We start from the raw sequence: 230,686 nt of genomic DNA, 5'->3' as shown, positions 1-230,686 counted from the left end.
GCTGGCGGTGCTGACGATGCTGCTGCTGGCTGGCAGCGTGGACGAGTCGCGCGACCCCGAGGCAAAGCGACTGGACGTCCCCGGTATCGCCACGCTTTCCCTCGCGGTATTCGGGCTCGCGTACTTCATCACGCAAGGCCCCGACCTCGGCTTCACCAGCCCGGCGGCGCTCGCCTGCATGGTCATGGCGGTGCTGAGCTTCCTCGCCTTTGTCTATGTGGAGAAACATCGCGCGCATCCCATGTTCGATTTCTCGGTGTTTCGCATTCGGCAATTTTCAGGCGCGCTGTATGGCTCCATGGGCATGAACTTCAGCTTCTGGCCGTTCATGATCTACCTGCCCATCTACTTCCAGAGCGCGCTTGGCTACGGCGTGGTGGCGTCGGGACTGGCTTCGTTGGCCTATACCTTGCCCACCCTGGTGATACCGCCGCTGGCCGAGCGACTGACCTTGCGCTACCAGCCACGGGTGATCATTCCCGCGGGCCTGTTCACCATCGGTCTCGGCTTTTTCATGATGAAGCTGGGCAGCGTGGCGGAGCACGCCAGCTGGCTGACCCTGTTGCCCGGCTGCGTCATGGCTGGCACGGGCCTGGGCATGACCAACACCCCGGTGACCAACGCCACCACGGGCGCCGTGCCCACTTCCCGCGCCGGCATGGCCTCGGGCATCGACATGAGCGCGCGCTTGATCACGCTCGCCATCAATATCGCGTTGATGGGGTTCCTGTTGTTGCAGGGCATCCTCAGCGAACTCGAACGGATCACCCAGGGGATGGTGCCTGCCTCGCAGCTGCACGCGCTTTCCGCGCGGATTGCCGCTGGCGCGGTGATGTCGACGTCATTGCCACAGGTCTCCGAGGTGGCGGCGCAGGGCGCGCTCGCGCATGGGTTTGGCTGGGTGATGGTTTATGGCGGCATCGGTGCCTGGGTGTTGGCCATGGCCAGCTTCACCACATTCGGACTTAAGGATGCATGCTCGAAAGCGACGACCTGTGATGCACACGAGGCTACCTGCGCCGTTGATCCATGACGACCGCATCGCCGGATGAAAGCCGCCAGGAGTACTCGGAACAGGGCGCATGAATGGAAGCGAATGGCGAAAGCGCGGGGCCTGCCCCACGCGGTGTGACGACCCGGCCAGGTGCGCAGGGAAGCGGGACGGCGAGCCCTGCGCAACCTTGCCCGTCAACCTCGCGATATCGTGGCCGCGAGGAGGCTGCTGGCTATCGGCCGTCGAGCGAGTATTTGCCCGGTCCGGCCAGGCACAGCAGCAGCAGGCCGCCGGCGATGCTTACGTTCTTGTAGAAATTGATCATGGCGCCGATGCGATCCGGATCGGCCATGTTCCAGAACGGATGCCCCAGCAGTGCGGCCGCCAGCGTATACAGCCCCAACAGCAATGACAGTGGCCGGGTATAGAAGCCAAGCACGATGGCCAGGCCCACGAAGAACTCCATGATCACGGCCACCGCAGCGGAGACGGTCGGCAGTGGAACGCCCATCGTGGCCATATAGCCGGCCGTACCGGAGAAGCCCGTCAGCTTGCTCCAGCCGAAGACCACGAACAGGATCATCAGCAACACGCGTGCAACGAGAATCAAGCCATCCCTGCTGCCATCCAGGAGCGTATATCGCATGGTCGTTCTCCCATGAATGTACATGGTGCATGCGGGCATGGCGCCCGCGTCGGCCGCCGCCGCCAGGCGGTGGTTGGGCACACTATATCCCTCTCCATGTTTCCGCAGGTGGCCTCCCGCGATGGTTGTCGGGCCGCGTGGGCGCGGCCTTCAGGCGTCCTCGGGGATGTCGCTCTTGTAGCGGTCGGCAGCGACGTTGTGCGAAAGATTGGGCGCCAGCAGCAGTCGTGCCGCGTTGTAGCGATTCCAGTCCTCGATATCGGGCAGCGAGGGGATGGTCACGGTTTCGCCCAGGTCGTAGCCGGCCAGCGCGGCATCCACCAGCTCGGCCACTTCCATCACCGTGTGCGCGGGAATGGCGTTGAGGTCGTTGCCCCCGCGTGCCCATAGGTCGGTGCGCGTGATGCCGGGAAGCACGGCCTGCACGCGCACGCCGCCATCGCCGACTTCCTTGAGCAACGACAGCGCATAGGTAAGCAGATAACTCTTGCTGGCGGCATAGGCGCCCAGCGATTGCTCAGGCGCCAGCGCGAGCACCGAGGCAAGGTAGACGATGCTGCCGCGACCGCGCGCCAGCAGGCGGGGCAGTATCGCGCTGGTGAGTCGCGAGGGGGCGATCACGTTGAGTTGCAGCATGTTCTCGACGGTGTCGATCGGCGCTGTCGCCACGGCGCCGCCGCCGCTCATGCCCGCATTGTTGACCAGCCAGCCGATGGCATCGTCGTCGCGCAGGCGTTGCTCGACCTGCGCGCGCTCGGCGGGCGAGGTCAGGTCGGCGGCCAGCACGTCGACTTTCACGCCATGCTCACGCCGCAGACGTGCCGCCAGCGATTCGAGCTGAGTCTTGTTGCGGGCGACCAGGACGAGGTCGTGGCCGCGCGCGGCCAGGCGGTCGGCATAGGTCGCGCCGATGCCAGTCGATGCGCCGGTGACGAGTGCCGTATCGAACGGGGCCGTGGAGGACATGATGGACTCCTGCTGGCGGGCATGGACGGATGTCGGCGCCGGAGCGTACCCGTCAAGGGTACGGGATCACCGGCCACACCCTAGCCCTTGGCAAGCGCCGCTGTCACTCCCTGTGGCCTGCGTCTCCCTCCCAACCTCCCCTGCGGGCAGGGGAGGGGCTTCAAGTCACGGCACGCCGCCTTCGCGCACCAGTTCCATCACTTCGTAGCACGCGCCCATGGTGTGGTAGTCGGTCTTGCCGGCGGGGCTCTTTTGGTCGTCGATCTTGCGGTTGTCACGCGTGAGGATGCGATACCACGCGCCGTACTGGTGGTCGATGAAGTGCTGCCATGCGTAGCTCCACAACTTTTCGTACCACCCGTCGTACGCAGCCAGCCCGGTGCGCGCATGCAGCAGGGCCGCGGCGGCGAGCGATTCGGCCTGCACCCAGAAGTACTTGTCGTCGTCGCACACGCTGCCATCCGGTGCGAAGCCGTAGCAGATGCCGCCGTGCTCGTTGTCCCAGGCGCGCGCCAGCGCGGTGTCGAACAGATGCATCGCCGTCGGCGCCAGCCAGTTTTCTTCGCGGCCACGCTCAAGCAGCAACGGCTCCATGATCAGCAGCAGCTTGGCCCACTCGGTCTGGTGGCCCGGCTGGAAACCCCAGGGGCGAAACAGGTGCTTGGGGTCGTCGCGGTGATAATCCCAGTCGATGTTCCAGTTGGCGTCGTAGTGTTCCCACACCAGGCCGCCGGCCTTGGCAGCCTGCACGCGCGTCATGCGCTCGGCCAGGGCCAGGGCGCGTTCCAGGTAGCGCGGTTCGTCGGTAGCCTGGTACGCGGCCAGCATGGCCTCGCACATGTGCATGTTGGCGTTCTGGCCGCGATAGCCGCTGAACTGCCAGTGCTCGTCGGCTTCGTCGCGATAGAGGCCGGCCTCGGCATCCCAGTAGCGCTGTTCCAGCAGGTTCCAGGTTTCATCCATCCATGCGTCGACCTCGGTGATGCCAGCCTTGCGCGCGGTGGCATAGGCAAGCAGCACGAAGGCCACGCCATAGGCGTGATGGGTGCGATCCTCGGGCTTGCCGTCGCGGATGGTCCAGGCGTAGCCGCCGCTGAGCGGGTCGCGATGCACGTCGCGCAGATAGCGCAGGCCATGGCGCGCGGCATCCAGGTAGGCCGGGTCGCCGAACTCGCGCGCGGCCATCGCGTAGTTGAAGACGAAGCGGGTGCTGCTTACCAGGTGGCGATGGCTGCGGTCGTACACCGTGCCGTCGTCCTTGAAGTAGTGGAAGAAGCCGCCGGCCGGATCGATGGCGCGCGGATGGTAGAACGCCATGGTTTGCGCGATATGCGCGCGCAGGAACGTTTCGCTGCGAAAATCGGGGGTGGTCATGCGTAGGTTTCCATGAAGCTGAGCACTTCGGCTTCGTCCGGCATCGCCGAAAACGAGCCCTGGCGGGTGACGGTGAGGGCGCCGCAGGCCGCGGCGAAGCGCAGCACGGCATGCAGGCGCGGCAGTGCGCTCACCAACTGGTCGAGGCGGTCGGGGCCGGCGTCGAGCATGCCAAGCTGGCACAGCAGGCCACCGACGAAGGCATCGCCGGCCGCCGTGGTATCCACCGCGGGTACCGCATACACCGGCAGTTCGCCGTCGGCATCGGGGTGGAACCAGCGCAGCGTGTTGGCGCCGTCGGTCACCACCACCAGGCGCGCATGGCCTTGCCACAGCCGTTCCAGCGTGGCCTCTTCGCCCTCGTCGTCGGCCAGCCAGGCGAATTCCTCGGCACTGAGCTTGACCACGTCGGCCAGCTGCAGCGCCGGCCACAGCAACGGACGCGGCGCGACATCGCGCGGCCACAGGGCGAGGCGCAGGTTGAGGTCGAAACTCACCAGCGCGCCGGCGTCGCGCGCACGGCGCATGCCTTCGCGGGTGGTCTCGGCCAGCGCGGCATCGGTCATGCTGTTGGAGCAGACGTGGAATACCGCCGCGTCGCGAAAGCTCTGCTCATGGAAATGCCCGGGCCGGAACAACAGGTCGGCCGACGGCGGACGGTAGAAGCTGAAACTGCGCTCGCCGTGCGCGTCCAGCGCGACGAAGGCGAGCGCGGTATTGGCCTCGCCGGTACGCGCCACGCCGCGGGTATCGACGCCCGCGCGGCGCAGGCTGTCCAGCAGGAAATCGCCAAATAGATCCTGGCCCAGCATGCCGGCAAACGCGGCGCTGCCGCCCAGCCGCGCCACCGCCACCGCGACATTGGCCGGCGCGCCGCCGGCATACGGGACAAAACTGCGTGGAAAGCCGGACTCGTCGCCGCCCTCGCTGTGGAAATCGATCAGTGCTTCACCGAAGCAGAGGATGGTGCGTGACATCAAACGTTACCGGCAGTGGAGGCGGAAGAGGAGGTGGCGATGTCGCGGATCAGCGAGCCGCGCAGTCCGTAGAACACGATGTAGCCGTAGCACAGCAGCGGCAGCACGAAGGCGTGCTGGATGCCCAGCCGGTCGGCCAGGTTGCCCTGGATCCACGGCAGCAGCGCGCCGCCGACGATGGCCATGATCAGCAGGCTCGATGCCTTGCCGGTCAGCGGACCCATGCGCTCGATGCCCAACGCAAAGATGGTGGGGAACATGATCGAGTTGAACAGGCCGATGGCGATCACGCTGCCCATGGCCACATGGCCCTGCGTGAGCATGGTGGTGAGCACCAGCAGGCCGGCCACGCCCGCGAACAACGCCAGCAGCTTGCGCGGATTGAAGCGCACCAGCAGCGCGGAACCGGCGAGGCGACCTACCATCGCGCCGCCCCAGTACAGCGATACATAGTGCGAGGCCTGCTGCTGGCTCATATGGCCGATCTCGGGCAGCGACAGGTAGTTCACCATGAAGCTGCCGATCGATACCTCGGCGCCCACGTAGAAAAAGATCGCCAGCACGCCGAAGGCCACATGCGGATGGCGCAGCGCGTCGAGCAGCGTGTGGTGCTGCGGGTCCGCCTGCTCGGTGGACTCGGTGAGTGCGGGCAACTTGAACAGGCCCACGCCCACGGCGAGCAACAGCAGCGCGATGCCGAGGCCCAGGTAGGGACGCTGCACCAGCTGGGCCTGCTTCTGTCGATACGCCTGCAGCTGCTGTGCCGTTTCCGGCAGCAGGGCGCGGTGGACGTTGGCGAGCTGCGTGGCCTGCGCGGCGTCGAGCGGCGACGCGGCCAGCTTGTCCAGTGCGCCAGTCAGCCGCTCCGTCGGCAACGCGGCCAGCTGCTGCGGCGATTGCGCCACCAATGTATCGAGCAGCGCGTCGCCCGGGAGCTTGTCCAGCACGTCGGCCAGCTGCGTTGGGTCGAGGCGGGAAACGCTGGCGGCGACGTCGCTGGCGGGCAGGCGATCGAGCGCGGTCGCGGCGGCATCGTTGATGGCGGCCACCAGCGGTGGCGCCGCGGCGTGGCGAATGGCGTCCAGTGCCTGTGCCGGTGCGGCGGTGTTGAGCGTCTGCACCAGCTGCACCGTTGCGGGCGCCTTGCGCACATCGTCCGGTATCGTGGTGGAAACCGAGGAGAGAATCAGCAGGCCGCCGAACAACGGGCCCAGCGTGGTGCCCAGCGAGTTCATCGCCTGCGCCAGCGTGAGCCGGCTGGAACTGGTGCGCTCGGGCCCCAGCAGCGCGACATACGGATTGGCCGCCACCTGCAGCACGGTGATGCCGGTGGCCAGCACGAACAGCGCGCCGAGAAACGCGGCGTACGAATGCAGCAGCGCCGCCGGCCAGAAGCCGAACGCACCGAGTGCGGCGATGGCCAGGCCGGCGATGATGCCTTTCTTGTAGCCCAATGCGGCGACCAGCCGTCCCGCCGGCAGCGACATCAGGAAATACGCGCCGAAGAAGGTGAACTGCACCAGCATCGCGCGGGCGTAGTTCAACTCGAATACCGATTTCAGGTGCGGGATCAGGATGTCATTGAGGACGGTAAGAAATCCCCACATGAAGAAGATCGTGGTGATGACCCCCATCGCCAGCGGGTAGTCGGTGTAGCGCATCTTGCCGGTAGCCGGTGGCGTGGCCGCCGACTGGATGGGTGGGGCTGTGAAGGCCATGCGGATTCCGTGGGTCAGGAGAGTGGACAGCTGCTTTCGCGCACGACCAGTTCCACCGGCGCGATCACGGTGCTCGCCGGCGCCTGCGGATCGCGCAGACGGGCGAGAAGAATTTCGGCGGCTTGCCGCCCGCGCGCGCGCGGTGCCGTGGAAAGCGTGGTCAGCGGCGGCACGCTCATGGCGGCTTCGGCGATGTCGTCGAAGCCGGTGACGGCGAAGTCGCGTCCTGCCTGCAGCCCGCGCTGGTGCAGGCCCAGCACGAGGCCCAGCGCCACCGCGTCGTTGTAGCAGACCGCCGCCGTGGGCACCGCATCGCCCTCGAACAGGGCAGGCGTGGCGCGTGCCGCATCCATGCGCGTGGGCGTGCTCTGCACGCGCCAATGCGGCGCGATGGGCAGCCCTGCCGCCTGCATGGCCTGCGCATAACCGGCATAGCGCTCGCGCGTCGAGCTGGCGTCGTCGTGGCCGCCAAAGAACGCGATGCGTCGATGGCCGCGGGCGATCAGGTGCTCGGTGGCCAGGCGCGTGCCGGGCTGGTTGTCGAGCATCAGGCGATCCCAGTGCGCGTACTGCCTGGCCGGGCCGCCCAGTTCGCGGTTGAACAGCACCACCGGCATGTGCGCGCCCACCGCCGCCAGCACGTCGCGCGCCTCGCTGCCTTCGGCGGGCGACAGGATGATGCCACCCGGTCCATGTTCGATCAGCGAGCCAAGCACCGCCTGCTCGCGCGCGGCCGACTCGCCGGTGCTGCCGAGCAGGGTGACGAAGCCGGCCTTGCCCAGCGCCTCGTCGACGCCCGCGGCGAATTCGGCGAAGAACGGATTAGCCAGTTCGTTGACCACCAGCGCAATGCTCGACGAAGTGCGTCGACGCAGGTTGGCCGCGGCGCGGTTGTAGACATAGCCCTGGCGGCGCAACTCCTCCTCGACTCGCGTTCGCGTGCGCTGGTTCACCAGCGGGCTGCCGCGCAGCACCAGTGAAACGGTGGCGCGCGATACGCCGCAGCCCGCGGCGATGTCGCTGAGCGTGGTCTTGCGGTGAACGGGGGCGGAGCTTTCCGTGGCCATGTCATCAGCTATCCGTCGATTGGAACGATCCAAATGTAACCGAAATCCTGTGCGGGTAAGCCATATTGCAGTGCGGCATGCATCGTCGCGAGAGCCAATGCTACCGTAGGAACTAGATCGATCTAAATCGGGGATTGGCAGCGATTGCGTGATCCTGCTCAGCGGCAGGGAAATGCGAGCGTGCGTCATGCCGCGCTACCGGGCTCGCGGGCCGGGGGCAGGCATGGACCGGCCGGTGGCGAGTAGCGCTGCGGGCCGGGTTTGGGCGGCCAGATCGCCGGCAAGTGGTACAGCGATAGTGGGTGGGATTCACGGCACGACAGCCTTGCTGGCCAGTGCTGCTTGCCGTGTCGGTGCACGCAAGCCGCCGTACGAGTCAGCATCTGCCCGCTGGCGAATCCCGCCGCAGACAGGGAACCAGATGATCGCTTCGAGCAATGCAGTGAGTGTAGGCGGCAGGGCCAAGGACAGGTTCGCCTGTAGGCGGATGCTGTTCCGATGCGTCGGCATCTTGCTGGCGTTGACGCTGCCAGCGCTGGGTACGGCCACGCCCCTGACCACGCGCCTGCTCAACGACGACTGGCAGTTTCGCCTCGCGCCGGGCGACGGCGCGGCGGCCACGCATCCGGAGGCCGCGCGTTGGCAGCACGCCACGGTGCCCGGCACGGTGCAGACCGACCTGATGGCGGCCAGGCTGGTCGACGATCCGTTCTATCGCGACAACGAAGCGCGGATCCAGTGGGTGGGCCTGTCCGACTGGGTCTACCGCACGACCTTCCAGGTGGACCCCGCGGAGTTGTCCCGCCAGCACGTGGAGCTGGTGCTGGATGGGCTCGATACCTACGCCGACGTCTACTTGAACGGCAGCAAGCTGCTCGCTGCCGACAATATGTTCCGCCGCTGGCAGGTGCCGGTGAAGTCGCTGCTGCGCGTGGGCAAGAACACGCTGGAAGTGCGCCTGTACTCGCCGATCAAGCGCCTGCAACCGTGGCTGCTCAAGCAGCCGTACGCGCTGCCCGGCGAGTTCGACTCGGCCTTTGGCGACGAGCCCAAGGGCAAGCAGACCGCCAACTACATCCGCAAGGCCAACTATCAGTACGGGTGGGACTGGGGTCCGCGCATCGTCACCGAGGGCATCTGGCAGGACGTGCACCTGGACAGCTGGGACGCTTTGCGTGTCGCCGACTTCCACGTGGAGCAATCGCAGGTCGACAAGCAGGTGGCGCATGTCAGCGCCAGGATCGAGGTGGAGGTCGACGCCAGCCAGCCGCTGAACATCAGCATGGATGTGCTGGGGCCGGATGGCGAAACCGCTGCACACATCGCGCGGGAAGTCACCGTGGACCCGGGCAGTCACCAGGTCAGCCTGCCGCTGCGCATCGCCGATCCCCGGCTGTGGTATCCCGCCGGCTACGGCGCGCAGGACATGTACACCTTCAAGCTCACCCTGCGCGACGCCGCCGGCGTGCTGTATGGCGCCGAGCGGGCGGTGGGGCTGCGCAGCATCGAGCTGCGCAGGCAGCCGGACCGCTGGGGCAGGAGCTTCGAGTTTGTCGTCAACGGCATCCCGGTGTTCGCCAAGGGGGCGAACCTGATTCCGTTCGACAGCTTCCCCTCGCGCGATGCCGGGCTGCGCATGCACGATGTGCTGGCGTCCGCCCGCGATGCCAACATGAACATGCTGCGCGTGTGGGGCGGTGGCTATTACCTGCCGGACCGCTTCTACGAGCTGGCCGACCGCTTCGGCATCATGATCTGGCAGGACTTCATGTTCGGCGGCGCGATTCCGCCCAACGACACGGCCTACGTCGACAACACGCGGCAGGAGGCGATCGAGCAGGTCAAGCGGCTTCGCCACCATCCCAGCATCGTGCTGTGGTGTGGCAACAACGAAGTGCAGACCGGCTGGGAATCGTGGCCGGACCGCGCGGCGTTCCAGCAGACTTTGTCGGGTGCGCAGCGCGACCGCATCGTCACCGGCATGGTCAACCTGTTCGGCCATGTGTTGCGCGACGTGGTGACCCGCTACGACGGCGACGTGCCGTACTGGGCCGGTACGCCGGGCACCGACTACGACGGTCCCGCCAACGTGCCCGACGACGGCGACATGCACTACTGGGATGTGTGGTCCGGCCAGGCCAGGCCGGCCACGGAATATCTCAACATCACCCCGCGCTTCCAGTCGGAGTATGGGCTGCAGTCGTTTCCGGTGATGCGCACCATTCGCGCGTTCGCCGCGCCGGAGGACATGCAGGCCGAATCGCCGGTGATGCGCGCGCACCAGAAATACGACGGCGGCAACGGCAACCAGCGCCTGCGGCTGTACATCGAGCGCAGCTTTGGCGAGCCGCGTGATTTTCCGGCGTTCGTCTATCTCAGCCAGGTGATGCAGGCCCAGGGCATCGCGTTGGCCGCCGAGCATCTGCGCGCCTCGCGACCGCAGTCGATGGGCTCGCTGTACTGGCAGATCAACGACGTCTGGCCGGGTGCCTCATGGTCGAGCATCGACTACTACGGCCGCTGGAAAGCCCTGCAATTCCACGCCCGGCGCTTCTATGCGCCGCTGCTGGTCGCGGCGCTGCGGCATGACGGCAACACCACGGTGTCGCTGGTGTCCGACCGCCTGGCCGCGTTCGACGGCCACTGGAGGGTCCAGCTGATGGACTTCAGCGGCAAGGTGCTCGATGAACACAAGCGCGTGGTCAACCTGCCGGCGCTGAGCAGCACCCAGGTGGCCAGCTATACGGATGCCCAGTTGCTGCACGGCGCCGATCCCCATGGCGTATTCGCCGTGTTCGAGCTGGCCGATGGCGACGGTGTGCAGTCGCGCAACCTGGTGTTCTTCGATGAAGCGAAGAACCTGAAGCTGCCGTCGCCCCACATCCGCACGCAGCTGGAGCCTTCGGTGGATGGCTACAGGCTCACCCTTGCCACCGATACGCTGGCCCGCGACGTGTGGGTGTCGTTCGGCAACCTGGATGTGGAAATGTCCGACAACGCTTTCGACATCCTGCCGGGGCAGAGCGTGACGGTCAGCGTGATCAGCAAGGCGCCGCTGGACGAGGTGGTGCGCGCGCTGCAGGTACAGAACCTGGCCGGCGTGATGCAGGGGCAGTGAATCGAGATGAACTTCATGGAAAAGACAGGGCCGGCCATGCCATCGCGTCGTGATGTTCTGAAATGGCTGGGCGCCGCCACCGCCTCCGGGGTGGCGCTGGGCAGCCTGTCCGCTCGCGCGGCGGCGAGTGCGTCTTCCCGCTACGCAAGCAGGCGGCCGCCGGTGGGTAAGCGCAAGTTCGCGAGCAGCGCCGTCGAGCATCAGCTCGCCATGGTGAAATCGGCCATCGCCGATCCCAAGCTCGCCTGGATGTTCGAGAACTGCTATCCGAACACGCTGGATACCACGGTCGAGTTGGGCACGCTGGATGGCAAGCCGGATACGTTCGTCATCACCGGCGACATCGATGCGATGTGGTTGCGCGATTCCTCGGCGCAGGTGATGCCGTATATCCCGCTGGCGATGCACGATGCCGCATTGCGGCGCTTGTTCCACGGACTGATCCGGCGCCAGGCGCGTTGCATCCGCATCGACCCGTATGCCAATGCCTTCATGCCCGACCCGGCGGCGCGGCCGTTGAGCTGGGCCCTGCACGATGCCACCGAGATGAAGCCCGGCGTGGGCGAGCGCAAGTGGGAGATCGATTCGCTGTGCTATCCGATTCGCCTGGCCTACGCCTACTGGCAGGCGACGGCGGATACCGCGCCGTTCGACGACGACTGGCGCGACGCCATGGCGCGCGTGCTGCAGACGTTCCGCGAGCAGCAGCGCAAGCGCGATCGCGGGCCTTATCACTTCCAGCGCACCTCGCCGGCACCGAGCGAGAGCCAGTACCTGCAGGGCTACGGCAATCCCACGCGGCCCAACGGCATGATCCATGCGATGTTTCGTCCGTCGGACGATGCCTGCCTGTACCCGCTGTTGGTGCCGGCGAACCTGTTTGCCGTGGTCAGCCTGCGCCAGCTCGCGCAGATGAGCCGCTCGATTTATCGCGACGATGCTTTTGCAATCGCCTGCACCGCCTTGGCGGATGAGGTGGAGCAGGCGGTGCAGCGCGATGGCCGCATGCACGAGGCCGACGGCAGCGCTTACTGGGCCTATGAGATCGACGGCTTCGGCAACCAGCTGTTCATGGACGATGCCAATGCGCCGAGCCTGCTCAGCCTGCCTTACCTGGGTTGCTGCGATCGCGCCGATCCCGTCTATCGCCACACCCGCGAGCGCGTGTGGAGCGAACGCAACCCGTATTTCTTCAAGGGCGCCGCCGCCGAGGGCATCGGCGGTCCGCACGAGGGCCTGCGCATGGTGTGGCCGATGTCCATCATGATCTATGCGCAGACCAGCCTGGACACAGCCGAGATCCGTCAGTGCCTGCGCTGGTTGCGCGACACCGATGCGGGCACGGGTTTCATGCACGAAGCGTTCGACCAGGACGATCCCGCGCACTTCACGCGCAGCTGGTTCGCCTGGGCCAATACCTTGTTCGGCGAGCTGATCGTCGATGTTCACGGCAAGCATCCAGAGCTGTTGCGCGGCTGAGCCGCGCCGCAGGCGTACCGTTCCACCGGTTGTTCATGGCAGTCCCCACACTTACGGAGTACCCCCACATGGTGTCCCGCCGACAATTCCTGCAAGGCATGGGCGCGCTGGCCGTGCTTGGCAGCCCCTTGCCGTCCCTGGCCAAGCGCCTGACCGGTGCCGCCGTGGCATCCAGGCCGGCCGACCTGCTCGCCCCATCGGCCAGCGGCGTATCGCGCTATGTCGATGTCTTCGTCGGCACGGGTGGGCACGGCCATACCTATCCGGGCGCATCGATGCCTTACGGCATGGTGCAGCTGAGCCCGGACACCAACGACTTCGGATGGGACGGCTGTTCGGGCTATCACCAGGCCGATGGCTCGATCATGGGGTTTTCGCACACGCATCTGAGCGGCACCGGTGCCAGCGACATGCTCGACGTGCTGGTGATGCCCGCACAGGGCCCCGTGCTGCTGCAGCCGGGCAGTCGTGGGTTGCCGGACGAAAACTACCATTCGCGCTTTGACGGCGCGGCGCCCGGTTCGCATCTGTCGGCCGACAGCAAGGCCACGCCGGGCCATGGCTATCGCTCGCGCTACGACAAGGCGTCGGAGCAGGCGCGTCCGGGTTATTACCGGGTGCACCTGAGCGATCACGATATCGCCGCCGAGCTTACCGCCACTTTGCGCGCGGGCCTGCATCGCTACACCTTCCACGGGCAGGGCGCCGGCCACTTGCTGGTCGACTTCGCGCACGCTTATCACGACAGCGCCAAGCTGCCGGCCGCGGTCACCGACGCGCAGCTGCGCCTGGTCGGCAACGACACCCTGGTGGGCGGCCGCCGCGTGCACCAATGGGCCAACGGCCGCCATATCTATTTCGCGATGAAGCTGTCGCGGCCGTTTTCCAGCGCCACGCTGTATTCCGAAGACACCGCGCTGCCGAGCGGCACCGGCGAGGCCAAGGGCACGCATCTCAAGGCCGCCCTGCATATCGATGACGTGGCCCACGCCCCGTTGCTGGTGAAGGTGGGCATCTCGGCGGTCGACATCGAGGGCGCGCTGCGCAACCTCGACGCGGAAATCCCGGGCTGGGAGTTCGAGCAGGTGGTGCAGGCCGCCGGCGATGCGTGGGAGCGCGAGCTCGGCCGCATCCGCATCGAGTCGTCTTCCGAGCCCACGCTGCGCACGTTCTACAGCGCGCTGTACCACACCATGCTGGCGCCGACGCTGTTCAGCGACGTGGACGGCCGATATCGCGGCATGGACCTGGCGGTCCACCAGCTGGCGCAGGGACAGCACAACTACAGCACCTACTCGCTGTGGGACACCTATCGCGCGCTGCACCCGCTGCTGACCCTGTTCCAGCCCGATCGCGTGCCGGACCTGGTCAATGGCCTGGTGCGCATGGCCGCCGAAAGCCCCGAAGGCCCGCCGGTGTGGCCGCTGCAAGGCGTGGAGACCGGTTGCATGATCGGCTACCACTCCGCGGTGGTGATCGCCGAAGCGCAGGCGAAGGGCTTTACCGGCATCGATTACGCGCGTGCCTGGCCCATCTATCGCAAGCGCGCGATGGAGGACGATTACCGTGGCCTGCCGTACTACCGCAAGCTGGGCTACATCCCCAGCGACAAGGAAGGCGAGGCGGTCAGCAAGACGCTCGAATACGCCTATGACGACTGGGCGGTCGCGCATATGGCGGATGCGGCCGGTGCGAAAGCCGATGCCGAAGCATTGCGCAAGCGCTCGCGTAATTACCGCCACGTGTTCGACCAGAAGCTCAACTTCATGCGGCCGCGCGGCCTCGACGGCAACTGGCTGGAACCGTTCGATCCGCGTGGCATGGGGCATTCCAGCCAATGGCGCGACTTCACCGAGTCGAACTCGTGGGAAGCCAGCTTCCTCAACCAGCATGACCTGTATGCGTACATGGACATGTTCGGTGGGCAGGCGGTGTTCGAGCGCAAGCTCGACGAGCTGTTCACCACCGACTCCAGGCTGCCCGCCGATGCACCGCCGGACATCGCCGGCATGGTGGGCCAGTACGCGCACGGCAACGAGCCCAGCCACCATGTGGCCTACCTGTATGCCTATACCGGTTCTCACCACAAGACGCAGGCTCGCGTGCGCATGCTGCTGGAAACCATGTATCCGCCCGAACCCGATGGCCTGGCCGGCAACGAAGACTGCGGGCAGATGAGCGCGTGGTACGTGATGAGCGCGCTGGGCCTGTATGCCGTCGACCCGGTGAGCACGAACTACGTGTTCGGCAGTCCGCTGCTGGATTGCGCCGAGGTGTCGCTGGCCGGCGAGCGCAGGCTGGTCATCCGCACCACTGGCAACGGCCCGGGCCATGCCTATATCCAGTCGGTGCAGTGGAATGGCAAGCCCTGGACTCGCAGCTGGATCAGCCACGCCGAACTGGCGGCGGGCGGCACGCTGGAATTCCACATGGGCAGCACGCCCAACCTCGCGTTCGGCAGCGCGCCGGCCGACCGGCCGCCCGCATTCGGCTTGCCTGCCACCGCGGCCTTGCCTGCCGAGCCGGCGTAGGCGAAGCCAGGCCGACGCCCGTCGGTCGAACATGTCCCGGGTGTCGCGTGACGCCCGGGACATCGGGGGCGATAAGAGATGGGCGACCACGCCGGACGGCACCTGCCGGGTCCGCTGGAGGCCCCTGCAAGCAGCATGGCCAGAGCCATTCGTCATCTTCGCGTAAGCCCTGCTGCACTGCGACTTGCCTCGATCTAAATAACGCGAAAACATTTGCATCGATCTAAATCAGCGGTGCGGACAAGACGTCCATGGCCAGGGAAAAGACAGCTCATGATTGACAGCGGTCGGGAGTACTGCGTGGCACCCCATGGACATGGGCTGTGCGGCGTCGATCACGTCACCGAAGCCATGCCGCCGGGCACGCTTCGCTCGCCCGGCAACGAACGTCAGCCGGTGCTGGCGGCCGACGTCGGCGGCACCAACGCGCGTATTGGGCTGGTGGCTTTTGCCGAGCGCCATGACCTGCCCGGCAGCCTTGTTCCGGAGATCGTGGCCTACCGGGTCTACACGTGCGATGAGTACGCGGGGCTGGATGCCATCGTGCGCGCGTTCTGCCATGAGCACGCAGTCAAGCCGCGCCGGTTTGCCCTCGCGTGCGCGGGCTTTCTGCACGACGGCTGCGTGGTCAACAGCCATCTCCGGTGGCCTATCGAGCCGGTGCGTCTGGAACAGGCGCTGTCGCTCGACGAGGTGAGCGTACTGAACGATTTCGAGGCGCTGGCGCACGCGACGGCGCATCTGCACGAAAGCAGCGTGATGCCGCTGCATGTGCCGCGTCATGCGGCGGGGGACATCCAGGGTCCCGTGGTAGTGGTGGGACCGGGTACGGGGTTGGGCGTGGCCGTGCGTCTGCCTGGAGCCAGGCCGCAGGTCCTGGCCACCGAAGCCGGCCATATCCAACTGGCGGCACGCGTGGGGCGCGAGCAACAGGTGCTTGCCCAATGGGTGCCCGCCGATACCCATGTGCCGTACGACCACGTGTTGTCGGGTCCCGGTCTGCTGCGTCTGTATCAAGCGCTGTGCCGCCTGGAAGGCCGGCCGGTGGCTTGCCACGCGCCGGCCGCCATCGTCGCGGCTGCCTGTGCGGGCGAGGATGCGCAGGCCATGGAAGCCTTGCAGCTGTTCTGCGGCTGGCTCGGCTCGTTCGCGGGCGACCTGGCGATGTTGTACGGCGCCACCGGCGGCATCTATCTGGCCGGCGGATTTCTGTCGCGCATGTTCGCGTTTCTGGAGAACAGCGCGTTCGTCAGCCGCTTTCTCGACAAGGGCGTGATGTCGCCCTTCCTGCAGACGGTTCCCGTGCAGGTGGTGGATCACGCGCAGCTCGGCGTCATCGGCGCGGCGAGCTGGCTGATGGAGCGATCGCGGCACTAACGCCGCCGCAGGTGTTTTACCCACGGATCGATCCGTTGCCCGTCGCGAACGGGAGGAAGACGGGCGGCGCGAGCGTTTCGTGGGCTGATGTGGGGGGCGTCGATCTTCGTATCGACAACGTTGCGTAAGTCGGATCAAGAAGAAAACGGAGAGTGCCCGCCGGGTCCGAATGCGGCCGGGCAGGGCGCACACAACAACAGGTTCTCTAGAGAGGGGATGACCATGAAAACTATCCGCATGCGGCGCGGCCTGCTTGCCAGCTCACTGGCGCTGGCGCTCGCCGCACCTTCTGTCTTCGCGCAGACGGCCACGCCGGCTGCGACAGGCCAGCAGCCCACCCAGCAGGACGCCACGAACACCAAGGCCGTCACGCTGGACAAGGTCACGGTGACCGGCTCGCGCATTCCGCGTTCGGAAATCGAAGGGCCGGCGCCGGTCACCATCGTCACGGCCGAGCAGATCAAGGCGCAGGGTTACACGACGCTGTTCGAGTTCCTCAATTCGCTGCCGCAGGTGGCCACGCCTGATTTCTACGATCGCGTCTCGACCTGGGGCAGCACCGCGGTCAATGCGCGTCCCATCAACCTGCGCAACCTGGGCCCCGACCATAGCCTGCTGCTGATCGACGGCCATCGCATCGCCGACTACCCGCAGCCCAGCGCGGGCCAGAGCACGTTCCAGAACTACAACAATATTCCCGTCGGCATGGTCGACCACATCGAAGTGCTGGCCACCGGCGCTTCCTCGATCTACGGCTCGGACGCGGTGGCCGGCGTGGTCAACGTGATCCTGAAGAAGAACTACCAGGGCGACGATCTGCAGGTGACCGCCGGCGGCGCCACGCGCGGCGGCCGTGACTACGGCGACGTCAACTTCACCGGCGGCCGCTCGGGCGACCACTGGCACATCATCTACAACTACGAGCACACCAACCGCTCGCCGCTGTGGGGCCGCGACCGCTCGTATACCGACTCCGAGGCCGATGCCGGCTACGGCGCCTGGAATCCCAGCGAGCGCCTGTTCGGTTTCCAGCGTTCCGACGGCCTCGCGCTGCAGAACGCCAATGGCCAGTACATCGCGCCGCCGGCCGGTGCGTGTGGCCAGTTCGGCAACAATTTCCTGGCGTACGACCACAAGACGGTCGGCACCAGCGGCAATACGGTGCTGCCCAACCAGGTCACCGACAACGGCACTTCCTGCTCGCAGCGTGCGGCCTACAGCAACTGGGTGCTGACGCCCGGCCTGCGCAGCGACAACTTCTACGTGGCGGGCGAATACGACTTCAACCAGGGCATCCAGGCCTATGGCTCGGTCGGCCTGTGGGACACCACCGGCACCACCAACACCGCACTGCCGGCGCTGTACCCGATGGGCGGCCTGCCCAACAATTTCTACGACAAGACCACCGGCCAGGTCATCGGCAATTACATCCGCCAGCTGACGCCGCAGGAGCTGGGCAGCTACGGCAACACCCACGACTACGAGCAGAACTGGGACATCCACGCGGGCCTGAAGGGCACCATCTTCGATGACCGCTTCAACTGGGACCTGAACCTCGGCACCAACAAGTACATCGTGCACGAGCACTACACCGGCCTCAACGAACAGGGCATGTTCGACTACTTCTTCGGGCCGCAGCAGGGTACGACCAATGTCGGCGGTACCCTCTATCCCACCTATGCGATGAACAGCAGCCGCTTCTGGAGCCCGATGTCGCCGGCGGACTACCAGAGCTTCGCGGTGGGCGGCGTCAACAGCGCCTATACCTGGATGGACCAGGCCACCTTCAACCTCAACGGCAACCTGTTCGACACCTGGGCGGGTCCGGTCGGCTTCGCCGGCGTGCTGGAAGGCAATCACCAGGGCTTCCAGCTGGCGCCCGATCCGCGCGGCAACACCACCACCTTCGGCGATCCGTTCCAGAACTACATCACCGGTGGCGGCACCCGCAACCGCGTGTCGACGGCGACCGAATTCCGCGTACCGCTGGCATCGACGCTGACCTGGACCATCTCCGGCCGCATCGACAAGTACCGCGACGCCAGCGTGGCGGATATCGCCCGCACCTGGGGCACCGCCATCGAATGGCGTCCGCTCGAGGGATTGCTGGTGCGCGGCACCTACGGCACCAACTTCCACGCCCCGGACATGCAGGCCATCTACCTGTCCGACTCGCAGTCGACCGTGGGCGACTACGCCGATCCGCTCAAGTGCATCCAGACCGGCGACCGCACCTGCCAGAACTACCAGCACTCGACCAGCTTCACCCAGTACTCCGGCGGCAGCCGCAACCTGCTGCCCGAGACGGGCCATTCATGGACCTACGGCGTGGTGTGGGACGTGCCGGCGGTCGAAGGCCTGGGCCTGTCGGTCGACTACTGGCACATGGGCATCGACAACGCGATCAAGTGGATCGATACGCAGACCCTGCTGACCGACGAAGCCGGCTGCCTGACCGGGCAGACCGTCACCGGTGCGCCGTACATCGCCCATCCGCAGGGCTCGGACTACTGCAAGCTGGCGATCAAGGACGTGGTGCGCGACGCGAGCGGCAACATCACCAGCATCACCGTCGGGCCGATCAACGAAGCCTCGCTGTATGTCAGCGGCATCGATGCGTCGATGACCTACAAGTTCGCCACCGCCGACTGGGGCAACTTCAATTTCAATCTCGACTACACCAACAACCTGTCGTACAAGGAGCGCGACCTCGCCTCCGACCCGTTGCTCAACACGCGCTACCAGTACGTGGCCAGCAGGGTCAACGGCACGGCGCACTGGCACAAGGGGCCGTGGGATCTCACCTTGCACGGCGAGCGCTCGGGTGAAATCCGCAGCAACAACTACGCCGGCTGCGAAGTGTTGCCCAACGGCATCGTGCCCGCGATGGGCGACCCGCAATGCGTGATCTATCGCGGTCATGTCGGACCGTGGATCACCTGGAGCACGGCGGCGTCCTATAGCTTCAACGACCGGGTCAAGCTCGGCCTGAACATCTCGAACATCTTCGACAAGGTCGGGCCCATTCCGTACTACTCGGGCAGCTTCGAGTTCATTCCGACGCAGCAGGGCGACTCTTACACCGGTCGCGAAGTGTTTCTGTCGCTGGATTGGAAGATCGACTGATCCCTGCGGGGAGGCGGGCTCGGCATGCGCCGGGCTCGCCTTGCCCGATCGGGTTTCCCATTCCATCCCATGGATGCGGATGAAGGTGGCGACTAGCCACGTTTCTCCTTCGGCACGAACACGAGTGTGGCGATAAGCGCCATGCGGATGCTGACCAAGCACGTTTGGTTGCGTTGGCTGTTGACCGAGAATGTGTCATCTAGTCGATCGGCAACGAGCCGGTATGCGCCTACATCTGGGCGGTGCGATGGAGGGGCTGGCGATCGATGCGCAACGGTAGCCGCCATGCCGAGCAGGTCGCTGGCGGCGCGCTGGGATGCCGCCGAAGCACGCCAAAACCCAGGCCTGGCGCGGCATTAGCCGCTGGGGTCGCCGGCGTTTGAGCGGCCAGCCACGACGGCGCTGGTTGTCTTGCCGCGGTCAATGCAGCGGGCTGCAAAAGCTGCCGCTGACCAAATACATGGCGAAATGGGTTCCTGCGATGGCGTAAGTTCTGTCGCATCGTGACTTGCCTCGATCAAAATATTACGGAAGTATTTATCTCGATCTAAATTGAGCGATCTGCTTACGCCTCTCACTCGTGATGCCGTTCTCGATGGTGTCGGTGAATAGACGTCCATACGGGCGGATGTGAGAAAGCGTTGCGGCATTCGAAGGGATGGCAACGGGGCGGCATGCCGCCGGTGCCAGCACACACGGCCTGGCCGGGGAAATCACTGCGAATCGATCTTGCTGGTTCTGCCTCGCGTGGCAGGGCGATGGCTGCTTGCGTGCCGCGTGAGCCGTCGACCCTGGTGTCGACAGCGTTGCATGGATCTGACGAAGGAAACGCACAGAGCGCTCGTTCCGGCCCGGAGGCCACCGGGGAGGGCGGACACGACAACCGGTTCTTATGAAAGGGATAGCCATGAAAAACATCCGTATGCGCCGCCACCTGCTGGCGAGCTCCCTGGCGCTCGCGCTCACCGTGCCATCGATCCATGCGCAGACGGCCGCGACCGGCCCGCAGGCCGAGCCGGACAAGAAAGCCGTGACGCTGGACAAGGTCATCGTTACTGGCTCGCGCATCCCGCGTTCGGAAATCGAGGGCTCGGCACCGGTCACCGTGGTCACCGCCGAACAGATCAAGGCGCAGGGCTATACCACGCTGTTCGAGTTCCTCAATTCGCTGCCGCAGATCGCCACGCCGCAGTGGACCGATCGCATGTCCACCTGGGGCAATACGGCGGTCAACGCGCGACCGATCAACCTGCGCAACCTGGGGCCGGACCATAGCCTGCTGCTGATCGACGGCCATCGCATCGCCGACTACCCGCAGCCCAGCGCGGGCCAGAGCACGTTCCAGAACTACAACAATATTCCCGTCGGCATGGTCGACCATATCGAGCTGCTGGCTACCGGCGCATCCTCGATCTACGGCTCGGATGCGGTGGCCGGCGTGGTCAACGTGATCCTGAAGAAGAGCTACCAGGGCGACGATTTGCAGTTGACCGGCGGCGGCGCCACGCGTGGTGGGCGCCAGTACGGCGACCTCAACTTCACCGGCGGCCGCTCGGGCGACCACTGGCACATCATCTACAACTACGAGCACACCAACCGCTCGCCGCTGTGGGGCCGTGACCGTACCTATACCGACTCGCAGGCGGATGCCGGCTACGGTACGTGGGGTCCGAGCGCGCGCATGTTCGGTTTCGTGACGTCGAGCGGCCTGGCCCTGCTCGATCCCGCCAACCAGTACATCGCGCCGCCCGCGGGCGCCTGCGCGCAGTTCGGCGACAACTTCCAGGCGCAGCACCACAAGACCGTGGCAACGCATGGCGACGTGGTGATCCCGAACCAGGTCACCGACCGGGGCGTCTCGTGCACGCAGCGCGCCGCCTACGGCAACTGGGTACTGACCCCCGGCCTGCGCAGCGACAACGCTTATGTGGCCGGCGGCTACGACTTCGGCCAAGGCCTGGAGGCGTACGGCTCGGTGGGCTTGTGGAACACCACCGGCAGCAGCAACACCTCGCTGCCGGGGCTGTCCCCGATGGCCGGCCTGCCCACGAATTTCTACGACCAGACCACCGGCCAGGTCATCGGCAACTATGTGCGGCAGCTGACGCCGCAGGAGCTGGGCAGCTACGGCAATACGCATAGCTACGAGCAGAACTGGGACATCCATGGCGGCCTGCGCGGCACCGTCTTCGGCGACCGCTTCAACTGGGACCTGAACCTCGGCACCAACAAGTACATCGTGCACGAGCATTACACCGGCCTGAACGAACAGGGCATGTTCGACTACTTCTTCGGCCCGCAGCGGGGCACCACCACGATCGGCGGCACCGCGTATCCGACCTACGCCTTGGACAGCCGCCGCTTCTGGAGCCCGATCTCGCCGGCGGACTACCAGAGCTTCGCCGTGGGTGGCGTCAACAGCGCCTATAGCTGGATGGACCAGGCCACCTTCAATCTCAACGGCAACCTGTTCGACACCTGGGCCGGTCCGATCGGTTTTGCCGGCGTGCTGGAAGGCAATCACCAGGGCTTCAAGCTGGCGCCCGACCCGCGCGGCAACACCACCACCTTCAGCGATCCGTTCCAGAACTTCATCACCGGTGGCGGCACGCGCAACCGCGTGTCGGCCGCCACCGAGTTGCGCATCCCGCTGGCCGAGACGCTGAACTGGACGCTGTCCGGTCGCATCGACAAGTACCGCGATGCCAGCCTCGCCAATGTCGCCCGCACCTGGGGCACCGCCATCGAATGGCGCCCGCTGGGTAGCCTGTTGCTGCGCGGCACCTACGGCACCAACTTCCATGCGCCGGACATGCAGGCGATCTACCTGGATGCTTCGCAGACCACCGTGGGCTACTACGCCGATCCGCTGCAGTGCATCCAGACCGGCGACCGCGCCTGCCAGGGCTTCCAGCATTCGACCTATTTCAACCAGTACTCCGGCGGCAGCCGCAACCTGTTGCCGGAGACCGGGCATTCGTGGACCTACGGCTTCGTGTGGGACGTGCCGATGGTCGACGGGCCGGCGGTGTCGGCCGACTACTGGCACATGGGCATCGACAACGCGATCAAGTGGATCGACACCAGCACCCTGTTGACCGACGAAGCCGGCTGCCTGACCGGGCAAACCGTGACCGGGGCGCCCTACATCGCGCATCCGCTGGGTTCGGAGTACTGCCGGTTGGTGATCAAGGACGTCCAGCGTGACGCCACCGGCAACATCCTCAGCGCCACGGTGGGCCCGATCAACGAAGCCTCGCTCTACGTCAGCGGCATCGATGCCTCGCTGACCTACAAGTTCGCCACGGCCGACTGGGGCAACTTCAATTTCAATCTCGACTACACCAACAACCTGTCGTTCAAGGAGCGCGATCTCCCCTCCGATCCGCTGGTCAACACGCGCTACCAGTATGTGGCGAGCAAGCTCACCGGCACCGCGCGCTGGCATAAGGGGCCGTGGGACGTCACGCTGCACGGCGAGCGCTCGGGCGGCATCCGCGCCAACAACTACGCCGGTTGCGAAGTGCTGCCCAACGGCATCCAGCCGGTGCAGGGCGATCCGCAGTGCGTGATCTATCGCGGGCGCATCGCGCCGTGGATCACCTGGAGCACCGCCGCGTCCTACCAGTTCACCGACCGGCTCAAGCTCGGCCTCAACGTGTCCAACCTGTTCGACAAGGTGGGCGCCATCCCGTACTACGCGGGCGGCTTCGAGTTCATCCCCACGCAGCAGGGCGCCAGCTACACCGGCCGCGAGGTGTTCCTGTCGCTGGACTGGAAGATCGACTGATGCCGGCAACCAGGCGGCCCGGCCCCGGCCGGGCTGGCCTGGCCGAGGCTTTCCCCCGTTTGGCCTGTCCGCGTTGCGGCAGGCCTTTTTTTGGTGCGGGCACCGCAGCGTGCACAACCGCATCGGCGCTGCTAGATTTCAACCGATCTAAATCCAAGGCGCATGGGGAATCCGATGGCTGGTCTAGCGTTCCGTTCGTGGCTTGCGGTAGCCGTGGCCTGTTCCCTGTGGCCGGCCATGGCGGTGGCGGCGCCGCCGGGTCATTCGGTCGAGGTCGACCCGCGCATCGGTACCGGCGGCGACGGCCATACCTTCCCGGGCGCCACGGTGCCGTTCGGCATGATCCAGCTGTCGCCGGACACCGCCATGCCGGATTTCAAGCATGCCTACAAATGGGCAGCCGGCTACCAGTACGGCGACAGCAGCCTGCTCGGCTTCTCGCATACGCACTTCTCCGGTTCGGGACATTCGGACCTGGGCGATGTGCTGGTGATGCCCATCGCGGGCGAGGTGCGGCTGGAGCAGGGCGATCCGGCCAAGCCCGGCAGCGGCTACCGTTCGCGTTTCAGCCATGACAGTGAAGTCGTGGAGGCGGGTTATTACGCCGTGACGCTGGGCGACTATGGCGTGCGCGCCGAGCTTACCGCCGGGCGCCGCATCGGCTGGCACCGCTACACCTTCCCCGTCGGCAAGCCGGCGCACCTGCTGCTGGACCTGCGGCCCAGCATCTACGACTACGCCGGCAAGGTGCTGTGGGCGAGCCTGCGCGTGCATGACGACGGCACCGTCACCGGTTGCCGCACCACGCGCGGCTGGGCGCCGGGGCGCGAGTTGTGCTTCGCCATGCGCTTCTCGCAGCCGATGCAGTCGCGCACGCTCTACAACCGCGAAACGGACGTGACCTACAAGGGTTTCAAGGGCCCGGGCAACCAGCCGGAAGACAGCGATGCGCAGAACGGCCGCGCGCTGGTCGGCGTATTCGATTTCGGCCAGCTCAAGCAGCCGCTGGGCGTGAAGGTGGCCATTTCGCCGGTGAGCGAGGCCAACGCCGTCGCCAACCTCGATGCCGAAGGGCAGGGCTGGGATTTCGACGCGCGCCGCGCCGAGGCACGCGCGGCGTGGGACAAGGCGCTCGCGGTGATCGACGTGGACGCATCGAAGGACCAGCGGGTCGGCTTCTACACCTCGCTCTATCACGCCCTGTTGTCGCCCACGCTGAGCATGGACGTGAATGGCCAGTTTCGCGGCCCCGATGGCGCCGTGCACCAGGCCGTGGACAAGAACGGCCCGTTCGAATTCCACTCGACCTGGTCGCTGTGGGACGTGTATCGCGCCCAGCAACCGCTGATGGCGCTGTTGCTGCCCCAGCGCAGCACCGACTTCATCCGTTCGCTGATCGCCGCGCGCGAGACCAGCCCGTTCGGCATCCTGCCGGTGTGGGCGTACCAGGGCCTGGAGACGTGGTGCATGATCGGCTACCACGCGGTGCCGGTGATCGCCGACGCCTATATCAAGGGCGTGCGCGGCTTCGATGCCGACGCGGCGCTGAAAGCCATGGTGGCCAGCGCCACCTATGCGCCTTACGGTGACCTGGGCGATTACATGAAGCTCGGCTACGTGCCGATCGACAAGGAACCCGAGGGCGCCTCCAAGACGCTGGAATACGCCTACGACGACTGGTCGCTGGCGCAAATGGCCAAGGCGATGGGCCGCCAGGAGATCGCCGCCACTTTCGAGAAGCGTGCCGGCAACTGGCGCAACGCGTATGACCCCAAGACCGGCTTCATGCGCGCGCGCAAGAGCGATGGCAGCTTCCGCGAGCCGTTCGATCCGGACGCGGCCGGCTACGGCACCGACTACACCGAAGGCAATGCCTGGCAGTACTCCTGGTACGTGCCGCAGGACGTAGCGGCCTTGGTCAAGGCCATGGGCGGCGATGCGCGCTTCGTGACCAGGCTGGACAGCGTGTTCGATGCCAAGGTGGACCCGGCGCGCTTCGCGCACGTAGAGGACATCACCGGCCTGATCGGCTGGTACGCCCATGGCAACGAGCCCAGCCATCACCTGGCCTACCTGTACGACTACGCCGGCGCCCCCTGGCAGACGCAGAAGCGCCTCAAGCAGATCATGGACAGCCAGTACGCCACGCGACCGAATGGGCTGGCCGGCAACGACGACCTCGGCCAGATGTCGGCCTGGTACATCTTCACCGCGCTGGGTTTCTACCCGGTGACGCCGGCCAGCGATGAGTACGCCATCGGCCGCCCCTTCGTCGACCGCGCCACGCTGCACCTATCCAACGGCAAGACCTTCACCGTGAGCGCCGCGCCGCTGGACGATGCGCATCCTTACGTCGGCGCCGTCTCGCTCAACGGCAGGCCGCTGGATCGCGTGTTCCTGCGCCATGGCGAGATCCTGGCCGGCGGCGAGCTGCATTTCACCATGCAAGCCGAGCCGAACCGCTCCTGGGGGCAGCAGCCTGACGCGAGGCCTTCCTCGATGAGCGTCAAGGCTTCCCGTCCGGACACCGGATCGGCAGCTGCCTACTAATGGCTAAGTAACAAGCGTGCGATAGGAGCTGGCAATAGTTGGGGTGATTCTGCAAACATGCCCTACATGTTGCGCTCATCCTGGAAACTGGCGTCGACGCTGCGGCCGGCCATGAGGGACCGTATCGCCCTGCGTTGGCGGCTGGGCGGCCTGCTGGCGGCCGTGCTGGTGATCGTGGCATTGCCTTATATGGTCACGCGCAGCGGGGCGGGCGAGGCGATCGAGGCCAATGAGCGCGTCACGCACTCGTCGGAAGTGAAGTCGCTGACCTATCGCATCGCCTATGTGACGCGCGACAGCGAGGCGGCCATCTATCGCATGATCCATGGCGACGCCGACCCGCAGGTTCGCGCGCGCGCCGAGCGGGCCGCCCATGAGACTCCGGGCCTGCTGGCGCAATTGCGCGACATGACCATCGACAGCCCCGACCAGCAGGCGCTGATCGGCTCGTTGAGCGCAGTGGTCAACGGTCGGCTCGCGTTGAGCGGGCAGGCGGTGCAGCGCTACGACCATGGCGACCAGAACGGCGCCGCTGACGCCATGCGCGATTCAGGCACGCTGTTCAAGATGGACGATCTCATCGACGGCATCGTGCGCAACGAGAACGACACCTTGCTCAAGCGCCGTGCCGAGGCGAAGCGGGAATCGTTCAACAGCAGCCTGGCGCTGGCCATCACCGCCATCGCGCAGGTGCTGCTGCTCACCATCGTGGTGATCGTGTCCGAACGGCAGATCAGCCGGCGCCTGCGTGCCGAAGTGCGCGAAGGGCAGGCCGTGCAGCGTTCGCAGCTGATCGTGCAGGCGGTGCGCGAGCCAATCGCGCTGCTCGACGCGCAACTGGGCACGCTGCTGGTCAATGCCGCGTTTGGCGAGCTTTACGGGTTGCCGCCGGATTTCCGCCAGTCGCTGCCGCTGACCGAGATCGGCGATGGCGCCTGGACCGACAGCGCGCTGCTGCAGCGCCTCAACGACGTGTTGCTGCTCGACCGCGAGCTGTGGGACTACGAGCTGATCCAGCGCACGGTCGACGGCGTCGATCGCCACGTGGTGATCAACGCACGCCGGCTGGAGCAGGACGGCGGCGGTGATCCGGTGCTGCTGCTCACGCTCAGCGACGTCACCGCGCGCGCGCTGGTCGAGCAGCAGGTGAAGGAACTCAACCGCCAGCTGGAAGGCAAGATCGAGCAGGTTTCCGACGTCAACCGCGAACTGGAAGCCTTCAGCTACTCGGTGTCGCACGACCTGCGCGCGCCGCTGCGGCACATCAGCGGTTTCGCCGGCAAGCTGCAGCAGCACCTGGGCGAGGGCGCCGACGAGCGTTCGCGGCATTACATCGAGGTCATCAACGACGCGGCGCGGCGCATGGCCTTGCTGATCGAAGACCTGCTGGTGTTCTCGCGCCTGGGGCGCGGCGCGCTGCGCCTGCAGCCGGTGGACATGCAGTCGCTGGCCGACGAGGCCCGCGCGCTGGCCGAGATCGATGCGCACGGGCGCCACATCGTGTGGTCGATCGCGCCGCTGCCCATCGTCATCGGCGACGAGAACATGCTGCGCACGGTGTGGCAGAACCTGCTGGGCAACGCGGTGAAATACACCGGCAAGTGCGAGGTGGCGCGCATCGACGTCGACGTGCAGCGCCATCGCGACGGCAGCTATGAGTTCGTGGTGGCCGATAACGGCGCGGGCTTCGACATGCAGTACGCCGGCAAGCTGTTCGGCGTGTTCCAGCGGCTGCACCGGGCCTCCGAGTTCCCCGGCAATGGCATAGGATTGGCCAACGTGCGGCGTATCGTGTCGCGCCATGGCGGCCGGGTCTGGGCGGATGCGCAGCCGGGCCAGGGCGCGCGTTTCCACTTCACGCTGCCATCCTCCGATCTGTCGGAAAGCTTTGCGCAGAGGCGGCCATGAACCATCGCGACATTCGTACCATCCTGCTCGTCGAGGACAGTCTCGCCGATGCTGAAATGGCCCTGGATGCGCTCGCCGGGGCCAACCTGGCCAATCCGGTGGTGCACCTGGAGGATGGCGTGGACTGCCTGGATTACCTGTATTGCCGCGGCGAATGGGCCGGGCGTGAGCCGATCGATCCAGCCGTGGTGCTGCTGGACATCAAGATGCCACGCATGAGCGGCCTGGAAGTACTCACCCAGCTGCGCGCCGACGATCGCTTCCGACGCGTGCCGGTGGTGATCCTGTCCTCCTCGCGCGAGGAAAGCGACCTGGCGCGCAGCTGGGACATCGGCGCCAATGCGTATGTGATCAAGCCGGTCGATGTGGATCAGTTCTTCGACGCGGTGCGTACACTCGGGCAGTTCTGGGCCGTGCTCAACCAGGGGCCCGAGTCAGGTTGAGATCGATCGGGGCAGGATGCGCCACAACGGAGTCGCATGTAGATGTCGGACCGGCTGCATAGGGGATTGCCCAAGATTCGCGTGCTCCAGATCGAGGACAGCCAGCTCGATGCCGAACTGGTGCTGTCGGAGCTGGACGCCGACGCGATCGACTACGACGTGCGCCTGGTGGACGAAGAGCGCGACTACCTGGCCGTGCTGGAAGACTTCCATCCGCACATCGTGCTGTCGGACCTCAGCATGCCCGGCTTTTCCGGCCAGCGCGCGCTCGAATTGTTGCGCGAGCGCGACCAGGATCTTCCCTTCATCTTCGTTTCCGCCACGCTGGGCGAGGAGGCGGCGATCGAGGCGCTGCGCAACGGCGCCACCGACTACATCCTCAAGCAGAACCCGGCGCGGCTGGCCTCGGCCGTGCGCCGTGCCTTGCGTGAAGCAGAAGCCCAGCGCGCGCGCCGGCGCGCCGAGACCGAGCTGATCCGCGCGCAGCGCTTCGAAAGCCTGGCCATGCTGGCGGGCGGCCTCAGCCACGACTTGCGCAACCTGCTGCAACCGCTGTTGCTGGCCGGCGACAGCCTGCAGGATTACCAGGAAGATCCACGGCTGGCGCGGCTGGGACGTCTGGTGCGCGATTGCGGCAAGCGCGGCCTGGACATGGTGCAGTCGATGCTCTCCTTCGCACGCGGCGCGCGGCGCGCCGAGCAGGTGCGGGTCGGCGCACTGCTCGACGCGCTCGCCCTGCTGCTGCAGGGCAGCGTGCCGCGCACGGTCACGCTGGAAATGAAGGCGAGCGACCCGGAACTCAGTTTCGACGGCAACCACACCGAACTGCAGCAGTGCCTGTTGAACCTCAGCCTCAATGCGATCCAGGCCATGCCCGAGGGCGGCAGCCTGCGCATAGAGACCGCGCAGGCCAGCCTGCCGGAATCCTTTTTCCTTCCCGACGAAGAGGCGCAGGCAGGCAACTACCTGTGCCTGACCGTAGCCGATAGCGGCAGCGGCATGGACGACGAAGTGCTCGGCCACATGTTCGAGCCCTTCTACACCACCAAGGACACCGGTACCGGCCTGGGGCTGATCTCCTGCAAGCGTATCGTCGCCGCGCATGGCGGCGTCATGCGCGTGGAAAGCCAGCCCGGACAAGGCACCCGGTTCCACATCTATATCCCGCTGGTCGAGCAGCCTAGCGACGTGGCCGAGCTGGACGACGAGATGAACCTGCAGGGCGAGGCCGAACGCGTGCTGGTGGTGGTGGAAGAAGCCGGCCAGCTGTCGCTGTTGGTCGACACGCTCGACTCATGGGGCTACCAGGCCCATGCCAGCCAGAGCGGCACCGCGGCCCTGCAGTGGATCGAGGCACAGGGCGTGCCCGACCTGGTCGTGCTGGACGCCGACATGAACCTGTTCACCGGCGTACGCACCCTGGCCGCGCTGTTCGACCACGGCTACCGGCGCGCGGTGCTGCTGCTGGCGCGGCCGGACGCACCGCCGGACATGGATGAGCTGCCGGTGATGGAGCACCTGTATCTGGTCGACAAGCCGATTTCCACGCAAAAGCTGTTGCGGACGGTACGCGAGGCGCTGGAGACGAGTGCGGCGGGGCAATTGCCGGAGGGGCCGGTTTAGAGGGGGGGGCTCAATTTTGGTGTCGGCTAGGCCAGCGCTTTTGATCGTCATCCTTGCGAAAGCAGAGCAAGCGCGGAGCGCACAGAACGCCCGAAGGGCGGCCCCGCAGGGGCGAGCGTAGCGAGTCACCCAGGGGCTGTCGCTTTTGTTGGCGTGATCGCCAGGGTGCCGCCTACGCGGCGTGCGTTTCGCCCTCCTACCGGAGGCCGAGTCACTTTTCTTTTGCTGGCCCAAAAGAAAAGTAACCCAAAGAAAATGGCCGGAAGAGCTGGCAGCATCGGGTGGGGAAAAGCCCGAACGCTTGAGGCAGTTCGCTGCGGGACAACCTCCGCCGCTACACAGCGGTGAGACCATAGGGCTGCGCAACGCGCCGCCGCGCTGAGGACTTAAAGCGGCGCGCTTCACGTCTTGGCTCCCTCTCCCCTCCGGGGAGAGGGTTGGGGTGAGGGGCCAATCTAGCCTCAGTGGCGGTTATAACCATAGATACCGCCACCTTCGGGAGCTATAGCGACCCATCAACGCCGCCACACCGGCTTTAAGCCCTCAGCGCGGCGGCGCTTTGCGCAGCCCTATGGTCTCACCGCTGTGTAGCGGCGAAGGCGTCCCGCAACGAAACCCCAGAGACCGTTCCGGCCTGTATTCCTCGCAACGCTACGAGCCCTGGCCTTTCAGGCCATTTCTCTGGGTTACTTCTCTTTGGGCCAGCAAAGAGAAGTGACTCGGCCTCCGGCAGGAGGTCGAAACGCCCGCCGCGCAGGCGGCAACCTGGCGTCAACACCACAACCAGACAAACAGTCGCCAAGCCCCCATGCAACCACCCTTCGGGCAAAAACTTGCCCCCCGCCCCCCACAGCGCTAGCGTGCCCCCATGCGCATCGCCTACCGAGCTGAAACCCTGATCGACGCCCATCTGGTGAAGGACGCGCTGGAGCGCGCGGAGATCCCGGCCTTTGTCTCGGGCGAATACCTCACCGGCGCTGTTGGGCAGCTGCCGGCGCTGGACTATGTGGCGGTGCTGGTGCCCGAGGCAAGCCTGGCGGCGGCCGAGCAGGTCGTGCGTGAAGTGGAGCGCGACTTGATGGAGGCCCGGCTGGCCATCGGTGAATCGGACGAGGATCCCGACGCGCCATACCCCGCTTTTTGCTGAGCCTGGCGCCAGCACCGAGCCCGCGCGCTATCCTGCGGGCCGCATAGCGCCCCCGTGCAAGGGCGACGGAGCAAGGCCATTGGAAACTTCCCTGCGACAGATCCAGGCGCTGATCCGCGCCGTACCGGACTTCCCCCAGCCGGGCATCGTGTTTCGCGATATCACGCCGCTGTTGGCCGATGCCGGCAGTTTCGCCCGTTGCGTGGATGCCCTGGCCGAGCCGTGGCAGGGCAGCGAGGTGCAGGCGGTATGCGGTATCGAGTCCCGTGGCTTTATTTTTGGCGCGGCGTTGGCGCAGAAGCTGCACGCCGGTTTCGTGCCGCTGCGCAAACCCGACAAGCTGCCGCCGCCGGTGGTTGCGGTGGACTATCAGCTGGAATACGGGGTGGATCGGCTGGAGGCGCGCAATGATGCGCTGCGTCCGGGCGAAAGAACCCTGATCGTCGATGACGTGCTGGCCACGGGTGGCACGATGGCGGCGGCGCGCGCCTTGGTGGAGAAGCTCGGCGGCGCGCTGGTGGGCGCCAGCGTGGTGATCGAGCTGGCGGCCTTGCAGGGCCGCGCCCGTTGGCAGGGTGATACGCCGCTGGAAGCGTTGCTGCGTTACTGATGCCGCGTCTCCGCGAGACTTGGATATCCCTTGGCTTGGTGTCGGCGCCTTAGGTTCGGCTGGCGATCAGCGCTTGTCCGTGGCGGCAACCATGGGCTCGCCCAGCCGTGGCTGCAGCAGCTCGGCCGGCAGGCTTCGGATCACTTCGGCGAAGCGTTCGAGAAAGACGCCCAGCGACGAGCTCTTGCGCCACACCAGCGCAAGGCGCCGGCTCGGTGCGTGACCGGCAAATTCCAGCAGATGCACGTTGTCGGTGCGGGCCACCGGCGGCTTGATCGCCAGCGTCGGCAACAGCGTGATGCCCACGTTGGCGGCGACCATCTGGCGCAGGGTTTCCAGGCTGGTGGCGCGAAAGCCCGAACGCTCGCCCGCGCCCGCCAGCTGGCAGACTTCCAGCGCCTGGTCGCGCATGCAGTGGCCGTCCTCCAGCAGCAACAGGCTTTCATCTTCCAGGTCATCCAGCTTGAGGCGTTTGTTGTGGTGAGCCAGCGGATGACTTTCGGGTACGGCAAGTACGAACGGCTCTTCGAACAGAAATTCGGCGTGCAGGCTGTCTTCGTGCAGCGGCAGCGCAAGCACGCCGACATCCAGTGCCCCCTCGCGCAGCATCTTCACCACCTGTTCGGTTTTTTCCTCCACCAGCAGCAGTTCCAGCCGTGGAAAGTGCTTGCGCACCAGCGGCACCAGGTGTGGCAGCAGGTAAGGCCCGAGGGTGGGGAAGATGCCCAGGCGCAGCGTGCCGGACTCGGGATCGCGCGTACGCTGGGCGATGGCCTTGATCTCGTCGATCTCGGACAGCACGCCACGCGCGCGGCGGGCGATCTCGCGGCCGGTTTCGGTGAGCAGTACCTTGCGCGGCGTGCGCTCGACCAGCGCCACGCCCAGTTCGTCTTCGAGTTTCTTGATCTGGGTGGAGAGCGTGGGCTGGCTGACGAAGCTGGCTTCGGCGGCACGGCCAAAATGCCGATGCTCGGCCAGGGCCACCAGGTAGTGCAGGTCACGCAGGTTCATGGGAACACGGCCCCAGTAGATTGATAGTTCATGCCTATCATAATGGGGCTAATCATCGGTGCGGACAATGTGCCCGGGCGCCGCCGCCGGGCGGCTCCATGTCTTATGGCACTGGGTCATCCGTCATGGGTGCACCTAGCTTGGGGGGTCTTTTGTCCCCAGGGGAAGCTTCGCCGCATGCGCCATTTCGTCCGCCCACTCGTACTTACCGCCCTTGCCGCCTGCTGTGGCGCGGCGCTGGCCGCTCCCGTCGCCAATGACCAGCCGCATGGCAAGCTGCCCGGCTGGGCCCGTCCGGAGTCCTACCAGCTCGCCTTCAAGGTCGATCCGCGCCAGCAGGATTTCACCGGCACCACGGTGATCAAGCTGAAGCTGACCCAGGCCTCCGACCATCTGTGGCTGCATGGTCGCGACCTGACGGTGGGCAAGGTCACCGTGACGGATGCCGCCGGCAAGACGCATGCGGGCAAGTACGAGGAAGTGGCGCCGGAAGAGGGCGTAGTCCGCATCGATCTCGGCGGCAAGCTCGCGCCGCAGGAACTGACCGTCGCCATCGAGTACGCCGCGCCGCTCAACCAGCAGCTGCAGGGCCTGTACAAGGTAAGCCACGAAGGCCAGCCGTATGCGATGACGCAGATGGAACCGATCAGCGCGCGCTATGCGTTCCCCGGTTTCGATGAACCCGGCTTCAAGACCCCGTTCGATATTCGCCTGACCATTCCCAACGACGAAGTGGGCGTGGCCAATACCAAGCAGGTGAAGGAAGAGGCCGCTGGCGACGGCTGGAAGACGCTGACCTTCTCCACCACCAAGCCGCTGCCGACCTATCTGGTGGCGTTTGGCGTGGGCCCGTGGGACGTGGTGAAGGGCCCGGACATTTCGCCGACGCCGTATCGCACGCAGGCGCTTGAGTTGCGCGGCATCGCCGCCAAGGGCGAAGGCCATCGCATGCAGCACGTGCTGGGCGAAACGCCGAGCATCATCCACACGCTGGAGGACTACTACGGCTTCGGTTACCCGTGGGACAAGCTCGACCTGCTGGCCGCGCCGGACTTCTCCGCCGGCGCGATGGAGAACCCCGGCCTGGTCACCTTCCGCGACTGGCTGTTGCTGCTCGATCCCGATTCCCCGGCCAACTACGTGCGCGGTTCGTTCAACGTTACCGCGCACGAGCTGGCGCACCAGTGGACCGGCGACACCGTGACGCTGGCCTGGTGGGACGACCTATGGCTCAACGAGGCGTTCGCCACCTGGATGCAGCAGAAGGTCACCCAGAAGGTGCATCCGGAATACCGCGCCGACCTCGACCGCGTGCGCGGCGCCCAGGGCGCGATGAACGGCGACAGCCTGGTCACCACGCGCAAGATCCGCCAGCCGATCACCGGCAATGGCGACATCGAGACCGCGTTCGACGGCATCACCTACCAGAAGGGCGCCGCGGTGCTGGGCATGTTCGAAGGCTACGTCGGCGAATCGACGTTCCAGCAGGGCATGCGTGCGTACATCCAGGAGCACAAGTTCGGCAACGCCACCGCCGATGACCTGATCGACGCCATCGCCAAGGCCGCCGACAAGGGCAACGATTTCAAGCTGGCCTTCAAGAGCTTCCTCAATCAGCCGGGCGTGCCGTATGTGCAGACCAAGCTGACCCAGCAAGGCGGCAAGACCGTGTTGCAGCTTAGCCAGAGCCGCTATCTTCCCGTCGGCAGCAAGGGCGACGACAAGCAGGTGTGGGGCGTGCCGATGTGCGTGCGCTACGGCACCGCCGATGGCAGCAAGGTGAGTTGCGAACTGCTCGACAAGGCGCAGGGTTCCATGGTGCTCGACGGCGCCAGCAACCCGACCTGGGTGCTGCCCAACGCCAACGGCAGCGGCTACTACCGCTTCGCCATGGCCAAGGACGACCTGGCCAGGCTCGGCCAGCAGATCGGCAAGCTCGATGATGCCGAGCAACTGGCCTACGCCGATGCGGTATACGCCAGCTTCAAGCATGGCGACCTCGACGCGGGCGACGTGCTCGCCGCGCTCAAGCCGCTTACGTCGTCCAAGACCCGCGAGGTGGCCACCGCGCCGCTGGGCAGCTTCAACTGGATCTATCACAACCTCGCGCAGACCGGCGCGCAGCGCGCCGGGTTGGCCGCATGGGCGACGGATGCTTACCTGCCGCGCCTGACGCAGCTGGGTTACCACCGCAAGCCGGGTGAGGCGGACAGCGATTCGCTGCTGCGCAACACGCTTGCCGACGAGCTGGCCCTGGTCGTCAACGTGCCGCAGGTGCGCGCGGAGCTGCTCAAGCAGGGTGACGCCGCCCTCAAGCGCAAGGCGGATGGTCGTCTCGACCTGGGTGCGGCCGATCCGGACCTGCTCGGCGTCGCCCTGGGCGTGGCCGTGCAGGAACGTGGCAAGCCGGCCGTCGATGCACTTATCGCCGAACTGCCGCAGACCAGCGACCCGGCCATGCGCAACGCCATGCTTGGCGGCTTGAGCGAAGTGAATGATCCGGCGCTGGCCAACCAGGTGCGCAGCTTCGCCCTCGACAAGAAGGTGAAGGTGGGCGAGATGGCCATGCTGCTGCGCGGCGGCCGCGACACGCGCGAGCAGCGCGACGCCTCGTGGCAGTGGGCCACCACAAATTACGACAGGATCGTGGAACGCACCGGCAGCTTCGCCGGCGGCCAGCTGCCCGGCCTGATCGGTGGCGGTGGCTGCTCGCAGGACGAAGCCGATCGCCTGCAGTCGTTCTTCAAGGACCGCGCCAAGGGCATCAGCGGTGCCGAGCGCGGCCTGGCGCAGGCCAGCGAAGCCACCGTGCTGTGCTCGGCCCTGAAGGACAAGCAGCAGGCGCCGTGATCGGTTGATCCCGATGTTGGCCGGTCAGTCACCGGCCATCCGGCCGCAACAAGGAACGCCGGGCGATGCGAGTCGCCCGGCGTTTGGCCGTTATGGCGCTGGTGCGCAGTGCGGCCGATAGGGGTTACCGCCCTGGTGCCGGTCGCGGTCTGCGCGTGGTGCGAATGGTAAAGTACGACCATTCCACCACGATGACGTCCGCATGAGCAGCCACGCTTTCTATCCCATCGGCATACCCGGACAGGCTTGGGGCGCGGCGGAGCGTGAGGCATGGCTTGCGCGGCAGGTGAAGCAGCGCAGCTATGCACAAGACGTCTTGAGCGTGATCGAGCGGTTCCGCGAACGGTTCGACGTGGTCGAGTATGGGGCGCTTGACTATGGCGCTGAACACTATCCGTTGCTGGCCATTCGCAGCCGCGACTGGCGCGAGGACTTGCCCGTCTTGCTGGTGACGGGCGGTGTGCATGGCTACGAAACCAGCGGTGTGCATGGCGCGCTGCAGTTCGTCCAGCAGCATGCGCAAGACTATGTCGGTCGAGCCAACCTGTTGGTGGTGCCCTGTGTCAGTCCGTGGGCTTACGAGCGAATCCATCGCTGGAACCCCGACGCACTCGATCCCAATCGCAATTTCCGCAAGCACAGTCCGGCCGGCGAATCGGCGGCGCTGGTGGACCTGCTGGAGCCGCTGCGCGATCGTGTGCTGATGCATATCGACCTGCACGAGACCACCGATTCGGACGAGTCGGAATTCCGCCCGGCGCTGGCCGCCCGCGATGGCAAGGACTTCGTGCCCGGCGAGATTCCCGATGGCTTCTATCTGGTCGACGATATCGAGCATCCCCAGCCCGAGTTCCAGCGCTCGGTGATCGAGGCGGTGGCCAAGGTGACCCATATCGCCGCGGCCGATGCCCATGGCGAAATCATCGGATCACCGCTGCTGCTGCCGGGTGTCATCAAGTTCCCGGTGAAGCAGTGGGGCCTGTGCGCGGGCATTACCAACGCACGCTATGCGACCACCACCGAGGTCTACCCCGACAGCCCGCACGCCACGCCGCAGCAGTGCAACGACGCCCAGGTGGCGGCGGTGCGTGCATCGATCGACTACGCGTTGGCCCACCGCGACGGCTGAGGTTTCCACATGCACGCGGGTGATCGCTTCGCCGGGATGCCGGTGATCCGGCACGGTCGTCATCGACGGTCGCGGGATTACCCGCGTCGCGGAAGCTTCCAGTCCGGCCGCGGGAAGTGACACGTGTACCCGTTTGGGTAGCGTTCCAGATAGTCCTGGTGTTCGGGTTCGGCTTCCCAGAACGGACCGGCGGGGCTGATCTCGGTGACCACCTTGCCGGGCCACAGGCCTGATGCCTCGACGTCGGCCACGGTGTCCTCGGCGACCTGCTTCTGCTGGTCGTTGACGTAGTAAATGGCCGAGCGATAGCTCGTGCCGATGTCGTTGCCCTGGCGATTCTTCGTCGTCGGGTCGTGGATCTGGAAGAAAAATTCCAGGATCTGCCGGTAGCTGATCTGGCTCGGATCGAACTCGATCTCGATCGCTTCCGCATGGGTGCCGTGATTGCGATAGGTGGCGTTGGCCACATCGCCACCGGTATAGCCCACGCGCGTCGACAGCACGCCCGGGTAGCGCCGCAGCAGATCCTGCATGCCCCAGAAGCAGCCGCCTGCCAGGATCGCCGTCTCGGTTTTCGTGGTCATGTATGGGTCCTTTCTCCGTGTGCTGGGGGAGCGTGTGGGGTGCTGGTGGGATACACCACCGTGGGTGACGCCGGCGAGATGCCTGCGATCCACCCCACCGGCCAATGCCGGAAGTATCGCCGACCCTGCTGATTCGCTCGATACCCGCGCACGGTTACCTATGGCGTCCGCTGGCAAGGCATGGGCGATGGGCGGCTCGGGGACCACGGCGCGCTGCGCCCGCGGTGCTAGCGAGGTTTACTGCGAGTGCGCTTCTTGGCGCCCGCCGACCGGGGCGCTTCCTTGACGGCCAGGGCGCCGCCTTCATTCATCTGTTCCACCCACGCCAAGGCGTCGACGTAGGCCATGAAATGCTGGAGATAGCCTGGCGACACCTCGCGCATCAATGTGAGCGATCGATGCACGAGGCTGCCCGAGTTGAGCGGGCCGGCATTCTCGGGTACCTGTTCCAGCGATTGCCGCAACTGGCTCTCGGTGCGGACCTTGGACCAGAGCTTTCTGAAGTCATCCAGCACCTCCCATGCCGGCTGGGTGCTAGGCGAGGGAGCCGCGTCGTCCGTGGTCGGGTTGTCACCGCGCATCGTTGCCCGGCGAGCGATGTCGTCGATCAATGCGCCAAGCGCTCCACGCGAAGATTCGCTCGGCGTGGTCGTGCTGTGTGCAGCGCCGGCCGGGGGCGCGGCCTCTTCGATCGCGCTGGCATACGCCGCGATCAGCGCGGAGAGCTTTTCGTCCAGCAGGCGGCGTGCCTCGCCGTCATGATCGGCCGCGCGCCGTTCCAGTGCCTCGATGAAAAGGAAGCGCATGGGATCGGCGCGATCGGCGCCCTGCGCGCGCCACGCATCGAGCATGACCCGGACGGGTGTCGTGCTAGGGCTCATGGGGTGTCGCTGTACTCGCCGATGGCTTCGGGACGGGCGCTATTTCCACGCGCCGGTTCTTTGCCCGACCCTCGTCATCGGCATTGGAGCTGACCGGTTGCTCGGAACCGAACGCCGCGGCGAATACCGAGGAGGCGGGAACGCCTGCCGCGATCAAGGCGCGCGTCACGGTCAACGCGCGCTCGGCCGACAGCTCCCAGTTGTCGGCAAAGTGGTGATTGCCATCGCGCACCTGCTGGTCGTCGGTAAAGCCGCTCACCATCAGCACCTCGTCGCGGCTCCTGAGGTATTCGGTCAGCGGGCCGGCCAGGCTCTTCAAGACGTCCTGGCCTTCGGGCTGCAGCTGATCGGAGTTCAGCGCGAACAGCACGCTGCCGCGAATGCCGATGCGCCCGTTGACCAGCGTCACCCGGCCGGCCGCCAGCGGGCCTGCCAGCGCCTGTTCCAGGGTCTGGCGGCGTTGCGCTTCGAGCTGCCGCTGCTTGACCTCTTCGTCCAGCCTGTTCGAGAGCTGCAACTGCACGCCGATCACGCCTACCAGGATCAGCACGAACACCCCCAGCAGCACCGACATCAGGTCGCCGAAGGCGGCCCAGATGGGGGCTGCCGATTCGGAGTCGCCATCCCAATCGCCGCTCATGCCACTTCCGTTCCGACGGAAGCCCGCTGGCTGGCGAGCTGTTGCAGGTCTTCGACGATCTGCTTCTGCGACAGCATGCTCAGGTCGATGACTTCCCTGGCCTGCGCCACGTAATACGCCAGCTGTTCGTCACTGCGTGCCAGCGATTTGTCCAACGCGGTTTCGATGCTCTGCAGGCGGTCGAGCAGCTTGTCGTTGGACGCGCCGAACAGCTGCACGGCCGCGCCGAACGCTTCGCTCAAGGCCGCCACCTCGACGGCGCCCACGGTGACTTGGGCGGCCACCGTGCCGAGCTTGCCGGTTTCCGCCTCGACATGGTCAGTGAAGCGGGTGCCGACGCGATCCAGCAGGTCGGCCGAGGTAGTGACCAGTGCGTCGACTGCCAGGCGTTGCTCGGTGGATGCATGGTTCACGGCCTTGAGCAGGGTTTCCAGCGTGGCCATCAGGTGGTTGCGCTCTTCCAGCATCGCGGTATCGCGGACCATGCTGTCGGAGAGCTTCTGGCGCATCTCGGCGACGACCTCGGCCGCGGCCTTGGGTGCCTCGGATGCGGCGTGCACCAGCCGGGAAATCTCGGCGATCGTCGCGCTGGCGTGGGCCTGCGTCTGCGCCGCGATGTCGTTGGCGGTGCGTGCGAGCGTGTCGTAGATTTCCTGCTGCCGGCTCGCGGCGTGTGTGCCGGCTTGCTCCCAGTCCTTGCTCAGCGTGGTGGTCATCGCGCCGAGGGTGTCCGCCCAGGTTGCGAGCCGCTGCTGGTCCTGCGATGCCAATGCCGCCTGCAGGTTTGCATGCGACTGCTCCACGGTGCGGACCAGCGAGGTTGCGTGTTGCTCGAAAGTGGCGGCGGCGGCCCCCAGCGCTTGCTGGTGGTGGGACGCCAGTTTCTCGTTGACGCCTTGTTGCTGCGTCAGCGCCTGGTTCCATGCTTCCGCCACGTTGCCCGCGGTGGCGTCGAGGCGCGTGAAGATGCCTTCCAGCAGGCCGGCGGAGCGTTGCTCGAAGCTGCCGGCGAAGTGTTCCAGCGAACTGCGCAGGTGCTGCACCAGCGCTTCGTTCGATTGCCGGTGTTCGGCCAGTGCCCGGTTCCAGATGTCCGCCACGGTCGTGGTGGTGGTTTCGAAGCCGGCGGAGAGTCCCTCGAGTTGCCGCTGTACGGCGCGCGTGACGGTATCGTGCAGCGCGGCTGTCTCGCGCGCGAGGCCCGCCATGGTGGCCTCCATGACCGGTTGCAATGCCGCGTTGGCGGCGCGCGCGCTTTCGGCGACGCTTTCCTTCAACGACTGCTCCACGGAGGCGGCAAGCCGCGCATAGGTGGCCTCGGTCTTGCCGTGGAACGCGTCCTGGCTGGCGATCTGGCGCTCGCTGGCGGCCACGCTCTGTTGTTCGATGGCGGCCATCATCGCCTGCAGCCGATCGACCAGGGCAGGCATCACTTCGGTCTGGCGTTGCAGGAGCTTGAACGCTTCCTCGCGCTGATGCGTTTGCGAGTAGATGCGCAAGGTCGTGGCGATCTTCACGTCCAGCCCTTGCACGGCCTGGAGACGCTCGCGCCGGCACAACGCGGAAAGCAGCCCCAGCATCGCCGAAGTGGCCACGCCCGCGATCGAGGTGCCGAATGCAAAACCCAGCCCCTTCACCGGTGCGGCAAGAGAGCCGCGGATGGCCTGCAGATCGGTCGCGCTCTCCAGCGCCATGCCGGTGCCGCGCAGCGTCGCCATCATGCCCAGCAGCGTACCGAGCATGCCCAGCAGCACCAGCAGGCCTACCAGGTACGGCGTCAGCGTCGGCGCGGGCAGCGCCACGCGCTCGCCCTCGATGCGCAGGCGTGCGCTATTGCGTAGCGAGGGATGCAAGCGGTCCAGCCATTCATCGAGGCTGGCCGGTGCTGCGGACAAGTCCGTGACGGCGTGTTGCAGCGTGGCGGTGGCCTGCCGATAGCGGTGCAGCTCAAGGCCGCCCGCGAGATAGCAGGCGCCGATCAGCATCGCGACACTGGCGCCCAGCGGATTCGAACCGATGTAGCCGGCGCCGATCCAGCACACCGCGACCAGGCCCACCACGAATACAGCAAGATTGAGAAGATTTCTGAACATGACGTTCCAGTTAGCGGGTGCGAAGTGCTGCGAGCAGACCTTCGACCGGTTGAAAACGAACATCCAGTTCGGCGAGCAACACGCTCTGCATGTCCTTGCGAAACACCTCCAGCCAGCCGCGCGGCGTGGTCGCTGGGCTGTCCTGCGACACTCGCGTGTCGTCCGGTGTCTTGTGCCCGGCCTGACGCAAACGCTCGAAGTGTTCCCCGAGCAAGGCGGGCACGGCGGCCAACAGCGCCTGCTCGCGCGGGCTCAGCGCCAGTTCCATCACCGCATCCACTTCCGCCAGTCGTGCCATGTCGGCCGATGGGTGGGCGAGCCTGTCCCGCAAGCGGCCGCGCAGGCTGCCGGTGGCCGATTGCATCGAGCGCTGCAAGGCGAGGTAGCGCTGGCGAAAGGCCGTGTAGTCGGGCTCCTCCGCGTTCGCACCGCCTTCTTCCGCGGCCCCGCGCGGCCATTCGCGGTCGCTGGTGATGGCGTGGACCAACGAACCGCGCACACGGGCGCATTCGTTTTCCTCCGCGCTGTCGGCAGCAGGCACGTCGTTGCCCGTCGCCGGTGGCTTGCCGTCGAGCGCGGTGGACAGCGCAATGGCATGCGTCCAGTCGAGCCATTGGCTCAGCCGGTCCGATAGCGATTGCTTGGCTTGGGGAACGTCGACGTCCGTCAGGCTGGCGAGTAAGCGAATGAACGTCGGGCCGCGGATCGTCGCACGTTGAGGAGCTTGCACCATTGCTGCTGGCGTCAAAAAACGACCAGTTTACACGCAGTTGGGGTGGGGACTCCCGCCTGGGGTGTCCCTGGCGGGCCTGGCCGGGCGGTCCGTCGGGCCTCCGGGCGGTCGCTGGGCGATATCGAGGAGAAGCCGCGGCTGTCGCAACCCTGGGTTTCAAGCCACCGGCGCGTGCGGCGTGGAGCGGGATCCGTGGATTCGCGCGTGGACGCGCCGCGGATGGAAGCCAGCGCCAGGTCGCGCCGTTTCGAGTCCGGCGGCTTCGCTGGCCGCGCAGCCCACCGTCTTTGGATGGGGGCCGGTTTGTTTTGGACCTTCATCGAAGCCCGGGGCATACTGCCCGGACCAATTCGTTAGGGGTGGACAGTGTCTTCCGTCATTCCGCAGCCCGTCGTCGCCAAGCTTACGCGCGCCGCCATTTTTCTCGTGGTGACCTTGAAACCAGGGTCTCAGCCCGAAGAGGCGGTGCGCGGGCTTTGTGGCGACCTGTCCTCTTTTTTGCGCGCGGTGGGTTTCCGCGACCTTGAGGGTCGCCTGTCCTGCGTGATGGGCTTTGGTTCGGAGGCGTGGGATCGGCTTTTCGGTCAGCCGCGGCCCAGTGAGTTACACCCGTTTCGCGAAATCAAGGGACAGCACCACGCGGTTTCCACGCCGGGAGACATACTCTTCCACATCCGTGCTATGCACATGGACCTGTGCTTTGAGCTGGCGACCCACATCATGTCCCGCCTTGGCGATGCCGTTACGGTGGTGGATGAAGTGCATGGCTTCAAGTATTTCGACGAGCGCGATCTGCTCGGCTTTGTCGACGGCACCGAGAATCCGGTGGACCAGGACGCCATCGATGCCGCGATCATCGGCGACGAGGACCCCGGTTTTGCCGGCGGCAGCTACGTGATCACGCAGAAGTACCTGCATGACCTGAAGGCGTGGGATACCGTGCCCGTCGAGCAGCAGGAAAATATCGTCGGCAGAAAGAAACTGTCGGACATCGAGCTGACCGATGCCGCCAAGCCCAGCTACGCGCACAATGCGCTGACCACCATCGAAAAGGATGGCGAGCAGCTGGAAATCGTGCGCGACAACATGCCGTTCGGCGAGGTTGGCAAGGGCGAGTTCGGCACCTACTTCATCGGTTACGCGCGATCCCCTGAGCGGATCGAGCAGATGCTGACCAACATGTTCGTCGGTCGTCCGCCAGGCAACTACGACCGCCTGCTGGATTTCAGCAAGGCCGTGACGGGCACGCTGTTTTTCGTGCCCACCGCGACGTTCCTGGACAATGTTTCGGCAGAAGGCCCGGCCCCATCCACCAGTGGCGCGCCTGCCGGCGGTGAGGGCGTGGTGGCGGCGGTCGAATCCCCGCAGTCCCCATCGGATGGTTCGCTTGGCATTGGTTCGCTCAAAGGAGAACCCGTAAATGAATAATCTTCATCGGAAGCTCGCGCCCATCTCGGAACAGGCATGGGCGCAGATCGAGCAGGAAGCATCCAGGACCTTGAAGCGTCATCTCGCGGCGCGGCGAGTCGTGGATGTCGTAGGGCCGAAGGGGTTCGACTTTTCTGCCGTGGGTACCGGCCACCTGCAACAGATCGAGCCGCCGACCGAAGGCATCCAGGCCGCGCAACGCGAAGTGAAGGCCGTGGTGGAACTGCGCGTGCTGTTCGCCTTGTCGCGCGAGGCGATTGACTCGGTGGAGCGCGGCGCCAACGATCCCGACCTGCAACCGCTGAAGGACGCGGCACGCAAGCTCGCTTTCGCCGAGGATCGCGCTGTTTTCGAAGGCTACAAGGCCGCCGGCATACAAGGCATTCGCCAGGGCACCAGCAACGCCGCGATGACGCTGCCGTCCAATGTGGACAACTATCCGGCCGTGGTGGCAAAAGCGGTAAGCCAGCTGCGCGATGCGGGCGTCAATGGGCCCTATACGCTTTTGCTGGGCGAGCAACCGTTTACCGCCGTCAGCGGGGCCACCGACGAGGGCTACCCCGTACTCAAGGACATTCGGAACCTGGTGGACGGCGAGATCATCTGGGCGCCGGCCATCAAGGGCGGCGTGGTGCTCACCACGCGCGGTGGTGATTTCGAGTTGCATATCGGCCAGGACATTTCCATCGGCTACCTGAGCCACACCGACAGCGTCGTGCACCTGTATCTGCAGGAGACCTTCACGTTCCTGCAATTGACGGGCGAAGCGGCCGTGGTGCTCACGCCCAGCGACAAGTGAGCGCGCCGCGATAGCTCCACCGGAGATATCGCGCCTGGGGGCAATCGACTTCCGCATCCATCCAAAGAGGCCGCTATGCGGCCTCTTTTTGCGTCGGGGCAGTCTGCAGCGGATGCGTCATCGAAAGACGATGACGCGGCTCAGGCCGGCGGGCCGGCCAGGTATTCCTCGTCGGTCACCTTCTGCAACCATTCCACTGCCTTGCCATCCAGCGCCTCCTGAATCGCGATATGCGTCATCGCCGTGGTGGGGGTGGCGCCGTGCCAATGCTTGTGGCCCGGCGGGCACCAGATGATGTCGCCGGCATGGATTTCGACGATGGGGCCGCCCTCGCACTGCGTCCATCCCTTGCCGGCGGTGACGATCAGCGTCTGCCCCAGCGGATGCGTGTGCCAGGCGCTGCGTGCGCCAGGTTCGAAGGTGACGATGCCGCCGCCCACGCGCGACGTGCCGCCACGCTGGAACGGCATGTCGATGCGCACATGGCCGGTGAAGTAGTCGGCCGCTCCCTTGATGGACGGCAGCGAGCCGTTTCGGGTGAGTTCCATGGTGATTGCTCCAACGAATGACATGGGACGTGATAGGGCGATGGGTTCACTTGCCCGCGCGTGCGGCGAGGTGGGCCGGATAGCGGTCGCCTTGCACTTGGATATGGGCCAGCGCGTGTTCGATCTGGCGCAGCTCGTCCTGCTGCAGGTCGATCGACGCGGCGCCGAGGTTTTCCAGCAGGCGATGCCGTTTGGTAGTGCCCGGAATCGGCACGATCCACGGCTGCTGTGCCAGCAGCCAGGCCAGTGCGATCTGCGCGGGTGTCGCCTGCCTGGCAGCGGCGATCTTGCCGAGCAGCTCGACCAGCACCTGGTTGGCCTGGCGGGCTTCCGGGGTGAAGCGGGGCACGATGTTGCGGAAGTCGTCCTTGGCGAATGACGTGCTCGCGTCGATCTTGCCGGTGAGAAAGCCCTTGCCGAGCGGGCTGAACGGCACGAAGCCGATACCCAGTTCCTCACAGGTCGGCAGCACTTCCTGCTCGGGTTCACGCCACCACAGCGAATACTCGCTTTGCAGCGCCGCCACCGGTTGCACCGCATGCGCCCGGCGGATCGACTGCACGCCAGCTTCCGACAGACCGAAGTGCTTGACCTTGCCTTCGGCGATCAGCTGCTTGACGGTACCGGCCACGTCTTCCATCGGCACATCGGGATCGACGCGGTGCTGGTAGAACAGGTCGATGCGATCGGTCCTGAGGCGCTTGAGCGCGGCGTCGGCGACGGCGCGAATGCGTTCCGGGCGGCTGTCCATGCCGGTCTGCGAGTTGCCGTCCTTGAAGCCGAACTTGGTGGCGATCACCACCTGGTCGCGGATCGGGGCCAGCGCCTCGCCGACCAGTTCCTCATTGGTGAACGGGCCATAGGCCTCGGCCGTGTCGAAGAAGGTCACGCCCGCCTCGAACGCCTCGCGTATCAGCGTGATGGCTTCCTGCTTGCCCGGGCCGGGGCCGTATCCGAAGTTCAGGCCCATGCAGCCAAAGCCGAGGGCGGAAACCTTGAGGCCACTGTGGCCAAGCGTGCGCGTTTGCATGGGGTGCTCCTTGAGGGGATCGGGATCACACCAGTGTGCACGGGCGGCTTTGGTTTGATTAGACGCTGCAATACGAATGCTTTTATGATCAAAATTCATTAATGGGCCGGGCCTACGCATGCCCCGTGAGAACTACAACGACCTGCTCGCCTTCCTGACGGTGGCGCGCGAGCGGAGTTTCACTCGCGCCGCCGCGCAGCTGGGCGTTTCCCAATCCGCGCTCAGCCATACCATGCGGGGGCTGGAAGCCCGGCTTGGCCTGCGTCTGCTCACCCGGACCACGCGCAATGTCGTGCCCACCGAGGCCGGTGAGCGTCTCTTCAGGGAGCTGGCCCCCAACTTCGGGGATATCGATGCGGCCGTGGCGGGCCTGAGCGAGTTGCGCGACAAGCCCAGCGGCACCTTGCGCATCACCACCGGCGAGCACAGCGCCACCACCATCCTGTGGCCGGCGTTACGGAAGCTGTTGCCGGACTACCCGGACATCCACGTCGAGGTCATCACCGATGCTGCCCTGACCGACATCGTCGCCCAGCGCTTCGATGCGGGCATCCGCCTGGGCGAGCAGGTGGCCAAGGACATGGTGGCAGTGCCCATCGGGCCGCCGATGCGCATGGCCTGTGTCGGGGCGCCAAGTTATCTCGCCTCGCGTCCGCCGGTGCGAACGCCGCGCGACCTGACCGGGCACGACTGCATCAATATCCGCTTTCTCACCCACGGCGGACTTTACGCCTGGGAGTTCGAGCAGCACGGCCATGCGTTGAATGTCCGGGTGGAAGGGCGGCTGGCCTTCAACCACACCCGGCAGGTTCACACAGCGGCGCTCGATGGTTTTGGCCTGGCCTATCTGCCGGAGGACATGGTGCTGGCGGATATCGCCGCGGGCCGCCTTGAACGCTTGCTGGGCGACTGGTGTCCGCCGTTTCCCGGCTATCACCTCTACTACCCGAGCCGCCGCCAGCATTCGGCAGCATTTTCGCTGCTGGTGGAAGCCTTGCGCTATCGGTGAGGCCGTTGTGCCAGCACGAAAACGCAGGCATCAGCCATCGTCGGCCACGCGCAGCACCAGCTTGCCGGTGTGGCTGCCGTCGAACAGGCGGTTGAGCACCGCCGGGGCGTTCTCCAGGCCATCGACCACGGTTTCGCCGGCCTTGACCTTTCCGCTCACTACCCAGCCGACCAGGTCCCGCACGGCGCGCGCCTGGTCCGGGCAATCGAAGGCCAGGAAGCCGCGCACGGTGAGTCGCTTGACGATGATCACGCTGTAGTCGTCCGAGGCGCGTTCGCCACCGGCATAATTCGCGATGAGTCCGCACAGCGCGACACGACCGCCGTTGACCATGCGCGACAGCACCGCGCGCATCACCGGGCCACCCACGTTTTCGAAGTTCACGTGCACGCCCTCAGGCGTGGCTTCCGCGAGCTTCTGCTTGAAATCACTGGCCTTGTAATCGACGGCGGCATCGAAGCCCAGGTCGTCCACCAGATGACGGCATTTCTCGGGCCCGCCGGCGATACCGACCACGCGTGCGCCGCGCAGCTTGCCGATCTGGCCCGCGATGGAGCCCACCGAGCCGGCGGCGGCGGAGACCACCAAGGTTTCGCCCGCCTGCACCGGTGCGATATCGGTGAGGCCGTAATACGCGGTGATGCCGCTGAAGCCGCAAGCGCCGAGCAGCGTGGGCAGCGCCACCGGCGGCTTGGACGGCAATTTCACCCAATAGCCGATCTTGTTTTCGTCGAGCAGGGCGTAGTCCTGCCAGCCCACCAGACCTTGCACCAGGTCGCCCAAGGCGTAGTGCTTCGACTTGGACGCCACCACGCGACCTATGCCGAGACTGCGCATCACCTCGCCGATGGCCACGGGCGGCATGTACTGCGGGATATCGCTCATCCACACGCGATTGGTCGGGTCCATCGACAGATAGAGCACGCGCACCAGCGCCTGGCCATCGGCAAGTTCGGGCACGGGTTGCTCGTGTCGTTCGAAGTTGTCCTGGCGCACCAGTCCTTCGGGCCGGGTTTTCAGTCGCAGCTGGCGATTGATCAATGACATGGGTGGCCTCGTGGCGGAAGGGTCAGATGGCGCGGGCGCCGCCGTCGATCAACAGCTCGGCGGCGGTGACATAGCGGCTTTCATCGGAGGCGAGGTACAGCACCGCGTAGGCGACGTCGTCGGGTTCGCCCAGCCGCCTCAGGGGGACGCCGCGCAACAGCTTGCGCGTGGCTTCCTCTTCGCCGAGCGCTTCGTAAAACGGCGCGACGATGCCGGTGCGAATGAACGAGGGATGCACCGAATTGCAGCGCACGTCGATCTTCTGTCGCGCGCAATCCAGCGCCACCGACTTGCTCAGCATCGCCACGGCGGCCTTGGAGGTGTTGTAGGCGGTGTAATCCGGATCGACCTTGAAGGCCGCCAGCGAGGAGATGTTGATGATCGATGCCGGTTGCGCCGCCCGCAGGTGCGGCAGCGCATATTTGCAGCCGAGCATGACGCTATCCAGGTTGATGCCCATCACCCGGTGCCACTCTTTCAGCTTGATGTCTTCCACGCCGCCCAGCGAACCGATGCCGGCATTGTTGACCAGCACCGACAGTCCACCCAATGCGCTGGCGGCGGCATCCAGCACCTGTTTCCAGGTGTCTTCCTCGCGCACGTCCTGCGTAGCGGACCAGGCCACCTGCGCGCCGAGCTCGGCATTGATCTCATCGGCAAGCGCGGCGACGGGCGCGCCTTCCAGGTCGGTCAGGAATACCTTGGCGCCGTGTCGCGCCAGCATGCGTGCAGTGGCCGAGCCGAGGCCGCCGGCCGCACCGGTGATAAAGGCCCGTTTGCCAGCGGCGCGCAGAGGAGGGGTATAGGTCATGAAAGGGTCCTTGCGATCAGACGCAGAGATAGCCGCCATCGACATTCAGCACCGCACCCGTGGTGTAGGAGGCTGCGTCGGAAGCGAGATAGAGCGCGGCGCCGGCCATCTCCGAAGGCTGCGCCACGCGGCGCATGGGTACATGGGCGAGCGCCATCTTGAGGATGGCTGGCGTGTTGACCAGCACGGAGGCGAACTTGGTATCGGTGAGGCCCGGCAGCAGCGCGTTGCAGCGCACGCCCTGCTCGGCGCACTCCACCGCGAAAGCCTTGGTCATCGAGATCACCGCCGCCTTGGTGATGGAATAGATGCCTTGCTGCACGCCGGGCACCACGCCGTTGACCGAGGCCACGTTGACGATGGAGCCGCCGCCGTTCTTCGCCATCAGGCGTGCGCCGTGCGTGGACATGTAGAAGTAGCCGCGGATATTCACGTCCACGGTCTTCTGGAATATCGAGGGATCGGTGTCGAGGATATGGCCGAAGAACGGGTTGGTGGCCGCATTGTTGACCAGGATGTCCAGACGGCCATGCGTTTGTTCCACCTTGGCATGGAGCGCATCGATCTGCTGCAGTTCTCCGATATGGCAAGCGATGGCCTCGGCGGAGCCGCCGCTGGCGACGATCTCATCGACCACCGCCTGACAGTCGACCTGCTTGCGGCTGGAGACGATGACGTGTGCGCCATGCAAGGCAAGCAGCTTGGCGATTTCGGCGCCGATGCCACGACTGGCGCCGGTGACGATGGCGATCTTGCCGGTAAGGTCGAAGGTGATGGGGCTGGTCATGGGCAGGGCTCGTTAGTCGAGGGGTGAGTGAAAGTAGTTCATGGCGCTGCTGCCTCCCCAGCGTTGCCGGGGAGGAGGCGCGAAGCGGCATGGCTTCACCGCAGCGTCACCAGCCGGGCATCGCCGGCACGTTCCAGGTGCGGCCATGCGTTGTAGGTCACCAGCGTGGCACCGCGCGAGCCTAGTCGCAGCCGCGTCACGCCGGTGTTCACCAGGGGCCAGCTCAACTGGAAAGTCTCCGCTAGGGGTGTCTGCAGCAGCGCGCTGGCGATCACGGCGATCGGGCCGCCCGAGGTGAAGGCCCAGATCGTGCGTGCCGGGGAGTCGGCCAGCTGCTGCAGGGCGGCCAGCACGCCGGCGCGGAATGCCGGCCAGGGTTGGCGGTAGTCGGCATCGTGGGCGCCACTGACCCAGCGGGTGATGGCGTCGGCGAACAATCGCTGGAAGGCGCGATGCGGATCGGCGGCCTGCTTCAATTCCGCGCGCAGCGCAGCGGCGCCGGCGAGATCCGGCCGCAGGCGTGCAAGCAGTTCGTGGTGATCGACTTCATCCAGTCCGGGCAACACGATGGGCTGCAGCGACAGGTCCGCGGCTTCCAGGCACAGCCGGGCGGTATCGTGGTGACGTACCCGTGGGCCGATGGCGGCGCTATCCGGCGGTGATCCACAAGCGGCCAGCCACTCGCCAAGCATGCGCGATTGCTGTTCGCCGATGGGCGAGAGACGGTCGTAGTCCTCCGCGCTGAAGCTGGCCTGGCCGTGGCGGATCAACAGCAATTCGCGCATGGGCCTAGCCTGCGGCCGCGATCAGCCGGCGGCAACGCTTGCCCATATAGCGGGCGGCGTCGCCGAAGCCGGCGAACTGCGGGTTGGTGGTCTGGCCCAGCGCGAAGCGGCGATAGATCTGCTGGATGATCACCATCAGGCGGAATAGCCCGAACACTTCGTAGAAGCCGAATCCCGATACATCCAACCCGCTGCGTTCGCCGTAGTAGGCGATCACTTCGCGGCGCGTGAGCATGCCGGCCTCGTGCGTGGGCTGGCGGCGGAACGACTGGAACACCGGATCGTCATCGGCCTGCACCCAGTAGGCGAGCGAGCCGCCCAGGTCCATCAACGGGTCGCCGATGGTGGCCATCTCCCAGTCGAGCACGCCGATGATGTCGAGCGGGTTGTCCGGGGAAAGCACCACGTTGTCGAAGCGGTAATCGTTGTGGATCACGCAGCTGGCGTTGTCGTGGCCGGGTTGGTTGGCGTCGAGCCAGGCCAGCACGTCCTCGCACGGGTCGGAGCCCTCGGTGGCGGCCTGTCGCCAGCGCTCGCTCCAGCCGGCGACCTGCCGCGCGATATAGCCCTCGCCCTTGCCCAGCTCGTTCAAGCCGGGCTGGGTGATGTCGACCTGGTGCAGCTCGATCAGGCGGTCGATGAAGCCCAGGCACAGGCGATGCACGCCGTCGCGGTCCAGGCCCAGTGCCGGCGGCAGGTCGCGGCGCAGGATGGTGCCGTTGAGGCGCTCCATCACATAGAAATCCTGGCCGATCACGCTGGCGTCGTCGCAGCGGGCAAGGATGGCCGGCACGTAGGGATAACTGGGCTTGAGCGCGCCCATCACGCGCGCCTCGCGCAGCATGTCATGCGCGGATTTCGCCTTGGCGCCGCGCGGCGGACGGCGCAACACCAGTTCGCGGTTGGCGTAGGTGAGCAGGTAGGTGAGGTTGGAGGCGCCGCCGGGAAACTGTTTCAGCGTGGGTTCGCCTGCGAGGCCGGCGATGTGCTGCTTGAGATACGCATCGACGCGCGCCACGTCGAAGGCATCTTCCTCGCGCACCGCTCGTGCCTGATCCTGGATGACCGTCATGCCCGCGCCTCCCGTGCGAGTTGTGCCTTGGCTTCGAGTTTAGCCACCACCGCGCGATGGACTTCATCCGGGCCATCGGCCAGGCGCAGCACGCGCGCATAGGCAAACAGCTGCGCCAGCGGAAAGTCGTCGGTAAGACCGGCGCCGCCGTGGATCTGGATGGCCGCATCAGCCGCCTGCTGGGCCACCGCGGGCACCACCACCTTGATCTGCGAGATCAGGCTCAGCGCGGCCTTGTTGTCCTGCGTGTCCAGCGTCCACGCCGTCTTGAGCGTCAGCAGGCGCGCCTGCTCGATGGCCATGCGCAGGTTGGCCACGATGTCGGCATTGCCGCCCAGCTGCAGCAGCGGCTTGCCGAAGGCCACGCGGGACTGCGCGCGCTGGCATAGCAGCGACAGCGCGCGCTCGGCGGCGCCCAGGGCGCGCATGCAGTGATGCACGCGGCCGGGCCCAAGGCGGCCCTGGGCGATCTCGAAGCCGCGCCCCGGGCCCAGGATCACGTGGTCCAGCGGCAGCCGCACCTGCTGGAAGCTCATCTCGCCATGGCCGGAGGGTTCGTCGTAGTCGTGGAACACCGGCAGCATGCGTTCGATGCGCACGCCGGGCGCATCCAGCGGGCAGATCACCATGCTGTGCCGGCGATGCGGTTCGGCCTGCGGATCGCTCAGGCCCATGAAGATCACGAAGCGGCAGTGCGGATGGCCCAGTCCGGTGGTCCACCACTTGCGGCCATCGAGCACCACCTCGTTGCCGTCGACGCGGGCGGTGGCCTGCATGTTGGTGGCGTCGGAGGAGGCCACGTCCGGCTCGGTCATGGCGAAGCCGGAACGGATCTGGCCCTGCAGCAGCGGTGTCAGCCAGCGTTCGCGCTGCTGCGGCGAGCCGTAGCGATGCAGCACTTCCATGTTGCCGCTGTCCGGCGCGTTGCAGTTGAACACTTCGGGCGCGATGAACGAGTGGCCCATGATCTCGGCCAGCGGCGCGTAGTCGAGGTTGCTCAGGCCGGGGCCATCTTCCAGGTCGGGCAGGAACAGGTTCCACAGGCCGGCGGCGCGGGCCTTGGCCTTCAGCTGCTCCATCACCGGCGGCTGCCGCCATTGGCGGTGGTCGGCGCTACCGGCCAACTGCGACGCGTAGGTCGATTCGGCCGGGATCACTTCCTCGCGCATGAAGCGGTCGAGGCGTTCGGTGAGCGCCTGGGTGCGCTCGGAGGGGGTGAAGTCCATGGGGTTCTCCTGACTCCGCCGCAGCCTACGCCTGTGTCCTCTGATTAGTGAAATGAATATGCTTTATAGCTATACATAAGTCATATGAATGACTTTGCGCGACGCAGAGGGATGTTATGGAACGCGACAGCCGTATCGACCTCAACCTGTTCCGCGTGCTGGATGCGATCTACGCCCAGGGCGGGGTAAGCGCCGCCGCGCGCGTGCTGCACTTGACGCAGCCGGCGGTGACGCACGCACTGCAACGCCTGCGCGATCACCTGAACGACCCGCTGTTCGTGCGCCAGGGCAACCGCCTGGTGGCTACCGAGAAGGTGCGCGCGATGATGCCGGCGGTGCAGGCGCACCTGAAGGGGTTGCTGGCGAGTACGCATGCGCAGCCCCGGTTCGATGCGGCGCAGTTGCAGATGGCGTTTGCGATCGGCTTTCGCGACATTCTCGAATCGATCGCCTTGCCCACGCTGATGGCCGGCATCGAGCGGGAGGCGCCCGGGGTGCGGGTGGTGAGCCGCCGCGTGGCCGCCGACGAGGTGGAGCGCGAGCTGGGCACGGGCACGCTGGATCTGGCCGTGGATCGGCCGCTGCGCGCAGGTCCGCGCGTCGTGCACCGGCACCTGGTGGACGACACGCTGCTGGTGGTGATGCGCCGCGAGCACCCGCTGGCGGCCCAACTACGCCGCGCCGACTACCTGGCCGCACAGCATGTCACCGTCTCGCCGCTGGGCGAGGCGAGCGCGCTGGACCTGCTGCTGGGCCAGAACGGCATGTTTCGCGAGGTGCGCCTGGTCTGCCAGCACTATTTCTCGGCCTGCCAGATCGCCGCGGCCAGCGACCTGCTGTTGACTGTGCCGCGGGCCTACGCCAGTCATCTCGCCAGCCTGCTGCCGATCGCGGCGCAGCCGTTGCCGATTCCGTTGAAGGCCTTTCCCATCCTGGCCTACTGGCACGAGTCGAAGGACCAGGACCCGGCCCACCAGTGGTTTCGCGAGCGCGTGGCCGCGTCGATCACCGGGGCCATGGCGCCTTCGCAACATTGACTTGCCCCGACCCGGCGACGGGCGCACGATGACGTCATCCCGTGACGCCATGGCCATGCGTCACGCGGCACATACGCAGGAAGAACCTGGCAAACCTTTGCCGGGCCACCCATGACGAGGTGTCTTGCATGTCGGATCCGTCGCCATCGCCCGAGGTCGTGTACGACCCCACCGACCCCATGCTGCGCAAGGAACAGATGTTCCCCAAGCTCAGTCCGGCGATGGTGCAGCGCATCGCCGCCTATGGGCAGGAAGAGTTCGTGCCCGCCGGCACGATGCTGTTCCAGCGCGGCCAGCGCGGCGCGGATTTTTTCCTGGTGCTGCAAGGCGTGATCGAAGTCTTCGAACTGGACAAGGAAGGCCAGCCGAATGTGTTCACCATCCATGGGGCACGGCAGTTCAGCGGCGAGATGAACCTGTTCAACCAGCGCAGCGTGCTGGCCTCCGGGCGGGCGGCCTGCGACAGCCGGGTCGTGCGCGTGCGCCAGGACGACTTCCGGCGCATGGTGGCCGCCGAGGCGGATATCAGCGAAATCATCATGCGGGCCTTCATCCTGCGCCGGGTCGGCCTGATCCGGCAGGGCTATGGCGGCGTGGTGCTGTTGGGGCCGGGGCATAGCGCCGACACGCTGCGACTGGAGCGTTTCCTGGTGCGCAACGGCTATCCGCACCGGTTGCTCGATACGGAGGCCGATCCGGATGCGAGCGGCCTCGTGTCTTCCTTCCAGCTCCAGCGCGAGCAATTGCCGGTGGTGATCTGTCCGGAGCGTTGTTTCCTGCAGAACCCGAGCAATGCCGAGTTGGCCGATGAACTGGGGCTTGCCGAAACCATCGACCCGCAACACATCTACGACGTGGTGGTGGTGGGCGCCGGCCCGGCCGGCCTGGCGGCGGCCGTCTATGCGGCATCCGAGGGGCTCTCCACCATCGTGGTGGAAGGCATGGCCCCCGGCGGACAGGCCGGCACCTCGTCGAAGATCGAGAATTACCTGGGCTTTCCCACCGGCATCTCGGGGCAGGCGCTGGCCGGGCGCGCGCAGGCGCAGGCGCAGAAATTCGGTGCGCGGCTGGCGATTTCGCGCCAGGCCGCCGGCGTCGATTGTTCCGAGCAGCCGTTTCGCCTGCAGCTCGATGACGAACAGGTGGTCAGGGCACGCGTGGTCGTCGTCGCCACCGGTGCGCGCTATCGCAAGCTCGATGTGCCCGGCTATGCGCGCTTCGAAGGCGCCGGCATCCACTACGCCGCCACCGCGATGGAGGGCCAGCTGTGCGCGAACGAGGAAGTCGTGGTGGTGGGCGGCGGCAACTCGGCCGGACAGGCGGCGGTATTCCTGTCGCACCTGGCATTGCACGTCCATGTGCTGGTACGCGCCGATGGCCTGGCCGCCACCATGTCCGATTACCTGGTGCAGCGTATCGCGCAGTCCGCCAAGATCAGCCTGCACACGCGCAGCGAGATCGTGCGGCTGGAAGGCGAGGAACGCCTGCAGCAGATCACCTGGCGTCATCGCGATACCGGCGAGCCGACCGTCTGTCACGCCGGCAACATGTTCGTGATGATCGGCGCCGAACCCAATACGGACTGGTTGAAGGATTGCCTGGAACTGGACCCCAAGGGTTTCGTGCTCACCGGGCGCTGTCCCAAGGGGCATCTGCTGGAATCTCCCTACGCCACCACCAAGCCGGGCATCTTCGCCGTGGGCGATGTCCGCGCCGGCTCGGTCAAGCGCGTGGCGTCCAGCGTCGGCGAAGGTTCGGTGGTGATCCAGGCGGTGCATCGCTATCTGCATCCGGAAGCCAGCTGACCCGTCGCCGCTTCGCTTTACACTGTCGGCCTTTCGTCCGTGGATGCCGTCATGTCATGTTCGCCCCGTCGCTGCCTGAGTGAGGCCATGCCGCATGGCTGAAGTACGCCAGGCACTGGCGCACGGCGCACGCACGCTTGGCGATCGCCTGGAGGCGGAACTGCTGCTCGTGCATGTCCTGGGCAAGCCGCGCAGCTGGCTGATCGCGCATGCCGACGATGTGCTGGATGACGCGCAAGCCGCTGCCTTCGATGCGCTGGTGCAGCGTCGTCATCGCGGTGAACCGGTGGCCTATATCACCGGCCATCGCGGCTTCTGGTCGCTGGAACTGGAAGTGACGCCGGCGACGTTGATTCCACGTCCGGAAACCGAGCTGCTGGTCGAACTGGCGTTGGAGCGTTTGTCGGCCACGGGGCGGGTAGCCGACCTGGGCACCGGCAGCGGCGCCATCGCGCTGGCCATCGCGCGCGAGCGTCCACAGGCGCGCGTCATGGCCACCGACGCGAGCCTCGACGCGCTCGCCGTGGCGCAGCGCAACGCCGCTCGCCTGGGGCTCGCGCACGTCCGCTTCATGCACGGTGACTGGTTCGCACCCTTGGCTGGCGAGCGCTTCGATATGATCGTTTCCAACCCGCCGTACATCGAAGCGGACGACCCGCACCTGGCACAGGGCGATCTGCGCTTCGAGCCGGCCAGCGCCCTGGCTTCCGGGCCTGATGGCCTTGACGACATCAGGCGCATCGTGCAGGGCGCGCGCGCGCACCTGGAGCCCGGCGGCTGGCTGATGATGGAGCACGGCTGGAACCAGGGAGCCGCCGTGCGGGCCGTGCTGTCGGCCGCCGGCTATCGCGATGTGTTTACCGCGCAGGATCTGGAACAGCGCGATCGCGTCAGCGGAGCGAACTGGCCCGGTCCCTAGGGACGTTCTGAACGGCACCGACGCCACCGCTTGCGGGAGCGTGGCCGCCTCAGCGTAAACTGGCATCGACTCGTGAGAAGTCGGTGCCCGGTCTTGGGCGATCATCCGGGCACATAGGCCACCCTGCTGGGGAGCGGCGTCGTGCTCGAATGTGTGCGTGGATCTAGACGTCTTCCCCTGTCCTTGGGCAGGGCCTGCCTGGCAGGCGCATGGCTGGCGCTGCTGCCGTGGTCCTTGCATGCACAGGCGGTGGACCCAGCGGCACCGCCGCTGCCAACCACGACGCCGGTACCAGCGAAATCCACTACCTCGCCACCCAAGCGGGTGGTCACGCTGGGCGAGGTGATCGTCTCGGCCAACCGCCGCCGCGAACCGTCGCGTGAAGTCCCCATGCACGTCGACGAGGTGTCGGGCGAGCAGCTGCAACAACTCGGCGCGCGCACGCTCAATGACTATGTGTCCTACCAGCCGGGTGTATTCCTCGCCAGCCAGGGTGGCCCGGGACAAGGTGAGCTGGTGATGCGCGGCGTTTCCACCGGCAACCAGACCAGCCCCACGGTATCGGTGTACATGGACGATGTGCCGATCGGCGGCAGCACCGTGTATGCGGCATCGGCCACGTTCCTGATCGATCCGGCGCTGATGGATGTGGACCACATCGAGTTCCTCTATGGTCCGCAAGGCACGCTGTACGGCGCCGGCTCCATGGGAGGCCTGGTCAAGTACGTGACCCGCCAACCCGATGCCAGTGCCGTGTCTGCCAGCGTGGGCACGGATATCTCCCATACCGAGCACGGCGGCATGAACTACACCGAGCGCGGCATGCTCAACGTGCCGCTGGTGAAGGACGTGGCGGCCTTGCGCCTGAATGTGCTGGACGAGCACACGGCCGGCGTCTACAACGCCGTCGGGCCCGAGGCGGCGGGTGGCGCGGATCGCTCGCACACGCAGGGCATCCGTGCGCAGCTGCAGGTCGATCCCACCGACAAGCTCAGCTTCAATCTCAGTGCCATGGCGCAGCGCCTTGCCGCCGACGGCCTTTCCATGGCCGACTACAACCTCCAAGGCCAGCCGATCTCGGGCGGGCCCTATAACCGCGAGCTCAATCATCGCGAGCCCTTCACGCAGACGCTGCAGTTGTATTCGTTCCGCGCCAGCTACGACTTCGGCGGAGCCACGCTGGACTGGATCAGCGCCTATCAGGATTTCCAGAACCGCAGCGTGCAGGACTATCCCAATGGGTTCCTGGATCTGCTCAATGCTTTGGGCCCGGCCTTGGGTATCGACCAGCAGTTGAGCAATCTCTATGTCGACTCGGTCTACGACGTGCACAAGGCCACGCAGGAAATCCGCTTCACCTCACCCAAGGGCGACAGCTTCGACTGGCTGGCCGGCCTGTGGTTCAACCGTGAAGACGTGTGGGCGCACTACAGCCTGCTTGGCGACAACCTCAGTGCGCCGGGGAAGACTTACCTGATCGAACAGAACACCGGTTCCCGCTTCGAGGAATACGCCGGCTACGGCGATCTCACCTGGCACCTCACTCCCAGCTTCGATCTCGCCGCCGGCGCACGCGTCAATGGCGACACGCAGCGACTGGCCAGCCAGGAACAGGGGCCGGTGGCGGGAAGCCCCGGCGGCTTTCGCATCAGCCGCACCGGCTCGGATACCACCGAGATGATTACCGCGTCGTATCGTCCCGACACCACGCACAGCTACTACGCCCGCGTATCCACCGGCTATCGCCCTGGCGGGCTGCAGGCGCCCTTGTTGAGCAGCGTGCTCGGCCCGGTACCGACGGCCTCCGATACGTTTGGTTCGGACAAGCTGACGAGTTACGAGATCGGCTACAAGGGAAGCCATCTGGACGGCCATCTCAATATCGGCGTGGATGCCTATGACATCGAGTGGCACAACCTGCAGCTGTTCACCTATACGCTGGGCAACACCATCATCCAGAACGCGGGCGACGCGCGCATTGGCGGACTGGAAGGCCAGCTCACCTATACGACCGGACCATGGAGCCTCAACGCGGCGGGGGCCTATACCGATGCACGCACGCTGCAAAGCGATCCGGCGATTGGCATCCGCGAGGGCGCGCCGTTGCCCTATTCGGCCAAGGCCACGGCCACGCTCAGTGCCCGCTATCAGTTCGAGCTGGCCGGTCACGGCGCGTATGCCGGTGCGACGGAGCGGTTGTCGACCTCACGCCACGCCGGTTTCGCAGGCGACAACAGCGACCCGGATTTCCACCTGCCGGGCTTTGGCCTGCTCGATCTCAATACCGGCATCACGCTTGATCACGGCATGACCGTGGACGTCTACGTGCGCAATGCGCTCAATCGCCGCGTGGCCATCGGCACCCTCAATGCCCAGTCGATCAACTTCCTCGCTGCACTGGGTGGACCGATGCTGGTGCAGCAATCGACGCCGCGCACCATCGGGGTGTCGTTCAACGTGCCGTTTCACTAGGACCGCTGGCGACTCGCCGGGTCGCCAGGGCGAGTCGGTCAGGCGGTGACCTGGTTGCGCGTGCCGATATGCGGGAAGCGGGCGCGGATCGATTGACGGATGCTAGGCAGGTCCAGGCCGGCCATGGTCAGCACCTCTTCGCGGCTGCCGTGCTCCAGGTACACGTCGGGCAGGCCCAGGTGCAGGATCGGCTTGACCACGCCGTGCGCGGCCAGGCACTCGGCCACGCCGCTGCCGGCGCCGCCGGCGATGGCGTTGTCTTCCAGCGTGACGAAGGCGTCGTGGGTCTTGGCCAGTTCGAGGATCATCGCCTCGTCCAGCGGCTTCACGAAGCGCATGTTGACCAGGGTGGCGTCCAGCTCCGCGGCGATTTCGGCGGCCGGCGCCAGCATGGTGCCGAAGCTGAGCAGGGCCAGGCCGCGGCCACGGCGGCGCAGCTCGGCCTTGCCGATCGGCAGCGTGTCCAGCTCCTTGTGCAGCGGCACACCGGGACCGGTGCCACGCGGGTAGCGCACGGCCGCCGGTCCGGCGTACTTGAAACCGGTGCTCAGCATCATGCGGCATTCGTTTTCGTCGGCCGGCGCCATGATCACCATGTTCGGCAGGCAACGCAGGAACGACAGATCGAAGCTGCCCGAGTGCGTGGCGCCATCGGGGCCGACCACGCCGGCGCGGTCGATGGCGAAGGTGACGTCCAGGTTCTGCAGCGCCACGTCGTGGATGGCCTGGTCATAGGCGCGCTGCAGGAAGGTGGAGTAGATCGCCACCACCGGCTTGGCGCCTTCGCAGGCCATGCCCGCGGCCAGCGTCACCGCGTGCTGTTCGGCGATGGCCACGTCGAAATAGCGCAAGGGATATGCCTTGGAGAAGCGCACCAGCCCGGAGCCTTCGCGCATCGCCGGCGTGATGCCGAGCAGGCGTTCGTCGGCAGCGGCCATGTCGCACAGCCAGTCGCTGAAGATGTCGGTGTAGGTCGGCTTGGACGGCCCGGACTTCTTGGTCAGGCCGGCCTGCGGGTCGAACGGTCCCACCGCGTGGTACTCGATCTGCGCCTGTTCGGCCGGGGCGTAGCCCTTGCCCTTGGTGGTGATCACGTGCAGCAGCTGCGGGCCGGGCAGGTCTTTCACCGTGCGCAGCGCGGCAAGCAACTGGTGGATGTTGTGGCCGTCGATCGGGCCGGTGTAGTGGAAGCCCAGTTCCTCGAACAGCGTGCTGGGCACGAACATGCCCTTGGCGTGCTCCTCCCAGCGCTTGAAGAAGCGACCGAAGAACGACTGTTTCGGAATGGCGCGCTTGGCCCGCTCGCGCAAGGCGTTGAGCCGGCGGCTGCTCATGGCGCGCGCGGCCATCTTGGTCAGCGCGCCCACGTTCTCGCTGATGGACATGCCGTTGTCGTTGAACACGACCAGCATGTTCGGCTCCACGTCGCCGCCGTGGTTGAGCGCCTCGAAGGCCATGCCGGCGGTCATCGCGCCGTCGCCGATCACCGCCACGAACTTGCGCGGGTCGCCCCGGCGCTGCGCGGCGATGGCCATGCCCAGCGCGGCCGAGATGGAGGTGGATGAATGGCCGACGCCGAAGGTGTCGTACTCGCTTTCCTCGCGGCGCGGGAACGGCGCCAGGCCATCCTTCTTCTTGATCGTGGTGATGCGGGCACGGCGACCGGTGAGGATCTTGTGCGGGTAGCACTGGTGACCCACGTCCCACACCAGGCGGTCGTTCGGCGTGTCGAATACGTGGTGCAGGGCCACGGTCAGTTCCACCACGCCCAGGCCCGCGCCGAAGTGGCCGCCCGAGCTGGCGACGGCCTCGATCAGGTACTGGCGCAGTTCATCGGCGACGGCGGGCAGCTCCTCATCGGCGAGGCGGCGCAAGTCGGCCGGCGTCTCGATGGTCGCCAGGCGGGGGAAGCGGGACAGGTCGTTCATGGGCGTATTGTTGGCCCAGAGAGGAGGCGGGGCAAGGGCAGGGACGTGAAATCCCGCGGTCGGCGGTGCCCCGCAGCGGCGGTGCCCGCCGTCAGGCCATCTGTGCCCGGCGGTCGCGCGGCAGGTGATTGACCAGGAATTCCATCTGGTCGGCCAGGATGTTGCGGTTGGACAGGATCAGGTGCTCCACCCAGCTGGGCCGGTAAGGCACCGCCAGCAGCGGCATGTTGGCCTGCTGCGGCGTGCGGTTGCTCTTGCGCAGGTTGCAGGCCAGGCAGGCGCTGACCACGTTCTCCCAGGTGTCCTTGCCGTGCTTGGAAATCGGCAGCACATGGTCGCGGGTCAGTTCGCCGCGACTGAAGCGCTCGCCGCAATACAGGCACAGGTAGCGGTCGCGGGCGAACAGGGCGGTGTTGGTAAGCGCGGGGGCCGGATCGATCGCGTGGTCGCGGCAGTGGCCGGTGCTGGCGACGATCGGGTGCAGCGACAGCTTGCTCTGCTCGCCGCTCAACCGGTTATGGCCGCCATGCACGGTGAGGCACGGGTCGCCCAGGGTCCAGGCGACGGCGTCGCGGACATAGAGGCAAACCGCCTCTTGCCAGCTGATCCAGTCGAGGATGCGACCGGCGGCGTCCAGCGAAAGCACGCGGGTCGAATGGAGGTCGACAACGCGGCTAGGTACTTCCATCAGCATGCAAAACCGTCCTTCAACCAGTGCGAATGAACGTTCGGGCGATGCAACGATGCTCGTAACCTTTGCAGGATAGACCAATTTCGTTACAGATCACACGCAAATGCTTGTCTGGGCAGGCAGAAGCCGACACGGCAGGGGGTGTTCGCGAGGGCCACGGGCGCTGATATAGTGCTCGTTCATCTGTAGACCCGGGGCCGGGTTTGGGAGGGGGAGCCTGGGTGGCGACCCCGGCACGGCAAGGGAGAGGTAGTTAACGTGGCTGAAGTTCTTTTCTACGAGCGCCCTGTGCCGCTCAACCGTACCGACCACAAGGATCTGCGCATCAAGCCCATCCCGAACTTGAAGTTCGCGGGCGCGGTGCACTCGGTTCCGCTGACCGGCGTGGAATTCCCCGCCGCTGCTCGCGACCTGCCCATCCTGTTCGGTGGCGTTACCGTGGCGGACGCTGGCCCGATGGTCCTGCTGGGCCTGCGCCAGAACGAGAACCTGTACGTCAACGACGCTGGCCAGTGGGAAGCGAACGTCTATATCCCCGCCTTTGTGCGCCGCTATCCGTTCGTGCTGGCCGAAAAGCCGCCGGGTGCGGAAGGCGATGACTTCACCGTGTTCCTCGACGAGGCCTACGAAGGCTTCGGCACCGTGGAAGGCGACCGCCTGTTCAAGGAAGACGGCAGCGATACCGAACTGCTCACCAACGCGGTGAAGTTCCTCGGCGAATTCCAGCAGCACATCGCGCGCACGCAGTGGTTCATGGAGCAGCTGCGCAAGCATGACCTGCTGGAGCCGCGCAACATCCGCCTGGAGCGGGGCGGCAACTCCATCAACCTCAATGGCCTGTTCGTGGTCAACGAGGACAAGCTGCGCCAGCTGGACGAGAAGACCACGCACGAATTCCTGCGTGAAGGCGTGCTCGGCTGGATCTACGCGCATCTGCTGTCGCTCAACAATATCGACCGTGTGTCGCTGCGCCTGAGCCAGCGTGAGCAGGTTGAGGGAGCGGCGGCTGCCGTCAAGAACTGAGGTACCGGCGTCGCGGCGTCCCTGGGATGCCGCGACGCTGATCCCGCTGTGCGCAAGGCGCGGCGATCGGAGCTGGAAGCACTCGGTGGCGCTTCCACGATGGGCCATGGCTGCCGGCTATACGCCGCCCTCACATAAATCACGCATCGACGGGCGATATGCTTGGTGCCGCCGCGTGGCTGTTGCCGCCTGGCTGATGCGGAGGCATGGCCTCCGTTTCCGGAAGGGCTAACAGCATGTCCGAACAGAACAAGCGTGTCGTGCTCGGCTACGTGGATGCATTCAATCGCGGCGATATCGACGCGGTAGGCGCGACGTTTGCCGCCGACGCGTTGATCCATGGCGCGATGGGCTGGGGTGGGCTGGATACGGCCAGGTCGGTTTGGAGCGAGCTGATGCGCTGCTTCCAGGTAAGCCTGGAAGTGGACGCGGTGGTGGCCGAGGGCGACAACGTGGTGGTGCGTTACACCGAGCGTGGCCGTTCGGTACAGCCGTTTCACGGCGGCCCGGTGACCGGCAGGGACTACGAGCTGGTGGCCATGGAGTGGTTCGTGGTCAAGGAAGGCCATATCGAGCGCCGCTGGGGCGCCCGGGATGCAGCTTCGATGTTCCGGCAGATGGGGTTGCCGCTGCCCTAGAGGCAGGGCCGGCACATCAGCGAACCGGCTTGGCCAGTCGCAACAGATCGGCGGCGTAGCCGGCGTTCTCGTAGATCGCCCGTGCACGTTCGTTGCCCGGAAAAACCGCCAGCGTCACCAGCTGGCAGCGATGCTCGCGCGCCCATGACTCGGCGTGTTCAAGCAAGGCGCGGCCCACGCCCTGGCCCTCGTGCTGCGGGGCCACGGCCAGGTCGGAAATATGGCAATTGCTGCGCCCGGTAAAAAAATCCTGGGTTTTCTGCAGGTGAATGAAGCCCACCGGCTCGCCATCGCCATCCTCGGCCACGAACAGGAAGCTGTTGGCGGGCTGGTCTTCGAGGTGGCGCAGCAGTTCGTTGCGGATGCCTTCGATGCATTCGTGCCGTCGCCGCCAGGGCGGCAGGGTGAAATCCACGAAGCGGGGCACCAGGCCAAGAATGAAGTCGTCGTCGTCTTCGGCCAGACGGATCAGGTAGGTGGCATCGCTCATGCGGGAAAACCGGACAGCGAGGGAGGTTTGCCGTTTCTACACCTTGATTCGTTACCGCGGTAGTACCCGCGCGGGCCGCCGTTGCAGCGAGCCCTCCCCGTTGCGGGGAGGGCTCGTGGGCACTACGCGATCGCCGGCAGCGTATCCACGCCAGCCTCGATGGCGGCCTTGTGGGTCAGGCTGCGCGGCAGGATGCGCGCGAAGTAGAACTTCGCCGTATCGCGCTTGGCCTGCTTGAAGGCTTCCTGCTGGCTGCTGGTGGCCAGGGCGGCCACGTTGCGTGCCCACATATAGGCCAGCGTGACATAGCCGGAGTAGTACAGGTAGTCGCTGGCGGCGGCGCCCAGTTCTTCCGGGTTGGCCTGCACGCGCTGGGCCAGCGCCAGGGTCAGGTCCGCCCACTCCTTGGTATGGGCAGCCAGCGGGCCGATCAGGCCGGCCAGCACGGGGTCCTGCGCGTGCTGCTGGCAGAACGCCTGGATTTCCTTGGCGAACACCTTGAAGCCCGCGCCCTGCAGCTGGAGGATCTTGCGCCCCAGCAGGTCGGCGGCCTGAATGCCGGTGGTGCCTTCGTACAGGGTGATGATGCGGGCATCACGCACGAACTGCTCCACGCCGTTCTCGGCGATGTAGCCATGGCCGCCATATATCTGCAGCGCTTCCTTGGTGCTCTCCTGGGTCAGCTCGGTCACCACGCCCTTGGCGATGGGGATGAGGAAGGCGACCAGGTCGCTGGCCTGCTTGCGGATCGCCTCGTCGGCGCCGCGCGCTTCCACGTCGGTCTGCAGCGAGGTGTACAGCAGCAGCGTGCGCGAACCTTCCACGATGGCGCGCTGGGTCAGCAGCATGCGGCGCACGTCCGGCTGCACCAGCAGGTTGTCGGCCGGCTTCTCGGGGAACTTCGGGCCGGACAGCGAGCGGCCCTGCAGGCGCTCGCGCGCATAGTTCAAGCTGTTCTGCAGGGCGCGCTCGGACAGCGCCAGGCCCTGCACGCCCACGCCCAGGCGCGCGGCATTCATCATGGTGAACATGGCGGCCAGGCCCTTGTGCGGCTGGCCGATCAGGTAGCCCTCGGCGGCGTCGAAGTTCATCACGCAGGTGGCCGAGCCGCGCAGGCCCATCTTGTGCTCGATGGCGCCGGCGGCGACGGCGTTGCGCTCGCCCAGCGAACCGTCGGCATTCACCTTGAACTTCGGCACGATGAACATCGAGATGCCGCGGCTGCCGGCCGGGGCGTCGGGCAGGCGGGCCAGCACCAGGTGGATGATGTTCTCGGTGAGGTCATGCTCGCCGGCGCTGATGAAGATCTTGGTGCCGGTGATCTTGTAGCTGCCGTTCTCGCCGGGTTCGGCGCGGGTCTTGAGCAGGCCCAGGTCCGAACCGGCCTGCGGCTCGGTCAGGCACATGGTGCCGGTCCAGCGACCTTCCACGATCGGCTTGAGGTAGGTGTTCTGCTGTGCCTCGGTGCCGTGCAGCTCCATCGCGTGGCAGGCGCCTTCGGACAGCAGCGGGTACAGGCTCCACGACAGGTTGCCGGACTGGAAGATTTCGGTGGTGGCGGTGCCGATGGTGTTCGGCAGGGCCTGGCCGCCGAAGTGCTCGGCCTGGGTCAGGCCGGTCCAGCCGCCCTCGGCGAAGGCCTTGAAGGCTTCCTTGAAGCCCTTGGGCGTGGTCACCGTGTGGGTGGCCTTGTCGAAATGGCAGCCTTCCTCGTCGCCGCTGGCGTTGAACGGGGCCAGCACGGCCTCGCTGAGGCGGCCGGCTTCTTCCAGCACGGCGTCCAGCAGATCGCGCGTGTGGCCTTCGCCACCCTGCAGCTGGGTCAGCACGGCTTCGGCGCCGAGCACGTCAAAGAGGGCGAAACGCTGGTCGTCGAGCGGAGCCTTGTAGATGGTCATGGCGTAGTCCTTCGTGGGTAGTACGAGCGCTTGGGATCAGCGCCAGGTATTGGGAATGCCGGGCACGGGCGAGAGCCAGTCGTTGCCGTGGAAATCGAAATCGCGGGGTTTGTCTTCCTGCTCAGGCTTGGCGTTGGCCGTGCCGGTCACGCTGTAGGCCAGGCTGCCGGCGCTGCCCTTGCTGGCGGTGGCCTTGAGCGCGGCGGACATCTCGGGGGTTGGCAGCAGGTCGATCTGGAGCACGTCCGCGGCGAAGGCGGGGATGTCCAGATCAAAGCGGCTGTGCAGGCGCACCGGGATCAGGTCGGCCACCTTCAGCTCGCCGTCGAGCGACTTGAAGTCCATCTCGCCATAGCTGTTGTTCTGGATGCGCACCGTGAGATGCCACTGCCCATCGGGACGCAGCGCCATTTCCTGGATGCTCACCGACGGCGGAAACACGCTCTTGCGCGGCGGCCCACAGGCCACCAGGCCTGCCACCAGAACACCGAGCGCTACACAGCCGAGCAGTCGTCTCATGGTTCACCTCAAACGATTGTTTGAATCTTAGCAGGATGATCGGGCCGGCTGTCACCGGGTCATCGCCAGGGGCCGATCTCAGCGGGCACGCGATCACGTCCGCGTGATGGCGTCGCCCGGCGGCGGGAGGTTCCCATTGTGCTGCGCAACAGGCATCATCAAAGGTTCCCGCATTCAAGCCTTTTTCGCTCATGACCCGACGTATTGCCGCCCGCCGCTCGCCCATCCATGGCAATGGCGTTTTCGCCGTCGCCCCGATCAAGAAGGGCGAGGAAATCATCGAGTACAAGGGCACGCTGATGAGCCACGCCGAGGCCGACGTGCTGTACGGCGATGGCGGCGAGACCGGCCATACGTTCCTGTTCACGCTCAACGACGACTACCTTATCGACGCCAACCGCAAGGGCAACACGGCGCGCTGGATCAACCACAGTTGCGATCCGAACTGCCAGGCCCTGATCGAGGAAAGCGCCAGCGGCGACCCGCGCAAGGATCGCGTGCTGATCGAGGCGATCCGCAATATCAAGCCGGGCGAGGAACTGACCTACGACTACGGCATCACGCTGGATGTGCCGCATACCGCGCGGTTGAAGAAGTTGTGGGCGTGCCGGTGTGGGTCGAAGAAGTGTACGGGGACGTTGCTCAAGGCTAAGCGTTGAGCCGATTTGCCGTTACCGTCCGCGGAACGGGTAAGCGCATCTCGCTCGTCACCCCTGCATTCGCAGGGACGACGAGCGAAGAAAGAACGAGAGCGCTTGGTCAATCTGAGCAGGAACGAGGAACAGAACACCCTCAATCGTCCTGCGGATAATCGATACCCACCACTTCCACCGCGAGATCCCCCGCCGGTCGCCGCCAAACCACCTGATCCCCCACCCGCGCGCCCAGCAACGCACTCGCCAGCGGCGACACATAGCTCACCAGCCCATGCTCCACGTCGGCCTCGTCCTCCCCGACGAGGCGATAGCGCGCTTGGCCCTCATCGCTGTCCACCGTGACCAGCGCACCGAACGCCACGCGATCGTGTGGCTGCTGTGACAGGTCCACCTCGATGGCGCTGCCGACGCGCGCGTTGAGCCAGCGCAGATCGCGTTCGATGGCGGCCAGTTCGCTTTGCTGCGATAGCGCCTCACCGGCGTCGCGCAAGGCGTCGCGACGTTCACGTGCCGCGATCAGCCTCGCGCGAAGCTGTGCCAGTCCGCGCGGCGTGACGTAGTTGGGGTGTTCGCTCAGCGGGATGTCCGGCAGCCGTTCGCCGACGGACTCGTCCGCATCCTTCACAAAGGCGCGGCTCATCGCATGCCTCCAGCGCCGATGTTGCCGGCGCGTGTTCTGTGCCATGACAGGGCGGCGATGCCGCGCCTGTCGAGTGGCGATACGGATCAGTCTTCTTCCACGTGGGGCTTCCACGCCTCGGCCAGCTGTTTTTGCACCGGCGGGGGTACCGGTTCGTAGTGGCTCAGGTCCAGGCTGAAGCGTCCGCGGCCGCCGGTCATGGCCTTGAGTTCGGTGGGGTAGTCGGTGAGTTCGGCCAGCGGGGCTTGTGCCTTGATCACCAGCTCGCCGCCGCGCAGCGAGTCGGTACCCATGATGCGTGCGCGCTTGCCGGCAAGGCCGCCGGTAACGTCGCCCACGCTGGCCTCGGGAATGGCCACTTCCACGTCCACAATGGGTTCGAGCACGATCGGCCGCGCCTTGCCCACGGCATCCAGAAACGCTTTCTTGCCGGCGCTGATGAAGGCGACTTCCTTGGAATCCACCGGGTGGTACTTGCCGTCGTAGACGGTGACGCGCAGGTCCTGGATGGGGTAGCCGGCGATGGCACCGCTTTCCAGGGCCTGGCGCACGCCTTTCTCGATGGCCGGCAGGAACTGGCCGGGGATCACGCCGCCTTTCACCGCGTCGACGAATTCAAAGCCCGCGCCGCGATCGAGTGGTTCCACGCGCAGGAACACCTCGCCGAACTGGCCGGCGCCACCGGTCTGCTTTTTGTGGCGATGATGGCCTTCGGCGTGGCCGGCGATGGTTTCGCGATAGGCGATGCGTGGCGGGTGCGTGGTCACCTCCACGCCATAGCGCTCCTTCATGCGCTCGAGCATGATCTTCAGGTGCAGGTCCGACAGGCCGCGCACCACGGTTTCGTTGAGCTCCTTGTGGTGCTCTACGCGAAAGCACGGGTCTTCTTCCGCCAGCCGGCACAGTGCCTGCGAAAGTTTTTGTTCCTGCCCTTTGTGCTTGGGCTCCAGCGCCAGGCCGAACATGGGTTGCGGCAAGGGCATCGGCGCGAGATGGATGCGGTCCTCGTCATGCGAGTCGTGCAGCACCGCATCGAAGTGGATTTCCTCGATCTTGGCGATCGCGGCGATATCGCCGGGAATGGCCTGGTCGATTTCCTCGTGCGTCTTGCCGCGCAGGCGAAACAGATGGCCAACCTTGAAGGCCTTTTTGTTGTCGTCGATGAACAGCTGGGTTTCGCGGCGAAGGGTGCCTTGCCAGACGCGGAATATGCCCAGCTTGCCCACGAAAGGGTCGTTGACGATCTTGAACACGTCGGCGATGACGTGCTGGGTGGGGTCGGGATTGACGGTGATGTGCTCGTTGTCGCCATTGAGGAAAGGCGGCGCATTGCCCTCGGCGGGATTGGGCAGCAAGCGCTCGGCGAGTTCGAGGAATTCCTTGATGCCCACGCCGGTGCGCGCGCTGACAAAACAGATCGGCACCAGGTGGCCTTCGCGCAGGCATTGCTCGAAGGCATCGTGGAGTTCCTGCGGACTGAGGTCGCCTTCGCCCGAGTCCAGGTAATGGCCCATCACCGATTCGTTGATCTCCACCACCTGGTCGACGATGCGCTGGTGCGCATCGGCCAGTGACGAGAAATCGGTGGCGCCCTCGTTGTGGAAGAAGCAATCGCGCACCAGCTTGCCGCTTTGCGCGGGCAGGTTCACCGGCAGGCACTGGCTGCCGAATTCCTCGCGCAGCGCATCGACCAGCGCGCCGAGCCGGGCGCCTTCGAAGTCGATCTTGTTGATGACCAGGATGCGCGCGAGGCGCCGCTCGCCGGCGCGTTCCATCATGCGGCGCGTGCCGTATTCGATGCCGTTGGTGGCGTTGACCACCACCGCCACGGTTTCCACCGCGGCGAAGGCCGAGAGCGTGGGGCCACGGAAATCCGCGTAGCCGGCGGTGTCGATGAGGTTGATATGGCAGCCGCCGAAGGGAACGCTGGCAATGGCCGTGTCGATGGAGTGGCCGCGGGCCTTTTCCTGGCTGTCCGTGTCGGACTGCGTGGTGCCGCGCTCTACCGAACCCTGGGCCTGGATCACGCCGCCGGCGTGCAGCAGCGCTTCGAACAGCGTGGTCTTGCCCGCACCGGCGTGTCCGGCGAGCGCGATGTTGCGGATGTTTTCCGTGTTGTACGACACGATGCGACCCTCCTCTTTGCGAGGCGCGGAATCGTGCCGACGATGACCTGCGGCGCCGCACGAAGCCGCGCTGGCGGCTGACGATGGCGGGCCGTCATGGTCGTCCAGGCGTTCAGGACGCGGGGGCGGTCATGGCGGATACGGCCGGGGAGGCCGTTCGCATAGACTTTCGCCAATGTCCCCCGGGGTCAAGCTGCAGTGCGGTGGCGGGAACCGGGTGCCCATCTCGCTTGTCTGCAGGAGTCTCCCCCGTTGTGCGGTCGGCAAGGATGCCGATCCTGCGGCTTTTCCCCTGAACCTAAGAAGGGACTCGTCATCGAGCGTACCGAGCAAGTCGAACATCATCGCTGGACGCCACCCGGGCCCGACGCGCGCGGGTTGGCGCCCCTCGACGGTCCCACCCGCGCGCTGCTGCACCAGCTGCGCTGGCGCAAGGCGCCGCCCGACCGGCGGCGTCGATGGTGGGTGCTGGGCGTGGTGCTGGGGCTGCACGGGCTGTTCGCGCTGCTGACCTGGCACGAAATGCAGTGGCGTTATCCGCCCGAGCCGGAGCGCAAGCGCGAGGGCGCCCTGCAGGTACGGCTGATTCCCGCTCCGCACGTGGCGGTGCCGGTCGCCGCGATGCCGCCAGCGGCACCTGTGCTGCCGCCCGCGCCGCCGGTTCCCGCGGTGGTGGCCAAGCCGCCACCGGTCGTCCATGAGGCGCCCGCCAAGAACGCGATGACCGTGACCCTGCCGGCCGCGACGCCCGCGCCCGAACCGGCGCCCGCGCCGCAGCTCTACGATGCCGCGGGCCAGCCGGTGCTGCCTGCAGTGGCCAGCACGGCGCCACCCGCACCGGAGCCCGGCTATGTGCAGCGGATGCCGCAGGACGATGCGAAGCTGATGCAGCACGGCAGCCCCATCACCTACAAGCCGACGCGTTTCGACAAGGACTGGCACAAGAGCGGCGGCAGCAGCGTCGATGACGCGCTCAAGAAGGCAGTGGACAGCACCACCGCCGAACACACCTTCCATATCGCGCCGGGTGTGCGCATTCATTGCTCGGTTTCGTTGGCGGCGCTCTCCGGCGGTTGCGGTGGTGATCCGCCGCCGCAACCGCCGTCGAAGGACGGTGACATGCGCCTGAGCATGGCGCCGGCCAGTTCGCTGGCGCCGGGTACGCCGTCGCCGCCCGCGCCCAGCGTGGACGAGTGCATCGCCATCTATCGCGCCGACAAGCCATTGCCGTATGGCTGCCCGATCGATACGCCGACCCGTTCGGTGGACGCCGAAATGCGCGAGCGGGCGAATCACCAGGGTGATGCGGGCGGCCACTGAGCTGCCCTGTCATTCGCCACCCAAGGACTTCTCAGGCCGGCGGCATCGCCCGCTACACTTGTCGTCATGGACAAGGAATCCGCGGGCCGGCTGACAGTGACGCTTCCATCGCCAAAGTCGGCGGCGGAGAGCGCCTTCGTCTATCGCCGCCGCCGGGCGGAGCGGCCGCGCGATCGCTGGTTGCGCATCGTGGGGCTGGTCGGCGCGCTGCTGGTGCATCTGGTGTTTCTGTTCGGCGCCATCCTCGGGCCGGCGTACGAGATGGAAGAGTCCAATGAATCGAGCACGCCGCTGGTCGTCCGGCTGATCGACAAGAAGCAGGAAGAGCCGCCCCCGCCACCGCCGGTTCGGGGTACGCCGCCCAAGCAGGTCGGACCCGTGCATCGTGGCAATGCCACCAACGCGCCGCATACGGCCAGGCAGAGCACCTCGTCCACGCGCACCAACAGCGAACTGACGCCGATTCCCGTGCCTGCGCTGGAAACGCCGGTCATCGCCAATGCGCCCAAGCCGACCGCGCCCAAGCCGCAGATCACCGCTGCACCATTGCCACCGGTGAGCTTGCCCAAGCCAGCACCCACCCAGCAATTGCAGCCGGTGCCCACCGCGCCCGAGCCGCCGCAGGTGGCGCTGGAAACACCGCCGGTGTCCAAGCCGGTACCGCCCAGGTTCCAGCCCGAGCCGGTGCGCAAGCCGCAGTTGGAAGGCACCCAGCCACTGCCGCCGCCGGCATCACTGGCGATACCCGCGGTGCCGCCGCAGTCGGCGCCGGTGGTGGCCGTACCGACCATGGCGATGGAGAAGGCTGTGCCAGCCGACACGCATCCGAGCATCGCGCAGGTAGCGCGCCCGGAAGAGCCGGCCGCACCGCCGGAAGCGGAGATGCCGGCCGTGCCGCTGCCAGCGCAGGCCGCGCCAACGGTCAATCTGCAACCGCAGCCCAGCACGGTATCGGTGGTGGTGCCGCGTGAGCAGCCGCAGGTACAGTCGCCGGCCATTCGCGTGGCCGAGCCGGAACTGGAAGCGGTGCCGCTGCCGCCCCAACCACAGCCGAGCATGGAGCGCCCGCAGGCACCGCGCCTGGAAACCGTGGCGCCGGCCGCGATCGCGCTGGACAAGCAGCCCACGGTGGAGCGCCCGCAGATCTCCACCGAGCAGCCTTCGGTCGCCTCGCCCACCCAGGCCAGTGCGGTGGCACCTTCGAACGCCGCCCAGGCGCAAAGCGCCGCCAGCGCCCGGCAGAACACCGCCAGCAGCGAGGCCGCGCCCACCGGCGGCGAGCAAGCTGTCAGCAGTGCACCCAACGCCACGCCGCAGGGCAGCGACAGCGGCAATCCTGGCCAGCCCAACGGGGTGAACCAGTCATCCGCCGTCGCCGGCAGGAACGGCCTCAACCTGTCCTTGCCCGCCGGGCAGGGTAGCGGCCAGGGCAGCCAGGGGCAGGGTGAATCCCCGGGCGGCGTGACGGGGACCTATGTGCAGCTCAAGCCGCACGGCAATACCGAGATCATGTCGCACGGCACGCCGAACATCGGCTACCAGGCCACGCGTTTCGAAAAGGACTGGACGCCGGAAGGCGAAAGCTCGATCGACACCGCGCTGCGCCATGCGGTAGAGAAGACCACGTTGCGGCATACCTTCAACCTGCCGCGCGGCGTGCGCGTGGAATGCGTGGTGATGCCGCTGTTCCCGATGGCCCTGCTCGGGTGCGGCGATGGCAATCCGCCGCCCAAGCCGGTGGATGACGTGGTGTACCAGCGGATGAAGCTGGCGCCGACCAAACCGCTGGCGCCTCCCGCACCCTCCGGCACGGCTGCGCCGACGGTGGCCACCATCAAGCTCGACAACAGTGCGGAATGCGCTGCTGCGCGTGTCGCGGGTGGACCCTTGCCGCCGGGCTGCCGGGCGGACCCCACGGTGATGCCGGCGGTGCCCGCGCATGCCGGCAGTACGTGGGTGCCGGCAAGCGACCAGTTCCACTGACCGACCTGCAAACCGGGCCGGCTTCCATGGTCGCGGCCTGCCAGGATCACGCCGATTCGCCAGGCGACGCGTGTACCCTAGGACATCACAACTGCCTGACGCGGTGGGGTGGCCCATGCTTGCGACTCGTTGGCTCGGTTTGATCCTTTCGTTCGGCCTGCTGATGACGGTCCCTACGCTCGCGCAGGACCAGGCATCGACAGCAGCGGACAACCACGGCACGGCCGACTATCGGCCCTGGCCACACAGCTTCGATGTCGATGGCCTGCATCTGGTATTGCACCATCCGCAGCTCAACAGCTGGGCGGGCAATCAGCTCAAGGGACGGCTGGCGGTCGGGGTGAAAACCGGCGAGCAGGTCGGCAGCGACGGCAAGCCGCATGACGTGATGGTGTACGGCGTGATGTGGTTCTCCGCGCGCACCGATACCAACAAGGCGTTGCGTGAGGTGACGCTGTCCAACATCACGGTGGACAAGGTGTCCTTTCCCACGGATGCGGCGCACCAGGCCCATTACCTGGACGTGCTCAAGGGCATCGTCGCGCGCGGCCAGCAGGTGGCCAACCTCGATACGCTCGAAGCCTCGCTGGCGATCAGCCGCGAAGAGACGCAGGTAAAGAGCGTGGCGGTGCACAACGATCCGCCGCAGATCATCTTCTCGTTCAATCCCGCGTTGCTGGTGTTGATCGACGGCAAGCCCGCACTGAAGCCTACCGGCGTGGCTGGCGTCAGCCGCATCGTCAATACGCGTTCGCTGATCCTGCAGCAGGACGGGCAGTATTACCTGCTGGTGGCCAGCCACTGGCTGCAGGCGACGACGCTGGATGGACCATGGACGGCCATCAAGGCCGCACCCGCCGGGGTCATGCAGGCGGGGCAGGCGGCGGAGCAGGCGAACCTGGTCGATACGCTGGACGATCCCTCCGACGCGCTCAAGCAGGTGTTCGCAGCCGGCAAGCTGCCCGATATCGTGGTGCGCACGCAGCCATCGGAACTGATCATGGTGGACGGCGACCCGCAGTTCGAGCCGATCCCCGGCACCCAGCTGGCGTACGTCACCAACACCGCTTCCGATGTATTTGTCGACCAGGCGCAGGGCAATGCCTGGTACGTGCTGATTTCGGGCCGCTGGTTCAGCGCCGAATCCACCCACGGACCGTGGCACTACGTGGCGGGCAAGGATCTTCCGGATGATTTCGCCAACATCCCCTCCGATAGCCCCAAGAGCGCGGTGCTCGCTTCCATTCCGGGAACGCCCGAAGCGCGCGAGTCGCTGATCGCCAACAGCATTCCGCAGACCGCGGTGGTGAACAGCCGTACCGCCGAGTTGCATCTCAGTTATGACGGCGCGCCGCAATTCAGGCCTATCGAAGGCACCTCGCTGGCGTATGCGTGGAATACCGCCGTGCCGGTGATCCGCGTGAGTCCGGATGCGTACTACGCGGTGCAGAACGGCGTGTGGTTTGCCGCTGCCAGCGCGACAGGGCCGTGGACGGTGGCGCTCGACGTGCCGGCGGTGATCTATTCGATTCCGCCCAGCTCGCCGTTGCACTACGTCACCTATGTCTACGTTTACGGCCATGGCGACGACCAGGTGTATGTCGGTTACACGCCGGGCTATTACGGCACCGTCGCCAGCGATGGCGTGGTGGTGTACGGCACCGGTTATCCGTGCGATTCGTGGGTGGGCGACGCCTGGTACGGCTGCCCGGCCACCTACGGTTTTGGCGTGGCCTTCGGCTGGACCCCATGGGCGGGCTGGAGCTTTGGCTTCGACTGGGGCTGGGAATGGGCATCGGCGTGGTACGGCCCGTGGTGGGGGCCATGGCGTTACTGGGGTGGCCACTACCCGGGCTATTGGGGCGGCGCCATTGCGAGGGTGAACATCTATGGCCGCTGGGGTAACAGCGTGGTGGCCGGGCGTAACGTCGCCTGGGCCGACCCGTGGACGGGCGACCATGGACACGCGGGCCGTGGCGGCTACTTCAACGGCGCCACCGGTGGTCGCGGTGTGGGCTATGCCGGTCGCAACACCCATGCCGACGCGGGCACCACCACGGCGCAGGCCGGCGGTATTCGCTACAACCCGCAGACCGGGCGGGTGAGCGGCCAGGCGGGCGTGGCCGGCGCCTTCCATGCGCAGGGTACGGGCGCTGCGGCGGGTGGCCCCGGCTACATGCATTACGACCGGGCCACGGGTGAGGTCACCCAACGGGGCGCGATCGACGCCAACGATCATGTCTATGCCGGCAAGGACGGTAACGTCTACCAGTACGACCGGGATCAGGGCTGGCAGAGGGTCGATCCCCGGGGCGGCCTTAACCGCATCGCGGGACCGGACAGCAACGATACCGATCGTGATCGCCTGGCCCGCAGCCGCGGTGCCGATGGCGCGGCGTTCGAGCAGCGCCCCGTGCCGGCGCGGCCGCAGTTTGACCGCGGCACTTACGACAACCGTTTCCATGGCGAGATGGGCGGCTTTCGTCCCTCGATGGGTGGGGGACGGTTTGGTGGTGGTGAGCGAAGCGCGGGTGGCGGCGGGTTCCACCATTGAGCAGCTAGAACCCGCGATGCATGCCTTGGCTCGTCGTCCCGGCTTTCGCCGGGATGACGAGCCAGCAGCGAATTCGTTTAGCGCAGGATGCCGTCAGCCTTCAGCTTGGGAATCAGCGTTTGCGCCAGCTCCATCGTGGCCTTGGGAATATTCTTCCTGGCCACGGCCTGGGTGGTCACCGTCCAGACCAGTTTTTCCGAACGCGGATCCCACACGCTGGTTTCCAGCGTGACCACGTCGTATTGCGTCACGTCAGGCGTTGCCGCCCAGGCGCCGCCATACCAGCCGTAGAAGCCGCCATACATCGGGCCGCCGGGCGAGACGCTGATCTTCTGCTCGACCCGCTCCACGCGCGTTACCAGTACGGCGGTTGCACCGCTTGCCTTGACCAGGTCGCGCAAGCCCACCGCGCCTGCATTGCCGGGCGGTATCTGGGTATAGCTGGGCGCGGCCTGGATGCCGGCGGCTTGCAGCTGTTGCGAGAAGGTGTCCTCGAACACATGCCGTATGGTGTCGCTGCGGGAGATGCCCACCACCACCACGTTCGATGCGGGCGGACCCGGCCAGGACGGATCCTTCCACTGGTTGGTGATGCTCACATTGGTCGCGCATGCCGCCAGTACCAGACTGGCGGCGATGAGAAACAGACGCACTGGTTTCATGGCATTGGCTCCGGATGGAAAGTCCAGCCCTGCTAACGGGCGAGGGGCATTGTGCGTTGGCAAGAGTGGAGGTTGCGCGATGGCCGGTGTTGCAACGGCGTGGGCTCATTGGGCCGGCCGCAGCAGCGAGCCGAAGGTCAGGTAGACCGAATTGTGTCCGCCCTGGGCATAGCCGTAGCCGAGGAAGAGGGGCCCCAATGGTGTCTGGATGCCCAGGAACAGGCTGCTGGCATATATCAGCGAGTCGAACCGGACATCGCTCCTGTCATGCCAGGTGTTGCCTGCCTCCAGGCTGGCGCCGATATAGATGGGCGTGGAGAACAGCGCATCCATCTGGCCCGTGCGGCGATACAGCACGGCACGCGCCAGCGCCGTCTGGTTGCCATACAGCGAGCGCTCGGCATAGCCGGAAAGGTTGAGGAAGCCGCCCAGGAAACCCTGTGCCTCGAAGGCGTTCTTGAACGCGGTGTTGTTGTTGTCCAGCACGCTGGACATGCGCAAGCCGAGCAGCAGGTGGTAGCGACTGTCGCTCAGTCCATAGTCCGGCACCCAGTCGGCCACCAGTCGGGCCAGATCGCCATTCACGTTGCTGCCGAGGAACGGGCGATACACCTCGTAATCGAAATTGACGTGGCTGCCGCGGGTGGGGAATTGCGCATTGTCCAGGCTATCCCAGTCCAGGCCGAGCTTGGCCACGCTGTAGTCGCTCGTCTGGCTGGGTGGAAAGGTCGTGGGGCTGCCGATACGCAGGTCGCCGTTGTCGCGGCCTCGTCCAAAGGACGTTTGCAGGCGCCAATGGGGGGATGGCGACCATCCGGTCTCCAGGCCCAGATAACTGCGCCTGATGCGATACTCGGCCAGTTGCGTATTGCCGCTGGAGTTGAACACGGGAAAGTCTTCGTTGCGCAACAGCACGGAAGGCATGACGTAGACCGTGGCGTTTTGCCCAAACGGTTGATAGAACTCGGAGGCCAGGCCACCGATGCGTCCGGCCCAGAACGTGTTGCGCCACTCCGCGCCGAGGCTGTTGATATTGGTGGCCGTGACTTCGGCGGAAATCAGATATTCGCTGCGTCCGGCGAAGTCGTCGTCCAGCTGGAAGCCCAGCTTGCCGTACAGCGGGCCCCAGGGCTTGTCGGTGGGAATGATCAGCAGGCCACGCTGGTCGCCATCCTGCTGCAGCCGGTAATCGATCTGCTGGTAATTGCCCCGGCCATAGATGCTGCCGATCTGCTGCTCCGTCTGCTTGGGATCGAACGGCTTGCCGACTTCGGGATCCATCCGTTCCGCAATGTAGTTGGCGCTGTCCGTATGCTTGGTATCCACCTTGAGGAACGCCACCAGGCCAGGGTCGAACTGGCGTTGCCGATGGCTCGCCGTGTAGTTCGCCCATGCTTGTGGGTCCACCGCCAAGGCGCGCAGCTTGGGTAACGCCGCTTCCGCGGCGGCGCGCCCGATGGCGATGGCCTGGGCGCCACGGTTGAACTCGGCGGCGCTCATGTCGCCCAGCGCCGGATGGATCAGGATGTCATTGGGCCCAAGCGTATCCAGTTGCCGCTGGGTCTTTTCGGCCATCAGCGCGCTCACCATCTGGTTGAGTACCGCGACCGGATTGCTGAGCTCTTCCTTGGTGGCCAGTGGCGAACTCACATCCACCACGATCAGGCGTTCGGCGCCCATGCTGCGCATGACGTCGATGGGCACGTTGTCCATCAGGCCGCCATCGACCAGCAACTGGTCATCGACACTGGTGGGGGCGAAGGCGCCGGGCACCGACATGCTGGAGCGAATCGATACCGCCAGGTCGCCGGAGCCGAACACCACCGGTTTGCCCGCGACAATGTCGGTGGCGACGGCGCGAAAGGGAATGGGCAACTGGTCGAAGTCGTGCACGTCCCAGGTGGAAATCAGCAGGCGCCGCAACAGCAGCAACAGTTTCTGGCCCTGCACCACGCCGGCCGGCGTGACGATGCGCCCGTTCTTGTAGCCCACTTCGAAGTTCAGCAGGTAACGATAGTCGGCGTCCTTGCGGCGCATCGGCATGTCTTCGCGCGCCGGGTTGTCGGAGAACAGGTCGTTCCAGTCCAGCGTGGTGATGATGTCGTGCATTTCCTGCGGCGTGTAACCCGCCGCGTACAGGCCACCGACGATCGAGCCCATGCTGGTGCCCGCGATGCGGCAAATCGGGATGTGTTCGCGCTCCAGTACTTCGAGCACGCCGATGTGCGCCGCGCCGCGGGCGCCGCCACCGCCAAGCACCAGTCCGATGCACGGCGTTGTCGAGGGGGCATGGGGCGTCTGCGCCCAGGCCGGGAGGCAGCCGCACAGCAACAGCAAGGCGATCAGTGCGAGGGAACAGCGCATTGATGGTCCTATTCTGCCCGGGATGGCGCCGCCCCTTGGGCTGGCTGCCGATGCGCCATCGTAAGCCATAAGCGCGATATGGCGTGTCGGTAGATTTACTTATGCGGGGTAGGCCGCCCCTTGGACAGGCGTTGCCTGTCATAAACGAGCACGTGCTGCATCGGCGGCATCGCGCGAGGCGCGATGCCGCCGATGCCGGTTACAGCATGCGCAGCAGTTCCTTCATCAACGGCAGGCGGCGCACACGCACGGCACTGACGCGGAACACGGCATTGGCGAGTGCCGGCGCCGCGGTGGGCATGCCAAGGAAGCTGGCGCCGGTGGGATCGCGATCGCCGGGCACCACGATGACTTCGGTGGTATCGGGCAGTTGCGCCATGCTGGCCAGCGGGTATTCCTTCCAGTTGTGCTGCTGGACCTGGCTGTCCTTGTAGCTGATGGACAGGTTGAGTGCGGTCGACAAGGCGTCGAGGGTGGCGCCGGCCACTTGTCCCTCCAGGCCGGTGGGATTGATCACGCGGCCCACGTCCACCGCGCACACGGCGCGCTCGATATTGAGGCGGTCGCCCTGCAGCGAGGTTTCCACGGCGTGTGCCACGTAGGCGCCGTCGATGTGCCAGCAGGCGATGCCGAAACCGTTGACGGTGCGCAGCCAGTTCTTCCACCCGATGCGCTCGGCCACCAGCTTGAGTACGTTGATGAGGCGGCCGGTGTCCAGCGTGCGTCCGTCGCCGAGCGGGATCATGCGCGGCTCGCCGATCAGGCGCAGGCGCGTGACCAGCGGGTCTTCCTTCAGGCTGTGCGCGATCTCGTCGATGAAGCTTTCCACCGCGAACGCATTGCTCAGGTGCGGCATGCCGCGTGCCGGGCCGCGCAGCATGGCCGAGGGCAGGGAATACCAGTCGCTGCGCAGGTTGGGTACCAGCCCGGCGGGCAACTGGTGTGCATCCACTTCGGACGTCCACAACCGGTTGTCGGCCACGCCTCGCTGCGCCAGCGCCGAAGCACTGGCCATGCGCTGGTTCCAGGTGACGATCTGGCGCTTGCCGTCCAGCGTGGCGCTGAATTTGTGCACGCAGGCAGAGCGGTAATAGTCCTGGCCGAGATCCTCGTCGCGCGTCCACATCAGCTTGACGGGCTTCTCCACTTCCTTGGCCAGCATCACCGCTTCGGCCACATAGTCGTGATCGAGGCGCCGGCCGTAGCCGCCGCCGACGCGCGGCACGCGGATTTGAATCTGCGTGGGGGTAAGGCCGGCGAGGCGTTGCACCACCTTCCATGCCTGCTGCGGCGCCTGGGTGGGCACCACCAGCGTGGCGCTGTCCTTGTCGAGGCGCACCAGGCAGTTCATCGGTTCGGCGGTGGCGTGGGCCAGCCATGGCTGCACGTAGGTAGCCTCGACACGCCGCGCCGCCTTCTTGCTGGCTGTATCGACATCGCCGTCATTGCGCACGCGTGCGGCAGGCACCGCGTTCTTGTCGTTGACCAGGTCGGAAGCCTGTTGTTCGAACCAGGCACTGCTTTCGCTCTGGCTGCCGGCTTTCCATTGCAGCTTGAGCTTGGCGCGGCCCTGCAGCGCGGCCCAGGTGTTTTCGGCGACTACGGCCACGGCAGGCGCGCGCACTGTCTGCCCGAGCGGAATACCCGCTTCTGGTTTGAGCTGCACCACTTTGACCACGCCCTTTACGGCCATGGTGTCGGTGGTGTCGAGGGAGTCCACGCTGCCATCGGGCCAGGGACAGTGGCTGAGCACGGCGACCAGCGCATCACCGGCATAGTGGTCGAGCGCATAGAGCGCCTGCCCGGTGACGATGGTGCGGGCATCCACGTCGCCGGCCGGCTGGCCGATCAGGGTGTAGCGATCCGGGGTCTTCACCGCCACCGGCGAGGTGGGCGGCGCGATGGTGGCGGCAGCCTCGGCCAGCGAGCCGTAGCCAAAGCGGCGGCCGTCGGGGGCGATGACATTGCCTTCCTCGCAGCGCAGCCGGTCGGCCGGCACGCCGAGGTGGCGCGCGGCGGCCTGCAGCAGCAGCCAGCGTGCGAGCGCGCCGGCCTCGCGCAGGTCGGCCCAGGCAGCGGGGATGGAATCGCCCAGGCCGCTGGTCTGGTGGCCATAGGTCCAGTGCGGCTTGCCGTTGTCGTCGTCCACGCCCAGGCCAAGCGGCACCACGCTGACGCGGGTCCAGTCGGCGTCCAGCTCGTCGGCGATGATGCGCGGCAGCGAAGTGGCCGTGCCGGTGCCGGTATCGGGGTCGCGCGCGCCGATGATCACGTTGCCGTCGGCATCGATACGCACATAGGCGCCCAGGCCGTACAGCGTATCGCCCAGCAGTGCGGGAGGCACCGGCACATCGGCGGCCCCGGCCACGCGGATGCCTACCACCAGCGCGCCGGCGGTGCCGGCCAGCACCTGCAGGAAACGGCGGCGGGAAAGCTGCACGGTGTTCTGATTGCCGACGCTCATGCGTGGGCTCCATTGGCCACGCGCTTGATCGCACGGCGTACGCGAGTCTGGCACCCGCAACGGCAGAGATTGGGCAATTGATCGATCTCGTTGTCACCCGCCTGCGGGTGGCGATTGAGCAGGTCCAGCGAGGCCATCAGCCAGCCGGGCGTGCAGTAGCCGCAGCCGATGGCATCTTCGTCCACGAACGCCTGCTGCAGCGGGTGCAGCTTGCCGTCGGCCGCGGCCAGGCCCTCCACCGTGGTGATCGACTTGCCGGCCAGCTCGGCCACCGTCATGTGGGTGGCCGATGCGAGCTTGCCATCGACCAGCACCAGGTCGTAGCCGCCTTGGCCGTGCTCGCCGCTGTACTTGGTGCCGGTGAGGCGCAGCACGTCGCGCAGGTACCACAGCAACGGCATCTGCGCGTCGCCGGTGTGGCGGTAGGCCCTGCCGTTGATCTCCAGATCGACGCCGTCGCGCACCTTCTCGGGCACGATGGTGTTGCTCGGTGGGGGCGTCAGTATCTGGTCTTGCGCGTGCGCCATCGGTTCAGGCCTCCTTCTTGATCCCCGCATTGTGGCATCGCAGGGCCTTGCTTAGGAGGTGACCCGGCTGAACAGGCGTCGCCACACCAGGTAGACCGGGATGCCGGCGGCCATGATGAGCAGGCCGATGCCGGTGTTGACCGGGCTGCTGCGCAGGCTCTGCACCATCACCAGACCGATGGTGGCGATGAAGATCAGCGGCAGCAGCGGGTAGCCCGGCACGCGGAAACTGACCTGCGTCCCCTCGTGCCTGCGGTACCAGAACAACGTGCCCACGCCCACGGCGCAGGCGAGCCAGTCGCCAAAGGTGGCGTAGTCGAGCAACTGGCCGTAACTGCCGGACCACACCAGCACGATGGCCCAGCCCGAGAGCAGCAGCAGCGCGGTGTTCGGCGTGCGGTGCTGCGGGTGCAGCCGGGCCACGCTGCGGAAGAACAGGCCGTCCTCGCCCATCACCTGCAGTACGCGGGCGCCCGCCACCAGGGTGATGTTGCAGAAGCCCAGCGCGGAAATCGCCACACCCACCGCGATCAGCTTGGCACCGGCGGTGCCGAACACGCGCTGCATCACGTCGGCGGCAGGCGCCCGGCTGGCGGCGAGGCCCGCGTGGCCGAGCACCGCCAGGTAGGCCAGGTTGACCAGCGCGTAGGCCGCGATCACCAGCAGCATGCCGATCAACAGGGCGCGGGGCAGCGTGCGCTGGGGCTCGCTGACCTCACCGGCCAGGTTGTTGAGATAGGTAAAGCCGGAATAGGCGAACAGCACCGGCAGCGCCGCGCCCATGAAGCCCACATGGGCCGTCTGGGGGTCGGTGGCCAGCATGCCGTGGCCATGCACGCCGGCCAGGCACAGGCCACAAACCACCAGCACCGCGACGGCCAGCAGCTTGAGCAGGGTGAACAGGTTCTGCACCTGCGCACCCAGGCGCAGGCCAAACAGGTTGATCAGCGCCACGAACACCAGCGCGCCAATGGCCAGGTTGGTCGTGGCCGTGGCCGGCAGGCCGAACAGGGAGGCCGCGTAGCTGGCGAAGATCGTGGCTACCGCAGCCGTTGATCCCGAATAGATCACCAGCAGCATGCTCCAGCCGAACAGGAAACCCGCCAGCGGCCCGAACGCCTCGCGCAGGTACACGTAGCTGCCGCCCGCATGGGGGCGCCGGGCGCCCAGTTCCGCGTAGCAGAGTGCGCCGATCAGGGTGAGCAGGCCCGCGCCGATCCACATCAGCAGTAGCGACAAGCCCGAGGACGTGCGCATCGCCACGACGTACGGGTTGAGAAAAATGCCGCCACCGATGATGCCGCCGACCACGATCATGGCCGCGTCCCACGGGCGGAGGCGGCGTACGTAACCGCCAGTCGTCGAGGTGTCGCTCATAAATACCCGCTGCGGGAAATTCCGGCGAGGATGGCGTGGAAGACACGCATCAGCAAGCCCTGCGGCAGGCGGGTGCTGGGCGGAGCAGAAAAAGCCAGTACCTTGGCAATCGTCGACCATGGGCTCGTACTGCGAAGCTGCGCGCCCATGGCGTCCTTGGGTTTCTGGCCGCCTTGGCCGAAGCCCGGCTCGCGCCTCATGTCGCGACGCCCAGGCGACTGCTGGCCATGCAAGACCTGGATGCGGCCGGGGATCGCGCTATGTCGCATCCCGTTTCAGATAACGGCGTCCTTGCCCCATAACGCCTCCATGCTTACGGCAAGGTCCAGCTCCTCCAGGTCCACTACCTCACTGATCGCATGCGCATCGGTGTCGATGCGGCGGCGGATGGGCGTGGCGACGCGCAGGCCATCATGCGTGGTGATGGAGGACACCTGTGGCGCCAAACTGTTTTTGCCACGATGGGTCACCACACCGATGCTGCCATTGCGCAGGCGAACCCCCGTGCCGGGCGGATAAATACTCAACGTCTTGATAAAGAGGGTGGCGATTTTGGCGTCGACCTTGGCGCCGTCGTTCAGGAAAAGCCAGCGCAACGCCAGGTTGGGTTGCAAGGGGGGGCGATAGTGGCGTCCGGCCACGCGAGCGCAATAGACATCGGCCAGCGCGAGCAAATGTGCTGGCAGTCCGATTTCCTCGCCGCGCTTTCCCGCGGGATAGCCGCTGCCATCGGGCCTTTCGTGGTGGTCCTGCACGGCTTGGAGCCACACGGTGTCCCCAACAGAGCGGTCTTGCAGCAAAGCAACACCGCGTTGGCAATGGCTTTGCACCGCGATGTTCTGTTCATCGTTCAGTGGCCCCTTCACCGACAGCAATTGCTGCTGAAGATCCAGCATGCCGATGTTCATGGTCAACGCGGCGGCCATGATCGAGGCCCGCTCGGCAGTCGATAAACCCAGTACGGCACCGGTCAGTTCACAGGCTATGGCGGTATTGACCATGTGGCGAATCGCATACGGTCCGTCACGTTGAAGCACGATGGACGCCAGCGAGAGATCCGCATTGGCATGGCAGGCGCGATGCAGCATCTGGCCAATGCGTTTGGTCTCCTGGACGAAATCCACACCTTTCGCATCGTCCAGCAGTGACTGCAGCCGTCGCCGGGCAGCGACGATCAAGGCAAGCGGACGATTAGCGGAAGCGGGATCGCTCGGTTGATCGTGATTCCCATCCGAGTAGCCATGGTCATCGAAATAGGCGGTGCGAATCAGCCGTTCCACCTGCGCCGCACTGGTGAGGGTTTCGCCTGCGCGCAGCAGCAGCTTGCCTTTGGCGTCGTAAGCATCGTAGGGCAATGGCACTCCTACATGCACTTCCCCGGATTGGATCTGTCGTTTTGGCACATGTCCTCGCCAGTGATGGTCCCGTGCAACAGGGCTTGGCGGCGTTTCCCATCGCTAACCGCGACAGCTCCAGGGAGGGGAGACGGCGAGCACTCCTGACCGGCCCTACACCTGTTCATCGGCCATCCGGGGTCTGGGCTTGAGGGCATGGGGCGAAATAAAGGCGTGGTGGCAGCGAGCGGAGCCCTGCTGGCCCGGCTCAAGCGCATGCAGTCCTGCCGCCTTCGTCTGGAACCAGCCCTGGCTTCATCGGCGTCGCGGCAGGGGTCGAGCAGCGGTACATCCGGCCCGGCAAGTCACGACGCGATCGCTGCCGGGCCCGCTGTCCCAAACCAAAGCCCCAGGGAAGTGCCTGGGGCTTTGGTCCATGCCGGCCGATCGATTTCCCGCGATGCGGGGTATCAGAACACGCTGAGGAACAGTGCCAGGTTGGTGACGTTGAGCGTGCCGAGACCTGCTCCCGGCTCATAGCCGCCCACGCCCTTGTAGAACCAGTTGTCGCCCGAGCGGATATCGTTGAAGGCCGAGAACGGCCCGTAGCCGAAGATGTTCTGCAACGGATACACCTGCGGGTTCCAGAAGCCGATACGACCGTGGGTCGACTGCTTCAGCAGGGCGGTGATGCCGTTGAGCTGCGGTGCGACGAAGCTGGTGCCGCCTTCGAACGTCAACAGGCCCGAGCCGTCCGTCGAAGAGACAAAGCTGTAGCCGGTTTCCGGGTCGGCGTTGAGCGCGATGTCCGGTTCGTTGCGGCCGCGATAGTTGGACGGCAGCGTGTAGTTGATGCCATATGCCGGCGCGTAAAGCGTCTGCTTCTTCTCGCTCTGGCGCACGCCGGGGGTGAATTGCTGGTAGAGCGGCACCGGCCAGAACACGCTCACGCCGCCGCCGCCGCCGGTGGAGTACAGCTCGTCGAGAATATCCTCGCCGAGATTGGTGATGAAGTAGTTGGATATGTAATCCCAACCCCAGACGCCTTCCTTGGTAATCGATGCCGTGGGGCCGCCGCCGAAGCTGTAGGTGAAGGGCACGGTGGTGCCGCCGGCCGAGGTGATGAACGGATCGGACCCGGGTGCGTCGATGGTGAGCGGCGGCGGCACCGGATCGCTTGGCAAGCCGCCAATGTCGCGTACCGTGTCATAGGCGCCCGAGTCGCCGGCCGCGGCGAACAGGGAAATGCCTTGCGCGGCCGCCTCCAGGAATACCTGATGGAAGGCGCGCAGTTCGTCCGTATAGTCGACGCCGCCGTTGGTCTGCGGGAAGTAGAACACCTCAGGCTCGCCCCAGCTCACCGAAAGGCTGTCGACCTTGTTGTCCGAGATGGCCTGATTGAACACGTCGAAGAAGCCGGCGTCGGTATTGGGTGCGTCGTAGACGATGATGTCCGCCCACGGCGCCAGTCCGCCGGACTGTTCCACGTCGATGGAGGTTTCGCCCGAACCCGCATCCGAGCCGAGCTCGCCGCCGCCGTCCACGTGCACCTGCGTAATGCGGTTGGGCTTCACCGGCAGCCCGATCGTGCTCCAGTAGCTGTAAGCGTCCGCGGGCAGGAAGTTCGCCAGCGTGGCGATGCCGATGGTGGCGCCGCGGCCGTTCACGCCAGCCTTGTACAGCGGATTGATGTTGTAGCGGTTGGCGACGTCGCCCACGGTGAATTCGCCGGGCGTGCAGGTGGCCGTCGCATTGCCCGTGCAAGTGCTCTTGGCGGGTGCGGCGGCGGCGCTCTTTGCCAGCGCATTGGCCTTGACGCCTGGCTGCGTCGGCGAGAACGCACCGACGTGATGCGTGCGGTACTTCGCCTCGGTGCTGAGGCCCGACGCCACCACCAGCGTGCCCGACAGCGCGGACGGCAACGTCGGCGTCGCATTGGGTCGATGGAAGGTCGTTCCGTCGCTGGCCTTGTAGTCGTGAATGGACGTCTGGAAGGCCTTGTTGAACTGGCCGATGGTGCCGCTCACCTTGATCGCCAGGTGATTGGGCAGCAGCTCGACCTGGGTCAGCCCCTGCTGCTTGATGAAGGCCTGCACCTTGGCGATGTCGCTGGCCGCGGCGCCGTACTGGTCCGCGAACTGGTCGGTGGTGAGGAAACGGTGGTAGGAGGGATTGCCCTGGGTGACCGTGCTGTAGATGAAGTTCTCCAGCGAGGACTGGTTGCGCAGGCCAAGGACCAGCGTGACGTTCACGGTCTGGCTCGGGTTGCTCGGTCCGAGATCTGCTGCTGACGAGCTGCCGGCAGCCAGGCTGGCGGTGGCGTAGCCACCCAACAGCAGTGCAAGGGACATCACGAGCGACTTGCGGTGCAAGTTCGAGAGCATGGGTCGTTTCTCCAAGGGTGGAAACGGCGGTGCCGGTCGATCACGGCGTCACCCAAGCGACGCCCCGCCAGTCGGCAAAACCGTTAGTCATACGGACGTGATCTCTTTCCCCACAACCCAGGCGGCCCCCTGAAGATCATCCGCGCTGGCCGTCCGAACCTAGCGGTCCGCGAGTCGACATGGAAGTGACTGAATTGACGAAATATGTTGCGGATTCCGCTTGGCGCCTCAAACGCCGCCGCAGAAAATTGCGCCTACAACTTCTGACCTAGGGTCCGCGCTCCAGCGCGGCCTGGCGGCCTGTTTTCGAGGTCGGGGGCCATTTGCGGCACAATAGAAGGGTTGTGCGTCGTGGACAGCCTGTTGCGACGCCGAATTCCCCCGGAGTCGAAGCAGCCGCCATGACCACCATCAAGCAAGACGATTTGATCCAGTCCGTCGCCGACGCCCTGCAGTACATCAGCTACTACCATCCCGTCGACTACATCACCAACCTCGCCGCCGCCTACGAGCGCGAGGAGTCGCCGGCCGCGAAGGACGCGATAGCGCAGATCCTGATCAACTCGCGCATGGCCGCCGAAGGCCACCGCCCGCTGTGCCAGGACACCGGCATCGTCACCGTGTTCCTCAAGGTGGGCATGAACGTGCGCTGGGACGCCACGATGTCGCTGGAAGACATGGTCAACGAGGGCGTGCGCCGTGCCTATAACGACCCGGACAACAAGCTGCGCGCCAGCGTGCTGGCCGACCCGGCCGGCAAGCGCACCAACACCAAGGACAACACGCCGGCGGTGATCAATGTGTCGATCGTGCCGGGCGACACCGTCGACGTGATCGTGGCCGCCAAGGGCGGCGGTTCGGAGGCGAAGTCCAAGTTCGTGATGCTCAACCCGTCCGATTCCATCGTCGACTGGGTGCTCAAGACCGTGCCGACCATGGGCGCCGGCTGGTGCCCGCCGGGCATGCTGGGCATCGGCATCGGCGGCACCGCCGAGAAGGCGATGCTGCTGGCCAAGGAAGCGCTGATGGAGCCGATCGACATCCAGGACCTGATTGCGCGCGGCCCGAAGAACCGCGCCGAAGAGCTGCGCATCGAGCTGTATGAAAAGGTCAATGCGCTGGGCATCGGCGCGCAGGGCCTGGGCGGCCTCACCACCGTGCTCGACATCAAGGTGAAGGATTACCCGACCCACGCGGCGAACCTGCCGGTGGCGCTGATTCCCAACTGCGCGGCCACCCGCCACGCGCACTTCACGCTGGACGGTTCCGGCCCGGTGATGCTCGACCCGCCGTCGCTGGAAGACTGGCCCAAGCTCACCTACGACGCCAGCAAGGGCCGTCGCGTGAACCTGGACACGGTGACCCGCGAGGACGTCGCCAGCTGGAAGCCGGGCGAAGTGCTGCTGCTCAACGGCAAGCTGCTTACCGGTCGCGACGCCGCGCACAAGCGCATGGTCGACATGCTCAACAAGGGCGAGCCGCTGCCGGTCGATTTCAACGGCCGCTTCATCTACTACGTGGGCCCGGTCGATCCGGTGCGCGACGAAGTGGTGGGCCCGGCTGGCCCGACCACCGCCACGCGCATGGACAAGTTCACCGAGCAGGTGCTGGCGCAGACCGGCCTGCTGGGCATGGTCGGCAAGGCCGAGCGCGGCCCCGCCGCCATCGAGGCGATCAAGAAGCACCGGTCGGTGTACCTGATGGCCGTGGGTGGCGCGGCGTATCTCGTGTCCAAGGCGATCAAGGCCTCGCGCGTGGTCGGCTTCGCCGACCTGGGCATGGAAGCGATCTACGAGTTCGAAGTGCAGGACATGCCGGTGACCGTCGCCGTCGATTCGGCCGGCACCTCGGTGCACCAGACCGGGCCGAAGGAATGGCAGGCGCGTATCGGCAAGATCCCCGTCGTCGTGGCCTGATGTTCCGCTTCCTCTCCCCTTTGGGGGGGAGGATCGAGGTGAGGGGCGGGTGCTCGCGTAAACCTCTCACTCCTGTCATCCCTGTTTGCGCAGGGATGACGGCTCCATTGGCGCCATGCGTCGCCGCATTTAGCCATCCAAACGCCTCAGTCTCCGAGCGGTTGCATTCCACCTGCTGCGGCGCAACACTGGACGAATTGTCTTCCCCAGCCACCACCGAAGGTACTCGTGAACCCGCAAAGCCCCGCGTCGCTTCCTGCCGACGCATCCTGGATCGTGATGAAGTTTGGCGGCACCAGTGTCGCCACCCTGCCGCGCTGGCAGAACATTCTGGAGCTGGTAGCCAGCCGCCGCGCCGAAGGCGCCCGCGTGCTCGTTGTCGTTTCGGCACTCTCCGGCATCACCGACGCACTCAAACAACTGTGCGCACAGGAAGACAAGGGCAAACGCATCGAGGCTGCCAAGGCGATCGCACAGCGTCACTACGACCTGCTCGATCACATGCAGCTGGCGGTTCCGGACACCCTCGGCACACGCCTCGCCGAGCTTGCGCAGCTGGCCGAGGATGGCCCTTCGCAGCTGGGCGAGCTGGCCTGGGCGGCGCTGGTGCAGGCGCACGGCGAGCTGATGTCCAGCGCGCTGGGCTCGGCGTTCCTCACCCATAGTGGCCTGCCCACGCAGTGGGTGGATGCGCGCGACTGCCTGGCGGCCATCGCGCTGCCCAACCAGAACGAGCGCACCAAGCTGCTCTCGGCGATGGTCGAGGCCAAGCCCGATCCGGTCCTGGGCGCGCGCCTCGCCGCGCTGGGCGAGGTGTTCATCACGCAAGGCTTCATTGCCCGCGAATCGCAGGGCCGCACGGTGCTGCTCGGCCGTGGTGGTTCGGACACGTCGGCCTCGTATTTCGGCGCGTTGCTGAAGGCGCAGCGCGTGGAAATATGGACCGACGTGGCCGGCATGTTCACCGCCAACCCGCGCCAGGTACCCAGCGCGCGCCTGCTGCAGCGGCTGGACTACGAAGAGGCCCAGGAAATCGCCTCCACCGGCGCCAAGGTGCTGCATCCACGCTGCCTGTCGCCGCTGCGCGAGCCGCGCGTGCCGTTGCTGATCAAGGACACCAACCGGCCCGAGCTGGAAGGCACCCTGATCGGCCCCGAGGTGCGCGAGCACGCGCCCAGCGTGAAGGCCATCAGCGCGCGCAAGGGCATCACCCTGGTGTCGATGGAATCGGTGGGCATGTGGCAGCAGGTCGGCTTCCTCGCCGACGTGTTCGCGCAGTTCAAGCAGCACGGCTTGTCGGTGGACATGATCGGCTCGGCCGAAACCAACGTCACCGTGTCGCTGGACCCCACCGAGAACCTGCTCGATTCCGACGCGCTCGCCGCCTTGGCCAGCGACCTGGCCAAGGTGTGTCGGGTGAAGGTGATCGCGCCGTGCGCGGCCATCACCCTGGTCGGCCGCGGCATGCGTTCCATGCTGCATACGCTGTCGGGCGTGCTGGCCGAGTTCGGCCAGTTGCGCGTTCACATGATTTCGCAGTCGTCCAACAACCTCAATCTCACCTTCGTGGTGGATGAAAACGTAGTGGACGAGCTGCTGCCGCACCTGCACGAGCTGCTGATCACCGCCGGCGCGCTGCGCACGGACGACAGCGCGCTGTTCGGGCCCAGCTGGCAGGCGCTGTACGGCAGCGGCGAGGTATTGCCGCCGGCGGCGTCGTGGTGGCGCCAGGAGCGTCGCGCCGAGTTGCTTAAGATTGGCGCCGAGGCAACGCCGCGCTACGTCTACCACCTGCCCACCGTGCGCCAGCAGGCGCGCGAGCTGAAGACGCTGGGCGCGGTGGATCGACTGCACTACGCGGTGAAGGCCAATACGCATCCGGCCATCCTCAAGACGCTGGCCGAAGAAGGCTTCGGCTTCGAATGCGTATCGCCGGGCGAGCTGAAGGCGGTGATGGCGGTGGTGCCCGCATCGGCGCCGCTGCTGTTCACGCCCAACTTCGCCCCGCGCGAGGACTACGCCTGGGCCCTGACCACCCGCGCCACGCTGTCGCTCGATTCGCTCTATCAGCTGGAACACTGGGGCGAGCTGTTCCGCGGTCGCGAAGTGGTGCTGCGTCTCGATCTCGGTCGTGGCCTGGGCCATCACGAGAAGGTGCGTACCGGCGGCAGCGGCAGCAAGTTCGGTCTGCCGGTCGAACAGCTGGATGCGTTCCTGCGCCTGGCCGATACCCATGGCGTGAGCGTGCGCGGCCTGCATGCCCACCTGGGCTCGGGCATTCTCGACGACAGTCACTGGGGCGAGGTCTACGGCCAGCTGGCCAGCCTGGCCGAGCGCATCGGCAGCGTCACCTTCCTGGATATCGGCGGCGGCCTCGGCGTGCCCTCGCATCCGGGCGAGGCGCGGCTGGACATCGCGGCGCTGGACAAGGTGTTGCGCGAGGTGAAGGCCGCTTACCCGCACTACCAGTTGTGGATGGAGCCGGGCCGCTACCTGGTGGCCGATGCCGGCGTGCTGCTGACCAAGGTCACCCAGACCAAGGGCAAGGGCAACGGGCAGATCCGCTACCTCGGCGTGGACACCGGCATGAACAGCCTGATCCGTCCCGCGCTGTACGAGGCCTGGCACGAGATCGTCAACCTCACCCAGTTGGATCAGCCCGGTACCGGACTATTCCAGGTGGTGGGCCCGATCTGCGAGAGCGGCGACGTGCTGGGCACGGATCGCCGCCTGCCCGAGCCCAAGGAGGGCGACGTGATGCTGATCGCCCAGGCCGGCGCGTATGGCAAGGTGATGTCCTCGCCGTACAACCTGCGGGACGAGGCTGAGGAAATCATCCTCGAATAACCCTCATTCCTTCACTTCTCCCTCTCCCCTCCGGGGAGAGGGTTGGGGTGAGGGGCGGGTGCTCGCGAAAACGCCACCATCGGGAGCGCTCAAGGACGAAGCGTTTACACGTCGATCGAGCTCGCAGTTTGCGGGCTGCGCAGACCGGAGCCGAGCAACTGCTTTGGTGCCGACTGCGCAACCGCCATTTGCAAGGCTGGAAATTCTGGCGCCAGCACGAAATCGGCCAGTACATCGTCGATTTTGTCTGTCCGGATGCTGGTCTGATCGTGGAGCTGGATGGCGGGCAGCATGGCGATCAACAGGTTTATGACGAACGCAGGACCTGCGAGCTGCAGGCCATGGGCTACAGAGTCCTGCGTTTCTGGAACAATGACGTACTGACGAACATTGACGGCGTGCTAGAGGTGCTGCTGGAGGCTTTGGCCGGCCCCGGCCCCTCACCCCAACCCTCTCCCCGGAGGGGAGAGGGAGCACGACATGGAGACTGAGGCGTGACAACCGACATCCAACCCCGCCTGACCCAGGTATTCCGCTTCGTGCGGTGCAGCTATGCCGATGGCGTGGCCGAGCTGGTGTATGCCTTCGACCATGGCGAGGAGCTGATCGAGCGTGTGCGCTTCCCCAATGCACCGGCCCTGCCGGCCGGCCATCGGGAAGCGTTCGATCAGGCATTGAAGCTGCTGCACCTGATCGCGGGCGTCAGCTACTACAAGGCCGGCGTGTCGCCGCGCATCGACGTGGCTGGCGGTCCGCTGGACGACGCCACCGCTGATCTGCTCGACGCGCTGTATCTGCACGGGCTGGCCGAATTCGCCTATCGCAACGGCCTGGACCTGCGCGGACGCATCGCCTTCCCGCGCGGCGCCGCGGCCCGGCCGGCCGCCAAGGCGCTGGGCTTGCCGCATCGCACCCTGGTGCCGATCGGTGGCGGCAAGGATTCGCTGGTCGCGGTGGAGGCGATCAAGTCCATCGGCGGCGACGCCACTGCCGTGTGGGTCGGCAATTCGCCACTGATCGCCGCCTGCGCCGAGCGCACCGGCCTGCCCACGCTGAACATCCAGCGCGAGCTGGCGCCAGGCCTGTTCGAATTGAACCGCCTGGGCGCGTGGAACGGGCACATCCCGGTGACCGCGGTGAACTCCGCCATCCTCGCCGTGGCGGCCATCCTCTACGGCTACGACAGCATTGCGTTCGCCAACGAGCGTTCCGCCTCGGCGGCCACGCTGGAGTACGACGGCCAGCAGGTGAACCACCAGTGGAGCAAGGGCTATGCGTTCGAGGTGTTGCTCGGCGACTGGCTGCACCAGCACGTGGCTGCCGATCTCGACTACTGCTCGCTGCTGCGCCCGTATTCGGAATTGGCGGTGACGCGCGCGTTCGCCAAGCTCACGCCGTACTTCGACGTGTTTTCCAGCTGCAACCGCAATTTCAAGCTGCTCGGTCCCAAGCCGGCCGATCGCTGGTGTGGGCAGTGTCCGAAGTGCCATTTCGTATTCCTTGCACTGGCGCCGTTCCTGGCCAAGCCGCGCTTGCTGTCGGTCTTTGGCCGCAACCTGCTGGACGACGAGAACCTCGCGCCCGGCTTCGACGCATTGCTGGAATACCAGGACCACAAGCCCTTCGAATGCGTGGGCGAGGGCGCCGAGGCGCGCGCCGCCATGGCTGCGCTGAGCCAGCGTTCGGAATGGCAGGAAGATGCCTTGGTGGCACGCTTCCGCAGCGAAATCCTGCCGCAGCTCGATGTGCAGGAACTGGCGCTGGAGCCGTGGCTGCAGCCTTCCGGCGAGCAGCGCATTCCGCCGCGGTTGCAGTCGGCGCTGGCCTTTTTCGCGTGAGCTTTCGTTCGCCGTTGCGCATCGCCGATCTCGCAGGCAAGCGCGTTGCCATCTGGGGTTTTGGCCGTGAAGGACGGGCCGCCATCACGGCGATCCGTTCACGCCTGCCGCAGTTGCCGTTGACGCTGTTCTGCAGCGAGACGGAAGTGGCGGCCGCGCATGCCTTCGATCCCGCGCTCGATGCGCATGGTGAGGAACCCGATGCCAGCGCGCTGTCGATGTTCGACGTGCTGGTGAAGTCGCCGGGCATTTCGGCCTACAAGCCGGCGCTGCTCGCGGCGCGCGAGGCAGGCATCCGCATCACCTCCGGCACCGCGCTGTGGTTTGCCGAAAGGCCGGATGCGCGTGTCGTCGCCGTGACCGGCACCAAGGGCAAGAGCACCACCACTGCCTTGCTCGCGCATCTGGCGCGCAGCCTGGGCGTGCGCACCGCGTTGGCCGGCAATATCGGCATGCCGATGCTGGAGCTGCTCGATCAGCAGGCGGAGTTGTGGGCCATCGAGTTGTCCAGCTTCCAGACTGGCGAGGCGGGTCCGGTGGAACTGGGCGTCATCACCAGCCTGTACGAGGAGCATCTCGACTGGCACGGTTCACGCGAGCGCTATCTTGAGGACAAGCTCAAGCTTGCCGGCGTTTCGAAGCAGCTCCTGGTGAATGCGCTGCAGCCGTTCCTGCTGGAACGCACCGCGCACCATCCGCACCGCATCGTGTTTGGCGACGTTGCGGGTTGGCATGTAGCGGGTGGCTTCATTCGACGCGGCGCCGAGTCGGTGTTCGACGTCGCCGGCCTTGCCGTTCCCGGTGAACACAACGCGCTCAATGCCTGCGCCGCGCTGGCCGCGCTCGAGGCGATGGAGTTCGATGCCGTGGCCGCGGCACCGTCGCTGGCTACGTTCCGGCCGCTGCCTCATCGCCTGCAGCCGATGGGTGAGCAGGGCGGCATCGCCTGGATCAACGACTCCATCAGCACTACGCCGCAGGCCACGCTCGCCGCGTTGGCCAGTTTGCGGGGGCGGGCGGTCACGGTGATTGTGGGTGGTCATGATCGTGGCCTCGACTGGAGCGATTTTGTGGGGGCGATGCGCCGCGCCGCGCCTCACGCGCTCATCGCGCAGGGTGCCAATGGCCCTCGTATTGCCGGCGCATTGCGCGACGCGGGCGTTCCGGTCGAGGAGGTTGCCGATCTGGCGGCGGCCGTCGAGCGTGCCCGCGAACTCACGCCGCAGGCTGGCGTGGTGTTGCTGTCGCCCGGCGCGCCGAGTTTCGATCAGTTCCACGACTATGCCGAGCGTGGTCGACGCTTCGCCGAACTGGCCGGTTTCGACAGCCACTCCATCACGGGTATCGAAGGCCTGGGTATCGGCTAAGCGTAGCGGCCCGGTCAGTACTAGACTCTGTCGACCGACGTCTTGCGGCTAGGCCACGCCTGCCGCTGGATGGCCATCGTCATGGCCTTGGCGTTCCGCGTCGGCAGCTAGATCGTGACGTGGGAGTGATCACCATGAGCGACATACAGCGTCTCAAGGTTTTGCGCATCGTGCTGGTGGTAGTGGGCGTAGCCTGCCTCGGGGTGTATCCGCTGATGCTGCTCTGGCCTTCGGGCTGGGCGTGGCATTCGGGTTATTCGGATTACCCGATGATGATCGTGGGCGTCTACGCCACGCTAGGCGTGTTCCTGATCCGGGCCGCGCGCGATCCGCTCGCCAACCTCAGCCTGATCTGGTTTGCCGTGTGGTCGAGCGTGGTGCATGGCGCGATTATGGCCGTGCAGTCTTTTGCCCATGCCGGGCATATGGGCCATCTGCTGGGCGATGTGCCGGTGTTGTTCATCGTGGCCATCGCGTTGGGCGTGCTGACGCCACGCGGCGACAAGGCGAGGGCGTTGCGGGTGACGGCATAAAACGAAAGAGCCGCGTCCCTTGCGAGACGCGGCTCCTTGATGGCCCAAGGGCAACGGCTTACCAGATCTTCACGCGATCGGCCGGCGCCAGGTACAGCGTCTCGCCCGGCTTGGGCTGGAACGCGTCATACCAGGCATCGAGATTGCGCACGGTCTGGGCGCGGAAGCGGCCCGGTGCATGCTCGTTGCTGATCACGCGCTGGCGCAGAGCGGCATCGCGGATCTTTTCGCGCCACGACTGGCCGAAGGCGAGGAAGAAGCGCTGGTCGCCGGTGAGGCCGTCGATCACCGGGGCGGGCTTGCCGCCGAGCGACTTCTGGTAAGCCGCATAGGCGATGGTCAGGCCCGACAGGTCGGCGATGTTTTCGCCCAGCGTCTGCTGGCCGTTCACGTGCAGGCCCGGCAGGGCTTCATAGGCGTTGAACTGCTCGACCAGCTTCTGGCCGGCGGCCTTGAAGTGCGCCTGGTCTTCCGGCGTCCACCAGTTGGCCAGGTTGCCCTGCGCGTCGAACTCGGCGCCGAGGTTGTCGAAGCTGTGGCTGATCTCGTGGCCGATCACCGCGCCGATCGAACCATAGTTCGCGGCGGCGTCCGCCTTCGGGTCGAAGAACGGCGCTTCGAGGATGGCGGCGGGGAAGTTCAGCGCGTTCTGCAGCGGCAGGTTCACTGCGTTCACCGTCTGCGGCGTCATCCACCATTCGCCGCGATCCACCGGCTGGCTCAGCTTGGCCAGCTGGTGCTCATACTCGTATTTCTTGGCGCGCTGCTGGTTGCCCAGCGCGTCATCGGCGCGGATATCCAGCGTGCCGTAGTTGCGCCAGGTATCGGGGTAGCCGACGCTGACGCGGATGCTGGCGATCTTGGCCTTGGCCTTCTGGCGGGTGGCGGGGGTCATCCAGTCCAGGTGATCCACGCGTTCGTCGAAGGCGGCGAGGATGTTCTTCACCATCTGCTCGACTTCCTGCTTGGACGAGGCGGGGAAGTACTTCTTCACGTAGATCTGGCCCACCGCGTCGCCCAGGGCGACGTTGGTGCTGGCGATGGCGCGCTTCCAGCGGTCACGCTGCTTGGGCGTGCCCGAGAGGGTCTGGCCGTAGAAGCCGAAGCTGAGGTCGGCATAGGCCTTGGGCAGCAGGCTGGCGCTTTCGTTGAGCGCGTGGAAGGTGAGGTAATCCTTCCAGGTCTGCAGCGGTTCGCTGGCGGTCAGCGCGGACAGGCCCTTGATGCCGGGCAGCTGCCACACGTCGATGATCTTCTGCTGGTCGAGGCCGGCGGCCTTGAAGTAGGTGTTCCAGTCCAGGCCCGGCGCATTCTTGGCGAACGAACCGAGCGGCCACGGGTTGTTGGCCTTGTGGATGTCCTGGCTGTCGACGATGTCGACCTGGGCCTTGGCGATCTTGGTTTCCAGCTCGAGGATGGCCTTGGCCTTGGCGTCGCTATCGGCCACGCCGGCCTGCTTGAGCAGGGCGGCGACATAGGCCTGGTACTTTTCGCGCGTGGCGACCATGTCCTTGTCGTCGGACAGGTAGTAGTCGCGCGTGGGCATCCCCAGGCCACCCTGCAGCAGGTAGGGGATGTTGTGGGTGGCGTCGTCCAGGCCGTGCGAGACGAACAGGCCGAACAGGTGCTCGGTCTCGAAGTTGGTGGCGTTGACCGGATCGACGTCGGCACGCAGGCCGCTGCCCAGCACGCGGGCCAGGTCGGCCCGGCTGGCGATGGCGTCGATCTGCTTCAGCTCGGGCTGCAGCGGCGCGAGGCCGCGCTTCTCGATGGTGGCTTCGTCCATGAAGGCCGCGTAGTAGTCGGCGATCTTGCGCTCGTCGCTGCCGGCCGGCGCGTTGCTGGCGGCCGCGGCCTTGATCAGGTCGGCGTTGCGCTGCTCGGCCTTCAGGAATACCTGCAGGAAGATGCCGGTGCTGGAGCGGTCAGCGGGAATCTCGGCGGTCTTCTTCCAGTTGCCGTTGGCGTAGTTGTCGAAATCGTTGCCCGGCAGCACGCTGTGGTCGATGCCGGCCAGATCGATGCCGCTGGGGCCACGGGCCGGTGCCTGCGCCGCCACCGGTACCACCGGCGGGGTCGCCAGGGCGCAGGTGCTGGCCAGCGCCGCTGCGGTGAGAATCCAACGAAATTGCCGCATGAGCGGTCTCCTGGGTGGGTAAAACGCCAACGATAGTCCGTTGCTCCATCGGGCGGGGCATGACTTTTGGGCTAGGCGGCGGCGCCTTGTTTCTCTGTAGGAGCTAGCGTTCGTAGCGGTAGTTGAGGCTCGCGCGGCTGAATTCGGTGGCGTTCTGCGCCTCGAAGCTCCAGCGGCCGTTCAAGCGATAGCGCAGGGTGATCACCTGGCCGGGATCGAACAGGCCCACGCCGTAGCTCAGGTAGAGGCGCGGCGACAGGTATTTGCCCACGGTGAAGGCCGAGCCACCGCTGAGCGCATCGCTGCTGCTCACGCCGATGTCGTCGACGCCCAGGCGCGAGCCGATGCTCTTGGCCAGCAGGTTGCCGGTGGCCGAACCCAGCGCCTGTGCCGCCGCGCCCACCATGCTGCCTTCGCCGCCCTTCACTTGCGACAACGGCTTGCCGGTGACCAGGTAGGACAGCGCATCGGACTGTTCCATCACCGGCTGCGAGAACACGGTGAGCACCGGGCGCTGCGCGGTGCCGGCCACGTTGAGCCCCACCTGCTGGCCATTGTCGATGGTGGCATTGGGGTTGAGCTTGCGTACGGCACGGATGTTGAGGCCGGGGTTGTCGATCGGGGTGCCCGCGAACAACAGCTGGCCGCGTTGGATCTGCAGGTTCTGGCCGTAGGCCTTGTAGGTGCCGTCCACCTGGATCTGGCCCTGGCCGCTGGTGGGACGTCCCGGGCGCTCGCTCACGACCAGCTGGCCATGCAGGCGTCCGTCCAGGCCCATGCCGACCAGGTGCGCCTTGTTGCCCAGCTTCACCGTGACCGTGGCGGTGATCGGCATCCGCACCGCTTCTTCCTGGCGTCGCTGGTCATCGACCACGACCACGTCCGGCGAGGCCTTGGTGGCGCCGGCGCCCGGCAGCTTGTCCAGGTTCACTTCGGCGCTGTCGAGGGTCACCGCGCCGGTGATGTCCAGCCCGTTGGCGCTGTGATGGACGGCGAGATCGGGCGAGACGGCGACCTTGGCCGAGGGGATGTCGATCACCCGCACGTTGCTGCCCTTCACCGACAGCACGCTTTGCGCGTCGCTGCCCAGCGAGGCGGTGCCTGCCAGCAGCAGGCTGCCGTCGCCGGAACGCAGGCTGCCATCCAGGCGGAAGGTCTTGGCGTCGTTGGTGGTCACGCTGACCTGGCCCTGGTCCAGCTTCAGGCCCATCGCGGGGATTTCCGCGGCGAAGTTGCTCAGCGTGGCCTGGCCGGTGATGGCCGGTTGTTCGAGCGTGCCCGCGAGGGCGAATTCGCCGCCAAGGGCGCCCTTGGGGTTGACCACGGCGGTGGTGAATATCTCCAGCAGCGCCAGGTTGGTGACATGCAGCGAGACGTGGCCGGAAAGTGCCTGCTGCGCGCCGCTGAGGGTGGCCTGGCCGTCCAGACGTCCATTGTTGGTGAGGCCGGCATGCAACTCGATATGTTGGCTGGAAGGACTCAGCTGGGCATTGAGCGCGAGATGGTCGTAGGTGAGCAGCGGCTGGTCGGTGCGGTCGGCATAGGCGATCACCCCATGCGCAGAGGTGATCGATGCCGTTCCGTTCAACGCGCCTGCCGTATTGCGGCGGACACTGCCGCTGCCTTCCAATGACCCATCCACCTGCATCGGCACCTTGCTGTCGCTGATCGCGCTCATCAGCAGGGCAATCGGCAGGCTGTGCAGGCGATAGCTGGCGTCCAGGTTGCCGGCCTTGTCCTGCCTGGCGGCGGAGCACAGCAGCGGTTCGCCGGCCGTAAGACACAGCTCGGACAGGTTCATGACACCGTCGTTGTACGACAGCTGGGTGGATTGCTGCAGGCGCCAGCGCGGCAGTCCGGCGAGGTCGATGTCGAGGGTGGACAGCGTGCCGCTCCAGGCCGAGCCCTTGAGGCTGCCGCTGAGCGCGAGATCGGTGGACAGCGGTGAGCCCCGCGCATCCAGGGTAAGGCTGTGCCGTGCCGCCGTGCCGTCACCTCGCAGGTTGACCTGGGTGAAGGCCAGCCCGCCCGCATTCACGCCCGTGGCCTGCAGATCGAGCTTGCCGCCAGGCTGGCTGAGGTCGGGCAGGTTGGCGAGCAGGTGCAGGCTGTCCACATGCTGGCCCGCATAGCTCAATGCCTGTCCCTGCACCTTGGCGTCGACCGCCAGCTTCGGCTGCCTGCCGCGCACGTGGATGGTGCCCTGCAGGCGGCCGGCGGCATCGGGCAGCCAGTCCGCCAGCGTGGCCACGGCCAGCGTGACGGTGATGTTGTTGCTGCTGCCCGGCTTGGCCTCGATGGTGGCGTCGCTGCCGCCCGAGAGCAGGTGCAGCTTGCCATCCACCACGCCTTCCGGCGGCAGGTGCAGCTTGCCGTCGCCGTGCACGATGCGATCGCGCAGGTGGCCGTCGAGCTTACGGATGTCCAGGGTGACGTCGGGATGATCCTGCGGCAGCGTTCCCTGCGAGGCGATATCGAAATCCAGCGAACCATGCCATTGGGCCAGCAGGTGTCCGGGATCGAACTTGCTGGCGGTGGCCTGCAGTTGCCATCCCAGCACCGGCTGCAAGGTGAGTACGCCCTTGGCCTGCAGGTTGCCCGGCGCCTGCTTGACGGTCAGCGAGTGCAGTTCGATCCGCTTCGGCGTGCCGTCGAGGTCGAGCGACACGTCGGCCAGCTGGCCTTCCGCGCCGATGGCCAGTTCGCTGCTGGCGTGGAACTGCTCCGGGGTGCCCTTGGCGCTCAGCCGGCCATGGCTGAGCAGGCGCTGCCCGGCCAGTGCCTCGGGCAGTTCCACGCCGGTCCAGTCGACGGCCAGTTCGGCGGCGAGTGGCTTGGCATCCAGCTGCAGCGTGCCACGCGCGGTGACATCACCCTTGAACTGGGGTGAGCCGAGCGCGAGCTGTTCGATGGTGAGCGTGTTGAAGTCGTCACTGAAGCGCGCACTCAACGGGTGCAGCAACAACTGATAATCGTTGAGGCCCAGTTGCCCGTTCAGCGTGGCGCGGTGGCGGTCGCCGTTGCCTTCGAGCGCCACCGCCAGCCCATGCAGGGCACTGTCGCCCAGCAGCGGCTTGGGATCGAAGCGTGGCGCATCCAGCCGCGCCGTCCAGGCGTAGTCGCCGCTTTGCGCCAGCTGCAGCTGCAGGCGGGCGGCCATCGGCTGGGCGAGTTGCAGATCGACCGTGGCTTGCCTGCCATCGCCATGCGTCTGCAGCGTGCCGGCATAGCCGATGCCGCCGACGGTCCAGGCGAAGCCTGCCTTGCCGTCGCCGCGGTAATTGCCCGCCACCACCAAGGTGCCGTTGAGGTCGGCATGGCCGTCCGGCGCGCGCAGCGCCAGCTGGCGCAGTTCGATGCCGCGCTGGGTCCAACCGCCCGCCAGGTCGAGCGAATCGGAGGCGAACAGGGTCTGGCCATCCTGGATGATGCGCGCCGTGCCCAGGTGCGCCCGGTCGAGCAGCATGTCGAACGGCGGCTTCCACCAGGCGCTGTTCTCGCTGGGGGGCTCGTCCGGCTTGCTCTTGGGCAGCGTCACCGCCAGGCCGTCCGCGTCCAGGTCGAGCACATGCAGGCGCTTGCGCAGCAAGGAAGCGGCGCGCAGGTCGAGATGCGCGCGCGCCAGTTTCACTTCCAGGCCGTCGCCATCGGCATAACGCACGCCGGTGAGATCAAGCGGGCCGACCAGGCGACCTTCGGCCGATTGCACGCTGACCGCGCCGTGGGTGAGGCCTTCGGTACGCGCCAGCGCAAAGCGCAGGCCCGACGATGTGCCGAGCAACCACAGGACGGCCGCGCCCAGCAGCAGCAACACCACCAGCACGCCCAGCAGGCTCCAGCGGACCCAGTGACGCCGCCGCTTGGGCGCGGCGGCGGGGGGCGGGGCGGGCGTGGCGGAAGTCATCGCGGCGTTCTCACAGATCCGGGCCGATCACGACGTGAAGTTCCACGCCATGTTTATCGGAATTGTCCACCGGCGTGCCCAGATCCACCCGGATCATACCCACCGGCGACAGCCAGCGTACGCCCAGGCCGGTGCCCAGCTGGGGGCGATAGTCCGTGCCATTGAAGGCGTTGCCGGCGTCCACAAACACCGCCATGCCCCATTTGGGGGTGAAGTAGTGCTCCACCTCGGTGCTGCCCACCAACAGGTTCTTGCCGCCGATCACGCGGCCGTAGCTGTTCTCCGGGCCGATGCTCTGGTAACCGTAGCCGCGCACCGAGCGGTCGCCACCGGCGAAGAAGCGCAACTGCGGTGGCAGGTCGGCAAAGTCGTCGGTCCAGGTCATGCCGGCCGAGCCGCGCAGGATCAGGCGGTTGTTGTCCCAGAACGATTTGATCCATTTGGCGTCCGCCGTCACCTGGCTGAAGCTGGTGGTCGACAGGAACGGGCCCAGCGTGCTGCGCGCGGCAAGCGTCAGCGACCAGCCATTGCGCACGAAGATCGGGTTGTCGCCGGATTTGCGCGACAGCGAAATCTCCGGATAGAACAGGTTGCTGCGGCCGTGGTCCACGCCCGGCGCGTTGTCCGATTCGCCGTTCCGCTGGCCCACGGTGAAGGTGCCATCCAGCGCGTGGAGTCCGATGGTGCGCACCCAGCCGTACCACTGGCGCGTCTCGTTGGCGACGACTTCCAGCGTCTTCGAATGCGAGGTATCGGTGTCGGAGTCGCGGTAGGTGGCGCCGTAGTTGAAGCTGCGCTGGTTGGGGCCGGGCATGGGCACGGAGTAGAGCGTGGACAGGGTCTTGAGGTTCTGCGCCAGCACCAGCTCGTTCTTCCACTTGTGGCCGCGGCTGTTCACCCAGCGCCGCTCGCTGCCCAGCCGCACGCCGAAGCCGGTATCGGTGCCGAAGAACGGGCCGCCGGTGTAGACGGTGCGCTTGGCCGGCACCAGTTCCACCTTGACGTCGACCACGCCGTTTTTCTTGTCGTCCACGTCGGGCTGCACGTTGACCACGGCGAAGTAGTCGGCGCCGTTCAAGGCCTGCTGCAACTGCAGCAGCTTGTCCTGCACGAAGTAGTCGCCGGCCTTGAACGGCACATAGCGCTGCAGAAAGCCGGGGCGGAACTGCGAGCCCTCGAAATGCACCTGGCCGAAGCGGTAGCGCGGGCCGGCCTGCCAGGCCAGGTGGATGACCGCGCTGCGTTCGCCACGGTTCACCTCCACCCGGTGGGTGACCAGCCGCGCATCGAGAAAGCCGTTGGCGGTGAGCGCGCCGCTCAACGCGTCGCGGTCGGCATCGTACACGCCGTGGTCGAGCGTCTCCCCCTTCAGATTTTCGATCGCGCGCTGGGCACGACGGATGGCGGGGATCGCCGCTGCCGTGGCATCGAGTTGCAGGTCCACCGCGGTGATCTTCACCGGCGTGCCGGGGGTGACGTGCAGCGTAACGCGCCAGTTGCCGCCGACCGGGTCCAGCTGACCCTGCACGCTCGCCTCGTAATAGCCGTACGGCTCCAGCGCGCTCTTGGCCTGGTCGATCGCCAGGCCGTAGAGGCGCTTGACCTGCGCTTCGGTGACGTCGCGGTTGGCGTACTGCGAGATATCCACGCCCGAGCTGACCGCCAGTTTCAGCGGATCGTCCACGCCATCGACCACCAGCTGTACGCCCGCATGCGCAAGCAGCGGGGCCAGCAATAGCGGCAGCAGCGTCAGGCGTCGAAGTCGGCGCATGCGATCCTGTTCCGTCCTGGAAGTGGCAGCGTGCGCGCATGGGCAACACGCGGGGTCCAAGCTTAGCCCATCAATCGCCGGGTGCCGATGAATGGCACCTGGCGGAACCGGTGTGCATCAGCCTGCCTTGTCGCCGGCCTTGTGCGCGATCCATGCGCCGACCACGGCCGACACGTACGGAATCGACTGCGCCGCCAGGATGAACATCCACAGCGTGCCTTCGACATAGTGCGTGCCAAAGCGCAGGCCCATGCCGATGACGCAGCACAGCAGGGCGACCGCCATCAGCAGTTCCTCGCGCACCGGCGCGAAGGCGGCGAAGTTGCTGCCGCCCAGGCGTCGGCTCTTGGCGGTCACCACGAACGAGGTCTTCTCGCGGGTAAGACCATGCAGGATGCCGCGCGCGATGGCGTGCGACAGGCCCATGCTGGCCAGCGAGGCCATCAAGGTGTCGTACCAGCCGCAGGGGACGCGGGCGCGGTACAGCACGATGCCGAAGATGGCCTTGGCGAAGAAGAAGCCGATCACCGGGATCAGGAACAGCTGCATGGGCAGGCTGAACAAGGTGGGGAAGGCCACCATGCCGGCGGTCCAGAAGATCGCCATCATGGTGAAGATCAGGTGCAGCGCATCGGCGAACCAGCTGAACCAGCCGGTGAGGAAGTGGAAGCGCTGTCCGCCCGAGAGCGGGCCCTTCTTGGTCATCCAGTCCCAGCGGCCCTTGAGGATCTGCATGGCGCCGAAGGCCCAGCGGTAGCGCTGGCTCTTGTACGCCTTGAAGTCCGCCGGGGTGAGGCCCTTGCCCATCAGCTCGTCGACATAGACCAGCTCATAGCCGGCGTGCATCAGGCGCAGGCCCAGCTCGGCGTCCTCGCAGATGGTCCATTCCGACCAGCCGCCGGTGCCTTCCAGCGCAGAGCGGCGCACCATGGTCATGGTGCCGTGCTGGATGATGGCGTTGCGCTCGTTGCGATGGTGCATGCCGATGCGGAAGAAGCCGTCGTACTCCCACGCGGTCATGCGGCGGAAGCGGTTGTGCTCGAAGTCGCGGTGCGCCTGCGGGCACTGCACCACGGCCACCTTCGGGTCGTGGAAGTAGCCGGTCAGCGAGGACAGCCAGTCTTCGCGCACTTCGTAGTCGGCGTCGATCACCGCCACCACGTCGGCGCGCGGATCGGTTTCCTTCAGGCCGAAGTTCAGCGCGCCGGCCTTGAAGCCCGGCCACGGTTCCAGGTGGAAGAAGCGGAACTTGCTGCCCAGCTTCTCGCAGTAATCCTGCACCGGCTTCCAGATCGCCGGGTCCTTGGTGTTGTTGTCGATCACCAGCACTTCGTAGTTCTGGTACTGCAGCTTGGCCAGCGAATCGAGCGTGACGAACACCATCTCCGGCGGCTCGTTGTAGCAGGCCAGGTGGATCGACACGAACGGCTGCTTCTCCACCGGATCGGGCGTGAGCAGGCCGGCATGGCGCACCCAGTTGCGGCGCCACAGCACTTCGGTGAACTCGAAGCCGTTGATCAGCAGGATGGCGAGGATCGCGATCTGGGCCGGGAACAACAGCACCAGCATGGTCCAGTCGATCCAGCTCAGGTAGAAATTGAACGGCAGCGTAGCCGACCAGGTGATCAGGCCGCAGGCCAGCTGGATCAGCGCGCAGAAGAAGAACCGCCCCATCAGCTTGAAGCGGCTGTAGTGGCGCGCGAACCAGATCATCGGCAGCAGCGCGAGCAGGCTCGCCGCCAGCGCCTTCCACGGCCAGCCGGTGTCCTCGGTCACCGGGCCGGTGAACGGGAATTTCGGCTGGCGGTCGGCATTGAACATGCCCCAATAGGCTTCGGTACGGCCGGAGAGCTTCTCCTTCCAGGGCTGGTCGAACGCCTCCATCACGTAGTAGTCGATGTTCTCGCGCTTGGCCGTGTTGAACCACGTGCGCAGGAAGATCGCCTCGTTGGACACCGACGGATCGGCGTACTTGTAGCGGTCACCGTTCGACGGCCAGCCGATTTCGCCGATCACCACCGGCTTGTTGGGGAACATCTTCTTGAGCGCCTCGTAGCTCGCCAGCGCGTCCTTCACCGCCGGGTAGCCATCGAGAGGATCTTTGTTGCTTGGGATGCCCGTGGCGGCGATGCCGTTCCAGTAGGGGAACAGGTGCACCGTGATGAAGTCCACGTGGTTGGCCAGCTCGGGGTACTTGACCCAGATGTGGAAGGGCTCGGCGATGGATACCGGCTGGTGCAGCGCCGCGCGCACGCGGTCGGCGTAGGCCATCAGCTGCTCGGGCGGCACGTCGTTGCGGAACAGCACCTCGTTGCCCACCAGCACGCGGGTGACGGCATTGGGATAGCGGCGCGCCTGCGCGATCAGCGCCTCGATTTCCTTTTCATTGTTGTCCAGGCGGCGGTCGATCCAGGCGCCGGCCAGTACGTCCATCCCGTCCTTCTCGGCCAGGCGATAGACCTGCGGGTTCTGCAGGGTCGAATAAGTGCGGATGCGCGAGGTGTAGTGGCTGAGCAGCTTCAGGTCGCCGTCGATCTGTTCCTCGGACGGGAAGTCGTTCTTGAACGGGCTCTGGTAGCGCTGGAAGGCGGACAGCGCGAAGCCGCTGATCGGGCCCTTCCAGTCCTCGGGGCCGTGGGGCAGGTTGCTCCACCACCACAGGCCGATATTCATGGCCGCCACGATCAGGGCGAGCAGGATGGCTGCGAGCAGCGGGTGCCGACTGTCGTGGGTGGTTGGTGTAGCGCTCAAAACGATCCCCGTGGCTGCCTCACACGAGGCCGAAAAGCGTAAGGAGCTTAACCATGCAGGGCATTTCGCTCAATAAAAGAAGCGAAAGATGGTCAGCCCGAGGTCAGGCCATACGGTTTTGCGCGGGGTTTTCGCGGTGGGATGTTCAAGGGCCGTGACGATGGTGGCCGGTCATCCGGGCAGGACGGTGCAGCGGAAACCCGGCGGGCCCCCTCGTGGATGGGACTAGGAGAGGGCCGCCGGGCGATGGCAAGGTGACTTACTTCAGCAGCGAACGCAGCATCCAGGCGGTTTTCTCGTGCTCCTTCAGGCGGCCGGTGACGATGTCGGCGGTGCCTTCGTCGCCAGCCGCGTCCGCTGCCTTGATGACCTCGCGCGCGGTATGCGCGGCGATTTCGTGGCCTTCGACCAACTGGCCCACCATGTCCTTCCAGTCCGGCACGCCCGACTCCTCCTTGATGGTGGTGAGCTTGCCGAACTGGCTGTAGGAGCCAGGGGCGAACACGTCCAGCGTGCGGATGCGCTCGGCGATCTCGTCGGCGGCCAGCCACAGTTCGTTGTACTGCGTCTCGAACATGGTGTGCAGGCTGTTGAAGTGCGGGCCGGTGATGTTCCAGTGGAAGCTGTGGGTCTTCAGGTACAGCGAATAGGTGTCGGCCAGCAGCTTGGAAAGGTGTTGACCGATCTGTTCCCGGTCCTTCTTGGCGATACCGATGGAAATGGCCATGGCTTGCTCCTTGGGAGAGTGGTGGGATGGAAGCTGGTTCGAGCTTAGTCAGCCGTTACATCGCGGGGAAATGAATCCTGCCGATGTTGGCGATAGATCGAGGCTATCGCCGGCACTCGACCGTGCGCTATCAACCAGTTGATGGCGCTGGCCCGGTCATTCGAGGGGCTCGCGGCAAACTGCCACGCCATGGCCGCCCATCGGCGGGGCATGCCGCGGCGCCGGTGTCGTCGAACCTCCGGGCGCTTGTATGGCGGGCCAGCAGTTATCATGTGCGGTCCGATGACCCATGCCGCCGCCAACGCCGCCTCCGCGCCAGACGCACGCCTGCGTCCGCTGCGCCAGGCACTCGATACCGTGTCCAGCCGCGACTTCGGCCGCCTGCTGGGCCGTTGGCGCGAGCTGACGCGTCGCTTCGACGAGAAGAAGCTGGCCGCGCTGGGGGCCGATATCGAGGCCTCCGCCGCCAGGCGCCGGGCCCGCGTCGAGGCCAAGCCGGCGATCCGGCTGGACGAATCGCTGCCCATCACCGCCCGTGCCGACGAGATCGTCGAACTGATCCGCAAGCATCAGGTGGTGGTGATCGCCGGCGAGACCGGCTCGGGCAAGACCACCCAGCTGCCCAAGCTGTGCCTGGCCGCGGGGCGGGGCGAGGCCGGCATGATCGGCTGTACCCAGCCGCGCCGGCTGGCGGCGCGTTCGGTGGCGCGCCGCGTGGCCGAGGAACTGGGCACCCAGCTGGGCGACCAGGTCGGTTTCCAGGTGCGCTTCAACGACCAGGTATCCGAACGCAGCCTGGTCAAGTTCATGACCGACGGCATCCTGCTGGCCGAGACGCAGGGCGATCCCTGGCTGAGCGCCTACGACACCATCATCATCGACGAAGCGCACGAGCGCAGCCTCAATATCGATTTCCTGCTGGGCTATCTGAAGCGGCTGGCGGCCAAGCGGCCCACGCTGAAGATCATCGTCACCTCGGCCACCATCGACACGGCGCGCTTTGCCGAGCATTTCGACGGGGCGCCCATCGTCTCGGTGGAAGGGCGCACGTATCCGGTGGAGGTGCGCTGGCGTTCCGTGGACGACGTGGCCGCGAGGCGTGGCCAGCGGGCAGGCGACCTGCAGCAGGGCAGTGCCGACCATGTGGCCGCCGTGCTGGATGAGATCACCCATGACGACCCGCGCGGCGATGTGCTGATCTTCCTGCCGGGCGAGCGCGAGATCCGCGACGCGCACCTGCTGCTGTCGCGCCGCCAGTATCGCGAGACGGAAGTGTTGCCGCTGTATGCGCGGCTTTCCGCCGGCGACCAGGATCGCGTGTTCAAGCCGGGCACCAAGCGTCGCGTGGTACTGGCCACCAACGTGGCCGAAACCTCGCTGACGGTGCCGCGCATCCGCTACGTCATTGACACCGGGCAGGCGCGCGTGAAGCGCTACAGCCAGCGCAGCCAGCTCGAACGCCTGCACGTGGAGCCGATTTCGCGCGCCGCCGCCGACCAGCGCAAGGGGCGTTGCGGCCGCGTGGGTCCCGGCACCTGCTATCGCCTCTACGACGAGGCCGATTATGCGAGCCGCGCGGCATTTACCGATCCGGAACTGCTGCGCTCGTCGCTGGCCAACGTGATCCTGCGCATGCTCGCGTTGCAGTTGGGCGAGGTGGATCAGTTTCCGTTCCTCGAAGCGCCCGACCCGCGCGTGGTGGCCGATGGCTACCGCCGTCTGGCCGAGATATCGGCGATCGACGATGCGCGCCGGCTGACGCCCATCGGCCGCACCGTCGCCAAGCTGCCCATCGATGTGCAGCTGGCGCGCATGCTGGTGGAAGCGGAAAAGCTGCACAGCCTGCGCGACCTGCTCACCATCGTGTCCTTCCTCAGCATCCAGGACCCGCGCGAGCGCCCCGCCGACGCACGCCAGCAAGCCGATGCCGCGCATGCGGCGTTTGCCGATCCCAAGTCCGACTTCGTGGGCGTGCTCAATCTGTGGCGCGAATACGGCAAGGCGCATGAAGAACTGACGCAATCGAAGCTGCGCGACTGGTGCACGCGGCATTTCCTCAGCTTCATGCGCATGCGCGAGTGGCGCGAGCTGCATCGGCAGCTGTTGCTGGTGGTGCAGGAGCTGGGCTGGAGCCTGGAAGCGGCGACGCCTTCTCCCCTGCGCGGAGAAGGCCGGGACGAGCGGCCGGCCTCGCGAGGTGCGGCAAAGGCAAAGGTGGCCGCCGTGCGCCCAAAGGGAGGGGAGAGTCAGGATGACGAAGCCGCTCGCCACTACGAAGCCATCCATCGCAGCCTGCTCGCCGGCTTGCCCACCCAGGTGGGCCACAAGGACGAGAAGGGCGTCTATCGCAGCACGCGCGAGCGCCGCTTCCAGGTGTTTCCCGGCTCGGCCTTGTCGAAGGTGCCGCCGAACTGGATCTTCGCCGCGCAGATCCTCGACGTCGGCGGACGCGTGTGGGGCATGGCGTGTGCCCGCGTGGAGCCGCTGTGGATCGAGCAGCAGGCGGCGCATCTGCTGCGTTCCTCCTGCCGCGATCCGCACTGGTCGCGCAAGCGCGGGCATGTGGTGGCGTACGAGCAGGTCAGCCTGTTCGGGCTGACCCTGGTCGAGCGCCGGCCGGTCACGTTCCAGCAGCAGGACCCGGCCCTGGCGCATGAGATATTCCTGCGCGAAGCGCTGGTGCGTTGCGATATCGATGCGCGCGCCGATTTCATCCGAGCCAACCAGCGCGTGCTGGAGGACGCGCTCGGCATCGAAGCCAAGCAGCGCCGCGAGGGGTTGTTGCGCCACGAGGACGAGCTGGTCGGCTTCTTCGAAGGCAAGCTGCCCCAGGACATCGCCGACAGTCGGGCGCTCGACGCGTGGTATCGCAAGGCGCGCCCAGCCGAGCAGGCCGCCTTGCGCTGGTCGCTGGACGATGTGATGAGCGGCGGGGCGGGGCTCGACCCGAGGGCTTTCCCGGCGTCACTGGAGGTGACGCCGCAGAAGTACCGCCTGGAATACCGTTTCGTGCCGGGCGACGATGCCGACGGCGTCACCCTGCACCTGCCGCTGGCCATGTTGAACGCCTTGCCGGCGGCGCGCTGCGAATGGCTGGTGCCTGGCCTGCTGGCCGAAAAGGTGGCCGAGCTGATCCGTGGCCTGCCCAAGGCGCTGCGGCGCAACTTCGTGCCCGCGCCGGATTTCGCCCGCGCCTTCGTGGAAGCCGAGGCGCCGCGCGACGAGCCGCTGGCCAAGGCGCTCGCCGCGTTCCTCAAGCGGGCCACGGGTGTCGACGTGTCGGCCGCGGAATTCGACGCGGTAGAGTTGCCCGCGCATTTCCGCATGCGTTATCGCCTGCACGACGAGAACGGCAAGACCTTGGCATCCGGGCGCGATCTCGCCGCCCTGCGGGCGCACTGGGAAGGACAGGCGCGCGAGGCGTTCTCGCGCAAGACCGATGTCGAGCTGACCCGCGAGGACATCGCCAGCTGGGATTTCGAGGAAATCCCCACGCAGGTGCGTTCGAGCGGCGGCCTGATGGCGTATCCGGCGCTGGTCGATCTGGGCGAGACGGTGGCCTTGCGTGTGTTCGAGCGCAGCGACGAAGCGCGCGAAGCACACCGGCAAGGCGTCGTGCGCCTGCTGCGCAACGCGCTGGCCAGCGACATGAAACAGGCACGCCGGCGTTTGCCGGTGGGCCATCCGCTGGCACTCAAGTACGCGCCGCTCGGCGGCGTCGATGGACTGCGCGAGGATCTGGTGGAAGGCGGTTTCAGCGATCTGCTGCAACGCCATGCCCTCGATGTGCGTACGGCCGGCGCCTTCGAGGCGTTGCATGCCCAGGCCGCGCGTGAACTGTTCGCGGCGGCGGTGGAGCGGCTGAAACTGGCCGAGCCGATCATCGAGGCGCAGGCCGAGCTCAAGCCCTGGCTGCAGCCGCCGCTGATGGGCTTTGCGCGGGCCAGCTACGACGACCTGCGCGAACAACTCGATGCGCTGCTCACGCCGGGTTTCCTGCGCGAGCTGCCGACCTCGCGGCTGGCGCACTATCCGCGCTACCTCAAGGCGATGCGGCTGCGCGCGGAACGTTTGCGCCAGGACCCGGCCAAGGACCAGCAGCGCCTGCTGCAGGTGCTGCCGTTCTGGCGCGAGTACCTGAAGCATCGCGCCGCCGGCAGCGAAGCGCTGGAAGAACTGCGCTGGCTGATCGAGGAATGGCGCGTGTCGCTGTTCGCGCAGGAATTGAAGACGGCCGAGCCGGTTTCCGCCAAGCGGCTTACCCGCGCGCTTGAGGTTCTACGGTAGGAGCGCACCCGGTGCGCGCCTACCAGAAATGGCCTCTTATTTGATGCGCACCACGCTGGTGGTGTCGTTGCAACCGTCCACGGCTGCCATCCAGTTACCCATCAGCGAGCGACGGATGGTCACCTTCGGATTGGTGCTGCTCATGCACGAGATTCGGGTACTGTCAGCCTGCTTCCACACCTGGCCATTGTCCAGGGTGAACTCGCCGTGGCCGTTGAAACCGGCAAATTCGCCCTGCACGCGGGCCTGGATCGGGCCGGCTTTTTCCTTGCTGGGGTAGAACACTGGATTGCCTTCGGTATCGATCACCTTGGTGGTGACCTTGGCGTGCCCGCTCAGCCAGTTGTCGAGGTTCTTCAGCTCATCCGGCGAAAGCTTGTCCAGGCCGGCGGCCCTGAACTCTTCGGGGGACATGCGCTGTTGCAGCGGCACGTACTGGTCGGTGGCCAGGGCAGCCATGGGAACAGCAAGGGCGACACTCATCAGCAACGGCAACAGACGGACCAGACGCATGGGGCAATCCTCTCGGACAAAGGGAAGAAACGTCGCCGGCGCAGCATACACGGCATGAACCGCCGGTTCATGCGCGAAGCAGGCGAACGGGCCGGGCTGCACTAGAATGGCCACATGGTCCAAGCCGTCACCCAACCCAGTTCCGGTCTGGCCGAATGGCAACATCGCGCCGGCCAGGTGCCGCCCGTGCTGGGGGAGGCGCTGGAGGCGTGCGCCTCGCATCCGGTGAACCAGGCCGAATGCGTCGATGTGCTCGACCTGCTGGCCATGCTCGGCTGCGACGCGCAGACCCAGGCGGCGGCGCTGTGGTTCGAGGTGGCGCGCATCGATCCGGCATTGTGGGCCCAGCGGGAGCCGGGCCTGCCGCCCGAGCTGCAGCGCCTGGTCGGTGGCCAGGTGGCGGCCGAGCGCGTATGGGCGCTGCACGCCCAGCACGGTGCGGACCATGGCGCCGAAGGCCTGCGCCGCCTGCTGCTGGCGATCATCCGCGACCTGCGCGTGGTGTTCATCCTGCTGGCGCGGCAGCTGGCGCGCATGCGCGCGGCGAGCGCACTGCCGGAGGCCGCGCGCCAGCTGCTGGCGCGGCTCACCCAGGACATCCACGCGCCGCTGGCCAATCGCCTCGGCATCTGGCAGCTCAAGTGGGAGCTGGAAGATCTCGCCTTCCGCTACCTGCACCCGGAGACCTACAAGCGCATCGCGCACCTGCTCGACGAGCGCCGCAGCGACCGCGAGGAATTCATCCGCGAATCGCTCGACGTACTGCATCGCGCGCTCGATGCCGCCGGCATCCGCGCCGAACTGGCGGGGCGGCCCAAGCACATCTATTCGATCTGGAAGAAGATGCAGCGCAAGGCGCTGGAGTTCTCCGATCTCTACGACATCCGCGCCGTGCGCGTGCTGGTCGACAACGTGGCCGACTGCTACGGCGCGCTGGGCGTGGTGCATACATTGTGGCCACACCTGCCGGGCGAATTCGACGATTACATCGCGCGGCCCAAGGGCAACGACTACCGTTCGCTGCACACGGCGGTGATCGGCCCGCGCGGCAAGACGCTGGAAGTGCAGATCCGCACGCACGAGATGCACCGCATCAACGAGCTGGGCGTGGCCGCGCACTGGCGCTACAAGGAAGGCGGCAGCGGCGACAGCGAGTTCGAGGCGAAGATCGCCTGGATGCGCCGCCTGCTCGAACCGCGCCCGGACAGCGAGGGCGACCTGGCCGCCGAGCTGCACACCGAACTGCTGGAAGACCGCGTCTACGTGCTCACGCCCAAGGGCGAGGTGGTGGACCTGCCGCATGGTGCCACCGTGCTCGACTTCGCCTATCACGTGCACACCGAAGTGGGTCACCGCTGCCGTGGCGCCAAGGTCAACGGCCGCATCGTGCCGCTCACCTACCAGCCGCATAGCGGCGACCGCGTGGAAGTGCTCACCGCGAAGGTGGCCGAGCCCAGCCGCGACTGGCTGTCGGCGCATCACGGCTACCTGCATACCTCGCGCGCGAAGGAAAAGGTGCGCACCTGGTTCCGCCGCATCGCCCACGACGCCAACCTGGCGGCCGGCCGCGCGATGTTCGAAAAAGAACTCAGGCGGCTTGCGCTGCCGGCGGCGGACGTGGCCAAGCTGCCCGCGCACTTCCATCTGAAGACGCACGACGATCTGCTGGTGGCGCTGGCGCTTGGCGAAGTGGCCCCCGGCCAGATCGCGCGCGTGCTGCAGGAGGCGGCGGCGCCCCCGGTGGAGACGCCGCCGCCCGCCGCCGCCCGCCAGCTGCCGCGCGATCACAGCGCCCTCAGCATCGAAGGCGTGGGCAACCTGCTCACCACGCTGGCGCGCTGCTGCCAGCCGCTGCCGGGCGATCCGGTGCGCGGCTTCGTGACCCGTGGGCGCGGCGTCTCGGTGCACCGGGCCGACTGCGTCAGCCTGGCCCGGCTGGCGCGGCGCGATCCCGACCGCGTGATCGACATGGAGTGGGGCAAGGCCTCGGTCCAGGCCTACGAAGTGGAGATCGAGCTGCGCGGCTACGACCGCAAGGGCTTGCAGAAAGACGTCACCGGCCTGATCAGCAACGAGGGCATCAACATCGTGGCCTCGTCCAGCCGGCTGTTCGCCCACACCGGCGAAGTGGAGATGCGTTTCACCTTGCGTGTCCGCGATTTCGAGCAATTGTCCGGATTGCTGGCGCGGCTGGTGGCGCTGCCCAACGTGGTCGATGCCCGCCGCGTCAGCGCCGGCTGAACACCGTGCGTTGGAGGACGGGTGATGACGCGGTGCAATGCTAAGCTGCGGTGGTTCCATCCCCCATCTTCCTGAGCCCATGAACGGACGCAAAGACCAGCACGACCACGGGTCACCGGGCCGCACCGAACCCACCCTGGGCGATCTCGACCATCTGGATGCGCCGGCGCCGACGGGGGCCAGGCGTGACGACGGCCTGCCGCAGCTCACCCTGCAGCCGGACCAGCGCCGCAAGGCGCCGCCGCGCCCCGCGCCGCGCCAGCGTCGCCGTGGCTGGTTGATCCCGCTGGTGCTGCTGATCGTGATCGGTGCCGGCACCACGCTCTGGATGGAACAGGACAAGCTGCGCGGGCTGGTGCCCAGCACCGAGCTGGACGGGGTGCTCGGCCGCGCCGAAACGGCGCTGCAGCAAGGCCACCTCGACGGCAACGATGGCACCAGCGCGCGCGAACTGTTCGAAGCGGCGCGCGCCTTGCAGCCGGACAACGACCGCGCCCGCGATGGCCTGCGCAAGGTCGGCATGGCCGAAGTGGCGCGTGCCGACGCCGCCCTGCAGGCCGGCAAGCTGGACGAGGCCGACCAGGCGCTGGCCACTGCGCGCGAGCTGCTCGGCGGCGGCGCCGATGTCGATCGGCTTACCCAGGCATTGGCCAGTGCCCGCAATGGCTCGGTGGAAACCGAGCGGCTGATCGAACAGGCCCAGCAGGCCTTCGACGCCGGCAAGTTCGATGGCGACGACGGCGCCGGTGCCCTGTATCGGCGCGTGCTTGCGGCCGACCCTGGCAACGCCGTGGCCGCCCATGGCCTGGACAAGGTGGGCGACGCGCTGGCCGGCCAGGCACACAAGGCGCTGGACGCGGGCGACCGCGCCACCGCGTCGGCGCTGGTCGACAAGCTCGCCGCGCTGCTGCCCAACTACGGTGAGCTGCCGGCACTGCGCGCCGCGCTGGTGCAGGTGGACCAGCAGGACAACGGCGCCCTCGCCGACGCCCTCAAGCAAGGCCAGGACGCCCTGCGCGCCGGCCGCATCGCCGGTGCCGGCGACGATACGGCGCTGGCCCACTTCAAGGCCGCGCTGGCGCTCGATCCCGACAACGCTGATGCCAAGGCGGGTCTTGGCCAGGTGGCGCAGGCGCTGATCGTGCAGGCCGATGCGGCGCTGGACGGTGGCGATACCGCCCAGGCCCGCAAGCTGCTCGACCAGGCCGCCGAACTGGCGCCGCGCTCGGCCGAGCTGGCCGCGGCGCGCGCCCGCATGGGCGATGCGCGCAAGACCGCGGCGGCCCAGGTCGCCGGCGACATCGCGGCGGACAGCGACGATTCGCTGCAGCATCCGCTGCTCACGCCGCAGCAAAGCGCCGAGCTCGCCCGCATCATCCAGCACGCGGACGCCGCCGCCCGCGCGGGCAAGATCATGCTGCCGCCCGGCGAAAGCGCCTATGACCTCTACCGGCAGGCGCTGGCCATGGACGGCAACAACGAAGCAGCCCGCCATGGCCTGGAAACTTTGTCCAACCTCGCCATCGGCCAGTTCAACCAGGCGCTGGCCAACGGCAACCTGGGCGTGGCCAGCGATCGCCTGGCGGACCTGGGCGATCTCTCGCCGGGCGACGCCGGGCAGAGCCAGCTGCGCCAGCGCCTGGCCGGCGCCTGGATGGATCAGGCCGAACAACAGCTGCAGAGCGGCGACCGTGCTGGTGCGGCCCAATCCTTGGACAGTGCGCGCAAGCTGGCGCCGGGCAACCCGCGGCTGGCCGCGCTGACCGCGCGCCTGCAGGCCGGTTCCTGAGGCTTTACCCGTGACGATCCTGGTATTTGGGGCCAGCAGCCAGATTGGCCGATTCCTGCTGCCGCGCCTGCACGCGCGCGGCGAGCAGGTGCTGGCATTGAGCCGGCGGGCACATGCCGACGTCCCCGGCGTCACCTGGCTGCAGGGCCGGCTGCCGGGCGAGATCCCGCTGCGCGAACGGCCATCGGCGGTGATCAGCTTCGGGCCGCTGCTGCCGTTCGCCCAGTGGCTGGCCACGGCCGCGCTGGCGCCAGCGACGCGCATCATCGCGACCAGTTCGATGAGCGCCGAATCCAAGCAGGCCTCGGACGTGCCCGCCGAGCGCGTTATCTCGCAGACCCTGCGTGACGGCGAGGCGGCGTTGGCCGCGGCGAGCGAGCGTCTTGGCGCCTTGTGGACAGTGTTCCGGCCCACGCTCATCTATGGCGCCGGCCTGGACAAGAGCCTTACGCCGATCGCCCACCGTGCGATGCGCCTGCGCGTCTTTCCCTTGCCGGCCGGTCGCGGCCTGCGCCAGCCGGTGCATGCGGACGACATCGCCGCCGCGGTGGTGGCCGCGCTCGATCATGCCGAGGCAGCCGGTCGCGTGCTGCCGCTGGGCGGTGGCGAACGGCTGACGGCGGGCGAGATGTTTGCCCGGGTGCAACAAAGCCTGCCGGTGACGACCTTGCCGGTACCGCTGCCGGCCTGGCTGCTGCGCGCGGGACGCCATGCGGTGCCGCGCCTGCGCGGCCCGCTGACCCGGCTGGAGGCCGACCTGATCGCCGACAACCGCGAGTTGCAGCGCCTGCTTGGCATCTCGCCCCGCCCGTTCCGTCCCGACGCGGCCTGCTGGCTGCCGTCCGGCGGACCCTGAGGCCGCCACGACGCAGCCCTTCCGGCGCCATAAACCGCGGCCTGCGTTCAGATGCCCGCCGGGCGGCAGGGCCTATGATCGCCCAGCCTTCCTGTTCAGGATTCTCTCTCCTTGGCCTTCTTGACCCGTCTCCGTTCGTTTGCCGCCGCCGCGTGGCCCTGGGTGCGCATACCGTTCTGGATCTGCATGGGTCTGCTGTTCGGCTTCGTGTTGCCCTACACGCTGGTGCTGAACAAGCGCGTGCAGGATCGGTTCAACGACCTCGTTTTCGCGGTGCCCACCCGCGTCTATGCGCGCCCGCTGCCGCTGGCCGCCGGCACGCCGATGACACCCGCCGCGCTGGAGCTGGAGCTGACCTTCGCCGGCTACAGCAATGACGGCCATGGCCAGGTGGCCGGCACCTGGCTGAAGGACGGCAGCACCTACACCATCGCCTCGCGCGGCTATGCCGGGCCCGATGGCGGCGAGTTGCCCAAGCGCATCCGCGTGGCGCTGGGCAAGGGGCAGGTGGCCAGCGTGAAGGATGCCGCCAGCGGCAAGCCGGTCGAGCTGGCGCATCTGGACCCGGCCCGCATCGCCACGCTGTACGGCGCGCAGCAGGAGGAACGCCGCATCGTGCGCCTGCCCGACGTGCCGCCGCTGCTGCTGGCCGGGTTGCAGGCGGTGGAGGACCGCGACTTCAAGCATCACTTCGGCATCGACCTCACCGCCATCCTGCGCGCCTCGTTCGCCAACCTGCGCGCGGGCCACACGGTGCAGGGCGGCTCCACGCTGACCCAGCAGCTGGTGCGCAACCTGTTCCTCGATCGCGAGCAGAATTTCTCGCGCAAGTTCAACGAAGCGCTGATGTCGATCCTGATCGAGGCGCACTACGACAAGAGCCGCATCCTCGAGGCCTATGTCAACGAGGTGTTCCTCGGCCAGCAGGGCAGCCAGGCCGTGCACGGTTTTGCCGCGGCGTCGGAGTTCTACTTCGGCCGCCGCATGGAAGACCTCAAGCCGCAGGAAATGGCCTTGCTGATCGGCATGGTGAAGGGGCCGAGCTACTACGACCCGCGCCGCTATCCCGACCGCGCGCTGTCGCGCCGCAACCTGGTGCTGGACCAGTTCGTGGAAACCGGCCTGCTCAATGCCGACCAGGCCGCCGCCTACAAGGCGACTCCGCTGGGCATCGTCAGCAACGGGCAATTGCCGCATAACCGTTTCCCCGCCTTCATGCAGCTGGTGCGCGCGCAGATCACCAGTGATTTCGACGACGACACGCTTTCCCAGGGCAACCTCAGCGTCTTCACCACGCTGGACCCTGCTGCGCAGCTGTATGCGGAGCAGGCCATCACCGCCACCACCGGCAGCCTGGGCAAGCGCGGCGACGCGGCGCAGGCCGCGGCGGTGGTGACCGAAGCGCAGACCGGCGCCGTGCTCGCCATCGTCGGCAGCAAGGAGCCGGGCGACCAGGGCTTCAATCGCGCACTGGATGCACGTCGCCCGATCGGCTCGCTGGTGAAGCCGCTGGTGTACCTGGTCGCGCTGGCCAATCCGCAGCGCTGGAACCTCGGCAGCCCGGTCGACGACTCGCCGATCAGCATGCGCCAGCCCGACGGCAGCTACTGGACGCCCAAGAACGACGAGGGCGATTCCCACGGCGAAGTGCCGATGATCGACGGGCTGGTGCATTCGTGGAACCTGGCGACCATCAACCTGGGCATGAACGTGGGGCTGGCGCGCATCAAGGCCTTCCTCGAATCGTTCGGGCTCACCGACGTCAATCCCAGTCCGTCGCTGCTGATCGGCGCGCTGGACATGTCGCCGCTGCAGGCCACCCAGCTCTACCAGTACATCGCCGCCGATGGCCATGCCTTGCCGCTGGTGGCGGTGCGCGGCGTGGTCGACGAGAAAGGCCAGACCATCAAGCGCTATGAAGTGAAGATGGGTCCGGGCGAATACCAGCCGGCCGTGCGCCTGGTGACCTGGGCCATGCAGCAGGTGGCGCGCTCGGGCACGGCGGCATCGATCGGCAGCTCCGGCCTGGCCTACCTCAATGCCGCCGGCAAGACCGGCACCAGCAACGACATGCGCGACAGCTGGTTCGCCGGCTTTACCGGCGACCACCTGGCGGTGTTCTGGATGGGCCGCGACGACAACAAGCCCAGCGGCCTGTATGGCGCCACCGGCAGCCTGCGCGCCTGGCAGGAACTGTTCCGCAAGCTGCCCACGCGGCCGTTGTCGGCGGCCCCCGGCGAGGGCCTGGAAATGGCCTGGATCAACACGTCCGACGGCAAGCGTTCGGAGGAGGGCTGCGAGGGAGCGCGTCAATTGCCGGTGGTCGCCGGTACACTGTCGCCAGATGCCGAGGGCTGCTTCTGGCAGCACGTCGGCAACCTTTTCGGCGGCGGTGAGCAGACCCCGGCGCCGGCTTCCACCGCACCAACCCGAGATTGATCATGTTGCGTCGTACCCTTCGTCTTTCTGCCGTTCCCGTGGCGTTGAGCGTGCTGCTGGCCGCGTGCAACCAGCCCAGCGCCCCGTCGCCGCAAGCCACCCGTCCCACGCGTTCCGACGACCAGATGCTCGCGTCCATCCGCGCGGCCGGCGACAAGGAAAAATCCGCCATCGACGTGAACCCGCTGCGCGACCCGGGCGTGGCCGCGCTGCAGGACGCCGCCGATGGCGACATCCGCACCGGCCAGTACGATGCCGCCGCGACCAAGCTCGACCAGGCCCTCAAGCTCAGCCCCGATTCGCCGGACCTGCTGCAGGACCGCGCCGAACTGGCCATCCATCTGAAGGATTACGCCAGCGCCGAAAAGCTCGCGCATCGTTCGTGGGAGCTGGGTCCGAAGCTGGGGCCGTTGTGCGCGCGCAACTGGCAGACCATCGCCGAGCTGCGCCAGCACGCGGGCGACGAGAGCGGTGCGGTCAGTGCCGCCAAGTGGGTACAGCAGTGCCACGTGGAAGGCTTGCAGCGGTACTGAGCGTTCCCCGTGCCTCTGGCCGTGCGCCGGCTCGGTCCAAACAGAGCCGGCTAGCGTCGAGTCGTCAGATATCCGACAGCAGCTGCACCAGCCCGCCGCGGCGACGGGCATTGAGTTTGCGCATCGCGCTCACCACGGCGCGCTCCTGTGCGGAAAGCGTCTTGTAGGCACCGCCGGGTTCACGCACCTGGCCGCTGGATGGCAATCGTCCCAGCAGCAACCAATCCAGGCTGCATTCCAGTTCCTCGGCCAGCTCCAGCAGGCGGGATACCTCGGGCACGGCCCGTCCGTGCAGCCATTGGCGTACCGCTTCGGTGGATACGCCAAAGCGCGATGCGAGCGCGTTGCTCCGCGCCCGGCCTTCGGGAATGTCCGCCGCATCGCAGGCTTCCTGTAAGCGCTCCGCGAAACCGGCGTAAGGGTTGGTAGTTTTATTGATGGGCAAGTTAAACCTTGCGTTCGTAAAGCCCAATGCCAAGCCATTCTTGTGAGTTGGCATGGTCAAAAAGACAAGTTTGACTTGCTTGCAAGGTTTTGATTGTTTTCACCCCGCAGCGCAACGGGCACTGCATTTCGGTGCGGAGGGCGCGCCGGTCCGTCGATCACCAGGCGGCATCGCCTCGGATCGCCACGGTCATTTGGGACGCACGGCCCAGTCCAGGGCGCCCGCATCGGGGCTCCGGCACGGCGCCAGGCTCTCGAGGGGAGAACACTCGAAATGAATTCGCGCAATGGATCTTCCACCTATCGCCTGCACCGGCTGGTACTGGCCATCGCCTTGGGCTTGGCCAGTGGCGCCACGCTGGCTCAAAGCACGGCGGGTGATATTGCGGGTACCGCAGCCTATGCGGCTGGCGGCGTGGTGGTCATCAAAAATCTGGACTCTGGCCTTTCCCGTTCGATCAATCTGGCGACTGACGGTAAGTTTCGCGTGCCATCGCTGCCCAGTGGCCGGTATGAGGTGCAACTGCTCCACAACGACAAGGTGGTCAGCGGCAGCCAGGTGGTCGTGGTGGCGGGCCAGACCGTCCAGGTCGACCTTACGGCCAGCGCCGCCCAGGCGACCAACTTGTCCGGCATCACGGTGACCGCCAATACGATGCCGGCCATCGATGTCAGCACGGTGGAAACCCGCACCACCTTTTCCGCCACGCAGCTGAATTCACTGCCGGTGCCGCGCGATATCGTCAGCGTGGCCTTGTTGGCGCCGGGCGTGGTGAAGGGCAACGCGGTGTTCGGCAACCTGCCGTCGTTTGGTGGTTCGTCGGTGGCCGAGAACAGCTACTACGTCAACGGCTTCAACGTCACTAATCTCTACAACAACCTGTCGTATGGCCAGGTGCCGTTCCAGGCCATCGACCAGCTCGATGTGCAATCGGGTGGCTACGGTGCGCAATACGGTTTTTCCACGGGCGGCGTCACCTCGGTAAACATCAAGCGCGGCACCAATGAGTGGAAGGGTGGTGTGAGCTGGACCACGGCCCCGAACTGGGCGCGCGAGACACCGCCGAATGTCACGCGCAGCAATGGCACCACGTTCCGCAATTACGACAAGAACCGCAGCAACAGCAATACCTACGACACCTGGATCGGCGGTCCGCTCATCAAGGACAAGCTGTTTCTCTTTGCCCTGGGCGAATTCACCCGATCGACCGGCGCCACCTATGGCGCCTCATCGACCACCAGCCTGAGCAATTCCAATACGGCGTCCACTGCCTACGATTTCACGACCAAGAGCCCGTATTGGGTGGTGAAGGTCGACTGGAATATCAACGATGGCAATCACCTCGAATACACCGGCTTCAACAACACCGACAAAAACACCTACAGCTATTACAACGCGCCGTACGTCGACGGCGTGCCGTCCAAGACCACATACAAAGGCAATCTGTACACGAAGTACGGTGGGCAGACCCACATCTTCAAGTACACCGGCTATCTCACGGACGATCTGACGCTGACCGCCCAGTGGGGCAAGATGGACAGCGACAATTCCACCTATACGGTCAGCCCGACCGGGATCTATACCCGCTATACCGGGGACATCAACGCACCAGCATCCGGCTGCGCTTATACGGCGTACAACGGCACGCCGTGGGGACCAGCCACCTGCGCCATCACCAGCAGCGTCGACGTGTACGGTGGCGAGGACCAGCGCAAGGCATGGCGCGTGGACCTGGATTGGAAGCTCGGTGACCACGATATCGGCGGCGGCTACTCGGACGAGAAGTGGTCATCCGATGCCGGCACTTCGTACTCGGGCGGTGCCTATAACTATTACTACTCCAAACCCACTGCGAAAGCGCCGGGCATGGTGTTTATCTATAACTTCCGTACCGGTGGCCACATCGATGTCGATCAACAGTCCTGGTATCTGGAAGACCACTGGCAAGTCACCGACAGGTGGATGCTCTATGGCGGCATTCGCAACGACGGTTTCAACAACAAGAACGGTGGCGGTGAAACCTTCGTCAAGCAGAACAACATCTGGCAGCCGCGCCTGGGCTTTTCGTGGGATGTGATGGGCGACGCGTCGTTCAAGGTTTCCGGCAGCGCCGGCCGCTACTCGTTGCCGATGGCCGCCAACGTCGCCCTGCGTGCCGCGACGGCCTCGCTCTATACCGAGGACGACAGTTTGTATTCCGCCATCAATCCCGACGGCTCGCCGGTATTGGTGGGCGAAAAGGGCAGCCAGGGACACTACGTTATCAACGGCGAGGACGGCAGCACGCCGAATCCGAAGGCGGTGGCATCCAAGGATCTGAAGCCGTATGTGCAGGATGAGTACATCCTGGGCGTCCAGAAGAGCCTGCGCAGCGATATCAGCTTCCTCGACAACTGGACGGTTGGCGTCAAGGCGACGTATCGCAAGCTGCGCACCAGCATCGACGACACCTGCGATTCGCGCCCGTTCTATGCCGAGGCCGTGAAGCAGGGCGTGGGCGGCGCCTGGGACGACGAATGGACGGTGCCCGACGGCATGGGCGGTTGCTGGATCTACAACCCCGGTAGCGCGCTGGCCTTGACCACCACGTTGGACGGCAGCCCCAAAACGTTCGACGTGACGATTCCGGGCAATGTGCTGGGTCCACGTGCCAAGCGCTCCTATCAAGGCCTGGAGCTCAGCGCCAAGAAGCAGTCCGACAAGTACTACGTGAGCGCTTCGTACACCTGGTCGAAAAGCTACGGCAACACCGAGGGTTTGGTGAAGTCGAGCAATGGCCAGGCCGACACCGGTACCACGGCCGATTTCGATTTTCCGGAAATCATGGTGGGCGCCAACGGCTACCTGCCGAACGATCGCCGGCACAGCTTCAAGGTTTACGGCGCTTACAAGTTCACGCCGGAGTGGTCGACGGGTCTCAATCTGCTGGCGCAGTCCGGCGCCCCGATCAGCTGCTATGGCGGTGGCGGCGGTACGTTCGGCACACGGTTCGGCTATGGCTCGTCATTTCACGTCTGCAACGGGCAAATCAGCCCGGAGGGTACGGCGGGACGCACGCCCTGGGTGTGGACCGTCAGTCCGAACGTGATGTATCAGCCGTCGTGGGCGAAGGGGCTGAGCATGCAGCTGTCGGTGATCAACGTGTTCGACAACGACGCGCCGACCTTCGTGTACGAACAGTACGAAACCATTTCGGCGGCGGGTCGCAAGACCAGCTATACCCACTACAAATTGCCGAAGTACTTCAATACGCCGCGTTATGCACGCTTCCAGGTGCAGTATGACTTCTCGCTGTAGTTCAGCGGCCGGCTTGGCCGGATAGCTACAGGGGCGACTCCCCGCACCCGTCGGGGAGGCCCCGCACGAACTGGTACCCCGAAGCCAGTCCGTACGGGAAGAGCGGAGACCGGAGCCGCCAGGGTGGTGCGCGCCAGGTTCGCCTGGCGCGCATCCGGTTTTTCGGGGGGCGATCAGGCGCGGCGGCGCTCTTCCATCAAGCCGACCAGGTTGCCGTCCGGGTCGCGCAGGAAGGCCAGCCACAGCGTGTGGTCGGACAGCTCCGCCGTGGCCTGGGGTTCGCGTTCGCCCACCGCGCCGCGATCCAGCAGTGCTTCGAAGGTGGCGCCGATGTCGGCGACCTTGAAATACAGGATGGAATTGCCGCTGACCGTGCCGGCGCCTTGCGGTGTCGACAACATCAGGCGGATGCCGCCGCTGTCGAGAAAGGCGAGGTTGGGGGCGGGGCGGAACAGGAAGCTCAAGCCAAGAATGTCGCGATAGAACGCCAGCGCGGCATCGACATCGCTGACCGTGACGGCGATCTGACCAATGCCGATGATGGGCGTGGACATGGCAATGCTCCGTGGAGGGCCGCCCGCAGTCTAAGGCATTCGCAGGCGCGGCTCAGGTCGGCCATACTTTCACGATGATCGATGACGAGGATGTTGCCGCGCTGCTGGGCACGGATGGCCCATTTGCCCGCGAGCTGCCCAATTTCGCCCCGCGCGCCGCCCAGCAGGCGATGGCGCGCGCGGTGCAGCACGCCATCGCCGAGCGCGAGACGCTGATCGCCGAGGCCGGCACCGGCACCGGCAAGACCTTTGCCTACCTGGTGCCTGCGCTGCTTTCCGGTCAACGAGTAATTGTCTCCACCGGCACCAAGGCGCTGCAGGACCAGTTGTACTTCCGCGATCTTCCGCGCGTGCGTTCGGTGCTGGATGCGCGCCTGAAAACCGCGCTGCTCAAGGGCCGCGCCAACTATCTGTGCCTGTACCGGCTCGACCAGACCGTGCGCGAAGGCGCCACCTTCGATCGTGCGCAGGCCTCGCAGCTGGCCGCCATCCGCACCTGGTCGGCGCGCACGCGGCGCGGGGATCGCATGGAGCTGGCCGAAGTGCCGGAGGAGTCGCCGCTATGGCCGCGCGTCACCTCCACGCCGGAGAATTGCCTGGGCGTGGAATGCCCGTTCTACGACGATTGCCATGTGATCAAGGCACGTCGCGAAGCGCAGGAGGCGGATCTGGTGGTGGTCAACCATCACCTGCTGTTTGCCGACTTGGCGCTCAAGCAGGAAGGCTTCGGCGAGATCCTTCCTGGTGCGCACGCTTTTATCCTGGATGAGGCGCACCAGATACCGGAGCTGGCGGGGCAGTTCTTTTCCCAGAGCATCAGCGCGCGGCAGCTGACCGAGCTGGCGCAGGACAGCCTGAGCGAATGCAATGGCGTCACCGGCGCGATCGGTTTGTTGCTGGAACCGGTCGAGGCGTTGCAGGACGCCGTTCGCAACCTGCGCCTGGCGATGGATGCTTTGCCCGAGCGGGGGGCGTTCCAGCAGCTCGAAGCCAGCGACAAGATCGCCGGCATGTTGCATGAGCTGCGCGAGGTGCTGGCGGCACTCACCGACGGTCTCGCTTCGCAGGCCGAGCGTTCGCGCGGCTTTGCCAACGCGCACGAGCGCGCGGCGCACCTGAGCGAGCGGCTGGATCGCATCGCCGAGCGCAACAGCGAGCGCGACGTGCGCTGGTATGAACTGTTCCCGCGAGGCTTCGCGCTGCACGCCACGCCATTGGATCTCGCCGCGCCGTTGCGTGCGATGCGCGAGCAGACCCAGGCCGCGTGGATCCATACCTCGGCCACCTTGTCGGTGGCGGGCAGCTTCGATCATTTCGCGCGCCAGTTGGGGCTGGACGATCCGCAGACGCTGCATGTGGACAGTCCGTTCGACTACGCCACCCAGGCGCTCTGCTATCTGCCCCCGGGCCTGCCCGATCCCGCCGCGCGTGACTATACCGACCGGGTGCTCGATGCGGTGCTGCCGGTGCTGCATGCCTCGCACGGCCGCGCCTTTCTGCTGTTCACCTCGCACCGGGCGTTGCGCCGGGCGGCCGATTTGTTGCGCGAGCGCGTGCCGTGGCCGCTGTTCGTGCAGGGCTCGGCGCCGCGCCATCGCCTGCTGGAGGAATTCCGCGCCAGTGGCCACGGCGTGCTGCTGGGCGCGGCGAGCTTCTGGGAAGGCGTGGACGTGGCCGGCGAAGCGCTCAGCGTGGTGGTGATCGACAAGCTGCCGTTCGCCTCGCCGGACGACCCGGTGCTGCAGGCGCGGCTGGAAGCGCTGGAGCAGGCCGGCATCAATCCCTTCATGGGCTGGCAGGTGCCCAGCGCGGTGATCGCGTTGAAGCAGGGCGCGGGGCGGCTGATCCGCGATGTGCGTGACCGGGGTGTGCTGGTATTGTGCGATCCACGGCTCACCAGCAAAGGGTATGGGCGTCTGTTTCTCGCCAGTCTGCCCGCCATGCCGCGCACGCGCGAGTTGGGCGACGTGCAAAGGTTTTTTGCGCACGAGATGTCTTCGTCTATGTAGCAACCTCAACGAGGAGGATCGGAACATGGCAAAAGTCATCGGGCTGGGCGGCATCTTCTTCAAATCGCACGATCCCAAGGCGTTGAGCGAGTGGTACGCGCAACATCTGGGGCTGCCGGTGCACAAGTGGGGTGGCGCGACTTTCGACGAAGACGAAAGCCGCAAGGGCAAGACGCTGTGGTCGCCTTTTGCAGCCGACACCACGTATTTCGCGCCCAGCACGCAGCCCTACATGATCAATTTCCGCGTGGACGACCTGGACGGCTTGCTGGCGCAGCTGCGCGAAGCCGGCGTCACCGTGGACGACCGCGTCGATGAAAGCGAGTTCGGCCGCTTCGGCTGGATCATGGACCCCGAAGGCACGCGCATCGAACTGTGGCAGCCGCCGGCCGGCTGATCGTCGTTTCGCCATCAACCCGCCGTGGTTCGGCCGTATCGCGACCCAGCCCCGGCCCTTGGGGCTGCTTCCATCGTGACTCTTGTCTTCAGGAGTGCGTGCGATGGGAAGCTGGATGCGAGGTTGGACCGCCAAGGTGCTTGGCATCGGCCTGTTGGCGCTGCTGATGCTGCTGCCGCTGTGGAAGGCGCAATCGCTGGTGGATGAGCGCCAGGGCATGCGCCAGGCCGCCATCAACCAGATTGCGCAGGGCTGGGGTGGCGAGCAGGTGCTCGGTGGCCTGGTGCTGGCCGTGCCGACGCGCCATCGCATCGACAGCGGCGCCAACGGGATCAGGGAGCTGCCGGACACGACGGTGATCCTGCCCGATGCCGCCTCGATGGAGGTCGCCATGACGGTCGACAAGCGCCGCTACGGCATCTACGAGGCACCGGTGTTCGCCTCTACGGTGCAGTTGCGCGGGCGCTTTCGTGCCGAGGATATCGCCCGGTACTCCCGCGCGGATGAAACTGCGGCGCAGGGCGACAAGGCGGAGCTGCGGCTGGTGGTGAGCGACCTGCGTGGCCTGCAGGAGGTGACGGAACTGCTGATCAACGGCAAGCCGCAACAGTTTTCCTCGTCGGCGGCGACCTTGGCGGGCCAGTGGCCGACGGTGACCGTACCCATCGATCTCGATGCCTTGGATGGGCAACCCATCGAGTTCGCACTCAGCTTCCGCCTTGCCGGCACCCAGTCGCTGCAGCTGCTGCCGTTGGCGCGCACCATGGACGTGAAGATGCATGCGCCGTGGCCGGATCCGAGTTTCATGGGCGCGGCGTTGCCGCTGGAGCGGCAGGTGGATGCGCATGGTTTCACCGCGCGCTGGCATATGCTCGATCTCAACCGCAGCTATGGCCAGTTGTGGCACGAGAGCGATGCGCGGGTGAGTGACGCGCTGCGCGACTCCGCCTTCGGCGTGGCCCTGTTCCAGCCGGTCGATGTGTATCAGCGCAATGTACGCGCGGGGAAATATGGCCTGCTGTTCATCACCCTGACCTTCGTGGCGTTCTTCCTGTTCGAGGTGCTCAAGCACTTGCGCGTACACCCGGTGCAATACCTGCTGGTCGGCGCGGCGCTGACCTCGTTCTATGTGTTGCTGTTGGCCTTGTCCGAGCAGATCGGCTTCGGTCCGGCCTATGCGGTGGCGGCCGCTTCCGTGGTGGTGGTCATCGGCGGTTATGCCATGGCGGTGCTGGGCGCCCGGCGGGCGGGCCTGATGCTGGGCGGCGCGCTGGCGCTGGTCTACGCCATGCTCTATGGGGTGCTGGCGGCGGAGCAGTACGCCTTGTTGATCGGCGCCATGGTGTTGATTTTCACCGTGGCCCTGCTGATGTACCTGACCCGGCGCATCGACTGGTATGCCAGCCTGCCCACCGCGGTGGGGCCGGCACCCGTTATCATGGAAACACCATGAACCTGCTCGCCATCGAAACCGCCACCGAAGCCTGTTCCGTCGCTCTGATCCACGGCGACGAAGTGATCGCGCGCAGCGAACTCGCCCCCCGTCGCCACGCCGAGCTGGTGCTGCCCATGGCCGATGCCTTGCTGGCCGAGGCAGGCCTGGGGCGCCACGCGCTGGATGTCATCGCGGTGGGGCGCGGGCCGGGTGCGTTTACCGGCGTCAGGCTTGGCATTTCGCTGGCCCAGGGCATGGCGCTTGCGTTGGATGTACCGGTGATTACCGTTTCCTCATTGGCGGCGCTGGCCTTGGAAGCGCCGGAAGATGACGCCTGCATCCTCGCCGTGATCGACGCGCGCATGGGCGAAATCTATGCGGCCAGCTATCGTCGCGACGACAACGGTGGCCTGCTCGCGCTCGACGAGGAGCGCGTGTGCACGCCCGAATCGCTGACGCTGCCATCGGCTGGCGCCTGGCATGTCGTCGGCACCGGCTGGGCCACTTACGCCGAGGTGCTGCGCAGCCGCCTCACCGGCGAACTGCGTTCCGCGGATGGAGCGCGTTATCCGCAGGCCCGTCACGTCGCCGAACTGGCTGCCCGGGAATTCGCCGCCGGGCGCGCCTCTGCGCCCGAGCATGCCCTGCCGGTGTACCTGCGCGACAAGGTGGCGCTCACCCTGGTGGAGCAGGGCAAGGCCTGAAGGCCGGGGGAAGCTCGCCTGCAAGATCGTCGTTCCCTTTTGCGGCGGCCGCATGGCACAGTGCGCACTTGCGGACGGCTATGGGAGCACCGTGAGTCATGCTGAGAGAATTCACCCAGACCTTTCTGCTGCTCTTCACCGGCCTGTTCCCCATCATCAATCCGCCCGCCTCGGCGCTCATCGTGCTCAGCCTGCTTCCCCACGCGACGCCGGCGGAACGGACCGACCTGGCCTGGCGCATCACCACCAACAGCTTCGCCATCCTGCTGGGGTCGTTGTTGATTGGCGCTTACGTGCTGGCCTTTTTCGGGATTTCCATTCCAGTACTGCGCGTGGCGGGCGGCCTGATCATCGGCATGGCGGGCTGGAACCTGCTGCAAAAGCCCGACGACGAGGACAATGGGGACGAAGCCCAGGCGATGGATGCGCGTCAGCGCACGGGGTCGCTGGCCTCCAAGGCCTTTTATCCGTTGACCATGCCACTGACCGTTGGACCGGGTTCCATCGCGGTGGCGATTGCGCTGGGCACGGGGTCGCCCCGCGAGGGTCTTTCCCCAGGGCATATCGGCGGCGTGGGCGCGGCATTGGTGGCGCTTTGCGCGAGCATCTATATCTGCGTGCGTTTTGCGGGCGACCTGGAGCGCCTGCTGGGTACGGTGGGCACCAAGATCGCCATGCGGCTGTTCGCCTTCGTGATCTTCTGCATCGGCGTGCAGCTGTTCTGGATCGGCCTGTCCGAGCTGCTCGCTTCCGTGGCATGGAAGTGATGCTGCGGGAAGCCGCCTGACTCAGGAGAAGCGTTTCATCAGGAAATAGCGTGCGCTGCGATCTCTTCGGCCTGATGCATCAGGTCGGCGCCCAGATATTTCCCGCGCATGCTTTCAGGCACGGACAGCAGTTCGACATACAGCCAGTCGTATACCGTATGGACGCCCGCAAAGGATGCGGGTCGCGCCTTACAGCCGGCAAGCTACCAGCGCGCATGCATCGGATTCACGGCAGCGGATGGATCATGCCACGTTGCTTACCCTTACCACGCGACTTCAGGCGGCCGGCCGTGACTAGCGAGCATACCGAACAGGACATCATCCGCATCCAGATCCCCTACGGTGTGACGGAGGCGGTGGAGAAGCTCGAGCAGATTCTCCACGCCCATGACATCACCATCTTTGCGCGGATCGATTTCAGCGGGGATGCCGGGCGTGCCGGCTTGACCATGCGGCCGGAGCAGATGCTGATCTTCGGCAATCCGAAGGCAGGAACACCGCTGATGCAGGCCGAGCCCGCGGCGGGTCTGGATCTACCCCTCAAGGCGCTGCTGTGGGAGGACGTACAGGGCGTGACCTGGCTGGCCTGCAATTCGCCGGACTATACCGTTCGCCGTCACGGCCTTCCGGCGGCGCTGGCTGCCAATCTCGCCGGTGCCGTGAACCTGCTGCGGCAGTTGGCCGGATGAGTTGCGTCCGCCGTCAGGCGAGGGTTTCGACGTATTTCACGTCGGCGATCCAGTAGAGCTTGCGACGAGCGAGCTTCGACGCGGCATCTTCGTTCCCAAAGCTTCTCGAGCTGCGCTGGATCTGCGCCGGGTCGACATTATCGAACGCATTCACGTTGACCACCGCGTAAAGGCGTCCATCGATTTCGCTGGTGACCACCGGCACCACGCCGCAGTGGGCGCAGGTAAGAAACTCCGCGGTCTTGGTGCCGAAGGCATAGCGGGATACTCGCGATGCGTCCCGGATGGCGATCTGCAGCGCGCCATCCGGATGGGACGTCCAAACGCCGCCGTGTCGGGTGCAAAAGGAACAGTCGCAGGCACGGGCGGGAATCTCGGTGGGATCGGGCGCCCAGTTGAGCGTAAAGGCGATGTTCCCGCAGTGACATTGGCCGTGGATAAGCATGTCCGTTCGAATCGTTGGCGGCACCAGTCACGCAGCGTAATGCGTTTGCTCCGTCAAAGCTGCCCGATCACCAGTTGCACCAGCAGACTGCTGACCGAGACGGCGGCCCACACGCCCAGGCCGAGCAGGATGGGGCGGGCACCGGTGGAAGCCATGCGGCGCAGGTTGGCCGAAAGGCCGATGGCGGTGAGCGCCACGATGATCAGGAACTCCGCCGCCATATGCAGCGCCGGCTGGATCGTCACCGGCACCAGGCCCATCGTGCGCACCGCCGAGGCCACCAGGAACCACAGGATGAACCAGGGAAAGATGCGGCGCAGGCTGAAGTCGCTGGCGCCCTGCTTTTTCTGCTTCCACGCCGTGGCGAAGGCCAGCACCAGGCATACCGGGATGATCAGCGTGGCGCGCGTCAGCTTGACGATGGTGGCGTAGTCGCCCGCCTGCTTGCTGAAGCTGTAGCCGGCGGCCACCACCGAGGAAGTGTCGTTGATCGCGGTGCCGGCCCACAGGCCAAAGCCCAGGTCGGAAAGATGCAGCAGATGGCCCAGCAGCGGGAACAACAACACCGCGACCAGGTTGAACAGGAAGATGGTGGAGATCGCGAAGGCGGTGTCGTGGTCGTCCGGCTTGATGATCGGCGTCACCGCGGCAATGGCCGAACCACCGCAGATGGCCGTGCCCACGCCGATCAGGATCTTCAGCTTGTCGTGCACCTTCAGCATGCGGCCCAGCGCCCACGCAGTGAGAAAGGCGACGGTCATGGTCACCAGCGTCACCGACAGCGACTCCAGCCCGGTCTTGGCCACCTGGTTGAGGCTGAGGCCGAAGCCCAGCGCAATGATCGACCACTGCAGCACCTGCTTGCCGGCGAACTGGATGCCCGGCGTATAGGTGCCGCCCGGCGACATCGTGTTGCGCACCAGGATGCCCAGCACGATGCCGAACACCGGGCCGCCGATCAGCGGCGCGATACGCCCCAGTCCCAGCGCCACCAGGGCGATCACCACCGACAGCAGCAGGCCCGGCAGGCGCTGGTGAAAGGTTGGTGGGGCGACGACGGTGGCGGTGGTGGCGGTGGTGGCGTTCATGGCGTTCTCCTGCGATGGCGCCATTGTCCGCTTGGGTTTTCATCAAGAAAACTTTGAATTATTGATGCATGTAATAAGATTGGCTGATGATCAATATCAGCCCGCGCCAGATCGAGGTGTTCGTGCAGATCGCGCGACTGGGCAGCGTGCGCGCTGCCGCCGAGGTGCTGCACCTGACCCAGCCGGCCGCCAGCATGGCGCTGGCCGAAATGGAGCGGCAGCTGGAGGCGCCCGTGTTCGCGCGGGAACGCGGCCGCCTGCGGCTCAACACCCGTGGCCGCGAGCTATTGCCGCTGGCGCAGGAACTGCTGGAACGCTATGCCGAATTCGGGCGCATCGGCAGCGGTGGTACCCAGGCGCTGGGCGGTGAGTTGCGCGTGGGGGCCAGCAACACCGTGGGCAACTACCGGGTAGGGGAGTTGCTGGGCGATTTCGTGCGGGCCCACCCCCATGTGTCGGTGCGCCTGCGCGTCGCCAATACGGCGGAAATCGTCGCCGCCATGCTCGATCACGCGCTGGAACTGGGCTGCGTCGAGGGCCCGGTAGCGCATCCTTCGCTGGAGGTACGCCCCTGGCGCGACGACGCGCTGGTGGTATGCGCGCCACCGGATCACCCCCTGGCACGCAAGCGGCGCCTGCAGCCCGACGATTTCGCGGGCGCGCGCTGGGTGCTGCGCGAACCCGGCTCGGCCACCCGCAGCCTGAGCGAACGCGCCCTGTCCAACCTGCCCATGGGCGAGACGGTGCTGGAACTGGATCAGGCCGAGGCGATCAAGCAGGCGGTGATCGCCGGCCTGGGCATCGCCTGCCTGCCCCAGGTGGCGGTGACGGATGCGGTGGCTGCCGGGCGACTGCGTGTACTCAAGACGCCCTTCCTCGACCTGCAGCGCAAGCTGTCGCTATTGCTGCATCGGCAGCGCTATCGCGGCGCGCTGATCGAGGCGTTCATAAATGGCACATCCAGCGGATCGAAGTGATTTCGCCACAGGCTCCTTCGACGATATCGCGCGCTAGTGCCTGCCTTCAAGCTACCAGCTATAGGGTCCGCCGGGCTGAAACTTGGCATCGGTTATCTGAGAAACCAACGACACCAGGTCGTGTGGATCCTCCCCACCTATGCCACCCCAGACGAACGCGGGTCCACTGGGCTTGGAGATATCGATCACTACAACAGCACGAGTGGTCGCAATGCCGCCCTTCTCGTAGTAGACGATGCAACGATCTGGCGTCGATCCGCCGAGGATTAAGCGGCGCCAGGGAAGACGCGGATTCTGCGTTATCACATCCGTTGCCTGATAAGGCTGCCCCGGATTGGCGAGTTCAAAGGATCGCTCACCAATTTGCTTCGCAAACCCTTTCTTGCAGGCATCGGGAAATGACGTCGTATCATGAACTGGGGTAAATGCCGAGGACTTCAGTTTTATGCTTTCGTCTGTTGATGGCTGCGATGTGGATGCGCGTTGTGACGGCGAAAAAAGACGGAAGTCTGCCGCATTAAATCCTGAGGAGCTTCGGTCTTGCCCTAGCGCAATGGATGAGAGGGCAGTCATGACGAAAAATTGCGCGCCAGCTAGCAGTCCAATCTTTCTTCGGTTAAATGACATAAATTATGTCTCAGTGCGATTTTCAAGCTCTATCGAACTCTTAGTTGATCCGTAGCGGCCGTTACGCCAAGAAGGCGAAGTGGCCCGCAACGCCCCGTTGGCCGCCCATCAGCATAAAGGCGCCCCGCTCAGTGGCGGGGCGCCTTGCCGAAATATCACCTGATGTAGATGCGGGTCCAACCACCATAGATATTGGACTGGAAGGTTTCGCCGGCACCATTAGTGTAGAACACGTTGGTCGACCGCTCTCCCTTCCACCATTCGAGGCCGCCGCTGACCTGTTCGATTTCCATTTGGTTCAGTTCTTTCATATGGCGGTGTCAATCTAGAAGTGCATCATCGATGGCTTGGGCAAGGTCATCACGCCCCAGCGCACGCATGATCATCTCCGCAGGACAGTGGTAGTCCAGAGTGGCTCGCGGGCGCAGGTTCATTTCCCGGGCGATGGCATCGAGCTTTCGTTGGCTATGCACGGACAGATCGGTGCCTTTGGGTAAGTACTGGCGCAGCAGGCCGTTGGTGTTCTCGCAGATGCCCCGCTGCCAGGGACTGCGTGGATCGGCAAAGTAGATCGCCAACCCCGTGCGCCGGGACAACGTCTTGTACAGCGCCATTTCCTTGCCCTGGTCGTACGTCAGCGTCTGGCGCAGCGCCGGCGGCAGCGGCCCAAAGGCACGACTGAAGCCCTTGAGCGCGTCCTCGGCCGAGCAGCCGTCCATCTTCACCAGCTTCAGGAACAAGGTGCGCCGATCCACCAGGACGCCGACCGACGACTGGTTGCGCGCCCCCTTGAGGAAGTCCCCTTCCCAGTGGCCCGGCAACAAGCGTTCGTTCGCCTCCGGCGGCCGATCGTGGATACTGGGCAGGTCGTGCATGCGGCCACGACGGTTGGCGCCTTGGCCCCGTGGGCGGCGCGCGCACTTGTGCTGGCGCAGCAGCGCCACCAGCCCTCGCCGCAGCTCCCCGCGCGGGGCGGCGTAGATCGCGGTGTAAATCGTCTCGTGGGACACGTGCTTGGCCGGCTCGTCGGGATGCTGTCGGCGCAGTGTGCGGCTCACTTCTTGTGGTGACCAGCGTCGGGCCAACAGGTGGCGCACCAGGCGCCACAAGGCGCCGTCTCGGTGCAACTTATGCGGTCGGCGCGCCTTATGAGCCAATCGTCGGGCTCGCTGACCGGCGCGCAGGGCGTCATAGCCGAGTGTCGGACGGCCCAGGCGAGGGCTGGCCGACGGCTCACGGTGCCCGTTACGCGCCAGCTCTCGTGAGATCGTGCTGGGCGAACGGCCCAGCAGTATGGCCAGCTGCCGAGCGCTCTCCCCGCGGGCCTTGCCCACCATGATCGCGCCTCGCTCTTCGGCGCTCAGATGACTGTAGTTCTGAACCATGCATCACCTCGAAGGGGGTGTTGCACTTGATGTTAGAGACCGCCTATCTAACTCCTTCAACAACCGTAGGGCGAAGATCCTCCGCCGGGACTTAATCAGTCGAAGCCAAACTTCGGCTGATCAATTTCGTTTTCCCTTGACTTGGGGTTGCTCTGATCTATCGACTCGCATCCTGTGCCTCCATCCGCCCAGGAGATATCAGACAAATCTAAAAGACGCCCGCGCTTGTAGGGACTTGGGAGATAGGTAACGGGTGTGCATGGACATCGGAAACAGGCCGGACTTAGCGGAATGATCTGTGATTGCCTGGCTTGGTGGCGCGTTCACACGCTAGCTATAGCTTGCGCACCATGTATGTCAGTTCCGAGCGTAATTGAGCATAAGATTTCGCCTGCTTGCTTGAGGCCGTCGGTTCAGGTGTAGCAGTCAAGTGTGTGTCTGAAGACACCGTTCCTCGGCACCAGCACAGGTTGTCGCTGCTGCATCGAGGTGCTACTGCAGCGCGCTAATTGAGGCATTCCTTGCGCAGGCTGGTAGCGCGCAATGAACGCTGGTTGGCGCCATTCAACTCTTGGCCGACTGGCATTCGCGAGATTGGATGGCGCGGCAATCGGGGCTTGGCTGATTGTCGGCGGTGCAGTGGTTCGAGGCTACTGGAAATTGTGGCTCAGGCCGTGATGCTGGCCAGCAGCGCCTCGGCTTCCTCGTGCGTGCGCGCACGCAGGATGCGCGGCGCCTGCGCGCGCAAGACGCTGCGATCCAGCATGGCCAGCCGGTCACGGACATGCAGCAGCTGGCTCGGGTGCATGCTGAATTCGCACAGACCCAGCGCCAGCAGCAGCGAGGTGAAGTTGACGTCGCCGCCGATCTCGCCGCACAGGCTTACCGGCTTCTTCGCGCGGCGACCCTCGGCGATCACATACGACAGCAGCCGCAGCAGCGCCGGCTGCAGCGGGTTGTAGATGTTGTCCAGCGCATCGTTGCCACGATCGGCCGCGAGCACGTATTGGGCCAGGTCGTTGGTGCCGATGGCAAGGAAGTCGGCATGTTCCAGCAGCGCGCGCACGTTGATGGCGGCCGCGGGCACTTCGACCATCGCGCCCAGCGCAAGCTTCTCGGGCAGGTCCACGTTCTCGCGCTTGAGTTCCTGCCGCGCCAGCTTGAACAGCGTGCGCACGGCGATCATCTCGTCGGGCTGGGTCACCATCGGCACCAGCACGCGCACCGGGCCGTAGCAGGCGGCGCGCAGGATGGCGCGGATCTGGGTGGTGAACACCGCCGGGTAGCGCAACGACAGGCGCACGCCGCGCACGCCGAGCGCGGGGTTGTCCTCGCCACGCAGGACCAGGCCCGCGGCGTCGGCCTTGTCGGCGCCCAGGTCCAGCGTGCGGATGGTGACCGGCAGGCCGCCCATGCCTAGCACCAGGTCGCGATAGGCGATGAACTGTTCGTCCTCGGTGGGCAAGCCCTTCTGGCGCAGGAACAGGAATTCGGTGCGATACAGGCCCACGCCGTCGGCGCCGCGCGCGCGGGCCATGGCGATGTCGGGCGGCATCTCGGCGTTGGCCAGCAGGCGAATGTCGGTGCCGTCCTTCGTGCGGGTGGGCGCGTTGGCCAGCGTGGCCAGGCGGCGTCCCTCCTGGGCGGCTTCGCGCTGCCAGGCGCGGTATCGCGCCAGATCCTGCGCAGTGGGATGCACCACCACTTCGCCGCGTTCGGTGTCGAGCAGGATCAGGTCGTCGTCATGGATGGTGGAGAGCGCGTCGCGCACGCCCACCATCATGGGCAGGTCCAGGCTGCGCGCGAGGATGGCGCTATGCGAATACGCACTGCCCGAGCTGGCGACCACGCCAAGCAGGCCACTGCCCGCCAGGTGCGCCATGTCGGCCGGGGCGATGGTGTCGGCGATCAGGATCTCGCCCACGCGGGCCGCCAGCTTGCGTTCTTCGCGGCTGGTCTGGCGCTGCAGCGCGGAGATGACGCGGTTGATGACCTGGTCGACGTCTTCCTTGCGCGAGCGCAGGTAAGGATCGTCCATCGCCTCGAATACCGCGGCCAGGCGATCGCGCTGCTTCTTCAGCGCCGCGCCGGGACGGTAGTGGCCGATGCGCACCAGGTCGTCCAGGCCGCGCAGCAGTTCCGGGTCGTCCAGCAGCAGGCTGTGGGCGTCGATGAACTCGTTGACCTCGCGCGCCAGCGCGCCGTGCAGCTTGCCGCGCAGTTCGTGCAACTCCTGCCGCGCGGTTTCCAGCGCACGGTGCAGGTGCGCCAGCTCGACATCCACCTCGTCCTCGTTGAGCGGGCGGGTATCGACCAGATAACGGCTGGGCTGTACCAGGCGGGCGCGGCCAAGGGCCATGCCTTTCGCTGCCGTGGTGCCAGTCAATATCTGTCTCATGCGGGCCTTCCGTGGTGGAGCGGCTTGCCGTGCCGCTGTTGACGTCGGCATCCGGCCGACGCCTCGAATCCCGCGGCGGAAAGATCGCACGGCGCAACCCACCGGGTCGTGAATACGGCCTCAGGATGCTGCGTTCTGGCGAGAACTTTTCGCACTCAGGCTCCTTCGTCGAACTTGCGATCGAACAACGCCACCACGGCGTTGAGGGCGGACTCTTCGTCCGGTCCTTCGGCACGTACGGTCAGCGGCGTGCCCATGCCTGCCGCAAGCATCATGACGCCCATGATGCTCTGTGCGTTGACTTCGCGGCCCTTGCTGACCAGCCAAACCGTCGATTTGAAACCCTGCACCAGTTGCACCAGCTTGGCCGAGGCGCGGGCGTGCAGGCCCAGCTTGTTCGAAACCACGATTTCTTGTTCACGCATGATCGATGAAGATTCCCCCGCGGCCACCGCTGGCGGCGATTTCCGCCAGTTCGTCCAGTGGTTTTTCCGCATAGTTGAGTACACGCAGCAGCATCGGCAGGTTGAGTCCCGACACGCAGCGCAGATGAACGCCGAGCTCGCTTAGCGACAGCCCGATATTGCAGGGCGTGGCGCCATACAGGTCGGCCAGCACCAGCACGCCGTCGCCCAGGTCGAGTTCGCGGGCGTGCACCGCGGTGAGCATGCGCATCACGTCCGGGTCGGCCTCGGGCGGTATTTCCACCGCCTCCACCTTCAGCGGCAGCTTGGGCAGCACGTGGTGGGCGGCCGAGATCAGCGCCTTGCCCACCGCCTCGTGCGTCATCAGCAATACACCGACGCTCACGACGGCGTGCCATTCCGGTTAAAGGACATCGACAGCATGGCAATCACTCAAGTTCGCGATGGAAGGTAAGTACGCCGGTACGCAGCGCACGGTAGTGGGCCGCCAGTTTTTCCACCAGATAGACCGAGCGGTGCCGGCCCCCGGTGCAGCCGACGGAAATGGTGACATAGCTGCGGTCGTCCGCTTCGAAACGCGGCAGCCAGGCATCCAGCCAGCGCGCCGTGTCGGCGAAATACTCGGCGACCAGCGGCTGCGATTCCAGGTAGTCGCGCACCGGGCCGTCCTTGCCTGACAGCGGGCGCAGGGCAGGGTCCCAGTGCGGGTTGGGCAGGCAGCGCGCGTCGAATACGAAATCGGCGTCCAGCGGCAGGCCGCGGCGGAAGGCGAACGACTGGAACATCAGCGTCAGCCCGTCGGTGGCCTCGGCATAGCCGGTGGCGATCAGGCGGCGCAGCTGGTGCACGTTCATGTCGCTGGAATCGATCACCTTGTCGGCAATCGAGGAAAGCGGGCGCAGCACGCGGCGCTCTTCGGCGATGGCGTCGGCCAGCGACAGCCCCCGGGCCGACAGGGGATGGCGTCGGCGCGTTTCCGAGTAGCGCTTGATCAGCACGTCGTCGCGGCAGTCCAGGAAAATCAGGTGCGCATGCACGCCCGCCGTGGCCAGTTCCGACAGCACGGCCGGCATGCGCTGCAGGTCTTCCTCGGGATTGCGCACGTCCACGCCCACCGCGACGTTGCGGCGCCGCCCCTCGTTGCCCCGGCTTACCGCGGCCACCAGCTGGGGCAGCAGGGCGGTGGGCAGGTTGTCGACGCAATAGAACTCCAGGTCTTCCAGCGCGCGCAGGGCCACCGTCTTGCCACCACCGGACATGCCGGTGAGCACGATCAGGTGGATCGCGTCAGGGTGGTGGATGGTCGGGCTGGATGTCGTGTGGCTCATGGGTCACCAGGGGGGCAGCCGGCGCATCTGGTGCGCCTGGCGGTCGATGAAGGTCTGCGCCGGGTCGATGCCCTTGCTCTTGAGCACGTGGTTGCGCACCGCCGCCTCCACCAGCACGGCCAGGTTGCGGCCGGGCGCCACCGGGATGGTGATCATCGGCACCTGCACCTCGAAGATCTCGCGGTGGCCGATGTCGCCGGTGAGGCGGGTCAGGCCATCGGTGTCCTCGCCTTCGCGCAGCGGCTTGAGATGCACCACCAGGCGCAGGTATTTGGACGGCTTGACCGCGGTGTGACCGAACATCTCGCGCACGTTGAGCACGCCCAGGCCGCGCACTTCCAGCAAATCCTGCAGCAGTTCGGGGCAGGTGCCGTCGATCACGTCCGGGGCGATCAGGGTGAACTCGGTGGCGTCGTCGGCCACCAGGCGATGGCCGCGGCTGATCAGTTCCAGCGCCAGCTCGCTCTTGCCCGAGCCCGATTCGCCGGTGATCAGCACGCCGATGGAGAACACCTCCAGGAACACGCCGTGCAGGGTGATCTTGGGCGCCAGCATGCGCGCCAGGTAGTACTGCATCCAGGTCAGCAGCTCGTGGCCGCGCTTGGAGCTGATCCACAGCGGGGTGTTGGTTTCCTCGGCCACCTCGCGCAGGTCGGTGGGGATGGCCTGGTCCTTGGTGACGATGATCGCCACCGGCTGGTAGGCGGCGATCTTGTTGATCGCCTCCCAGCGCTGGCGCGAATCCAGGCCATCGAGGAAATTCAGTTCCTCCGTGCCGATGATCTGGATCTTGTTGGGATAGATGACGTTGAGATAGCCGATCAGCGACGGGCGGCGCGTGGTGGTGGCGGCCTGTTCGAGCACGCGCGACTCGCCGCGCATGCCGGAAACCCAGCGCAGCGCCATGCGCTCGTGGACACCATCGTAGAGTTGTCGGGCGGTGAGCCGATCCAAGCCAGGTCCTTTGTGCTGCGGGATTGAGGGCGCCTGCGCCCGTGCAGCGACATGGACATTGTGCCAGTTCGCACCGGCCGGTGCCCTGGATGGCGGAAAACGCTGGGGGAAAAGGCCCGCCCCGGGGAGGGACGGGCCGGGCTGGTCAGCCGTATTGGCGCTCTTCGCGCACGGCGCGCTGGTGCTTGTCGCAGATCTTGTCGCGATGCTTGCGCAGCTGGGTGACCAGTTTGTCGAACAGGACATCAATGGAGACGTACATGTCGGCCTCGAGGGCTTCGGCGTGCAGGGTGGCACCCGATACGGCGAGCGTACCTTCGGCACGTTGCTGAAGCTTGTTGACGGAAAGCACGATGGCGAGGCTGAGTATTTTGTCGTCGAGGCGGGTGAGGCGGTCGAGTCGACTGTTCACGTGATCCCGGAGTGCCGGGGTGATTTCGATCTGCTGACCGCTGAGCTGAACTTGCATGTTGCGCCTCCTCTGGTGCTTGCCGCTGGCGCGGCTGGGGTCGATGCGCCGGTCGCGTGACCGTGGCCGACACACCTTCAAAATTCCAGGGTTGTCAGGATGAGTGTTCAGGTCTCCTCGCCGAAGGCTGGGTGTCCACTATGCTCTTCTGGTTTATCGGCCGCGTTATGTAAACCTTCACCGCCGCGAACATGACAGGTTTTCCTTCGGCAGGACGCCCTTGCAGTATGGAGACGGCTTTTGGGGCCGGCAAGTTCCCGGGGCGTCCGGTCGCGGTGGGGGGGCGCGTTGCCCGTGCGTAGCCGTTCAACCGGCGCGCTGGCGCTCGCTGGAGCTGGGAATGCGCATGGCTTCCCGGTATTTGGCCACCGTGCGGCGGGCTACCTGAATGCCCTTGCGGTGCAGCTCCTCGGCGATGGCCTGGTCGGAAAGCGGCTTGCGCGCATCCTCGGCGTCGACCAGCTTGCGCAGCATGGCCTGGATGGCGGTGGCCGAGGCGCTGCCGCCGTCTTCGGTGGAGACGCCGCTGGAGAAGAAATGCTTCAGTTCGAAAGTACCGCGCGGCGTATGGATGTACTTGCGCGTGGTGACGCGGGAAATGGTCGATTCGTGCATGCCCACTTCCTCGGCCACCTCGCGCAATACCAGCGGGTGCATGGCTTCCGGGCCATAGTCGAGGAAGGCGCTTTGCCGGCGCACGATGGCCTCGGCCACCTTGAGCAGGGTTTCCGCGCGCGATTCCAGGCTTTTGATGAGCCAGCGCGCTTCCTGCAATTGGCCGCGCATCCAGCTGGCATCGGTGCCGCGCGCCTGGGCAATGAGGCCGCAGTAATGCTGGTTGAGTCCCAGGCGTGGCTGGCAGTCGGGGTTGAGGCTGACGCGCCAGCGACCGCCGTCCTTGCGCGCATAGACATCCGGTGCCACGTATTCCACCGGCGTGACGTCGAGCGCCGCGCCGGGGCGCGGGTCGAGGCTGCGGATCAATACGGCGGCAGCGGCGGTGTCGTCCTCGCTGGCGCGCAGCTTGCGCGCCAGCCGGGCAATGTCGTTGCGGGCCAGCAGTTCCAGTTCGCTGTCGACGATGCGCAGCGCCAGTTCGCGCTGCGGCAGTTGCGGATCGAACTGTTCCAGCTGCACGCGCAGGCAGTCGCGCAAATCGAGGCTGGCCACGCCGGTGGGGTCGAAGCGCTGCAGCATGCGCCGCACGGTTTCCACTTCGGCGGCACTGGCCTTGAGGTCGGCGGGCAGGGCGCCAAGCAGCGATTCCACGCCCTCGGTGAGATAACCGTCGGGATTGAGGGCGTCGATCAGCACCGTGGCAATGGTGCGCTCGCGCACGCTCATGTGCGTGAGGTTGAGCTGCCACAGCAGGTGTTCCTGCAAGGTTTCCGGCGCCGCACTCTGCGGTTCGAAACCGTCCTCGTCGACGTTGCTGCCGTTGCGCGAGGTGTTGCCGCTGCTGGAGAAGTCGATCGGATCTTCGCCACCGCCGTCACCGTCGCTCCAGTCCGGCGCGTCGGCGTCGTCGACGGTATCGCTGGTGCTCGTGCTGGCGCTGCTGCTTGGCAGTGGTTCGACGACCTCGCGGTCGTCACCGTCGATGTCTTCCGGGTTGTCCTCGGAAAACTCCAGCAGCGGATTGCTCTCCGCGATCTGGCGCAACTCCGCCTCAAGCTCAAGCTGCGACAGCTGCAGCAGGCGAATGGCCTGCTGCAGCTGAGGAGTCAGCGTGAGCTGTTGATTGAGTCGAAATTGCAGTCCGGGTTTCATGCCAGCGGGTCGGATGAGCTTGAATGTCATCCTAGCGCCTGGCCGGAGGGTCGGCCATAGGTCAAAGGCCGAATCGCGTACTACCTCCGGTTTATCGCTGTAGCGCGACTGTTACAGGCGGAACTCGCGGCCCAGGTAGACCTCGCGCACCTTCTCGTCGGCGAGGATGTGCGCGGGCGTGCCGCGCGACAACACTTCACCGTCGTTGAGGATGTAGGCGCGGTCACAGATGCCCAGCGTCTCGCGCACGTTGTGGTCGGTGATGAGCACGCCGATGCCGCGTTCCTTGAGGTGGCGCACGATGCGCTGGATTTCGCCCACCGAAATGGGGTCCACGCCGGCGAACGGTTCGTCCAGCAGCATGTAGCGCGGATGGGCGGCCAGGGCGCGGGCAATCTCCACGCGACGGCGTTCGCCGCCGGACAGGCTGATGCCCTTCTGGTCGGCGATGTGGGCGATCTTCAACTCGTCCAGCAGGCTTTCCAGTTCGTTGGTGCGGCGCTTCTCGTCCCAGCCTTCGCGCAGTTCCAGCACGGCCATGATGTTGTCGGCCACGCTCAGGCGGCGGAACACCGAGGCTTCCTGGGGCAGGTAGCCGATGCCCAGCTTGGCGCGCAGGTGCATCGGCAGGCCGGTGATGTCCTGCTTGTCGAGCTTGATGACGCCGGCGTCGGCCTCGATCAGGCCCACCACCATGTAGAAGCAGGTGGTCTTGCCGGCACCGTTGGGGCCGAGCAGTCCCACGACCTCGCCTTCGCGGATGGAGAAGGCGAAATCGCGCACCACTTTGCGCGCCTTGAAACTCTTTTGCAGACCTTCAGCGGAAAGCATCGATTACTGGCTCCCGGCCGGCTTGCTGGGCGCGGCTGGCGTGGTGGTCGGCTTGGCCGGCGTATTGGTTGTCGGCGCCGGTGCGGGCTTGGCCGGCGGCGTGGCTGCTGGCGCACCTGGGGTGCCGGGCTTGGGCTTGGGCAGGATCACGCCATGCACCAGGCCATCGCCGCCGGCCTGGCCGGTGATCAGCGCGGTGTTGGTGTTGTAGGTGAGCTTGTCGCCATGGAACTCGCCGCGGCCCTGCTGGCGCACCACGGCGTTGCCGGTGAGCACGGCGATGCCGTTGATGTTGTCGTAATCGAGCTGGGCGGCGTCGCCCTGCATCAGATTATTGGCATCGTCCAACTGCTCGATGTGCGCCGGGTTGCCGGTCACCACGGCGCGAGCCACCTGGGTGTCCTGGTCCAGGTACAGCTTCGCCACGTCGCCGGTGAGCTTCATGGTGCCCTGGGTGGCCACGACACTGCCCGTCAACGTGGTGATGGTGTTGGGCGCGTTATAGCCGTCCACCGTCTTGGACACGAAGTTCATGGGCTGGTTGCGGTCATCCTGCTTAGCCAGGGCAGGCTGCAGTGCGAAGAGCCCCAGGGATAACAGGCTGAGCACCAGCTTGGGACTTATTCTTGCGCGGCGGGAACGTGCCGTGGCTTTCATCGAACAGCTCCAGATGATTGGTGTTGAGGTTGGCACGCATGCCCACCCCGCTAAGTTTACTGTCGCCTTGCACCATCTGCGCGGGAGCCGCCGTCACCATGCGGTTTTCCTTGGGCCACGCGGTAACGTCCGAGGTGTGCATCTCCGCGGCCGCCGTTGCGCAGAAGGCGGCGCGGTGCATATAGACCGGCCCCTGCAGCTTCAGCAGCGTGCCACTCTTGTCGACCCAGGCATACAGCGATTTGCCCAGCCAGGGCGGCACCCCAAGCTGCTTGGACGGCATTTCGAAGTCCGGGGTATTGATGTACAGCGATTCGTCGTTTTCGCGCCGCTCCAGGTGGGGGGCCACCATGCTGAAAGCGGGCAGGCCGTCCACGTCATAAGACCACAGCTTGAAATTGGTCAGCGTGTAGCCCGAGCGCGGCGGGCCGACGAAGTCGTTGACCTTGGGCGCGGGCGCCAGCCACCAGTACAGCATCTGTGCCGCGCCCGTCGCCAGGCCGACCAGCACGATCGCCACCGGCACGCCGCGGTCGCGCAGGTATCTGCGCAAACTCACTGCCAGCGCTCCCGTTCGGCCGCAGTCTTGCCCTGCGCATGCAGGATCAGGTCACAGACCTCGCGCGCTGCGCCCAGGCCACCGGCCAGGCGGGTATGCCAGTGGGCCTGCTCGGCGATCCACGGGTGCGCGTTGGCCACCGCCACGGCAAGGCCGACCATGCGCATCGGCGGCAGGTCGGGCAGGTCGTCGCCGACGAAGGCGGCCTGCTCGGGCGTCAGCTGCAGCGCCTCCAGCAACTGTTCGAGGCAGGCGCGCTTGTCGCCCTGGCCCTGGTAGACGTGGGCGATGTCCAGTTCCTCCGCACGCAGGGCCACCGGGTGGCTGATGCGCGCCGACACGATGGCCACCTGCACGCCGTTGGCCAGCAGCAGCTTCAGGCCGAGCCCGTCGTGGACGTGGAACACCTTGGTTTCGTGGCCGTCCTCGGCATACCAGAGGCGACCATCGGTGAGCGTGCCGTCCACGTCGAACACGACGAGGCGGATCTTGGCGGCACGGGCGAGTACGTCAGCGGGGATGTCAGCCAGATACATGGGCGAGGTCGGCAGGGGGCGAGAGGGCGATACCGTCAAACGTCGGGCTTGCCGGACGGTGGACGCGACAGGGCGAACGGGGGTGATAACGGCCGAACCGCGAAATCAGACCACACGCGCACGGAGTAGATCGTGAATGTTAAGCGCGCCCACCACCTGCTGCTGGTCGTTGACCACCAGCAGGGCGTGGATCTGGTGCTTTTCCATCAGCTGCGCCGCCTCGATGGCGAGCTTGTCCGCCCCGATGGTCTTGGGGCCGCGGGTCATCAGCTCGGCCACGGTGGCGCCGCGCAGGTCCACGCCATCATCGTCCAGTGCGCGGCGCAGGTCGCCGTCGGTGAAGACGCCCAGCAGGCGCCGGTCGGCATCGATCACCGCAGTCATGCCCAGGTGCTTGCGGGTCATTTCCATCAGTGCCTGGGTCAGCGTGGCGTCCGGCGCCACGGCGGGAATGCCCTCGCCGGTATGCATCACGTCGCTGATATGCAGCAGCAGGCGACGGCCCAGGCTGCCGGCCGGGTGCGAACGGGCGAAGTCCTCGGAGGTGAAGCCGCGCGCTTCCAGCAGCGCAATGGCCAGCGCATCGCCCATCACCAGCGCCGCCGTGGTGCTGGCGGTGGGGGCCAGGCCCAGCGGGCAGGCTTCGGCGGCAATGCTGGCGTCCAGGTGCACGGTGGCCTGGTCGGCCAGCGACGAATGGGCGTTGCCCGTGATGGCGATCAGGGGAATGCCCTGGCGCTTGATCACCGGCAGGATGAACAGCACTTCGTCCGTCTCGCCCGAATTGGACAGGGCCAGCACTATGTCCTGCGGCAGGATCATGCCCAGGTCGCCATGGCTGGCCTCGCCCGGGTGCACGAAGAACGCCGGCGTGCCGGTGGAGGCCAGGGTGGCCGCGATCTTGCGGGCCACATGCCCGGACTTGCCCATGCCGGTGACCACCACGCGCCCGGCGCAGCCCAGGATGAGGCGGCAGGCGTCGACGAATTCCGGCCCGACCCGCGGCTCCAGGGCGCGGATGGCGGCCGCCTCGGTGGCGATTACGGTACGCGCGCTTTGCACGATGGCATCGGCGTTGATCGCGTTCTGGCTGGTGGTGGCGACGTGGGCGTTCATGCGTTCTCGGGATAGGTGCCGGAATTCCGCCGCGGCCCGAATGGCCCTGGCTTTATAAGAATTTCCGTTAAATCATGCTCTTGGGGTCTGGCGGCGGCCTGGAAGCAAGAGCCGGCGTCTACTCGTGTCGTTTCTGCGACAGAGGTTTTCCATTAACATGGCATATTCGCATTTTAACGTCATAGTCGGCGCCATTGGATTCCTCAGCCTTTCGAATCCCCGGCGCCGACCAGAACCCCGCAAGTGGAAAAACCATGGACGCTGCCACCATCCAGGCAATGATCGAACAAGGCCTGCCCGGTGCACAGGCGGCCGTCAACGGCGACGACGGCGTACATTTCGAGGCTGAGGTGGTGGCGGAGCAGTTCGCCGGCAAGCTGCCGTTGGCACGGCATCGTCTGGTCTATGCCACGCTGGGGGATCTCATGGGCGGCGCGATCCACGCGCTGGCCCTGAAAACCCTGACTCCCGCGGAGGCCGCGGCGCGCCGTTGAGGTTGCCTGCGACTCCCACGCATTTTCGTAAGGACTTTCGATGGCCAAGATCCTGATCAGTGGCGGCGAGCCGCTTCACGGTGAGGTGGGTATTTCCGGCGCCAAGAACGCCGTGCTGCCGATCCTCGCCTCCTGCCTGCTGGCCGACGAGCCGGTGGCGATCAGCAACGTGCCGCACCTGCACGATGTCACCACCTTCATCGAGCTGCTGGGCCAGATGGGCACGCAGCTGGTGCTGGACGACCGCATGAAGATGCATGTCGACCCGCGCTCCACCGACAAGTATTTCGCCCCCTACGACCTGGTGCGCACGATGCGCGCCTCGATCCTGGTGCTGGGCCCGCTGGTGGCGCGTTTCGGCGAGGCGGAAGTATCGCTGCCGGGCGGCTGCGCGATCGGCTCGCGCCCGGTCGACCAGCACATCCGCGGCCTGCAGGCGCTGGGCGCCGAGGTCGTGGTGGAGAACGGCTACATCAAGGCCAAGGCCAGGCGCCTCAAGGGCGCCCGCATCGCGATGGACATGGTCACCGTCACCGGCACCGAGAACATCATGATGGCCGCCGCGCTTGCGCAGGGCACCACCGTCATCGAGAACGCGGCGCAGGAGCCGGAAGTGGTCGACCTGGCGCATTGCCTGATCGCCATGGGCGCGCAGATCGAAGGCGCTGGCACCTCTACGCTGGTCATCCACGGCGTCGAGCGCCTGCATGGCGCCGAGTACGAAGTGCTGCCGGACCGCATCGAAACCGGCACCTTCCTGGTCGGCGCCGCCATGACCGGCGGCAAGGTGCGTGCACGCAACGCCCGCGCCGACACGCTGGACGCGGTGTTGAGCAAGCTGGAAGACGCCGGTGCGCAGATTTCCACCGGCGCCGACTGGATCGAGCTGGACATGCGCGGCCGCCGCCCCAAGGCGGTGAACATCACCACCGCGCCGTACCCGGCGTTCCCCACCGACATGCAGGCGCAGTTCACCGCGCTCAACTGCGTGGCCGAGGGCGTGGGCGTGATCACCGAGACGGTGTTCGAAAACCGCTTCATGCATGCGCTGGAACTGCAGCGCCTGGGCGCGGACATCCGCCTGGAAGGCAACACCGCGATCATCAAGGGCGTGGAGAAGATGAGCGGCGCGCCGATCATGGCCACCGACCTGCGCGCTTCCGCCTGCCTGGTGCTGGCCGGCCTGGTGGCCGAGGGCGATACCACGGTCGATCGCGTGTACCACATCGATCGTGGCTACGAGAACATCGAGGAAAAGCTGGGCGTGCTGGGGGCGAAGATTCGTCGCCTGCCGTCGTAAGCCCGGGTTACTCGCAAAACAAAAAAGCCGCGTCAGCGGCTTTTTTTGTTTGCTTTTTGCCGTCATCCCCGCTTTCGCGGGGATGACGAATGGTGAAGCGGTCAGTTGCCGCTCTTGAAGCTCACCAGTTGCAGCTCCAGGTTGCCGCCATCGCTCTGTGCCAGCTTCACCGGCACCGGATACTTCTGCGGGGCGTACCAGGCACTGAAGGCCTTGTCGTTGTCGCTGCGTTCCACCCGCTCGGTCTGGAAGCTGCCGGCGGGGACTTTCACGGTCTCCTTGGCGGCGACCTTGAACTGCTGGGTTTCGACATTGCGCTTCACCGCGACTGGCAGCTCGACCGCCTGCTTGCCGCCGCGCAACGCCAGGCCAATGGCCAGCGGAGTGGTGTTGCGATCCACCATGCCGGGCACGCTGGCGTAGCTCATCGGGCCTTTGCCCTCATCCACGGTGACCTGGCTGGTGGTCCAGTTGACTTCGGTATGGCGCTGCTTGCTCTTGATGGCGGCGTCCATGTGGTAGTCGTAGGTCACCGTCTCCGGCACGTTGTTGTTCCAGCGAAAGCGCGTCGTTTCGATGGAATTGGCGCCCAGCGCGGCAGCCAGGCCCGAGGTGCCATGGGTCTGGTTGCTGTATTCCCACTGGCCGTTGCCTGCCGGCTTGAGGGTGACCACGGCCTCGCCGATGACCTGGCCGCCCTGCGAAACCTGATAGGTCGCGGTGAACGGGGTAGGCGTGGCGGCAAGGGCGGCGGTGGTGGAGAAGGCCAACACCAGGCCGGCGGCGAATGTGCGGAGAGCGGTGGTTGAGGTCATGGGGCCGCAGTCTACGTGTTCATCCTGAACGAGTTGTAGAGAGGCGCGCCGGACTTAAGTCAACCAGGACGCCGTTGCGAAGTTGCAGCGGTTCGGACTGCGCCTGGCCGTCCAGGGCGATGCGGTCGGGCGGCAGCAGCGCCAGCCGGTCCTGCGCGATCAGTCGCAATACCGCGGGCAGCAGTTGGTGTTCGAAGGCGAGCAGGCGCTGGGCCAGCACGTGCTCGTCGTCGCCCGGCAGGATGTCGATGCGTGCCTGCGCAATCACCGGGCCGCCATCCAGTTCGGCCGTTACATAGTGCACGCTGGCCCCGTGTTCGGCGTCGCCCGCTTCCAGGGCGCGGCGATGCGTATGCAGGCCCCGGTACTTGGGCAGCAGGGATGGGTGGACGTTGATCATCCGCCCCACCCAGGGCTTCAAGGCCTCGCCGTCGATGATGCGCATGAAGCCGGCCAGCACCAGCACCTGCGCGCCGCTGGCGTCCAGGCGCCGGAACAGTGCCAGGTCGTAATCGCGCCGGCTGGGGTAATCCTTCGGGTTGAGCGTGAAGGTTGGGATGCCGGCATCCCTGGCCAGCTGCAACGCGCCCGCTTGGGCCTTGTCGCTGCCGACCACCACGAAGTCGACCGGCAGCTCGCCCGCATCACGGGCGGCGATCAGGGCCTGCAGGTTGCTGCCGCGCCCGGAGGCGAGCACGGCGACACTTAGACGCGATGCGGACACGGGTTCAGCCGATATGGACGCGCTCGTCGCCCCGGGCGGGCACGATCTCGCCGATCACCGCGCTGGCCAGGCCATGCCTGGCCAGCAGCGCCGAGGCGCCCGCGGCCGCATCGCGCGGCAGGATGACGGTGAAGCCGATGCCGCAGTTGAAGGTGCGCCACATTTCCTCGCGCGCCACGTTGCCTTCGCGCATCAGCCACTCGAACACCGGCGGCAGCACGATGGCCGAGGCCTCCAGCTGGATGCCCAGGCCATCGGGCACCACGCGGATGATGTTTTCCTTGAGGCCGCCACCGGTGATGTGGGCCATGCCGTGGACGGGCTGCTGCTTCAGCAGGTCCAGCATCGGCTTCACATAGATGGTGGTCGGCGCCATCAGCGCGTCGGCCAGCGTCACGCCGCCAAGGTCCAGCTCCAGCGGGCGGCCGGCGCGTTCGACGATCTTGCGGATCAGCGAATAGCCGTTGGAGTGCGGGCCGGAGGAGGCCACGCCCAGGATCACGTCGCCAGCCACGATGCTGTCGCCGCTGAGCAGCTGCGACTTTTCCACGGCGCCCACGGTGAAGCCGGCCAGGTCGTATTCGCCCGGCGGATACATGTCGGGCATCTCGGCGGTTTCGCCGCCGATCAGGGCGCAGCCGGCCAGCTCGCAACCCTTGGCGATGCCGCCGACCACGGCCACCGTGGTGTCCACGTCCAGCTTGCCGGTGGCGAAGTAGTCGAGGAAGAACAGCGGCTCGGCGCCCTGCACCAGCACGTCGTTGACGCACATGCCGACCAGGTCGATGCCGATGGTGTCGTGGCGGCCCAGCTGCTGGGCGAGCTTGAGCTTGGTGCCCACGCCATCGGTGCCGGACACCAGCACCGGCTCCTTGAAGCGGCCGGACAGGTCGAACAGGCCGCCGAAGCCGCCCAGGCCGCCCATCACTTCGGGACGAAACGTGCGCTTGACCAGCGGCTTGATGCGTTCGACCACGGCATTGCCCGCGTCGATGTCGACGCCAGCGGCGCGGTAGGTGAGGGCGTCGGACATGGGGGTAACCCGGCGTGGAGAAACGATGAATTGTAGCAGCGAAGCAGGCGGGACGGCGTGGTCGGGGCGCTCACCGAAGCGGGACGCTTTCGATGGACGCTGCCGCCCGGATTGGGCAGACTTCCCAGGGTTTCCCTCCGGATATCGCTCCCCATGCGTCTGTCCCGCCTGCTGTTGGTCTGTTTCGTGCTGGGCTTTGCCCCGCTGTTGTCCGTGCATGCACAGGGGCAGGTGTCGCCGTATACCGTGGTGGTTTCGGTCGCCGATACCAGCGACGCGGCCCGCAACAATGCCTTCAGCGATGCGCTGGCCCAGGTGCTGGCCCGCACCTCCGGCGGCCAGGACCTCAGCAGCAAGCCCGGCTACCCCGACGTGCTCAAGGGGGCGTCCGGCATCGTGCAGCAGTTCCAGTACCAGCGGGCTGCCACCGGGCTGAGCCTGCAGGTGACCTTCGACCAGGCAGCCGTGCAGCGCGCCGTGCAACAGATGGGCGTGGCCAGCGCCGGCTCCAAGCCGCCCGTGTTGCTGGTGGTGCGCGACGAGGACGGCAGCGTGCTCACCCGCGATGCCCTGGCCGCGCTCACCCAGGCGGTGGCGGCCAAGGGCTACAGCACCATCCTGGCCGACCCGGGCAAGACCGGCGATACGCCCAACCTCGCCACGGCCGAGCCCGATCAGCTGGCCGCGCTGGCCCGCCAGTACAAGACCGGCCTGATCCTGCTGGGCCAGTTGCGCCCCAACGGGGCCGACTGGGTGCTGGTGTCCGGCGGTCCGCAGCAGCGCTGGAGCAGTGAGGGCGCGAACAACGCGGCCGTGCTCACCGATGCCGGCAACGGCCTCGCCGACCGCCTGGGCAAGCAGCTCAACGTGATCGGATCGGCCACCATCGACGGCAAGTTGTGGGTATCGCAGGTCAACTCGGCCAACGATTACGCCAACCTGCTGGCCACCCTGCGTGCCGACCCGTCGGTGCGCCAGGTCAGTACGCTGAGCGCGCAGGGCGATGGCATGCTGTTCGCGGTCAAGTCCAGCCTGCCGATGGATGCGCTGTCGGCCAATCTCGCCGCTGGCGGGCGCCTGCTGCGTGGCGATACCCACACCGATGCCGACGCCAGCCTGCGCTGGGTCCACTGAGCGCCTGTTCGCCTTTCGCGAGGCAGTGGGGCACACTGCCCAACCCCATGCGATGAGCCATACCGATGACTCATGACACCTCCCGCCGTTGGCAGATGCTCGCGATCACCGCGGCCATCATCTATGTGTTCTGGCTGTTGGCGCCGATGCTGATGCCGTTCGCGTTCGCCGGCATGCTCGCCTATCTCGGCGATCCACTGGCCCATCGCCTGCAGCGCCTCGGGCTGGGCCGCACGCTGGCGGTGACCATCGTTTTCGTGGTGCTGTTGCTGCTCACGGTCGGCGCCTTGCTGCTGCTGATCCCGCTGATCTCGCGCCAGGTCGACAACCTGGTGCAGAACCTGCCGCACTACGTGGACTGGGTGCGCAACACCGCGATGCCCTGGCTGCAGGCCAAGCTGCACCTCGATCCGCGCGCCTTCGATACCGACCAGCTGATGGCGCAGCTGAAGGAGCACATCGGCTCGATTGGCGGCGCCGCATCCACAGTGCTCGGCGAGATTTCCCGTTCCAGCCTCGGCGTGGTGCTGTGGCTGACCAACCTGGTGCTGATCCCGGTGGTGGCGTTCTATCTGCTGCGCGACTGGGACCGCCTGGTGTCGTGGATCGACCGCATGCTGCCGCGCTCGATCGAGCCCACCATCGCGCATCTCGCGCGCGAGGCCGACAACGTGCTGGGCGCCTTCGTGCGCGGCCAGCTGCTGGTGATGCTGGCGCTGGGTATTTTCTACGGCGCCGCGCTGACCATCATCGGGCTGTCGGTGGGTCCGTTGATCGGCATGATCGCCGGCCTGCTGAGCTTCGTGCCGTACCTGGGTTTCATCGTGGGTTTCGGTTCGGCGCTGGTCGCCGCCCTGGTGCAGTACGGTGACTGGAACCACGTACTGCTGGTGGTGGGTATTTTCACCGCCGGCCAGCTGCTGGAAGGCTACGTGCTGGTACCGCGGCTGGTGGGCGAGAAGATCGGCCTGCATCCGGTGGCGGTGATCTTTGCCGTGCTGGCGGGCGGCTACCTGTTCGGCTTCCTCGGCGTGCTGCTGGCCTTGCCGGCGGCGTCGGTGATCCTGGTGGTGCTGCGTTACCTGACCGAGCGTTACCGGCAGAGCGATCTGTATACCGAAGAAGGCGAGGGCGATCCGGTGCTCGCCGAAGTCGACGTCGTGGTGGAGACCGCGGACGGTGCGGTGGAGACGGATACCGTCGTCAGCCACACCGGCAAGAAGGAAGAAGTACCACCCCCATGATTCCGCAGTTGCCGCTTGCCCTGCGCTGGCCACGTCGCCAGCGCTTCGAACATTTCCATCCCGGCGCCAACGCCGCCACGCTCGCCGCCGTGGTGCAGTTGGCGAACGTGCCTGGCACGCCGTGGCTCTATGTGTGCGGCCCGGCCGGCAGCGGCAAGAGCCATCTGCTGGTATCCGCCTGCCAGGTGGCCGTCGAAGGCGGGCGCACGGTGCAGTACCTGCCGCTGGCCAGCCTGCGCGACAAGGCGGCGGCCATACGCGGTGTGGCCGGCAGCGAATTCCTGGCGCTGGATGATCTCGGCGCGATTGCCGGCGACCGCGAGGCCGAGCACGCGCTGTTCGACGTCTACAACCGCGCCAAGGCCGAGGGGGCGGCCCTGCTGTTCGGTGCCGAAGCGCTGCCTTCCCAACTGGGGCTCAGCCTGCCCGATCTGCGCTCGCGCCTGGGCGCCTGCCAGCAGGCCCTGCTCAAGCCGCTGGACGATGCCGAACGCCGCGCCGTGCTGCAGCGGCAGGCCGCCTTGCGCGGCATCGAGCTGGACGACACCGTGCTGGACTGGTTGTTCACCCGCTACGCGCGCGACCTGGGGGCGTTGCTGGATCTGCTCGACCGGCTGGACCAAGCCTCGCTGGCGGCGCAGCGGCGCATCACCGTGCCATTCCTGCGTGGATTCCTGCGCGACGCGGAGCCACCGACCTCTTTGTAGGAGCGCACTCTGTGCGCGACAAGCCTACGGAGCAGTACCACGCATCTCTAATCTGTGGTCGCGCACAGGGTGCGCTCCTGCAGAAAAGCAAAAGGCGCCCGGAGGGCGCCTTTTGTCTATCGGCTGATGTGCGCTTAGGCCATCAACAACCGCGGCGTGGCATTGGCGCTGATGGCATCGACCATCGCCTGCACCACGTGCATGTTGCCGGCGACGATGTTGCCGCTTTCCGGAATGCCGTCGCGGCCGGCGAAATCGCAGTAGCGGCCCGCGGCCTCGCGCACCAGCAGGGCGCCGGCGGCCATGTCCCACGGCTTGAGGCCGATCTCGAAGAAGCCGTCGTAGCGGCCCGCGGCGGTGTAGGCCAGGTCCAGCGCGGCCGAGCCGGAGCGGCGGATGTCTTCGGCCTGGCCGAGGATGGCGCGGGTCATATCCAGCTGAGCGTCGAGGTGCGAGCGCTGCCGGTAGGGAAAGCCGGTGGCGATCATGGCGCCGCCCAGGTTCTCGCGCTTGCTGACGCGGATGCGGCGGTCGTTGAGGTAGGCGCCGTCGCCCTTGCTGGCGGTGAACAGCTCGTCGCGCAGCGGGTCGAACACCACGGCGTAGACCGGCTCACCCTTGTCGAGCAGGGCGATCGAGACGCAGAAGTGCGGGATGCCGCGCAGGTAGTTGTGGGTGCCGTCGAGCGGGTCGATCACCCACACCAGCGGTCCCTTGCCCATGGCGCCGCTTTCCTCGGCGAGAAAGGCGTGGGTGGGGTAGGCGCGCTTGAGTTCCTTGACGATCTCGGCTTCGGCAAGCTTGTCGACTTCCGAGGCGAAGTCCATGCGTTGCTTTTCGACGACATTGAGGCCGTCGATACGGTTCATGTAGCGCAGGATGATGTTTCCTGCGGAGCGCGCGGCGCGCACCGCGACATTGACGGCGGGTCTGGGCATGGCTTCGACTTTCGAAAGAACGGGGGTTTCGGCCGCGAAGTCTACCAGAGAGCGCGCCAGGAGACAGTCCGGCCGGGTGCGGCGGGATGGCCGGGTTTGACAGGCGGGCCCGCAGTTTCCAAGCTTTGCGCCCGTTTTGCCGCGATAAGCCCCGCCGATGAGCCCCGACACCGACCTCGCCGCCCGCATCCGCTACGTGCTGGTGCGCACCTCGCATCCGGGCAATATCGGCAGCTCGGCGCGGGCCATGCGCACCATGGGCTTCGGCCGCATGGCGCTGGTCTCGCCGTTCCGCTTCCCCGACCGCGAGGCCTCGGCGCTGGCGGCCGGCGCCGACGATGTGCTCGAAGGGGCAGTGGTCAGCGAGGGTCTGGTGGAAGCCCTGGCTGGCACCAGCCTGGCGCTGGGGCTGTCGGCCCGTCGCCGCGGCGTGGACCTGGAAGAGATCTCCCCCCGCGAGGCCGCCCGCCGTGCGCTGGTTGCGGCCGCCCGCGGTGAGCAGGTGGCGTTGGTGTTCGGCAATGAGCGCACCGGCCTGGAAAACGAGGAGCTGGCGCGCTGCCACGCGATGGTGCGCATCCCCAGCGTGGACGATTTCAGCTCGCTCAACCTGTCGCAGGCGGTGCAGGTGATGGCCTATGAGCTGCGCGTGGCGTCGCTGGGCGAGGTCGCCGCGCCGGTGCGCGCGGATGCCGAACCGCCGGCCGATGCCGCGCAGATGGAGCGCTTCTACGAACACCTGGCCCAGATGCTCGATGACATCGACTTCCACAAGGGCCGGGCGCCGACCACCATCATGTTGCGCCTGCGCAAGCTGTTCCAGCGCGCCCAGATGGACGAGCGCGAACTGCGCGTGATGCACGGCATCTTCGCCGATGCGCAGCGCATGGCGCAGATCGCCAACACGACCCTGAAGGGCAACAAGGACTAAAAGTGGGAGCGCAGCCTGTGCGCGACCAACCTGGCTGGCGGTCGCGCACAGGCTACGCTCCTACGGCGAACCTTCAAAACCCATCCTCATCCGCATCGATCTGCGGCACCGGGGTGATCAGCAGCTTGTCGATGCGGGCGCCGTCCAGGTCCACCACTTCCACGCGGAAGCCGCGCCACTCGAACACCTCGCCCGTTTGCGGGATATGGCCCAGCGCGGCCATGACCATGCCGGCGGCGGTGCGGTACTCGTGTTCCGCTTCGCCGGGCAGGGCGTCCACGTGCAGCAGTTCGCGCAGGTCGTCGGTGGACAGTGAGCCGTCGACCAGCCAGCTGCCGTCCTCGCGCTGCACGATCAACTGGTGTTCCTCTGCCCCGCTGCTGCCCAGCTGGGTGGCGCCGACGATGGCGGCCAGCAGGTCGTTGAGCGTCACCAGGCCCACGATGTCGCCGTACTCGTCCACCACCAGGGCCAGCTGGGTTTCCGCGTCGCGGAATTCCTCCAGCAGGTCGAGCGCGCGCGCGGTGGCGGGCACGTAGAGCGGCTTGGACAACTGCCCGAAGATATCCGGCTTGCCCTCGGCGTAGCCGCGCAGCAGGCGCTTCACCTCGACCACGCCCAGGACATCGCTCTCGTCGCCGCGATAGACCGGGTAGCGCGAGTACGGCGTGCTGCGCAGGATCTCGACGTTCTCGGCATAGCCGGCCGCCTGGTCCAGCCACACGATGCGGGTGCGCGGCGTCATCATGCTGTCGACGGTGCGGTCGCCCAGGCGCAGCACGCGGTTGACCATGTTGTGCTCGTCGCGATCCAGCACGCCATGCTCGGCGCTTTCGGCGACCAGCAGGCGGATTTCCTCTTCCGTCGCCACGTCGCTGCCGCGTCCATGCACGTGCAGCAGGCGCAGCAGGGCGCTGCTGGAGACATTGAGCAGCCACACGAAGGGGGCGGCGGCGCGCGACAGCACCAGCATGGGCACGGCCACGTGGCCGGAGATCACCTCGGGGGCGGACAGGGCCAGGCGCTTGGGCACCAGCTCGCCGATCACGATCTGGATGAAGGAGATCAGCGCGAAGCCCAGGGCCAGCCCGATGACCTTGGCATAGGGCTCGATCCAGGCGGCGCGTCCGCCGTGGATGGCCGTGGCGATGTGGTCGCCCAGCGCGTCGCCGGCCAGGGCGCCGGTGATCAGGATCACCAGGGTCATGCCTACCTGCACGGTGGACAGGAAGCGTTCCGGCGCCTCCGCATGCCGCAGCGCCGCGCGGGCACGCCGGCTGGTGCGCGCCATCTGCTTGAGGCGGGTCTTGCGCGAGGCCACCAGCGCCATTTCGGAGAGCGCAAAGAAGCCGTTGAACAGCGAAAGGACGATGACGAGCGCGATTTCGGTCAGCATCGGGGCGGCCGGTCGCTAGAGAGGTCGCTTGTGGGCATGAGACGCAGTGTAAGGCCTAAGCGGCGAATCGAGGGCTGTGGCGGGCGCCAGCGCCCCGTTGGGGGCGTGATGCGGTGCGGCAGGGGCGTCCTGTAACATACCCGTCATTTCGGCATCCCCGCACCCCAGGCAATAACCGCATGTTTTCATTGCAAACGATTTTCGGCAAAGGCGACAAGTTCTATGGCCTGCTCGAGCAAAGCGCCGAGGCGGCGCGCGAGAGCGCCAAGGCCCTGCATGAACTGGTCACGCGCAAGGATCATGCGCCGGTGATGGCCGCCTTTGCCGCCGCACGGGCGCGCGAGAAGGCACTTGCCGGGCAGATCAGCGAGGAACTGGTCAACACCTTCGTCACCGCGCTCGACCGCGAGGACATCGAGGCGCTCAACTCCGCGCTGTACAAGATTCCCAAGACCATCGAGAAATTCGCCGAGCGCTACGAGATCGTGGCCGACCGCTTGAGCGATGTGGATTTCGGCGCGCGCGCCCTGGTGCTGGAGCGTGCCGCCACGGTGGTGTCGGAGATGATCGGCGAACTGCGCCGCGGCCTGCGCATCGACCCGGTGAAGAAGCTGCAGGACCGCCTGCAGACGCTGGAATCGGAAGGCGACCGCATGCTGCTCTCGCCATACCGCACGCTCTACGTGGAAGGCAACGATGCCATGCGCGCCATGCTGGCGAAGGACTTGTTCGAGCTGCTCGAAAAGGCCATCGACAAGTGCCGCGACGTGGGCAACACCGTCTATTCGATTGTGCTGAAGAACTCCTGAGGCACGGCCTGATGATCTCCTTGCATTTGCGTTGCCCGGTGTCGTTCCGGGCTTCCGGCGTCGTGCGTGAGGGTCGCGCATGAGCATCGGTCTTGCCCTGGCCGTAGTGTTCATCGCACTGGCCTTCACCTATATCAACGGTTTCCACGACACCGCCAACTCCATCGCCACCGTGGTGGCGACCAAGGTGCTGACGCCCGGCCAGGCCGTGCTGATGGCGGCGATCACCAATCTCATCGGTGCGTTGTGGGGTACGGCGGTGGCCAAGACCATCGCGGCCGGCCTTATCGACACCCATGTGATTGCGGCGGGACCGCAATTGCTGATCTGCGCCTTGCTGGCGGCCACCGTGTGGAACCTCATCACCTGGTGGCTGGGCTTGCCGTCCAGCTCCAGCCACGCGCTGGTGGGTGCGCTGGTCGGCTCGGCCATCGCCGCTTCCGGCAATAATTTCGCCTCGGTGATCTGGTGGCAGTGGGCCGGCACGCACTGGTGGCAGGGCAATGGCGTGGTGCCCAAGGTGGTGTTGCCCATGGTGATATCGCCCCTGATGGGCTTCATCATCGGCTTCCTGTTGATGGGCGGCCTGTATGCGCTGCTGAGCTGGTTTTCCAGTCGTACCGGATTCCTGCGGCGGTTCGGCCGCACGCCTTTCGTCAACAGCTTCTTCGGCAAGGCGCAGATCGTTTCGGCCAGCGCCATGGGCCTGGCGCACGGCATGAACGACGCGCAGAAGAGCATGGGCATCATCGCGCTGGCCCTGGCCGGCGCCACCGCGGCGGGTCAGTTCGAAGGACTGCCGGCGTGGCTGGGCTTCCTGCGCATCCAGGGTTCCACGGATGGCGGTTTCAGTGTGCCTTCGTGGGTGGCGGTGGTCTGCGCGCTGACCATGGCTGCGGGTACCGCCGGCGGCGGCTGGCGCATCATCAAGACGTTGGGCCACAAGATGGTGAAGCTGCATCCCATCAACGGCTTCGCGGCGGAAGGCAGTTCTGCCGCGGTCATTCTCACCGCTTCCGCCTTCGGTATTCCGGTGTCGACCACGCACAACGTATCGGCCTCGATCATGGGCGTGGGCGCAGCCAAGCGCTGGAACGCGATTCGCTGGTCGGTGGTGGAGCGCATGGTGTGGGCGTGGATCCTCACGCTGCCTGTCACCGCCGTGCTGGCCTATGGCATGGTGCGGCTCGCCCAGCTGTTCTAAGCGTCGAATGGTCTCATTTGCAGGAGCGCACCCGGTGCGCGATCACGGAGTTGTCGCTCCTTAGGCTTGTCGCGCACCGAGCGCGTGCCTGCAACGTGCGCCTAAAGGGCGTCGCCACCCATGGCGACGATCCGCTCCAGCTGATCGCCCAGTGCGCCCAGCTCTTCGATCAGGCGCTTCAGTTCGGCGGCATCCAGCAGTTCGTACGGACGGTTTTCGCACAGGTGCAGGTAGGGCGAGCCATCCAGGTCCGCCACGGCCAGGAAGCCCTTGCGTTGCTCCCAGTTGAAACGCAGGCAGCGGCGCGGATCGGCGCCGGCCAGCGGGCCCACCGGCGTGGAGATGCGCAGATAGCGTCCGCCGGCTTCGTCTTCCAGTTCGGCGAGATAGATGCCCTGGTGCCGGTCGTGCGGCAGCGTCAGGTCGAAGCTGATCAGGTACGGATCGTTGTGACGCAGCTGGTGCAGGCTGCCGATATGGGAACGCACGGCTTCAAAGTGGCGCATGGTGCGATCTCCTTGGCAGGCGGATTAAGCGCCGCTACTGTGCCACGACCCGGTGTAAAGAGCCTGTTGAAGATCATGCATAGCGCCATCGACGACGCCCATGCCCGCGTCTATGCCGCCATCGCCGCCATTCCCCGTGGCCGCGTTGCCAGCTATGGCGCCATCGCCGCACGCGCCGGCCTGCCCGGGCGGGCGCGCCTGGTGGGACGGCTGCTGGGCGAAGTGCCCGAGGGCATGGTGTTGCCGTGGTATCGCGTGCTGCGGGCCAGCGGCCATATCGCGATGCCACCGGGCAGCCGCGGCTTTCGCGAACAATGCTGGCTGCTGCGGGCGGAAGGCGTCGAGGTGAAGAACGGCCGCGTGGCGCTGTCCGCCTTCGGGTTGGATGCCGACCTTGATCGAGCCTTGTGGGGCGCGCCGGACTGAACGCCAATAGGGCGGCCCATTGCCGGGCCGCCCCGTGGTGGTGCCTCCGTATCGGCTAGAAGCGCTGCGTGTACTTGAGGTAGTAGAGGCGGCCGATGTCGAAGCCGCCGTAATACACGAACGAGCTGTTTGGCTTGGAGTACATGATGGGGCCGACCTTGTCGAACACATTGTTGGCGCCCACCGAGATCACCCCCTTCCACGGCATGCTCCAGCGGAACTGCACATCGTTGAAGGTAGTGCTGGCCACGTGGCGCATCGGTTGCACGCCATAGAACGGGTCCACGTGATCGGGCTCGTTGCACTCGGTGGTGAACGAGCACTTCTCCGTCATGCCGGAGTAGTAGCGCACCGTCCAGGTCGCGCCGAAAATGCCGCGGGTCCAGTCCAGGCTGAGGTTGGAGCGCACGCGGAAATTGGCATTGTTTCCGGTGAGCGGTTGGACCTTGGTGGCCGGGTTGTCGTCCGCCTTGATATTGAGGTAATCGACGTAGGTGGTATTCCAGCGCGCCGCGAACTGGCCTGCCGACGCGATGGAAAAGCGGTAGTTCACGCCGAAGTCGTAGCCCGCGGTCTTCTCCCAGCCCTTGTTGGTCAACCCGTAGTACATGTTGGTGATGACGCCGGTCGCCGGGTCGCGCTGGAAGCTGGAGCAGCGCGATGCAATGCCGGCCTGGTAGCAATCGTCCAGGATGTTCTGCACCGTATCCGCGCTGATCACGTGCTTGATGTCGATCTTGTACCAGTCCAGCGAGACGTCGAAGCCCTCCAGGTAGTGCGGGCTGTAGATCAGGCCCAGCGTGCGGGTGGTGGCGGTTTCCGGCGTCAGGTTGGGGTTGGAGCCGTTGGTGAACTGGTAGCCGGTCTGGCAGGGATACGTCGTACAGGGCAGGGAAGCCTGGCCCAACTGCACATAGTTCGCCGCCACCGGCGCCTGGCCGCCGAAGCCCGAGCCGCACCGAGTCGCCACGGACGGGTTGCCATGCGCGGCGCCTCGCTTCGCGTCGCAGGGATCGATATAGGACTCGAAGCTGCTGCCGATGCCGCCGTACAGGTCGGAGATGGTGGGCGCACGGAAGCCCTGCGACCAGCTGCCACGCACCAGCAGGTCCTCGATCGGCTTCCACTTGAGGCCGAACTTGCTGTTGGTGGTGCTGCCGAAGTTGTCGTAGTGGGAGTAGCGCGAGGCCATGTCGACCGACAGCTCGCGCGCCATCGTCATGTCCTTCAGCAACGGCACGTCCAGCTCCAGGTAGGCCTCCTTCACCGAGTACTTGCCCGATGTCGTGGTGGCCGCCAGGCCCGAACTCAGGCCGGCCTGATTGAATGCGTCCGGTACGAAGCGACCATCCTCGTGGCGGGACTCCACGCCCACGGCAAGGCCGAGATCGCCGGCTGGCAGCGAGAACAGCGTGCCGGCCAGGTTTGCCGCGTAGTCGGTCGTGGTGGTCTTGCCGGTGTCGTGGTACTCGGGGAACAGGTATTGCTGCACCGCCGGGTCGGCCAGCGAGCCGACGCCCGCCTGGCCGTAGGGCAGTAGTGGGTTCCACGGCACGCAGCCGGTGGACGGCTTGGCGGCGGTGCCGCAATGGACCTTGCCGTCCGAACCCAGGAAGGACGGCCCCACGGCATTGCCGACCGCAACCAGGTTGAAGTCGCCGTGGCCGTTCTTCAGCATGTCGTTGCGGTTGGTCATGACGCCGGCATCCCAGTTCCAGGTATGCCCGCCAAAATCAAAATATCCCTCGAAACCGGCTGTCCAGCGATAGGTCTCCAGCTCGCTGTCAGTGGTGCGGGGCATTTCCCAGCCGCGGCGGACGAAGTTCAGTTCCTTGCCCAGCGGATTGAAATAGCTTTCGGCCGACATCGGCGTGCCAAACGCGCTCGATTGGTACGGATAGCCCGCGATCTGCTGGGAGGTACGGCGCTTGTTGTAGAGAAAATCGGACTTGAACGCGATGTTGTCGCCCAGGTTGTACTTGCCGGCCACGAACAGCGAGGTGCGCTCGGTCCCGGTCTGCAGCGTCATCTGCTGGTTGGTGTTGGCGTACTGGGCGGGCGTGAGCGGGTGATAGTTGGCGATATTGCGCGGATCGGTGCCCGGCGTCAGGGTGCAGCTCGCCGCCTTGCCACCGGGGCCGCAGGGGCCCTTCACGATGTAGCCGTACTGGCTGATGCCGCTCCATCCCGCGGTGGGCTCCGGATGATTCGGGCCTGACGGGTAGGCGCTGAAGTCGCGGTCCTTGGCCCAGACCGGATCGTCCTTCTGGTATTGCGCGCTCAACATGATCGAGCCGCGCTCGTTGGCGGTGCCGAGGGTGAAGTCGTAGCTCTGCTTCTTGCCATCGGCTTGTTCGTACTCGCCGACGTAGGCGTTGGCTTCCGCACCGGTGAAGTTGCTGCGGGTGATCACGTTCACCACGCCGGCGATGGCGTCCGAGCCGTAGATCGACGAGCCGCCATCCTTAAGCACTTCGATGCGTTCGATGGCCGACACCGGAATCTGGCCGAGGTCCTGCAGTCCGGTCGTATTCTGGCCAAGGCGCTTGCCGTTGATCAGGATCAAGGTGCGATTGGCGCCCAGGTTGCGCAAGTCCACGTAGTAACCGCCCACGTTTTCGCCGGAAGACAAGGCATTGGCGCGGCTGATCTGCGGCGTACCCACCTCGGTGAGGTTCTGCAGGATGTCGGCGACCGAGGTGAAGCCCTGGTTCTCGATCTGCTTGCGGTCGATGGTGACGACCGGCTGGGCGGTCTCGATATCCGTGCGAGGAATGCGCGAGCCGGTCACCGTGACTACGTCGAGGTTCTTGGCGGATTCGGGCTTGGCTTGCATGTTGCCCGATGTGCTCTGCGCGAACGTCGGTCCGGCGGCGATAGCGGTACCCATGGCCAAGGCCATGCGAACGGCAAAGGCGAGCTTGCCTTGATCAAGCGATTTCAATTGATTACTCCCCAGAGATCGTCGTCTCAATGATTTCGAATGGCGCACAGGTCGCTCCCCGGCGGCTGTGGGCAAGTGGGATCCGACGCATGTGTGGTTCGGTCACCCGTTGTGGGCGCTGCTTCAGCTCACCCACAATTTCTTGCCGTTATCATCATGTTTTTGCGGGGCACTGAAGCCCATGCCTGATTGGCTGACGCTCTTGTCGGGGTTCGCCGGGCTCTGCTGTGATCTATTTCTTGTGCGGGTCCGTTCCCCGCGAGGAAGTGACGCCTGCATCGCCCCACGAGGATCACGGCGATGCCGGAAGTCGGCGTCGCAAGCCGCATTTGCTAGCATCACGGGGATGCTTCCTACTGCCCACGACATTCTTCACAGCATTTTCGGCTACACCCAGTTCCGCGATCAGCAGCAGGCGATCGTCGAGCAGTTGATCGACGGGGGCGACGCGCTGGTGCTGATGCCTACCGGCGGCGGCAAGTCGTTGTGCTACCAGATTCCGGCGTTGGTGCGGCAAGGCACCGGCATCGTGGTGTCGCCGCTGATTGCGCTGATGCAGGATCAGGTGGACGCGCTGCGCGAGGCGGGTGTGGCGGCGGCGTACCTCAACTCCAGCCTGGGCGCGGAAGACCAGCGCGAGGTGGAGCGGCGGCTGCTCGCCGGTGAGCTGAACCTGCTGTACGTGGCGCCGGAGCGTTTGCTCACCGGGCGTTTTCTCAGCCTGCTCGAACGTACCGAAGTGGCGCTGTTCGCCATCGACGAGGCGCATTGCGTCTCGCAGTGGGGGCATGATTTCCGGCCGGAGTACCGCGAGCTGGCGGTGCTGCACCAGCGCTTTCCGCAGGTGCCGCGCATCGCGCTGACCGCCACGGCGGACGATCGCACGCGCGAGGAAATCGTCGAGAGGCTGGCCCTGCAGGATGCCCGCCAGTTCGTCTCCAGCTTCGATCGCCCCAACATCCGCTACCAGGTGGGCCTGCGCCACAACGCGCGGCGGCAGCTGATGGATTTCCTGGAGCGCCGCCGTGGCGAAACCGGCATCGTGTACGCGCTCAGCCGCCGCAAGGTGGACGAGACGGCGGCGTGGCTGGCCGAGGCCGGCATCGATGCCTTGCCGTACCACGCAGGCCTGGATGCCGCCACGCGCCATGCGCACCAGCGCCGCTTCCTGCGCGAGGACGGCCTGGTGATGGTGGCCACGGTGGCGTTCGGCATGGGCATCGACAAGCCCGACGTGCGCTTCGTGGCGCATCTGGACCTGCCGCGCAGCATGGAGGGCTATTACCAGGAAACCGGCCGCGCCGGCCGCGATGGCCTGCCTGCCGATGCCTGGATGATCTACGGCCTGTCGGACGTGGTCACCATGAGCCAGATGATCGCCCAGTCCGAATCGGCCGACGAGCGCAAGCGGGTGGAGCGGCAGAAGCTGGAGTCGCTGCTGGCCTATGCCGAGGCCACGCAATGTCGTCGCGAGTTGCTGTTGGCTGCGTTCGGCGAGGCGTTCCACGGTCCTTGCGGTCGCTGCGACAACTGCATCGAACCGCCCAAGACCTGGGACGCCACCGTGCCGGCGCAGAAGGCGCTATCCGCCGTCTATCGCAGTGGGCAGCGCTTTGGTTCGGGACACGTCATCGCCATCCTGCGCGGCGAGGACAGTTCGCGCATGAGCGAGCTTGGCCATGATCGCCTGTCCACCTTCGGCATCGGCGCCGACATGGACGAGAAGCAGTGGCGGTCGGTGTTTCGGCAACTACTGGCGATGGGGCTTTTGGAAGCCGATGCGGAAGGCTTTGGCACCTTGCGCCTGACCAAGGCCAGCCGCGAAGTGCTCACCGGCAACCGTTCCGTGCGCCTGCGCGAGGATGCACGTCCGGCGCGGGCTTCGCGCAAGCGGCGGGACAGCCAGTTGGTGACGGGCGGCAGTCTTGGCGTGGAAGCCTACGAGCAGCCGCTATGGGAGGAGCTGCGCAAGCTGCGTGTCCAACTGGCCCGGCAGCATGGGGTACCGCCGTACGTGATCTTCCACGACGCCACCTTGCTCGCCATGTTGCGGGCGTTGCCGTCCAACGAAGCGGAGCTGGGCGCCATCAGCGGCGTGGGCGAGGCCAAGTTGAAGCGTTACGGGCGGGACTTCCTGGCGGTGATCAACGCGCAGGAGTGATGCCCTGCTTCCTCTCCCCTTTGGGGCGAGGATCGAGATGAGGGATGGGCACCCGCGGACGTGTTTATTCGAGCCGGTTCGGGCTCGGCGTGATCGCCAGCTTGGCCCCTCACTCCAGCCCACTCCCCAAAGGGCCTGATGGGCGTCGAATCTCGATCAGGCCATTCTTTGCTCGCCATTCCCGCTTTCGCGGGAATGGCGATGGGGCCAAAGGGTTCGTGGCTGAGATTCAACGCCCGTCAGGCCCAAGAGGGAGGGGAGGAAAAGCGTGTCATCCCGTCAGCCGCCAGCGCGTGCCTTCACCCGACACCCGCGAATGCGCCAGCGCCTGTTCGGGGATATAGCGCCACTGCGCCAGCTTGCCGGGCAAGCGGGCCTGCGGGCAGGCGATGCGGGCGGCGATCAAGGCGGACTCGGCGGTCTCGTGCCGCCCGATTTCCTGTTCCTCGCACAGCGCGCGCCACTGGCGACCGTGACGGATGATGCGGAACAGGCCGGTTTTCGAGGGGTAGACGTATTGCGCCAGCATGGGTCGGACGATCTTCTACGGCAGATGACGCATAGCCTGCCTGCTGTCCATGACTTCCCGGTGATGCCGTCGCGACGGTTGCATGGCGGCCGGCTGGCTGGTGGATGACCGCGATGCTGCGGTTCTGTTGCGCCCGTCATCTGAGTCAGCGTGACGTGAAAATGCACCTCGCCCGATAGAAAAACGGCCCGCATCGCTGCGGGCCGATCTCGATACACGCAGGGCGCGTTTACTTGCGCTGTGCGGCGGTGGCGTCGCGGGCGGCGCGGAACTCCGAATCCTTGCTCCAGTTGGGCCAGGTGTCGGAATTGGCCAGCTGGCTGCCCAGCGTGTAGAGGATCTGCAGGTCGCGCGCCATGCCGGTGAACTGCCAGCTTGCCTGCCACTCGTCCGACGGCTGGTGGTAGTGCTTGGCGACGTACTCTTCCTCGGCGGCCTTGCCGGCGGCCAGGCCGCCATCGACCCAGTCGTTGCCCGAGCCGAACGAAATGGCCGGCACGCCGCGCTTGGCGAAGGAGAAGTGATCGGAGCGGAAGAAGTGGCCCGCTTCCGGCTTCGGATCAGGCTCGTAGGTCAGGTTCCACTGCTTGGCCGTATCGGTCAGCTCATCGAGCAGGTCGAGCTTGGCGCTGCCGGAAATGGTGAAGTCGCGTGCCGGCCCGTGCGGGTCGAGCGCATCCATGTTGATATCGGCCACGGTCTTGGCTAGCGGATAGAGCGGTTTGGTCGCGTAGTACTCGGAGCCGAGCAGGCCCTTTTCCTCGGCCGTGACATTGAGGAACACCACCGAACGCTCCGGCCTGGGCTGGCTGGCGAAGGCGCGGGCCAGCTCGATCAGCGCGGCAGTGCCGGTGGCGTTGTCCACGGCGCCGTTGTAGATCTTGTCGCCGGTGGCATCGGGCGCGCCTATGCCCAGGTGATCCCAGTGCGCGCTGTAGATCACGGTTTCATCGGGGCGCTTGCTGCCTTCGATGCGCGCCACGATGTTGTGCGAGGTGATCACCTTGGAGTCGATCTTGTAGTTGGCCGAGAAGGTCTCGCCCTTGAGCACCACCGGCTTGAACTCGCGCGTCTGCGCCTGCTTCTTCAGCGCCTCGAAATCCAGGCCGGCGGCCTTGAACAGGTCCACCGCCACGTCGCGCTGGATCCACGCTTCCACCGGCGTGTGCACGCTGGAGGGATGGTCGCGCACCACGTCGAACTGGGTGTTGGTGTTGGAATTGGCCACCGTGGCCCAGCCGTAGGAGGCCGGCGCGGTCTCGTGGATGATCAGCATGCCGGCGGCGCCCTGGCGGGCGGCTTCCTCGTACTTGTAGGTCCAGCGGCCGTAGTAGGTCATGGCCTTGCCGCCGAAATCACCCACGCCGGTCTCGAAGTCCGGGTCGTTGATCAGCACCACGGCGATCTTGCCGTGCAGGTCCACGCCCTTGAAGTCGTCCCAGTTGCGCTCCGGCGCCTTCACGCCGTAGCCGACGAACACCAGCGGCGCGTTGTTGATCGCCACGGCCTTGGAGCCGTCCAGCGCGGAGCGCACGGCGATTTCCTTGCCCTGGGTAAGGTCCTCGGTCTTGCCGTTGACGGTGAAGGACAAGGCTGGCTTGCCGACGATGTCCGACTGCAGCAGCGGCACGGCCTGGGTCCACTCGCGCTTGCCGTTCTTGAGGTCGCCTCCGGGCTGGACACCGGCCGCCTTGAACTGGGCGATCATGTAGTCGATGGTCTTGGTCTCGGCTGCCGTGGCAGGCCCGCGACCTTCAAAGGCATCGGAGGACAGGGTTTTGACCTCGTCCGACAAGCGGTGCGGGTCGATGGTCGGCGTGGTCGATGCGGCGAACAGCACCGTCGACACGGACAGGGCAAGCACGGATAAGGCCAGACGCTTCATGGTTACCACCAGGCGGGGAAACGAACCTCGATAGTAGACAGCGTCCGCGCCACGGGTCCATAGCCGGGCCTTGCCGGGAGGCGGCGGCCGGGTGGTGCTTCCCTCGGAAAAGTCCTAGAAAACAGGCTTGCGGAGCCCGCAATCGTGACTTTCTTCACCCCCGCCTGACCGGAACTGCAAAAAAACCGCATTTTTTCCGTCTTGCAGCTTGGCGCGATGGGCTGGCATGCCATACATTCCGCAATGCCGAGAGGCATTGAACACACCATCATCTTGATGACCACGGGGAAATGTATGGCGAAGGCGCAGAAAGCCGTAGCAAAGAAGAAGGCCGCTCCGAAGGCAGCTCCGAAGACCGCCGCCAAGGCAGTCGTCCACAAGCCGATCAAGGAAGCCCTGGGCAAGTCGGGCCTGGTCGCTCACATCGCTGAAACCAGCGGCGTGATCGCCAAGGACGTGCGCGCCGTGCTGGCGTCGCTCGAGGCAGCCGTGACCGGTTCGGTGCACAAGAAGGGTGCCGGCCACTTCACCTTGCCGGGCCTGCTGAAGATCACCGCTGTCAGCGTGCCGGCCAAGCCGAAGCGCAAGGGCATCAACCCCTTCACCAAGGAAGAGCAGTGGTTTGCTGCCAAGCCCGCCACGGTGAAGCTGAAGGTTCGCCCGCTGAAGAAGCTCAAGGACGCTGCGCTCTAAGCGTAGTCGTTCGATAGCACCAGGCCCAGGTGCGGTGTCATCGCCGCACCTGGGCTACCAGTCGATCACGACGGTCTATGTGCTGCACGTGCCGCGAGGCGGGGCGCCACGTCGCCACCAGCCCTGTCGATCGCGACCTCGACCCATGCCGGTCGGTGCCGATGATCCGGCCTGTATCCAGGGTGGGCTGTAACGCCACGCTCTTGTCCGCCGGCTTGTTCATCCGCCTTGGCGGTCGCCAGAAACCTTCCTTCAAATCACATCGCGCACGTGGGTATGGCCCCCGGCGGACAGTTTCGCGCGCGCCATCTTCTCGTGCTCGGCGCTACGTGCTTTGGCCGTCCAATCGCTGAACTAACGGGAATAACCCGGCCAGTGCCGTGCCCGCCCGGTTGCCGTGACACCGGCATCACGACGCCAACGCTAGTGTCTGGTGGTCTGGCTTTTCTGATTCCGCTTGCCGCAATGCATGCGTGCTGTCGACCATCGAGGCCCTGGATCATGACTACCCAAAGCGATCTGCCGCTCAACCTCTACAAAGCCAATGCCGAGCTTCAGTTGCGCATAAGCAAGCTGGTGATGGAGAACTGGAAGAAATGGCTGGAGCTGTCCAGTCGCGCGGTCGACGACGGCATCGCCGAGTCGCAGTCGAAGGTGGAGCAGCTGCTGAAGGCGCAGGACTGGCAAGCGCTGGCGACGATGCCGGCCGAAACCTTCCGGCGTCTGCTTCAGCAGAGGATGGGCGACAGCACGGTCAACAACCAGATTGCAGCCAATGTACAGGCGCATTTCGCGCAGGGTCTGCAGGAGGCGATCCAGACCTGGCAGCAGGACACTGCCCGTGCACTGGGAAGCGTGGGCGATGTCGGTTTGGCCAACACGCCGTGGAACGACATCGTGGCCCAGTGGGGCAAGCTGTGGCCGTGGGCGGAAGGAAAGGGACCTGCGAAGGACAAGTAACGTCGCCCCCATGGGCCATGCTGTCCATTTTTACCGGCGATGATCAACAACACGGTTGCCGCTCCCATCGCTGGCGGCACGGATAAACTGCTCACGCCCGCTTGACGCCTTTGCGCGGAACCTGCCGCTGATGCCGATGACCAGCCGCATGCCATTGGCGCAGTACAGCGCATGGCATTCCTGGTGAAACGGCCTAGGAGCGCGTGATGAAAAAGACCGTGTGGATCGTGGTCGCCAACCGCGCGGTGGCGCGGTTGTTCCAGGCCACTCAGCCCATGGGCCCGCTGCGAGAGCTGGACTCATTCATCCATCCCGAAGGCCGTCTGCAGGACCACGAGTTGGTTTCTGACAAGCCGGGACGTGCCTTTGATCGCTTCGGGCCTGGGCGTCACGCCGAAGATCCCGATACCACGGCAACGGAGCAGGAAGCGGCCATCTTTGCCCTCGAGCTGGCCCGGTTCCTGAAGAAGGGCTGCAACGATGGCCGCTTCGATGCGCTCGTGCTGATCGCGGCGCCTGCCTTCCTCGGCGTCATTCGCGATCGGCTGGATGCGCCGATGCGTCAACGCGTCTTGCTCGAAGTGGACAAGAACCTCGTTCACCTCGACGCCGCCGCCTTGCGCGGCTATCTGCCCGAGCGGTTGTACTCGGCGGTTGAAGGCTGACGAGCATTGCTGTTGGTTTCGGAGGGGCGTGGTGATTCGAGCTGCCCCGCAGCAAGGTCGTTATGGCCATTAGCCCGGACTAGGGCTTGTATCTAGACCGGTATGGAGAGGGTCGCTCGGACAATTCTCGGCCGATGGCAATTTCGATACTGATTGAGTATCGGGAACGATGACTCGGAATCCGTCAATGCGTCCGTGCCACTGTCCCCGATCTGGCGCACAAAGTATCTGTATCCATAGGTTTTGATCATCAACAATATAGAACGTCGACAACTCCGAGCCACCCTTGAGCAGATTGACTACGCGCGTCTTCCTTCCATTGGCCAGAGCTTGTTTGACCTTGCCCCTTGCCCTCGCTGAGCGTCGGCCCAATTCTTCTCGAACGTCATGGGGCTGACGTAGTTCAATGTCGAATGCAGTCGGCGGGCATTGTAGAAGCCAAGCCAGTCGATGATTTCATCCATCGCGGCACGCCGCGTCGCGAAGTGCTGACCGTGCAGTCGTGCGACCTTCAGCGAACCCCACAGGCTTTCGGTCGGCGCATCCCAACAATCGCTGCGCCGGCTCATCGATGAACGCATGCCGTACGCCTTGAGCGTGTCCTGGAAGAGTCCGCTGCAATACTGGCTACCGCGGTCGCTATGCACAATCACGCCGGCTTCGGGGCGGCGCCGGAACCATGCCATGCGCAGCGCGTCCGTGACCATCTCGGCCTTCATATGCGGCTGCATCGACCAGCCCACCACCTGCCGGCTGAACAGGTCGATGATGACGGCCAGATACAGCCAACCTTCGGCCGTCGCCACATACGTGATGTCGCTCGTCCAGACCTGATTCGGCGCTGTCGCCGCGAAGTTGCGCTCCAACAGGTTCGGAGCGACCGGCAGGTTGTGGTTCGAGTTCGTCGTCGCGATGTACTTGCGCTTGTGCCGTGCGCGAATACCATGCTGCGCCATCAGCTTGCGAACTCGCTCCTTGCCCACGCGTACGCTGCGTGCAACCAGCTCTTTCCACATGCGCGGCCACCCGTATTCGCCCTTGACCTCCGCGTGAATCGCCTTGATGTGCGCCGGTGCGGCTTGTGCTGCGTGATACGTTGGCGCCGCTGATGAAAGCCGCTGGGGCTCACATCGAGTACTTCGCATAACACCGAAATCGGCCAGTGACGGCGATTGCGTTCGATGAACGCGTACTTCACGTCGAGTCCTGCGCGAAGTACGCACAGGCTTTTTTAGGATGTCGCGCTCCATCTTCAGCCGCGCCATTTCGGCACGAAGTCTCGACAACTCTATCTGCTCCGGGCTCGCCGGCTTCGTACCCGCTCCGCCAAGCTTGCCTTCCTGCTCAGCCTTGACCCAGTTGGAAATCGACTGCGCTGGCACGTCCAGCGTCGCGGTCACGGCCGCAACGCTCTGACCGGCTTTGACCAGCCGAACCGCTTCCAGCTTGAATTAGAGCGTGTACCGCGCCCGCGTCGTCTTGCTCATTTTCTTGACTCTCCTTGCTTGAGTTTAAACGCTCAGCAAGGGATTCGTTTTTTCGAGGGCAAGCTCAGTACCAATTGGATTTGGCCCTTAGTTGGGGCAAGGCGCAGGGCATCCGGCACCCGGATGGTGGCAATCGAAGGATCGCTAGCCAAATGCTAGACATGGCACTGCTAGACGATTTGGCTGGCGTTTTATGCCCTTCAGGGCAGGCAGCAACTTGCTTCTTGCTTCATTGCCAAACATACCTGTCATGGATCAGAAATTGATTTATGACACGATAGATTGCAGTATTGTAATTGTGGCAATGCGACGCACTGCGCAGTAGCTGCTAGGGGAAACGTGATTGGCCCGGCGAGTGGGGAAGGCTCGCCCTCTGCATCAGCTGCGATGGGCTGACCACATGGAAGAGAGAGATCATGAATATTGAAAGTGCAACGAAGACGGTCCTGAGCTCGCCAAACGTGGCGCGAATGGGGGCGACTAGCGTGACCATTAGTGCAATGCGAGCAGACCAGCCAACTGTTTTTTTAGCATTCTCTTCCGGTCACTACACGGGAATGCAGGTGACCTTTCATGGCACTGCAGATGAAATGCGGGCTTTTGCCGTGGAGTTGATCCGCCACGCGGAAGCTGCCGACGCTGCGTATGCTTCTAGGGCAGAGGCGGGCCAGGCTCGGACAGTTTCGACTCTGTAATTAAAGAAAAGCTCATATAAGCGAGTTTAGTTTGTAGGCTGAACCCGGCTATTTAGTTAGGCTGGTACGCCCCTGATTCCGTAGACACCTGATAGTGTCTATTGAGGATCGGAGGATCTATGACCAGCAAGCGTTTCACTGACGAGTTCAAGGCGGAAGCGGTCAAGCAAGTTAGCGAGCGTGGCTACCCCTCACCTAGGTGGCCGAGCGCCTCGGCGTGTCATCGCACAGTCTCTATGTGTGGCTTCGTGAGCGCGGCGTCAGCCGCGATGCGCGTAAAGCGCAGAAGGATGTTGACCTAACTATTTCGGCATCATGCCTCTACAGAGTTTAGGGAGCCAATGGCGGTTGAGCATAGATATTCTGGTTGTTTCGCCCCGAGGGGGCGTTGATTAGCCAATTGCAGGGGAGCCAAAAGCAAACGGCAACCGAATGGCAACCAGATCGTCGAGATTCAAAAATGAAAAGGGCCTGCATCGCTGCAAGCCCTTGAAATCATGGTGGCCGGGGACGGAATCGAACCGCCGACACGGGGATTTTCAATCCCCTGCTCTACCAACTGAGCTACCCGGCCAGAATGTCTACGAGCGCGCGTGGCGCTGCGTGGAGCCGTGCATTAAAACGGAAGCGGGTCGCTTCGTCAAGACTCTTGCTCGGGGGCGACGTAGCCTTCGGGCTGTTTTACCTCACCGCCGAACAGGAATTTCTCCATTTCGGCGCTCAGGAACTGGCGCGATTTGGGGTCGAGCGGGTTGAGGCGGTATTCGTTGAGCAGCATGGTCTGGTGGGCCAGCCACTGTTGCCAGGCCTGTTTGGAGATTTCGGCGTAGATGCGTTGGCCGAGCGGGCCGGGCCAGGGGGCGAAGTCCAGGCCTTCGGCGTCTTGGCCAAGCTTGGCGCAGTGAATGATGCGGCTCATGCGATGGGGCTCATGCGTTGGGTATCAGAGGTCCTGCAGCAGGCTGCGCACGGGGGCGGGCAGGCCGAGGGCGGCGCGGTCGCCGGCGTCACACCAGCGCAGGGACGGATTATCGGCGATGCGCCGGTGCGCTGTCGCCTCGTCGAACAGCAGCGGCTCGACCTGCAAGCGGTAGTGGCTGAAGACGTGCGTAAAGGCGGGCAGTGCTTGGGCGTCGTCGATCTGCGCGAACGACTGAGCGAGGCGCCATGCACCTTCGTGGTCGCTGGCTTCGGGCAGGCTCCACAGGCCCGACCATACGCCTTGCGGGCCGCGGCGCTCCAACAGCACGCGCCCCTTGGCATCGCGCAGTATCAGCATCACGGTATCGCGCGTGGGTATGGCTTTGGACGGCTTGGCGCTGGGCAGCTGGGCGGTGAGTCCGTCGCGCTTGGCCACGCAGGTATCGGCCAGCGGGCACGCGGCGCATGATGGGCGCGAGCGCACGCAGAGCGTGGCGCCCAGGTCCATGATGGCCTGCGTGTAGTCGGCCACGCGTTCGCTGGGGGTGAGTGCATCGGCGTGCTGCCACAGCACTTTTTCCACGGCACTTTGGCCCGGGTGTCCATGGATGCCGAGGTGGCGCGTCAGCACGCGCTTCACGTTGCCGTCGAGAATGGGGAAGCGCAGGCCATGCGCTTGCGCGAGGATGGCGCCCGCAGTGGAACGGCCAATGCCGGGCAGGGCGGCGAGCGCATCGAAATCTCGCGGCAGCTCGCCGCCGTGCTGCGCCACGCAGATCTGCGCGGCGCGTTGCAGGAAACGGGCGCGACGGTAGTAGCCAAGGCCCGACCACAATGCCAGCACGGTGTCTTCGTCGGCAGCCGCCAGGTCGCGCAGCGTGGGAAGGGTCTCGATGAAACGCTGGAAGTACGGAATCACCGTGACTACCTGCGTCTGCTGCAGCATCACTTCCGACAGCCACACGCGATAGGCATCGCGCGGCTGTTGCCACGGCAGGTCCTTGCGGCCGTGGTGATCGAACCAGGCCAGCAATGCGGCGGCAAACGGGTTCATGGCGTCTTGCTTGCGGGTGCGGGTTTGGCTGCCGCCGGCTTGGCCGGTGTGGGGCTGCTTGCGGCGGCTGCGGGTACATCGGTGCCTGCCTGGATGGTCAGGCCCTCGATGCTGACGTCGCCGGTGTCGATCCGGGCGATTTCGGCATGGCCATTGCCCGGCGGTACGGCCAGCTTCGGGCCATCGTCGTGGTCGAGTTGGGCCCACCAGTTGGCGAGGGCGAGCGGCGGCAGGTGCAGGTCGGCATGGTTGTCGGGGCCGTCGAGCTTCAGCCACAGCATGAGCGGATTGCTTTCGTTGGCAGGCACCAGTTCGATCGCGGTGACGTAGGTGCCGCTGTCGGCATGGTCGAGCTTGCCGGAAAGATGCGCGGAGGCATCGGCGGCGCCATGCCAATGGGCGTCACCGGTGAGCTGCAGGGTAAGCGCGGTGCCGTGGGTGAGTCGCAGGGCAATGTTGTCGAGCTGCAGTGCGCCCGCCTTGATGTGCGGCGTCAGCGACAGGCGCAGCTGCATGGGCGTGTCCTGCGGATCCTTGGCGGCGATGGTGATCGAGAACGGATGGCCGGGCGCCAGTCGGCCGGCGTCCATCGTCATGTCGGTGAGCAGCAGCTGGTTGCCGCGCACCAGGCTGCCGCGCGTGATGTGGATGCCGGCATCGATGCGCGGAATTTCCGCGGGCGGCGCGGTCGGCCCGGAGGGCATGTCGGCCAGCCAGGATTGCAGGGCATCCAGGTCCACGCGCGGCGAGTCGATCTGCATCTGCGAGATCACCGTGTCGCCCCGGAACAGGGTGCGCCAGGGCAGCGCAAGCGTGCCGCGTGCGGCCAGCAGAATCGGCATGCTCGCGCCTTGCGCACTCAGCGTGATGCCCTCGAGCTCCAGTGCCGGACGCGGGAACAAGGCAGGCGTGGCCGGGCTGGCGAGGTTGAGTTCCAGGCCGGCATCGCGTGCCTGGGTCTGCAGCACGGCGGTGATGCGCTCCGGTTGCAGCAGGACATGCACGGTGACCAGCGCCACCGCCACCAGCAGCAGCGTGGCGCTACTGGCGATCAGCAAGGTCAGTCGGAGCCAGCGCGGCACCGGTCAGCGCTCCTCAACCCAGGCTCTGCGGGAGCAGGCCATCGACATAGGCATCGGCGTCGAACACGCGCAGGTCGGTGGCCGTTTCGCCCAGGCCCACATAGCGGATCGGCAGGCCGAACTCGCGCGCCAGCGCAAACACCACGCCGCCCTTGGCGGTGCCGTCGAGCTTGGTCACGACCAGGCCGGTGACGCCGACAATCTGGCGGAACTGGCGCACCTGGTTCACTGCGTTCTGTCCGGTGGTCCCGTCGATCACCATCAGCACCTCGTGCGGCGCCTCGGCGTCGAGCTTCTTCATCACGCGGGCGATCTTGCCCAGCTCGTCCATCAGGCCGCCCTGCGTGTGCAGGCGGCCGGCGGTGTCGGCGATGAGCACGTCGGCGCCGCGCGAGCGGGCGGCCTGCAGCGCATCGAAGATCACGCTGGCGGCATCGGCGTCCTGGCCCTGGGAAATCACCGGTACCTGGTTGCGTTCGCCCCAGGTCTTGAGCTGTTCCACGGCGGCGGCGCGGAACGTATCGCCGGCCGCCAGCAGCACCTGGTGGCCTTCGTCGCGATAGCGGCGGGCCAGTTTGCCGATGGTGGTGGTCTTGCCGACGCCGTTGATGCCCACGGTAAGAATGACGAATGGCTTGCTGCCGGTAACGGCGAGCGGCTGGGCCACCGGACGCAGCAGGGTGACCAGCGACTGGCGCAAGGCGGCGAGCAATGCGCCGGCATCGGCGAACTCGCGCTTGTGCATGCGCTTGCGCAGGTCTTCGACCAGGGCAGTGCTGGCCTCGATACCGACATCGGCGGTGATGAGGGTGGTTTCCAGCTCGTCCAGCAGCTCGTCATCGAGCTTGGGGTGGCGATTGAACAGCGATGACAGGCCGCGAGCGAACGAGCTGCCGGAGAGACGCTCGCGCCAGCTGCGCTTGGCGGGCGCCGCCGCCTCGGCGATGGCGGTGCGTTCGAACGACTCGTCTTCCGCCGGCGTTTCGGGGCGCGGCGGCGTTTCGGCCAGGGCCTCGTCCAGCAAGGGGGCGGCGTGATCCAGCGAGGCGGCATCCGTGTCGTGCGGGAAACCCGTTGCCGGCGTGGGCTCGGCCGCGGGAGCGGCGGGCTGGCCCGGAGGCGTTTGCGCGGGTTTCTTCTTCCAGAACTTGAGCATTGCGGCGGCGATTCAAAGACAATGGGCGGCATGCTACCACCCCCACCCGTACTGACCGCTGAGTCGGCGCTTCCATGAAGAGCGCCCCCGGGCGCATCCGCATCATTGGCGGCCAGCTGCGCAATTCCCGTCTCGACGTACCCGATCTGCCCGGCCTGCGGCCCACCGCCGAGCGGGTGCGCGAAACCCTGTTCAACTGGCTGGCGCCGGTCATTGCCGGGGCGCGTTGCCTGGACCTCTGCGCCGGCACGGGCGCGCTGGGCATCGAGGCACTCTCGCGTGGCGCGGCCAGCGTGCAGTTCGTGGAGCGTGACGCCAGGGCGGCGCAGGCCTTGCGCGACAACCTGAGCCGGCTGAAGGCGCCGGGCGGGCAGGTGGCTGCGGTCGATGCGCTGGCGTTTCTGCACGGCGCGGCCCAGCCCTACGGGCTGGTATTTCTTGATCCGCCATTTGCGCTGGCGATGTGGGAACCCATAGCGCAGCGGCTGGAGCAGGACGGCTGGCTGGCGCCTGGCGCATGGATTTACGTGGAGTCCCCCCGCAGCAGCGCGTTGCGCTTGCCAAATACCTGGGTCGAGCACCGGGAAGGCGCGGCGGGCGAGGTGCGTTATGCGCTTTATCGGCGGGTTTTGGCGGCTGCCTGACCCGATAAAGCCGAGGCGGGACAGGCCGCGTTTCGCGTAGCTTCCGAAGGGTTTTCAAGGGCTCATTGCCGGGCTAGGCGGAGGCCGCGATCGGGCCTAAGCTAGCCGCCCCTGTCCCCAGTGGTCCGTCACGTGAACAAGTCGCCGGTCAATACGCGTCTCGCTGTCTATCCGGGCACCTTCGACCCGATCACCAACGGTCATGCGGACCTGGTGGCGCGGGCGGCGCCGCTGTTCGATCGCATCATCGTGGCGGTGGCCGAAAGCCCCAACAAGGGCAAGGGCCCGGGCTTCAGTCTCAACGAACGCATCACCCTGGCCCGCCTGGCGCTGGCCGACCTGAAGAATGTGGAAGTACGTGGTTTCGATGGCTTGCTGGCGCACTTCGTGGACGAGGTCGGGGCGGGCGTGATCATCCGCGGCCTGCGTGCCGTGTCCGACTTCGAATACGAGTTCCAGCTGGCCAGCATGAATCGCCATCTGATTCCGCAGGCGGAGACGCTGTTCCTTACCCCCGCGGAGCAATACAGCTTTATTTCCTCCACCCTGGTGCGCGAGATCGGCCGCCTGGGCGGGGACATTTCCGGCTTCGTGCATCCGGCCGTCCAGCAGGCCATGCGCCAGCGCTGGCACTGAGCGCCAACTCCGCACTGCAACACGTCCGGCGGTGTCGGCCCGGCCCGGCGTCGTGTATCCTCGCCGGCATCCTGCGGACAGGACAGTCACTCGCCGCGTACCAGGGGCGCGAGAAGGGTCGGGGCAACGGTTTCGCCGTTGCCGTCAACCTCATCACCCGGGGGCGGTGTCGTCGCATGACGGCTGGATGGTCCAGTCATCCAACGGATTCAACGCCCAGATTCCACCATCCAAGGTGACCATCATGAAGAAGTACGCTCTCCTCGCCGCCCTCGCGCTTACCGGTACGCTGTCCATCACCGCCTGCAGCCAGCAGGAAGAGGCCCAGCAGCCGACCGAGCAGGTCCAGGCCGTTTCCAAGCCGACCGATCCGAACGATTCCAAGGCGTGGAACGCCTACCTTGGCCAGATCGTGCAGAAGAACATGCAGGGCATGACGGCTGACCGCCCGTACCCGTACCTGGTGCCGGCCGGCGACAGCGACGACGCCAATGCGCTGCGCCAGCGCCAGCTCGAGCAGGTGCAGGACACCGTGGCCCGTGGCGTGCTGCCGGGCAACATGCTGGTGTTCGCCGGCCCGGATTCGGCCAAGACCGCCGAGTTCGTGGGCAATGCGTTCAAGGACGCCAAGCCGGGCGCGTTCAAGGACGTGATCGTGCTGGTGATCGGCGATGCGGCCGACAAGGACAAGGTGTCCGCCGTGCTGCAGCCGACCGGCGCCACCGTGCGCTACGTCAACATGTAATTACGACGGCAAGTGCTTGTTTCAAGGCCTGCGGCGCGAAAGCGCCGCAGGCCTTTTCGTTTTCGCAACGGCGGCGGTGCGCCGCAACCTCGGCGCCCAGCGTGTAAACTCGCGCAATGTCCCTGAAAATCCTCGACACCTGCGTCAATTGCGACGTCTGCGAACCGGTTTGTCCGAACAAGGCCATCTCGCTGGGCGAGGAGTACTACGTGATCGAACCGGCGTTGTGCACCGAGTGCATCGGTCACTACGACCAGCCGCAATGCGTGGAGGTGTGTCCGGTCGAATGCATCATCGTCGACCCCGAGCGCCCCGAGTCGCATGAACAGCTCGAACTGAAGTATCACCATTTGATGGCCGCAAAGGACGACGCATGAGGGTTTCGTTGAACTGGCGCGTGACGCTGCTTGGCTTGTTGCTTGGCGCAAGCGTCGCCTATGCCGCCGATAGCCGCCCACCCGTTTCCCCCGCCGCGCCGCCAGCCGCGCACCTACCGACCCAACGCCCCGGCCATGCCGGCATCGCCAGCGCCAATTTCCATGCCACCGAAGCCGGCCTTGAAGTGCTGGCCAAGGGCGGCAACGCGTTCGATGCGGCCATCGCGGTGGCGTCCACGCTGTCGGTGGTGGAGCCGGAGAGCTCCGGCATCGGCGGTGGCTTCATGGCCGTGTTGCACCGCGCCGCGGACGGGCGCGAGGTGTTCATCGACGCGCGCGAGACGGCGCCCGCCGCAGTGAACCCCAAGGATTACCTCGACAAGAACGGCGAGCCCAATCGCGATACCGCGCTCAACGGACCGCTCTCGGCCGGCATTCCCGGCGAGCCGGCCGGCCTGGCGTGGCTGGCGGCGCACTACGGCAAGCTGCCGTTGAGGGATTCGCTGGCACCGGCCATCCGCATCGCGCGCGACGGCTTCGAACCCGACGGGCGACTGGTCAACGCGATCGGCGAGCGCGAGCAGGACATCCGCCGCTGGCCCGCTTCGGCGGCCAAGTACCTGCCCGACGGCAAGCCGCCGGTGAAGGGGCAGCTGTGGCGCGATCCCGAACAGGCCCGCACGCTGGAAGTGCTGGGCGAGCACGGCTTCGATGGCTTCTATCGCGGCGAAACGGCAAAGAAACTGGTCGATGCGGTGCGTGCCGCCGGTGGCAACTGGACGGCCAAGGACCTGGAGAACTACCAGGTGAAGGAACGCGCGCCGATCATCGTGGACTATCGCGGCTATCGCGTGGTGACCGCGCCGCCGTCGTCCTCGGGTGGCGTTGCCGTGGCCGAGATCCTCAATATTCTTTCGGGCTACGACCTGACCCGGCTGGACGAGGCCCATCGCATCCACCTGGTCATCGAGGCCATGCGTCGCGCGTTCCGCGACCATAACGACTACCTCGGCGATCCGGACTTCGTGAAGATGCCGCTGGACATGCTGCTGTCGCCTTACTACGCGGCCGGCCTGCGCCAGACCATTTTGCCGGACAAGGCCACGCCGTCGTCGATGCTGCCGGTCAGCACCGGCGTCGATCCGGGCATGCACACCACGCACTTCTCGGTGATCGATGCGGACGGCAATATCGCCTCCATCACGCTCACGGTGAACTACACCATGGGCTCCACCTTCGTGGCGGCCGGCACCGGCGTGCTGCTCAACGACGAGATGGACGACTTCGCGCTGGTGCCGAACAAGCCCAACGTCTATGGCCTGCTGGGCAGCGTGGCGAATGCGCCGGCGCCGGGCAAGCGCATGCTGTCGTCGATGACGCCGAGCATCGTGTTCGGCGCCGATCGCGTCGGCGTGATCGGTTCGCCGGGCGGTTCCACCATCATCACCCAGGTACTGGAAGGCATCCTCGCCTTCATCGATGGCAAGGACGCTGCCGGCATCGCCGGGCAGAAGCGCTACCACCACCAGTACATGCCCGATCGCGTGGACGTGGAGCCGGGCGCGTTCGACCCGGCCACCGCCGAGGCGCTGACGCGCATGGGCTACACCTTGCAGGACCGCAGCCCCTGGGGCTTCATGAACGTGGTGACCTGGGACCTGAAGACCAACAAGCTCGACGCGGCCAGCGATCCGCGCCGCGAGTCGGGCCTGGGCAAGGTGCAGTAGCGATGGAAATGTGGTCGCTCATCGGCAACTCGCAGCGGCTCGATGGCGGAGCGATGTTCGGTAATGCCCCTAAGGCGCTGTGGTCGCGCTGGATCGCGCCGGATGCGGACAACCGCATCCCGCTCGCCTGCCGCTGCCTGCTGGTGAAGGACCTGGACGGCCGCAACGTGCTGTTCGAAACCGGCATCGGCGCGTTCTTCGAGCCCGCGTTGCGCGAGCGCTACGGCGTGGTGGAAGACCGCCATGTGCTGCTCGACTCGCTGGCCGAGGCGGGGCTGACGCACGAGGACATCGACGTCGTGGTGCTTTCGCACCTGCACTTCGACCACGCCGGCGGCCTGCTTGCCGAATGGGAAGCGGGGCAACCGCCGCGCCTGCTGTTTCCCAAGGCGACGTATCTGGTAGGTGCCGAACACTGGCGCCGCGCATCGCAGCCGCATCCGCGCGATCGCGCCTCGTTCGTGCCGGAGCTGCAGCCGCTGCTGGAAGCCAGTGGCCGGCTGGAGCGGGTCGAGGGCGAGTTTTCCAAGGCCTTGGGCGCGTCCGTGCGCTTCAGCTATTCGGACGGCCATACGCCGGGGCTGATGCTGGCCGAAGTCGGTGGCGTGGTGTTCTGCGCGGACCTGATTCCCGGTCGCTTCTGGGTGCACCTGCCCATCACCATGGGCTATGACCGCTGGCCGGAAAAGCTGATCGACGAGAAGCGCGCCTTCCTGGACGACAAGCTGGCGCGCGGGGTGCGGCTGTTCTTTACGCACGATCACGATTGCGCGGTGGCGCGTGTGGTGCGCGACGATCGTGGTCGCTACGGCACCGACGAGGAACGGCGCGAGCTGCGCGGATAGGAGCAGGCATGGGCAGTCGGCAGGGGAGGGGAACCGATATGCAGCAATGGTTGCGACGCGCGCTCGGTGCGCTGCTGTTGCTGGGCAGCGTCGGCCTGGTGGCGATGACGGAGCAGGGCTTGCTGGATCATCGCCATGCCTCGCAGCGGCACGGGGGGCAGATCCTCGACCTGGGGGCCGGCGGGCCGCCGCAGGCCGGCCAGCATGGCTACATGGTGCGCGTGGCCGGCCCGGTCAGGGTGGTGGAGGCGCCGTACGATCCGGAGTTCGGCCAGCGGGCGCAGGCGCCCGTGCTGATCCGCCATGTGGAGATGTTCCAGTGGCGCGAAGTGCGCGTCGGCGACGATGTGCATTACGAGCTGGACTGGGTCGACCGGCCGGTGGATTCGCGCCGCTTCGAACGCACGATCGGTCACGCCAACCCCGAGAGCTTCCCGATCCAGGGCAAGCAGTTCGACGCCGGGCAGGTGCGCGTCGGCGCCTATTCGCTGTCGCCGGCGTTGCTGCATGCCTTGCCCGGCAGCAACCCGGTGGCACCCGATATGAAATCGCTGCCGCCGAACCTGGCCGCCAGCTTTTCGCTCTACAACGGCTACCTCACGACCAGCGCCAAGCCCGAGCAGCCACGCCTGGGTGACCTGCGGGTGAGCTGGGAGGCAGTGCCGGCGCAGGAGATCACCGTGTTCGCCCAGCTGGACGGCGATCAGCTGGTGCCCGCCGTGCATGCCACCGACGGCAAGGGCTTTGACGTGCAGGTGGGGGATCGCGATCTGGTCGACGTGGTACCCGATGTACCCGAGTCACCCTCGTTCGTCTGGCTGCGCCGCATCCTCGCGCTGGTGCTGGGCATGTTTGGCGCGCTGTTGCTGCTGCCGGAGCGCCCGCGCACCTATCACGACCTGCTGCTGGCGGCGGGTGCGGGTGCGTTGCTGGTGGGGGCGGTGGCCAGTGTGCTGTGGCTGGGCACGGACATGGCCATTGGCGGCGCCTGGTTTGGCGTGGCGCTGCTGGGCCTGGGGCTGGCGGTGTGGCGGATTCGCGCGTCGGCGAGCTGATTTCCTCTCCCCAGGGGGAGAGGGATAAGGCTTAGTTCGGACGCTGGTCGGCGAACGCGTAGACGTGGTCGGCCCACTGGGTGGCTTCGAGGTAGATCGCCGCCATGCGCCGGATCACCTGCGGCTGCACTTCGCCGCTGCGCAGGTCGCCGGCTTCCCAGGCATAGATCTGTTCCAGCAGTGGCGCGAACGGGCCCTTGCCTTCGAGCAGTGCGCTGCTGATCTCGCGCGCCAGCGGCAGGTGCCACAGCACGAAATCCATCGGCGCTTCCATCAGCGTGTCGAGCAGCGAGAACAGGCCGGCGGTGAACGCCATCTCGCGCTGTTCGGCCGGCATGTGCTGCGCCAGCTTTTCGCACATGTGCGCGCGGATCAACGCGGCGCGCAGCAGCTCCGGCGGACGGTCGCCCACGCCGCTGAGCGCCATGGTGTAGATCCAGTTGCGGATGCGTGCGGCGCCAAAGAAGATCGCCGCCTGCTGCACCGACTTGAGCTGGCGCGGCAAGGCGAAGTAGGCGGAGTTGACGCAGCCCAGCAGCTTGTAGCTGAGGATGGCGTCGTCACGCACGATCTGGCCCAGTTCGACCGGACCGGGATTGCCTTCCTGCAGTGCCTTCATCAATCGCAGCAGGCTCAGGCGGTTGGCGGTAAGCACGGGCACTTCGACCGGCTCGGGCTTGAGCAGGAAGCGGCCCTGGATCGCCTGCAACGGCAACTTTTCGCACAGGTGATAGGTGTCGTGGTCGTCGACGTGGCCGGCGATCACATGCGTGCCGCGCGCGTGCAGGTACTCGCTGCGCGAGCGCAGCGTGGCCGAATCCAGCTTGCTGGCATCCAGGCGGACGAACTGCACCACCTTCAGCAGCGGCTCCACCGCGGCGTTGAATTCCAGCGCCGTGGCGCCGGCATCGAGCATCAGCGGACAGCCGCGCTGGGCCATGCGCGTGAGACGTTCGACCAGGGCGGGATCGCTGGCGGCTTCCGGTTGCAGCAGCACACCGAAGCGCGGCTGATGCTGCAGTACGTCGGTTTCTTCCATCAACAGGTCGCGCGTGAGCCGCAGGAAGGTGCGGTTGCCGCGTACCAGGCGGGCCAGCGCCCCATCGGTGATGGTGGCAAGCGCGCGGCGCATCAGTGCGGCTTCGTCCTCGGTCTCGTCCTGGAACACGATCTCGTAGGCGAACAGTTCGCGCTTGGCATCCAGCATGGGCAGGCGGATGACGGGCAGCGGTTGCTCGCTGGCGCCGGCGCCGGATGCGTCGTGGGCAGAGGGGAGGGCCGCAGCTTCGCTCATGGTCGGTTGATCGGTTGGCGGTGATTGGGTGTGATGACGACTGCCGTTTGCAGGTGGACGCGCAGCGCGTCGAGGGTCGCGCGCGTCATCGGGTTCAGACCTCGGCCAATGTCTGCGGGCGCAGGCTGGTGCGCAGTTCGCCGGCGCGGCCGTAGACGCTGGGTTCGACATCGTTGCCGGTCAGCACGGCGAGCGCCTTGCGCACCTGCTGCAGACGGATGCCGACGAGGTATCCATTGCGCTGGTTGAGCTGCTGGCATGCGCGCAGCGATTGCAGTATCTGCTGCCACATCGGCGCCAGCGTGCGGCTGGCCTCGGGGGCGCCCTGGCTCAGCTGCACGCGCTCGGCGTCGAGCTGTTCCAGCCGCAGCATCAGGGCATGCTTGTCGGCGCCGGCGCGGTTCAAGGTATCCACATCGGCCGTTTCCAGCGCGGTGCGTTCGGCCTGCAGGGCATCGGCCAGTTGCTCCACTGCGAGCCGCATGTCCCCGACCGTGGCCGTCAGGGCTTGGTCCAGTTCGGCTTGCAGTGAGGTGTTCATGACTTGCCGCTGATCTGGCTGTCCAGCGCCAGCATGCGGTCGGCGATGCGGCTGGGGTCGATCTTGTAGGTGCCGTTGGCCAGGGCCTGGCGGACCTGTTCCACCTTCTGGGTGTCGACCGTGGCGCCGCTGCTCGTGCTGGAGGCCTGTTGCAGGGCTCGCGCCGAGTCGGTCAGCTGCACGCGGTCGTCCGCACCCGAGGTACCGGCGGCGGCGTCGCTGCCGGCCGCGCCGGTGGCGTTCTGCGCCGAACCGCTGCCCTGGCCACTGGGGGGCTGGGGAAGCTTGGGCAAGCCATGGTTGGAAATGGTGGTGTTCATGGGGTCCGTTCTCTATGCGGTTTTGGCCCTGTTACCGACAGGATCGGCCGGGTGGCCGCAAACTTTAGTGGTCCGTAGGGTAGATGGTCATGGCAATGCCTGCACCTCGCCGGGGGCGGTGACCATGGCGTCGACCACCTTGCCCGAGCTGCCGTTGCGCACGCGCAGGCGCGAACCGCTGTCACCGCTGCCCAGCGCGATGCCGCTGGCGCGCACTTCGATGCCGTCCAGGCGCGACACGAGCTGTACCTGGTCGCCCGCGCGTACCGCGCTGCGCCCACCCAGGGCACCCGGGGTGAGCACGCTGCCTACGGCCAGGGCGCGCGACAGCGAGCGGCCTTCGACCTCGCCCATGTCGCTTACATAGCCATAGCCCAGGCGGGTGATGTCGCGTTCCTCGCTGTGCACGTCGTCGGGGTGGATGCCGTCGCCGCGCTGCAGGGGGCGCGAGACCACGAACACCTGGCGATAGACCTGCAGCGCCACCGGCACGCGCACCATCCAGCCGTTGGGCTGGGGGCAATGCACCTGCACGGTCATGCGCGGGGTCAGGCGGGTGCCTTCGATCAGGCTGGCGTTCAAGGCCGCGCCACAGGGGGGGAGCGTGAGGCGTGGGTCCAGCGCGCCGGCCTGGGCCACCACGCGGCTGCCCGGGGTGGCGTATTGATCGTGCAGCCAACGTTCGGCCGTGGCGCGCGCAGCCTGCGCCGGCTCGTCCGCGGCAAACGCGGGCAAGGCCGAGGCGCACAGCAGCAGCGCGACCAACGGGCGTGGCGTCATAGGTCGGCCAGCAACGCGTTCAGTTGAGCCAGCAGCGCCTCGCGCTCGGTCTCCAGCTGTTGCACCAGCTGGCCGGCCTGGTCGAGCTGGCCGTCGCACAGCAGAGTGGCGAAGCTGCTGCCGTGTTCGCGCAGGCGCGCGCCGGCGGCGGTGAGCGCGCTGGCGGCAGGGTGGCCATCGCGGCCGGCGGTCAGGCGATGCAGCGTGCGGTTCAATGCCTGGGTGTCGAACCAGCGACGGTCGAGCGCCGCCGGTTCCTGCAAGGCCAGTTCCATCGCCTGGCGCAGGCCCTGGGCTGCTTCGCGCACGGTCAGGCTAAGGCTGGCCGGATCGGTGCCGCTTTCGGTTTCCAGCCAGTCCAGCGCAAGACGATGGGCCAGCAGGGCGGCGCGGCTCAGCGCCTCGGCCTGTCGGCTGGCCTCGGCGGCGCGTCGATGCCACGCGCCCAGCGCAGCCTGCGCGGCTACCGCGCGGGCGTGCTGGGCGTCCTGGTTCTTGTGCATGGCGGTGATGCGTTCACCGACCTGGCGCAGCGCTTCACCGCTGTCCTGCAGCGAGGCCTCGGTCTGGGTCACGCCGCCCTGCGCGCGCTCCAGGCGCTGCAGGCCTTGCTGTACGTCGCCGTCCAACTGCAACGAGAACTCGCCGATGGAGCCGGTGACCAGTTCGATCTCGCCGGTGGCCTGGGAGGTCTTCTCGGCCAGTTGCTTCACTTCGTCGGCCACCACGGCAAAGCCGCGGCCGGCCTCGCCCGCACGCGCCGCCTCGATGGCGGCGTTCAAGGCCACCAGGTTGGTCTGGTGGGCGATTTCCTGCACCACCCCGGTGAGCTTGCGGATCTGCGCCACCTGTTCGGCGAGCTTGCTCTGGTTGCGGTTCATCGCCGACAGGGCCGTGCGCAGCAGGCGCAGCTGGCCATTGAGCTCGCTGACGTGGCGCTCGCTGGCTTCGCCGGTCTGCCGCGCATAGTCCAGCCCGGTGCTGACCTGCTGCAGCGACGTCGAGATCCCGGCACTGCCGTCCGTCAAACGGCCGACGCCGTCACGGCTCTCCTGCGCGGATTGGTGCATCGCCGCCTGCTCGCGCGCCAATTGCTGCGAGGAGGCCAGGACCAGGCCTTGCTGCTCCAGCGTCTGCAGCGCCACCGCCGCCGGCGGCCGCGAGCTGGAGACGGCGGCCAGTAGGGGTGCCAGTGCCCGTGCCGCACGGGGATGGCGGGCAGATAGCTGCGCCACCCGTGCCTGGTCGCCCGCGGCGGCGGCGCGCGCAAGCTCGGCGAGATGCTGGCTCCAGATCAGACTCATGGGTGAATCATTCCTTCCTGCAGGGTTCGTCCCCGCATCGGCGGGGAACACGGAAACTTGAGAAGCAAGCGACGTGCCACGGCTGTGACCGGGGCAGGCTCAAGCGCGCCGGCGCGGTGCCGATACGCCAGCGGTAACCTGCGGCACGGCCGCCTGGCGAGGAGCACGCATGAGCGGCACGTGGATGGACAAGGTGGAGCAGCAGACCCGGCTGGCGGGGCACAACCGCGTGGCCATGCTGCTGTTCCGGATGGGCGATGAGCAGCAGTTCGGCATCAATGTGTTCAAGGTACGCGAAGTGATGCGCCGACCGCCGATGGAGCGCATGCCCGACGCCCACTCGCTGGTGGCCGGCAGCTGCGACTACCGCGGCCAGACCATTCCGGTGATCGACCTGGCGGTGGCGCTGGGCTACCCGTCGTTGCGCGACGATCCGTCGGCGCACCTGATGGTCACCGAGTTCAGCCGGTCCGTGCAGGGTTTCCTGGTGGCCGACCCGCAACGCCTGGTCCACTGCGAAGGCGAATCGCTGTCGGCGCCGTCCCCGGCCCTGGGCTTTGGCACGCGCGTCAATGCGGTGACCCGCGTGGACGGCGCGCTGGTGGCGGTGGTGGACGTGGAGCACGTGCTGGCCAGCCTCAATGCCACGCGCACCGAGCTGTCCGCGCCGATGCAGCGCATGGCGCGCGTGCACGACCTGCAGCCGCGCCGGGTGATGGTGGTGGACGATTCGCTGGTGGCGCGCAACCAGCTGGTGGGCCTGTTCCGCCAGATGGACGTGGAATGCGTAGTGGCCCAGGACGGCCGCGAGGCACTGGCGCGCCTGGAGGAACTGGCGAAGGCGCCGGAAGGCGAGGGCGTGACCCTGGTGGTGTCCGACATCGAGATGCCGGGCATGGATGGGTACGCGTTGACCCGGGCGATTCGCGAGACGCCTTCGCTACGGCCGTTGAAGGTGGTGCTGCATAGTTCGATCAGCGGCATCTTCAATGAGGCGATGGTGCGCGAGGTGAGCGCGGATCGTTTCGTGGCGAAGTTTCAGCCGGATCTGCTGGCGCAGACGGTGTTGGAGTTGATGCCGGAGCATTTTGAGCGGTTCTGATCTTTTTGCTTTTTTCCCCTGTGGGATGCGCTCAAGCTCGTCATTCCCGCGAAAGCGGGGGGGGGCTGGGACTTTCGCTTTTGTTGGCGTGGTCGCCAGGGTGCCGCCTACGCGGCGGGCGTTTCGACCTCCTGCCGGAGGCCGAGTCACTTCTCTTTGCTGGCCCAAAGAGAAGTAACCCAGAGAAATGGCCTGAAAGGCCAAGGCTCGTAGCGTTGCGTGGCATACCAGCCGGAACGGTCTTTGGGGCCTCGTTGCGGGACGCCTTCGCCGCTACACAGCGGCGATGCCGTAGCGCCACGCAACGCGCCATAGCGAAGAGGGCTTAAAGCCGGTGTGGCGGCGTTGATGGGTTGCTATAGCTCCCGAAGGTGGCGGTATCTATGGTTATAACCGCCACCGAGGCTAGATGGTCCCCTCACCCCAACCCTCTCCCCGGAGGGGAGAGGGAGCCAAGACGCGAAGCGCGCCGCTTTAAGTCCTCAGCGCGGTGGCGCGTTGCGCAGCGTTATGGCCTAGCCGCTGTGTAGCGGCGGAGGTTGTCCCGCAGCGAAGTACCTCAAGCGCTCGGGCTTTTCCCAACGTAATGCTGCCAGCTCTTCCGGCCATTTTCTTTGGGTTACTTTTCTTTGACTCCGGGCATCCTGCCCTTCGCCCTTCGGGCCGGCTTCGCCGTTCGCATGCGCTCCTGCGCATGCGTGGGCCAGCAAAAGAAAAGTGACTCGAGCGTCGGCAGACGATCGAAACGCCCGCTGCGTAAGCGGCACCCTGGCAACCACGCCCAAGAAGAAGCGAAAGTCACTGGGTCCCTGCTTCCGCAGGGATGACGACCAAAGAGGCGTCCATTTTCCGGCGACAAGAAGCCGCTACGAAGCGCGTCAGATTTCTGACATCGGTGCGCCAGGCACCCCCGGCAAAACCCTCGCAGCCCAATAACGGCGCGCCCTGCGCCCCCTTCAAAAACCCATGGCACGCAACTTGCTGAAAGCCTCCTGCGGCGATCACCGCAGGAGTGAGCCATGACTTCGATAAACGACAACCTGTTCGGCTTGCACACCCAGGCGCTCGACCTTTGGCAGCGCCGTAGTGAAGTGCTGGCCAGTAACTTGGCCAATGCCGACACGCCGGGCTATCTCGCCCGCGACATCGATTTCAAGAAGGCGCTGTCCAGCGCCAGCGGGCAGAGCGATAGCCTGCCGCTCAGCATTACCCAGCCGGGGCAGATCGACCCGAAGGCGCAGGCCACCGATCAGCTTGCCTATCGCGTGCCCAGCCAGCCGACGATGGATGGCAACACCGTCGACACGCAGGCCGAGCAGGCCAGCTTTGCCGCCAATGGCGTGCATTACCAGGCCAGCCTGTCGTTCATCACGGCGCAGATCCACATGCTGCGCACCGCCATCACCGGAGGCCAGAGCTGATGTCGATGTTCAAGATTTTCGATGTGGCCGGTTCGGGCATGGCGGCGCAGTCGCTGCGCCTCAATACCGTGGCCAGCAACCTGGCCAATGCCGACAGTGTGTCGAGTACGCCCGAAGGGGCATATCGCGCCAAGGAGCCGTTGTTCGCCGCCGTGCAGCGTTCGCTGGGCAGCGCCAAAAGCGCCGACAGCGACAGCGCCGTGGGCGTGCAGGTGAAGGGCGTGACCGAAAGCCAGGCCGATGTGCAGAGCCGCTACGAGCCGGGCAATCCGATGGCCGATGGCGATGGCTATGTATACGGCAGCAACGTCAACCCCATCGATGAGCTGGTCAACATGATTTCCGCTTCGCGCTCGTACCAGAACAACGTCGAGACGATGAATACCACCAAGCAGCTGATGCTCAAGACCCTCGACCTCGGCAAGTGAGCCGGGAGGAGCCATTCGTGACCACGATTCCCAGTACCAACAGCGCGACCAGCAGCACCAGTTCGAGCAGCGCCAGTTCCAGTTCCGGCAGCTCGAGCGTGAGTTCGGCCCTGTCGAGCACGATGACGCAGGCGGATTTCCTGAAGCTGATGACGGCGCAGCTGCAGGCGCAGGACCCCACTAACCCGGTGGACAACTCGCAGTTCGTGTCGCAGATGGCGCAGTTCAGCACGCTGTCGGCGACGCAGCAGCTCGATACCGATCTGAACACGTTCAGCAGCAGTGTGACGTCTGGCATGCAGACCTCGCAGGTGCTCAGCTCGTCGAACCTGGTCAATCGCTCGGTGATGGTGCCTTCCAGCACCGCCACCTTCGACGGCAGTGACAGCGTGGCCGGTGCGGTCAATGTGCCGACGGCCGGCAGTGTCAGCGTGCAGGTGCTCGATGGCAGCGGCAACGTGGTGCGCACCATCCCGATGGGAAGCCAGAGCGCGGGCCTGCAGCAGTTCAGCTGGGATGGCAAGGACGACAACGGCAACACCGTCACCGCCGGTACCTACACGCTCGCGGCCACCAGCGGCAGCACGTCGCTGGACACCTATGTGGCCGGCAAGGTCACCGGCGTGGGTTATGGCGGTAGCACGCTGGGTACTTACCTGCAGGTGTCCGGCGTGGGCGGTGTCCCGCTCAGCCAGGTCGCCCAGATTCTCTGACGCTCCACGCACACACTCATCACGAGGAACCCATCATGGCTCTGAATACGGCGCTCAGCGGCATCAACGCGGCCCAGTCCGATCTCAACGTCATCGCCAATAACATCGCCAATGCCGACACCACCGGCTTCAAGGGTTCGCGCGCGGAGTTCGCGGACATCTATGCCGTCTCCGGCCTGAATCTGAGCGCCACCACCGTGGGCAGCGGCGCATATCTGCAGAACGTGGCGCAGCAGTTCACCCAGGGCGACATCCAGACCACCGGCAACAGCCTGGACCTGGCGATCAGCGGCAATGGCTTCTTTGCCATCAACAATGGCAGCGGCGTCACCTATACGCGCGCAGGCGATTTCCAGCAGAACTCGAACGGCTACGTGACCACGCCCGATGGTTCGAAGCTGCAGATCTATCCGCCCAATGGCGCCGGTGGCTTCGACACCAGCACGCTGACCAACTTCAGCTGGATCACCGCGCAGAGCAACGCCACGGCCACCTCGACGGTCACCATGACCTCGAATCTGCCGGCCAGCGCCACGGTGCCGACCAATACGTTCAGCACCAGCGATTCCACCAGCTACAACGCCGCCACGCCGGTGACGGTGTACGACTCGCAGGGCGGTTCGCATCAGGGCACCGTCTATTACGTCAAGACCGGCACCAATACCTGGAACGCCAACCTGTACGTGGATGGCCAGAGCGCCGGCACGCAGCAGATGGCATTCAACACCAGTGGCGCGCTGACGACGCCGTCCAATGGCGTGCTGAACTTCAATCCGGTCACGCTGGGCAACGGTTCGTCCCCGCTGGCGCTGTCCTTGAACGTGACCAACACGACGCAGTACGGCACCGCCTATTCCCCCGGCACGATCGTGCAGAACGGTTTCCCGGCGGGCACCTTGTCGAGCCTGGCCATCGATGGCAACGGCGTCATCACCGCCAATTACTCCAACAACCAGAGTGCGCAGATCGGCCAGGTGGCCATCGCCAACTTCGCCAATGTGCAGGGCCTGAACCAGCTCGGCACCGCCAGCTGGGCGGCCAGCACCAACTCCGGCCCGGCGGTGATGGGCACGGCGGGCGTGGGCCAGTTCGGCAACATCCAGTCGGGCGCATTGGAAAGTTCCAACACGTCGGATACCACGTCGCAGCTGGTGGACATGATCCAGGCGCAGCGTGACTACCAGGCCAATGCGCAGGTGCTGTCCACCGACAACACGCTGGCGACGACGTTGTTCAACGCGGTTGGTCACTGATAGATCGCCATGGACCGTTCCGTCTATGTAGCAATGACCGGGGCGACGCAGATCATGCGCGCCCAGGATGCGGTGAGCCACAACCTGGCCAACGCTTCCACGGCGGGCTTCAAGAGCGAGCTTTCCGCTTTCCAGAGCGTACCGGTGCTGGGCGATGGCACGCCATCGCGCATCAACGCCGTGACGCAGGGCATCGGGCAGAGCGCCGCGCAGGGCTCGTCGATCACCACGGGCCGCTCGCTCGACATATCGGTGCGCGGCCCGGGCTGGATCGCGGTGCAATCGCAGGACGGTACGGTGGGTTACACGCGCGCCGGCGACCTGCAGCTGACCGCGGACGGGCAACTCACCGACGCGCGCGGCAATGCGGTGATGGGCAGTTCGGGGCCCATCACCATCACGCCCAGCACGGATATCAGCATCGGTACGGACGGCACCATCTCCACGGTGCCGCTGGGGCAGGGGCCCAATTCGGTCTCCACCATCGACAAGATCCAGCTGGTCAATCCCGACGCGAGCCAGCTGGTGCAGGGCGCGGACGGCCTCATGCATATGGCCGACGGCAGCACCGCGGCTGCCGACGATACCGTGACGCTGGCCTCGGGCGTGCTCGAAGGCAGCAACGTCAATCCTTCCGCCGAGCTGGTGAAGATGATCGCGTTGTCGCGCCAGTACGACATGCAGGTGAAGTCCATCAAGACCTCCGAGGACAACGCCGATTCCGCCATCAAACTGCTGCAGTCCAGCTAAGCCAGCAGACCTCTCATGGAGTGACCGATGTTTTCTTCCTTGTGGATCGCCAAGACCGGCCTCGATGCGCAGCAGACGCGCATGGATGTGATTTCCAACAACCTGGCCAACGCCAACACGACCGCGTTCAAGAGCTCGATCGCGTCGTTCCAGGACATGATGTACCAGAACAAGGGCCAACCGGGCGGCCAGACTACCGAGCAGACGCTGTCGCCGTCGGGCCTGATGCTGGGCACCGGCGTGCGCGTGGTGGGCAACGAGAAGCTGTTCACCGAAGGCAGCATCACGCAGACCGGCAACTCGCTCGACGTGGCGATCCAGGGCCGCGGTTTCCTGCAGGTGAGCATGCCGGACGGCAGCGTGGCGTACACGCGCGACGGTTCGCTGCATACCGATGCCAACGGCCAGATCGTCACCGCCGACGGCTACCCGCTGGACCCGGCCATCACCGTGCCGCCCAGTGTGCAGAGCCTGACCATCGGCAGCGATGGCACGGTGTCGGCAACCACCACGGCCTCGGCCAACCCGACCACGCTGGGTACGCTGCAGCTGGCCGACTTCATCAACCCGCCCGGCCTGCAGCCGGTGGGCCAGAACCTTTATGTGGAGACGGCCTCCAGCGGCGCGCCGCAGACCGGGCAGCCGTCGCTCAACGGCATGGGTTCGCTGATGCAGGGCTCGCTGGAGTCCTCCAACGTCAACGTGGTGGCCGAGATGGTCAACATGATCGAGACGCAGCGCACCTACGAAATGAATTCCAAGGCGATCAGCAGCACCGACCAGATGCTGCAGGACCTGACCGACAAGATGTGAGCACGCCCATGTCGTTCCTACGCTTGCTTTCCCGAATCCCCGTGTCGCTCGCGTTCGCCGCGCTGGCGGGCTGCATGTCGCAGCCCGCGCACGACGAACAGCAATGGGCGGCCACCATGCCGGTGGAGCCCACCGCGGCGCCGCCGACCGATGGCTCCATCTACCACGCCGACCAGGGCATCGAACTGTTCAACGATGCGCGCGCGCATCGCGTGGGCGACATCCTCACCATCACGCTGGTGGAGAGCACGCAGGCCTCGAAGACGGCGAGCACCAGCACGAGCAAGAAGGACGCCAGCACGGTCTCGGCGCCGAGCATCCTGGGGCATACGTTGAAGGTGGCGGGGCAGACCGCCGATACCAACCTCAACGCCAACCGTGCCTTTGATGGCAGCGGCGACAGCAGCCAGAGCAACCAGTTGAACGGCTCGATCACGGTGACCGTGGCGCAGCGCCTTTCCAACGGCAACCTGCAGGTGCGTGGCGAGAAGATGCTCACCATCAACCAGGGGCAGGAGCTGATCCGCATTTCCGGCATCGTGCGTCCCCAGGACATCCTGCAGGACAACAGCGTGCCGTCCACGCGCGTGGCCGACGCGCAGATTGGCTACACCGGCAAGGGCTCGCTGGCCGATGCGAATACGCAGGGTTGGCTGTCGCGTTTCTTCAGCTCCAAGTGGATGCCTTACTGATGAACGGGCTCATCGCACGTTTGATGTCATGCGCTGGGGTGGAGCTACCCCCTTCCAGCCTCCCCCTGCCAGCGGAGGGAGGGGCCGAGCCCCGCACTGCTCCCTCCCCTGCAGGCAGGCGAGGGAGGGGTTGGGCTGTTGCTTCCGCACTATTCGCTTTGTTCGCCATCACCCATCCGGCCCACGCCGACAAGATCCGCGACCTGGCCCAGGTGGCCGGCGTGCGCAGCAACCAGCTGATCGGCTACGGCCTGGTGGTAGGCCTGGATGGCAGCGGCGACCAGACCACGCAGACGCCGTTCACCACGCAGAGCCTGGAAAACATGCTGGTGCAGTTCGGCATCACCGTGCCGGCCAGCGCGCGCCCGCAGTTGAAGAATGCCGCGGCGGTGACGGTGACGGCGCAGTTGCCGCCGTTCGCCAAGCCGGGCCAGGTCATCGACATCACGGTGGCGTCGATCGGCAATGCCAAGAGCATCCGTGGCGGCGAATTGCTGATGACGCCTTTGCGCGGTGCGGACGGCAACGTCTACGCCATGGCGCAGGGCAGTGTGGTGGTGGGCGGTGTCAGCGCGCAGGGCAAGAGCGGTTCCAGCGTGCAGGTGAATATCTCGGCCAGCGGCCGCGTGCCCAATGGCGCGACGGTGGAGCGCAGCGTCGCCTCGTCGTTCGGCGCCAACGGTGGCGACCTGGTGCTCAACCTCAATACGCCCGATTTCACCACCGCCGCGCACATCGCCGAGGCGGTCAACCGTACTTATGGTGCCGGCACCGCCAGTGCGATCGATGGCGGTTCGGTAAGCGTGCGCGGTCCGGTCGATCCGAGCCAGCGCGTGGCGTGGCTGGGTGCGATCCAGGGCATCGAGGTGACGCCCGGTGATGCGCCGGCCCGCGTAGTGGTCAACTCGCGCACCGGTACCGTGGTGATCGGTTCCGAGGTTCGCGTGACCCCGGCGGCGGTGGCGCACGGTTCCATCCAGGTCACCATCAGCGAGCAGCCGCAGGTGAGCCAGCCGGGGCCGTTCAGCAAGGGTGGCCAGACCGTGGTGGTGCCCAACAGCGACGTGCAGGTCAGCGAAGACGGCGGCCACATGTTCAAGTTTGGCCCGGGCACCAATCTGGACACCATCGTGCGCGCGGTGAACCAGGTGGGCGCCTCGCCAAGCGATCTCATCTCGATCCTGCAGGCCCTGAAGCAGGCCGGTGCCCTGCATGCGGAACTGGTGGTGATCTGATGGCGATGCCTGGCGATGCCATGAAGAGCGTGAGCACCTGGACCGATCTGTCCGGGTTCGCCGCGCTGCGGCAGAGCGCACAGAGCGACGCCAAGTCCGCGCTGCCGGTGGTGGCCAAGCAGTTCGAATCGATCTTTACCCAGATGATGCTCAAGTCGATGCGCGATGCCAGCGAGGGCGACGGGCTGTTCGACAGCCAGGGCGGCGACGCCTGGCGCGACATGTTCGACCAGCAGCTCTCCATCGAACTGTCGCAGCATGGCAATGGCCTGGGCATCGCGCAGATGCTGACGCGCCAGCTCGGCGGCTCGGCGGATGGCAACGGCGTGGACAAGGGCACGCTGGCCTCGGTGGATGACGACTGGCGCCAGCGCCTGCGTTCGGTGGCGGGGGCCGCGCGCGCGGTGGGCAGCGAGGCGATGAAATGGCTGCCGCAGGACGCGCAGGATTTCGTGCGCCAGCTGGCGCCCCATGCGCAGAAGGCGGCCGAGAAGCTGGGCGTGTCGGTGCGCGCGGTATTGGCCCAGGCGGCGCTGGAAACCCAGTGGGGCCAGCACATGCCTGCCCGCGCCAACGGCAACAGCAGCAACAACCTGTTCGGCATGAAGGCCGGCAGCAGTTGGGGCGGCGAGAGCGTGAGCGTGCCTACGGTGGAATTCGAGGATGGCGTGGCGGTGCGCAAGCGCGCCCAGTTCCGGGCCTACAGCAATCCGGCGGAGTCTTTCGCCGACTACGCGCAGCTCATCGCGGAGAACCCGCGTTATGCCGGCGCCCTCAATCACGGCGAGGACGTGCTTGGTTTCGCGCGCGGGCTGGTGAACGGCGGCTACGCCACCGACCCGGCCTATGCGCAGAAACTTGCCGCCATCGCCAACAGTCCCGCGATGCGTGATGCGCTCGCGGCGCTCAAGAAAGTCGCCAACACGCCGAATCCCTCCGAGTGATGTGTCCAGGAATGACTCATGTCTAACCTTCTCAGTATTGGCGTGTCGGGGCTGAATGCCGCTCAGGTGGCGCTCAACACCGTCGGCAACAACATCAGCAATGCCAGTACGCCCGGCTACAGCCGGCAGACGGTGGTGCAGAGCGAGAACATCTCGTCCTCCAACGGGCTGTACACCATCGGCAGCGGCGTCAATGTGACGGCGGTGCAGCGCGCCTACAGCGCCTTCCTCACCAGTGCGGTGTGGAGCAGCAATTCCAGCATGCAGGGCGCGACCACCACCAATGACCTCGCCACCACGCTGAACAGCGCGCTGAGCGCCAGCGGCAATCTGCAGAATGCGCTGGACAGCTTCTACGGCTCCTTCAGCACGCTGGCCAACACGCCGGGCGTGACATCCAGCCGCCAGGCGGCGCTGGGCAGCGCCAGCTCGCTGGCCACGGTATTCAATACCCTGGGGCAGCAGCTGAGCCTGCAGCAAAGCCAGATCAACGGCCAGATCAGCACGACAGTCAACAGCATCAACAGCACGGCCAGCAGCATCGCGGCGCTCAATACCCAGATCAGCCAGGCCGGCAGCACCGCCCCGAATGACCTGCTCGACCAGCGCGATGCGCTGGTGCAGACCCTTTCGGGCTATCTGGGCGTATCCACCTCGACCCAGCCCGATGGCAGCATCAGCGTGTACGCCGCCAACGGACAGGCGCTGGTCAATGGCGGCAACTCGTATGCGCTCTCCTCCGGCAACAACGCCTACGACCCCACCCGTACCGATGTGTTCGACAGTACCGGCACCGACGTCAGCAGCAAGTTGAGCGGCGGCAGCCTTGGCGCGCTGCTCAATTACCGCAGCAGCGTGCTGGACAACGTGCAGAACCAGCTGGGCAACGCCGCGGTCGCCTTGTCGAGCAGCGTGAACGCCCAGCAGGCCAAGGGCCTGAATCTCAGTGGCGCGCAAGGCGGCGCCATGTTCAGCGTACCGTCGCCGGTGGTGCTGCCCAGCAGCGCCAACCAGGGCAGCGCCAGCGTGTCGGCCAGCATCAGCGATGTGTCGCAGCTGGGCACGTCCAACTATGTGCTGAGCTACAACGGCAGCGCCTGGCAGATGCAGACCACCAGCGGGCAGAGCGTGGCGCTTACCAGCAATCCCGATGGCACGCTGTCGGCGGGCGGGTTGACCTTCAGCGTGTCCGGCTCGGCGAAGGCGGGCGACAGTTTCGAGATCCAGCCGACCGCGCAGGCCGCCACCGGGCTCAGCGTGGTGATGACCGATCCCAATGGCATTGCCGCGGCGGCTGCGCTGGTGGCCACTCCCACCAGCGGCAACACCGGCACCGGCAGCATCGGCTCGGTGACCGTGCAGAACGCGTCCAACCCCGCGCTGCTGAGCTCTGCCACGCTGAGCTTTCCTTCGGCCAACAGCTATCAGGTCACCGACAGCTCCGGCAATGTGCTGGCCAGCGGCAGCTATGCCCCCGGGCAGACCATCAGCGCGAATGGCTGGAGCGTCACGCCCTCGGGCACGCCGGCGGCCAAGGACAGCTTCAGCATCGGCGCCAACAGCAATGGCCTCAACGACACCAGCAACGCGCTGGCCATGGCGGGGCTGGCCGATGTCGGCGTGCTCAATGGTGGCAGCAGCTCGGTGGTTGCCGCGTATGGCCAGCTGACCACGCAGATCGGCACCGTGGGTAGCCAGGCGCAGACCAACCTGACCACGCAGACGAGCCTGTACAACCAGGCGGTGTCTTCGCAGCAGAGCGTCTCCGGCGTGAACCTCGATCAGGAAGCGGCCAGCCTGGTGCAGTACCAGCAGGCCTACCAGGCGTCGGCGCAGGTCATCTCCGCATCTCAAACCATTTTCGCCAGCCTGATTACCGCGCTGCAGACCACCTAGGAATAAACGCCATGCGCCTTTCCACCAGCTGGATGTACCAGCAGTCGGTCAACAACATGCTCGCCCAGCAGAGCGCGCTGTCCATCACCGAAAACCAGGTGTCCAGCGGGCAGCGCATCAACGTGGCCTCGGACGATCCGGCGGGTGCGGGGCAGGTGGTGTCGTTGAACCACGTCATTGCGGCGAACACGCAGTACACCAGCAACATCAACAACGCGACGACCAGCCTCAACGCCGAGTCGAGCACGTTGAGTTCCATCAATACCGTGCTGACCACGGCGCGCACGCTGGCGCTGCAGGCGATCAACGGCACCATGTCCAACAGCGACCTCAACAGCATCGCCAGCCAGATCAGCCAGATCCGCCAGCAGGTGGTGCAGCTGGCCAATGGCACCGATGCCAACGGCAACGCGCTGTTCGCCGGTACCAGCAGCGCTACGCCGTTCCAGGTGGGGGCCAACGGTACGGTGACCTACCAGGGCAACGGCCAGCAGCAGCACACGTCGGTGGGCTCGGGCCTGCAGATAGCCACCAATGATTCGGGCGCCGGCCTGTTCATGAACATCCCGACCGGCAACGGCACCTTCCAGGCCAGCGCCGGCTCGTCCAACACCGGTACGCTGGTGGTGGGCGCGAACAGTGTCAGCGACTTGTCTGCGTGGAACAGCAGCGTTGCCAGCAGCGGCGGCGGCTACACCATTACCTTCGGTGCCGGCGGTAGCTGGAGCGCCACCAACGCCAATGGCGCCGCGGTGCTGGACAGCAGCGGTAATCCGGTGACTGGCACCTATACCGATGACGGCAGCATCAGCTTCAACGGCATGTCCATCAGCATGGATGGCACGCCGTCGGCCGGCGACACCGTATCGGTGCAGGCGGGCGGCACGCAGGACATCTTCAGCACCTTGACCAATATGATCAATGCGCTGCAGAGCGGTGGTTCGAGCACCCAGATCACCAATGCGCTCAACCGCCAGGTCGAGTCGCTGGACCAGACCCAGAACTCGATCAGCAACGTGCAGGTGGCCGTGGGCGGGCGCCTGGATACCTTGCAGCAGCAGTCGAGCACGTATTCGGACCTCAACGTCACCTACCAGACGGCGCTGTCCGATGTGCAGAACGTGGATGCGTACACTGCCATCAGCAACCTGTCGCTGCAGCAGACGGCGCTGCAGGCATCGCAGCAATTATTTGCGCAGGTGAAGTCGATGAGCCTGTTCGATTACCTGAAGTAAGCGGGCGCGGGCTGGAGCCATACGAGACGGAGCAAAGCACCCAGCGAGAGACAAAGACTCAAGAACTTGCGAATTAGGCCGAAAGATCTTACTGAGGCGGGCGCACCTTCATGGAATCGTGCCGCCGGTAGGAATCCAGCCCATTCGCCGGTAACGGTCTTTTAGGAGTCATCCATGTCTCTCGTCATCAACACCAATATCTCGTCGCTGCAGACGCAGAACAACCTGAGCAAGTCGCAGAGCGCGCTGGCCCAGGCCACCCAACGCCTGTCCTCCGGCCTGAAGATCAACAGCGCGGCCGACAACGCCGCCGGCTTTGCGATCTCGCAGCAGTACAACACCCAGGTCGGCGGCCTGCGCCAGGCCAGCGCCAACGCCTCGGATGCGATCAACCTGGCCCAGACCGCCGGTTCGGCGCTGGACCAGGTGACCGCCAACCTGCAGGCGATCCGTGACCTGGCGGTGCAGTCGGCCAACGGCACCTATACCGATGCCGATCGCGCCTCGATCAACCAGGAAGTGCAGCAGCGCCTGCAGGAAATCACCCGCATCGCCAACCAGACCACGTTCAACGGTTCGAACGTGCTGGACGGCTCGATGAAGACCAAGAGCTTCCAGATCGGCGCGAACGTGGGCCAGACCATCAGCGTCAGCCTCGAAACCAACGTCAAGGCCAGCAAGATCGGCCAGGTGGCGGAAGTGAATACCGGCTCGATCGCCAGCACGTTTGCCGGCCTGAGCGTGGCCTCGGGCAGCACCGGCGGCCTGACCGTGGCGGTCGGCAGCGGCGCCGCGGTGAACGTGGCCGCCGGCACCTACCACAGCGTCAGCGGCCTGGCGGCTGCCATCAACAACGCGGCAGGGGGCAGCACGCCGTTGGCCACCGTGAATGCATCCGGCCAGCTGGTACTCGACAGCAGCGTCACGCTGGGCGGCGACGATGCGACCACGCTGGGGACCCCCGATAGCACGACCGGGGTGGTGCCGAACGCGCAGACCGCGGTGGGCGACCTGTCGGGTCAAACCCTCACCATCAATGGCCAGGACGTCAAGCTGACCGGCGTCACCAGCCTGCAGGACCTGTCCGATGCCATCAACGCGGCCGGCATCGCCGGTGTCGGCGCCGCCGTGAATGCGGCGGGCACGGGGGTCAATTTCTACTCCAGTGGTGCACTGAGCATCACCGACAGCGCGGGCTCGGTGATCACGGGCAACGCCATCGATGGCAACAGCGGCCAGGCGTACAAGTCGGGCGATTCGGCCGGTACCGCCGGATCGCTGGCCAACGGCAGCGTGCTGACGGTGGACTCGGCCAACGACCTGATCTCGCGCATCGACGTCGCGTTGACCACGGTGAGCAACTTCTCGGCGCAGCTGGGCGCGGTGCAGAACCGCTTCCAGTCCACCATCTCCACGGTGCAGGCGCAGACCACCAACCTGCAATCCTCGCAGTCGACCATCCAGGACGCGGACTTTGCCTCGGAGACGGCGTCGCTGAGCAAGGCGCAGGTGCTCCAGCAGGCGGGCATCTCGGTGCTGGCCCAGGCCAACTCCAATCCGCAGCAGGTGCTGAAGCTGTTGCAGTAACGTCGTATCTCCGGGCCGCGCAGGTCGTGGCCCGGTCGATGGAAGCAAACGCCGGCTTAGCGCCGGCGTTTGTCGTTGAAGGCGTGGTGTACTCAGTCCGGCAGCCAGGCCTTGCGCCAGTTCACCAGGTGCTCGCCTTCCAGCATCCAGTCGCGCCGCACCGCGTCGCGCAGTGCGTCGCCCATGCGGGCACAGGCATCCATGTCGGCCAGGTGCATGCGGATGGCATCGACCCAGTCCTTGTAGCGGTTGCGCACGCGGGTCACCGGGAGGTCGCCGCGATAGCATTCGATGTCGCTGCACACCACGGGAAAGCCGCACGCGCCGTATTCCAGCAGGCGCAGGTTGCTCTTGCAGCTGTTGAAGACATGGTCTTCCAGCGGCGCGATGGCCAGGTCCAGGTCCATCGAGGCCAGCTTGGCCGGATACTGTGAGATGGCCACGCCCTCGTGGAACTCGCTGATGTAGGGGCGCAGTTTCGGCGGGCATAGGCCGAAGAACACCCAGTCGACTTCGCCGGCCAGTTCGCGCACCACGTCCGCGACCACTTCCAGGTCGCCACGGTGACTCGATCCGCCACCCCAGCCCACGCGTGGCTTGGGGCCGCGGCGGCGCACGGCGCTGAGATCGCGCCACCAATGGACGGGCAAACGGTTGTGGACCACCCGGATATCGTCATGCATGCCGACGAACTGCTCGGCCAGCGGCGCGGTGGAAACGACGAAGCGGTCGACCAGGGTCAGCGCCTTGCGCAGCGACTTCAGCACGTCCTTGGGCATCTCGCCCTTGTGATGGTTCTTCAATGGCAGTTTGGGCAGGTAGTCGTCGAGTTCGTAGACCTTGAAGGCCGAACTGAACTCGCGATAGTTGCGCATGAACTTCAGCTGGTTTTGGGTGATCTGGCGTTGCAGCACGATCGATGTGGGTGCGAACTGCTCCATCGCCACCGGGTTGAGATGCAGCAGGGCGAGCGAACCTTCGGCGAGGCCTTGACGCTGCATCGCCTGGAACGGCTGCCTGATGCGGTAATGCCCGCAGCCGAATTCATCCGCCGCGACGCAGAAAAAGCGCGGCAGCAGCGCTTGCTCGAACGGTTCCCAGGCAAGATGCCGGGTCTGCTGCAAGCCGTAGCCGTTGCCCTCCAGGCTCAGGTTGCGGTTATAGGCGGGGTCGCGCGCCAGCACGGGCAGCCACTTGCGGTACATCACACGCTGGTCGTCTTCGAAGCGCTTCATCTGGTCGGCGAGCTGTGTCTTATCCAGCTGGCGATGGCTGGCGCCATCCTCGTGCATCAGGCGGGCATAGGGCGTCCATACCGTGAGGTAGCCGGCGGCGCGCACTTTCAGGCACAGGTCGACGTCGCTGTGCGACAGCTTGAGTTCGGTCTCGTCGAGACCGCCGACCTGCTCATACACCGATTTGCGTATCATCAGGCAGGCCGCGGTAACGGCCGTGTAGTTCTGGTCCACCAGCAGGCGATGCATGTAGCCCGGAGCATCCATGGCGTCGCCCAGGAAGGGGTGGCTGGCCGCCCCGCGCAGGCCCAGCACCATGCCGGCATGCTGGATGCGGCCATCGGGGTAGTGCAGCTTGGCGCCGACGATGCCGACCTCCGGTCGCTGCGCATGGTTGAGCAGTGCTTCCAGCCAGTCGTCGTGGAGCACGGCGGTATCGTTGTTGAGCAGCAGCAGATATTCGCCGCGCGCCTGCGCGGCGGCGAAGTTGTTGATCGCCGCGTAGTTGAACGGATGGGGCCAGCGCAGCACGCGCAACTGCGGGTTGTTCAGCCGTTCGATGCCATCGAGGTAGGCGCAGGTGGCAGGGTCGCGGCTATCGTTGTCGACGATGAGCAGCTCGTAGTTGCGGTAGCTGGTCTTGGCCAGCAGGCTGTCGAGCAGACCGTTCAGCAGGGGCATGTGGTCGCGGGTCGGGATGATGATCGACACCGGCGGACGCTGGTGGTGCGTGTAGCGCACACGGTTGATGCCAGGTACGCCGGCGGACTGCACGTCGTGCGCGATGCCCAGCCGGTCCAGGTGCGACGACACCACGCTCGCCGAGCGCTCGGTCACCGAGGGCGAGGCCAGCCACTGCACGAACGGCAGGCCTGCGTTGAGCAAGGGCTCGGCAATGTGTCCGATGGATTCCAGGCCGTGGCGCTCGATCAGGCGGAAGATCAGGTCGTGGTTGCCGAGTCCTGCGGGATCCTCGTTGAAACCTCCCAGCGCCACGCAGTGCTCGCGCCGGATGGCCAGCGAGTGGCCCGTGTAGGGGTAGCTGCGCAGCAGATCCAGGTTGAGGTCGGGCTTGAAAATCGGCGCTGCCGGACTGCCGTTGGACGAGCTGTCTTCGTCGGTGTAAACGGCGCTGAGCCCGGGGTGATGGGCCAGCTGATCCTCCAGCAGGTGGGCGAACAGCGGCGAAAGCTGGTCACCCGCGGCGACCAATTGGATCCAGTCCGCGTCCGACTGCTCCAGCAGGGCATTGAGCCGTGGCAGGGCCGTCGCCGCGTCCGCCTCGATGGCGATGACATGCTCGAACGCCGGCGGCAACGGCACGTTGCCGAGCACGTGGATGGCATGGGCTGCAGGGGATATCCCGGCGATGCTCTGCAGCGTGCGCGCCAGGGCCGTCTCGTTGCCGTCGACGGCCAGGACGACGTAGCCAATGCGAAGCTGCGTGATCGGCCGGGTGGCCTGGGCTACCTCCAGCAACTGGTTTGCCGTGGGGCTGCACCGGGCGAGGATTTCGGCGTAGTCGAGCGGACGGGACAAGGCCCCGACCTGGGGCCGGAAACGATAGCTGTCCACGCGCCACCAGCGACCGTTGTCGTACACCTCGCGCCACAGCAGGCCGTCAATATCCAGCGCGGTCTGGTAGGCATCCGCGTCGTACTCCCAGCCAGCCTCGCGACATAGCCACTGGACCTTGGCGGCCGGATCGCCCTCGGGCAACACCGTGGCCAAGGCCGGGTCCCAGGTCAGCATCATCAGGCCGCGGTAGAGCGGCGTGCTGACGGGAATGAGGCCGGGCAGGCGCCATTCGCGATCGATGTGGGCGCATTGGCCATCCTTCTGCAGGATGAGGTTGGATGGGATCACATCCATCCACTCGCCCGGCAGCATGCCTTGTTCGTCAGCGCCGGCCCGCAGCATGTCGGACCAGAGGTTGAGCAGTTCCACCAATTCCGCCGTGCGCCCGGTCACCGCGGCGCGACGCATCAGCGTCGACAGGCTGCGACCGGTCTGGTAACGCTCCTGGGTAAACACATGTTCGATGCCCCGGAGTGCCAGTACCTCACGATTGATGGGCTGCTTGATCACCGCGATCCCATCGCGGTCCTTGATGAAGTCAGTCACGCAATTGAGACCGGGACGGCGCGCATCGCTGTACTTCTGGGCCAGCAGTTCGGGACGGGTCAGGGGGGAAGGGTCATGACGCGTGGCCAGCACCAGGAACGAGTTGGCCATGTCGCCCAGCAAGCCCTCTTCGTGCAGGCTTTGCAACGTCATATCGAGGTTGAACTGGGCCCGGCCGGTATGGTTGTAGTCGCGATGGTCCAGCCCCTGCAGCAAGTCGTCGGGGCGAAAGCCGTCCTCGTCCAGGGCCTGCTCGGACACCAGCGCTTCCGGCAGTTTGTAGTCGGGGAACGGGAAATAGAACGAGACGTTGCCGAACCCGGCCGCGCGCAACTTGCGTTCCAGCCCCTGGCGACCGTAGGTGGTGGTCTGCTGTTTGCCGTAACGGCCTTCGATGCCGTAATAGGGGCGGTTGAAATGGTCTTCGGAGATGCCGGCGAAGTACTTCAGGCCCATCCTGTTCTCGATCGCCACCAGCAGCGTGCCGCCGGGCTTGAGCGCACTCAGGGCAATCTGCAGGCAGGCGACGAAGGGGTCGGGCGCATCCAGATAGACCGGTGAATATTCGAGTACGCCGATCAGGGTGACCAGGTCGTATACCGGCTCCAGCGCCACGTCCTGGAAGTTGGAGTGGTAGACGGCGGCGTTGGGATGGTTGCGCACGCGCGATGCGGCCACGCGGGCGCGACGCGGCGAGCCTTCGATGGCATCCACCCGGCAACCGGTTTCCGCCAGCGCCTTGGTGATCGCGCCGCAGCCGCATCCCAGTTCGAGCACGCGGTGCGATGCGTCCAGGTCGAGCAGCCGGATCACGTTGGCGCGGCGGGGCGAGAAGTGGTACTCGCTGGGCCAGTCGTTGATCTGGCTGACCAGCTCCGACGAATAGACGTCCGTATTGCTGGCGCCGGCGACGATGCGATACATGCGTTCCTCCGTCGCATCGCCGTCGGAGTAGTTGAAGGGCTTGGCATGCGGGGACTGCCAGACGCCGGCATCGTTGCGGATGAATTCGCTCATCCGCGGCAGCACGGCCGCTGCCTCGGTTTCTGGATGGTCGATGGTCGCGGTAGGAATGCTCATGCGTGGTCCAGGGCCTCGCGGCGCCGTGTCGAAAATTTGGCGCCGTGTCGGCGCGGTGGTGCCATCCGTCTTCCGCGGCGACCGGGGCCCGGCCGGCGCCCATACGCTGGACTCCAGGCGATTTCCCGATGCCGCCGCACGAAGAAAGTGGCATGGCGCAACGGCATCGCGTCGGATTTCCAACGCGTGCCGTCGCAGCTCATGGATTGATTGCAAGCGGAGTGCCAAGGCGTGGGCGCGTTACAGGCATCAGTGCAAAGCCTTATGCATCAAGGACTCGTGGCCGATCGTCCGGTCATGGCCCGGCCGCCTGATCATGGCCGCCGGGGAAAGGGTGCGCCGTAGCGCACTTTGGCCCGCGTGTTGCTTAGACCACTCAAGTAATCCCACGCAAGGCCGAAATGTTCCCCGAGGCGGACGGCATTCCCTAGTGAGGAATCTTCCCGCTGGTACGACAAAGCCAACTAACCGGCAACGGTCCCGTAGGAGTAGTCCATGTCTCTCGTTATCAATACCAATATTTCGTCGCTGCAGACGCAGAACAACCTGAGCAAGTCGCAGAGCGCGCTGGCCCAGGCCACGGAGCGTCTGTCGTCGGGTCTGAAGATCAACAGCGCGGCCGACAACGCCGCCGGCTTTGCCATCTCGCAGCAGTACACCACCCAGATCGGTGGCCTGACCCAGGCCAGCGCCAACGCTTCGGACGCGATCAACCTGGCCCAGACCGCCGGTTCGGCGCTGGATCAGGTGACCTCCAACCTGCAGGCCATCCGTGACCTGGCGGTGCAGTCGGCCAACGGCACCTACACCTCGGCTGACCGCGCCTCGATCGACCAGGAAGTGCAGCAGCGCCTGCAGGAAATCACCCGCATCGCCAACCAGACCACGTTCAACGGCTCCAACATCCTGGACGGCTCGCTGGGCACCAAGAGCTTCCAGATCGGCGCGAACGTGGGCCAGACCATCAGCGTCAGCCTCAACACCGACGTCAAGGCCAGCCAGATCGGCCAGGTGGCGGAAGTGAATACGGGCTCGATCAGCGGCGCGTTTGCCGGCCTGAGCGTGAGCACCGGCAGCGGCTCGGGCACCGGTGCTCTCACCGTGACGACTGGCGGCACTGGCGGCACTGCGGTGAACGTCGCCGTCGGCACCTACCACAGCGTCAGCGGCCTGGCGGCTGCCATCAACAACGCAGCCGGGACTGGCGTGGCCACCGTGAATTCATCCGGCCAGCTAGTGCTCGCCAGCGGCACCACGCTCGGTGGTGGCGATGCGACCGCGCTGGGAACCGTCGGTAGCGGTGGTCTGGTCTCGGGCGCGCAGGCCGCCGTGGGCGACCTCTCGGCCGAAACCCTCACCATCAATGGCAAGGCGGTCAAGCTGACTGGCGTCACCAGCCTGCAGGACCTGTCCGACACCATCAACGCAGCCGGCGTCAGCGGCGTCACCGCCGCCGTGAATGCGGCTGGCAACGGCGTGAATTTCTACTCCAGCAATGCGCTGACCATCTCGGACTCCACCAGCGGAGTGATCACCTCCGGCGCCACTGACGGCAACACCGGGGTCAACTTTACGGCGGGTTCGGCTAACGCCAGCACCGGTGGTTCGCTGGCCAACGGCAACGTGTTGACGGTGGACTCGGCCAACGACCTGATCTCGCGCATCGACGTCGCGTTGACCACGGTGAGCAACTTCTCGGCGCAGCTGGGCGCGGTGCAGAACCGCTTCCAGTCCACCATCTCCACGGTGCAGGCGCAGACCACCAACCTGCAGTCCTCGCAGTCGACCATCCAGGACGCGGACTTCGCGTCGGAGACGGCGTCACTGAGCCAGGCGCAGGTGCTCCAGCAGGCGGGTATCTCGGTGCTGGCCCAGGCCAACTCCAACCCGCAGCAGGTGCTCAAGCTGTTGCAGTAACTCCTCCGAACTGGGCCGTGGAGAACACGGCCCAGCCGGCGGATCGAGTCGCCGGGTCGCCAAGCGACCCGGTGGCTGGTTCAGGAGCCGCCGGCAAAGTCCTTGCCTGACGAGGGTTTTGCCGGCGGCTTGGAAGCCCCTTGAGTGGGGCTGTTTCAAGTCCACTGAGAGAGATTTTGTCGATGACGACTACCAGCAGCGCCACTTCCAGCAGTCTAAGTTCCCTGCTCGGTGCCCTGACCGGCAGCAGCTCCGGCTCGTCCGGTACCACCACGACGACGACCACGACCACGCCGAGCAGCGGGTCCTCCACCTCATCGACCGGCCAGTCGATTCTCAGCTCGGCCGGCATCGGCTCGGGGCTCGATGTCAGCTCCATCGTCAGCGCCCTGGTGGCGGCGCGCCAGGCGGCGCCGCAGCAGTCGATCACCAACCAGACCACGGCGCTGAACAACCAGCTGAGCGGCCTGACCCAGCTGAATTCGGCGCTGACCTCGCTGCAGAGTTCGCTGACGGCGCTGACCACAGCCAGCACCTATCAGAGCTACACCGCCTCGCTCGCTTCCACCAGCGGCGGCAGCAGCATCGGCAGCGCCACCACCATGAGCAGTGCCCAGCCGGGTACGTACACGGTGGCGGTGAGCCAGCTGGCCACCGCACAGTCGCGTACCAGCAGCGCCGTGGCCACTGGCACCGCCGTCGGCGCGGGCACCCTTACCATCGCGATCGGTTCCAACTCGATGAACGTCGCGGTGTCGGCCACCAACACCTTGTCGGACATCGCCGCGGCGATCAACAGCTCATCGTCCAATCCGGGCGTGAATGCCACCATCGTCAATGGCGTCAACGGCCAGCAGCTGATCCTGACGTCGCAGAAGACGGGCGTGGCCAACGCCTTCACGGTAAGCGCCAACGCTACCAGCAGCAGCGGTCTGCAGTCGCTGGCCACCCAGCTCAATACCGCCGGCAGCAGCGAGGCGCAGGACGCCAAGCTGACCATCAACGGCATCGCGGCCACCAGCGCCTCGAACTCGGTGTCCGGTGTGCTCGACGGCGTCACGCTCAATCTCACCTCGACCGGCACCAACCAGCTGACGGTGGCGCAGAACACTTCGGCCGCCTCCACCGCGATCCAGTCCTTCGTCACCGCCTACAACAGCTACGTGTCGACGGCGAGCTCCCTGACCAGTTATGACGCCAGTTCCAGCACGGTGGGCTTGCTGCTGGGCAACTCGACCATGACGCAGGTACAGAACCAGATCAACCAGGTGCTCAGTGCCTCGGTCAAGGGCAATAGCATCGGCAGCCTGGCGAACCTCGGCATCACCCGCCAGGCCGACGGCACGCTCAGCATCGACAGCGCCACCCTCAACAGCACGTTGAGCAGCAACCCCAGCGCGGTGCAGAACCTGTTCAGCGGCACGACCGGCTATGGCACCACGTTGAACAATGCGCTGAACGTGTTCACCACGTCCAGCTCCGGCATCATCCCGGCGCAGATCACCAGCATCAACAGCCAGCTGACCCAGCTGCAGACCGAGCAGACCGCGCTGACCGCGCGCATGGCGGTCTACCAGCAGCAGCTGCAAGCCCAGTACACCAATCTGGACACGATGATGTCATCGCTGAACAGCACCAGCAGCTACCTGACCACGGCGCTGGCCCAGTTGAACAATTCGAGCAGCAGTTCCAAGAGCTGAGTGAGGACAAGCGACGATGAGTTACGGCTATATGCGCAATGCCAGCGCGATGTACCAGGACACCAGCGTGCGCGGCAAGGTGGAGGGCGCCGACCGGCACCAGCTCACCGGCCTGCTCTACGACGGGTTGATCGACCGCATCAACCAGGCGCGCGGCGCCTTGCGCCGTGGCGACGTGCCGGCCAAGGGCGCCCACTTCGCCCGCGCGCAGGCCATCCTGATCGAACTGCGCGGCAGCCTCAATCACGAGGTCGGTGGCCAGCTCGCCGGGCGGCTTGATGCCCTCTATGACTATGTCGGCCGCCGCATGCTGAGTGCGCAGCTCAACGACGATGAGCGCGCATTCGACGAGGTTCTGGGGCTGCTGACCCCGATTCGCGATGCCTGGCAGAAAATCCGCCCGGCCTTCCTCGATTCCCAGCGCGGCGTGGCGGCGTGAGCAGGATGGACGCGGTGTCCGACCTGGTGGAAGTCAGCGCCCGCATGCTCGGACGTGCCCGTGACGGTGCCTGGGAGCACGCGGCCCAGGACATGGCCTTGCGCGATGAACTGCTGTACGCGTTGCCCGTCAACGATCCGGAGCTGCGCGAGACCCTGCAGCTGCTGCTCGATCACAATGAAGAAGTACGCGCCTTGGCCGGCCATGCGCACGATCAGGTGGGCACCCAGTTGGGCGAACAGCAACATACCCGGCGCGCCCTGCATACCTACCTGGCCGCCGCCAGCGATTGACCCCAGCGTGGGCGGCGCGCCGTAGTGGCCTCATGCATTCACGCATAATGGCGCTGCGGTGATCATGCCGCGACCAACGATCGAAGGGCTCATGCAAGACGCATCCTGGTTGGCATTTTCCGAGCGGGTGAGCTACGACGACGGCCTGCACGTCAGTTGTGTCGCCGTGCCGCAGCCACTTTCCGAATTGCAGTTGGCCGCCATGCGAGAGCGCAACCTCAGCGTGCTGGGCACGCTGGCCGTGTTCAGTGAGCGGCGCCTGGATGCCGCGGATGACGAAAGCCCGGTGGCGCAGGATATCCAGCGCCTGGACAGCAAGCTCAACGTACTGATGGCCATGCTGGACCAGTTGCTCCAGCGCGGGACTGAGCTGCCGCCGCGCCAGCCGGTGCGCTTCAACGCCGTGGGCGCGTTGCTGCCGCGCGCGCTATGGCCGTCGGGCGCGGCCACTGCGCTGCTGCGCCTGCATTTCGACGGCTGCCTGGCGCTGCCTTTGGAGTTGCCGGCACGACTCGTGCAGGAGCGTGACGAGGGTCACATTTTCGTGAGCTTCGAAACGATGGATGACGTGACTGCTGACGCGCTTGAGCGGCTCGTGTTCCGCCATCACCGACGTAAAGTGGCAGGTCGCCGCCTGACATCACCTTAGGCCGGCGCTGACAGCAGAGTGCGTAGTGTGACTGACGTCACGTTACGAAAAGTCGGCACGAAAGTTCTTTGACGCAGCTCTCGCCCGGGTGCCGTTCCAGGTCACCTTTTCCTGCGCCTTCATCCCCTGTTTTTGCCCAATGGATTCAGTGACATGTCGCACACCCTTGCGAACTGCTTGAGGGCCCGCGCGCACAAGTGACGCATACCGACACCCACATGGCGTGGCGAGCGTCAGAAATACGTGTCGTGCTGGCCTTCTTCTTGCTGAACCATTCCTGAGATCGACGACGGATTGTCGACACGCAGCGGCGCAGTCCAGGGTTCAGGGGTCCACAGATGAAGCAGCACGCACGAGAATCAGGCATGGGCAAGTTCGATGTACTGGTGGTCGAATCCGATCACCGCAGGGCGGAGTCAATCGTTTCAGCGCTTCAATTCCTCGGCTATCGCCCGCAAAGGGGAGAGGAATGCGTGGAGGTCGATGAATCGACCCACGCATGGCGCGCGGTCTATGTGGGCAATGTGGTCGATGACGCGGAGGCCGAGCGGCAATTCGGCCTGCTTGGGGCAGCTGCCGGCCACGTGATGGTGTTGTTGGCCGCCGACTCGAGCTGGGTGTCCCGGCTGGGCGCCAATTCGTCGCCGTTCGCGGCCCGGTTGGGCATGGTCGAATTCCCGCTGCGTTACGAGCAGCTCGCGGAAGTCTTGCGCGGGCCGCAGCTTCAGGCGAATGCGCGGCGCCAGGAATTGCGCCTGGTCGGCAGTTCGGCGCCGATGTCCCGCATGAACGCGCTGGTGCGCCAGGTGGCTCCCTTCGATTCCAGCGTGCTGGTGCTGGGCGAATCGGGCACCGGCAAGGAGATGGTGGCGCGCAGCATTCATGAGTGCTCGTCGCGTCGCGACAAGCCGTTCGTGGCCATCAACTGCGGCGCCATCCCGGCCGAGCTGCTGGAAAGCGAGCTGTTCGGCCATGAGAAGGGGGCCTTCACCGGCGCCATCAGCGCGCGCAAGGGCCGCTTCGAGCTGGCCGAGGGCGGCACGCTGTTCCTCGATGAAATTGGCGACATGAGCCTGCCGATGCAGGTGAAGCTGCTGCGCGTGTTGCAGGAGCGCGTGTTCGAGCGCGTCGGCGGCAACCGCACGCAGCGTTGCGATGTGCGCATCATCGCCGCGACGCACCGCAACCTGGAGGCGGCCATCGCCAACGGCCAGTTCCGTGAAGACCTGTTCTATCGCCTGAGCGTGTTCCCGCTGGAGATGCCCGCGCTGCGCGAGCACCTGGACGATCTGCCGGAGCTGATCGCCGAATTCAATCAGCGCCTCTCGCGCCGCGGCCTGGCCAACGTGCGTTTCAGTGCCGGCGCGATGCACGCATTGCATGGCTATGCGTGGCCGGGCAACGTGCGCGAGCTGTACAACCTGGTGGAGCGCCTCTCCATTCTCTATCCGCACAGCGAGGTGCGGGTCAGCGACCTGCCGGAGAAATATCGCGGCCAGCAGGTGGTGGAGGAAGTGCGCGGCGCGGCCTTGCTCTCGCTGATGACCGGGCATGCCAGCGTGCTGCCGGAGCCGATGACGATGGTGTCCACCGACTCGCTGGTGTTGCTGCCCGAAGGCGGGCTCGACCTGAAGGATCACCTGGCCGACATCGAGGTGGGGTTGATCCGTCAAGCGCTTGACGTGACCGGCGGCGTAGTGGCGCATGCGGCGAAATTACTGCGCATGCAGCGCACGACGCTGGTGGAGAAGCTTCGCAAGTATGGCCTGCAGCCCAGTCTGCAGGCCTGATGGCGCGCTTTTTTGCATGGCACGGCTTGTGCATTTATAGCCTTGATTACCGTCACGCGTTGGAATTCCGTCATGAGCCAGATCGACGTCAACAACCTGCTGTCGCAGATGCGCCAACTTTCTTCGCAGGTGAAACCTGCGGAGCAGTCGTTCACGGCGGCGGCGCCAGGGCAGATGGATTTTTCCAGCCTGCTCAAGCAATCGATTTCATCGGTCGCCGACACGCAGACGGAAGCCGGTCGCCTCGCCGCCAGTTTTGAGCGCGGCGATGCTGGCGCCGATCTGGGCAAGACCATGGTGGCCGTGCAGAAGGCCGACCTGTCGTTGAACACGCTGACCCAGGTGCGCAACAAACTGGTCGATGCCTACAACAACATCATGAACATGCCGGTTTGACCGGCCTGTTGACGACACCCACGCGCACCTACCGCACGAGCAGTCTTCATGGCCGATAACGCCCTCGCGACCACCGACGACAAGGCCGGTTCTCGCCTGGACCTTAAACAACTTGCGCGCACGCCGGCATCACGGCAGCTGTTGCTGCTGGTTGGCGTGGCGGCTGCCGTCGCGCTCGGCGTCGCCGTGGTGCTGTGGTCGCGCGGACCCAACTACGGCCTGCTCTACGCCGGCCTGGAACAGAAAGACGCCGCGGCGGTGACGCAAGCGCTGCAGGCCTCCAATACGCCGTATACGTTGGGTGCCGACGGCAGCTCGATCATGGTGCCGGCCTCCGACCTGTCGGCCATCCGGCTGAAGCTCGCCGCGCAGGGCTTGCCGCAGGGCAATGCGGCCGCGACCACGGTTCCCCCGGCCGACTCGCCGTTCGGCATGAGCGACCTGGCCGAGCGCACGCGCTACCAGCAGATGCTGGAGACCGACCTGGGCAACACCATCGCCGGCCTGCAGTCGGTGCGCGCCGCGCGCGTGCACCTGGCGTTGCCCAAGCCCTCGGCGTTCATCCGCGACAGCCACGAGGCCAGTGCCTCGGTGCTGGTGACGCTGTACCCCGGTCGCCAGCTCGACGCCAGCCAGGTGGCGGCGATCGTGCACCTGGTGGCGGCGAGCGTACCCAACCTCGATCCCAAGCAGGTATCGGTGGTCGACCAGCAGGGGCAACTGCTGACCAGCACCGATCCGAACAGCGCCAGCTCGGTGGGCGATACGCGCCTGCGCCTGGCTACGCGCATCGAGAACACCTACGCACAGCGCATCGAGGAACTGCTCACCCCGTTGGTGGGGCCGGGCAAGGTGCGCGCGCAGGTGTATGCGGACCTGGACTTCAGCGAAACCGAAAAGGCCACCGAAACGTTCGACCACGAACACCCGGCGTTGCGCAGCGAGCAGACCAACAGCGAACAGCGCGTCGGCGAGGCCAGTGAGGGCGGCGTGCCGGGGGCGCTGAGCAACCAGCCGCCCAATACGGTGACGCAGCCCACCGCGGCCCGCCCGAATGCCGGCAAGGCGCCGGGCAAGGGCGGGGCGAACGCGACCACCGCGCAGGCCAGTGGCCCGGGTGAAACCACCAGCAGCGCCACGCGCAATTACGAGCTCGACCGCACCATCAGCCACGTCAGCGACCCGGCGGGACGCCTGGCGCGCCTTACCGTGGCGGTGGTGGTCGACAACAAGTCCGTGCCGGGCGACAAGGGCGACAAGAGCGTGCCGTTCACGCCGCAGGAGCTTGAGCACCTCACCACGCTCACCCGCAACGCGGTGGGCTACAACGAGGCGCGCGGCGACAACGTCAGCGTGATCAACCAGCCGTTCCACCAGGACGCCACCAGCGACAGCGCGCCGCCCCCGCCGCAGTTCTGGGAGCGCCCCGGCATGCTCGACCTGATCAAGCAGGCAGCCGGCATCCTGGTGGCGCTGCTGGTGGCCTTCGGGCTGCTGCGCCCCTTGCTGCGTGGTCTCTCACGCGCGCCCACGCCGGGCAAGGGCGTGGCCGTGGCACAGGAACCGGCGCCGCCCACCATTTCCGTGCGCGTTGACGACAAGGACGAAGACGACGACCTGATGCGCCTGAGCGTGCCCTCGGCGATGGCCTATGAGCAGCGCATCGGCATGGCGCGGCGCATGGTCAGCGAAAACCCCAAGCAGGTCGCGCAGGTAGTGAAGAACTGGGTGGGCGAAGATGGCAGCTAAGCACCTGCGCACGCCCAGGGCCGCATCGCGGCTTCGGAAAGCGGCCGCTTGGCCGATATGCGCCAGAGAGGCCGCGCGTTTCGTCGCGGTGGACGGCTCGGTCAAGGCGAAGCAATCAGGCTGGCGGGACAGATCATGAAGTCAGACACGCAAATCGGCGGCGCGCAGCGCGCGGCCATCCTGCTGCTCACCCTGGGTGAGCAGGACGCGGCCGAGGTGCTCAAGCACCTCAGCGCACGCGACGTACAGGCCGTGGGCACGGCCATGGCCGGCCTCACCAATGTCTCGCGCGAACAGGTCGAACAGGTGCTCGGCCGGCTCAACGAGGACATGGGGCGCAACACGTCGCTGGGCGTGGGCACCGAGGAGTACATCCGCAAGATCCTGGTCAACGCGCTGGGCGAGAGCAAGGCAGGCGGCCTGATCGACCGCATCCTGCTGGGCCGTTCCAGCAAGGGCCTGGAGTCGCTGAAGTGGATGGAAAGCCGCGCCATCGCCGAGATGATCAACCAGGAGCATCCGCAGATCATCGCGCTGGTGCTGGCGCACCTGGAGCCGGACCAGGCGGCGGAAGTCATCGGCTACCTGCCGCCGCGCACGCGCAGCGACGCGGTGATGCGCATCGCCACGCTCGACGGCGTGCAGCCGCACGCGCTCAACGAGCTGGACGAAATCATGGAGCGGCAGTTTTCCGGCGGCAACACCAAGAAGCTCAAGTCCGCCTCGGTGGGCGGCCTGAAGGCGGCGGCCAACATCCTCAACGCGATGGAGTCCTCGCGCGAGAACGAGCTGATGGCGGCCATCCGCACCCACGACGCCGGCCTGGGCGGGCGCATCGAAGAACTGATGTTCGTGTTCGAAGACCTGGCCGAGCTGGACGACCGCAGCATGCAGACGCTGCTGCGCGAAGTGCCCACCGCGCGCCTGGTCACGGCGCTCAAGGGCGCCGAGCCGGGCGTGCGCGAGCGCATCTTCGCCAACATGTCCAAGCGCGCCGCCGACATGTTGCGCGACGACCTGGAGGTGTCCGGGCCGGTACGCCTGAGCGAAGTGGACGCGGCGCAGAAGGAAGTATTGGGCATCGCGCGCAAGCTGGCCGATTCGGGCGCGATCAATCTCTCTGGCACGGGTGACGAGCTGGTGGCATGAACGCCATATGGAGCCGCGACAACCTGGTCGGTCTTGAGCGCTGGCTGCCTCCCGAAGTCGGCGAGCCGCCCGTGGCCGAGCCGGCGCCGGTGGAGCCGGCGGCGCAGCCCACCGTGCGCGATCTCGAAGCGATCGAGCAGCAGGCGCGCGAGGAAGGCTATGCGGCCGGGCACGCCGAAGGCATGGCGGCCGCACGCGACGTGCTGAACACGCGCATGGCCCGGCTCGATGCCCTGCTGGAAGCGGCCGCGCGTCCGCTGCGCGCGATGGATGAACTGGTCGAGCTGGAACTGGCCCGCCTGGCCATGACCGTGGCGCGCCAGGTGCTGGCCCACGAACTGCGCACCTCGCCCGACCTGGTGGTGGAGGCCGTGCGCCAGGCCGCGCTGGCGTTGCCCTCGGCTACCGGCCACCTGCGGGTCCGGTTGCATCCCGAAGACCTTGCCCTGCTGCGTTCGCTCGATGTCGCCGAGTCGAATTGGCAGCTGGTTGGCGATGCAAGCTTGCAGCGTGGCGACTGCCTGCTGGAAAGCGAGCGTTCGCGGCTGGACGCGCGGGTGGAAACCCGCCTGGCCGCCGTCGTCGATGCCGTGCTCGGCGCCGAGGCGGAAGACATCGATGTCGACGCCGACGAGGTGCGCGGATGAATGCGCCGGCCGGCCATTCGCCCACGGCGCTATGGCAGGAGCGGCTGGCGCGCCGCCGCCAGCGTGCCGTCAATGCGCGCACGCTGACCGTGGAAGGCCGCCTGCGCCGCGTGGTCGGCCTCACCCTGGAAGCGGAAGGCTGCGAGGCGCCGCTGGGCGCGCGCTGCATGGTGACCACCGCCGATGGCAGCGAACTGGATACCGAAGTGGTCGGCTTCGCCGACGAACGCCTGCTGTTGATGCCGGTGACCGAGATGCACGGCGTACTGCCCAATGCGCGCGTGCGTCCGTGCGCGCACAGCAGCGGCCTGCCGGTAGGCATGGCCTTGCTGGGTCGCGTGGTGGGCGCCGATGGCGTGCCGCTCGACGGCATGGGCCCGCTCGACGTGGACGAGCACGCCACGCTCAAGCGCGAGCCGATCAATCCCATGTCGCGCAAGCCGATCGATACGCCGCTGGATACCGGCGTGCGTGCCATCAACGCCTTGCTCACGGTGGGCCGCGGCCAGCGCCTGGGCCTGTTCGCCGGCTCCGGCGTGGGCAAGTCCACGCTGCTGGGCATGATGACGCGCTACACCGACGCCGATGTGGTGGTGGTGGGCCTGATCGGCGAGCGCGGCCGCGAAGTGAAGGAATTCGTGGAACACACGCTGGGCCCGGAAGGGCGCGCGCGCGCGGTCATCGTCGCCGCGCCGGCCGATGCGCCACCGCTCAAGCGCCTGCGTGGCGCGCAGTACGCCACGGCCATTGCCGAATGGTTCCGCGATCGCGGCCAGCGCGTGCTGCTGCTGATGGACTCGATCACGCGCTATGCGCAGGCGCAGCGCGAGATCGCCCTGGCCATCGGCGAGCCGCCGGCCACCAAGGGCTATCCGCCGTCGGTGTTCGCCATGCTGCCCGCCCTGGTCGAGCGCGCGGGCAATGACGCCGAGGGGCGCGGCTCCATCACCGCCTTCTATACCGTGCTGACCGAGGGCGACGATTACCGGCACGATCCCATCGCCGATGCGTCGCGCGCCATCCTCGACGGCCATATCGTGCTCTCGCGCGACCTGGCCGAGGCCGGCCACTATCCGGCGATCGACATCGAGGCATCGATCAGCCGCGTGATGCCCGCTGTGGTCAAGCGCGAGCACCTGCGCGCCGCGCAGCGTTTCCGCCAGGTGTATTCGGCCTATCGCCAGCAGCGCGACTTGATCGCCGTGGGCGCCTACCAGAAGGGTTCCGACCCCCAGGTCGACCATGCCATCACCATGTGGCCACGCCTGCGCGACTTCCTGCAGCAGGAAGTGGACGCGCCGACCACGCTGGTCGAATCCATTGCCGGGCTGGAAATGCTCACCGCCGGAGGTGTCCCGTGAAATCGCGTGCGAACCGCCTGCAACCCGCCGCCGATCTTGCGCGCGAGCGCCAGGAAGCGGCCATGCAGAAGCTGGCCGAACACCAGCAGCGCGTAGCCAAGGCCGAGCAACAGCTGGCCGAATTGGAACGCTACCGCCAGGAGTATGCCGATACCTCCGGCGGCGTCAGCGTGAGCGCACTGCTCAATCGCCGCCAGTTTGTGGAACGCATCGACCAGGTGATCTCGCAGCAGATCGTCGAGGTGGCGCGACTGAATCGGCAGCTCGACCAGGCACGTGGCCAGTGGCGCGACGCGCACGCACGCGAGCGCGCCCTCGGCAGCGTGATCGACAGCTACCGCGAGCAGGAGCGCAAGAGCGAAGAGCGCCGCGAGCAGTCCGAAATCGACGAACGCATGCAGCATCGCCGACCCACCAAGGGGTGGTCGTGATGAAACGCCAGCGGTATACCTTTAGGGAGATAAACCCATGACGTCTTCCGTCGTCCTGGCCGTGAACGCGGCGCCGCCGTCGCCCGCACCGGCATCGACCCCCTCGACATCGCCCGGGTCGTCCGGCAACACCGGTTCCAGCGATTTCAGCCGACCCATGCTGGAAGCACGCCAGCAGCAGGCGAAACAGGCATCCTCGTCGGGTCGTCCTCCCTCGACGCCCGCGTCGACCTCGCCGTCGTCCAAGGGGAAAACCGCATGGTCTTCCCACGCGTCGCAAGACCAGGACAAGGACGACAGCAAGCCGACCAAGAGTGATCCGACGGACGCCACCAGCGCCATGCTTGCCTTGCTGGGCCAAAGCGTTCCGGCGATGACACCCGCCGTCGCGGCCGCGCCGACAGGCGGCGGTTCCGCCGATGCCAAGGCGACGACCGCCAGCGCCCCCGTTGCCGCCATGCCTGCACTAATCCCCGGCGCCGTCCCGCTGGGCGCCGCCATGACCGCGGGGCAGGCCGCCGCCGAGGGTGACGACGCAGGCGACGACGTCGGCGCGCTCGGTGGCGTCAAGGACAGCGCCTCGCCCGCCGCCGCCAGCAGTGATACCGACGACGACATCGTCACCGCGCTGGCCACCGCCGTCTCCACCAGCGCCAAAGCCGACCCTATCGGCCAGGCGACCTCCGGGCCCGCCACGCAGAACAACCACGACGACCCGCTCGATGCACTGCGCGCGATGACCGCGGCCACCACGACCATGCAGCAACCGGTCACCGCGCAGGCGACCGCACCAGCCCATGCCTTGACCATGAACGCACCCGTCGGCTCGCCCTCGTTCGGGCAGGAATTGGGTCAGCAGGTGGCATGGCTCGGCGGCCAGGACGTCAAGCAGGCGCGCATCCGCCTCAACCCCGAAGACCTCGGCCCGCTCGACGTCAAGGTCAGCGTGCTGCACGACCACGTCGACGTGAGCTTCGTCGTGCAACATCCCCAGGCGGTACACGCCGTGCAACAGACCCTGAGCCAGCTCGATTCCATGCTCGCGCAACACGGCCTCACGTTGGGGCAGGCGCAGGTGGGGCAGGGTGGAAGTGGCAATGCCTCGGGGCAAGGGGCGTCGTCTGGCTCCGCGGCCAGCGGTGATGCGGAGTCGGCCGATACCGGGGTGGTGGCTTCGGTGGGGGCCGCGGTGGTGAGTGGGGTGGGGTTGCTGGATACGTTTGCGTGAGGTGAGGGTGGCGTCGCAGGGGCGCTGTCTTTTGCTCGTCATCCCCGCGAAAGCGGAGGCTGGGACTTTCGCTCTTGTTGGCGTGGTCGCCAGGGTGCCGCCCGCTGCGTAAGCGGCAACCTCGCAGAAGCGCCCAAGGAAAAGCGAAAGTCCCTAGGCCCCCGCTTTCGCGGGGATGACGAGTAAAAGCGCACCCGCGCGACAACCTTCCGACAACCGCCGCCACCCCGCCGCGACCAATCCCCGTCGCGCGTCAAGAAAGCGCCACCACCCCGTCTCCGATCCCTGCAAACCCAGCAGCCACAACACTTCCCAGCGATGGCACGGCGTTTGCTACCAACGGTCATGCGGCGCTCGTGGCGAGTGGCCGAGGCATTTGTGACTGATAGGGATCGAGACAGGCATGGCTCAGAACGAGCAAGTAACGGAAGCCCCCGTTTCCATCGCGAAAAAGGGCTCGTCCAAGACGGTGGTCATCATGGGCGTGGCCTTGCTGGCCATGGCCGGCGTGTGTGCCTACGTATTGTTGGGTACGCGTGGCGCGCAAGGCGCGGCTGGTGCGACCGACGATGCCAAGGTGGTGATGTCCAAGCAGGAGCAGTACCTGCCGATGGACCCGCCGTTCGTGGTGAATTTCCGCGATGACCAGTCCATGCGCTTCCTGCAGGTCGGCGTCAGCCTGATGTCGCACGACGCGGCGGCGCTGGCAGCGGCGAAGGACGCTGACCCGGTGATCCGCAATGCGCTGGTGATGCTGTTCAGCAGCCAGGACTATTCGATTCTCAGCGATGCCGCCGGCAAGCAGAAGCTGCAGGCGCAGGCGTTGGCGGCGGTGCGCAAGATCGTCGGCGACCGGCTCGGTCGTCCCGGCATCGAAGCGCTGTATTTCACCAGCTTCGTGATGCAGTGACGGGCGGGTAGGCAGTCCATGAGCGATCTGCTTTCACAAGAGGAAATCGATGCCCTGCTCGATGGCGTCGAGGGCGGCGCCGTCGAAACCGGCAATGACGAGCCGGTGCCGCGCGATGCGGTGATTTCGTATGACTTCACCCAGCAGGACCGCATCGTGCGCGGTCGCCTGCCGACGCTGGAAATGGTCAACGACCGTTTTGCGCGCTTCTTCCGCACCGCCATCTTCGGCGTGCTGCGCAAGACCTGCGAGGTGTCGGTGCTGGGCGTGAAGATGATCAAGTTCGCCGAGTACGTGCATGGCCTGTCGGTGCCGAGCAATCTCAACCTGGTGCGCATCAAGCCGCTGCGCGGCACCGCGCTGGTGGTGATGGAGCCGCGCCTGGTGTTCACCGTGATCGACAATTTCTTCGGCGGCGACGGGCGCTATCACGCGCGTATCGAGGGTCGCGATTTCACCGCCACCGAAAACCGCGTCATCCAGATCATGCTGACGGAGCTGTTCGCCTCGATGGTGGAAGCGTGGGCGCCGGTGCTGCCGTTGAGCTTTGAATACCTGAACTCGGAAATCAATCCGCAGTTCGCCAACATCGTCAGCCCTACCGAAACCGTGGTGGTGTCGCGCTTCCATGTGGAACTCGACGGCGGTGGCGGCGAAATACACCTGACGCTGCCATACGCCATGGTCGAGCCGATCCGCTCGCTGCTCGATGCCGGCGTGCAGAGCGACCGCGTGGACCGTGACGACCGCTGGGCGGAGAACCTGCAGGACGAGGTGCTCGATGCCGAAGTGGAGCTGAGCGCGCTGCTGCTGGAAACGCGCCTGAGCATCGGCGAGTTCCTGCGCCTGCGTCCGGGCGACGTCATCCCCATCCAGCTGCCCGAGCTGAGCACGATCTTCGCCGAAGACGTGCCGGTCTTTCGCGGCCGCTATGGCCAGTCCAATGGCCGCAACGCTGTTCGTTTCCACGCCCCGACCGGCCGCCGCGAGATGCGCCTGTCGACTGACCCCCTCCCGGAGATCATCCCCGCATGACCACGACCAACGACGCCGCCGCCGCGACCCAACGCGTCGAGTTCGACCAGCTCAACGGCCCCGCGGCCGATGGCGCCGAGGTGAATCTCGACATGATCCTCGATGTGCCGGTGACGCTGGCCATGGAGGTCGGCCGCACCCGCATCAGCATCCGCAACCTGCTGCAGCTCAACCAGGGCTCGGTGGTGGAACTGGACCGTTCCGCCGGCGAGCCGCTGGACGTGTTCGTCAACGGCACCCTGGTGGCCCACGGCGAAGTGGTGGTGATCAACGAGCGCTTCGGCATCCGTCTCACCGACGTCATCAGCCCCGCCGAGCGCGTGCGCAAGCTGCGGTGACCACTATGTTGATGCTTGCCCTCGCCGTACCGGTTGCCGCCGCGCCCGACATCAACGTCGGCGGCGAGCTGGTGCGCGTACTGCTGAGCCTGTGCGGTATCGTCGCGCTGATCTTCGCCGCCGGCTGGCTGAGCCGGCGATTGCAGGCACGCGCCACGCCGGGCGGCCGTCGCCTGCGTTGCGTGGAAACGATGGCGGTGGGCGCGCGCGATCGCCTGCTGCTGGTCGATGCCGATGGCAAGCGCCTGCTGATCGGCGTGGGGCCGGGCGGCATGCGCGCCTTGCACGTCTACGAGGGCACGACTTCAGCACCGGAGGCACCCGGCGCCAACCCGCCGCCGCTGGGCTTTGGCGATCTGCTGGCGCGCTGGAAGCGCACGCCATGAAGACGCTGCGCTGGTTGCTCCTCGTACTGCTGATGCTTGCGCCGACGCTGGCCTGGGCTGCGCCGGCCATGCCCGCGATGCCGTCCATGCCGCAGATGCCGTCCTCGCCCACGGGCATTCCCGTGCTGACCGTGCAGAATGCGCCGGGCGGTGCCCAGAACTGGACGCTGTCGTTGCAGATGCTGGCGCTGATGACGGTGCTGACCATCCTGCCCGCCGTGCTGCTGATGATGACCTCGTTCACCCGCATCATGGTGGTGCTGGGTTTTCTGCGGCAGGCGCTGGGCACGCAGTCCACGCCGTCGAACCAGATCCTGCTGGGCCTGTCGCTGTTTCTCACCTTGTTCGTGATGTCGCCGGTGCTCAACCGCGCCTATGCCGACGGCATCAAGCCCTATATGGACGGCCAGATGGGCGCCGAGCAGGCGGTGCCCGCGGCGGCCGCGCCGTTCAAGCGCTTCATGCTCGACCAGACGCGCGAGGCTGACCTGCAGCTGTTCACGCACCTGGCCAACGAGCAGCCTTATGCGAGCAAGGAAGATGTGCCGTTTCGCGTGGCCATGCCGGCCTTCGTCACCAGCGAGCTGAAGACGGCCTTCCAGATGGGTTTCCTGCTGTTCATCCCGTTCCTGATCATCGACCTGGTGGTGGCGAGCGTGCTGATGTCGATGGGCATGATGATGGTGTCGCCCACCATCATCTCGTTGCCGTTCAAGATCATGCTGTTCGTGCTGGTGGACGGGTGGACGCTGCTGCTGGGGACGCTGGCGGGGAGCTTCTACACGTGACGCCCGAATCCGTCATCGAGTTTGGCCAGCACGCGCTGTACGTGGCGATGATGATCGCCGCGCCCTTGCTGCTCACCGCGTTGCTGGTGGGCCTGGTGATCGGCGTGGTGCAGGCCGCCACGCAGATCAACGAAATGACCCTGAGCTTCATCCCCAAGGTGATCGCCATGGCGGCGGTGGGTTTGATCGCCGGGCCGTGGATGCTGCGCACGTTGGTGCAGTTCACCCGCCAGTTGATCGAGAGCCTGCCGGGAGCGGTGAAGTGACCACCGTCGACCTGGCCCAACTGCAGCACATGCTGGGCTCGCTGATGTGGGCCATGGGCCGGGTGGGCGGGCTGTGCCTGATCGCGCCGGTATTCGGTGACGCGGTCAGCCCCCAGCGCATCCGGCTGGGCATCATGCTGGTGCTGACCGCCGTGCTGGCGCCGCTGGCGCCTGCCTCGGTGGACCCGATGACGGCCGACGGCATCAGCCTGATGGTGAGCCAGGTGCTGATCGGTGCTGCCATTGGCTTTGTGCTCAAGCTGATTTTCGAAGCGGTGTCGTTCGGCGGCCAGCTGGTGGGGCAGAGCATGAGCCTGGGTTTCGCCGAAACGGTCGACCCGCGCGGTGGCGGCAGCTCGCCGGTGATCAGCCAGTTCTATCTGTTGATGGTGACCTTGCTGTTCCTGGCGATGGATGGCCATCTGCGCCTGATCGCCCTGCTGGCGGAAAGCTTCCGCACGCTGCCTCCTGGCGAGGCAGCCATCGGTCCCGATGGTTTCCATGCGGTGGTGGCGTTTGCCAGCCAGCTGTTCGGCGGCGCGGTGCGCGTCGCCTTGCCGGCCACGACCTCGTTGCTGCTGGTCAATCTCGGCTTTGCCGCGATCAGTCGCGCGGCGCCGTCGATGAACCTGTTTGCGGTGGGGTTTCCCATCACCATCACGCTGGGCTTCGTGGCGCTATGGCTGTCCGTGCGTAGCGTGCCCGGCGCTTTCGAGTCGTTGCAGAACAGCGCATGGACGCTGATGCACGACCTGGCCGGCGGCTAAGGGAGCATCGCCATGGCCGAGAACAACGACGATCAGGAACGCACCGAACAACCTTCGGAAAAACGCCTGCGCGAAGCACGCGAAAAGGGCGACATACCCCGCTCGCGCGACCTGTCCGGCGCCGTGGTGGTGCTGGCCGGCGTGGCCACGCTGATCAGCGGTGGCCATCAGTCGCTGGAACATATCCGACGCATCTACGGGTTTGGCCTGAGCTATGGACGCGATGCCCTGTTCAGTGACGAACTTCCCGCGCGGATACTGAACATGGCCTTGCACGAGGCCATGGCCCTGTTGGCGCCGGTAGCGCTGGCCACCCTGCTGGCCGCGCTGGCGGCGCCTATTTTGCTGGGTGGCCTCAGCTTCAGCGCCCAGGCACTGGAACCGAAGCTGGAGCGTCTGGACCCCATCAGCGGGCTCGGTCGCATCTTCGCCTTGCGTGGCCTGGTCGAGCTGGCCAAGTCGCTGGCCAAGCTGCTGCTGATCGGCACCGTGCTGGTGATGGTGATGAAGAACTGGCAGGACGACCTGATGGCTACCGGTCGCGGCGAGGTCGGCGCCGGCATGGTGATGTCGTTCGGCCTGCTCGGCCATGCCGCCCTGTTGTTCGGCTCCATCCTGGCCTTGATCGGCGGTGCCGACGCGCTGTACCAGAAGTTCGACTACAACAAGCGCCTGCGCATGTCGCGGCAGGAGCTGAAGGACGAGTCGAAGGAAAGCGACGGCAATCCCGAGCTCAAGGGCCGCATCCGCCAGCTGCAGTTCCAGATGGCGCGCAAGCGCATGATGCAGGAGCTGCCCAAGGCGGACGTGGTGATCACCAACCCCACCCACTTCGCGGTGGCGCTGCGCTATGACGAAGGCCGCATGGGCGCGCCGCGGGTGATCGCCAAGGGCGTGGACGAGCTGGCCCAGCAGATTCGCCTGGTCGCCAGCAGCCATCGTGTTCCGCTGGTGGAAGCGCCGCCGCTGGCGCGTGCGCTGTACGCCACCACCCAGCTCGATCGCGAAATTCCCGCCTCGCTCTACGTCGCCGTGGCGCAGGTGCTGGCCTACGTGTTCCAGCTCAAGCAGGCCGCGGTGCGCGGTGACGACCCGCCGCCCAAGCCCAAGCCCGAGATCGATCCGGACCTGATGGGTCCCTACAAGTTCTGACGGAATTCCCATGGCTGCAGCCAGTGCAATCAATAGCCTGAAATCGCTCGGACGCCGCGGCGTAGGCGCGCCGGTGGTCATGCTCGCCATGCTGGCGATGATGATGTTGCCGCTGCCGCCGTTCCTGCTGGACATGCTTTTCAGCTTCAACATCGCATTGTCGCTGGTGATCCTGCTGGCGGTGATCTACGTGATGCGGCCGCTGGAATTCGCCGCGTTCCCCACCGTGGTGCTGATGGCCACCCTGTTGCGCCTGGCGCTCAACATCGCCTCTACCCGCGTGGTGCTGCTGCATGGCCATGACGGCCCCGGCGCGGCGGGCAAGGTGATCGAGGCGTTCGGCGAGTTCGTCATCGGCGGCAACTTCGCGGTGGGCCTGGTGGTGTTCGCCATCCTCACCATCATCAACTTCGTGGTGGTGACCAAGGGCGCCACGCGCGTGTCCGAGGTGACCGCGCGCTTCACCCTCGACGCCATGCCCGGCAAGCAGATGGCCATCGACGCCGACCTCAACGCCGGCCTGCTCAACCAGGAACAGGCGCGCGACCGCCGCCAGGAAGTGCGCGAGGAAGCGGACTTCTACGGCTCCATGGACGGTGCTTCCAAGTTCGTGCGCGGCGATGCCACGGCGGGCATCCTGATCCTGCTGATCAACATCGTGGGCGGCTTCTTCGTCGGCGTGATGCAGCACGGCCTGTCCGCCAGCGAAGCGGCCAAGACCTATACGCTGCTGACCATCGGCGACGGCCTGGTGGCGCAGGTGCCGTCGCTGATGCTGTCGATCGCCACCGCGGTGATCGTCACCCGCGTGTCCAAGTCGCAGGACATGGGCAAGCAGCTGATCGGCCAGGTGTTCGGCCAGCCGCGCGCGCTGGCGGTGGCCGGCGTGGTGCTGGGCGTGATGGGGCTGGTGCCCGGCATGCCCAACATCGCTTTCCTGCTGCTGGGCGGCTCCTGCGGCGGCGCCGCGTGGCTGATGGTCAAGCGCGAGCGCGAGGCCAAGGAAAAGCTGGCGCAGGCGGTGGTCGAGGTGCCCGCCGCGGCAACGCCGGCCGAGCGTCTGGAGCTGGGCTGGGAAGACGTGGCCAGCGTCGATCCGCTGGGGCTGGAAGTGGGTTACCGGCTGATCCCGCTGGTGGACACGCACCAGGGCGGCGAGCTGATGGGGCGCATCAAGTCGGTGCGCCGCAAGCTGTCGCAGGAACTGGGTTTCCTGGTGCCGCCGGTGCATATCCGCGACAACCTGGACCTGGGCCCCAGCACCTATCGCATCACCCTGATGGGCGTGCCGATGGGCGAGGCCGAAGTGCACAGCGATCGCCTGCTGGCGATCAACCCCGGCCGCGTGCAGGAAGGCCTGCAGGGCATCAGCACGCGCGATCCCGCGTTCGGCCTCGAAGCGATGTGGATCGAGCCCGGCCAGCGCGAGCAGGCGCAGAGCCTGGGCTATACCGTGGTCGACCCGGCCACGGTCATTGCCACGCATCTGTCGCACATCCTGCAGGGCCATGCGCACGAACTGCTGGGCCACCAGGACGTGCAGCAGCTGCTGGACCGCCTGGCGCAGACCGCGCCCAAGCTGGTGGAGGACCTGGTGCCCAAGCGCCTGTCGCTGGGCGTGGTGGTCAAGGTGATGCAGAACCTGCTGGCCGAGCGGGTGCCGATCCGCAATATGCGCAGCATCGTCGAATCCTTGGCGGAGCACGCGGGGCAGAGTCAGGATCCCGGCGCGCTCACCGCCGCCGTGCGCGTCGCGCTGGGCCGGCAGATCGTGCAGGAGATCACCGGGCTGGGCACCGAGATCCCCGTCATCACGCTGGCACCGGAGCTGGAGCAGATCCTGCTCGGCTCGCTCGCCAATGGCGGCGTGGCGGGCGCGGCGGTGGAACCGGGCCTGGCGGACCGCTTGCAGCAAGGCGTGGCCGACGCCGCGCGCAAGCAGGAAATGAGCGGCGAACCGGCCGTGCTGCTGGTCGCGCCGCAGCTGCGCCCGTGGCTGGCGCGCTTCACTCGCCACGTGGCACAGAACCTGCACGTACTGGCCTACAACGAGGTGCCGGACAACCGGAGAGTGCGGTTGGTGCAGGCGCTGGGGCGATAAGAGCAGAGAGTCGAGCATGGAAAGTCGGGAACTGAAACAGCAAGCCGTACCGCGCCCCGAAGGCGCATCGCTGGCTCGTCCGGCCGCCCCGATGGCTGACTCCCGTTTGCGGAGCAAAGCATGAAGATCAAACGTTTCGTGGCAGCCGACATGCGCCAGGCCATGCGTGAAGTACGCGAGGAACAGGGCCCGGATGCGGTGATCCTTTCCACCCGCCGGCTGGACGAAGGCATCGAGATCATCGCTGCCGTCGACTTCGATGAGGCGCTGGTGCGCGAAGCCGCGCGCCACGGCGCGCCGCTGCAGGTGGAGTCGCACAGGCCTGCGGCGGCACCCGTCGCCGCCGCCGCTGCCGCCGCGCCGATGGCGACGCGTCGCAGCGACGTACTGCCGCCGCCGCTGCCGCCAACGTCCCGTCACGATGACGGCGTCACCGTCAGCTTGTCGCGCGCCACGCCACCCGCGGCGCCCGTCGCCGCGGAAGCGCCCGTCGGCAAGGCGCCGCCGGCACCGGTGGCGGTGAAGGTGGCGCCGATCGAGGCCGCCAAGCCCGAGCCGACGATTGATCCGTCGGCACCGATCCATCCGTTGCTGGAACGCGCCGTGCAGGACACCGCACGCGTGCGGGCCGAACTGGGCAGCCTGCGCGAGCTGCTGGAAACGCAGCTTTCCAGCCTGGTCTGGAACGACATGGAGCGCCGTCAGCCGATGCGCGCCCGCGTGCTGCGCGAGATGACCCGCCTGGGCATCGAGCCCGACGTGGCCCGCCAGCTGGTGGATGAGCTGCCGCCCAACATCAACGCCGAGCAGGCGCGTTATCTGCCGCTGGGCATGCTCAGCCGCAGCCTGTCGGTCAGCCGGCGTGACCAGTCCGAACGCCACGGCGTGACCGCGCTGGTCGGCCCCACTGGCGTGGGCAAGACCACCACCATCGCCAAGCTCGCCGCGCGGGCGGTGATGCGCCATGGTTCATCGCAGGTGGCGCTGGTCAGCACCGACCATTACCGCATCGGCGCCGCCGCCCAGCTGGAGCATTACGGCCGCCTGCTCGGCGTGCGCGTGTATCCCGCCTATGACGCGGACAGCCTGCGCCAGGTGCTGGAACTGCTGCGCGGCTGCCATACCGTGCTGGTGGATACGGCGGGCCTGGCCGGCGGCGATCCGCGCCTGGCCGAACAGCTGGACGTGCTGGGCAACGGGGGCGACCTGCGCGCCTGCCTGGCGCTGGCCGCCAATGCGCAGGCCTCGTCGCTGGACGAGGCGGTGCGCGCCTACCTGCCGCTCAAGCCGCACGCCTGCATCCTCACCAAGCTCGATGAAGCGCCCAGCCTCGGCGGCGCGCTGTCGGTGCTGATCCGTCACCGGCTCGCGCTCGACTACGTCACCGACGGCCAGCGCGTGCCCGAGGACATCGCCACGGCCGACGCCCGCGTGCTGGTGTGCCGTGCCGCGCAGGTACTCAAGGGCGGCGCCGCGGCAGCGGACGATGAAGTGATGGCGGAACGTTTCGGACTGGCGGTAGCTAACGCATGAACGGTGTCTTCGCGATGAATCAGGCGATGGGTCTGGAAGGCATGTTGCGCGCGTTGGCTGAGCGGCATGGCAAGCAGGCGCCCTCCCACGACCAGGCGTTCGGCCTGGCCCGGCCACCAGCGCGCCGGCGTTGCCGCGCCATTGCGGTGGCCGGCGGCAAGGGCGGCGTGGGCAAGACCACCATTTCGGTCAACCTCGGCATGTCGCTGGCGATGGCCGGGCACGAGGTCATCCTGCTCGATGCGGACATGGGGCTGGCCAATATCGATGTGCTGCTGGGGCTGACCCCCACGCGCCATATCGGCCACCTGCTCGACGGCAGCTGCGGCATCGAGGATCTGCTGCTCACCGGCCCCCACGGGTTGAAAGTGGTGCCGGCCGGCTCGGGCACGCGGCGGCTGGCGCAGCTGAGCAACAACGAGCACGCGGCCGTGATCCGCGCCTTCGACGACCTGGCGGTGCCGCCGGACTACCTGCTGGTGGATACCGCGGCGGGCCTGTCCGACAACGTGGCGATGTTCGCGGCGGCGGCGGACGACGTGGTGCTGGTGGTCTGCGACGAGCCGGCCTCGCTCACCGACGCCTATGCGGTGCTGAAGGTGTTGAGCCGCGACTTCGGCGTGCGTCGCTTCCGCATGGTCGCCAACATGGTGCGCAACGCCGGCGAAGCCCGCGCGCTGCATCAGAAGCTGGCGCGCGTATGCGACCGCTTCCTCGACGTGGCGCTGGAATTCATGGGCATGGTGCCGCAGGACGAACGGCTCCGGCAGGCCATTCGCCGGCAGAGCGCGGTGGTGGACCTGTGGCCGGCCAGCCGGTCGGCGGAGGCATTCAAGCAATTGGCAGGTGCGGTCGATACATGGGGTGAACCCGAGCGACTGGCGCTGGACCGCATCGCCTTCTTCAGCAGGCAGGCCGCAGCGGCGACCGGGTGGTGAGATGAACGTGGCTTCCGAATACCTGCAACTGCAACGGCAAAGTGCCGACGAATTGGTTCGCCAGCATGCGCCACTGGTGCGACGCATCGCCTATCACCTGATGGGTCGATTGCCGCCGAGTGTCGATGTGGCAGACCTGATCCAGGCCGGCATGATCGGTCTACTGGAGGCTGCGCGAAATTTCACCACCGGGCGCAACGCGAGCTTCGAAACGTTTGCGGGCATCCGCATCCGTGGCGCCATGCTCGACGAGCTGCGACGCACCGACTGGACGCCCCGCTCGGTACACCGGAAGGTACGCGAGATGGCCGAGGTGGTACGCCAGATCGAGATAGAAACCGGTGCCGATGCCGAGGACGCCGAGGTGATGCGGCGACTGGGCATGGGGCCGGAGGAGTACCACCAGGCATTGGCCGACGCGGCAAGCGCCCGGTTGCTCAGCCTGTCCGTGCCCGACGACGCCGAAGGTGGCGCGGCGCTGGATGTGGCTGACGCGGACAGCCTGGGACCGCAGGACAACGTCGAGCGCGATGGCATGCGCGAGGCGCTGATCGAATCGATCGGCAGCCTGCCCGAACGCGAGCAGTTGGTGATGTCGCTGTATTACGAAGAGGAAATGAACCTCAAGGAGATCGGCGCAGTACTTGGCGTCACCGAGTCGAGGGTATGCCAGATCCATGGCCAGGCCATCGTGCGACTGCGTGCGCGCATGACAGGCTGGCGCGAACACGCATAGCAGCACCCCAACATTCCCTGAGGCTTGGCGCACCGGACCGCACGGTGCAAGCGGAGAAAGTGGTTTGGACAAGAATATGAAGATCCTGGTGGTGGACGACTTTTCCACCATGCGGCGCATCGTTCGCAACCTGCTGGTGGAGCTGGGTTTCAGCAATCCGCTGATCCAGGAAGCCGACGACGGCGAGAACGCGCTGACCATGCTGCGCGCCAACGCGTTCGACCTGGTCGTCACCGACTGGAACATGCCCAACATGACCGGCATCGACCTGTTGCGCGCCATTCGCGCCGAGCCCTCGCTGAAGGGCATGCCGGTGCTGATGGTCACGGCGGAAAACAATCGCGACCAGATCATCGCCGCCGCCCAGGCCGGCGTGAACGGCTACATCGTCAAGCCATTCACCGCCGCCACCCTGCAGGAAAAACTCACCAAGATCTTTGAGCGCCTTGCCGCGAGCGGAGCCACCGCATGACCGCACAACCTGCCCTGTTGACCGGCGAAACGCTGCCGCCCGAACTGCATGACCTGCTCAACAGCGCCGATGGCGCCGCCTTCGAGCAGGCCCTGGACGTGCTGGTGCGCCAGCGCGAGCACCGCCTGTTCCGCGCGCTGGGCCTGTTGGCGCGCGACCTCCACGACGCGGTGCGCCGTCTCGGTGGCGACCTGGCCCAGGAGGGCGTGCCGGGCAGCGTCGCCGATGCGCGCAAGCATCTGGAAGACGTGCTGGAAATGAGTTCGCAGGCCGCGCACCGCACGCTCGATTTCGCCGAGCGCATGCGTCCGCAGGCCGACGCCGTGGCGCAGAACGCCAGCGAGGTCATCGACGGCACGCCGCCGGGCGACGTCGCCCACGTGCTTGCCGTGCAGGCTGCCGCCTTCGCCAACGAATGCCGCGACGGACTGGCCGATTTCGTGGTGGCGCAGTCATGGCAGGACTTGTCCGGCCAGCGCATCAAGAAAGTGGTCAACTTCATCGGCAGCGTGGAGAACTCGTTGCTGGAACTGGTCAGCCTCACCGGCGCACTGGCCGGCGAAGCCGCGGTGGGCCCGGTCAAGGTCACCAGCCAGGACGAGGCTGATCGTCTGCTGAGCGAATTTGGATTCTGAGCATGGATCCGTCGCTGGACAGCGAGCTGCGCAATGATTTCCTGGTGGAAGCCGGGGAGCTGGTGCAGCGTCTGGGCGAGCAGTTGATCGGCCTGGAGACCGCGCCGCGCGACGCCGAGCTGCTCAATGCGGTGTTCCGCGCCTTTCACACGGTGAAGGGCGGTGCCGGCTTTCTCGCCATCGAGCCGATGGTGCAGCTATGCCATCACGCGGAAGATCTGCTCAACGTCGCGCGCAACGGCCAGTTGCTGCTCGACGCCAGCCGCATGGATGCGTTGCTCGAAGCACTGGACCTGCTCAATGACATGCTGGCCTCGCTGGCCGGCGGCAGCGCCATGGCCATGCCGCCGCCGAGCTTGCTGCAGCGCCTGACGCCGGGTGCCGCGGCCACACCGCCGCCGCCGCCCAGGCCGGTAGCGCCGCCGGTGGCCGCGCCGCCGGGCGACGGCACCATCGACGACTCCGAATTCGAAGCACTGCTGGACAGCCTCTATGGCAGCGGTGGTGCTCCCGGCGCGCCGGCATCGGCGCCGGTGGCCTCGGGCAGCATCAGCGACGACGAATTCGAAGCGTTGCTCGACAACCTGCACGGCAAGGGCGTCACGCCCGGTACGGCGCCTGTCGCCGTGGCGCCGCCGGCCGTCTCCGGCAGCATCTCCGACGATGAGTTCGAGGCGCTGCTCGACAACCTGCACGGCAAGGGTGCGGCCCCTGGCACGCCAGCGGCGGCACCGACTCCCGCCGCGCCTGCGGCCGCCCCCGCGGCACGCCACGCGGCGCCGGCGCCGGAAGCCACCGTGCGCGTGGACACCGCCCGCCTCGATGCGCTGGTGCATCGCGCCGGTGAACTGGTGCTGGTGCGCAACCGCCTGCTCAGTCTCGCCGCCAAGCACGGCGATGAAACCCTCGCGCTCGCCGCGAGCGAGCTCGATCGCGTCTCCGACGCGCTGCAGAACGCCGTGCTGGGCATGCGCATGCAGCCGGTGGGGCGCCTGTTCCAGCGCTTCCCGCGCATCGTGCGCGATCTTTCGCGCCAGCTCGGCAAGGAAGTGGAACTGGTGCAGGAAGGCGAGGGCACCGATCTCGATCGCAGCCTGGTCGAGGCGTTGGCCGACCCCATGGTGCACCTGATCCGCAACGCGCTCGATCATGGCCTGGAAATGCCCGATGAGCGCGAGCGCGCCGGCAAGCCGCGCAAGGGCAAGGTGACGCTGTCGGCAAGCCAGCGTGGCGAGCGCATCGTCATCACCGTGGCCGATGACGGTCGCGGCATGAATCCCGACGTCCTGCGCCGCAAGGCGGTGGAGAAGGGCGTCATCGACGAGGCGCAGGCGGCGCGCCTCAGCGAAAACGAATGCTATGAGCTGATTTTCCGCCCGGGCTTCAGTACCGCCGCCACCGTGTCGGATATCTCCGGGCGCGGCGTTGGCATGGACGTGGTGAAAACCCGCGTCGCCGAACTGGGCGGCACGCTGCAGGTGCGTTCGCAGCTGGGTCGCGGCAGTACGCTGGAGCTGGCCGTGCCGCTCACCCTGGCGATCCAGCGCGTGCTGATGGTGCGCGTGGGCGCACGCCTGCTGGCGCTGCCGCTCAGCAATATCGAGGAAGTCTTCGAGCTGGCGTCCGGGCAGCAACAGCGCCTGGATGGCCGCGTGGTGGCGGCCCATCGTGGCCGTGCGCTGGCGCTGGCCGACCTGGCCGGCTGGGTCGGCGTCACCGGCCCGTCGGGTCGGCATGTGGTGGTGCTGCACATCGGCCACATGCGTCTGGGTTGCCTGGTGCACGACGTGCTGGGGCGCGAAGACGTCATGGTGAAACCGCTTGGTCCCCTGTTCGAAGGCGTGCCCGCCGTGGCGGGCGCCACCGTCACCGGCGATGGCCGTCTCGCGCTGGTGATGGACCTGGCCGGCCTGGCCGGCAACGACGGCCAACTCCTCCCTTCCCTGAGAGTAAGCGCCTGACATGGACCTGGTAAGTCTCATCGGCACGATCCTCGCCTTCGTGGTGGTGATCGTCGGCACCATCCTCAAGGGCTCCAGCGTGGGAGCGCTGTGGAACCCGGCGGCCTTCGTCATCGTGTTCCTGGGCACCATCGCGGCGCTGCTGGTGCAGAACCCGGGCCGGGTGCTCAAGCAGGCGCTGGGCATGTTCCCGATGGTGTACAAGCCACCGCAGCACCAGC

191 protein-coding genes, 1 tRNA gene and 1 pseudogene (2 of these 193 cut by a window edge) are annotated in these 230,686 nt (G+C 66.2%); 112 read left to right on the top strand and 81 right to left on the bottom strand.

What is annotated here, in order from left to right; all coding sequences use genetic code 11:
* A protein-coding gene (locus MJ606_RS02345; RefSeq protein ID WP_243047804.1) for an MFS transporter crosses the window boundary here: on the top strand, positions 1-1,033 show its 3' portion. It extends 521 nt beyond the left edge of the window; only the last 1,033 of its 1,554 coding nucleotides appear in the window; the start codon falls outside the window, past its left edge; it ends in the stop codon at positions 1,031-1,033.
* A 193-nt stretch (positions 1,034-1,226) separates the two neighbouring features.
* Here the strand turns inward: MJ606_RS02345 and MJ606_RS02340 are convergent, their stop codons facing one another.
* The 6 genes from MJ606_RS02340 to MJ606_RS02315 form a co-directional block, all read right to left on the bottom strand.
* Positions 1,227-1,640 carry a DoxX family protein gene (locus MJ606_RS02340; RefSeq protein ID WP_243047803.1) on the bottom strand — a complete coding sequence of 138 codons (414 nt, stop codon included), beginning with the start codon at positions 1,638-1,640 and terminating at the stop codon, positions 1,227-1,229.
* Positions 1,641-1,790: 150 nt separating this feature from the next.
* Positions 1,791-2,606, bottom strand: coding sequence for an SDR family oxidoreductase (locus MJ606_RS02335; RefSeq protein WP_243047802.1), 816 nt, complete (start codon positions 2,604-2,606; stop codon positions 1,791-1,793).
* Between the two features lie 165 nt (positions 2,607-2,771).
* Complete coding sequence (locus MJ606_RS02330) at positions 2,772-3,980, bottom strand: AGE family epimerase/isomerase (RefSeq protein ID WP_243047801.1); 1,209 nt, start codon at positions 3,978-3,980, stop codon at positions 2,772-2,774.
* Entirely contained in the window at positions 3,977-4,957 is a 981-nt protein-coding gene (locus MJ606_RS02325) for a carbohydrate kinase (RefSeq protein WP_243047800.1), read from the bottom strand. The genes MJ606_RS02330 and MJ606_RS02325 overlap by 4 nt, the downstream gene beginning before the upstream one ends.
* Positions 4,957-6,675 carry a sugar MFS transporter gene (locus MJ606_RS02320; protein ID WP_243047799.1) on the bottom strand — a complete coding sequence of 573 codons (1,719 nt, stop codon included), beginning with the start codon at positions 6,673-6,675 and terminating at the stop codon, positions 4,957-4,959. The genes MJ606_RS02325 and MJ606_RS02320 overlap by 1 nt, the downstream gene beginning before the upstream one ends.
* 14 nt (positions 6,676-6,689) lie before the next feature.
* Complete coding sequence (locus tag MJ606_RS02315; protein WP_243047798.1) at positions 6,690-7,742, bottom strand: LacI family DNA-binding transcriptional regulator; 1,053 nt, start codon at positions 7,740-7,742, stop codon at positions 6,690-6,692.
* Between the two features lie 487 nt (positions 7,743-8,229).
* Here MJ606_RS02315 and MJ606_RS02310 point away from each other — a divergent pair, with 487 nt between their 5' ends.
* The 12 genes from MJ606_RS02310 to MJ606_RS02255 all read left to right on the top strand — a co-directional run bounded on the left by MJ606_RS02310 (position 8,230) and on the right by MJ606_RS02255 (position 31,444).
* Positions 8,230-10,860 (top strand): glycoside hydrolase family 2 protein, encoded by a 2,631-nt coding sequence (locus MJ606_RS02310; protein ID WP_243047797.1) that lies wholly within the window; start codon positions 8,230-8,232, stop codon positions 10,858-10,860.
* A 36-nt stretch (positions 10,861-10,896) separates the two neighbouring features.
* Entirely contained in the window at positions 10,897-12,339 is a 1,443-nt protein-coding gene (locus MJ606_RS02305; protein WP_243047796.1) for a glycoside hydrolase family 125 protein, read from the top strand.
* Between the two features lie 68 nt (positions 12,340-12,407).
* Complete coding sequence (locus tag MJ606_RS02300) at positions 12,408-14,870, top strand: GH92 family glycosyl hydrolase (protein WP_243047795.1); 2,463 nt, start codon at positions 12,408-12,410, stop codon at positions 14,868-14,870.
* A 273-nt stretch (positions 14,871-15,143) separates the two neighbouring features.
* On the top strand, positions 15,144-16,247 hold the full coding sequence (locus MJ606_RS02295; RefSeq protein ID WP_243047794.1) for a glucokinase: 1,104 nt from the start codon (positions 15,144-15,146) through the stop codon (positions 16,245-16,247).
* Between the two features lie 222 nt (positions 16,248-16,469).
* A complete protein-coding gene (locus tag MJ606_RS02290; protein WP_243047793.1) occupies positions 16,470-19,373 on the top strand; it encodes a TonB-dependent receptor in 2,904 nt (967 codons plus the stop codon).
* A gap of 907 nt (positions 19,374-20,280) precedes the next feature.
* Positions 20,281-23,163, top strand: coding sequence for a TonB-dependent receptor (locus MJ606_RS02285; protein WP_243047792.1), 2,883 nt, complete (start codon positions 20,281-20,283; stop codon positions 23,161-23,163).
* A 237-nt stretch (positions 23,164-23,400) separates the two neighbouring features.
* Positions 23,401-25,713, top strand: coding sequence for a GH92 family glycosyl hydrolase (locus tag MJ606_RS02280; RefSeq protein WP_243048566.1), 2,313 nt, complete (start codon positions 23,401-23,403; stop codon positions 25,711-25,713).
* Between the two features lie 111 nt (positions 25,714-25,824).
* Positions 25,825-27,621: an ATP-binding protein gene (locus MJ606_RS02275; RefSeq protein ID WP_243047791.1), complete on the top strand. Its 1,797-nt coding sequence runs from the start codon at positions 25,825-25,827 to the stop codon at positions 27,619-27,621.
* Positions 27,618-28,064 (top strand): response regulator, encoded by a 447-nt coding sequence (locus MJ606_RS02270; RefSeq protein ID WP_243047790.1) that lies wholly within the window; start codon positions 27,618-27,620, stop codon positions 28,062-28,064. The genes MJ606_RS02275 and MJ606_RS02270 overlap by 4 nt, the downstream gene beginning before the upstream one ends.
* Before the next feature lie 42 nt (positions 28,065-28,106).
* A complete protein-coding gene (locus MJ606_RS02265; RefSeq protein WP_243047789.1) occupies positions 28,107-29,687 on the top strand; it encodes a response regulator in 1,581 nt (526 codons plus the stop codon).
* Positions 29,688-30,555: 868 nt separating this feature from the next.
* Complete coding sequence (locus MJ606_RS02260; protein ID WP_243047788.1) at positions 30,556-30,834, top strand: DUF2007 domain-containing protein; 279 nt, start codon at positions 30,556-30,558, stop codon at positions 30,832-30,834.
* 91 nt (positions 30,835-30,925) lie between these two features.
* Positions 30,926-31,444 (top strand): adenine phosphoribosyltransferase, encoded by a 519-nt coding sequence (locus MJ606_RS02255; RefSeq protein ID WP_243048565.1) that lies wholly within the window; start codon positions 30,926-30,928, stop codon positions 31,442-31,444.
* A gap of 66 nt (positions 31,445-31,510) precedes the next feature.
* On the opposite strand, the gene oxyR is transcribed toward MJ606_RS02255, so the two are convergent.
* Positions 31,511-32,455, bottom strand: coding sequence for a DNA-binding transcriptional regulator OxyR (gene oxyR, locus MJ606_RS02250; RefSeq protein ID WP_243047787.1), 945 nt, complete (start codon positions 32,453-32,455; stop codon positions 31,511-31,513).
* Positions 32,456-32,632: 177 nt separating this feature from the next.
* Between oxyR and MJ606_RS02245 the strand changes: the two genes are divergently transcribed.
* Positions 32,633-35,305: a M1 family metallopeptidase gene (locus tag MJ606_RS02245; protein WP_243047786.1), complete on the top strand. Its 2,673-nt coding sequence runs from the start codon at positions 32,633-32,635 to the stop codon at positions 35,303-35,305.
* Positions 35,306-35,507: 202 nt separating this feature from the next.
* On the top strand, positions 35,508-36,434 hold the full coding sequence (locus MJ606_RS02240) for a M14 family metallocarboxypeptidase (protein WP_243047785.1): 927 nt from the start codon (positions 35,508-35,510) through the stop codon (positions 36,432-36,434).
* A 77-nt stretch (positions 36,435-36,511) separates the two neighbouring features.
* On the opposite strand, the gene msrA is transcribed toward MJ606_RS02240, so the two are convergent.
* The 5 genes from msrA to MJ606_RS02215 all read right to left on the bottom strand — a co-directional run bounded on the left by msrA (position 36,512) and on the right by MJ606_RS02215 (position 41,365).
* Positions 36,512-37,018 carry a peptide-methionine (S)-S-oxide reductase MsrA gene (gene msrA / locus MJ606_RS02235; RefSeq protein WP_243047784.1) on the bottom strand — a complete coding sequence of 169 codons (507 nt, stop codon included), beginning with the start codon at positions 37,016-37,018 and terminating at the stop codon, positions 36,512-36,514.
* A gap of 227 nt (positions 37,019-37,245) precedes the next feature.
* Entirely contained in the window at positions 37,246-37,899 is a 654-nt protein-coding gene (locus MJ606_RS02230) for a DUF2894 domain-containing protein (RefSeq protein WP_243047783.1), read from the bottom strand.
* The gene (locus MJ606_RS02225; protein WP_243047782.1) at positions 37,889-38,539 is read right to left on the bottom strand and encodes an OmpA family protein; all 651 of its coding nucleotides are present in this window, start codon (positions 38,537-38,539) and stop codon (positions 37,889-37,891) included. The genes MJ606_RS02230 and MJ606_RS02225 overlap by 11 nt, the downstream gene beginning before the upstream one ends.
* Positions 38,536-40,632, bottom strand: coding sequence for a DUF802 domain-containing protein (locus tag MJ606_RS02220; RefSeq protein ID WP_243047781.1), 2,097 nt, complete (start codon positions 40,630-40,632; stop codon positions 38,536-38,538). The genes MJ606_RS02225 and MJ606_RS02220 overlap by 4 nt, the downstream gene beginning before the upstream one ends.
* 10 nt (positions 40,633-40,642) lie before the next feature.
* A complete protein-coding gene (locus MJ606_RS02215) occupies positions 40,643-41,365 on the bottom strand; it encodes a DUF3348 domain-containing protein (RefSeq protein ID WP_243047780.1) in 723 nt (240 codons plus the stop codon).
* Between the two features lie 366 nt (positions 41,366-41,731).
* Between MJ606_RS02215 and MJ606_RS02210 the strand changes: the two genes are divergently transcribed.
* Both MJ606_RS02210 and MJ606_RS02205 read left to right on the top strand, forming a co-directional pair.
* Positions 41,732-42,793 carry a Dyp-type peroxidase gene (locus MJ606_RS02210; RefSeq protein WP_243047779.1) on the top strand — a complete coding sequence of 354 codons (1,062 nt, stop codon included), beginning with the start codon at positions 41,732-41,734 and terminating at the stop codon, positions 42,791-42,793.
* Positions 42,786-43,592, top strand: a complete 807-nt coding sequence (locus tag MJ606_RS02205; protein ID WP_243047778.1) for a family 1 encapsulin nanocompartment shell protein — start codon at positions 42,786-42,788, stop codon at positions 43,590-43,592. Before MJ606_RS02210 ends, MJ606_RS02205 begins: the two co-directional genes overlap by 8 nt.
* A gap of 140 nt (positions 43,593-43,732) precedes the next feature.
* Here the strand turns inward: MJ606_RS02205 and MJ606_RS02200 are convergent, their stop codons facing one another.
* Entirely contained in the window at positions 43,733-44,140 is a 408-nt protein-coding gene (locus tag MJ606_RS02200; RefSeq protein ID WP_243047777.1) for a cupin domain-containing protein, read from the bottom strand.
* A gap of 46 nt (positions 44,141-44,186) precedes the next feature.
* The gene (locus MJ606_RS02195) at positions 44,187-45,170 is read right to left on the bottom strand and encodes an aldo/keto reductase (RefSeq protein ID WP_243047776.1); all 984 of its coding nucleotides are present in this window, start codon (positions 45,168-45,170) and stop codon (positions 44,187-44,189) included.
* 118 nt (positions 45,171-45,288) lie between these two features.
* Between MJ606_RS02195 and MJ606_RS02190 the strand changes: the two genes are divergently transcribed.
* Complete coding sequence (locus tag MJ606_RS02190) at positions 45,289-46,179, top strand: LysR family transcriptional regulator (RefSeq protein WP_243047775.1); 891 nt, start codon at positions 45,289-45,291, stop codon at positions 46,177-46,179.
* Between the two features lie 30 nt (positions 46,180-46,209).
* Here MJ606_RS02190 and MJ606_RS02185 read toward each other — a convergent pair whose 3' ends face one another.
* From MJ606_RS02185 to MJ606_RS02160, 6 genes are all read right to left on the bottom strand, one after another.
* Positions 46,210-47,226 carry an NADP-dependent oxidoreductase gene (locus tag MJ606_RS02185; RefSeq protein WP_243047774.1) on the bottom strand — a complete coding sequence of 339 codons (1,017 nt, stop codon included), beginning with the start codon at positions 47,224-47,226 and terminating at the stop codon, positions 46,210-46,212.
* Positions 47,227-47,248: 22 nt separating this feature from the next.
* Complete coding sequence (locus MJ606_RS02180; protein ID WP_243047773.1) at positions 47,249-48,037, bottom strand: SDR family oxidoreductase; 789 nt, start codon at positions 48,035-48,037, stop codon at positions 47,249-47,251.
* 16 nt (positions 48,038-48,053) lie between these two features.
* Positions 48,054-48,824 (bottom strand): SDR family oxidoreductase, encoded by a 771-nt coding sequence (locus tag MJ606_RS02175; RefSeq protein WP_243047772.1) that lies wholly within the window; start codon positions 48,822-48,824, stop codon positions 48,054-48,056.
* A 95-nt stretch (positions 48,825-48,919) separates the two neighbouring features.
* Positions 48,920-49,609 (bottom strand): histidine phosphatase family protein, encoded by a 690-nt coding sequence (locus MJ606_RS02170; RefSeq protein WP_243047771.1) that lies wholly within the window; start codon positions 49,607-49,609, stop codon positions 48,920-48,922.
* A 4-nt stretch (positions 49,610-49,613) separates the two neighbouring features.
* Positions 49,614-50,681, bottom strand: a complete 1,068-nt coding sequence (locus tag MJ606_RS02165; RefSeq protein WP_243047770.1) for a phosphotransferase family protein — start codon at positions 50,679-50,681, stop codon at positions 49,614-49,616.
* A complete protein-coding gene (locus MJ606_RS02160; protein ID WP_243047769.1) occupies positions 50,678-51,907 on the bottom strand; it encodes an acyl-CoA dehydrogenase family protein in 1,230 nt (409 codons plus the stop codon). Before MJ606_RS02160 ends, MJ606_RS02165 begins: the two co-directional genes overlap by 4 nt.
* A 116-nt stretch (positions 51,908-52,023) precedes the next feature.
* On the opposite strand from MJ606_RS02160, the gene MJ606_RS02155 reads away from it, so the two are divergent.
* The 4 genes from MJ606_RS02155 (at position 52,024) to MJ606_RS02140 (ending at position 58,140) form a co-directional block, all read left to right on the top strand.
* Positions 52,024-52,944 carry a LysR family transcriptional regulator gene (locus MJ606_RS02155; RefSeq protein ID WP_243047768.1) on the top strand — a complete coding sequence of 307 codons (921 nt, stop codon included), beginning with the start codon at positions 52,024-52,026 and terminating at the stop codon, positions 52,942-52,944.
* A gap of 128 nt (positions 52,945-53,072) precedes the next feature.
* Positions 53,073-54,749: a cyclic nucleotide-binding domain-containing thioredoxin-disulfide reductase gene (locus MJ606_RS02150; protein ID WP_243047767.1), complete on the top strand. Its 1,677-nt coding sequence runs from the start codon at positions 53,073-53,075 to the stop codon at positions 54,747-54,749.
* 94 nt (positions 54,750-54,843) lie between these two features.
* Positions 54,844-55,668: a peptide chain release factor N(5)-glutamine methyltransferase gene (prmC, locus tag MJ606_RS02145; protein WP_243047766.1), complete on the top strand. Its 825-nt coding sequence runs from the start codon at positions 54,844-54,846 to the stop codon at positions 55,666-55,668.
* A gap of 141 nt (positions 55,669-55,809) precedes the next feature.
* Entirely contained in the window at positions 55,810-58,140 is a 2,331-nt protein-coding gene (locus MJ606_RS02140) for a TonB-dependent receptor (RefSeq protein WP_243047765.1), read from the top strand.
* Positions 58,141-58,178: 38 nt separating this feature from the next.
* Here the strand turns inward: MJ606_RS02140 and dxs are convergent, their stop codons facing one another.
* Positions 58,179-60,068, bottom strand: a complete 1,890-nt coding sequence (dxs, locus tag MJ606_RS02135) for a 1-deoxy-D-xylulose-5-phosphate synthase (protein WP_243047764.1) — start codon at positions 60,066-60,068, stop codon at positions 58,179-58,181.
* A 91-nt stretch (positions 60,069-60,159) separates the two neighbouring features.
* The gene (locus MJ606_RS02130) at positions 60,160-60,762 is read right to left on the bottom strand and encodes an HNH endonuclease (RefSeq protein WP_243047763.1); all 603 of its coding nucleotides are present in this window, start codon (positions 60,760-60,762) and stop codon (positions 60,160-60,162) included.
* 255 nt (positions 60,763-61,017) lie between these two features.
* Between MJ606_RS02130 and MJ606_RS02125 the strand changes: the two genes are divergently transcribed.
* Positions 61,018-61,782, top strand: a complete 765-nt coding sequence (locus tag MJ606_RS02125) for a SapC family protein (protein ID WP_243047762.1) — start codon at positions 61,018-61,020, stop codon at positions 61,780-61,782.
* A 236-nt stretch (positions 61,783-62,018) separates the two neighbouring features.
* Positions 62,019-62,420, top strand: coding sequence for an ester cyclase (locus MJ606_RS02120; protein WP_243047761.1), 402 nt, complete (start codon positions 62,019-62,021; stop codon positions 62,418-62,420).
* Positions 62,421-62,436: 16 nt separating this feature from the next.
* On the opposite strand, the gene MJ606_RS02115 is transcribed toward MJ606_RS02120, so the two are convergent.
* From MJ606_RS02115 to MJ606_RS02105, 3 genes are all read right to left on the bottom strand, one after another.
* Positions 62,437-62,910, bottom strand: coding sequence for a GNAT family N-acetyltransferase (locus tag MJ606_RS02115; RefSeq protein ID WP_243047760.1), 474 nt, complete (start codon positions 62,908-62,910; stop codon positions 62,437-62,439).
* A 122-nt stretch (positions 62,911-63,032) separates the two neighbouring features.
* Positions 63,033-64,808 carry an acyl-CoA dehydrogenase C-terminal domain-containing protein gene (locus tag MJ606_RS02110; RefSeq protein WP_243047759.1) on the bottom strand — a complete coding sequence of 592 codons (1,776 nt, stop codon included), beginning with the start codon at positions 64,806-64,808 and terminating at the stop codon, positions 63,033-63,035.
* A gap of 36 nt (positions 64,809-64,844) precedes the next feature.
* On the bottom strand, positions 64,845-65,327 hold the full coding sequence (locus tag MJ606_RS02105; RefSeq protein WP_243047758.1) for a hypothetical protein: 483 nt from the start codon (positions 65,325-65,327) through the stop codon (positions 64,845-64,847).
* A gap of 191 nt (positions 65,328-65,518) precedes the next feature.
* On the opposite strand from MJ606_RS02105, the gene MJ606_RS02100 reads away from it, so the two are divergent.
* Positions 65,519-65,986: an SET domain-containing protein-lysine N-methyltransferase gene (locus MJ606_RS02100; protein ID WP_243047757.1), complete on the top strand. Its 468-nt coding sequence runs from the start codon at positions 65,519-65,521 to the stop codon at positions 65,984-65,986.
* Between the two features lie 133 nt (positions 65,987-66,119).
* Here the strand turns inward: MJ606_RS02100 and MJ606_RS02095 are convergent, their stop codons facing one another.
* On the bottom strand, positions 66,120-66,623 hold the full coding sequence (locus MJ606_RS02095) for a GreA/GreB family elongation factor (RefSeq protein ID WP_243047756.1): 504 nt from the start codon (positions 66,621-66,623) through the stop codon (positions 66,120-66,122).
* An 86-nt stretch (positions 66,624-66,709) separates the two neighbouring features.
* Positions 66,710-68,749 (bottom strand): elongation factor G, encoded by a 2,040-nt coding sequence (gene fusA, locus MJ606_RS02090; RefSeq protein WP_243047755.1) that lies wholly within the window; start codon positions 68,747-68,749, stop codon positions 66,710-66,712.
* A 378-nt stretch (positions 68,750-69,127) separates the two neighbouring features.
* On the opposite strand from fusA, the gene MJ606_RS02085 reads away from it, so the two are divergent.
* The 3 genes from MJ606_RS02085 (at position 69,128) to MJ606_RS02075 (ending at position 74,606) form a co-directional block, all read left to right on the top strand.
* Positions 69,128-70,069, top strand: a complete 942-nt coding sequence (locus tag MJ606_RS02085; RefSeq protein WP_243047754.1) for a hypothetical protein — start codon at positions 69,128-69,130, stop codon at positions 70,067-70,069.
* Positions 70,070-70,135: 66 nt separating this feature from the next.
* Entirely contained in the window at positions 70,136-72,052 is a 1,917-nt protein-coding gene (locus MJ606_RS02080) for a hypothetical protein (RefSeq protein WP_243047753.1), read from the top strand.
* A 115-nt stretch (positions 72,053-72,167) separates the two neighbouring features.
* On the top strand, positions 72,168-74,606 hold the full coding sequence (locus tag MJ606_RS02075; protein ID WP_243047752.1) for a hypothetical protein: 2,439 nt from the start codon (positions 72,168-72,170) through the stop codon (positions 74,604-74,606).
* Positions 74,607-74,683: 77 nt separating this feature from the next.
* Here MJ606_RS02075 and MJ606_RS02070 read toward each other — a convergent pair whose 3' ends face one another.
* The 8 genes from MJ606_RS02070 to MJ606_RS02035 form a co-directional block, all read right to left on the bottom strand.
* Entirely contained in the window at positions 74,684-75,268 is a 585-nt protein-coding gene (locus MJ606_RS02070; protein WP_243047751.1) for a hypothetical protein, read from the bottom strand.
* Positions 75,269-75,373: 105 nt separating this feature from the next.
* Positions 75,374-77,632, bottom strand: coding sequence for a patatin-like phospholipase family protein (locus MJ606_RS02065; RefSeq protein WP_243047750.1), 2,259 nt, complete (start codon positions 77,630-77,632; stop codon positions 75,374-75,376).
* 199 nt (positions 77,633-77,831) lie between these two features.
* Positions 77,832-80,096 carry a molybdopterin cofactor-binding domain-containing protein gene (locus MJ606_RS02060; protein ID WP_243047749.1) on the bottom strand — a complete coding sequence of 755 codons (2,265 nt, stop codon included), beginning with the start codon at positions 80,094-80,096 and terminating at the stop codon, positions 77,832-77,834.
* Positions 80,093-80,623, bottom strand: coding sequence for a (2Fe-2S)-binding protein (locus MJ606_RS02055; RefSeq protein WP_243047748.1), 531 nt, complete (start codon positions 80,621-80,623; stop codon positions 80,093-80,095). Before MJ606_RS02055 ends, MJ606_RS02060 begins: the two co-directional genes overlap by 4 nt.
* A gap of 51 nt (positions 80,624-80,674) precedes the next feature.
* Complete coding sequence (locus tag MJ606_RS02050) at positions 80,675-82,000, bottom strand: amino acid permease (RefSeq protein WP_243047747.1); 1,326 nt, start codon at positions 81,998-82,000, stop codon at positions 80,675-80,677.
* Entirely contained in the window at positions 81,997-82,200 is a 204-nt protein-coding gene (locus MJ606_RS02045; RefSeq protein ID WP_243047746.1) for a hypothetical protein, read from the bottom strand. Before MJ606_RS02045 ends, MJ606_RS02050 begins: the two co-directional genes overlap by 4 nt.
* Positions 82,201-82,275: 75 nt before the next feature.
* Positions 82,276-83,361, bottom strand: a complete 1,086-nt coding sequence (locus MJ606_RS02040; protein WP_243047745.1) for an HD domain-containing phosphohydrolase — start codon at positions 83,359-83,361, stop codon at positions 82,276-82,278.
* Positions 83,362-83,804: 443 nt separating this feature from the next.
* Entirely contained in the window at positions 83,805-85,718 is a 1,914-nt protein-coding gene (locus MJ606_RS02035) for a S53 family peptidase (RefSeq protein ID WP_243047744.1), read from the bottom strand.
* Between the two features lie 401 nt (positions 85,719-86,119).
* Between MJ606_RS02035 and MJ606_RS02030 the strand changes: the two genes are divergently transcribed.
* The 6 genes from MJ606_RS02030 (at position 86,120) to MJ606_RS02005 (ending at position 94,219) form a co-directional block, all read left to right on the top strand.
* On the top strand, positions 86,120-87,634 hold the full coding sequence (locus MJ606_RS02030) for a fumarate hydratase (protein ID WP_243047743.1): 1,515 nt from the start codon (positions 86,120-86,122) through the stop codon (positions 87,632-87,634).
* 228 nt (positions 87,635-87,862) lie between these two features.
* Complete coding sequence (locus MJ606_RS02025; protein WP_343214786.1) at positions 87,863-90,481, top strand: bifunctional aspartate kinase/diaminopimelate decarboxylase; 2,619 nt, start codon at positions 87,863-87,865, stop codon at positions 90,479-90,481.
* 47 nt (positions 90,482-90,528) lie between these two features.
* On the top strand, positions 90,529-90,972 hold the full coding sequence (locus tag MJ606_RS02020) for an endonuclease domain-containing protein (protein ID WP_243047742.1): 444 nt from the start codon (positions 90,529-90,531) through the stop codon (positions 90,970-90,972).
* A 3-nt stretch (positions 90,973-90,975) separates the two neighbouring features.
* Positions 90,976-92,319: a UDP-N-acetyl-alpha-D-muramoyl-L-alanyl-L-glutamate epimerase gene (gene murL / locus MJ606_RS02015; RefSeq protein WP_243047741.1), complete on the top strand. Its 1,344-nt coding sequence runs from the start codon at positions 90,976-90,978 to the stop codon at positions 92,317-92,319.
* A gap of 14 nt (positions 92,320-92,333) precedes the next feature.
* Positions 92,334-93,686, top strand: a complete 1,353-nt coding sequence (murD, locus tag MJ606_RS02010; RefSeq protein WP_243048563.1) for a UDP-N-acetylmuramoyl-L-alanine--D-glutamate ligase — start codon at positions 92,334-92,336, stop codon at positions 93,684-93,686.
* Between the two features lie 134 nt (positions 93,687-93,820).
* Positions 93,821-94,219, top strand: a complete 399-nt coding sequence (locus MJ606_RS02005; protein ID WP_243047740.1) for a DUF6632 domain-containing protein — start codon at positions 93,821-93,823, stop codon at positions 94,217-94,219.
* Positions 94,220-94,277: 58 nt separating this feature from the next.
* Here the strand turns inward: MJ606_RS02005 and MJ606_RS02000 are convergent, their stop codons facing one another.
* The 5 genes from MJ606_RS02000 to MJ606_RS01980 all read right to left on the bottom strand — a co-directional run bounded on the left by MJ606_RS02000 (position 94,278) and on the right by MJ606_RS01980 (position 105,509).
* Positions 94,278-96,356 (bottom strand): M13 family metallopeptidase, encoded by a 2,079-nt coding sequence (locus MJ606_RS02000; protein WP_243047739.1) that lies wholly within the window; start codon positions 96,354-96,356, stop codon positions 94,278-94,280.
* A gap of 103 nt (positions 96,357-96,459) precedes the next feature.
* Positions 96,460-100,260, bottom strand: a complete 3,801-nt coding sequence (locus MJ606_RS01995; protein ID WP_243047738.1) for a translocation/assembly module TamB domain-containing protein — start codon at positions 100,258-100,260, stop codon at positions 96,460-96,462.
* A 10-nt stretch (positions 100,261-100,270) separates the two neighbouring features.
* Positions 100,271-102,031, bottom strand: coding sequence for an autotransporter assembly complex family protein (locus tag MJ606_RS01990; RefSeq protein WP_243047737.1), 1,761 nt, complete (start codon positions 102,029-102,031; stop codon positions 100,271-100,273).
* Positions 102,032-102,148: 117 nt separating this feature from the next.
* On the bottom strand, positions 102,149-104,782 hold the full coding sequence (locus tag MJ606_RS01985; protein ID WP_243047736.1) for a glycosyltransferase family 2 protein: 2,634 nt from the start codon (positions 104,780-104,782) through the stop codon (positions 102,149-102,151).
* A gap of 259 nt (positions 104,783-105,041) precedes the next feature.
* The gene (locus MJ606_RS01980) at positions 105,042-105,509 is read right to left on the bottom strand and encodes a Dps family protein (protein ID WP_243047735.1); all 468 of its coding nucleotides are present in this window, start codon (positions 105,507-105,509) and stop codon (positions 105,042-105,044) included.
* A gap of 282 nt (positions 105,510-105,791) precedes the next feature.
* Between MJ606_RS01980 and hrpA the strand changes: the two genes are divergently transcribed.
* Positions 105,792-109,796: an ATP-dependent RNA helicase HrpA gene (gene hrpA, locus MJ606_RS01975; protein WP_243047734.1), complete on the top strand. Its 4,005-nt coding sequence runs from the start codon at positions 105,792-105,794 to the stop codon at positions 109,794-109,796.
* Between the two features lie 36 nt (positions 109,797-109,832).
* Here the strand turns inward: hrpA and MJ606_RS01970 are convergent, their stop codons facing one another.
* Positions 109,833-110,309 (bottom strand): hypothetical protein, encoded by a 477-nt coding sequence (locus tag MJ606_RS01970; protein ID WP_243047733.1) that lies wholly within the window; start codon positions 110,307-110,309, stop codon positions 109,833-109,835.
* A 114-nt stretch (positions 110,310-110,423) separates the two neighbouring features.
* Here MJ606_RS01970 and MJ606_RS01965 point away from each other — a divergent pair, with 114 nt between their 5' ends.
* The 5 genes from MJ606_RS01965 (at position 110,424) to MJ606_RS01945 (ending at position 118,167) form a co-directional block, all read left to right on the top strand.
* Positions 110,424-112,550, top strand: coding sequence for a bifunctional (p)ppGpp synthetase/guanosine-3',5'-bis(diphosphate) 3'-pyrophosphohydrolase (locus MJ606_RS01965; protein ID WP_243047732.1), 2,127 nt, complete (start codon positions 110,424-110,426; stop codon positions 112,548-112,550).
* A 79-nt stretch (positions 112,551-112,629) separates the two neighbouring features.
* Positions 112,630-114,339: a hypothetical protein gene (locus MJ606_RS01960; protein WP_243047731.1), complete on the top strand. Its 1,710-nt coding sequence runs from the start codon at positions 112,630-112,632 to the stop codon at positions 114,337-114,339.
* 10 nt (positions 114,340-114,349) lie between these two features.
* Positions 114,350-115,195, top strand: coding sequence for an NAD-dependent epimerase/dehydratase family protein (locus MJ606_RS01955; RefSeq protein WP_243047730.1), 846 nt, complete (start codon positions 114,350-114,352; stop codon positions 115,193-115,195).
* A 111-nt stretch (positions 115,196-115,306) separates the two neighbouring features.
* Entirely contained in the window at positions 115,307-117,634 is a 2,328-nt protein-coding gene (mrcB, locus tag MJ606_RS01950) for a penicillin-binding protein 1B (RefSeq protein WP_243047729.1), read from the top strand.
* 2 nt (positions 117,635-117,636) lie between these two features.
* The gene (locus MJ606_RS01945; RefSeq protein WP_243047728.1) at positions 117,637-118,167 is read left to right on the top strand and encodes a tetratricopeptide repeat protein; all 531 of its coding nucleotides are present in this window, start codon (positions 117,637-117,639) and stop codon (positions 118,165-118,167) included.
* Positions 118,168-118,231: 64 nt separating this feature from the next.
* Here the strand turns inward: MJ606_RS01945 and MJ606_RS01940 are convergent, their stop codons facing one another.
* Positions 118,232-118,612: a helix-turn-helix domain-containing protein gene (locus MJ606_RS01940; protein ID WP_243047727.1), complete on the bottom strand. Its 381-nt coding sequence runs from the start codon at positions 118,610-118,612 to the stop codon at positions 118,232-118,234.
* Positions 118,613-118,885: 273 nt separating this feature from the next.
* Between MJ606_RS01940 and MJ606_RS01935 the strand changes: the two genes are divergently transcribed.
* Positions 118,886-121,909 carry a TonB-dependent receptor gene (locus MJ606_RS01935; protein WP_243047726.1) on the top strand — a complete coding sequence of 1,008 codons (3,024 nt, stop codon included), beginning with the start codon at positions 118,886-118,888 and terminating at the stop codon, positions 121,907-121,909.
* Positions 121,910-122,082: 173 nt separating this feature from the next.
* Here MJ606_RS01935 and MJ606_RS01930 read toward each other — a convergent pair whose 3' ends face one another.
* Positions 122,083-122,463 carry a VOC family protein gene (locus MJ606_RS01930; protein ID WP_243047725.1) on the bottom strand — a complete coding sequence of 127 codons (381 nt, stop codon included), beginning with the start codon at positions 122,461-122,463 and terminating at the stop codon, positions 122,083-122,085.
* A gap of 74 nt (positions 122,464-122,537) precedes the next feature.
* Here MJ606_RS01930 and MJ606_RS01925 point away from each other — a divergent pair, with 74 nt between their 5' ends.
* The 6 genes from MJ606_RS01925 (at position 122,538) to MJ606_RS01900 (ending at position 128,464) form a co-directional block, all read left to right on the top strand.
* Positions 122,538-124,472, top strand: a complete 1,935-nt coding sequence (locus tag MJ606_RS01925) for an ATP-dependent DNA helicase (RefSeq protein ID WP_243047724.1) — start codon at positions 122,538-122,540, stop codon at positions 124,470-124,472.
* Positions 124,473-124,497: 25 nt separating this feature from the next.
* Positions 124,498-124,869: a VOC family protein gene (locus MJ606_RS01920; protein ID WP_243047723.1), complete on the top strand. Its 372-nt coding sequence runs from the start codon at positions 124,498-124,500 to the stop codon at positions 124,867-124,869.
* A gap of 103 nt (positions 124,870-124,972) precedes the next feature.
* The gene (gene creD / locus MJ606_RS01915; protein ID WP_243047722.1) at positions 124,973-126,322 is read left to right on the top strand and encodes a cell envelope integrity protein CreD; all 1,350 of its coding nucleotides are present in this window, start codon (positions 124,973-124,975) and stop codon (positions 126,320-126,322) included.
* Entirely contained in the window at positions 126,319-127,008 is a 690-nt protein-coding gene (gene tsaB, locus MJ606_RS01910; protein WP_243047721.1) for a tRNA (adenosine(37)-N6)-threonylcarbamoyltransferase complex dimerization subunit type 1 TsaB, read from the top strand. Before creD ends, tsaB begins: the two co-directional genes overlap by 4 nt.
* 98 nt (positions 127,009-127,106) lie before the next feature.
* A complete protein-coding gene (locus tag MJ606_RS01905; RefSeq protein ID WP_243047720.1) occupies positions 127,107-127,775 on the top strand; it encodes a MarC family protein in 669 nt (222 codons plus the stop codon).
* Between the two features lie 50 nt (positions 127,776-127,825).
* Entirely contained in the window at positions 127,826-128,464 is a 639-nt protein-coding gene (locus MJ606_RS01900) for a DUF302 domain-containing protein (protein ID WP_243047719.1), read from the top strand.
* A gap of 13 nt (positions 128,465-128,477) precedes the next feature.
* Here MJ606_RS01900 and MJ606_RS01895 read toward each other — a convergent pair whose 3' ends face one another.
* Positions 128,478-128,909 (bottom strand): aldehyde-activating protein, encoded by a 432-nt coding sequence (locus MJ606_RS01895; protein ID WP_243047718.1) that lies wholly within the window; start codon positions 128,907-128,909, stop codon positions 128,478-128,480.
* Between the two features lie 53 nt (positions 128,910-128,962).
* Positions 128,963-129,997, bottom strand: coding sequence for a putative sulfate exporter family transporter (locus tag MJ606_RS01890; protein ID WP_243047717.1), 1,035 nt, complete (start codon positions 129,995-129,997; stop codon positions 128,963-128,965).
* Between the two features lie 86 nt (positions 129,998-130,083).
* Here MJ606_RS01890 and MJ606_RS01885 point away from each other — a divergent pair, with 86 nt between their 5' ends.
* The gene (locus tag MJ606_RS01885) at positions 130,084-130,974 is read left to right on the top strand and encodes a LysR family transcriptional regulator (protein ID WP_243047716.1); all 891 of its coding nucleotides are present in this window, start codon (positions 130,084-130,086) and stop codon (positions 130,972-130,974) included.
* A 51-nt stretch (positions 130,975-131,025) separates the two neighbouring features.
* On the opposite strand, the gene MJ606_RS01880 is transcribed toward MJ606_RS01885, so the two are convergent.
* The 15 genes from MJ606_RS01880 to MJ606_RS01810 form a co-directional block, all read right to left on the bottom strand.
* Positions 131,026-131,601, bottom strand: coding sequence for a hypothetical protein (locus MJ606_RS01880; RefSeq protein WP_243047715.1), 576 nt, complete (start codon positions 131,599-131,601; stop codon positions 131,026-131,028).
* A gap of 155 nt (positions 131,602-131,756) precedes the next feature.
* The gene (locus tag MJ606_RS01875; protein WP_243047714.1) at positions 131,757-131,912 is read right to left on the bottom strand and encodes a hypothetical protein; all 156 of its coding nucleotides are present in this window, start codon (positions 131,910-131,912) and stop codon (positions 131,757-131,759) included.
* Positions 131,913-131,921: 9 nt separating this feature from the next.
* Positions 131,922-132,986, bottom strand: a complete 1,065-nt coding sequence (locus MJ606_RS01870) for an IS30 family transposase (protein WP_243047713.1) — start codon at positions 132,984-132,986, stop codon at positions 131,922-131,924.
* Between the two features lie 667 nt (positions 132,987-133,653).
* Positions 133,654-135,384 carry a phosphoenolpyruvate--protein phosphotransferase gene (ptsP, locus tag MJ606_RS01865; RefSeq protein WP_243047712.1) on the bottom strand — a complete coding sequence of 577 codons (1,731 nt, stop codon included), beginning with the start codon at positions 135,382-135,384 and terminating at the stop codon, positions 133,654-133,656.
* 155 nt (positions 135,385-135,539) lie between these two features.
* Positions 135,540-135,809, bottom strand: coding sequence for an HPr family phosphocarrier protein (locus tag MJ606_RS01860; RefSeq protein ID WP_243047711.1), 270 nt, complete (start codon positions 135,807-135,809; stop codon positions 135,540-135,542).
* Positions 135,802-136,194, bottom strand: a complete 393-nt coding sequence (locus MJ606_RS01855) for a PTS fructose IIA subunit family protein (protein WP_243047710.1) — start codon at positions 136,192-136,194, stop codon at positions 135,802-135,804. The genes MJ606_RS01860 and MJ606_RS01855 overlap by 8 nt, the downstream gene beginning before the upstream one ends.
* Before the next feature lie 43 nt (positions 136,195-136,237).
* On the bottom strand, positions 136,238-137,137 hold the full coding sequence (rapZ, locus tag MJ606_RS01850) for an RNase adapter RapZ (RefSeq protein ID WP_243047709.1): 900 nt from the start codon (positions 137,135-137,137) through the stop codon (positions 136,238-136,240).
* A 3-nt stretch (positions 137,138-137,140) separates the two neighbouring features.
* Positions 137,141-138,091 (bottom strand): HPr(Ser) kinase/phosphatase, encoded by a 951-nt coding sequence (gene hprK / locus MJ606_RS01845; protein ID WP_279236595.1) that lies wholly within the window; start codon positions 138,089-138,091, stop codon positions 137,141-137,143.
* A gap of 145 nt (positions 138,092-138,236) precedes the next feature.
* Positions 138,237-138,560, bottom strand: a complete 324-nt coding sequence (gene raiA, locus MJ606_RS01840; RefSeq protein WP_243047708.1) for a ribosome-associated translation inhibitor RaiA — start codon at positions 138,558-138,560, stop codon at positions 138,237-138,239.
* A 306-nt stretch (positions 138,561-138,866) separates the two neighbouring features.
* A complete protein-coding gene (locus MJ606_RS01835) occupies positions 138,867-140,330 on the bottom strand; it encodes an RNA polymerase factor sigma-54 (protein WP_243047707.1) in 1,464 nt (487 codons plus the stop codon).
* Between the two features lie 111 nt (positions 140,331-140,441).
* Positions 140,442-141,161, bottom strand: a complete 720-nt coding sequence (gene lptB / locus MJ606_RS01830) for an LPS export ABC transporter ATP-binding protein (RefSeq protein ID WP_243047706.1) — start codon at positions 141,159-141,161, stop codon at positions 140,442-140,444.
* A 3-nt stretch (positions 141,162-141,164) separates the two neighbouring features.
* Positions 141,165-141,695, bottom strand: coding sequence for a lipopolysaccharide transport periplasmic protein LptA (gene lptA / locus MJ606_RS01825; protein WP_343214785.1), 531 nt, complete (start codon positions 141,693-141,695; stop codon positions 141,165-141,167).
* Between the two features lie 22 nt (positions 141,696-141,717).
* Positions 141,718-142,377, bottom strand: a complete 660-nt coding sequence (gene lptC / locus MJ606_RS01820; protein WP_243047704.1) for an LPS export ABC transporter periplasmic protein LptC — start codon at positions 142,375-142,377, stop codon at positions 141,718-141,720.
* The gene (locus MJ606_RS01815; RefSeq protein ID WP_243047703.1) at positions 142,374-142,913 is read right to left on the bottom strand and encodes an HAD-IIIA family hydrolase; all 540 of its coding nucleotides are present in this window, start codon (positions 142,911-142,913) and stop codon (positions 142,374-142,376) included. Before MJ606_RS01815 ends, lptC begins: the two co-directional genes overlap by 4 nt.
* Before the next feature lie 105 nt (positions 142,914-143,018).
* A complete protein-coding gene (locus MJ606_RS01810; protein ID WP_243047702.1) occupies positions 143,019-144,029 on the bottom strand; it encodes a KpsF/GutQ family sugar-phosphate isomerase in 1,011 nt (336 codons plus the stop codon).
* 254 nt (positions 144,030-144,283) lie between these two features.
* Here MJ606_RS01810 and MJ606_RS01805 point away from each other — a divergent pair, with 254 nt between their 5' ends.
* The gene (locus tag MJ606_RS01805) at positions 144,284-144,523 is read left to right on the top strand and encodes a BolA/IbaG family iron-sulfur metabolism protein (protein WP_243047701.1); all 240 of its coding nucleotides are present in this window, start codon (positions 144,284-144,286) and stop codon (positions 144,521-144,523) included.
* A gap of 40 nt (positions 144,524-144,563) precedes the next feature.
* Positions 144,564-145,823, top strand: a complete 1,260-nt coding sequence (gene murA, locus MJ606_RS01800; protein ID WP_243047700.1) for a UDP-N-acetylglucosamine 1-carboxyvinyltransferase — start codon at positions 144,564-144,566, stop codon at positions 145,821-145,823.
* Positions 145,824-145,924: 101 nt separating this feature from the next.
* Here murA and MJ606_RS01795 read toward each other — a convergent pair whose 3' ends face one another.
* Genes MJ606_RS01795 through purM form a run of 3 tightly spaced genes read right to left on the bottom strand, consistent with a single transcriptional unit; the run spans position 145,925 to position 148,395 of the window.
* Positions 145,925-146,638 (bottom strand): DUF3108 domain-containing protein, encoded by a 714-nt coding sequence (locus MJ606_RS01795; RefSeq protein WP_243047699.1) that lies wholly within the window; start codon positions 146,636-146,638, stop codon positions 145,925-145,927.
* Between the two features lie 19 nt (positions 146,639-146,657).
* The gene (gene purN, locus MJ606_RS01790) at positions 146,658-147,362 is read right to left on the bottom strand and encodes a phosphoribosylglycinamide formyltransferase (protein ID WP_243047698.1); all 705 of its coding nucleotides are present in this window, start codon (positions 147,360-147,362) and stop codon (positions 146,658-146,660) included.
* 4 nt (positions 147,363-147,366) lie between these two features.
* Complete coding sequence (gene purM / locus MJ606_RS01785; RefSeq protein ID WP_243047697.1) at positions 147,367-148,395, bottom strand: phosphoribosylformylglycinamidine cyclo-ligase; 1,029 nt, start codon at positions 148,393-148,395, stop codon at positions 147,367-147,369.
* Positions 148,396-148,548: 153 nt separating this feature from the next.
* Here purM and MJ606_RS01780 point away from each other — a divergent pair, with 153 nt between their 5' ends.
* The 3 genes from MJ606_RS01780 (at position 148,549) to hda (ending at position 151,480) form a co-directional block, all read left to right on the top strand.
* Entirely contained in the window at positions 148,549-149,529 is a 981-nt protein-coding gene (locus MJ606_RS01780) for a DUF2066 domain-containing protein (protein ID WP_243047696.1), read from the top strand.
* Positions 149,530-149,594: 65 nt separating this feature from the next.
* The gene (locus MJ606_RS01775; protein ID WP_243047695.1) at positions 149,595-150,773 is read left to right on the top strand and encodes an AI-2E family transporter; all 1,179 of its coding nucleotides are present in this window, start codon (positions 149,595-149,597) and stop codon (positions 150,771-150,773) included.
* Complete coding sequence (hda, locus tag MJ606_RS01770) at positions 150,770-151,480, top strand: DnaA regulatory inactivator Hda (protein WP_243047694.1); 711 nt, start codon at positions 150,770-150,772, stop codon at positions 151,478-151,480. Before MJ606_RS01775 ends, hda begins: the two co-directional genes overlap by 4 nt.
* Before the next feature lie 134 nt (positions 151,481-151,614).
* Here hda and MJ606_RS01765 read toward each other — a convergent pair whose 3' ends face one another.
* Positions 151,615-152,418, bottom strand: a complete 804-nt coding sequence (locus MJ606_RS01765; RefSeq protein WP_243047693.1) for an inositol monophosphatase family protein — start codon at positions 152,416-152,418, stop codon at positions 151,615-151,617.
* 157 nt (positions 152,419-152,575) lie between these two features.
* Between MJ606_RS01765 and MJ606_RS01760 the strand changes: the two genes are divergently transcribed.
* Positions 152,576-153,349 (top strand): RNA methyltransferase, encoded by a 774-nt coding sequence (locus tag MJ606_RS01760; RefSeq protein WP_243047692.1) that lies wholly within the window; start codon positions 152,576-152,578, stop codon positions 153,347-153,349.
* A gap of 73 nt (positions 153,350-153,422) precedes the next feature.
* Here the strand turns inward: MJ606_RS01760 and MJ606_RS01755 are convergent, their stop codons facing one another.
* The gene (locus tag MJ606_RS01755; RefSeq protein WP_243047691.1) at positions 153,423-154,745 is read right to left on the bottom strand and encodes a hemolysin family protein; all 1,323 of its coding nucleotides are present in this window, start codon (positions 154,743-154,745) and stop codon (positions 153,423-153,425) included.
* A 179-nt stretch (positions 154,746-154,924) separates the two neighbouring features.
* Between MJ606_RS01755 and MJ606_RS01750 the strand changes: the two genes are divergently transcribed.
* Complete coding sequence (locus MJ606_RS01750) at positions 154,925-155,554, top strand: pit accessory protein (protein WP_243047690.1); 630 nt, start codon at positions 154,925-154,927, stop codon at positions 155,552-155,554.
* 79 nt (positions 155,555-155,633) lie between these two features.
* Positions 155,634-156,758, top strand: coding sequence for an inorganic phosphate transporter (locus tag MJ606_RS01745; protein WP_243047689.1), 1,125 nt, complete (start codon positions 155,634-155,636; stop codon positions 156,756-156,758).
* Positions 156,759-156,859: 101 nt separating this feature from the next.
* Here the strand turns inward: MJ606_RS01745 and MJ606_RS01740 are convergent, their stop codons facing one another.
* The gene (locus MJ606_RS01740) at positions 156,860-157,264 is read right to left on the bottom strand and encodes a hypothetical protein (protein ID WP_243047688.1); all 405 of its coding nucleotides are present in this window, start codon (positions 157,262-157,264) and stop codon (positions 156,860-156,862) included.
* Positions 157,265-157,351: 87 nt separating this feature from the next.
* Between MJ606_RS01740 and MJ606_RS01735 the strand changes: the two genes are divergently transcribed.
* Complete coding sequence (locus MJ606_RS01735) at positions 157,352-157,690, top strand: MGMT family protein (RefSeq protein ID WP_243048561.1); 339 nt, start codon at positions 157,352-157,354, stop codon at positions 157,688-157,690.
* Positions 157,691-157,745: 55 nt separating this feature from the next.
* Here the strand turns inward: MJ606_RS01735 and MJ606_RS01730 are convergent, their stop codons facing one another.
* A complete protein-coding gene (locus tag MJ606_RS01730; RefSeq protein ID WP_243048560.1) occupies positions 157,746-160,592 on the bottom strand; it encodes a TonB-dependent receptor in 2,847 nt (948 codons plus the stop codon).
* Between the two features lie 388 nt (positions 160,593-160,980).
* Here MJ606_RS01730 and recQ point away from each other — a divergent pair, with 388 nt between their 5' ends.
* Positions 160,981-162,795: a DNA helicase RecQ gene (gene recQ, locus MJ606_RS01725; RefSeq protein WP_243047687.1), complete on the top strand. Its 1,815-nt coding sequence runs from the start codon at positions 160,981-160,983 to the stop codon at positions 162,793-162,795.
* Between the two features lie 271 nt (positions 162,796-163,066).
* Here recQ and MJ606_RS01720 read toward each other — a convergent pair whose 3' ends face one another.
* Together MJ606_RS01720 and MJ606_RS01715 are read right to left on the bottom strand one after the other, a co-directional pair.
* Positions 163,067-163,324, bottom strand: coding sequence for a hypothetical protein (locus tag MJ606_RS01720; protein WP_243047686.1), 258 nt, complete (start codon positions 163,322-163,324; stop codon positions 163,067-163,069).
* 229 nt (positions 163,325-163,553) lie between these two features.
* On the bottom strand, positions 163,554-165,209 hold the full coding sequence (locus MJ606_RS01715) for a M28 family metallopeptidase (protein ID WP_243047685.1): 1,656 nt from the start codon (positions 165,207-165,209) through the stop codon (positions 163,554-163,556).
* A gap of 294 nt (positions 165,210-165,503) precedes the next feature.
* Here MJ606_RS01715 and MJ606_RS01710 point away from each other — a divergent pair, with 294 nt between their 5' ends.
* From MJ606_RS01710 to MJ606_RS01700, 3 genes are all read left to right on the top strand, one after another.
* On the top strand, positions 165,504-165,902 hold the full coding sequence (locus MJ606_RS01710; protein ID WP_243048559.1) for an HU family DNA-binding protein: 399 nt from the start codon (positions 165,504-165,506) through the stop codon (positions 165,900-165,902).
* Between the two features lie 501 nt (positions 165,903-166,403).
* A complete protein-coding gene (locus MJ606_RS01705; protein ID WP_243047684.1) occupies positions 166,404-166,862 on the top strand; it encodes a phasin family protein in 459 nt (152 codons plus the stop codon).
* A 218-nt stretch (positions 166,863-167,080) separates the two neighbouring features.
* Entirely contained in the window at positions 167,081-167,527 is a 447-nt protein-coding gene (locus tag MJ606_RS01700; RefSeq protein ID WP_243047683.1) for a host attachment protein, read from the top strand.
* Positions 167,528-167,826: 299 nt separating this feature from the next.
* On the opposite strand, the gene MJ606_RS01695 is transcribed toward MJ606_RS01700, so the two are convergent.
* A complete protein-coding gene (locus MJ606_RS01695) occupies positions 167,827-168,972 on the bottom strand; it encodes an IS3 family transposase (RefSeq protein WP_279236644.1) in 1,146 nt (381 codons plus the stop codon).
* 458 nt (positions 168,973-169,430) lie between these two features.
* On the opposite strand from MJ606_RS01695, the gene MJ606_RS01690 reads away from it, so the two are divergent.
* Both MJ606_RS01690 and MJ606_RS01685 read left to right on the top strand, forming a co-directional pair.
* A complete protein-coding gene (locus MJ606_RS01690; RefSeq protein WP_243047681.1) occupies positions 169,431-169,709 on the top strand; it encodes a hypothetical protein in 279 nt (92 codons plus the stop codon).
* A 119-nt stretch (positions 169,710-169,828) separates the two neighbouring features.
* Positions 169,829-169,905: pseudogene (locus MJ606_RS01685) on the top strand (transposase); the annotation flags it as partial.
* 302 nt (positions 169,906-170,207) lie between these two features.
* On the opposite strand, the gene MJ606_RS01680 reads toward MJ606_RS01685, so the two are convergent.
* The 5 genes from MJ606_RS01680 to ftsY all read right to left on the bottom strand — a co-directional run bounded on the left by MJ606_RS01680 (position 170,208) and on the right by ftsY (position 173,922).
* A tRNA-Phe gene (locus tag MJ606_RS01680) sits at positions 170,208-170,283 on the bottom strand.
* Between the two features lie 66 nt (positions 170,284-170,349).
* Positions 170,350-170,628: an oxidative damage protection protein gene (locus tag MJ606_RS01675; RefSeq protein ID WP_243047680.1), complete on the bottom strand. Its 279-nt coding sequence runs from the start codon at positions 170,626-170,628 to the stop codon at positions 170,350-170,352.
* Between the two features lie 24 nt (positions 170,629-170,652).
* On the bottom strand, positions 170,653-171,684 hold the full coding sequence (gene mutY / locus MJ606_RS01670; protein ID WP_243047679.1) for an A/G-specific adenine glycosylase: 1,032 nt from the start codon (positions 171,682-171,684) through the stop codon (positions 170,653-170,655).
* Positions 171,681-172,766, bottom strand: a complete 1,086-nt coding sequence (locus MJ606_RS01665; RefSeq protein ID WP_243047678.1) for an AsmA family protein — start codon at positions 172,764-172,766, stop codon at positions 171,681-171,683. The genes mutY and MJ606_RS01665 overlap by 4 nt, the downstream gene beginning before the upstream one ends.
* 13 nt (positions 172,767-172,779) lie before the next feature.
* Complete coding sequence (ftsY, locus tag MJ606_RS01660; RefSeq protein ID WP_243047677.1) at positions 172,780-173,922, bottom strand: signal recognition particle-docking protein FtsY; 1,143 nt, start codon at positions 173,920-173,922, stop codon at positions 172,780-172,782.
* A gap of 74 nt (positions 173,923-173,996) precedes the next feature.
* Here ftsY and rsmD point away from each other — a divergent pair, with 74 nt between their 5' ends.
* The 7 genes from rsmD to MJ606_RS01625 all read left to right on the top strand — a co-directional run bounded on the left by rsmD (position 173,997) and on the right by MJ606_RS01625 (position 179,951).
* Positions 173,997-174,566 (top strand): 16S rRNA (guanine(966)-N(2))-methyltransferase RsmD, encoded by a 570-nt coding sequence (rsmD, locus tag MJ606_RS01655; RefSeq protein ID WP_243047676.1) that lies wholly within the window; start codon positions 173,997-173,999, stop codon positions 174,564-174,566.
* A gap of 132 nt (positions 174,567-174,698) precedes the next feature.
* Positions 174,699-175,202: a pantetheine-phosphate adenylyltransferase gene (gene coaD, locus MJ606_RS01650; RefSeq protein ID WP_243047675.1), complete on the top strand. Its 504-nt coding sequence runs from the start codon at positions 174,699-174,701 to the stop codon at positions 175,200-175,202.
* A 244-nt stretch (positions 175,203-175,446) separates the two neighbouring features.
* Complete coding sequence (locus tag MJ606_RS01645; RefSeq protein ID WP_243047674.1) at positions 175,447-175,947, top strand: hypothetical protein; 501 nt, start codon at positions 175,447-175,449, stop codon at positions 175,945-175,947.
* A 116-nt stretch (positions 175,948-176,063) separates the two neighbouring features.
* Positions 176,064-176,324: a YfhL family 4Fe-4S dicluster ferredoxin gene (locus tag MJ606_RS01640; protein ID WP_243047673.1), complete on the top strand. Its 261-nt coding sequence runs from the start codon at positions 176,064-176,066 to the stop codon at positions 176,322-176,324.
* Complete coding sequence (gene ggt / locus MJ606_RS01635; RefSeq protein ID WP_243047672.1) at positions 176,321-178,051, top strand: gamma-glutamyltransferase; 1,731 nt, start codon at positions 176,321-176,323, stop codon at positions 178,049-178,051. Before MJ606_RS01640 ends, ggt begins: the two co-directional genes overlap by 4 nt.
* A 2-nt stretch (positions 178,052-178,053) precedes the next feature.
* Entirely contained in the window at positions 178,054-178,896 is an 843-nt protein-coding gene (locus MJ606_RS01630; RefSeq protein WP_243047671.1) for an MBL fold metallo-hydrolase, read from the top strand.
* Positions 178,897-178,934: 38 nt separating this feature from the next.
* Positions 178,935-179,951, top strand: a complete 1,017-nt coding sequence (locus MJ606_RS01625) for a TMEM43 family protein (protein ID WP_243047670.1) — start codon at positions 178,935-178,937, stop codon at positions 179,949-179,951.
* Positions 179,952-179,982: 31 nt separating this feature from the next.
* Here MJ606_RS01625 and MJ606_RS01620 read toward each other — a convergent pair whose 3' ends face one another.
* The 5 genes from MJ606_RS01620 to MJ606_RS01600 form a co-directional block, all read right to left on the bottom strand.
* Complete coding sequence (locus MJ606_RS01620) at positions 179,983-181,245, bottom strand: HDOD domain-containing protein (protein ID WP_243047669.1); 1,263 nt, start codon at positions 181,243-181,245, stop codon at positions 179,983-179,985.
* A gap of 94 nt (positions 181,246-181,339) precedes the next feature.
* Positions 181,340-181,786 (bottom strand): flagellar protein FlgN, encoded by a 447-nt coding sequence (locus tag MJ606_RS01615; RefSeq protein WP_243047668.1) that lies wholly within the window; start codon positions 181,784-181,786, stop codon positions 181,340-181,342.
* Positions 181,783-182,106: a flagellar biosynthesis anti-sigma factor FlgM gene (gene flgM / locus MJ606_RS01610; protein WP_243047667.1), complete on the bottom strand. Its 324-nt coding sequence runs from the start codon at positions 182,104-182,106 to the stop codon at positions 181,783-181,785. The genes MJ606_RS01615 and flgM overlap by 4 nt, the downstream gene beginning before the upstream one ends.
* A gap of 87 nt (positions 182,107-182,193) precedes the next feature.
* Positions 182,194-182,886 carry a flagellar basal body P-ring formation chaperone FlgA gene (gene flgA / locus MJ606_RS01605; RefSeq protein ID WP_243047666.1) on the bottom strand — a complete coding sequence of 231 codons (693 nt, stop codon included), beginning with the start codon at positions 182,884-182,886 and terminating at the stop codon, positions 182,194-182,196.
* Complete coding sequence (locus tag MJ606_RS01600; protein WP_243047665.1) at positions 182,883-184,190, bottom strand: methyl-accepting chemotaxis protein; 1,308 nt, start codon at positions 184,188-184,190, stop codon at positions 182,883-182,885. The genes flgA and MJ606_RS01600 overlap by 4 nt, the downstream gene beginning before the upstream one ends.
* Before the next feature lie 169 nt (positions 184,191-184,359).
* Between MJ606_RS01600 and MJ606_RS01595 the strand changes: the two genes are divergently transcribed.
* The 13 genes from MJ606_RS01595 (at position 184,360) to MJ606_RS01535 (ending at position 198,259) form a co-directional block, all read left to right on the top strand.
* Positions 184,360-185,292 (top strand): chemotaxis protein, encoded by a 933-nt coding sequence (locus tag MJ606_RS01595; protein ID WP_243047664.1) that lies wholly within the window; start codon positions 184,360-184,362, stop codon positions 185,290-185,292.
* A gap of 1,019 nt (positions 185,293-186,311) precedes the next feature.
* Positions 186,312-186,713, top strand: a complete 402-nt coding sequence (flgB, locus tag MJ606_RS01590; protein WP_243047663.1) for a flagellar basal body rod protein FlgB — start codon at positions 186,312-186,314, stop codon at positions 186,711-186,713.
* Entirely contained in the window at positions 186,713-187,141 is a 429-nt protein-coding gene (gene flgC / locus MJ606_RS01585) for a flagellar basal body rod protein FlgC (RefSeq protein ID WP_243047662.1), read from the top strand. Before flgB ends, flgC begins: the two co-directional genes overlap by 1 nt.
* 17 nt (positions 187,142-187,158) lie before the next feature.
* The gene (locus MJ606_RS18365) at positions 187,159-187,854 is read left to right on the top strand and encodes a flagellar hook capping FlgD N-terminal domain-containing protein (RefSeq protein ID WP_243047661.1); all 696 of its coding nucleotides are present in this window, start codon (positions 187,159-187,161) and stop codon (positions 187,852-187,854) included.
* Between the two features lie 35 nt (positions 187,855-187,889).
* The gene (flgE, locus tag MJ606_RS01575) at positions 187,890-189,107 is read left to right on the top strand and encodes a flagellar hook protein FlgE (protein WP_243047660.1); all 1,218 of its coding nucleotides are present in this window, start codon (positions 187,890-187,892) and stop codon (positions 189,105-189,107) included.
* Positions 189,108-189,116: 9 nt separating this feature from the next.
* Positions 189,117-189,857, top strand: coding sequence for a flagellar basal-body rod protein FlgF (gene flgF / locus MJ606_RS01570; RefSeq protein ID WP_243047659.1), 741 nt, complete (start codon positions 189,117-189,119; stop codon positions 189,855-189,857).
* 27 nt (positions 189,858-189,884) lie between these two features.
* The gene (flgG, locus tag MJ606_RS01565) at positions 189,885-190,670 is read left to right on the top strand and encodes a flagellar basal-body rod protein FlgG (RefSeq protein ID WP_243047658.1); all 786 of its coding nucleotides are present in this window, start codon (positions 189,885-189,887) and stop codon (positions 190,668-190,670) included.
* Between the two features lie 8 nt (positions 190,671-190,678).
* A complete protein-coding gene (flgH, locus tag MJ606_RS01560; RefSeq protein ID WP_243047657.1) occupies positions 190,679-191,362 on the top strand; it encodes a flagellar basal body L-ring protein FlgH in 684 nt (227 codons plus the stop codon).
* Between the two features lie 158 nt (positions 191,363-191,520).
* Entirely contained in the window at positions 191,521-192,597 is a 1,077-nt protein-coding gene (locus MJ606_RS01555; RefSeq protein ID WP_243047656.1) for a flagellar basal body P-ring protein FlgI, read from the top strand.
* A gap of 20 nt (positions 192,598-192,617) precedes the next feature.
* Entirely contained in the window at positions 192,618-193,541 is a 924-nt protein-coding gene (flgJ, locus tag MJ606_RS01550) for a flagellar assembly peptidoglycan hydrolase FlgJ (protein WP_243047655.1), read from the top strand.
* Between the two features lie 18 nt (positions 193,542-193,559).
* Entirely contained in the window at positions 193,560-195,437 is a 1,878-nt protein-coding gene (gene flgK / locus MJ606_RS01545) for a flagellar hook-associated protein FlgK (RefSeq protein ID WP_243047654.1), read from the top strand.
* An 11-nt stretch (positions 195,438-195,448) separates the two neighbouring features.
* On the top strand, positions 195,449-196,672 hold the full coding sequence (flgL, locus tag MJ606_RS01540; protein WP_243047653.1) for a flagellar hook-associated protein FlgL: 1,224 nt from the start codon (positions 195,449-195,451) through the stop codon (positions 196,670-196,672).
* A gap of 174 nt (positions 196,673-196,846) precedes the next feature.
* Complete coding sequence (locus tag MJ606_RS01535; protein ID WP_243047652.1) at positions 196,847-198,259, top strand: flagellin; 1,413 nt, start codon at positions 196,847-196,849, stop codon at positions 198,257-198,259.
* 92 nt (positions 198,260-198,351) lie between these two features.
* Here the strand turns inward: MJ606_RS01535 and MJ606_RS01530 are convergent, their stop codons facing one another.
* A complete protein-coding gene (locus MJ606_RS01530) occupies positions 198,352-202,698 on the bottom strand; it encodes a glycosyltransferase (RefSeq protein WP_243047651.1) in 4,347 nt (1,448 codons plus the stop codon).
* Positions 202,699-203,193: 495 nt separating this feature from the next.
* Here MJ606_RS01530 and MJ606_RS01525 point away from each other — a divergent pair, with 495 nt between their 5' ends.
* From MJ606_RS01525 to MJ606_RS01385, 29 genes are all read left to right on the top strand, one after another.
* Positions 203,194-204,615, top strand: coding sequence for a flagellin (locus tag MJ606_RS01525; RefSeq protein WP_243047650.1), 1,422 nt, complete (start codon positions 203,194-203,196; stop codon positions 204,613-204,615).
* 182 nt (positions 204,616-204,797) lie between these two features.
* Positions 204,798-206,315 (top strand): flagellar filament capping protein FliD, encoded by a 1,518-nt coding sequence (gene fliD, locus MJ606_RS01520; RefSeq protein WP_243047649.1) that lies wholly within the window; start codon positions 204,798-204,800, stop codon positions 206,313-206,315.
* Between the two features lie 16 nt (positions 206,316-206,331).
* Positions 206,332-206,754, top strand: a complete 423-nt coding sequence (gene fliS / locus MJ606_RS01515) for a flagellar export chaperone FliS (protein WP_243047648.1) — start codon at positions 206,332-206,334, stop codon at positions 206,752-206,754.
* A gap of 5 nt (positions 206,755-206,759) precedes the next feature.
* Positions 206,760-207,047, top strand: coding sequence for a flagellar protein FliT (locus tag MJ606_RS01510; protein WP_243048558.1), 288 nt, complete (start codon positions 206,760-206,762; stop codon positions 207,045-207,047).
* A gap of 91 nt (positions 207,048-207,138) precedes the next feature.
* Positions 207,139-207,696, top strand: a complete 558-nt coding sequence (locus MJ606_RS01505; RefSeq protein WP_243047647.1) for a PilZ domain-containing protein — start codon at positions 207,139-207,141, stop codon at positions 207,694-207,696.
* Positions 207,697-208,061: 365 nt separating this feature from the next.
* Complete coding sequence (locus MJ606_RS01500) at positions 208,062-209,486, top strand: sigma-54-dependent Fis family transcriptional regulator (RefSeq protein WP_243047646.1); 1,425 nt, start codon at positions 208,062-208,064, stop codon at positions 209,484-209,486.
* Positions 209,487-209,558: 72 nt separating this feature from the next.
* Positions 209,559-209,882: a flagellar hook-basal body complex protein FliE gene (fliE, locus tag MJ606_RS01495; protein WP_243047645.1), complete on the top strand. Its 324-nt coding sequence runs from the start codon at positions 209,559-209,561 to the stop codon at positions 209,880-209,882.
* A gap of 48 nt (positions 209,883-209,930) precedes the next feature.
* Entirely contained in the window at positions 209,931-211,631 is a 1,701-nt protein-coding gene (fliF, locus tag MJ606_RS01490) for a flagellar basal-body MS-ring/collar protein FliF (RefSeq protein ID WP_243047644.1), read from the top strand.
* 153 nt (positions 211,632-211,784) lie between these two features.
* Positions 211,785-212,780, top strand: coding sequence for a flagellar motor switch protein FliG (fliG, locus tag MJ606_RS01485; protein ID WP_243048557.1), 996 nt, complete (start codon positions 211,785-211,787; stop codon positions 212,778-212,780).
* Positions 212,777-213,427 (top strand): flagellar assembly protein FliH, encoded by a 651-nt coding sequence (locus MJ606_RS01480; protein ID WP_243047643.1) that lies wholly within the window; start codon positions 212,777-212,779, stop codon positions 213,425-213,427. The genes fliG and MJ606_RS01480 overlap by 4 nt, the downstream gene beginning before the upstream one ends.
* The gene (gene fliI, locus MJ606_RS01475) at positions 213,424-214,788 is read left to right on the top strand and encodes a flagellar protein export ATPase FliI (protein ID WP_243047642.1); all 1,365 of its coding nucleotides are present in this window, start codon (positions 213,424-213,426) and stop codon (positions 214,786-214,788) included. The genes MJ606_RS01480 and fliI overlap by 4 nt, the downstream gene beginning before the upstream one ends.
* A complete protein-coding gene (fliJ, locus tag MJ606_RS01470) occupies positions 214,785-215,219 on the top strand; it encodes a flagellar export protein FliJ (RefSeq protein ID WP_243047641.1) in 435 nt (144 codons plus the stop codon). The genes fliI and fliJ overlap by 4 nt, the downstream gene beginning before the upstream one ends.
* Before the next feature lie 37 nt (positions 215,220-215,256).
* Complete coding sequence (locus MJ606_RS01465) at positions 215,257-216,447, top strand: flagellar hook-length control protein FliK (protein ID WP_243047640.1); 1,191 nt, start codon at positions 215,257-215,259, stop codon at positions 216,445-216,447.
* A 403-nt stretch (positions 216,448-216,850) separates the two neighbouring features.
* Positions 216,851-217,357, top strand: a complete 507-nt coding sequence (locus MJ606_RS01460; protein ID WP_243047639.1) for a flagellar basal body-associated FliL family protein — start codon at positions 216,851-216,853, stop codon at positions 217,355-217,357.
* An 18-nt stretch (positions 217,358-217,375) separates the two neighbouring features.
* Complete coding sequence (gene fliM, locus MJ606_RS01455) at positions 217,376-218,392, top strand: flagellar motor switch protein FliM (RefSeq protein ID WP_243047638.1); 1,017 nt, start codon at positions 217,376-217,378, stop codon at positions 218,390-218,392.
* Positions 218,389-218,730: a flagellar motor switch protein FliN gene (fliN, locus tag MJ606_RS01450; RefSeq protein WP_243047637.1), complete on the top strand. Its 342-nt coding sequence runs from the start codon at positions 218,389-218,391 to the stop codon at positions 218,728-218,730. Before fliM ends, fliN begins: the two co-directional genes overlap by 4 nt.
* A gap of 5 nt (positions 218,731-218,735) precedes the next feature.
* Complete coding sequence (gene fliO / locus MJ606_RS01445) at positions 218,736-219,116, top strand: flagellar biosynthetic protein FliO (protein WP_243047636.1); 381 nt, start codon at positions 218,736-218,738, stop codon at positions 219,114-219,116.
* Positions 219,113-219,904, top strand: coding sequence for a flagellar type III secretion system pore protein FliP (gene fliP / locus MJ606_RS01440; protein ID WP_279236591.1), 792 nt, complete (start codon positions 219,113-219,115; stop codon positions 219,902-219,904). Before fliO ends, fliP begins: the two co-directional genes overlap by 4 nt.
* Positions 219,901-220,170, top strand: coding sequence for a flagellar biosynthesis protein FliQ (gene fliQ, locus MJ606_RS01435; RefSeq protein WP_243047635.1), 270 nt, complete (start codon positions 219,901-219,903; stop codon positions 220,168-220,170). The genes fliP and fliQ overlap by 4 nt, the downstream gene beginning before the upstream one ends.
* Positions 220,167-220,937: a flagellar biosynthetic protein FliR gene (gene fliR, locus MJ606_RS01430; RefSeq protein ID WP_243047634.1), complete on the top strand. Its 771-nt coding sequence runs from the start codon at positions 220,167-220,169 to the stop codon at positions 220,935-220,937. Before fliQ ends, fliR begins: the two co-directional genes overlap by 4 nt.
* A 12-nt stretch (positions 220,938-220,949) precedes the next feature.
* Complete coding sequence (gene flhB, locus MJ606_RS01425; RefSeq protein WP_243047633.1) at positions 220,950-222,089, top strand: flagellar biosynthesis protein FlhB; 1,140 nt, start codon at positions 220,950-220,952, stop codon at positions 222,087-222,089.
* Positions 222,090-222,099: 10 nt separating this feature from the next.
* A complete protein-coding gene (gene flhA / locus MJ606_RS01420) occupies positions 222,100-224,190 on the top strand; it encodes a flagellar biosynthesis protein FlhA (RefSeq protein WP_243047632.1) in 2,091 nt (696 codons plus the stop codon).
* A 120-nt stretch (positions 224,191-224,310) separates the two neighbouring features.
* On the top strand, positions 224,311-225,723 hold the full coding sequence (gene flhF, locus MJ606_RS01415) for a flagellar biosynthesis protein FlhF (RefSeq protein WP_243047631.1): 1,413 nt from the start codon (positions 224,311-224,313) through the stop codon (positions 225,721-225,723).
* Positions 225,724-225,737: 14 nt separating this feature from the next.
* Positions 225,738-226,661 (top strand): MinD/ParA family protein, encoded by a 924-nt coding sequence (locus MJ606_RS01410; RefSeq protein ID WP_243048555.1) that lies wholly within the window; start codon positions 225,738-225,740, stop codon positions 226,659-226,661.
* A gap of 1 nt (position 226,662) precedes the next feature.
* Positions 226,663-227,397: an RNA polymerase sigma factor FliA gene (locus MJ606_RS01405; RefSeq protein ID WP_243047630.1), complete on the top strand. Its 735-nt coding sequence runs from the start codon at positions 226,663-226,665 to the stop codon at positions 227,395-227,397.
* A 64-nt stretch (positions 227,398-227,461) separates the two neighbouring features.
* The gene (gene cheY / locus MJ606_RS01400; protein ID WP_243047629.1) at positions 227,462-227,869 is read left to right on the top strand and encodes a chemotaxis response regulator CheY; all 408 of its coding nucleotides are present in this window, start codon (positions 227,462-227,464) and stop codon (positions 227,867-227,869) included.
* Positions 227,866-228,504: a protein phosphatase CheZ gene (locus MJ606_RS01395; RefSeq protein WP_243047628.1), complete on the top strand. Its 639-nt coding sequence runs from the start codon at positions 227,866-227,868 to the stop codon at positions 228,502-228,504. The genes cheY and MJ606_RS01395 overlap by 4 nt, the downstream gene beginning before the upstream one ends.
* 2 nt (positions 228,505-228,506) lie before the next feature.
* Positions 228,507-230,465 (top strand): chemotaxis protein CheA, encoded by a 1,959-nt coding sequence (locus tag MJ606_RS01390; RefSeq protein ID WP_243047627.1) that lies wholly within the window; start codon positions 228,507-228,509, stop codon positions 230,463-230,465.
* A 1-nt stretch (position 230,466) separates the two neighbouring features.
* Positions 230,467-230,686, top strand: the beginning of a protein-coding gene (locus MJ606_RS01385) for a flagellar motor protein (protein WP_243047626.1). It continues 521 nt past the right edge of the window; only the first 220 of its 741 coding nucleotides appear in the window; the start codon lies at positions 230,467-230,469; its stop codon lies off the right edge, out of view.

It is taken from the genome of Dyella sp. RRB7 (assembly GCF_022761115.1).
Taxonomy (GTDB): domain Bacteria; phylum Pseudomonadota; class Gammaproteobacteria; order Xanthomonadales; family Rhodanobacteraceae; genus Dyella.
Note: the sequence above shows the minus strand (reverse complement) of the source record. Positions and strands in the feature narration are given on the sequence as shown.

Bases quoted from the DNA above. Each gene is read 5' to 3' on its own strand.
- MJ606_RS02340 (WP_243047803.1), bottom strand. From the start codon at position 1,640: ATGCGATATACGCTCCTGGATGGCAGCAGGGATGGCTTGATTCTCGTT.
- MJ606_RS02335 (WP_243047802.1), bottom strand. From the start codon at position 2,606: ATGTCCTCCACGGCCCCGTTCGATACGGCACTCGTCACCGGCGCATCG.
- MJ606_RS02330 (WP_243047801.1), bottom strand. From the start codon at position 3,980: ATGACCACCCCCGATTTTCGCAGCGAAACGTTCCTGCGCGCGCATATC.
- MJ606_RS02325 (WP_243047800.1), bottom strand. From the start codon at position 4,957: ATGTCACGCACCATCCTCTGCTTCGGTGAAGCACTGATCGATTTCCAC.
- MJ606_RS02320 (WP_243047799.1), bottom strand. From the start codon at position 6,675: ATGGCCTTCACAGCCCCACCCATCCAGTCGGCGGCCACGCCACCGGCT.
- MJ606_RS02315 (WP_243047798.1), bottom strand. From the start codon at position 7,742: ATGGCCACGGAAAGCTCCGCCCCCGTTCACCGCAAGACCACGCTCAGC.
- MJ606_RS02310 (WP_243047797.1), top strand. From the start codon at position 8,230: ATGCTGTTCCGATGCGTCGGCATCTTGCTGGCGTTGACGCTGCCAGCG.
- MJ606_RS02305 (WP_243047796.1), top strand. From the start codon at position 10,897: ATGCCATCGCGTCGTGATGTTCTGAAATGGCTGGGCGCCGCCACCGCC.
- MJ606_RS02300 (WP_243047795.1), top strand. From the start codon at position 12,408: ATGGTGTCCCGCCGACAATTCCTGCAAGGCATGGGCGCGCTGGCCGTG.
- MJ606_RS02295 (WP_243047794.1), top strand. From the start codon at position 15,144: ATGATTGACAGCGGTCGGGAGTACTGCGTGGCACCCCATGGACATGGG.
- MJ606_RS02290 (WP_243047793.1), top strand. From the start codon at position 16,470: ATGAAAACTATCCGCATGCGGCGCGGCCTGCTTGCCAGCTCACTGGCG.
- MJ606_RS02285 (WP_243047792.1), top strand. From the start codon at position 20,281: ATGAAAAACATCCGTATGCGCCGCCACCTGCTGGCGAGCTCCCTGGCG.
- MJ606_RS02280 (WP_243048566.1), top strand. From the start codon at position 23,401: ATGGCGGTGGCGGCGCCGCCGGGTCATTCGGTCGAGGTCGACCCGCGC.
- MJ606_RS02275 (WP_243047791.1), top strand. From the start codon at position 25,825: ATGAGGGACCGTATCGCCCTGCGTTGGCGGCTGGGCGGCCTGCTGGCG.
- MJ606_RS02270 (WP_243047790.1), top strand. From the start codon at position 27,618: ATGAACCATCGCGACATTCGTACCATCCTGCTCGTCGAGGACAGTCTC.
- MJ606_RS02265 (WP_243047789.1), top strand. From the start codon at position 28,107: ATGTCGGACCGGCTGCATAGGGGATTGCCCAAGATTCGCGTGCTCCAG.
- MJ606_RS02260 (WP_243047788.1), top strand. From the start codon at position 30,556: ATGCGCATCGCCTACCGAGCTGAAACCCTGATCGACGCCCATCTGGTG.
- oxyR (WP_243047787.1), bottom strand. From the start codon at position 32,455: ATGAACCTGCGTGACCTGCACTACCTGGTGGCCCTGGCCGAGCATCGG.
- MJ606_RS02245 (WP_243047786.1), top strand. From the start codon at position 32,633: ATGCGCCATTTCGTCCGCCCACTCGTACTTACCGCCCTTGCCGCCTGC.
- MJ606_RS02240 (WP_243047785.1), top strand. From the start codon at position 35,508: ATGAGCAGCCACGCTTTCTATCCCATCGGCATACCCGGACAGGCTTGG.
- msrA (WP_243047784.1), bottom strand. From the start codon at position 37,018: ATGACCACGAAAACCGAGACGGCGATCCTGGCAGGCGGCTGCTTCTGG.
- MJ606_RS02230 (WP_243047783.1), bottom strand. From the start codon at position 37,899: ATGAGCCCTAGCACGACACCCGTCCGGGTCATGCTCGATGCGTGGCGC.
- MJ606_RS02225 (WP_243047782.1), bottom strand. From the start codon at position 38,539: ATGAGCGGCGATTGGGATGGCGACTCCGAATCGGCAGCCCCCATCTGG.
- MJ606_RS02220 (WP_243047781.1), bottom strand. From the start codon at position 40,632: ATGTTCAGAAATCTTCTCAATCTTGCTGTATTCGTGGTGGGCCTGGTC.
- MJ606_RS02215 (WP_243047780.1), bottom strand. From the start codon at position 41,365: ATGGTGCAAGCTCCTCAACGTGCGACGATCCGCGGCCCGACGTTCATT.
- MJ606_RS02205 (WP_243047778.1), top strand. From the start codon at position 42,786: ATGAATAATCTTCATCGGAAGCTCGCGCCCATCTCGGAACAGGCATGG.
- MJ606_RS02200 (WP_243047777.1), bottom strand. From the start codon at position 44,140: ATGGAACTCACCCGAAACGGCTCGCTGCCGTCCATCAAGGGAGCGGCC.
- MJ606_RS02195 (WP_243047776.1), bottom strand. From the start codon at position 45,170: ATGCAAACGCGCACGCTTGGCCACAGTGGCCTCAAGGTTTCCGCCCTC.
- MJ606_RS02190 (WP_243047775.1), top strand. From the start codon at position 45,289: ATGCCCCGTGAGAACTACAACGACCTGCTCGCCTTCCTGACGGTGGCG.
- MJ606_RS02185 (WP_243047774.1), bottom strand. From the start codon at position 47,226: ATGTCATTGATCAATCGCCAGCTGCGACTGAAAACCCGGCCCGAAGGA.
- MJ606_RS02180 (WP_243047773.1), bottom strand. From the start codon at position 48,037: ATGACCTATACCCCTCCTCTGCGCGCCGCTGGCAAACGGGCCTTTATC.
- MJ606_RS02175 (WP_243047772.1), bottom strand. From the start codon at position 48,824: ATGACCAGCCCCATCACCTTCGACCTTACCGGCAAGATCGCCATCGTC.
- MJ606_RS02170 (WP_243047771.1), bottom strand. From the start codon at position 49,609: ATGCGCGAATTGCTGTTGATCCGCCACGGCCAGGCCAGCTTCAGCGCG.
- MJ606_RS02165 (WP_243047770.1), bottom strand. From the start codon at position 50,681: ATGACGGTCATCCAGGATCAGGCACGAGCGGTGCGCGAGGAAGATGCC.
- MJ606_RS02160 (WP_243047769.1), bottom strand. From the start codon at position 51,907: ATGGACTTCACCCCCTCCGAGCGCACCCAGGCGCTCACCGAACGCCTC.
- MJ606_RS02155 (WP_243047768.1), top strand. From the start codon at position 52,024: ATGGAACGCGACAGCCGTATCGACCTCAACCTGTTCCGCGTGCTGGAT.
- MJ606_RS02150 (WP_243047767.1), top strand. From the start codon at position 53,073: ATGTCGGATCCGTCGCCATCGCCCGAGGTCGTGTACGACCCCACCGAC.
- prmC (WP_243047766.1), top strand. From the start codon at position 54,844: ATGGCTGAAGTACGCCAGGCACTGGCGCACGGCGCACGCACGCTTGGC.
- dxs (WP_243047764.1), bottom strand. From the start codon at position 60,068: ATGAACGACCTGTCCCGCTTCCCCCGCCTGGCGACCATCGAGACGCCG.
- MJ606_RS02130 (WP_243047763.1), bottom strand. From the start codon at position 60,762: ATGCTGATGGAAGTACCTAGCCGCGTTGTCGACCTCCATTCGACCCGC.
- MJ606_RS02120 (WP_243047761.1), top strand. From the start codon at position 62,019: ATGTCCGAACAGAACAAGCGTGTCGTGCTCGGCTACGTGGATGCATTC.
- MJ606_RS02115 (WP_243047760.1), bottom strand. From the start codon at position 62,910: ATGAGCGATGCCACCTACCTGATCCGTCTGGCCGAAGACGACGACGAC.
- MJ606_RS02110 (WP_243047759.1), bottom strand. From the start codon at position 64,808: ATGACCATCTACAAGGCTCCGCTCGACGACCAGCGTTTCGCCCTCTTT.
- MJ606_RS02105 (WP_243047758.1), bottom strand. From the start codon at position 65,327: ATGAGACGACTGCTCGGCTGTGTAGCGCTCGGTGTTCTGGTGGCAGGC.
- MJ606_RS02100 (WP_243047757.1), top strand. From the start codon at position 65,519: ATGACCCGACGTATTGCCGCCCGCCGCTCGCCCATCCATGGCAATGGC.
- MJ606_RS02095 (WP_243047756.1), bottom strand. From the start codon at position 66,623: ATGAGCCGCGCCTTTGTGAAGGATGCGGACGAGTCCGTCGGCGAACGG.
- MJ606_RS02080 (WP_243047753.1), top strand. From the start codon at position 70,136: ATGGACAAGGAATCCGCGGGCCGGCTGACAGTGACGCTTCCATCGCCA.
- MJ606_RS02075 (WP_243047752.1), top strand. From the start codon at position 72,168: ATGCTTGCGACTCGTTGGCTCGGTTTGATCCTTTCGTTCGGCCTGCTG.
- MJ606_RS02070 (WP_243047751.1), bottom strand. From the start codon at position 75,268: ATGAAACCAGTGCGTCTGTTTCTCATCGCCGCCAGTCTGGTACTGGCG.
- MJ606_RS02065 (WP_243047750.1), bottom strand. From the start codon at position 77,632: ATGCGCTGTTCCCTCGCACTGATCGCCTTGCTGTTGCTGTGCGGCTGC.
- MJ606_RS02060 (WP_243047749.1), bottom strand. From the start codon at position 80,096: ATGAGCGTCGGCAATCAGAACACCGTGCAGCTTTCCCGCCGCCGTTTC.
- MJ606_RS02055 (WP_243047748.1), bottom strand. From the start codon at position 80,623: ATGGCGCACGCGCAAGACCAGATACTGACGCCCCCACCGAGCAACACC.
- MJ606_RS02050 (WP_243047747.1), bottom strand. From the start codon at position 82,000: ATGAGCGACACCTCGACGACTGGCGGTTACGTACGCCGCCTCCGCCCG.
- MJ606_RS02045 (WP_243047746.1), bottom strand. From the start codon at position 82,200: ATGAGGCGCGAGCCGGGCTTCGGCCAAGGCGGCCAGAAACCCAAGGAC.
- MJ606_RS02035 (WP_243047744.1), bottom strand. From the start codon at position 85,718: ATGCTCTCGAACTTGCACCGCAAGTCGCTCGTGATGTCCCTTGCACTG.
- MJ606_RS02030 (WP_243047743.1), top strand. From the start codon at position 86,120: ATGACCACCATCAAGCAAGACGATTTGATCCAGTCCGTCGCCGACGCC.
- MJ606_RS02005 (WP_243047740.1), top strand. From the start codon at position 93,821: ATGAGCGACATACAGCGTCTCAAGGTTTTGCGCATCGTGCTGGTGGTA.
- MJ606_RS02000 (WP_243047739.1), bottom strand. From the start codon at position 96,356: ATGCGGCAATTTCGTTGGATTCTCACCGCAGCGGCGCTGGCCAGCACC.
- MJ606_RS01995 (WP_243047738.1), bottom strand. From the start codon at position 100,260: ATGACTTCCGCCACGCCCGCCCCGCCCCCCGCCGCCGCGCCCAAGCGG.
- MJ606_RS01990 (WP_243047737.1), bottom strand. From the start codon at position 102,031: ATGCGCCGACTTCGACGCCTGACGCTGCTGCCGCTATTGCTGGCCCCG.
- MJ606_RS01980 (WP_243047735.1), bottom strand. From the start codon at position 105,509: ATGGCCATTTCCATCGGTATCGCCAAGAAGGACCGGGAACAGATCGGT.
- hrpA (WP_243047734.1), top strand. From the start codon at position 105,792: ATGACCCATGCCGCCGCCAACGCCGCCTCCGCGCCAGACGCACGCCTG.
- MJ606_RS01970 (WP_243047733.1), bottom strand. From the start codon at position 110,309: ATGCGTCTGGTCCGTCTGTTGCCGTTGCTGATGAGTGTCGCCCTTGCT.
- MJ606_RS01965 (WP_243047732.1), top strand. From the start codon at position 110,424: ATGGTCCAAGCCGTCACCCAACCCAGTTCCGGTCTGGCCGAATGGCAA.
- MJ606_RS01960 (WP_243047731.1), top strand. From the start codon at position 112,630: ATGAACGGACGCAAAGACCAGCACGACCACGGGTCACCGGGCCGCACC.
- MJ606_RS01945 (WP_243047728.1), top strand. From the start codon at position 117,637: ATGTTGCGTCGTACCCTTCGTCTTTCTGCCGTTCCCGTGGCGTTGAGC.
- MJ606_RS01935 (WP_243047726.1), top strand. From the start codon at position 118,886: ATGAATTCGCGCAATGGATCTTCCACCTATCGCCTGCACCGGCTGGTA.
- MJ606_RS01930 (WP_243047725.1), bottom strand. From the start codon at position 122,463: ATGTCCACGCCCATCATCGGCATTGGTCAGATCGCCGTCACGGTCAGC.
- MJ606_RS01925 (WP_243047724.1), top strand. From the start codon at position 122,538: ATGATCGATGACGAGGATGTTGCCGCGCTGCTGGGCACGGATGGCCCA.
- MJ606_RS01920 (WP_243047723.1), top strand. From the start codon at position 124,498: ATGGCAAAAGTCATCGGGCTGGGCGGCATCTTCTTCAAATCGCACGAT.
- creD (WP_243047722.1), top strand. From the start codon at position 124,973: ATGGGAAGCTGGATGCGAGGTTGGACCGCCAAGGTGCTTGGCATCGGC.
- tsaB (WP_243047721.1), top strand. From the start codon at position 126,319: ATGAACCTGCTCGCCATCGAAACCGCCACCGAAGCCTGTTCCGTCGCT.
- MJ606_RS01905 (WP_243047720.1), top strand. From the start codon at position 127,107: ATGCTGAGAGAATTCACCCAGACCTTTCTGCTGCTCTTCACCGGCCTG.
- MJ606_RS01895 (WP_243047718.1), bottom strand. From the start codon at position 128,909: ATGCTTATCCACGGCCAATGTCACTGCGGGAACATCGCCTTTACGCTC.
- MJ606_RS01890 (WP_243047717.1), bottom strand. From the start codon at position 129,997: ATGAACGCCACCACCGCCACCACCGCCACCGTCGTCGCCCCACCAACC.
- MJ606_RS01885 (WP_243047716.1), top strand. From the start codon at position 130,084: ATGATCAATATCAGCCCGCGCCAGATCGAGGTGTTCGTGCAGATCGCG.
- MJ606_RS01880 (WP_243047715.1), bottom strand. From the start codon at position 131,601: ATGTCATTTAACCGAAGAAAGATTGGACTGCTAGCTGGCGCGCAATTT.
- MJ606_RS01875 (WP_243047714.1), bottom strand. From the start codon at position 131,912: ATGAAAGAACTGAACCAAATGGAAATCGAACAGGTCAGCGGCGGCCTC.
- MJ606_RS01870 (WP_243047713.1), bottom strand. From the start codon at position 132,986: ATGGTTCAGAACTACAGTCATCTGAGCGCCGAAGAGCGAGGCGCGATC.
- ptsP (WP_243047712.1), bottom strand. From the start codon at position 135,384: ATGAGACAGATATTGACTGGCACCACGGCAGCGAAAGGCATGGCCCTT.
- MJ606_RS01860 (WP_243047711.1), bottom strand. From the start codon at position 135,809: ATGCGTGAACAAGAAATCGTGGTTTCGAACAAGCTGGGCCTGCACGCC.
- rapZ (WP_243047709.1), bottom strand. From the start codon at position 137,137: ATGAGCCACACGACATCCAGCCCGACCATCCACCACCCTGACGCGATC.
- raiA (WP_243047708.1), bottom strand. From the start codon at position 138,560: ATGCAAGTTCAGCTCAGCGGTCAGCAGATCGAAATCACCCCGGCACTC.
- MJ606_RS01835 (WP_243047707.1), bottom strand. From the start codon at position 140,330: ATGAAACCCGGACTGCAATTTCGACTCAATCAACAGCTCACGCTGACT.
- lptB (WP_243047706.1), bottom strand. From the start codon at position 141,161: ATGCTTTCCGCTGAAGGTCTGCAAAAGAGTTTCAAGGCGCGCAAAGTG.
- lptA (WP_343214785.1), bottom strand. From the start codon at position 141,695: ATGAACTTCGTGTCCAAGACGGTGGACGGCTATAACGCGCCCAACACC.
- MJ606_RS01815 (WP_243047703.1), bottom strand. From the start codon at position 142,913: ATGTATCTGGCTGACATCCCCGCTGACGTACTCGCCCGTGCCGCCAAG.
- MJ606_RS01810 (WP_243047702.1), bottom strand. From the start codon at position 144,029: ATGAACGCCCACGTCGCCACCACCAGCCAGAACGCGATCAACGCCGAT.
- MJ606_RS01805 (WP_243047701.1), top strand. From the start codon at position 144,284: ATGGACGCTGCCACCATCCAGGCAATGATCGAACAAGGCCTGCCCGGT.
- murA (WP_243047700.1), top strand. From the start codon at position 144,564: ATGGCCAAGATCCTGATCAGTGGCGGCGAGCCGCTTCACGGTGAGGTG.
- MJ606_RS01795 (WP_243047699.1), bottom strand. From the start codon at position 146,638: ATGACCTCAACCACCGCTCTCCGCACATTCGCCGCCGGCCTGGTGTTG.
- purM (WP_243047697.1), bottom strand. From the start codon at position 148,395: ATGTCCGACGCCCTCACCTACCGCGCCGCTGGCGTCGACATCGACGCG.
- MJ606_RS01780 (WP_243047696.1), top strand. From the start codon at position 148,549: ATGCGTCTGTCCCGCCTGCTGTTGGTCTGTTTCGTGCTGGGCTTTGCC.
- MJ606_RS01775 (WP_243047695.1), top strand. From the start codon at position 149,595: ATGACTCATGACACCTCCCGCCGTTGGCAGATGCTCGCGATCACCGCG.
- hda (WP_243047694.1), top strand. From the start codon at position 150,770: ATGATTCCGCAGTTGCCGCTTGCCCTGCGCTGGCCACGTCGCCAGCGC.
- MJ606_RS01765 (WP_243047693.1), bottom strand. From the start codon at position 152,418: ATGCCCAGACCCGCCGTCAATGTCGCGGTGCGCGCCGCGCGCTCCGCA.
- MJ606_RS01760 (WP_243047692.1), top strand. From the start codon at position 152,576: ATGAGCCCCGACACCGACCTCGCCGCCCGCATCCGCTACGTGCTGGTG.
- MJ606_RS01755 (WP_243047691.1), bottom strand. From the start codon at position 154,745: ATGCTGACCGAAATCGCGCTCGTCATCGTCCTTTCGCTGTTCAACGGC.
- MJ606_RS01750 (WP_243047690.1), top strand. From the start codon at position 154,925: ATGTTTTCATTGCAAACGATTTTCGGCAAAGGCGACAAGTTCTATGGC.
- MJ606_RS01745 (WP_243047689.1), top strand. From the start codon at position 155,634: ATGAGCATCGGTCTTGCCCTGGCCGTAGTGTTCATCGCACTGGCCTTC.
- MJ606_RS01740 (WP_243047688.1), bottom strand. From the start codon at position 157,264: ATGCGCCACTTTGAAGCCGTGCGTTCCCATATCGGCAGCCTGCACCAG.
- MJ606_RS01730 (WP_243048560.1), bottom strand. From the start codon at position 160,592: ATGGCCTTGGCCATGGGTACCGCTATCGCCGCCGGACCGACGTTCGCG.
- recQ (WP_243047687.1), top strand. From the start codon at position 160,981: ATGCTTCCTACTGCCCACGACATTCTTCACAGCATTTTCGGCTACACC.
- MJ606_RS01720 (WP_243047686.1), bottom strand. From the start codon at position 163,324: ATGCTGGCGCAATACGTCTACCCCTCGAAAACCGGCCTGTTCCGCATC.
- MJ606_RS01715 (WP_243047685.1), bottom strand. From the start codon at position 165,209: ATGAAGCGTCTGGCCTTATCCGTGCTTGCCCTGTCCGTGTCGACGGTG.
- MJ606_RS01710 (WP_243048559.1), top strand. From the start codon at position 165,504: ATGGCGAAGGCGCAGAAAGCCGTAGCAAAGAAGAAGGCCGCTCCGAAG.
- MJ606_RS01705 (WP_243047684.1), top strand. From the start codon at position 166,404: ATGACTACCCAAAGCGATCTGCCGCTCAACCTCTACAAAGCCAATGCC.
- MJ606_RS01690 (WP_243047681.1), top strand. From the start codon at position 169,431: ATGAATATTGAAAGTGCAACGAAGACGGTCCTGAGCTCGCCAAACGTG.
- MJ606_RS01675 (WP_243047680.1), bottom strand. From the start codon at position 170,628: ATGAGCCGCATCATTCACTGCGCCAAGCTTGGCCAAGACGCCGAAGGC.
- mutY (WP_243047679.1), bottom strand. From the start codon at position 171,684: ATGAACCCGTTTGCCGCCGCATTGCTGGCCTGGTTCGATCACCACGGC.
- ftsY (WP_243047677.1), bottom strand. From the start codon at position 173,922: ATGCTCAAGTTCTGGAAGAAGAAACCCGCGCAAACGCCTCCGGGCCAG.
- rsmD (WP_243047676.1), top strand. From the start codon at position 173,997: ATGAAGAGCGCCCCCGGGCGCATCCGCATCATTGGCGGCCAGCTGCGC.
- MJ606_RS01645 (WP_243047674.1), top strand. From the start codon at position 175,447: ATGAAGAAGTACGCTCTCCTCGCCGCCCTCGCGCTTACCGGTACGCTG.
- MJ606_RS01640 (WP_243047673.1), top strand. From the start codon at position 176,064: ATGTCCCTGAAAATCCTCGACACCTGCGTCAATTGCGACGTCTGCGAA.
- ggt (WP_243047672.1), top strand. From the start codon at position 176,321: ATGAGGGTTTCGTTGAACTGGCGCGTGACGCTGCTTGGCTTGTTGCTT.
- MJ606_RS01630 (WP_243047671.1), top strand. From the start codon at position 178,054: ATGGAAATGTGGTCGCTCATCGGCAACTCGCAGCGGCTCGATGGCGGA.
- MJ606_RS01625 (WP_243047670.1), top strand. From the start codon at position 178,935: ATGCAGCAATGGTTGCGACGCGCGCTCGGTGCGCTGCTGTTGCTGGGC.
- MJ606_RS01620 (WP_243047669.1), bottom strand. From the start codon at position 181,245: ATGAGCGAAGCTGCGGCCCTCCCCTCTGCCCACGACGCATCCGGCGCC.
- MJ606_RS01615 (WP_243047668.1), bottom strand. From the start codon at position 181,786: ATGAACACCTCACTGCAAGCCGAACTGGACCAAGCCCTGACGGCCACG.
- flgM (WP_243047667.1), bottom strand. From the start codon at position 182,106: ATGAACACCACCATTTCCAACCATGGCTTGCCCAAGCTTCCCCAGCCC.
- flgA (WP_243047666.1), bottom strand. From the start codon at position 182,886: ATGACGCCACGCCCGTTGGTCGCGCTGCTGCTGTGCGCCTCGGCCTTG.
- MJ606_RS01600 (WP_243047665.1), bottom strand. From the start codon at position 184,190: ATGAGTCTGATCTGGAGCCAGCATCTCGCCGAGCTTGCGCGCGCCGCC.
- MJ606_RS01595 (WP_243047664.1), top strand. From the start codon at position 184,360: ATGAGCGGCACGTGGATGGACAAGGTGGAGCAGCAGACCCGGCTGGCG.
- flgB (WP_243047663.1), top strand. From the start codon at position 186,312: ATGACTTCGATAAACGACAACCTGTTCGGCTTGCACACCCAGGCGCTC.
- flgC (WP_243047662.1), top strand. From the start codon at position 186,713: ATGTCGATGTTCAAGATTTTCGATGTGGCCGGTTCGGGCATGGCGGCG.
- flgE (WP_243047660.1), top strand. From the start codon at position 187,890: ATGGCTCTGAATACGGCGCTCAGCGGCATCAACGCGGCCCAGTCCGAT.
- flgF (WP_243047659.1), top strand. From the start codon at position 189,117: ATGGACCGTTCCGTCTATGTAGCAATGACCGGGGCGACGCAGATCATG.
- flgG (WP_243047658.1), top strand. From the start codon at position 189,885: ATGTTTTCTTCCTTGTGGATCGCCAAGACCGGCCTCGATGCGCAGCAG.
- flgH (WP_243047657.1), top strand. From the start codon at position 190,679: ATGTCGTTCCTACGCTTGCTTTCCCGAATCCCCGTGTCGCTCGCGTTC.
- flgJ (WP_243047655.1), top strand. From the start codon at position 192,618: ATGAAGAGCGTGAGCACCTGGACCGATCTGTCCGGGTTCGCCGCGCTG.
- flgK (WP_243047654.1), top strand. From the start codon at position 193,560: ATGTCTAACCTTCTCAGTATTGGCGTGTCGGGGCTGAATGCCGCTCAG.
- flgL (WP_243047653.1), top strand. From the start codon at position 195,449: ATGCGCCTTTCCACCAGCTGGATGTACCAGCAGTCGGTCAACAACATG.
- MJ606_RS01535 (WP_243047652.1), top strand. From the start codon at position 196,847: ATGTCTCTCGTCATCAACACCAATATCTCGTCGCTGCAGACGCAGAAC.
- MJ606_RS01530 (WP_243047651.1), bottom strand. From the start codon at position 202,698: ATGAGCATTCCTACCGCGACCATCGACCATCCAGAAACCGAGGCAGCG.
- MJ606_RS01525 (WP_243047650.1), top strand. From the start codon at position 203,194: ATGTCTCTCGTTATCAATACCAATATTTCGTCGCTGCAGACGCAGAAC.
- fliD (WP_243047649.1), top strand. From the start codon at position 204,798: ATGACGACTACCAGCAGCGCCACTTCCAGCAGTCTAAGTTCCCTGCTC.
- fliS (WP_243047648.1), top strand. From the start codon at position 206,332: ATGAGTTACGGCTATATGCGCAATGCCAGCGCGATGTACCAGGACACC.
- MJ606_RS01510 (WP_243048558.1), top strand. From the start codon at position 206,760: ATGGACGCGGTGTCCGACCTGGTGGAAGTCAGCGCCCGCATGCTCGGA.
- MJ606_RS01505 (WP_243047647.1), top strand. From the start codon at position 207,139: ATGCAAGACGCATCCTGGTTGGCATTTTCCGAGCGGGTGAGCTACGAC.
- MJ606_RS01500 (WP_243047646.1), top strand. From the start codon at position 208,062: ATGGGCAAGTTCGATGTACTGGTGGTCGAATCCGATCACCGCAGGGCG.
- fliE (WP_243047645.1), top strand. From the start codon at position 209,559: ATGAGCCAGATCGACGTCAACAACCTGCTGTCGCAGATGCGCCAACTT.
- fliF (WP_243047644.1), top strand. From the start codon at position 209,931: ATGGCCGATAACGCCCTCGCGACCACCGACGACAAGGCCGGTTCTCGC.
- MJ606_RS01480 (WP_243047643.1), top strand. From the start codon at position 212,777: ATGAACGCCATATGGAGCCGCGACAACCTGGTCGGTCTTGAGCGCTGG.
- fliI (WP_243047642.1), top strand. From the start codon at position 213,424: ATGAATGCGCCGGCCGGCCATTCGCCCACGGCGCTATGGCAGGAGCGG.
- MJ606_RS01465 (WP_243047640.1), top strand. From the start codon at position 215,257: ATGACGTCTTCCGTCGTCCTGGCCGTGAACGCGGCGCCGCCGTCGCCC.
- MJ606_RS01460 (WP_243047639.1), top strand. From the start codon at position 216,851: ATGGCTCAGAACGAGCAAGTAACGGAAGCCCCCGTTTCCATCGCGAAA.
- fliM (WP_243047638.1), top strand. From the start codon at position 217,376: ATGAGCGATCTGCTTTCACAAGAGGAAATCGATGCCCTGCTCGATGGC.
- fliN (WP_243047637.1), top strand. From the start codon at position 218,389: ATGACCACGACCAACGACGCCGCCGCCGCGACCCAACGCGTCGAGTTC.
- fliO (WP_243047636.1), top strand. From the start codon at position 218,736: ATGTTGATGCTTGCCCTCGCCGTACCGGTTGCCGCCGCGCCCGACATC.
- fliP (WP_279236591.1), top strand. From the start codon at position 219,113: ATGAAGACGCTGCGCTGGTTGCTCCTCGTACTGCTGATGCTTGCGCCG.
- flhB (WP_243047633.1), top strand. From the start codon at position 220,950: ATGGCCGAGAACAACGACGATCAGGAACGCACCGAACAACCTTCGGAA.
- flhA (WP_243047632.1), top strand. From the start codon at position 222,100: ATGGCTGCAGCCAGTGCAATCAATAGCCTGAAATCGCTCGGACGCCGC.
- flhF (WP_243047631.1), top strand. From the start codon at position 224,311: ATGAAGATCAAACGTTTCGTGGCAGCCGACATGCGCCAGGCCATGCGT.
- MJ606_RS01410 (WP_243048555.1), top strand. From the start codon at position 225,738: ATGAATCAGGCGATGGGTCTGGAAGGCATGTTGCGCGCGTTGGCTGAG.
- MJ606_RS01405 (WP_243047630.1), top strand. From the start codon at position 226,663: ATGAACGTGGCTTCCGAATACCTGCAACTGCAACGGCAAAGTGCCGAC.
- MJ606_RS01395 (WP_243047628.1), top strand. From the start codon at position 227,866: ATGACCGCACAACCTGCCCTGTTGACCGGCGAAACGCTGCCGCCCGAA.
- MJ606_RS01390 (WP_243047627.1), top strand. From the start codon at position 228,507: ATGGATCCGTCGCTGGACAGCGAGCTGCGCAATGATTTCCTGGTGGAA.